Origin of the sequence: Pedobacter chinensis (assembly GCF_003339865.1) — a bacterium.
GTDB classification, from domain to species: domain Bacteria; phylum Bacteroidota; class Bacteroidia; order Sphingobacteriales; family Sphingobacteriaceae; genus Pedobacter; species Pedobacter chinensis.
On record NZ_QPKV01000003.1, the window covers coordinates 230,686 to 461,371 of the forward strand.

Sequence of the window (230,686 nt, forward strand, 5' to 3'; positions counted from 1 at the left end):
TACAATATGGTTCAAGGTAATGGCCTTTCTTGTGATCATATTTCTGATCTGGCTAATTTTTTATTTGATTTTTAAAACCAGAGAACAGAAAAAGCACCAATTGGAAAAGATAAAATTAAAGGAACAAGATAAAATAAGGAAACAAACTGCAGAGGATTTTCATGATGACATTGGGAATAAACTCACCAGGATAAATGTATTATCTGAAATTTTAGACAAAAAGGTTGATTCTGGTCATGAAGAGCAAAAAGAGCTTATTCGTTTAATAAGAGAAAATGCCAGTTTGCTTTATACCGGTACAAAGGATATTCTTTGGGCGCTGGATCCACAAAGCGATAATCTTTTCGAAATTTTAATGCATATCAAAAATTTCGGCATCGATTTATTTCAAAATACGGGTGTCGATTTTAAAATGGATGGTGTGCTGGCTAAATATCAGAAACTGCATTTATCTATGGAGTTTAACAGAAATCTTACCCTAATTTTTAAAGAGATGTTAAACAATGTTTTAAAGCATTCAGGAGCTAAGCAGGTTTTAATCATGGTTATTGAATCTGAACACGAAACCATTAATATTTTAACCACTGATGATGGAAAAGGATTTGATTTGGAAGCAGTAGAAAAAGGGAGAGGACTTAAAAATATCCAAACCCGGTGTAAAAGGATTAAATCAACATTTCAAATATCATCAATAATCGGAAAAGGTACCACCACCACAATTTCTACCAGAATTCCTGTTACAAATTAAGAGCAAGAACGTCTTACAATAAACTAATTATATAATGAGCAAAAATATACGAATTGTTTTAATTGAAGACGATGATATTCTAAGAATGGGATATGAATCCTTGCTGTCAGACGTTGAAGAGTTTTCGGTTGTAAGTTCATACGCATCTTATGATTTGGCAAAAAAACAACTGGAACAAGATCACCCCGATGTGATTTTGCTTGATATACAAATGCCGGGCACCAATGGCTTGCAGGCTTTGCCTTTTATAAAAAAAATGTTGCCCAATTCAAATATTATCATTTTAACCGTTTTCGATTCTCCTGAATTGGTTTTTGAGGCACTGACAATGGGAGCAGGAGGATATTTAACCAAAAATTCAAGCTCAGCAAAAATTATTGATGCTGTGCGTGAGGTAAGCACAGGTGGTGGTGCAATGAGTACAAATGTGGCGAGAATTGTGATGCACTCATTTCAAAAGAATTTAAACTCGCCATTAACAAAACGCGAAACAGAGATTTTAGATCGGATTGCAAACGGGCAAACGAAATCTCAAATCGCCAATGAGTTATTTATAGATCAGGAAACGGTACGCAGCCATGTCAAAAACATTTACATCAAGCTGGATGTGAATTCTAAATCAGAGGCAATAAAAACAGCTAAAGAGAAACGGTTTATTTGAATTGAATAAACGAACGGCTTAAAACGTGATGGCCGTTCAAGGCCTAAAATCATATTTTACACTAATAATATTATCAGTAAATAGATCATTAACAATATTCCAATAAAAAATAATGCGAAAACCACCCTTTTTGGGGGATTCTTTAGGTTCATATTCAGTTTAATTTTACACCATACAAACTGGATTATTTTATGAACCACCCTTCTAAGTTTTTCTATGTTCAGGTAGCCCGACTTACAGAGGCAAATGATTTCTTTAGAAATCGCTTGGGGATGGTCACTGAGCCAGGTTTTTTGTCTGAAAAAGAACAATGCATTTTGGTTAAACCAGATGGTAACATCAGCATTTTTTTAACTGAAGCAAAGCATGCTAACCAAACAAGGCAAGTGATTCTTAACAGCAGCGATGTGTTAGAAGATTATTGCAGGTTAAAAGCAAATGGTGTTGAGTTTTCAAAAAAACCGGTTTATTTAAGCGAAGGATTAAGTGCAGCATTTTCAGATCCTTATGGAAACGAATATGTCATTTTAGAACAAAGAAATTATAACGAGGATTAATTGCGTTGGCCATGAAATACGTTAAAGAGTTAAGCAATAAAAACAAAATAATAAGCGAACACACTTGTGAGTCGGTTTACGAACAGCAAAACAGTGATTACACTATAAAATTTGTGTTCAGTGGAGCAGAAACATGCGAAATCAATAAACGTAAGTTAAGTATATATCCGGATAGCTTCGCTGTTTTAAATGAAGGAACTCATTACAGCGCTAAGATAGATTCTATCACGCCGGTAAATACATTATCTGTTTCATTTGGAAAAGGATTTATAACCGATTTTCACAATACATTTTCAAATAATAATGAATTTTTGCTTGACTGTAAAGAATCAAATGATAGACCTGTATTTATAGAATCACTTTATCCTTTCGCGGGAGATATGCGCTTTAATGTTCTTCACTTAAAAAATCAGATAGATAAAGGCTTAAACGACGAAATGCTGATCAATGAGTATATGTATCATTGTTTGTTGAATTACTATAAAATCTATAATAAAGAGGTAATCCAGAAACTGGATAAATTATCTTTTATTAAAACCAAAACTAAAGAAGAAGTACTTAAAAGATTAACACTGGCTAAAGAATATATCAGCAGTAATTACAATCAAAATATAACTTTAGAAAATATCGCAGACCATGCCTGCTTATCTGTTAACCATTTATTAAGAACATTTAAAGAAGCTTACGAAATTAGTCCATATCAGTTTTTAATGCAACTGAGGTTAAACAGGGCAAAAAACTTATTGCAAACAACATCTTATTCATTAAACGAAATTGTTGGCTTGGTAGGCTTTGAGTGTTCAAGTTCTTTTATCAGGTTATTTAAAAACACATTCAACATTACACCTTTGAAGTATAAAAAAAGCAGGTTGAATTAAAATATAAATTAGTGATTTCCGCATATTTTAAATAAGCGGTAAAATCTAATTTTGATGCACTTTCAGGACAAATTTTTGTAGAAGTTTTATCCTGTTTAGGTTAATAATGATTAAAAAAGCAAACGGCCAGGATTGGAGTTTGCTTTTTTGTTTTTATAACCTTCTTATAAACAAAATTGGTGTTTTTCGCACATTTTAGGATTTGCCTTAGCTCTAAATTGCGGTTTGATTTGGTTTCATGCTTCCCAGCTGAAAACTAAAAAAACTAATTATTCACTAACTATTTCGTTAAGAACATGAAACAAAAATTACTATTAATTTTAGTGGTAACGGTTTTGTCTTATTTTAATGCATTATCGCAAAATAAAACAATAACCGGAAAGGTAGTTGACGCCGATGATGGACTACCGTTGCCTGGCGTATCAATAAAAATAAAAGGATCTACACAGGTTGTACAAACCACAGGGCAGGGTACTTTTTCAATTTCGGCTCCTTCAAATGCTCAGGCTTTAATCTTGAGTTATGTTGGTTATACCGAGCAAGAAGTAAAAATAACAGGAGAAGATCTTACCATTCGTTTGGTTTCATCGGCTAAAAATTTGCAAGATGTGATGATCATTGGTTACGGCACGGTAAAGAAGGAGAATTTTACCGGTTCGGCCTCTGTAGTTAATGGCGATGTGTTAGAAAATCGTCCTGTAACATCTTTTGAAAAAGCATTGCAAGGTGCTGCGGCAGGTGTTCAGGTAACCAGCGTATCAGGCCAGCCAGGTGCAACTTCAACCGTTCGTATTCGTGGTGTAGGTTCATTTTCAGCATCCAGCACACCTTTGTATGTAGTTGATGGTATCGCAATTACCAATGGAGATTTGAGTTCAGTTGCCCAAACTTCGGATGTTTTATCAACCATAAATCAAAATGATATTGCTTCAATAACAGTTTTAAAAGACGCAACTGCAGCTGCAATTTACGGCTCAAGAGCTGCCAATGGAGTGGTTTTAATTACCACCAAGCAAGGTAAGGCAGGCCAAACAAAGTTAAGCGTAACCTCAAACGGAGGCTATTCTTATCAGGCGGTAGAAAAACATAAGGTAATGGATGCTACACAGTATTATAAAACCTATTGGGACGTTTATTATGCGCAACGCCTGGCAGCTGGCTTAGCACCAGATGCGGCGGCAACAGCAGCGAACTCTTTAACGAATGCCAAACTGGTCGTTAATCCATATAACACTGCTAATCCGTATGCTGCAAATGGTGTACTGGCAAATGGCGCAGCCTTACTTTATGATACCGATTGGCGGAATGAAGTTTTGCGCAGAGGTGTTACTAAAAACATCGATTTATCAGCAAGTGGAGGTAATGAGAAAACTAAATTTTTTATCTCTGGCGGATATTTTGAGCAAAACGGTATTGTAATCCGTTCAGACTTCAACCGTTACTCCAGTAAATTTAACATCAATACAGATGTAACCGATTTCTTGAAAATAGGTATTAATAACACTTTGGCCCGTACCGAGCAAAATACACCGGCAGGAAGTACCGGTTCAGACAATCCGGTAAACTTTGCAGATCAAACGGCGAACATTTATCCTTTGTACGTTAGAGATGCCAGCGGAAATGTAGTGGTTGATGCCAGCGGTAATCCGGTTTATAGTTATATTAATCCGGTTACACCTGATTTTAATCCCGTTGGTTTATCTAAACTGAATGAATACAATACCAAAACATCGAGAGTGTTGTCAAGTCCTTTTGCCGAAGTTAAATTTTTAAAAGATTTTACGGCAAAAAGCATGCTTGCGGTTGATTATATCAACAATCGGGAACGTCAGTTTTACAACATGGAGCATGGCGATGGCGTGAGTGTTAGAGGTCGTGCTTATCGTTATACCAGAGAAGATATTACTTTAACTTTTCAAAATACTTTAACATATAACAGAACCTTCAACCTTCATAGCTTTAATGTATTATTGGGGCAGGAAGCATACCGCACTAAACAAGATTATATTTATGCCCAGGCTACAGGTTTTCCTTTTCCTGGTACAAATGAATTAATTGCTGCATCTACGCCTAATACTACACAATCTTACTATACTCAAAAACGATTATCATCATATTTCTCCCGTTTAGAGTATAATTATGATACCAGATATTATTTATCCGGAAGTTTGAGGAGAGATGGTTCTTCTGTTTTTGGCGCTGATAAAAAATACGGTACATTTTATTCAGTTGGTGGGGCCTGGCGAATTGGAAGAGAAGATTTCTTAAAAGATGTTAACTGGATCGATGAATTAAAATTAAGGGCAAGTTACGGTACTTCGGGTAATGATAGAATTGACCGCTATGCAGCACAGGGCTTATATGGATTAGGTAAAAACTATGAAGGCCAATCGGGTATAAATTATGTGCAGCTGGCTAATCCTGATTTGCAGTGGGAACAAAACTCAACACTTGATATCGGCTTAGAATTCGCTTTGTTCAGAGGCAAATTAAGTGGAGAGGTTTCTTATTACAAACGTGGCTCTGAAGGGATTTTGTTCGATCAGCCCTTATCGCGTTTAACAGGTTTCAATTCACTGTCTACAAACTTAGCATCGATGGATAACTATGGCGTGGAAGTTTTATTAAACGGAAACCCGGTTAAAACAAGAGATTTCGATTGGAATGTATCATTCAACATCACATCTAATAAAAACAAGATCAATAAAATGACTCAAAATGAGGTTATTGATGGAACCAAAAGATGGAAAGTGGGAGAAGACAGATACCAATGGTACTTGCGGGAATACGCTGGTGTCGACCCCGCTGATGGTAGGCCGATGTGGTACATGGATGATCCTGCTACGGGAAATAAAATTACTACAAAAACATGGTCGACAGCAACCAGATACGATGGTTTTGGTTCGTCATTACCGAAATTTACCGGAGGTTTCAACAACACTTTTAGGTATAAGCAATTTGATTTAAGTGTATTTACTTATTTCTCTACAGGAGGAAAAATATACGATACGCTTTATGGAAACCTGATGCACAGCGGCGGTTCTGTTGGTAAACAACTATCGGTTGATACTTACAACCAATGGCAAAAACCTGGCGATATCACTGATGTACCAAGATTTGTAATTAATAATACGGATTTAGGAAACAGTCAATCAACCCGTTTCTTATATGATGGATCATATATGAGAATTAAAAACATAGGATTGGGCTATGCGTTGAAGAAAGATTGGTTGCAAAGCGTTCATTTATCTAATGTAAGGTTATACTTCATGGCAGAAAACCCTTTTACTCTTGCCAAGCACAAAGGAATGGATCCTGAATCGGCAATTACCGGATTGACTGATAATGATATCCCAAATATTAAAACGTTTACACTAGGTCTTAATGTTACATTTTAATTGACTAATAATGAGAAATTTAAAAACATATAAAACCGCAATTTATACAGGTGTTATGCTGCTATTGGTTAGCGCTACCGCTTGTAAAAGAGATTTTCTAGAAGTTACACCAACGCAACAAATCAATGCAAAGGAAGCCTTTTCTTCTCCTGCAAAAATACAGGCAGCAATGACCGGTATTTATGATCTTACCACATTTTCAGGCTACACCAATAACATGATCTTAAGTGCCGATGTTAAGGGCAACGATGTGATGATTGTTAGCGGAGCCGCAAATTATAATCGTTTTGTTGCCCAATATCAATTCATTGAAACAGTAAATAGTGCTGATGTAGCCGCCTGGTGGGAGTACAGCTATAAGGTGGTTTCTAATGCAAATCAGTTCGTAGAAAACATACCTGCATCACCCATTAGCGATGCTTTAAAAACTGAATATTTAGCTGAAGCAAGAGCGTTAAGGGCTTACACATATTTTTGGTTGGTACGTTGGTTTGCACAACCTTATAGCGTAAATCCAGATGCTTTGGGCGTTCCGATTCTGAGAAAACCGTTAGGGCCAAACGAAACCTCTCCATCAAGAGATAAAGTAAAAGATGTTTATGCCTTTATTCTGGAGGATTTAAAATATGCTGAAACGAATTTGCCAACAACTGGCAGAACCAGCATTTACAGAATGAGTGTTCCTGCCATACAGGGTATTTTGGCCAGAGTTTATTTAACTATGGGGAATTGGGCTGAAGCCAGCAGATACGCGAAATTAGCCCGCGCAGCAAAGCCGTTAAGTACCGCAGCGGCGCTTCTTACTGGTTTTAACAATCCAACTTCTGAGTGGATTTATGCCATCAACGTCAGAACTGATGATAACCAGGGGTTTTTAGCGGTATCTTCTTTTTACGATCCTTATGATGTAGGTTATTCCAGTTTCAGGGTTACTGATGATTTCTTTAACTCATTTGCAGCGAATGATGAACGTAAAAAGCAATTTTTAGTGAAAAGCAGTCCAACTGCAGCGGCAAGTACAGGCGAATACAGAAGAAGAGGAGAGGGTTACCTGATCAACAAGTTTGATTTTACCACCACCAATGCGAACAATCAGGTGTTAATCCGTTCATCGGAAATGTATTTGATTGAGGCAGAGGCAGAAGCAAGGCTGACAAATGAGGCTGTTGCTAAACAAGCACTGCTGGCCGTACAACAACGGGCTGGCGTTGCAACAACTGTTTCAGCGAATACAGGAAATGCGTTAATTGAAGAGATTTTAACAGAGCGGAATAAAGAGCTATATGGCGAAGGACACAAATTTTTCGATTTATTGCGCACCAATAAAGGTGTTAACAGAACAGGCTCTACCGTTCACTGGAAAATAGTAAACTTCCCTTCGGGAGATAACAGATTGGTTTCTCCGATTCCACAAGCAGAATTAGATGCAAACCCGGTGTTGAAACCACAACAAAACCCAGGATACTAACCAAACAAACAGTTTTTAATTTAGCTGCCCTCTTCAATATTTTTGAAGAGGGTTTTTTTATGAAAATCACATTTTAGTTATCTGAAAAAGAAGGTGTTATCGGCATATTTTAATTTTCATTTCTAACCGAAATTTAATAAAAAAACACAAATAGTTATGAAACTAAAAGCATTGGTGATTTTATTACTAGGTATGATAATCACAAACCATGTTGTTGCGGCAGAAAAACCTACAGCAAGCCACAAATCGGTAATTAATTACTTTATGGATAGTTACATTAATTCTGATTATAAGAAGTTAAAGGCCGTTTTGAGTGATGATGCCGTTTATACTTCTAACCGTGATGTGAGGGTAATTAAACATAAAGGAAGCGATATTCTAAATCAATTAAAAAAGAATGATGGCGTTAAACAAAGGGATTGTAACATCAGCTCAAGCATCATTTCAGAAACAGATGCATTGGTAATTGCCCGTGTTGATATCAGTTATGATCTCTTTGACGGTAATCAGCAAAACTTTGTGGTTATTGAAAAAGATAAGGAAGGCGAATGGAAAATTACCCAGGTATATAAATTGTATATCAGCAATGAAAGTACAGTTAAAAAGCTGGTTTAAATTTCGTTTTGATTGAAAAAAGAAAGCCCTGATTTTTGAAGTCAGGGCCTTTATGTTTTTTAAAGTTATCTAGAAAGAAATTGGCAATTCAACTTGCGTTTTATCCCAGCCAATGATCAAGTTTGCACCTTTTTCTTTTGTTGTAAAAGTTAAAGAAAAGTATTCAATAGGTTTGGTCAAGGTTTTAACAGGGACGTTAACGCGAACCACATCTTTTGATTGATCGTAAGTAAAAGCACCCCATCGGTCAATTTGCTTGTTTACAATAATTGTCCAGTTATCCTGATTAGGAATTGCAAATAAGCTGTAAGCTCCCGATTTGATTTTTTTTCCACCGATGCTTACTTTTTTAAAGAAACGAATCTCTGTGCTTTCATTTGCGCCAAAACGCCAAACCCTCCCATATTGCTCTAAAACGCCAAAAATATCACGCCCTTTTTTTTGTGGACGAGAATATACAATTTTGATGATAGGCGTAGTCACATCTCCATTTTTTGCTTTAGGAGCATTTAATGGATAATAAACAATATCTGCCGGGCTTGGGTCTGCAGGTGGAAATTTAACATCAGCAGAAGTAATTTCCTGTGCCTTTACACTAAAGCATACGAGAGCGAAAACAACAATGAAGATATTTTTCATTTGTAGATAGTTTGTTTTCATTTGGTAATGAAGCTATTATGATTTTACAACGATTTTTAAAATCATAACGGTTTCATTTGCTGTGAGATTTAGTTAAAACTCCTGTTTAAAGGATATTCAGGTTAATTGACGATAGACTAGTATTTTCTGCCTTTTACAATGGCATTTAAAAATAAGCCTGCGGTTAACAAACCTAAAACACCACCTAAAATTGCGAAAATATAATTATGCGTAATGATTGCTCCGGTTAAAACTCCAAAGAATAAACCTAAAGCATAATATAGCCAGTTGAAATTATTGCTGCTGTTTTCTTGTACACTCATTTTTTTGTTATTTAGGGGCAAAGTTAATATTTATTTTAAATTATAATTTGCCAACTTGGCTCAATATTTCAATTAATTATCAATTCTTGTTAATTGATAGCCATCTTTTTTTAAGTAATGTATCAATTCAGGTAATCTGTCGTAAAATTTATCCGTTCTTCTTGGGTCTGTTCCAATATGCAGCAACAAATAAAACCCGTTTAAACCACTGGGATTTTTATCATTAAAATCGGTTATTGATTTGAAAATCTCATTGCTGGAACGATAGCTTTTTCCCATCTCTGGATAAGTGTAATCGGCATTGGAGCGTGTTCCTGGTGTAAAATTAATCAATTTTATGCCTTGTTCTTTTGTCCAGTTGGCAATGGTTTCGTTATACCACTCATACGGTGGAAGGAAGTAACCTGCTTCAGACTTCCTGATTCCGAAATTTGCCATCGCAGCATAATTGGAGTTTAAATCCCGATCAAACTCCGATTTGCTGATGAGCAAGCTATCCCTGTTATTCCAATCACAATATAATAGATGCCGATCTGAATGCGGCCCTAAATAATGACCTTTTAGTTTTAACTTTTTTATCAATGCTTTATATTTTGGATTTCTATAGAAATTGCCCGTTAAAAAGAAAGATGCTTTTACCTTTTCTTCATCGAGGGTTTTCAATATTTTTTCTCCTCCATCTGCAAACTCGTCGCCAGTAAATACCAATGAAATTTTTTTGATTGTTGAATCTCCTCTAATATTTGCACCTAAACTGTAAGTTTTATTGGAATTGATCGGTTTTGATTGTGCTTCTTTCGCTGCCAGTAAGTAAATGAGCGATGCTGTTCCATCCATGGTTGGTTCATTGGTGCTGTAATCGCCATAATCATCATGATAAACCGCTAAATCACTCTGAAATGCTTCATATTCATCATCTTCAGCTAACTGAATTCCAATTAAACCTTTGTAAATATTGGTATAAACAGGTCCATCAACCAAGCCACCATCAATAGGGTAGTTTTTTAAATGCGTGAAAGCAGAATGTGGGTCTGTTGGTGTATCTCCCCAATCCGGTAAACCATAAACCATGCTGGTTCCCCACGGATTACATCCAAAAATCCAATCGAAATTCGCCTGCTCCAGTTCAGAAAATTGCTTATCACCAGTCAGGTTCTCATACCAGCCGCACTGCATCGCAAAAGCAACTGTTAAATTGTTGCTGCACCAAATAAAAGGAATACCTCTATAAAAAGCGTTTGTTTTTGCCCGGTTCCAAACCTGTTCAATGCCGAGTTTGTAATAATTTTGGATCTTAGTTCTGTTCTCTCCCTCTAATTGTTTGGCCAGTTCGTAATGGCCAAGGTTGATAAAGGGATAGTACTGATAATGGGCCGCAGTGTCTTTTTCCATCCATGGAGTAGTTTTTTCCTTCTCGGCATAAAATAAAGCATTGTTTATGGTTTTCTGGCTTGATTTTGTAGTTTGAAAATTTAATGAAGCCACGGCCAGTTCAAGGTCATCAACCCAATTATCTTCCGCATAAATGTAGGGCGATTTTACCGAAACGGTTTGTGTTACTCCTGGTTTTTGAAGGGCAAATTTTAATGCCGTTTTTCCTTTCTGATTAAGCAAGGCTGAATAATTTTTATCCAGATCTTTAAACAAGGTTGCACCTAAATTAAAGGCGCTGGTAAATTTGGCTGCGGTAGAGCTTGTGCCCGTTGTGGCATTCATGAATTTTCCGCGTTGCTGCGGCTCGCCCGTAATAAAATAAAGCGGGCGCTCAAATCCTTTTCCATATTGATTGTCTTCTTTTGGGATGCGCATACTGATATGATCGCGATCATCTGCCAGCTGGTTAAACATTATATTTTTCTTCGGATGCATTTTGAGCAACCAATCCAGGCCCCATTTTGCCTCATCTAAAACATCGGCTCTTCCATTTTTACCATCCAGACCATTATCCATTTTATCATCTCCAAAAACTTGTGGAAAATCGCGATAGGCCATGAGTAAATGATAAGTTGCATTTGCTGATGTGGTTGAATATTGCAAATAATCGCTTGCATCATGCCATCCGCCGGATGCATCGAAATGTGTACTATCTTTAATTCCAGCTTTTGAGCCGTATAAAACAAAGCCATCGTGTGTGTGGCAACTATCTTTTAAAAATGGGTTAAAGCCACTCCGTTGCTGGCGCATATAACGCAAACAAAAATCGGCTGTACCTTTATAAACATCATGGTTAATTAAAACCAGGGGAGAAAGGATTCCGTTAGCGCGGATGAAAAAACGCCCTTTCAGTTTAAAATCAGAAAAATTTAAGCGGGCGGTTTTATTGAACGGGCCATAAGCATCAAAATTTTTGATGCTGCCTGAGGTGTAAACAACTTTATTTGTTCCTTCTTCAATAATTTCAAATTGAGCAGGAATTTCATTGTTTTTACTTGCCCAAACTGCAACTTTTATCCCATGAGTTGGATAGCCCAGTAAATTAACCCTTATCCAGTTCTGTTGCTCTGGTTTTTTGTCGCTTTTAAAAGCCATCAGCAAGCATGTAAAACAACCAATGAAGAGAAGAATAAAGCCATTTAATTTCATAACACGGGAAAATATTGTCATTAAAATTAAGCTTTTATCAAGATAATGTAAAAGAACGATCAATATATTTGGAAATTAATCAAACGATTGATTAATTTTGTGTCAACAAAAAGAAATGAAAACAGAAAAAGTAGATAAAAAACAAGCCATTTTGGAAGCAGCAGAAAAGCTGTTTTGTGAAACGGGTTATGAAGGTACTTCAACCCGGCAAATTGCCAGAGAGTCTGGCGCTAATATGGCCATGATTAATTATTATTTCGGTTCTAAAGAAGGTGTTTTTGTTGAGATTATGAATGAGCGTATAGCAGGTTTTGCTTCTCAGTTAAAAATCATCAACGAGGATAAAATTTCGGCATTAGAGAAATTACATAAGGTTATAGAAGGTTATGTAAACAGGATATTAAATAATACGGCTTTCCATAAAATGATGCACAGGGAGTTGTCTTTAACGCAAAGACCTGAAATGTATGATAAGATCAAAGATGCCATGAGCCATAATATGCAGCTTATTGATCGAATTATTACAGATGGAATTGAGGATGGCAGTTTTAAACAGGTTGATGTAAGAATGGTTATTGCTACCATTATGGGAACCGTTACCAATATTGTGATTGCTCCAAACAAAGTAATGCCTTGCTCCAACTTTGATTTAAACGACCCGAAGAATAAAAAAATTATTAAAGAGCGCACCATTGCTCATTTAAAAGACCTAACAACAGTTTATTTAACATCAAAAAAATGATCCCCAAATCAATCAGATTAATGCTTGTGGCATCATTAATTCCTGCAGCTTTATTTGCCCAAAGTATTAAGGAATTAAATATCAATCAAGCAATAGAACTTGGCATTGCCAACAGTAAAAATTTAAAACTCTCCCAAAATAAAATTGATCAGGCGGTTGCTCAGCTGGAAGTGGTAAAAGATAATGCGCTGCCATCTGCAAATGCCAGCTTCATGTACAATCATGCTGAAATACCTACGCATACTTTTAGCCTTGGCGAAGGCGCAACGGCTTTACAGTTACCACGCAGAGCCGATGCCTTTGTTGGAACTGCAGCTGTTCAGGAGTTGGTTTATGGGGGTGGCAAACTTAAATATGCCAAAGAATCGACTAAGCTACTGGCAGATGTTGCCCGTTTAGACGCTGATAAAAGCAAAGAAGAAATTACTTATGCGGTAATCAACACCTATTATTCGTTATATAAAGTGCTGCAAAGCAGAAAAGTGGTTGATCAGAATTTAGAATCAATTGCTGCTCAGATTAAACAGGCCCAACGTTTTTTCGAACAGGGCATTGTGACTAAAAACGATGTGCTGCGTTTCCAGTTACAACAAGCTAATGTAAGGTTAACCCAAATGGATATAGAAAGCAATCGCAAAGTGATTAACTATAACCTTGATATTTTATTGGGCTTACCGGAAGATACTGAGGTTAAAATTGTTGATCCGGACGCAGGCTTAAAAACCGCCAGTGCTTTAAACGATTACATCAGTTTGGCCATGGCAAACCGTCAGGAATTAAAACAACTTGATGTGCAAAATAAAGTTGCTGATTATAACATTAAAACCATTAAAGCGAACACTTTGCCTACCGTTGGTGTTGGTGCTAACTTATATTATATCAATCCAAGTGGTAGTTTTATTCCTCCGGTAAACCAATATTTGTTACCTGTTACCGTTGGCGCAACGGTTTCATGGAATATTGGCAGCCTTTGGACCAACAAAAACAAAGTAAGTGAAGCAAAAATTCAGCAGAATGAAATCACACTTCAAAAAGACATTTTATCTGATCAGGTAAAAACAGATATCAACAGGAACTATCAAAACTATCAGCTGGCGATCAATAAAATACAGGTTTTAGAAACCTCAATTGCCCAGGCCACCGAAAATGATAAATTACTGGCATCGAAATACAAAAATAATGTGGCTTCGGTTACCGATCGGATTGATGCTGAAACATTATTATATCAAGCTAAAATAAATTTAGAGATAGCAAAAGCCGACGCTGGTTTAGCTTACTACACTCTACTCAAATCAACAGGAAAAATAACGCAATAAATACAGCAATGACAACTGAAAAGAAAAAAAAGAATATTGTAGTACCCATCATTTTAGGTGTTTTACTCGTAATTGGTGTCATTTTTGGCATCACAGAATGGAATTATTACAGCAAGCACGTTGATACGGATGATGCGCAGATTGACGGAGACATCAGCCCTGTTGTTGCGCGTGTGGGTGGTTATGTTAAGGATATTAATTTCGAAGAAAATACCCACGTAACTGAAGGTCAGGTTTTGGTTAAACTTGATGATAGTGATTTTAAAGTAAAACTGGAGCAGGCAGAAGCGGGTCAGAAAGGTGCAAATGCGGGTGTTGGTGTTGCTCAATCACAGATTATAGCTACTCAAGCCAATACAAGCACAGCAAAAGCCAATGTAGAAGCTGCAAAAGTTAAATTAAACTTAGCCAATAAAGATTATGATCGTTATGCAAACCTGGTAAAAGACGGTTCCATTACGCAACAGGCATTTGACCAGGCTAAGGCATCAAAAGAATCTGCTCAGGCTGCATACCAGGCTGCTGTAGATCAATACAATGCCGCAGTTAAACAAGTGGGTACTACTCAATCGCAACTGGCCGTGAGCAATAATGTAATCAGTCAGCGCCAGAGCGATATTGATTTTGCTAAACTTCAATTATCATATACCGATATCAAAGCACCGGCATCAGGTATTGTATCTAAAAAGAACGTTCAAAAAGGCCAATTGGTGCAAGCGGGGCAGGCTTTGTTTTCGGTAGTTAATGATGGAAGTATCTACGTGACCGCAAACTTTAAAGAAACCCAATTAGAGAAAATCAAAACAGGTTCTAAAGTAGAAATCGAAGTAGACGCTTATCCAAACGAGAAAATTGAAGGTGAAGTGTATAACTTCTCTCCAATTACCGGTGCTAAAGGATCTTTATTGCCTCCGGATAATGCCACAGGTAACTTCGTTAAAGTTGTTCAACGTGTTCCGGTAAAAATCAAAATTCATCCATCAAAAGAACTACTTGCAAAATTACGCCCTGGAATGAGTGTTAAAGCATCAGTATCTACAAAATAAAAAATTAAAATGGCCGAAGTAGGTTTAAAAAAGTGGGTTATTACTTTTACGGTGATCACAGCTTCGTTATTGGAGCTGATTGATACCACCATCGTGAACGTTGCAATTCCACAAATACAGGGAAACCTGGGCGCCACCTTAGAAGATGTCGCCTGGCTTTCTACCGGCTATGCGGTAGCGAACGTTATCGTATTGCCGATGTCTGGCTGGTTGGGGAACCGGTTTGGCAGGAAAAATTATTTTCTGACTTCCATTATTGTTTTTACCCTCGTTTCCTTTTTGTGCGGAAATGCAACATCATTGAATGAACTGATTTTATTCAGGATTATACAAGGTTTGGCAGGTGGTGGTTTAATATCGACAGCGCAAGCTATTTTAATTGAAACCTGGCCTCGTGAGGATGTGGGTATAGCAACCGCCTTATTTGGCTTGGGTGCGGTAGTTGGCCCAACCGTAGGTCCAACCATTGGTGGATATATTTTGGATATCAGCTCCTGGCCATGGATATTTTATGTAAATATTCCCGTCGGAATACTCGCCGCCTACTGTACGTACACGTTTGTTCGGGCGACTCCGAAAGAAGGGCAGGGCCAACCTGTCGATTGGTGGGGTATCGCATTATTGGCCGTTGCAGTAGGTAGTTTGCAAACCGTGTTGGAAAAAGGCGAAAGTGAAGACTGGTTTGCCACACCATATATCACAGGATTAGCTGCGGCTTCTGTTATTGGTTTACTGCTTTTCATCTGGCGGGAAATGGCAACAGACCATCCGATCGTAAATTTTAAAATTATGCGCCACAGGAGTTTTGCTGTGGGTATGTTTACCTCATTTGTGCTAGGTTTTGGTTTGTATGGTTCGGTGTTCGTATTTCCTGTTTTTTGCCAAAACTTATTGGGATTTTCAGCTTTGCAAACCGGAGAATTGTTGTTTCCCGGTGGATTATGTACCATTGTGATGATGCCTTTTATTGGTATTATGCTTAAAAAGGGTATTCCAGCTCAGTTTATGGCTACTGGTGGAATGCTTTTATTCTTTGTTTTTTGCTGGATGCTGAGCAACTCAACCTTACAATCTGGAACAAATGATTTCTTTTTACCGTTGATGATCAGGGGCGTGGGAATGGCCTTGTTATTTGTTCCTTTAACCACACTCGCCATTCAGGATTTAAAAGGCCCTGAAATTGGACAAGGTTCTGGTTTGAATAACATGATGCGTCAGTTAGGAGGTTCATTCGGAATCGCGGCTTTAACCACTTTAATTCACATTCGTTCTGGTTTTCACCGAAGCAACTTGCTCACAAACCTGAATGAGTACAACCCGGCTTTTGTAGAACGCTTTAACGGCCTGATCAAAACTTTCATGGCAAAAGGACAAAATTTTATCGATGCTAAAATCATGGCTACAAAAGCAATGGAAGGGATTGTGACCAAACAAACCATGTTGCTTACTTATGATGATGCTTATTGGGTTGCTGGTTTAATTATGTTGTTTTCAATTCCTTTGCTTTACCTTCAAAAGTTTAAGAAAAATGCAAACATTCCTGCCGATGTGCATTAAAATTTGCAAAGAACCAGTATAAATAATGATAAAAAATAAAAACAGCCGGTGTATTTTATTACATCGGCTGTTTTAACCCAAAAAATTAACAATCAATGCAATGCCCTTAAACATTGCAAATGTTCTTACTTCACTACCAGGTAGCCAAATAAGATTCTAAAATTAAAATTTATTCTACAATTTTCCAAATTGTAAGCCTTAGAATTTTAATACCTTACGCATTTTTTGTAGTATTACCGTATACAAAACTATTGCTTAAGCTATGCCTAAACTTCGTTTAACAACGCAACGAGAATCTATTTTTAACAACGAGGTAATCTCAAAATTTGAACTGTTTAACAGTTTGTTTTTAACACTGCCTTTTTATAAGATTAAGGATACAGGAACATTATTGCCATTATTTTTTAAAAGCTGTGAAGATGGAATAGCAAACGGACAAAAACCTGCTCAGATTATTGAAGAGTTTTTTTCAAAGTTTACCAGTTATACTGATAGAAAAGATATCATTGACTTGCTTTTTCGCTTCATTCAATATATAGAGCGTCAGGTTGTGCTTTTTGATGCTGTAGAGGATGCCTCTTTCACTAAGCTAAACACTACAGATGAGCAGAGTACGCTGGCTTTTATCCTGAAAAAGAATGCTGATAATAAGTCAATGTTAGCTAAAATTGAGAAATTGATCGATGAGCTTTCACTTCGTTTGGTGTTAACCGCCCATCCCACTCAATTTTATCCGGGAAATGTTTTGGCCATTATAACTGATTTAACCAAAGCCATTAGAGATAACGATATTATCTCCATGAACTCTCTTTTGCAGCAATTGGGTAAAACACCTTTTTTTAATAAAAAATCACCAACACCTGTTGATGAAGCACTGAATTTAGCCTGGTTTTTAGAGAATACCTTTTATTTCGCTGCGGCAAATATTCAGGAAGAAATTGACCAGAACCTGGATGAATATAATCTGGAAACGAAAAAGATTTTAGAGCTGGGCTTTTGGCCTGGAGGTGACAGAGATGGAAATCCAAATATTCATGCAGATACCACTTTGGAGGTTTCTAAAATGTTGCGTCAAATTCTTTTCCGTTGCTACTATCGTGATTTTAGGGTAATTAAACGCCGCATTACTTTTAGAGGCGTAGAAGAAAATATAGCGAACCTGCACGATGTTCTTTATAGAAATGCTTTCGATCAAAGCTGTGAATTACACGATATCTCTGATGAATTAAAAGAAAACCTGAATAAAATAAAAGAAACTTTATTAGCTGAACACGAAGGTTTGTTCGTTGATTTGGTAAACGATTTGATTCGTAAAATTGATCTATACGGAAACTATTTTGCTTCACTGGATATTCGTCAGGATAGCCGAGTGTTAAGAAACGTTCATGCATATTGTCGTCAAAATAAACCCATTTCATCATTATATCCTGATAATTATGATCAACTTACAGAAACTGAAAAGCTAAAACTGATTTCTTTTAAGGAAGCAACAATTGTTTATGCAACCGAGGGAGATGATTTAATTAAAGACACGATTCAAACCATTAAAGAAATTAAAGGCATCCAGAAACGTAATGGCGAAAAAGCCTGTCACCGATTCATCATTAGTAACTGTCAGCAGGCCAGTGATATTCTTCAATTGATTGAACTTTTCTTGTGGAATGGCTGGAGCAAGGATAACCTGACGATTGATTTCGTGCCCTTGTTTGAAACCGTAAACGATTTAAAGGGTGCTGCGGCAATTATGGATACACTTTACAGTAATCCATTTTACAAAGCACATTTGGCAAGCCGGGGCAATAAGCAAGATATCATGTTGGGTTATTCTGATAGTACGAAAGATGGAGGTTATTTAATGGCCAACTGGTCTATTTTTAATGGTAAAACATCGCTATCGGCAGTAGCTAAAAAACATAATATTCAATTGGCGTTTTTTGATGGCCGTGGTGGGCCACCTGCTCGTGGTGGTGGTAAAACGCATCGTTTTTATGCCTCAATGGGGAAGGAGATTGCCAATAAAAACATGCAATTAACTGTTCAGGGACAAACGATCAGTTCACAATATGGCTCTGTTGAAAGCGCTGAATTTAACATTGAACAACTCATTAATGCCGGATTAACTTCCGGTTTGAAAGAAAGGCACAACATTCTTTTGGATGAAGAAAATAAAGCTTTGCTGGATGAAATGGCCGAAGAAAGCTATAAGGCTTTTGTCGATCTGCGTGAGCATCCTTTATTTGTGAGTTATCTGGAAAAACTTTCTCCACTAAAATTATTGTCTCAGGCGAATATCAGCAGTCGCCCGGTAAAAAGAAATGGTGGCGGCGAAATGAAGCTTGAAGATTTAAGAGCGATTAGTTTTGTGACCGCCTGGAGCATGTTAAAGCAAAATGTTCCGGGTTTCTTTGGAATGGGAACAGCATTGAAAAGCCAGGAAAAAGCTGGAAACTGGGATAAAGTAGTTAAGGTTTACCAGGATTCTGATTATTTGAAAACGATTGTGGACAACTGCATGATGAGCATGAGCAAATCAGACTTTGTAATCACTGCACATTTAGCCAGCGATAAAGAGTTTGGTAATTTCTGGACGCAGCTACATGATGAATTTGAATTGACGAAATCAATGCTCTTAAAGCTATCAGGACAGCCTTCGCTTATGGCAAACTATCCAATTGATAAAAAATCCATTGCCACGCGTGAGCGGATTATTTTGCCTTTGGTTTTAATTCAGCACTTTGCTTTAGAGAAACTGCAACATGATCATAATGAAAAAGATCAAACAGCATTAGAGAAACTGGCTGTTAGAACGGTTTTCGGGATTGTAAATGCGGGCAGGAATTTGGCGTAAAATTGGCCGTTTTGTCATTCTGAGGAACGAAGGATCCCTAACATAGCGGCAGAAGTTTTGGTTACCGGTTACCGTTGATTTTGTGATTCTTCGGTTGCAGATTATTCATTAATAACGTTATTTTAATTGCATTCATGGCTTGCTTCACAAGTATTCAGAATGACAGAGCGCTTACGAAGCGCTATAAAAAACTATTAGTTCCATGCTCTGTATCCACACAAGCTTTTTTACACCAGTCAAAACCGATCGTTACCCTGAATTTTTCATTTGTTTTTAAGTTTTTATTGGTATTCAAGAGGGCTGCGCCGTTTATTTCAGGGTCTTAACAGCGATGTGGCAGAGCGTCAAGAAGAGTACAAAATAATATAGCAAAAAACCCCTCGCATTAAGATTGCTTCGTGTCTCAGGAATGACGTGATGCCTAAAAAACAGAAAACCCTTTGCAAATCTGCAAAGGGTTTTCTGTTTTAAAGAGCCTGATTAAAGAAATTATCTATCAATCGAACCCATTACCTTTTGGCCAAAAGCATTTAATGCATCTTTTTCAGCAGCGCCTTCGCTCACCATTTGATGTACTTCAAGCGCACCACAAATATTGGTAATCATTTCGCCTGCAACATCAACCTCATGCTCACTAACGCCTCTGAACTCGCAGAAAGCCTCCAAAACCTCCAGAGTTGTCTCCAGTTGTGCCGGAGTGGTGTTTTGAAATAATTGTCTTATAACCGGAATCTTCATTACTTTATCTTGTTAAATAGTTCAATTAAACCATCTGCTTTGTTGGTTTGTACCTGATCAACCAAATTTCCCCCTTCAAAAGCTGCAAAAGTTGGTAAATTATCAACGTTTGCAAATTTGCGTGAGTTTGGAAGTTTTTCGGCATCAACAATCAGGAAAGCCACGTCTTCATTTTCTGAAGCTAATTTTTTAAACTTAGGTTTCATGATTCTGCAGTTACCGCACCAGGATGCAGCATACTGAACCATAACCTTCTGGTTATCAGCCAGGTATTGTTGAAGATTATCTTCTGTTAATTCTAAAAACATAACGTTTTGCTTAATTAGTTAGCGGCTAAATATTCAGCAACGCCAGTTCTGTTTGCGTTCATTGCTTCTTTTCCTTCTTCCCAGTTTGCAGGACAAACTTCGCCATGTTTTTGAACGTGAGCATAAGCGTCAATTAAGCGTAAATATTCTTTAACGTTTCTGCCAAGTGGCATATCGTTAACACTTTCGTGGAAAACTTTACCGGTTTCATCAATTAAATAAGTAGCTCTGAAAGTTACATTTGAACCAGAGAAAGATTCATTTCCTTCTTCATCGTAGTTAACTTCCTGATCTAAAATATCTAAAATACCAGATAATTGTCTGTGTGTATCAGCTAAAATTGGATAAGTAACTCCCTCAATACCACCGTTATCTTTTGGTGTATTCAACCAGGCGAAGTGAACCTCATTCGTATCGCAGGATGCACCAATTACAATTGTGTTTCTTTTTTCAAACTCAGGTAAAGCCGCCTGGAAAGCGTGTAATTCTGTAGGGCAAACGAAAGTAAAATCTTTTGGATACCAGAATAATAACACTTTACTATTTTTGTTTACAGCTTCTTCAAATACATTGATTTTCAAGTCATCACCCATGTCTGACATTGCATCAATACTAACACTCGGGAATTTTTTACCTACTATTGCCATAATTTTTTGTCTTTAATTTTGTGCTGCAAAGGTAACGTTAAATCACTCTCGAATCAACCCGATTTTATTAATTATCAATTGTATTTATTGATATCGATATAGTCAAAAACTATAATTGTTCAAAACTATATAACATTTCGCTATTTTTAATTATCTGGAAACGAATCAAAGCTGCTTTTGGTTTTGTGATGCTCCATCCATAACTGGAAATCATAATCTTTTTTAAGCATCTCTCACGCTGGGACACAAAGTATCTGTTTCATCGGTTGCAGATGCTTTGTTCCTCAGCATGACAGCAAATTCAAGTCCGAAGGACTGATACAGTGCTGGAAAATTTATGAATTTATCGATTTTAACCTCTAAAGGGTATCTTATCTCTTATCCCGAACTCACGTTCTTTAAGGAGAAAACAAAAAATAATTGTGAATCCTGAAGATAATTTATTTTGCCTCGCAGTTACTTCGTGGTGATGAAAATCAAGATGAATGACGTTGAGATTCTTCAGGTATTTCCCGCAGATGCCACTGATTACGCAGATAAAATAAAGTCTGTGTAATTTCTTGAATCTGCGGGATATTTCTTTAAGACTTAATTCTTATTTCTTCAGTGTATTTTCATACAATTTAAATATCCGTTTATATTCATCTGTCCAGCTGCTCGGTTCAATAAAACCGTGATCTTCCACCGGATAAACGGCCAGTTCCCAATTGTTTTTTCCAAGTTCAATAAAGCGCTGTGTGATACGCACAATATCCTGAAAGTGAACATTCACGTCAACCATTCCATGAGCCATTAGCAGGTTGCCCTTAAGCTTATCGGCAAAATATATCGGAGAACTTTTTTTGTAAGCAATTGGGTCGTTAAAAGGCTCATTTAAAATATTCGAAGTATAACCATGATTATAATGCGCCCAATCGGTAACTGATCGTAAAGCAGCACCGCTTGCAAAAACGTCAGATTCATTGAACATGGCCATTAAAGTAATAAAGCCACCATAAGAACCCCCATATAAACCAACATGTTTAGGATTAACACCATATTTTTCAACCAAAAATTTAACGCCATCAACCTGGTCAGTCAAATCTTTACCACCCATGTGGCGGTAAATCCCTGTACGATGGTCGCGGCCATAACCAGAACTTCCGGTATAATCGATATCAATTACGGTATATCCATGATCAGCTAACAAATTGTTAAACATAAACTCCCGGAAGTAAGTGCTCCATCCAAAGTGAACATTTTGTAAGTAGCCGGCACCGTGAACAAAAACCACTGCCGGATGATTAGGATGCGGCTGATCTGATTGATAAACCCTTGCATAAATATCGGCTCCATACCGGTTTTTGAAAGTTACCATATCAGGCTGGCGCCATTTGTAGGAATTAAATTCTGCCGAAGCAGATTGTGTAATCTTTATTGCTTTTGCCCCAACCTTATTTGCCTGAAGATATAATTCTCCAGGCTTATCCATATAAGAGTAATTAATGGCGATATGCTTTTCATCAGGAGAAAGTGTAATATTATTCAGGCCTTTCATGGTTGTGATTTGAACCGGTTCGCCGCCATTTACGCCAATTTTAAAAAAATTAGTAATGCCGGGATGTTCCTTATTTGCCGTAAAATAAAATGTGCTTTTATCTTTCGATAACTTTAAAGATTGTACTTCCCATTTACCCGATGTCAATTGTTTTTTATCGCCTGTATTAACATTAACCGTATAAAGATGAGCATATCCGGTAGCCTCGCTTTGATAGTAAAAACGGTTATTGTCAATCCAACCTGTGTTTCCCTGGAAAAATCCGCTAATGCCTGGGCCACCAATCCACGCCTCGTCATGTTGACGGTCAATTAAATTGAACTTGCCTGTAGGGGCATCTAATTTTAAAATCCAACGGTCTTTATTATCAGCAGAAGTGGCAACTATAACTCCTGTGCTGCCATTTTCATTCCAAAGCGGCCCAAAGAAATTAACCAATCGGTCGGCATTTTTCTTCTTTAATGTATCAAGTTCTTTTGGGTAGTCTTTATAAAATTCAGGAATATCCTTTATACCAGGAATTGTTGAGGTTTGAATTGCATAAACTGAATCTCTTTGTGTATCGTATATAAAGCCTTGCGTAATGTTTTCGTTTTCGCCAACTTTGGTTCTCCCTGGTATATCTTCTGTATAGCCCGAAGCTGTTACATAATTTGGAACAATGGTACTGTGGTTGTTTTGAGCTGGAGTAGTGAGTTTATATGTAATAAAACGTCCGTCAGGGCTAATGACCACATTGTTCAAAAATTTATCTTCTGTATAAATTTCCTTTAAAGATTTTGTATCTGCTGATGGCAATCCAAAACGGGTTCTTCCTCCTCGTCCTCCACCGGTTTCAGCATTTCTTTTTTTGATGATATCAAAAAGTTCTGTTTGTTGTGCCTTTAGCCAATTATCTTGTTCGGAAGAAGATTTTGCAGGAATTCTTGGCGCTTTTTTGCCTTTAACGAAATTGGTTAATTGCTTGGTTTCAGCAGTTTTTAAGTTAAGCTGAAACAGATTGTCGCCCAATTGATAAACAATATCGCCATTGGTTAAGAAAACCGGATTGCTTTCTCTTTCCATGGTGTTTGTTAATCGGGTTTCTTTATTGGTTTTGAAATTCTGTAAATAGATATCTCCACTTTTTTCAACTAATCCCAGTGAATTATCTTTACCGTAAATATAATTTAAGCTCAATAATTTCTCATCTTCTTTATCAACCGCCTTTATAGGGGTTGTTGAAGTTGTTGCGACTTTGTATAGCGCTTCCTTTTCCTTGTTTTCAGGATTCCAATTAAAATATAAAGTTTTACCATCTGCTGTCCAGCGAAAATTTGTTGGAGAAGTACCCATCCATTTTGGATCTCTCATGATTTTCTCTACAGTTAAGGGTGCAAGTTGTTGCGCAAAAGTATATTTGCCTGTGCAAAGCAAAAGGAAAAGTAAATATTTCTTCATGAAGTTTATTTTGGATGTTGCAATTTAAAGAATGCAGATACCAAATCATTAAGGAAATGGAAATGTTACAACGGATTATCCTGAAAAAGCTTGCCACGGAAGCGCAGAACGCCCGGAGACTATGATTCAATTCCGTGCCACTCCCCGTGTTTCCGTGACAAAAAAAGCTAATAGATCCGGAGGTTAAAAGCCTATCGGATTATTCTTCCTGTTCTATCCACATTTACATCATCGAATGGTTTTAAATATTCATTAATGATAACGGAGAATTCCCTGCGGGTTAAAATCTTTTTCAAATCATATTTAGAGGAAAATCCATAATTCTTGTTCCATTTTTTTGCAAGGTCTGTTTTAGTTGCCTCAATCGCTTTATTGCCTACATAACTAACCATTGCAATCGTGTTTTCTAAATTGATCGGAATGTTTTGATGGTCATCAAACCAGATTTGAGCTTTGTAGTAATAATCCTTAACCGGTTGTTTAATTTCATCATAAGAAACTTCTTTTTCAGGATTGAAATATGCTTTCCCGTTTCTGATCTCTGCTTTAATAATTCCAGTAATTCCGATTTTTTGAATCGCCAGCCAATTTGAATCGGCAATTTTTACATCTTCGAAAGGCATTAAAGCGTGTTTATAGCTTAATAATTCTCCCTGAATCCTCTTTAGGTTGGATAAACTGGTTTTGGTTTGGAAAAAAGCAGCATAAGCCGCTGTTGCACCAGCAGCAGGACCGATTTCAAAATGATCAGAAGGAATGTACAATAGATTCTCCTGTTTGGGGATGAGCAAATTATATAAGGATAAAAAGCCTGCACCAGCAGAAGTTGCACCAGCAATTGTGGTGCGATAAAGATTTTCGTTATAATTCAATTGGCTCAACACAGCTGGATTTAAAGAAGCGATTTTTAGTGCAGCCATTAACTTATCAGGATTATCTGCAAGGATTAAAACCTTTGCTTTAATACTTTTATTTTTAGTCAGCCTCAACTCCCAGCCATTGCCCGAACGTTTGATTTCATGGTATGGTGCATTGTTGATTACATCAAAAAGCTTCGAGCTATCCGACCAGTTTTTAATAACCGCGGTCGCTATTTGATTGGTTATTTCTGGCAACGGAACGCTGTCGGCAAGTTTTAAAGATTTTCTGGCTCTTTTTTCAAAGGCTTTAGTTACACCACTTGCAGGGATGGATTTATAATCCTGTAATTTGAAACCATCGCTCTGTGTTAAGACAATAGTCTTTACACCAGATTCTAATGCTTGAACCCCGGCCGAAAAAGCGGCTGCAGTATTTCCAACGACCAACACATCTGTTTTAACCGTTTGTGCGTTGATGATCAAAGGAATCATGAATGCGAAAACAAAAAACAATCTCTTCATTTGCGAAATTTAAAATTATTTGCAATATGCTTTAAATGAATGAATTTTTAATGAAATGATTGTATTTTAACTAAATTTAACTGACAAGCCAGAGATGTCAACCTCTAGTTATCGAAGATTCTCATAAGCCTTCGGGCTCAGGATTGACCATGATATAAAATGGAAGAAAAAATAAAATCAGTTTTTGATTTACAACAGAAACACAAATTTGATTTACGCAAAACGAATTCAAAAACGCGAATTGAGAAATTGAAATTGCTCAAACAAGCTTTAGAGAATGCTGAAGAGGAGATTTATGCTGCTTTAGAAGGGGATTTGCGTAAAAACCGTTTCGAAACAGCTGTAACGGAGCTATTTTTTACTTATGCTGAAATAGACCACGCTATTAAAAAGCTAAAAGGCTGGATGAAGCCAAAAACGGCTGGTAAAACAATGAGCAATTTGTTCGCCCGTAATAAAATCTATTATGAGCCAAAGGGCGTTTGCCTGATTATTGCACCTTGGAATTATCCTTTGCAATTAATAATGAGTCCGTTGATTTCGGCGATTGCGGCTGGAAATTGTGTGATTTTAAAACCTTCAGAGTTGAGCAATGCCACTGCCGCGGTGATCAGCAAAATCATCTCAAGTACTTTTGATGAAAAGGAAATTGCTTGTTTTGAGGGCGATGCAGAAGTTTCAACCATACTATTAAAATACCCCTTTGACCATATATTTTTTACCGGAAGTACAGCTATTGGTAAAGTGGTTATGGAGGCCGCTGCTACAAACCTCACTTCGGTTACATTAGAATTGGGCGGCAAGTCGCCGGCAATTGTTGATGTAACCTGTGATCTGAAAACAGCGGCAGAAAAAATTGCCTGGGGCAAATTAGTAAATGCCGGGCAAACCTGCATTGCTCCTGATTATGTTTTAATTGATGAAAAGCTGGAAATAAATTTCATTGAATATTATAAATCTGCCGTCCAAAAGATGTTTTTCAATGAAAATGGTATAAATCGGGAGGTTTATGGAAAAATCATCAATGAAAAACAGTTTCAACGGTTAATTAATCTGATTAAAAGAGCTACAGATGACGGTGCTAAAGTATTCTGGGGTGGAGAAGTCAACGAAAAAGATTTAACAATAAATCCAACCGTTCTCACTTCGGTTAATGCCCGAAATGCGATCATGCAGGAAGAAATTTTTGGTCCTGTTTTACCGGTAGTTACTTATAAAAATCTACAGGAAGCCATTGATTTTATTAATGCAAAAGATAAACCATTAGCATTTTATATCTTTTCTGAAAACTCAGAAAATCAACGTAAAATCATTAACGAAACCAGTGCTGGTGGTACTTGCGTAAATGATGTACTGGTTCACATCAGCAATCCGAACCTGCCTTTTGGAGGCGTAAATAGCAGCGGTGTTGGAAGTTGCCATGGTATTTTTGGTTTCAAAACTTTCTCGCACGAAAGGGCGGTGGTTTTTCAATCAAAACTCGGCATGACGAAAATGATTTACCCACCTTATCAAATGGGTTTGTTGAAATGGTTAAAGAAATTAATGTAGATCAGGATTAAGGGATTATCAGGATAAATGAGATTTTAATTCCGTGTATTCTGTGTTTCCGTGGCAAATAACCTTTAATAATGTTATTTTGGTTTCATGGATTTAGAACAACTTAAATACCCAATTGGAAAATTTTCAATGCCCGATATTTTTAGTGAACACCAGGCTGAAATCTGGATTTCAGAGATTGAAGCACTGCCCGAGCAAATCAAAAAGGCAACCGAAAATTTAACTGATGAACAACTGAGCCAAACTTATCGCCCCGAAGGCTGGACGCTTAGACAGGTTGTCCATCACATTCCCGATAGCCACATGAATGCATATATTCGTTTCAAGCAAGCAATTACTGAAGATATTCCCATCATCAGGCCATACCATGAGGAACGTTGGGCAGAAACTGAAGAAGGGAAAAACGGCGATATACAAATGTCTATTGCATTATTGAACGGGCTTCATCAACGGTGGGTTGCCTTTCTTAAAACGCTCAAACTGGAAGATTATCAGCGAAAATATATTCATCCAGCCCAAGGGAAAGAGCTTACTTTAGCGCATATGTTGGGCACTTATGCCTGGCATGGGAAACATCATTTGGCGCATATTGTTAATACTGTAAAATGAGTTTGACAATTTAAAATACAACACGTATATTTGAATATATCACACGTATTATGGTAACGAAACTCACTTTAACCGTTGAAAAAGCTACTATTGAAAAAGCTAAATCTTATGCTAAACGAACAGGAAGGAGTTTATCTGAATTGGTTGGAAAGTATTTAGAAACAATAACGCTTGATGAGAAACCTGTCATTTCTTCGAAGTTGAAAGGAATTGTTGGAGCAGTAAAATTACCTGATGATTTTGATGAAGAAACTGCGATTAGAGAATATTTTGAAAACAAACATTTATGAAAAAAATATTTGTTGACACCAACATCATCGTTGACTTAATTGCAGATAGAAAACCATTCAGTAAATTTGCCATAGAAATTTTCGAAAAGGCTGAGAGAAAAGAAATCCAATTATTTACATCATCTCATACAATTGCTGCTACTCACTATTTACTTAAAAAATATTTAGAAGAAAAGCAGCTAAGACAAGTACTTTATGAAGTCTTGGAATATGTTCAAATCATTGCTGTAGATCAGAATATTATCAAAAGGGGATTAAAATCAAAGCATAATGATTTTGAAGATGCATTACAAATTCTTTGTGCTTACAATGCTGAAAAACTAGATTATATAGTAACTAGAAATATTAAGGACTTCAAAGCGGCTGAAATCCCGGTGTTTCCACCAGATGAGTTGTTAGGAAAGCTATAATTACATCAACACCAGCATCGCGGCGCTCATGGCTATCATGATAGCATCTTCAACAATCGTTACCGTACTCATTGGTAAGTTAAATACCGCACCTAAACAAGCACATTGAATCTTTTTCTTATTCAAAACACTTTCTAAAACACCAAGAACACTTACTGTCATAACAATAAGTGTTACCCAATTCACCACAACAGGAGATAAATTAAGGGCAAAACTTAATCCCAATCCGAGTTCTATAAAAGCATAAATGTAACCCCATGCGTTAAATTTTTTAGCAACAATATCATACATGGCATAACTTTCGGCAAAAGCTTTTAGGTTTAGCAACTTGAAAAATGAAAACGTGAGGAAAAAGCCAGCCATAAAAATGCGCATGAAAACCATAAAATTTACAGCGTTATCTTGCCATGAAACCAAAAGAGAAACCGCAGTTACATAACCAAAAATTAATAAGATTGGCTTATAGGTTTCTACCCATGATTTTGTTTCTTCAAGAATTTCCTTATGTTCAGTCGCAGAGATTTGATATTTGCTTTCAGAACCGCCCAACGCTTGTTGAAGTGCATTTAAAGCGACGTGTTGATTCATAATGATTGTTGCCGAATGGGTATCTTTTGAAACCTCAACAGCAGTCACATCTGGTAAAACCAACAGGTTATTTTTTACTTTATTTTCGCAACTGCTGCAAGTCATGCCGGTCAGTTGATAAGTATGCGTCATGATAAAATTTTTATGCAAATTTACCTATTGGGCAGGCGGGAACCGTTATAGAATAATCATAAAATGTTATAGAATTTCGACAATGAGATTTCCTTGTTTTTCCCGCAGATGCCGCGATTACGCAGAAAAAAATAAAATCTGCATGATCTTCTTAAATCTGCGGGATGTTCTTTTAAAATAAATTAAAACAAACATGTTAATGGTATAGTGATAATTTATTTGCTTCGCAGCTACTTCGTGATCATCAAAATTAATATGAATGGCTTTGAGATTTTCCTGGTATTTCCCGCAGATGCCGCTGATTACGCAGAAAAAAATAAAATCTGCGTAATTTTCTTAAATCTGCGGGATGTTCTTTTAAAAATAAATTAAAAAAAACATGTTAATGGTATAGTGATAATTTATTTGCCTTGCAGCTACTTCGTGATCATAAAAATCAATATGAATGGCTTTGAGATTTTCCTGGTATTTCCCGCAGATTATGCAGAAAAAAATAAAATCTGCGTGATCTTCTTAAATCTGCGGGATGTTCTTTTAAAAATAAATTACAAAAACATGTTAATGATATAGTGATAATTTATTTGCTTCGCAGCTACTTCGTGATCATCAAAATCAATATAAATGGCTTTGAGATTTTCCTGGTATTTCCCGCAGATTATGCAGAAAAAAATAAAATCTGCGTGATCTTCTTAAATCTGCGGGATGTTCTTTTAAAAATAAATTACAAAAACATGTTAATGATATAGTGATAATTTATTTGCTTCGCAGCTACTTCGTGATCATAAAAATCAATATAAATGGCTTTGAGATTTTCCTGGTATTTCCCGCAGATGCCGCTGATTACGCAGAAAAAAATAAAATCTGCGGGATGTTCTTTATTTAAAAACTCAACTCGTGATTAACAGTAAATTACGAAAAACGCCAATCGTAGAACAAAGTATCTGTTGTTGCAACAAAAGTATTTCCGGTCCAATCAGGTTGATAAACAAAGAAATCTCTTCCTGGCCCAATTACCCCACCAAAACCGAAGTCATGGTTAAAGAACCGCCAACCGCTTTATCATTGAAGAAAGAAACCTCTTCCTTTTCATTTTTTAAGCCCATGGTATAAATTAATGGTAAATAATGCTCAGGAGTAGGGATGGCCAGCATGGCATCAGCACCTAAATTGCGATAATTGATCAATGGTTTATGGTCGCCGTTTGCAATGAGATTTTTGAACTTGTCGTTTATTTCAATTGCCCAATCGTAACCGCCGCCATTAATCATTTCCCAACTCAACATCCTAAGGTTGTGCACCATATTTCCACTACCAATAACCAGCACGCCCTTTTTGCGAAGCGCATAAATCTCTTTCGCGATTTCATAATGTTGCTCTGGAGATTTCGTGTAATCGATGCTCAATTGTAAAACGGGAATGTTTGCATCAGGATACATGTGTTTTACAACCGTCCAGGTTCCGTGATCCAGGCCCCAATCATGATCTAAGCCAACATTTGTAGAGTGAACCAGATTCGGGATTTGTGCTGCCAATTCCGTATCGCCAGGGGCAGGATATTGCACATCGAAAAGGCTTTGCGGGAAACCACCAAAATCATGAATAGTAGTTGGGAAATCCATAGCGGTCACGAAAGTTCCATGCGTGTACCAATGTGCTGAAACAACCAGAACGGCCTTCGGAACAGGAATATTCCTGGCCAAATCCATCCAACCCTCACTAAACTCATTATGTTCAATGCCATTCATTGGCGAACCATGACCAATAAAAACCGTTGGCATTAACTCCGTTTGAGGCAAACGCTGAGTAAAATTTCTGAATTGTGATAAAGTTGACATCTTGAAAAACTTATACACAAAAGTACAGTACTAATTAAAGCATCGACTTGATTTATGATAAGAAAACATAATAGCGTTCGAAAGCTATTATGTTCTTAGCTCATATTTCGTCTAATGTTTTTCTGCTATCTTTTGACTGGGCCTTGTAATTTGATGGTGTTAAACCTGCAACTTTTTTAAACTGCGCAGAAAGATGGGCAACGCTGCTATAGTTCAATTGATAAGCGATTTCACTTAACGTAAGTTCGCCATAAGTAAGCATTTCCTTCGCCTTTTCAATTTTTTGTGCGATGAAATATTTTTCGATGGTTTGGTTTTCAACCTCTGAAAAAACTGCACTAAGCTGAGCATATTCCAGATTAAGCTTTTCACTTAAGTAGGAAGACAGATTAATTTTTAACGGTTCATCGGTATAATGAACCAGGTTTATTATTGCAGTTTTTATCTGTTCAGCAATTTGAGTTTTTTTATCTTCCAGTAATTCAAAACCAAAGCTTTTTAAGCTTCTACCGATTGTGATTTTATCATCCGCAGAAATGGTTTCCGTTAACAAAACTTTACCGAGTTCTACAGAAACAGGGTTAAAGCCAAGCTTTTCAAGCTCAGCTTTAACCACCATTTTGCAACGGTTGCATACCATATTTTTGATATGCAGGTTCATTATTTCGATTTTATGGTTTCCGTAACATCGCCACAATCAAACATCATGCTTCCATAATATGGGTTTTCAATGTTTTCTTTTTCATTTAACCAACTTGCTTTCGCCATTGGGCAATGCTGAATGTAAACGGTGGTATTGTTAAATTTGATGTTTCTAACAGTTTTAATCATAGCATAAGAAATACCCTCAAAAGATTTTCTTTGTGCTTTGATGTCTTTTCCCGAAGCCAGTTCAGCTGCTTTGGTTTTGATGATTTTAGATTGCTCCATCCAAAGGGTATGTTGTGAAGCAGGTAAATCCTGATGTGGAATAGCATCAATCCTGGCAGATAAAATTTTTGCTTTTTCTGTCGCCACATCTTTTTTATCAGTAGCCAATGCGTTTTTCACATCGTAATAAGCTGTTAATAGCTGATTGAAAGCTGCATCAGCTTTAACTTGTGCGAAAGTTATTTTAGTGGTTGCGATGACCATTACAGCCATCATCATCATTACTTTTTTCATCTGTATAAATTTGTTTTAATTGTGATGAAGCGATCAGGTTTATTCATACCACTATGTGGCTTGAAAAATCATGATGGTTTCAAGATATTTTATTTTAAAACGTTAAAAAAATTAAATTCTGCCCTGATCAGGTACATGTTTTTAGTATATCGATTGGCTATGTTGCCTGCAGCCTGAAAACGGTATCCTAAATCAATACGGGTAGTACTGTTCAAAATCATCTGTATTGCTGGTGCCAAATCTAAATAAGATTGACCACTACCGGGGTCAGTTTTACCCAGTAACTCAAAATAAACATTAAAGTTGGGTTGTCTGTAATCTTTATAAACAACAGGCAAAACTAAGTATCCTGAAGATAAACTATAGGAAAGCATATTGTTTGGCTCAGGCATTCCGGCTCTTTGCTTTTCACTGTCATTGAAAGCGTGAGCATAACCCAATGTTGCTGAAAGAGCCAGTTTATGCAAAAGTTGAGTAAAAATTAATCCGCCCTGAATGCCACTGTTGTCCCCTTCTAAGTTAATGTCTCTTGTAAATGTTGGGCGTTTACTGGTGCTTATTCTTCCAAATGCCGCTGCCCTGAAATGGCTTTGTACATTATCCAGTGAAAGGAAACGATATTTCCCATATAAACTCCCTCCTTCTAAACGATATTGACCATCCATATCTGATAAGAAGGCTTGCGCATGCATCATCAGGTTTTTGTTAAAACCAATCATTACTTCCGGAATAGTTCTGCTCACAAACCCGGGATTGTTGAACATGCCCTCATTGGTTAAACGAGCACCAATCGATTTCGTTGGCATATTGCTCGCAGGTTCAGTAAAAACATAAAGTTCCTGACTGTGAACATTTAAAATGGAGCCAGCCCAAAGCAGCGCCAGAATTAAAATCCTCTTCATTTTATGAAAGGACTAAATGATATACGCGGGTTTTTTTGCCATTAACAACTGTTGTTCCGCTTGCATAGGCATCAGAATCAACGGAAGTCGCTTGCTTTTTAAATGCTGAACCTGAGATGAAATTTTTATCAACCAAAGATGCTTTAACCGTTCCGTTTAAAGTTTTGTTTTTTGCATTTATAAAGCGATAAACATTGCCATCAACAATCGCCTGGCCTTTATCATCTATTTTAACCTGGTTAAAGTTAAAATCTGCGGTTAGGCCACCAACGGAGAAGCCTGCATCCTGAACTTTCTTGCGCACTAAATCCAGGTTGATGTTCGCCTCTTTTTTGAAAGTTAAAACAAAGATGTTTTTATTTAAATCGGGTTTTACTGAACTGATAAAACTTAATGTTTCCAGTGATTTTTGCGTTGCATTGGAACACATTGAGCAGGTTAATCCCGTTACCTGTAAATCTGCCGTTGAAATTTGCTGAGCCGAAACTTTAACGGCGAAAAGAAGCATAATAATGCTGAATATTTTTATTGTTTTCATAATTTTTGAATTGGAATTAAACGGACTATCAAACACTGAATTTATTTCAGCGGCTTAATAGCAAAGTAGATGCTGAACTTGCTCAGCATAATGGATTTCATTTAATCCTAATTCCTAAAAATGCAATTGAAAACATGTAAAGCAACTCTGGTGGAGAGTGGAGGGGCTTTGTTCGTAATTTTGTTAAAAAATTGCGGAGTGATGTTGGAGAGGAATTCTAAAACAGGAGAATGAAGAAAAAGCTGAATGGAAAACAACTTCGGCATTTCAATTTTCGCCGCAGTTTGATGGCTGTCTTTGACTTTAACAGTAACTTGTGTATTCTTGCAGCAGCCATCATCTTTTATCTTTTCAGCGGGAATATCCATGCAAAATTTGCAGGAAACTTCATCACTAAATAGTTTTACATTTTCTAATTTACCACCACAAAAGTGTAAACTTAAAGCCAAACCCATAACACTTACTGCATATAATACAGTTAAAGAAAGTGCTATTTTTTGTTTTAACTTCATGAGTACAAAGGTAAAGCAAAAAATTTCAAATAATGAGTTCATTTATTTATTGAATTTCATTTTTTAGCTTAATTTAGCCTCAAACACCATTCAAATGAAGAAATTAATCTTGTTCATCTGTACATTTTCAGTGCTTTCTGTCTTTGCCGCAAAGCCGAAAAATCAATACATCCGAATCAAAACCGAGTTTGGCGAATGCATTATAAAATTATATAATGAAACGCCTTTACATCGTGATAATTTTTTAAAACTTACAAAAGAAGGTTACTACAATGGTACACTCTTTCATCGGGTAATAAAAGATTTTATGATTCAGGGAGGCGATCCTGATTCAAGAAATGCAAAGCCCGATTCTTTGTTAGGAGATGGCGGACCGAAATACACTATTCCTGCAGAATTTAGAGATAGTTTGTTCCATAAGAAAGGTGTTTTGGCTGCGGCAAGAGAAGGAGACGGCATCAATCCCGAAAAGGCATCTAGCGGTAGTCAGTTTTATCTGGTTCAGGGAAAAGTTTTTACAGATGAACAGCTAAACAGTTTAGAAGAAAAACGCCTGAAGTTTAAAATACCAGAATGGCAGAGACAAGTTTACAAAACCCTGGGCGGAACACCGCATCTGGACAGAAATTATACCGTTTATGGCGAAATTGTTATCGGTTTGGAAATGGTTGATCAAATAGCTTCAGTAGTAACAGACAAAAATAATCGGCCAAAACAGGATATTAAAATGGATATTACAATATTGAAAAAAAGAGAGGTAAAGAAATTGGAAAAACAGTTGGCCGCAGATTCTTTAAAACAAAAAACTACTATGTAATCAGAGGCTCTTGTCTGTTATCAAAAAAGAATAAAATTCTTATTTCTTCCTGATGAATTTGGTAGTAGAAAGATGTATATTTCGAAATAACACCCTTTCTTACCGTGTTATTAAAAGAAATGGGCTCGTAGATAAAAGGTTGTTGTGCTACCAAATCGATTTTTTGATATGTGCTATGAATAAATTTTCGAGCATATTCATACCCCCAATTTTCCTCGATAAAAATAGCGATTGCTAACAATGTTTCGTAAGCTTCTTCAGAAAAGGAAACGCTTAATTCCATTTCTCAGAAAGTCTTTTCTTAACTTCATTGAAAGGAATTAGTTTTCCCTGTTTTGCTTGTTCTAAACCTTTATTAATTCCTTGTTTAACCTTTTCAGGTAATATATCATTTTCTGAATTAATATTTGAAAGGATTGTTTCTACCCGAACTAAAAGATTTTCGTCATCAGTCTCAAATACTTTTTTTGCGATTTCTATTTTCAACTCTTCAATGCTCATAAACAAATTTAACAAAAGGAAAATCAATTACTAAGCATTTATTCAATTAATTTCTAAATTTACCCATTACGATAATTCTGACACTATTGAATGAAAATCATCTCCTATAACGTTAACGGCATCAGGGCCGCAAGTACCAAAAACTTTTTCGGATGGTTGCAGGCTACGAATGCCGATATGGTCTGCTTGCAGGAAGTAAAAGCTTTTCCCATACAAATCCCTGAAATTATTGCATTAGTTGAGCAACTTGGTTATTATCATTACTGGTTTCCTGCAGAAAAAAAAGGTTATAGCGGAGTAGCAATTTTAACCAAAATAAAACCAAACAACGTAGCATTTGGCTGTGGCGAAGAATGGATAGATAAAGAAGGAAGAATTTTAAGAGCAGATTTTGATGATTTTTCATTGATGAGCTTGTATATGCCATCGGGTTCGAGCGGAGACGAACGTCAGCTTAAAAAATATGCTTTCATGGCGTTCTTCGATGCATATATTGGAGCATTACGTAAAGAAATTCCTAACTTAATTGTCAGCGGAGACTATAACATCTGCCACACTTCAATTGATATTCATAATCCTAAATCAAACGCAAATTCATCAGGTTTTTTACCAGAAGAACGGGAATGGATGCAATTATTTTTAGATAATGGTTTTATTGATGCTTTCCGTCATTTTAATAAAGACCCTCATCATTATACCTGGTGGAGCTACAGAGCGGGTTCAAGAGGTAAAAACCTGGGTTGGCGAATCGACTACCACCTGGCTACCCGATCAATGGAGCATAGATTAAAAAATGTAAGGATTTTGCCAGATGCGATCCATTCAGATCATTGCCCGGTTTTGTTAGAAATGGATTAATTTTGGTTAGGCGGTTAATTGTTGAATCGGTTAACTGTTGTGCTAAATAACGATTAACCAATTTATAAAATTTAACCATTAACCTAACCAAATGCTAATCACAAATATTAAAGGTCTCGTTGGCTTACATCCCAAAGAAAAATCAGTTATTCGGGGCAATGAGATGCATCATTTGCCTGTTTTAGAAAACGCATGGCTTTTAATTGAAGATGATTTGATTAAAGATTTTGGCGAAATGAATTCGATTCCGCCTCAAATCTCAAGTTTGCCATCTCAACTCTCCGTAAAAGGCAAATATGTTTTTCCATCCTGGTGTGATAGCCACACGCATATTGTTTTTGCAGCTTCAAGGGAGGAAGAATTTGCAATGAAAATTCAAGGCAAAACCTATGAAGAAATTGCAGCAGCTGGGGGTGGTATCTTAAATTCGGCAAATAAATTACAACACACTACTGAAGATGAGTTGTTTGAAAGCGCATCGGCAAGGTTGAAAAAAATGATTTTACAGGGAACGGGTGCCGTGGAAATTAAAAGTGGTTATGGTTTAACTGTTGAAAGCGAACTCAAAATGTTAAAGGTAATCAGTCGATTGAAGGCTAGTTTTCCAATCCCGATAAAAGCGACTTTTCTGGCTGCTCATGCTTATCCAAAAGAGTTTCAGAATAACCATCAGGCATATCTCGATTTAATCATTAATGAAATGCTGCCGCAAATTGCAGCCGAAAATCTGGCTGATTATATTGATGTTTTCTGTGAGAAAGGCTTTTTTTCAGTTGAAGAAACGGATCAGATTTTAAAAGCAGGCGCAAAATATGGTTTAAAACCTAAAATCCATGCAAACCAGCTTTCGGTTTCAGGAGCGGTAGAGGTTGCCGTAAAAAACAATGCTGTTTCTGTTGACCACCTGGAAGAAACCAACGCTGATACGATAGAAAATTTAAGAAATTCAGAAACCATTGTAACGTTGTTGCCATCATGCTCGTTTTACTTAGGGATTCCGTTTGCTAATGCAAAAGGCTTTCTTGCGGCAGATTTACCCGTTGCATTGGCTACAGATTTTAACCCTGGTTCAACTCCATCTGGCAACATGAATTTTGTGGTTTCATTAGGTTGTATTAAACTTAAAATGCAGCCAGAGCAAGCAATTAATGCAGCAACATTAAATGGCGCTGCTGCTATGGAAATCAGTAACAATTATGGAAGCATTGCGATTGGCAAGCGAGCCAACTTATTTATCACACAACCAATGCCCTCAATTGCGTATTTGCCTTACAGTTTTGGCGAAACGCAAATAGAGACAGTTATTTTAAATGGCGAAATTTACAATGGACAACCTTAAAATATATTCGCAAAGCGATATCAATAACCTGATTATTTATCGCGATGGCGAAACTAAACTCGGAGAAAAGGTTGAAATATATAGTCATTTGAAAGAAAATACTTCGTCAATAGCAGCAATCTCACTCGAAGGATTGGCGGCTAGCAAGTCGAGGTTTGTGCTTTTGGGTATTCCTGAAGATATTGGTGTTCGGGCAAATTTAGGCATCGCAGGGGCATCAACTACCTGGCGATCAAGTTTGATAGCTTTTCTTAATATCCAGAGTAATCGCTTTTTAACTGGAGATGAGGTTTTAATTTTGGGTCATTTTGAAATAGAGGAACCAGAAGATTCATCAATAAATGGCTTGAGAAGTAAAGTTGCTCAAATGGATGATTTGGTTTACCCTGTTATTGAAAAAATTGTAGCTTCTGGCAAAATCCCAATTGTTATTGGAGGTGGGCACAACAACGCTTATCCAATAATTAAAGGTACGTCCATTGCAAAAAAAGAAGCTATTGATGTTTTGAATATTGATGCACATGCAGATTTACGCGGGCTGGAGGGAAGACACAGTGGAAATGGATTTACTTATGCCCTGGCTGAAAACTACCTTGACCATTATTTCATGTACGGCCTTCATCAAAGTTATAATAACGAAGCAATTCTGAATCAGATCGAAATCAATCCCAAACTTAAAGCCGTGTTTTTTGATGATATTTTAAAAGGGAAAGATGATCAGGATCTGCTTTCTGAAATTAATGCTGCGGCAGGATTAGAGATAGATTTAGATTGCGTTCAAAATGTGCTTTCCAGTGCAGAAACGCCATCAGGTTTTGCTGTAAATGATATTCGAAAATTAATTTTAACCAACGAAAAGAAATTCTCCTATCTACACATCAGCGAGGGCGCAACAAGATTGCTTGATGGCAGAGTAAGTAAATTAACCTCAAAATTGATTGCATATTTGGTCAGTGACTTTGTTAAGACGCAGCGATAATTCAGTATGATGAGTGACCGAAAAATCCAATTCTATAAATGCTCTGCTTCGTATTTTTCGCCTGCTTTTAACATCAATTCAATTTGCTTTAAATCATCGGCAGTAAGCTCTTCCTTTTCCTGCAATTCAAATAACGCGATCATGTTGTCTTCGTATTGCTTTTCGGTTTTAATAACGATCTCCTGTGCCATGATGTTAAACTTAAAATTTGATGGTTTCTGTTGGTGTAATGCAAAAATCCAAACGAATGTCGTGTTGATCAACATCATCGATCTGATCGATTGCAGGATGCAAAGATAAGCCTATTTTTTGAGCATTTATATTTTCAAGAAAGCGGTCGTAAAAGCCTTTGCCATAACCAACCCGATAACCTTTTTTATCAAAAGCGAGCAACGGTACCAAAACCAGATCTATTTCGCCATCATGAACATTTCCTTTTTGAGGTTCCAGGATATTGTAGAGGTTCTTCTGCAGATCGTAAATACCCAAATATTCATGATGTGACATCAATGCCGTTTCAAAATCAGCTTTCGGGACAATAATTTTAATTTCTGGATGATGTTCTGCCAGCCATTCGATCAGCAAAAATGTATTTGGTTCTCGCTTATCCGTAATTGGCAAAAAGATATGCAGTGTTTTTATAGCGCTGAAATCCAGGGTAACGAATTGCCTTAACAATCCGGCGTTCAGAAATTCATAATCTTTATCATTTATCGATAATCTATCTTTTAACGCTTGTTTTCTGATTTGAGCTTTCACCATAATAACAAAGTTAGCTATTTATAACAATTCGATTGATGGCTTGTTTCGGGCGTTAATATCTATCTGTTAATCATTGTTGTTGCTTTTAATCATCAGAAAAAACCTTTTACTCGACCTGTGTTTAGATGAATTCAGAATGAAATTTGGTTGATAATAGGTCATTTGCGCAAATAAATACCGTAAAAAAACGGTACACAATACCTATTTGTAGGTATTTGAATAACGTTTATATGGCTTTACCTTAGTATTAATTAAGCCAGATGAATTCTTTTCAATTAAAATATCATAAAAGCAACGTATTAATTGCTGCGTTAATTGGAGTTCCATCCATCGGAGCACTACTCATGCTCATGATTTTATTTTGCTTACCCATAAATGCACCATTATGGGCCATCACACTGCTTATTTTTTCTTTCTTATTGGTAATGATTCTGGCATTGAGATGGATTATTAAAAATCAGGTCTTCGTACCCTGCACGGTTACGATTAACAGACAAGGATTGCGCTTTAATATTGAAAAAGCCAGTCTTTTTTATGATAAAAAAAATTTCTTCTCAGCCTGGGAAAATATTGCATCTATATCAGAGAAGTTTGATGATCAAAATGGCGGTTATTATTATCAAATAAGGTTTAGAAAATCTTTCATCAAAGTCAATTTAAGTGCCCAAATAAATTGTGAGGAAGAGGCTGAACTTTTCTTTAAAGAATTAAGTTGTTTTCAAGACATACTTGATCTGTCAAAAATTGAATTTCCAGATAACTATAATCCTGTTTATATATAATAGCCTTATTCCAAAAACGAGTGGAATAAAGCGGTTTGTTTACTAACAATTTTAGTTTTATTGGCTATGTTTGTTAGTAAATATCTTCCTATGTCTTTTGATCGAATTCGTGAAAAATTAAATATTCTTGCCGATGCCGCAAAGTATGATGTGTCATGCTCGTCAAGCGGTGGAAATAGAAAAAATGAAAACAAGGGACTTGGCAACAGTCATGCTTCAGGCATTTGCCACACTTACACTGAAGATGGTCGCTGTGTATCCTTATTAAAAATTTTGTTAACCAATCATTGTATTTACGATTGTCTTTTTTGTGTTTCAAGAAAAAGCAATGATGTAAAAAGGGCTGCCTTTACGGTTGATGAAGTGGTGGAGCTTACCATGAACTTTTATCGCCGAAATTATATCGAGGGATTGTTTCTTAGTTCAGGGATTTTTAAGAATGCTGATTTTACCATGGAACGTTTGCTGTTGGTTTGTAAAAAGCTTCGGTTAGAACAAAAATATAATGGTTACATCCACCTTAAAACCATTCCCGGAGCAAGTGACGATTTGATTAAAGAGGCGGGATTATATGCAGATCGCATGAGCATTAATTTGGAAATGCCTACTGAAGCCGGACTAAAACTTTTAGCTCCTGAAAAAAACCATGCAGATGTAATTAAACCATTGGATTTTGTTCAGCAAAACATTGTTCAATTTGCAGCTGATAAAAAACTGATCAAACATGTCCCTAAATTTGTTCCTGCTGGGCAAAGCACGCAAATGGTTATTGGAGCTACGCCAGAAAGTGATAAAGAAATTATGTATACAGCCAATGCTTTTTACAAAAACTTTTCGCTAAAAAGAGTGTACTATTCTGGCTACGTGCCTATCAGCAACGATAACCGAATGCCCGTTTTGGGAACACAACCACCGCTTTTACGCGAAAACAGATTATATCAAACCGACTGGCTCATGCGCTTTTACGGCTTTAAAGTCCAGGAAATTCTCAATGATGCAAATCCCAATCTCGATATTGATATTGACCCGAAGCTGAGCTGGGCGATCAGAAATATGCAGCATTTTCCGGTGGATATCAATCAGGCTGATTACAAAATGATTTTACGTATTCCGGGAATCGGCGTAATGTCGGCACAAAAAATTGTTCAGGCCCGAAAGTTCGGAAAACTTAGAATTGATCAGTTGAAGAAAATTGGCGTGGCTTATAACCGGGCCAGGCATTTTATCCGGTGTGCAGATAGTCCATATCAGTTGAAAGATTATCAAGGCACACAAATCAAAGCCTTTATTTTGGCAGAAAGTCAAAGTAAATACTTAAAAACAGATAATAATCAATTGATTCTTTTCTGATGATTTACATTTTCGATGGATCTTTGCCTGGTCTTTTAACGGCTGTATTTGAATGGTTTGAAAGAAAACCCGGTCCTGTTAATCTCATGTTAACAACGGTTTTTCAACCCGATGCGTTCACTGAAGGTTTTACTGTTATCACAAATGCAGAAAAAGCCGACCGTGTTTGGGCCGGATTACAAAAGAGGTTGAAAAAAGATTGGTTGAGAAAATTTTATTGCACTTATTTATCTGAAATTCCTGATGCTTATCAACACCTTTTTCAGTTTACCATTTATATTTTTCAAAGTGCGCCTGGTGCTCAGAGTAATTATGGCAATGATCATGTAATGGCGTTGGCAAAATATGCCAAAAGTGTGGAACGGGAAAAGCATCGCATGGAAGCTTTTATTCGTTTTCAAAAAACCGGAGATGGAATGTTTTATGCGGCCATCGATCCTGATTTTAATGTTTTACCTTTAATCAGTAACCACTTTAAAAACAGATATGCCGACCAGCAATGGATCATTTATGACCTGAAAAGAAAATATGGCCTTTACTACGATTTACAGACCGTTGAAGAAATCACCGTTGATTTTTCAGCGGATGTGAACCAGAAAAATCCAGCCACAATATTGATGGATGAAAAAGAAGAACTTTATGCTGTTTTGTGGAAGGATTATTTCAAAAGTGCCAATATCGTTGCCCGTAAAAACACCAAACTTCACATCAAACATGTTCCGAAAAGATATTGGAAATATTTAACTGAAAAGCAACCGGGATAACATTGCCTTAACATAAAAAACTTTAAATTGCACCATGAAATTAAGTGTGCTGGTTTTATTTACTGCGCTTGCGGTTGGAATTTCCATCGGCATGGTCAATTTTTATTTTCAGCACAGCTGGTATTATTTGGCCATTTCTTTCGGTGTTTCTTTTTTATGCAGCTTTCTGGTTTTCTATTATTTGCTTGAAAAATACATTTACACTAAAATTAAGCTGATTTATAAACTCATCCATAACTTAAAATTGGGTAAGGATTTAAAAGATGCGCTTGGAGAGTATGTCAGTTCAGATCCGATTAATGATGTAGAACAAGAAGTTAAAGAGTGGGCTGGTGCAAAAAAAAGAGAAATTGATTTGTTGAAAAAGCAAGAGCAATTTCGCCGGGAATTTCTATCAAATGTTTCTCATGAGTTTAAAACACCACTTTTTGCTATCCAGGGTTATGTAGAAACGTTACAGGATTGTATTGCTGATGACCCGGAAATGGCCATGAAGTTTCTTAAAAAAGCCGAAAATAATGTAGAGCGTTTAAGTTATCTCATTAACGATTTAGATGTGATAGCTAAGCTTGAAACAGGCGAATCGCCCATTAATTATCAGAAATTTGATTTCGTTGCACTGGCCAAAGAGGTCATGGAAAATTTAGAAGATCGGGCAAAGGCAAAAAACATTAAGCTCTTTTTTAAGGATAAATATACGGCTAACACAATGGTTAATGCTGATCGGGAGAAAATCCGCCAGGTGTTGATTAACCTGATTGTGAACAGCATTAAATACGGAATTGAAAATGGCGAAACCGCGATAAAAATATTTGAACTTCATGATCAGTTCCTCATTGAAGTTACTGATAATGGAATCGGAATTGAAGAAAAACATTTGCTTCGCTTGTTTGAGCGTTTTTATCGGATTGATAATCACCGGGCAAGAGAGGTAGGCGGCACCGGCCTCGGATTGGCCATTGTAAAGCATATTTTAGAAGCCCATCAACAAACCATCTCTGTGAGAAGCACGCCGGGAATAGGAACTACTTTCGCTTTTACGCTTCAAAAAATAGGCTAATCCCATCCTGCTATTATTTTATAGCTAAACAAGATTTTAAGCCATGCAACGAGATTTTCAATTCTATTGTAAACATTGAAACAAAACGTGCCAATTTGTCACTTTTAATTTTATTTGTGTATTTTTGCAATCCCCAAAATCTTTTTAAAGAATGATTGATTTACAAGTACAGGATAAAACGCATGATGAAGCAAGACAAGGTGAAGCTTTGATTTTAGATGCACCCGTTAAAGCAGATGCCCGCAAATTATATATTGAAAGTTATGGCTGTGCGATGAACTTTGCTGATAGCGAAATCGTTGCCTCTATTCTATCAGAAACAGGATTTGAAACTACCGGCGATTATCATCAGGCAGATGTGATTTTCATTAATACTTGTTCTATTCGCGAAAATGCAGAAACCAGGGTTAGAAATCGTCTTTCGCAATTTGGGGTAGAAAAACGCCGCAATCCAAAGTTAATTGTTGGTGTTTTAGGCTGTATGGCAGAGCGTTTAAAATCTAAGTTTTTAGAAGAAGAACGTTTGGTTGATGTAGTGGTTGGACCAGATGCTTACCGCGATTTACCTAATTTAATTGAGCAGGTAGAAAGTGGGCATAAAGCCGTTAACGTATTATTATCTCGTGAGGAAACCTATGCAGATATTAGTCCGGTTCGTTTAAACAGCAACGGCATCACCGCTTTCATTTCCATTACGCGTGGTTGCAATAACATGTGTTCATTCTGCGTAGTGCCATTTACCCGCGGTCGTGAGCGTAGTCGTGATGCACATTCTATTGTTGAAGAAGCAAAAACATTATTTGAAGCAGGTTATCGTGAGGTTACACTTTTAGGACAAAACGTAGATTCATATACCTGGACTTCTGAAGACGGAACCGAAACCGTAAATTTCGCTCAACTTTTAGAGCAAACGGCATTGGTAAATCCAGCTTTAAGAGTTCGTTTCTCTACTTCGCATCCAAAAGATATTACAGACGAAGTTTTACATACCATCGCTAAATACGACAACATTTGCAATTATATTCATTTACCTGTTCAATCAGGCAATACGCGGGTTTTAGAGTTAATGAACAGAACTTATACCCGTGAATGGTATATAAACCGTATTGATGCCATTCGCCGTATTATTCCTGGCTGTGCAATTTCAACAGATATTATCGCCGGTTTCTGTACAGAAACGGAAGAAGAACACCAGGAAACCTTGAGTATGATGGATTACGTTCAATATGATTTTGCGTATAACTTCACTTATTCGGAAAGACCAGGAACTTTGGCCGCACGTAAATTAGCAGATGATATTCCGGAGGATGTTAAAAAACGTCGTTTAGCTGAAATTTTAGCAAAACAACAGGCGCACTCTTTAATGCGCTTACAAGAATGGGTTGGCAAAACCATCCGAGTGTTAATAGAAGGCACTTCAAAAAAATCAGATCAGGATTACTGTGGTCGGGGAGATAGTGGTGCAATGGCAATTTTTCCGGCCGTTGAGGGCGTTAAGCCTGGCGAATATGCCAACGTATATATCGAAAGATGTACATCTGCTACGCTAATTGGAAAAATTGTTTAAAAGGTAGAAGGCTTTAAAATCAATCGCTAAACTTAGCTGCTCTTAGCTGTCTTAGGTGGTAAAATGAAACCGCAAACTGAAAAATTGGATACTTAAAGAATGGATACACAAAATATTAAACAACGATTCGGGATTATCGGCAATTCGCCATTACTTAATCGTGCTATAGATATTGCAAGTCAGGTTGCGCCAACCGATATGTCGGTATTAATTACAGGCGAAAGTGGAAGTGGGAAAGAGGTTTTTTCTCAAATCATACATCAAATGAGTGTCCGCAAACATGGTGCTTTTATAGCAGTAAACTGTGGTGCCATTCCTGAAGGAACAATAGATTCAGAGCTTTTTGGCCATGAAAAAGGCTCTTTCACGGGAGCGCATGAAGCCCGTAAAGGTTACTTCGAGGTAGCGAACGGCGGAACAATTTTTTTAGATGAAGTTGCAGAATTACCTTTAGGCACGCAGGCCCGTTTACTGAGAATTTTAGAAAGTGGAGAATATCTGCGTGTGGGTTCATCAAAAGTTCAGAAAACTGATGTTCGCATTATTGCAGCCACCAACGTTGATGTTTACAACCGTGTTAAAAATGGAAAATTCCGTGAAGATTTGTACTACCGGTTAAACACAGTTCCATTACGTATCCCTGCTTTACATGAGCGTAAGGAAGATATCTATTTACTGTTCCGAAAATTCGCAGCTGACTTTAGTGACAAATACCGTAGCCCTGCATTACACCTGGAGCCTGATGCGATACAAATTTTAACCAATTATAGCTGGCCCGGAAATGTTCGCCAATTGAAAAATATTGCAGAACAGATTTGTGTTTTGGAGAAAGACCGCAACGTTACCGCCCAGGCCATTTTAAATTACATTCCAAATGAAGCCGGAAGTAATTTACCAATGACCATCAATTCACAATCAAAAGAGGATTTTACTGAAAGGGATATTCTTTATAAAGTTCTTTTTGATATGAAGAAAGATATGGTCGAACTTAAGAAACTGGTTGCTGAAATCATTCAGCATGGAGGTAATACCGCTACTGTTTTAGCAGATAACCCACAATATATCAACCAACTTTACAGAGATGTAGAGTTGCCCGCGGGGCAGGAACACGCCTTTACCATTCAACAACCTACACCAAACAGTAATATCAGCAATAACAATTCAGATTATTTTGCCCATGAAGCAGAAGAGGTTGAAGAATCCCTTTCGCTTGTTGATAAAGAATCCGATTTAATAAAGAAAGCCCTAAAAAAACACAAAGGTAAGCGGAAGTTCGCAGCTCAGGAGCTCGGAATATCTGAACGTACACTTTACAGAAAAATTAAAGAGCTTAATTTATAATACGTAGGATTCGCAAAACAACATTAAAACACTTATGAAAGTTAAAATATTCGCTTTATTTCTAATTGCTGCGCTAACCTCTTGTTCTTACAAATTTAGCGGGGCATCAACAGAAGGATTAAAAACAGTGGTTGTGCGTACTTTTGAAAACAATGCGCCGCTTGTTGTGCCTAACTTAAATAATCAATTTACCGAAGCATTAAAAACAAGAATTCGTAATCAAACAAATTTAAGCATAACAACTACCGAAGGAGATGCTGTTTTTGAAGGTAGAATAACCGGATATGATATTAAACCAGTTGCACTTCAATCAAGCTCCACCCCAACAGCCGGAGCCAATCGTTTAACTGTAACCGTTTCAGTAAAATACACCAATAATACCACAGGGAAAGAAAAAGAAAGCTTTGAAGAAAGTTTTACCAAATATTTCGATTTTCCTTTAAATGGAGCATCTATACAGGCTGCATTACCCAATGCACTGGATCAGATCAATAAGCAATTAACTGAAGATATTTTCAACAGGGCATTTGCACAATGGTAAATTTCTGTTAATTCAAAAATCACAGACTTAGAATCTTTTTCAAAAAAACCGCCTACATTTTTTAACTTAGCGGCAAAGCATCAATAATGGATAACAAACAGCTACTGGCAGATTTACTTGCACAACCTGGAAAGGTTGAGTCAGCTCATATATCCATGCTGAAGGAAATGGCAGAACAATTTCCCTATGCGCAACCGATTCATCTGCTGTTGGCAAAAGCCGGGGCTGCTTTTGTTCCCAAAGCTGCGTTATACACCCAGGGAAATGTTTTATTTCACATCTTGAATATCGTTCCAATACAAAACGAAGCTGAAGAAACAGCTATTCTAGATATCCGGATTGAGGAAGAATTTACCCCGGAACATGAGGTTTTCGATGAGATTGGGGAAATTGATGCCCAATCTGTACCAAAGGTTGTTAAACCTGTTGAGATTGAAACACCAAATCATTTACCAGGCGTTGATAGTCATCTTTTAGATTTACCTACCAACGAAAATGACTTTATTGAAAGCGTTGCAGCAACTGATTTCTTTGCATTTGAACAGAAATTAAGTACCGATGTAGCAGAAGCTCCGCAAATTGAAACTGTTGTCCCTGATGAACCTGAAATACATCGGATTTCTAAGTATGATGATGATCAGTTGCCTTATACTTTTTTATGGTGGTTGGCTAAAACCAGAAAAGAACATGAGCAGATTTTTCAACCTTATGCTCAACCAAAACCAGCAATAAGAAAACAACAAACTGGTCAGCAACAGGAAAGAGCGGAATTTCAGCAACAATATGTGGAACACATTTTTCACATTCAAACGCCTTTTGAGGTGGCAGACCATTTAGCTGAATATCCTGCTGCTGAAGTTAAAGATGCAAAAGGTGCTGAAATTATTGAGAAGTTTCTTAAAGAAGATCCCACAATAAAACCGCCCAAACCTGAGCAAATTGATAATGAAAATAAAGCTAAAAAAAGCGCAGAAGATCATTACGACCTGGTTTCAGAAACTTTAGCCAAAATTTATATCGAGCAAATGCTTTATCACAAAGCCATAGATACTTATAAAAAATTAAGTTTGAAATATCCAGAAAAAAGCCGTTACTTTGCCGACCTTATCCAATCTATAGAAAAGAAATTTTAAAATATAATATTACGATGGTAACCTTTTTAATCATTTTATTAATTGTTGTGTGTATAGCTTTAGGCCTGTTTGTATTAATACAAAACCCTAAAGGTGGTGGTTTAGCAACAGGCGGTGGCACAAGCAATATGTTTGGCGTTCAACGTACGGGCGATGTTTTAGAAAAAGGATCGTGGATTTTATTAGCACTAATTGTTGTTTTAACATTAGGCATTACTACCATTACTAAAAATGGCGGTGGTGCTACTGCTGTAGGAAATTCAGCTATTCAGGAGCGTTTAGATAAAACACCTTCACCATCTCCACTTGGCGGATCATTAAACAACACAGCTCCGGCTAAACCTGCAACAACAGATACAACTAAAAAATAGTTAAATGCTGAAGCATTCAAAAAAGCTTTCCTCAAAAAGGAGAGCTTTTTTTTTGCCGGTAAATAGCCCTTTCAGAGTAATGAGTTTCCAAACCATTGCTACGCCTTTTCGAAAAAAAAGAAAAAAATTTAGAGTAATATTGAATCTCATCCGTTTACTGGTTTACAAAGCAACAAATAGTGCCGACAAACGAACCGCAAAATATCATTTCAACTGTTTCCAATTATGGAAAACGCTTATTCAGCTTCATTCGGGGCAGGGTAAACACAGATGAGGATGCAGAAGATATTTTACAAGACGTTTGGTATCAACTGAGTAACCAACCCGAGGCGAATGCAATTGAACAAATAAGCGGATGGTTGTATCGTGTTGCCAGAAATAAAATCACAGATAAATATCGAAAACAGAAAGATGAACATCTGGAAGATTTAAGTTTTGAAGGCGAAGACGGAGAAATTAATTTCAAAGAGATTTTATTGGCCGACGCTTATTCGCCCGAAGAAGAAGGTTTAAAAAAGCTTTTTTGGGATCAACTATTCCTCGCGCTGGAAGAATTACCTGAAAATCAACGCTACGTTTTTGTTCAGAATGAACTTGAAGAACGAACTTTTCAAGAACTGGCAGATGAAACAGGAGAAAACATTAAAACATTAATATCAAGAAAGGGTTATGCAGTAAAACACCTGCGTAGCCGTTTACAAAATTTATATCAGGAATTTATTAACTATTAAATTAGCAGGCAATGAGAAATGGGAAATTTAATCGAGGCTGGAAATTTGTTTTCTTTCTACCAATTGCAGCATTAATTATTGCAATATTGGGTTATGTGGTTATGTTTTTATGGAATTGGATTTTGCCGGAAGTGGCCCACGCTGGGCGACTAAATTTTTGGCAAGCACTGGGTTTGTTGATTTTATGCCGGTTGCTATTTGGTAATTTTAAAAAAGGCGGCGGCCAACATTTTAAAGAAAGAGCCAGAGGAATGCGTGAGAAATGGCAAAACATGAACGAGGAAGAAAGAGCCAGATTTAAAGAAGAATACAAAAGGCGATGTGGTGGATGGGGACATAGGAACAAAGAATAATTTAAAGCCAGCTTCAAAAAAGCTGGCTTTTTTTGTATACCCGTTGTGAATTTAACAAGAATGGTCGTTTTCCTGAACCTGTTTCAGGATCTAAATAGCGGGAAAGATGCTGATCACGAAGTGGCTACAATTAATACTTGCTGTTGTAAAATGAATGATGAGTGTACTATTTGGGTGCAGATAAAGACAAGTTCAGCAATCTTTTTTGCCTTGCTGTCCTTGTTTTACCAGAAGGCGGCTACTCAGATGTTCTTAGCCGTCTTAGGTGGTAAAAAAATTCAAATTATTTAAAGTAAAAATAAAATCCCTTCGTCTACCCTATTAAATAACAAGAAATCATGAAACAGATATTAAAAACCATAACATTCGGAATCATACTTGGTGCAACTGCTTTCTTCATCCCTTTTATATTCAAATTTATATTAGCCTTAATGATAATCGGATTTGTATTTAAAATGATTTTAGGAGGCGGAAGACGTCGTCACTTTGCCAACCGATTTGAAGGATTTGATCATAATTATTCACCGATAGTTCCAATTGACAATCAATGGTACAAACCAACAGTACAAGGTAACGGATCAGTTAATCAAATCAACATCAATTATAATCATGAGAGCATTTAGAATATTATTAGCACTGGCTGTTGCAGGCGCAACTTTTTATAGCTTAAATGTCTTGGCCGTTCAGTACGGGCATCGCGATCGGCTGGACTTCAGGAACAGGCATTACCATGAAAATGATTGCGAACAAGCACATTACCGAAATCATGGCTTTAACCACCATAATAAAAAATCGGTTGATACCATCATCACTCCGATTGATAGTACAAACAAAATAAACAACTAAGTAAATGTCACAGGTTTTAGTTTTAAGCAATCCATCTCCAGGCGATGTGAAGCCAATTTTGGGCTTGGCGAGTGAATTAATTACCCGCGGAGAGAAAGTTACTTTCTTTAGTTCTGATGAATTCAAAACACCAATAGAAAATATTGGTGCCGAGTTTAAAGCTTATACTCAAGATTTGAGTGTTTTCAAAAAGGAAGAAAATGACGATGAAAAGCCCAAATCCGGATTAATCAGTGCATTACTGGAACCAATGAAGTTTATTGATGACATTATGGTACAGATAAGAGGTTTGAAATTCGATTACGCCGTTTTATCGCCATCCTATCCTTATGCAAACATCATTACGCAATTACTGGGTATTTCGAGAACCCAGCAAATCATCTCGGATTAAATATTGGCCAGGCCGATGAATTAACAAATTAATAACAATTAGAAATTAACACCATGTATAACGAAAATAGATGCCGTACAGACAAAATGAACAGTTTTTTCGAGGCTAAAGGTAGAAGATTCGGTGCGCATCATAGAAGATTTGCAAGACATGCACACGAAATGTTCGGACACGGTTTTAGGCGTGTTCCGGTAAACATCGAAGAAACAGAAGAAAGTTTTATCATTTACCTTTACGCACCAGCCTTAAGCAAAGAACACTTAAAAGTGGTCACAAAAGATGATGTTTTAACCATTTCTTACACGCCACAGGAAGATTCAGAATCCACAGAAAAGTTTAACAGAAGAGAATATAGCAACGGGGCTTTCGAGCGAGCTTTTGCTTTAAATGGAAAGGTACTTCATGAAAATATATCGGCTGGTTATGCCGATGGAATTTTGAAAGTAACACTACCAAAAAATCCCGAAACGAATATACCGGCGAAAGATATCGCCGTAAACTAAGTTTCGTCTATTATAATTTCTGAAGCCTCAATTCTTATACGATTGAGGCTTTTTTGTCTATTTTAATCATCATCATATCCGAAAATTTAATTTGCATTTTTATCAAAACGTTATCTTTGTTTAAATAATTAAGCTGCATAAATTTTGTGGCAGTTATTTTGCTTAATACAGCTAAATACAAATAATGAAAAGAATTAATATTTTAACCACCTCATTCCTGGCATTGATATTACTTGCAAATCTGCAAGGTTGTGCCGAGATTAAGCCCAGTGATATCTTTAACAAGGTTAACGAAAAACAAGGCACAGGAGCTGCCGGCACCCCAACAAGCCTGGAAATTAGCCAGGGTATAAAAGAAGCTTTGCAAATAGGTGTTTCTGCGGGAGCAGATAGATTATCTGTAAAAGATGGGTTTTTCGGTAATTTGGCTGTTAAGATCCTGATGCCGCCAGAAGCTCAAAAAGTTGAAAAAACCTTACGTGGCATTGGCTTAAATACACTTTGCGACAATGTAATTGTAAGTTTAAATCGTGCGGCAGAAGATGCCGCTACAGAAGCGAAACCAATATTTATTGCTGCAATTAAACAAATGACATTGGCAGATGCCACAAATATCTTACTAGGAAATAATGATGCCGCAACAACTTACTTCAAACGGGTTACAACCACACAATTAATGCAAAAATTTAGTCCGATTGTTACCAATAGCTTAAACAAAGTTAATGCGACAAAGTATTATTCAGATTTGACCACACAATATAATCGTTTACCACTTGTTAAACCCATAAACACCAATTTAACCGAGTACGTTACGCAGAAAGCAATTGATGGTTTATTTATCGAAGTGGCTAAAGAAGAGCTAAAAATAAGAGGAAACTTAAATGCCCGCAGCACAACCTTATTACAAAAAGTATTTGGTTATGCAGATAAGAAAAAAGGTTAGGCCTCATTAAAAATAAACAAAGAAGATCTGGGTTTAAATAAACCGGGTCTTCTTTGTTTAAAACAATTCGTAAAATTGTACATGACTACATTCAAATCACATTTAACGTTGGCCATTATTCCATGCCTGGTCATTTTTGCTTCCTGTAATCCGAACAATAACGATCAAACAAAATCTACTGCGATTTTGGATACGGTTTCCTTGAGCAGTAAAAATTTTGCGTTGGCCTATCAGGATGGGCAAAAAATTGTGGCCACCAGCATAGATACCATGAAACAGATTTCGTTTGGCGGAGCCACCAATCCTTCAATTTCACCAGATGGAAATAAATTGGCTTATACCGTAACTGATTCTGCGGGTTCCAGAACCATTTGGGTGGCCGATCTGGAGAATAAAAGCCAGTCGCAATTGCAGGTAAACAGCAATAATTATTACCAGGCAATGTGGTCTCCTGATGGCAACTCCATTGCTTTTAACATTTTCAACAGCAAAAATTTGTGGAAAGTTGGGGTGATTAAATCGGATAATACAGGTTATATAATGCTCGATAATGCTTCAACACTAAACGTTTATTCGCCCACCTGGAAAAATGAAAATGAGTTGGTTGCACACGATTTGACAAATCTTTATACTTTCAATACTTCAGGAAAATTAATTGATACGAAAGCCATTGCCGATTTGATTGGAGGGGATTTTGCCCTTGCAAGCAGTAATCATTTCTTCTATACAAAAGATGGCAGGAAAATCATTTTCAACGCAGGAAATGCTGACTCTTTGGAAGGCTTAACCGGGCCATCTGAAGCCGTATATATTTTAGATTTGGCGAGTAAAAAAGTCGACCGTATTTCGCCAAAAGGCATAAATGTCCCATATGTATTTTTAACTGCTGATGATCGTATTTTTTACAGCGGGTATGAAAAACCTTTTATCCAAAGTAAAATTTATGTTTCTGATTTAAGTGGAACCATTAAAACCGTAGTTGATAAGGGAACAAATCCAACGGGAGCACTGAAATAAATCGCGTTGCTCCACCAATAAATTCCTCTTGGTACAACTTAGAAAGGTGTTGATATTATGGCAACTAAAATAAAACTTGTAATTGTAGGAATTGGTGGCGTTGGAGGATATTTCGGTGGCTTATTGTCTAAAAAATATTCCGGAAGCACAGATGTGGAAATTATTTTTGTTGCCCGGGGCGCGCACCTGAAGCACATCAAAGAAAATGGCTTAAAGGTTATAACAGGCAAACATGAATTTATAACCCGACCAGATCTGGCAACAGCTAATTTTAATGAGATTGGCATTGCCGATTATATCATTATTTGTACAAAGAGTTATGATTTAGCGGAAACCATTCAGCAATTAAAACCTTGTGTCGATAAAAACACCATCCTCTTGCCGCTATTGAATGGTGTTGATGCAACGGATAGGATTAAAGAAATTTTGCCGGAAGCAACTGTTTTAAAGGGTTGTGCATTTATTGTTTCGCGTTTAAAAGCCGCAGGTGTTATCGAAAATTCGGGTAGCATTCAAAAGCTATCATTTGGCTTGGATACCCCGCTCACTGAAAAAATTATTCTACTTGAGCATTTGTGCTTGAATGCTGGCATTGCAGCCAATTGTACAGATAAAATTGCCAAAGCGATTTGGGAAAAATTCATCTTCATTTCAGCGACAGCAACTGCGACCTCTTATTTCAATAGCCCGATAGGTAAAGTTCTTGAAGAAAATAATGAAACGATCATCAAACTTATTGATGAAGTTAAAAACCTTGCCCTTGCTAAGGAAATTTCGATAAGCAGTGATATTTCAGAAAAAACCCTTCACACCATGAAATCGATGAAATATGAGGTGACCTCATCTATGCACAGCGATTACCTCAATAGAAAGCCCGAAACGGAAGTGGAGTCTTTAACTGGTTATGTTGTTCATGAAGGAATAAAAATGGGTATTGAAATCCCAACTTTCGCTTTGCTTTATAAAGGATTGATTAAAGCTTAAGTCAGCTAAGCGAGCGATCGGTAATACATTCTTTCGTGCTTTTCCTAACCTCTGTTATTTGAAAATAAACAGGCTGCTAATAAATTTTTACGACGGATAGCAGAAGCTTTGTTATGATTAGGGGATATAGTGCATACAGTAAAAAAACAACTATTAAGCAATTCCTGAGCCTGATATTTCATCAAGTTTTAAAAATTAGTATCTTTAAAACAGATAAGGCCGTTTAATTAAACTTCTTTGGGATGAAAAAATGCTCCTCAAATTTTCTAATCGCTATTATCATTATTGTTTTCTCCCAAAGCACACGAGCTCAACGAATCGAGGTTTTAGATAGCAGCATTGTAGAAAACAACTTCTTTAAATCAAAAGCGGTCCGCATTTCTGCGGTTCCGGTAATTTTATTAGCAGGAAGTGCTGCAACCTGGGGAATTAGAAAAGATGTTCGTGAATTTCGAAATCGTTATCTCCCAACCTTTCGTTATCACTACGATGATTATTTACAATATGCTCCTGTAGCCACTGTTTTTGCACTGAATGCGGCTGGTGTGAAAGGAAAGCATAAAATGGGGAGAACGCTGGCATCATATGCTTTTTCTGCCGTAATTATGGCTTCGGTGGTAAATACCGTAAAATATAGTGCCAAAGTAGAGCGACCAGATGGAAGTACGCGTAACTCCTTTCCTTCAGGGCATACTGCTAACTCATTTATGAATGCAACCCTCTTGCATAAAGAATATGGCCAATACCGATCTCCTTTGTATAGCATTGGCGCTTATACGGCTGCAACCGCAACGGCCGTTGGTAGAGAACTAAACAACAGACATTGGATTTCTGATGTTTTGGCTGGTGCAGGAATTGGAATTTTATCTACTGAAGTAGGATATGTTATTGCCGATAAAATTTTCAAGGAACGCGGAGAACATATTAAGCTCAACAATAATCCTGTTCCTGTAAGTTTAAAACCCAGTTTTATAGAGCTTCGATTGGGTTACGCAGAAGCCCTGAGTAAAGATTTAACCAATAAAAACAGTGGCTTATTTGCCAAAAGAGGATTCAATTTTGGTTTAGAGAGCGCCTGGTTTTTCTCTAAAAACATTGGCATTGGCGGGGAGTTTGCATTCTCTAGTTTCCCGATGAATGATGATGAGCTTGATTTTGATGATCCGGATATTGCTACCGTTAGTAATAGCCATTACACCCAGCCAATGGGAATAAGATATATTCAAGCCGGGCCATACTTTAGTGTGCCGTTGCCAAGAAACTGGTTTATTACCGGAAAACTTACAGCAGGAAGATCTGCTGGTGCACAAGGCGAGGTGATTTTAAAGATCAGGGATGAGTACCAGGATATTTTTCAAGGACAAGAGCTGCCTTATTTCCGTTATAAACCAGAATCAGCTTTTGGCTGGTCTGTAGGTTTAGGCATTCAAAAACAGGTTAAAAGAAACATCGGTGTGAAAGCTTATGTAAGTTATTTCGATTCAGACAATGATTTTTCAGTTGATATAATCGATCAAATAAATGCCGCTGGAAGTTATACATTCAAAAACCTGGGAATGGAAAAAGTGAGGTTTAACCACATTACTTTCGGCTTAGGATTAACAGCGTTTTTGTGGTAGGCCTGAAAATAGCAGTTTTCTTAGCAAACTTACCCAATCTCCACAATCTGGCTTGATCGGATTTGAATTATCAATTTAGTCGTTGCAAAGTACGAAGCCATCCCAAAATAATGCTGGGCTAAAACCATCGCTTTAAGATTTATCGCCTTGCTCCTTTGATCAGGAAGATATACGAAAACTTATTTTTTTCTGTGTAATCAGTGGCATCTGCGGGAAATACCTGAAAAATCTCAACGCCATTTACATTGATTCTCATGACAACGAAGTAGCTGCGAAGCAAAATAAATTATCCCTTAGAATTAACAGATATTTAAAAACGCGCAACCAAAATTCTAAAGTTGCTTCGACCAAGCGCAACACAAAAACTCCTTAAGCACCTTTCAAAACCCCAATTATTGGCAATTACTAAATCCTCACTGCCAAGCTGACATTCACATTCCTGATTAGCGTGAAAAAATTGACAGTTTGGTGCAAATTTGTCCCTGAAAACCTATTGGCATAAAAAGTGTTAATTGAATGCTTAGTTAAAAAACTTAAATCAAAATAAAAAATAATAAAAGTTATGGCGTTAAACCTAAAACCAATTGCTGGCAGTTCGAACAGAGTTATTGTTGAACCAGCTGCGGCAGAAGAAAAAACTGCATCGGGTTTGTATATCCCTGATACTGCTAAAGAAAAACCATCTAAAGGAACTGTAGTTTCGGTTTCTGAAGAAGATTCTGAAGGTAAAAAAGCGAGTGTAAAAGTTGGCGATGTTGTAATCTATGGTAAATACGGTGGTACCGAGTTCCCTTATGAAGGTAAAGACTACTTAATCATGCGTGAAACCGATATTTACGCTGTTGTTGGGTAAAAATTAAAATGTTGCAACGTTAAATGTTGTAATGTTGTATAGAGCGGATGGTTGAAATGTTTCAACTTTCCAACATTAAAACTTTAAAACAATCTTTAAAATGTCAAAACAAGTAAAATATAACGTAGAAGCACGCGACGCCCTGAAAAGAGGAGTTGATATTCTTGCAAATGCAGTAAAAGTAACTTTAGGTCCGAAAGGCCGTAATGTAATCATCGATAAAAAATTCGGTTCTCCGGCTATTACCAAAGATGGTGTTACCGTTGCTAAAGAAATCGAATTGAAAGATGCGGTTGAAAACATGGGTGCTCAAATGGTTAAAGAAGTAGCATCAAAAACAGCTGATATTGCTGGTGATGGAACAACTACTGCTACTGTTTTAGCTCAGGCTATTATCACTACTGGGATTAAAAATGTTGCTGCCGGTGCAAATCCAATGGATTTAAAACGCGGTATCGATAAAGCAGTTGCTGCTGTTGTAGAAAACTTAAGAGCTCAATCGCAAACTGTTGGTGAAGACAACAATAAAATCAAACAAGTTGCATCGATCTCAGCGAACAACGATGAGGTTATCGGCGCCTTAATTGCTGAGGCAATGGGTAAAGTTGGTAAAGATGGTGTAATTACTGTTGAAGAAGCAAAAGGTACTGAAACTGAAGTGAAAACAGTTGAAGGTATGCAATTTGACAGAGGTTACTTATCTCCATATTTCGTGACCAATGCAGATAAAATGGAAGCTGAATTAGATAATCCTTACATTTTAATCTACGATAAAAAAATCAGCAACATGAAAGAATTGTTGCCGGTTTTAGAAAAAACTGTTCAAACTGGTAAACCATTGGTTATCATTTCTGAAGATTTAGACGGTGAAGCTTTAGCTACCCTGGTAGTTAACAAAATCCGTGGTTCTTTAAAAGTTGTTGCTGTTAAAGCTCCGGGTTTTGGTGATAGAAGAAAAGCAATGTTGGAAGATATCGCGATCTTAACTGGCGGTATCGTTGTATCAGAGGAAAGAGGTTATAAATTAGAAAATGCTGATTTAACTTATTTAGGTTCTGCTGAGAAGGTTGTTGTTGATAAAGACAATACAACCGTGATTAATGGCGCTGGAAACACTGATGACATTAAATCTCGTGTTAGCCAAATCAAAGCTCAGATTGAAACAACCACTTCAGATTACGATAAAGAAAAATTACAAGAACGCCTGGCTAAATTAGCTGGTGGTGTGGCAGTTCTTTACGTTGGAGCGGCTAGTGAGGTTGAAATGAAAGAGAAAAAAGATCGTGTTGATGATGCTTTACATGCTACACGCGCTGCTGTAGAAGAAGGTATTGTTGCTGGTGGTGGTGTTGCTTTCATCCGTGCTGTGGCTTCTATTGCTGATTTAAAAGGGTCTAACGAAGATGAGAATACCGGTATTCAAATCATTCGCCGTGCAATTGAAGAGCCATTACGCCAAATCTGCGAAAACGCTGGTATTGAAGGCTCTATTGTTGTTCAAAAAGTTAAAGAAGGAACAGCTGATTACGGTTACAATGCCCGTACAGATGTTTATGAAAACTTAATTGGTGCAGGTGTTATCGATCCTACTAAAGTAAGTCGTGTGGCATTAGAAAATGCAGCATCTATCGCAGCCATGTTATTAACTACTGAAGTTGTTCTGGCAGACGAACCTGAAGAAGGTGGCGCTCCGGCAATGCCTCCAATGGGCGGCGGTGGCATGGGTGGCATGATGTAATTATCCATTCAAATAACATAAAATTAAATTTCGTGTAAAATTATTCCCTCAAGGCTTAAAGGCTTTGGGGGTTTTTTGTGCCCTGATGACATCAAAACTGAGGTTTTTTCCGTTTTGCAACTTGTTCATTTTGTTCGAGTTGGTGTAAAGTTTTGCAGCTGTAACCTAAAAATTACGTATTTTGTACTTGAATGTTTATGAAAGCGTAGCTTTAATTAATACACATATTTAAGTAGGTTAATCAGAAGATCAAGCTAAATACTTTGATTTAACACATAAACTAAATCGTTCCGAGCGCTAGAGAGATTTAATGAAGACCTGTTTGAAAAGGAAATGGCTTTTTTATGCCCTGATTTTGGGGCTTTTACTTATTACTACAACAGGTTTCGCCCAAATTAATATTGGAACCGTCGATCCGGGCCCTTTTACGCCTGGGAGTACTATTGCTGTACCATTTAACATCATCTCAGACTGTACATCTCAGGGAAATACTTTTCAATTATACTTATCAGATGAAAATGGAAATTTTGGCGCTGAAAAACTAATAGGAACATACAACGGCTTTTATAGTACTTATGTAAACGGCTTAATCCCAGCTACCGGAATTATTCCGGGAACAGGGTATAAGTTGAGGATAAAAACGACCATCCCCGTCTCAATAAGTACAGAATCTGGTCCGTTTGAAATCATAGCCGGTGCACCCACAGAAGCAAAGTTAACATCAAGTTACCTGGATCCAACCAATACAGAAACTTTTGGAACATGTACCAGCAGGGCAGATAACTCATTCTTTATCACGAATGAATCAACTCCAGCAAGCACAGTTACCGCAACCATTACAGATGAATTGAATGGTGGAATTACCACCTTAAGTTTTCCAACCCCAATACAAACTTTTATCGCTCAACAAGCACATTATACCATTTTAACAAAGGCGGTTACGCCGAGCGGAACAGTCGCTACAAAAGCGTATTTGCTAATCAATAATAAAACGATAACTGCTTTCGGAACATCTGGAAATAATGTTGTTTGCCTGCCAATGGGTGCACTTGAGTTTAATGTTGACATTACTTCATCCGCAGGGATTCAGAATAACTTCCCGGGTGATAGTTACACCATTACCTGGGGAGATAATACTAGTTCTGTTTATACTCTTTGCGATATTAAAGCGATGGGAGGTAAGGTAACACATACCTATTTGAAATCATCTTGTGGGAGCACCTATACCTCAAGTGCCGGAACCATATACAACGCCTTTGACGTAACCATCAACGTATCTAATGCCTTTTGCGGAAATGTTGGAACCCCGGTTTCATCATCAGCAAGGGTTGTAGAAAAGCCTGTAAACTCCTTTACTTTTAATGATCTGGGGTGTACCAATACCGATATTACCTTTACTAACACTTCGGTTTTAGGTGAAAATCCAAATACCAACACACCCGGCTGTACATCAAATGTGGTTACTTATAACTGGTTTGTAGATGGTGTTCCTGTTGAAGTTAATAAACCAAGATCTTACAATTTGGTAACGAAATTTTTGACTCACGGAGAACATATTATCCGCCTGGAATCCAATACCTCTGGTGCTTGTGGTGCCGATCCCGTGGAGATGAAAATTTGTATTCAAGATCCTCCAAAACCCGCCTTTACACTGCCAGGCACAATATTGTGTTCGGGCGGATCATTAAAAGCAAATGATAATTCAATTTTGGATAATATCTGTAATGCTGCAAATACGTATTCGTGGAGCGTATCTCCTGCGGTCAGCTATGCTAATGGCACAGATGCCTCAAGCAAAGAGCCGGAATTTGTATTTAACAGCGCCGGGGTTTATACAATTATTTTAACCATCTCTACACCATCATGCGGATTGGTTTCTACAGCACCACAAACGGTTGTTGTAAATTCCTCCCCAACAGCAACGCTCTCACCTGATGTTACTCTTTGTAATTTAGCTACTTATGATTTTAACAACACCACATCAGGCCCTACCAGAACCATATTAGAAGGAACCTCAAAAGATGTTGCCGACACTTACACCTGGGTAGTTACCGCTGCTGGAACCGGAACTTATAATTTTACCGGCGGAACAACTGCAAATTCAAAATATCCATCAATTAAATTCAACGATTATGATGAATATACAGTTACCGTTACACATCAGAACAATTGTGGAACCGTAACCACAACACAAAAACTAACCTTCTCCACGGCACCTGTTGTAAACGCCGGGCCAGATCAAAGCATTTGCTTTGATGAGTCTGGTTTTACCTTATCGGGAACAGTAACGGGGACAACAACAACTCACACCTGGGTGGGTGGCTCAGGAACCTTTTCGACAAACAGAAACGATTTAAATGCGGTTTACACCCCTAGTTTAGCTGAAAGAAATGCCGGAACTGTTACTTTAATATTAAGAGCCACCACTGCGTTGACCGCTCCCTGTGATCAAATCGATGATGATGTTATCCTGACGATAAAACCTGATATCAGCTTAACAAGTGCAGCCAATGAAACGATTTGTACGGGAAAAAGCGTCGCGTATATTCCTACATCAGCCGCCGCGGGAACAACTTTTACCTGGACCGCTACCGGAACTTCAAACGCTGCCGGATTTACGCCAAGCGGTAGCGGAACTATTAATGATGTGCTAACCAATTCAGATTTAACAAACGCTGCGACTGTAACTTATGTGATCACACCTGCCAGAGATGGCTGTGTGGGAACACCGTTTAATTTTGTCGTAACCGTTAACCCAAATCCATCAGTTACTGCCACAGCTCCAAATCTTACCATCTGCAATAATACTTCTACAGCTATCACATTATCATCGGCAATGCCAAATGTGAGCTACATCTATTCAAGCGTTGTTTCCGGTGACATCACAGGTAACAGCAATAGAGCAGCCGCAGCACCAGGTACGGCAATTAATGATGTTTTAACTAATTCTGGCACAACACCAGGAACTGTAACTTATACCATCACACCAGTTTCTGAGGGGAGCTGCACTGGAACACCAACTTCAATAATCATTACGGTATTACCGGGAGCCACTTTGGCTAATGCGGGAATGGATGAATCTATTTGTAATGTAACATCGCATACCCTGAATGGCAATTTACCCGAAGTAGGTTCTGGAAAGTGGTCGATTGTTTCTGCGCCAACAGCCATTACTTTCGCTGATGATACTAAAAATAACACTACAATTTCCGGCTTACAGGCAGGCAACAGTTATGTGTTTAGGTGGACCATAAGCGATGCCGGGTGTTCAACATCTGGTGATGACGTTCAAATAACCGTTAATCCTGAAAGTGTTGGTGGAACAACTACTGGAAGCGAGACTGTATGCGCTGGTTCAAATAGCGGGAACATCACTTTGTCCGGGCAAGTTGGAAACATTATAAGATGGGAACGTTCTATCGATAATGGTCAAACCTGGTCAGTCATTACCTCAACTACAAATCCATTTGTTTTCACAGGATTAACCATTACCACTCAATACAGGGCAATTGTGCAAAGTGGAAGTTGTGCGGAAGCAATCTCATCGGTTTCGATCATTACCGTTAGTCCTGGTACAGTTACAGCCAATGCAGGTACTGATCAAAATTTATGCAGTGGTACTGGTGTTACATTAAATGGAAATAACCCCGCTCCAAATAACGGGTTATGGACATTAATTTCGGGGCAAACAGGCATCACTATTACTGATCCGACACTTTATAACACTAGCGTAACAGGTTTAACCCCTGGTGAAATCTATAAATTCAGATGGACTATTTCAGGCTTTACCGGCTGTCCTTCATCATCATCAGAAGTAACGATAACGTACTATTCGCCAATAACCAATAATATTACGGCTCCTGCAGCACCAATTTGTGCCGGTCAAAGCGTTACCATAACCGGCGACGTACCAACTGGTGGATCGGGAAGTTTCAGTTATCAATGGCAAAGCAGTACTGACGGAAGTACCTGGGTAAATGTTCCTTCGGCTGTTGGTAAAGATTTAACATTCAGCGCAACGGCATCATTATCTTACAGAAGATTGGTTAACAGTACCATCTGCACCTCAATAAGCAATACTATTCAGGTAAATGTTTTACCGGAATTAACGAATAACCTGATTTCTGCAGATCAGCAAATTTGCGTTGGCTCAGCGGCAGCAATGTTAACAGGTTCTACTCCATCAGGGGGAGATGGTAATTTTATGTACCAATGGCAATCGAGCTTGAATGGAACTGCCTGGAGCGATGTCCTTGGTGCAAATGGCTTAAACTTTACTCCGCCAATTCCAACTACCACTATCTATTACAGGCGATTGGTAAGCAGTAGTTCATGTGCCGGCAGTGTGAGTAATCAGATCAAGCTAACCGTGAATCCTCCGGCGAAAGCAGAGATTACCTTTACTCAGGATAAAGGTTGTGCACCATTCCAAATAACCTCTACAAACGTCGCGGCAACATTATATCCCGATCGTAACGCAACATACTCCTGGTTTGCCAATGGCGTGCAAATAGGTACGGGCGCAAATTTTCCTGGCTATACCTTAGCAACAGAGAACCAGAGTGTGATAATTAAACTGGTAGTAACAAGTAGCTTAGGTTGCGAAAGTGCTGAGACAAGCCATACTTTTACTACACAACAAGATGTAACGGCGGCTTATACGCAAAACATAACGAATGGCTGCGGACCATTAAATGTAACCTTCACAAACACTTCAAATTCATTAACGGCTGCTACTTTTAAATGGGATTTTGGCAATGGTGTCACTTCTAATCTGGCTCAGCCTTCAGCAGTGACTTATCAGGCCGATCCAGCGGGAAAAGACGTGATTTATACCGTTACCCTCGAGGCAATAACCCCTTGTGGAACTACAACTCAAACATCAGAAGTTTTGGTTAAAGCAAAGCCAGTATCTATATTTTCTCCTGATAAAACGGCTGGTTGTTCTCCATTCACAGTAACCTTCAGCAATACATCTCCAGGAAGTTCAGGCAGCTACACTTACGATTTTGGAGATGGAACAATACTTACTGTTACCGATAAAAACAGTGTTACACACACTTACAACACTATTATCGTTAACGATTATATTGTTAAAATGACTGCCACGAATGAGTGCGGAACGAATGAATCCCAATATTCTATCCACGTTTCTCCAAATACAATTGTTCCCGAATTGGTGGTAAACAGCAATCAGCTTAAAGGTTGTGCGCCACTTAAAGTCGATTTTTATAACAATACAAAAGGCGCAAGCAGTTTTGTTTATGATTTTGGAGATGGCAGTACAGCTTTAACCAATTCAGCACCAGAAGTGGTTACACACACTTTTACCAGAGCTGGTAAATACACAATTACTTTATACGCATCAAATGGTTGTTCAAATGCATCCACAACCGAGGTTGTAGAAGTGTTGGAACAACCTACAGTTAGCTTTACGGCAGACAAAACCAGTGGCTGTGATGGTGTGGTTGTGAAGTTTAAAAATAACAGTCAAAATGCCATTGCCTATATCTGGGATTTTGGAGATGGAACTACTTCCAACAGTTTTGAACCAACCCACACATTTACCGGGTCTGATAAAAATTTTACTGTAAGTTTAACCGCAACCAACATTTTAGGATGTACAAGTACAGTTACACTACCTGGCTACATTAACATTGTAAATCTACCGGTTGCCACTTTCACGGTTAGTCCCGGCAATGAGCTATCCATTCCTAATTATACATTTGGGTTTAAAGACGCCAGTGTTGGTGCGGTAAGCTGGGAATGGACTTTCGGAGATGGGGCAAGATCTACCCTTCAAAACCCGAATCATACCTACGCAGAAGACGGGGTTTACACAGTAACCTTAAAAATTTTAAATAAAGAAGGCTGTGAGGCCATAAGTACTCAATCCGTTAGAATTATTGGTGTGCCAGGAAACTTAAACCTACCCAATTCATTTATGCCTGCAAGCTCAAAGAACGAACTTCGAACTTTTAAAGCTAAGGGCAGGGGGATTAAAGAATGGCGCATGAGTATTTTTAACAAATGGGGGCAATTGCTTTGGGAAACCACTAAACTGGATGACGGCGCCCCGCTTGAGGGATGGGATGGAACATTTAACGGACAAGAACAGCCGCAAGGCATTTACTACTGGAAAGTAGACATCAAATTTATAAATGGCAGTGATTGGAAAGGGATGACTTACGATTCATCTCCACCCAGGAAAACAGGCGTAATATATTTAATAAGATGACGGGAAGAAAGATGATATTATTTATGCTTGTAATGGCATTGCCACTAATCTCACTAGGGCAAGACCACATTTACTCGCAGTTTTACAACGCACCAATTTACCTTAACCCAGCGCTTACAGGACAGTTTGAAGGTGACATTAGATTTAATGCTCTATACAGAAATCAGTGGACAGGCTTAGCCGGTGATTTTTCTTATATGAGTGCTTCCGGAGATTTAAATCTCGACAAAATAAACAGTGGTGTGGGATTAATATTTAACCGAAGTACTGAAGGAACAGCGTATCTGGTAAAAAACAATATCGCAGCAAGTTATTCTTATATTATCGGTGGAGATGATTTTACTCTATCCTTTGGGTTACAGGCCGGAATTACCAATCAAAAATTAAACTGGGATAAACTGGTGTTTGGTGATCAGATTGACATTGGCACGGGTTATATACCTGGCAGTGTTTCGGGTGCAGAAAGACCAACGATAGACAGCCGTTTTTATTTTGATGCAAATGCCGGAACGAACTTTGTTTATGGCAAATTTATGTTGGGTGTTGCCGCCCATCATCTTAACCGGCCTGATGAGTCTTTATCTGGGTTTCAGACAAAATTACCCATGCGTATTTCTGCCAACGTGAGTTACAAACTAACTTTAATCCCAGATCAATATGACCGCGATGGGAGTTACCTCATTCCATCAATTGTGGCTTACAAACAGCAAAATGTATCTTCATATAGTGTAGGCATGCAATACAAATATGCAGGAATTAACGCAGGCATTTGGTATCGTGGAGGTGGAAACTCAAACGGGAATGATGCCATCGTATTTTCTGTAATCTTTGATATTTTCAATAGAAGAACGAACGGCGAAAAATTCAGGTTAGGCATCAGTCATGACGCTACCACATCAAAAATAAACTACACCAATACAAACGGAACCTCAGAGATTGGCATTGGTTATGAAAAATATTTTCAGAATAGTTCAAAAGGTGGTCGTGCAAATGGCCTGAGATGTTATGATTTTTATTAATTTGCCTTTGTTAACTCAAGGCAATGAACAATATCCTGGAAAATAGTTATTTCATCACACAAAGTGAAGTCAATAAGTTTTTATTAGCCACACTGCTATGCGGTTTAATCGGTGCTGAACGAGAGTACCGAAGCAAATCTGCAGGGTTAAAAACAATGATGATGATTGGCTTAGGCGCAACCTTGTTTACAATACTTTCCATAAAGATAGGGCAGGCCAGTCAGGATAGAATTGCATCAAACATTGTTACAGGAATTGGTTTTCTGGGTGCAGGGGTAATCTTTAAGGAAGAGAACCGGGTTAAAGGCTTAACAACAGCTTGCATTATCTGGATTGTTGCAGCTATCGGAATGGCAGTAGGTGGTGGTTATTATGAGCAGGCTATCGGTGTTACAGGTGTTGTGCTCCTTGCGCTTATCGTTTTTCCTTTTTTAGAGGAGGTTGGTGATCGTCGTTTTACCAAAAGAGTTTACCGGATTGTAAAGAAGCAACATGCTCATGGTAATTTAGAAAGCTATGAAGAGGCTTTTAAAGAAAATAAACTTAAACCGCAGCGTGGAAAACACCAATTAGTAGATAATATTATTACAGGAAACTGGACCGCGACCGGAACCCCAAAAAACCATCAAAAGTTTGTGGAGCAAATGTTAAAGGATGATGACATTTTAGAGTTTGATTTTTAAAACTTTCAACTACAGAATATCTGTAAAACAAATCATAGATTTGCATAACTAACTTGCTTCATGATTAAGGAACAAATTTCAGTTTTCGATATTTTTAAAATAGGCATTGGTCCATCAAGCTCACACACGCTTGGCCCGTGGCGGGCTGCCCAACAATTTACCGCATCTCTATCTCGGCAAGGGCTGATTGCCGATGTGGAAATGATAAAAATATTGCTTTATGGTTCACTTGCCAAAACGGGTAAAGGCCATGGAACTGATGTGGCTATTTTACTTGGTTTAACAGGGGCCGATCCTGTAACTTTCGATGTTGAGGCAGTTACGCCAACATTTGAGAATATTCAAATCCAAAAGAAGCTTAATCTTGCCGAAAACCGGGTAATAGACTTTGATTATGACAATGATTTATTATTTCTTTTTGCAGAAAGCCTTCCTTTTCACCCAAATGCAGTTACGTTTCAGGCTTTTCTAAAAAATGGAAAAGCTTTCTCTGAAACTTATTATTCGATTGGAGGCGGTTTTGTGGTAAAAGAAGGAGAAGATAACAGCCAAAAAGCTCAGGTAGATTTACCTTTTCCCATAGAGAAGGCAAAAGAGCTTTTACATTGGTGTTTATCTACCGGATTAAAAGTGAGCGAAATTGTACTGGAAAACGAACTCGCCTGGCGACCGGAATCTGTTACAAAGGCCGGAATTTTGCAACACTTTTTTGTAATGCGGGATTGCATTTATCGTGGCTGTCATACCACTGGTTTTTTGCCGGGCGGTTTAGATGTTGCAAGAAGGGCATTCCCATTGAATAAGCGATTGATTGGCCAGGCTGAATATAATGATTACAATTCATGGGTTGAAGCGATCAGAAAAGGTGGAAACGGCTTCAACTACATTTTAGATTGGGTAAGTTGTTTTGCTTTGGCGGTTAATGAAGAAAATGCATCTTTTGGTCGCGTGGTTACTGCGCCAACAAATGGTGCCGCTGGTGTAATTCCTGCTGTATTGCAGTATTTTATTACTTTTTGCGATGGTTATTCAGAGGATAAAATCATTCAGTTTATTGCCTGCGCATCAGAAATAGGAAGTATTTTTAAAAAAGGCGCCACAATTTCGGCTGCAATGGGTGGCTGTCAGGCAGAAATAGGTGTTTCTTCAGCAATGGCTGCAGCGGCTTTAACCGAATGTTTAGGCGGTTCTCAAAGACAAGTTTTAATGGCCGCAGAAATTGCAATGGAGCATCATTTGGGTTTAACCTGCGATCCAATTGGAGGACTGGTGCAAATTCCTTGCATTGAGCGGAACACAATGGGTGCAATAAAAGCGATTACAGCAAGTCAATTGGCTTTACAAAGTAATCCTGACAAGGCAAAGGTAAGTTTAGATGCCGTGGTAAATACCATGTGGGAGACCGCATTGGATATGAATGCTAAGTACAAAGAAACATCAGACGGAGGCCTTGCAACAAATATTCCGATTAGCTTGCCGGAGTGTTAGTTTGTTTTACCACCTGAGACATCCAAGTTCAGCTAAGGCATGGCTTAAATTATAGTTAAAACGCGTCTAATAGTTTTAGAACATTAAACTTATATTTCTTTAAACGCTGCAAATGGTAAAGACTTTTGCGGGCTTTGCGGAAAACTTTGCATTCTTTGCGGTTAAATTAAACCTTCACACCAAAAAAAATAAAAAAGGGAGATTGCCACAAATATTCCAATTAGCTTGCCGGAGTGTTAGTTAGTTTGTTTTACCACCTGAGACATCTAAGTTCAGCTAAGGCATGGTTTAAATTACAGTTAAGAAACCTATCTATATAATAGTTTTAGAACATTAAACTTATATTTCTTTAAACGCTGCAAATGGTAAAGACTTTTGCGGACTTTGCGGTTAAACTAAACCTTCACACCAAAAAAAAATAAAAAAGGGAGATTGCCACAAATATTCCCATTAGCTTGCCGGAGTGTTAGTTAGTTTGTTTTACCACCTGAGACACCTAGGTTCAGCTAAGGCATGGTTTAAATTACAGTTAAGAAACCTATCTATATAGTTTTAGAACATCAAACTTATATTTCTTTAAACGCTCCAAATGATAAAGGCTTTGCGAAAAACTTTGTGTTCTTTGCGGTTAAACTAAACCTTCACACCAGAAAAAATAAGAAGGAGATTGCTCGCGAGGACGACCGTTCATGGTTTAGAGCAAAAGCTTCGTGTTCTTTGCGGTTAACCACTAAAACAACCCTGCATAAGTTAAAACCAACCACCATAAACCAGTTGTAATAAACGACAATAATATCCCTATCCCAACCACTAAATTTGAAAGTTTCGGATTTAAATTATATTGATCGGCGACAACACCCGCTGTCAATAAAGTTGGCATCGCCATTTCGAAGATGGTTATTTTAGCAATCATTCCATTCATCCCCAGAAATAATGCAATAATCAGGATTGAAAGTGGCGCTAAAATCAGTTTGTATAATAAGGCAAAACTAATGTGCCTAATCTCTCCAAACCAGCCACCAAATCTCAGTTGCAAACCAATTGAAAACAAAGCCAACGGACCAACCGTTCCAGCTAATTTATCAAACAATACATCAAAAGAAGATAAATCTAAATAATGTGGTAAAATCAACGCAAGTATGCAACCAATTAAGGGTGGAAAGGTCAGCACTTTTTTAAATACCATTTTTGCAGTCAGTTTTTGCTGTTGAGATGAACGAATGGCCACAATTATCCCAATGGTTGATAGTAAGGTAAAAGTGATCTGATCGCAGATTATGGCAATAGCCAATTCCTTTTCACTAAAATAAGCGATGATTAAAGGAAAACCGATAAATGAGGTATTACTCAATGAACTTACCAGTTTTAAACCTCCGGAAGTTGCATGACTAATTTTATTAAATCCCGAATAAACAGTTACAAACAACCAGCCGAGCAACCAAATAAAAATAGGTGCTAAAACAGGGAAAAGTAAATCTTTTGTCCAGATAATATGTGGTAAATACTTAAAAGAAACCGCAGGAAGCGCGATGTAGATAATCCATGCATTGATACCTTTATGAGCATCTTTGGGTAAGGTTTTACTTTTTCTGAAAAGAATTCCTGCCAGAATGCATAAACCGATGAGGATAAAATTTGCCATTATTGCCGCAAAGATAGCGATAAAAGAAAAACGCCAATCAGAAAAAATGATTGGCGCTTACCGATTAGCCTGGATTTGAAGGTTTGTTTTTTTTCTTAAACCAAACCTTTTTCTGACCATTATTTTTTGGATGATGAGGTCGTTTCTCCTCTATATGTTTAATTTCCATTGAAGCAATATGCTCGGGCAATGCCATCCGCGGAACTTCTTTTTCAATTAACTTTTCAATGTTTTCAAACTTGCGTTTATCTCTGCTATTAACCAGAGTAATTGCTGTTCCTTTTGTTTCTGCCCTTGCAGTTCTGCCAATTCTATGCACATAATCTGCGGGGTCGCCAGGAACATCATAATTGATCACTAAATCGATTCCTTCCACATCAATTCCACGAGATAAAACATCCGTTCCAATTAAAATTGGCAACCGTCTGTTTTTAAACGCCAGAAGAATACCCTCGCGTTCTTTCTGATCTAAATCTGAATGGAAAGCTTCTGCTTTCATTCCTAAACTTTTAAAGGCTTTAAAAAGCGCTTTAACTTTCTCCTTTGTAGATGCGAAGATAATGCTGCTTTTATACGTTCCATCTTTAAAAATGTCAGTCAATAACGCCTGTTTCTGCTGATCGTGAATATTATAGGCTTGCTGATCGATGCCCTCGGCAGGCTTAGCAATTGAAATGGTTATCTGTTGCGGTTCATGTAAAATGCTGCCTGCCATTTTCCTTATTTTCGGCGCCATAGTGGCTGAAAACAACAATGTTTGCCTTTTTTTAGGCAAATAGCTTACAATACGCATAATATCATCATAAAAACCCATATCCAACATTCTATCAGCTTCATCCAAAATTAAATGTTGCAGATGTTCAAGTTTTAAAACGCCTGATGATAAGTGAGCCATCAAACGGCCAGGAGTGGCTATGATAATATCTACCCCTTCACGCATCGAGCGTTTTTGCTGTTCATAAGCAATTCCATCCCCGCCACCGTAAACTGCTAATGAACTGATGTTGGTAAAATAAGCAAGTGCTTCCACCTGTAAATCAATTTGCTGAGCAAGTTCTCGTGTTGGTGCTAAAATCAGGGTATTGTTATGACGATCTTTAGCACGGCTGATTTTGTCCATTACCGGTAAAAGATAACTAGCCGTTTTTCCTGTTCCTGTTTGAGCACAGGCAATAAGATCGTGATTATCTAAAATTACAGGAATAGCTTGTTTTTGTATTGGAGTGGCAGTTTTATATCCCATTGCCATAAGGCCTTCGTATAAATCGGGATTAAAATTAAAGTTGTTAAAATTCAATCTGTTGGGTTTATGTGTTTTAGCAAAAGTACCTCAAATTACAACGAATAGCAAACGGTACCAAATATCAATTTTATCAATTATTTTGACAGCCAAATTTTAGTTATTTCCTTCTTACTGAAAAATATTATTTATACTTGAAGATAATTATTATAGCTACCCAATTTTTTGAAGTTTATTAAAAACATAGCTGGAAATCAGCAGAAAGAAGATGCAGACTTAATCGCCGAGTATAAGCGTACCGGCGATTTGGATGCATTGGGTACGCTATACAACAAATATATGCACCTGGTATTTGGGGTTTGCTTAAATTATTTCAAAGATGAAGAGTTGAGTAAAGATGCGGTAATGCAAATTTTTGAAGAACTGGTCAGGAAGCTTAAAATTCATGAGGTTCAGAATTTTAAAAGTTGGCTGCATGTATTGACACGGAATCACTGTTTAATGGCTTTAAGGAAATCTTCGAAACAAAATAACGTTTCTATTGATGATACTTTTGTGGAAAACAGCGAGTTTGTGCATCTGGATATTGACGACACAAAAGAAACGCAGCTTACCATTATGGAAAAGTGCATGGAAACCTTGCCCGAAGAACAGCGAAAAAGCGTAGATTTATTTTATTTACAAGAGAAATGCTATAAAGAAGTGGCCGAAATAACGGGCTATGACATGCTGAAGGTAAAGAGTTATATCCAAAATGGAAAGCGGAATTTAAAGATTTGTATAGAAAAAAATAGTAGTGAATAACGACTGGTTAGATATTGATGTTCTGGAGGATTACCTGGATGGTAAACTTGATGCTAAAGCTATGCATTTTGTTGAACGTCAGGCGCTGGAAGATCCATTTGTTGCCGAGGCTCTCGAAGGTTTACGCCAATCGCCGAAACGGAAACAAAGCATTTCTATTTTACAAAAACGACTTTACGATAGAATTTCCGAAAAACCAGTTAAACGTAGAATGTGGAGCATTACCACACAACGTTTAAGTATTGCAGCAACCGCTACAGTCGCTTTTATTGCCGTAAGTATTTTGTTCTTCATGCGCGAAACCAATCGTAAGAATGCAGAAATTGCGGCCAGAAGATCGGAAGGAGTTGTTGTGAATCTCGATACCAATACAGCTGTCGCAATAACAAAACCTAAACAGGAAGATACCAGCGCCGCGCTTTCTAAATCGGCCTTAGTTGATAGGGCAATTGCTGATGCGAGAAATGGCGATTTAGCTAAAAACACCAAACAAATTCCGGAAACTAAAAATGAAGCCGTAGTTGCTGAAGGCAGAGCAAACATTGTTTTAGGAAAAACAAACGCCGGGGTTTTGCTGTCTGCCAGGAAGGCGAAGGAAAATCATGCTGCAAATGAAGTGATTATAGCGTCTGAGCCTGTAGTGGCCTCAAATAAGGCTGTCTTTAGCGGTAATGTTTTCGATCAAAGTAATGGCAAGCCTATTCAAGGTGCTGTCGTTAAACTTGCCGGATCATCTAATGTTACAGCAACAGATTCTAAAGGATATTTTGCTTTACCTGCTGATAGTAGTGCGAAAGACAAAGATCTCTTAATAAATGCTATCGGATTTAAGGAATTGCCCGTTGCTACCGTTACAGATCCTAATGCCATTCGGAATGCTTTGAATGGAGATAAATCTTTAAATGAAATTGCCCTGATCACAGGATCTAATGGCCGTAAAAAAGAAAATATTCCGGCACCTAAAATAATGCTTCGTGCAGAGCAGAATTTAGATGGGAAATCTATTGAGGAGATCACTAAACCGATTCCTGTTTCAACGATCAATTATAAACAATATTTGGAGAATAATAACAAGCTGTACAATCCTAAAGGACCAGAACAATTTGTTATTTTAGGTTTTAAAGTTAAAAAGAACGGTCGCCCAACAAATATTAAGATAATTAAATCGCTTAATAAAAAAGCTGATGCAGAAGCTAAGCGACTTATCCAAACCGGACCTGATTGGGTATTGCCTAAAAACGGTAATAACGAGGTGGAAATGAGTGTGAAGTTTTAGTTTAACCGCAAAGTTCGGAGATTAAACTATGAACGGTCATCATTGCAATGACGTGTGGATTAGGAAAGTTCCCGGTCATTCCCACTTTTCCGTCCTTGCGAGCACATGCTCCGATCTTTCTGGAATGTTCGTGACAATCTCCTTTTTGGTTTTTGATTCGCTTGCGATAAGACTGCTTCATCGCTGAAATTTTCATCAACGATGATGGAGTAACAATCATATTAAACAAAAAAGACCAAAGCAAATGCCTTAGTCTTTCAATATGTTATAGACAATAATTCCTATTTGAAATAATAGATTGCCGCATAAATAATAGCTGCCAATGTTGCTGAAACCGGAATGGTTAAAATCCACGCCCAGATGAGGTTGATGGTTACACCCCAACGCACTGCTGAAACACTTTTTACCACACCTACACCCACGATTGAACCTGTAATGGTGTGTGTAGTTGAAACAGGAATACCGAAATGCTCCGTTATGCCTAATGTTATCGCACCAGCGCCTTCAGCAGCAACACCCTCAAGCGCTGTTACTTTAGTGATTTTTGAGCCCATTGTTTTCACGATTTTCCAGCCACCACTCATGGTACCTAAGGAAATGGCAGAATAACACGCAATCGGAACCCATGAAGGCATTGACTCAAAATCAGGGATTACATTTGCCGCAATTAATGCTGTAGCTATAATACCCATAACCTTTTGCGCATCGTTACCCCCGTGAAAAAAACTTAATGCTGCCGATGATAATAACTGCAAGCGCTTAAACCACTTCTCTGCAGTTGCGGGTTTTGCATAACGGCAAATGTTGATGATGATTAAAGTCAAAACAACTGAAATTACCATACCGATTATTGGTGCCAATACAATAAATGATACAATTTTAATTACATAGCCCATGTTTACTGCATCAAGCGGACTAGCGCCTGTAAGCAGGGCATGTGTCATACCCGCACCAGCAAAACCACCAATTAAAGTGTGCGATGAGCTGGAAGGAATACCATACCACCAGGTAAGAAGGTTCCATATAATTGCGGCCACTAAACCAGCAAGAATAACTTCTAAAGTAATATAATTTTCAATTACCGTTTTCGCAACCGTGTTGGCCACTTTGTGATCGGTAAAATAAAAGTAAGCCGCAAAATTGAAAAGCGCAGCCCACAAAACCGCCTGAAAAGGCGTAAGAACTTTTGTAGAAACAACTGTTGCAATTGAGTTAGCGGCATCGTGGAAGCCGTTAATGTAATCAAAAGCAATAGCCAGAATTACAACAACAACCAATAAGGTAGTTACCATGTTTGTGTTTTATTAAGCGTTTTTAACCAGGATAGTTTCAAGCACATTCGCCACATCTTCGCACTTATCTGTCGCTTTTTCTATCGTTTGTAAAACCTCTTTTTGTTTAATTAATTCAATCGCATTGGTTTCGTATTCAAACAAACGGGCAACCGCCAATGTAAATACATAATCAGCCTGATTTTCGCCGCTATTGATCCGGATACAAGCATCTGCAATAACACGGATGTTTTTGAAACTGCGTAATTCTTTTATTGCTTTATCAATATCAGTACACATTTCTACCAAAAGCTCAGCAATTTTTACAATTGGTTCGCTAATAGTGTTCATATTGTACATTTGCATACGGTTTGCGGTACCATAAATATAATCGGCAACATCATCAACAGCAGTAGCCAATTGGTGAATATCCTCTCTATCAAACGGCGTAATGAAGTTCCTGCTCAACTCAAGAAAAATTGAATGGGTAATGTCATCTCCAACGTGTTCTAAACGTTCAATTTCCTTAAAAACAGTTTTTCTACTTTCAGGATCAGCCGTGCTAACCATTTCCAAAAGCGCCTCAGCAATTTTTAATGCATTGGTACCAGCCTGCTCAAAAAGAGGATGAAATTTTCTATCTTGAGGAGTAAAGAACTTAAAAATATTGTTCATGTTAATTTCTAATATGTTGCAAAGCTACAAGCCCAATGTTAAGTTAATGTTAAGTTCTTGATTATATTAAGGGATTGCCTCTCATTTTCATCAAGTTCGGCTTTCATATATTATTGTTTATGGTTTTTTAGTCTTCAAAAAGGCCTTATCATTGTGTTTTTTGCATTAAAGGCCTGCCAAGATTAACCCATGCAACTTCCCTTACCCCCAATAAGCACTGGGTTGAGTAATACTGAAACAAACCACCGCTCTATCTGTTCTATACTGATAAACCATAAAATGATAGCTCAACACAAAAATAAACTTTGGATTTGGATAGGAAGTATTGTTGGTGGGATAATCCTTATACTTGCCTTTGGCGCGATGTTTATCAGCGCCAGGTGGAAGCCAATACTTACTGATAAAATAAAGGAGGGGGTTTACAATGGCTCAAAACATCTCTATAAAATTGATTTTAAAAGTATAAATCTAAATATAATTACCGGAAGCCTGGCCCTGCGGGATGTGACCCTTAAACCTGATACGATGGTTTACGATACTTTAAAGAAACAAAATCTCGCTCCTGCCCATACCTTTGAGTTGAAATTGGAAAAACTGCAAATCAGCAGAGTTGGCATACTTACAGCCTACTTTAAAAAACGGATGAATGTTAGTGAAATCATTCTGCAAAACCCATCAATCAATGTGATTTTTAGTAAGGTACCAAAACAAACTGATACAGTTAAACCAGAAAAAACATTATACGAGCAAATTTCCAAAACTTTTAAATCAATTCATGTAAAAACCATCAAGATTGTTGACGCCGATTTTGATTACATCAATAAGAGCACACCGCAGAAAACAAAAAACAGTATTAAACATTTTAACGTAACCATTAACGATTTTCTATTGGATTCGCTTTCTGGAAATGACACCACGCGGTTTTATTATACCAAAGACATCTCTTTTCAAATCGCTGGCTATAAATCCATCACAAAGGATAAAATGTACAGTATGAAAATCGATACCATTGATGGTTCTTATACTTCCAAAAAAATCAGCATTAAAGGTTTTACCTTGAAACCACTTTATCCTGAACTCACTTTTGCCAGAAAGTACAATATTCAAAAAGATCGTTATGATTTCAGCTTTACCAGAATTGAATTTAATGGTGTGGATTTTATTAAACTTAATACAGATCAGGAAATCGAAGCCCGCTCAGTCAGAATCGGGCCAGCGAGAGTAGAAGTGTTTATGAGCAGAGAATCGCCTCCTCCACCGGGTTTTGATAAAGGAAGAAATTATCCGCATGTGGCGCTAAAAAGATTAAATATTCCAACTATCGTAGATACGGTAAAACTTAGAAATATTGATGTAAAATATTCAGAATACAACCCTGCAAGTAAAAAAATCGGTGCAGTTGAATTTAAATCATTAACAGGGAACATCCTTAATGTAACCAATGATAGTTTACGTTTAACCAAAAACCATCATGCCGTAGCAGATTTAAATTCGCTTTTAATGGGAACCGGCAAGCTCAATGTAAAAATAGATTTTAACCTGACCGATAAAAACGGCGCTTTTACTTACAGCGGTAGCTTAGGCAAATTTGATTTTAAAAATTTAAACTCTTTATCAAAAAACCTTGGGTTAATAGAAATTGAAAGTGGAAATGTACAACATGTGGATTTTAAAGCGAATGGAAATTTACGCTCTGCTTCCGGATCAATGAACATGCTGTACAGCAATTTAAAAGTTAAATTATTATCCGATAACATTGATGGTAAGGGCACAAAAGAAAAAGGCTTTTTATCATTTTTAGCCAATACGCTATTGATTAAAGATGAAAACCCAAGCAAGGGCGACCCACCCAGAACGGCAACGATGACGAATACCAGAATTAACTCTGCATCATTTTTTAATTTAATGTGGAAAACGATTTTTGTAGGTATAAAAGATATTGTTGGTGTTGGGATTGTTCCGGAAAAAAATCCGGTAAAGCAACAAAAGGTCATTGCCGAAAAAATTAAAGCACAAAAAAAGCAAGATCAAAAAGAAGCCCGTAAAGCACGACAAGAGAAAAATTGAGCAACATTTTTTAACAATACGTTTATAAATGTATATTGCTATAAAAAAGGTTCCTTGTTAAATGCCAGAAACAAAAAGACATAGATATAAGCTTTTAAAATGGATTGTTGCAACAATACTTATTGTTTTTGCTTTACTGGCAGGTTTGGCGTGGTTTCTAAATTTAAAATCACAGCCGATGTTAACAGATCGGATAAAAACGCTGTTGTACAAATCTACCGATAGTTTATACACCATTAGTTTTTCAAAGATTTCCACTAATATTTTAACCGGAAGTGCCACCTTACACAATGTGAAAATCATTCCTGATACCAACAGGTTTAATGAGTTGATTGTGCTTAAAAGAGCACCAAATAACCTTTACCATGTATCTTTAAAAAAGCTTCAGGTGAAAAATTTTCATCCTTTTACGCTTTACAAAGACCAAAAACTTCAGCTTGGTGAAGTTGTTTTTGATAATCCTGAAGTTTTAATGATGAACAGGCAGTTCGAATTTAATGACAACAGACCTCCAAGGCCCGTTAAATCCCCCTATGCAATTATCTCTAAAAACCTGAAAGAATTTAGCATCAGGAAGATTCTTTTCAGAGATGTCAGTTTTAAATATATTAACAAAAACGAACCCCATTCGAAACCTTTCGCAGTTGATGATCTCAATATCACCCTAACCGATTTGCTTGTCGACTCAACCTCTGCAGATGACCCTACCAGGTTTTATCTTTTAAAGGATGTGATCATCAACCTTAAAAACTACAATTATCCAACTCCTGATCAAATGTATAACATCAAACTCAGCCAGTTGGATTTTAGGGCCTCCACCGGGAAGCTCCGCGTAAATAAATTCATAGTTGAACCGCTGTATGATGAAATGAAGTTTGGGCAAGTTGCGGGGTATTCAAAAGATCGTTTCCATATTCAAATGAACGATATTTTGATGAATGGCATTGACCTTCCGTTGTACATTAGCAAACAGGAATTCCGGGCAAAGGAAATGGCTATTGCAAATGGCTTTATTTCTGTTTTTAATGATAACAGTTTAGGGAGAACCTATAAATCAACGGATGCCTTAAATGAAAGCAGAATTGATCGGTTTCCACATCAGCTTTTACAAAACATGGGGGCGCCGGTTCTTATCGAAAAAATTCAGCTGAAGGATGTTGATGTTAGTTATGCGGCCTACAATGGCGAAAGCGAACAGCGTGGTAGAATTTCTTTTGAGCATACATCAGGCATTTTTAAAAATGTTACAAATCTGCCTAAAATAAAAGCCATAAATCCGTTTATGGAAGTTAATTTAAACACTTATCTGCTGGGGCAGGGCAAGCTGGATGTTAATTTCAAGTTTGATTTAACATCGAAAAATGGCGATTTTATTTATAATGGACAACTTCATTCCTTTAATGCCCGCGTATTAAATCAAATTACCAAACCACTGGGACTGGTGCGTATTAACAGAGGTATTGTAGATAAATTAAAGTTCAGTTTTAAAGCAAATAACGATGGTGCAAATGGAAAAGTGGATTTCTATTATTACGATCTTTCTGTCGCATTAATGAGAAATGATCCTTCCAAAGATCATTTGGTCACCCGTGGTTTAATGTCGATACTGGCAAATGCTTTGATTATCAACTCTGAAAACCCAAACAGAGATGGAAAATTTACTTCTGCCACCGTAAATTATAGCAGGATAAAAAACACTTCTTTTTTTAATTTAATTTGGAGAAGCCTGTTCATCGGAATAAAAAACAGCATCGGCATTACCGAAGAAAAGCAAAAAGAAATAAGGCAGCATATCGAAAACTTCAAAGAAATGCAGGAAAATCATCGCATCAGGAAACAAAAAAGACTGGAGCGAAGACAGCAACGTGAACAGGAACGAGAAAAGAATGAAAAACGCTAGTGGGTAAATTGTAACGTTTTATTATATTTAATATCTAAACCAAAAACCATAACCATGATCATCGTATTAATCCTTCTCGGCCTTGTATTTCTTTTTGGAATTTTCTTTTACAACAATCTTATTGGAAAGAAAAATCAGGTTATCAATGCATTTTCTGCAATTGATGTAATGCTTAAAAAACGTTTTGATCTGATTCCTAATCTGGTTGAAGTGGTTAAACAATATACTACTTATGAACAAGGTACACTCTCCAGAATTGTTGAACTCAGAACCAAAGCAACTTCAGGAGGAATAAGTGATGCTGAAAAAGCTCAGATTGACAGTCAGTTAAGTGCGAGTGTTAAAGGCTTAATGGTAAACGTTGAGAATTATCCGGATTTAAAAGCCAACACCAACTTTATCAACTTACAATCTACCTGGACAGAAAGTGAGGAACAAATTGCTGCGGCAAGAAGAACTTATAATTCGGCTGTTACCGATTATAATAATGCCATTATGATGTTTCCGGGTAATTTATTTGCCGGAATGCTGAATTTTCATCCTACACCCGTTTTGGCAACAGCAGAGGAAGAACGAAAAAATATTAGCGCAAAAGAGCTTTTCAATAATTAATGCAGTTTAGTTTAGAAAGCAATGTGGCCTTGCAAAATGTATTGGCTGCAATGGAGGTAGAGCGCAAAAAAATTGCCGCTACCCAAACCAAAGGATACATTTTTATTGCTACTGGAATTGCATTAGCTGTTCTTGGCTTTATTATGGGTTTTGCCGGGCCAGCAATTGTTATTGGATTAATCCCCATTATTTATGGCGGCGTGGTGCTTTATAAAATTGGCGATGAACTCCATGCCTACAAAGAATCCTATAAGCAAGATGTAATTGGAGAGGCACTCAGGTTTTTAGACAAAAGCTTAACCATAAAGCCTTACGAAGGAATTTTAGCCAGGGAATTTATATTTTCCCAGCTATTTACAAAAGATCCTGACCGGTATAAAACGGAAGATTTGGTAAGCGGGAAAGCAGGACAAACAAATTTTTATTTTGCAGAAGTTCATGCAGAATATAAAACCGTTACACACACTAAAAACGGCACCAGAACAGAGTGGCATGATATTTTTAAAGGAATAATTTTCGTGGCAGATTTTAACAAGCATTTTAATGGTGTAACCATTGTTCGTCCAAAAGATTTTGGAACCGCATTAGGCGCCTGGTTTTCAAAAAATCTGTTTTCTTTTAGTGATAAAAATCTGATAAAACTGGAAAATGTAGATTTCGATAAGACCTTTGTAACCTATGGAACAGATCAGGTTGAATCACGTTATTTGCTTACGCCAGCAATGATGGAGCGAATTCTTAAACTTAACCGTGGCACAAAATATACCATCTCTTTATCTTTTATTGAATCAAGAATGTATATCGGATTTCCATTAAACAGGAATTATTTTGAAGCGCCGGTTTTTAAATCGTTATTAAACCTTGGTTTATTAAATGATGATATTACCACCATTAAGTTTATGTATGATATTGTTAAAGAGCTTGATTTAAATACCAGAATTTGGGGTAAGAATTAGTCATCATAACTTAAGGTGAGTTTTGGATGTTTCCATATTGATGATCAGTTATTTAATTGCTAAACCATATAAAGCTGTCGTCATTGCAAGGTTTTTTTCAAGGCCGTGGCAATCTGCCCGTGCAGGGGGCTTTGTCTTTTGGGCTATTCTGCCATCATGCACATCCTCTCACACAAGCAGATTGCTTCACTCCGCCGCACAGGCCTTTCTTCGTTCGCAATGACGGGCTTGGCGAGATCATTGCGAGACACAAAGCAATGACGGATTAAGACCCAAAACTCACGTTAACTTAAATGTTTTTTAACAATTTCCTCTAAAGCCTCTATATCAAAAGGTTTTGATAAATAACTGTCTGCTCCGGCTTCATCGGCAAGGGCTGAGATATCATTATTTGCAGAGAAATAAATTACCGGAATGTGTTTGAGTTCAGGATTATTCTTAATTGCTTTGGTCGCCTGGATTCCGCCCAGATCAGGAAGCCAGTTATCCATAAAAATAATATCGGGCATGTAAGCCGCTACCTGATTTTCAATATCATTAGCATTTTCTGAGGTTTTAATATCGTATCCGGCATCTTCCAGTATGAAGGTACACAGATCTAAAATATCTCTGTTATCATCAAAAACAAATACTTTTTTTGCATCGGCCATAGTAATCTCCTTAAGGCAATCTATTATCTAATTAATTTGTTTATAAACTCAGCCATGTTAAAACTATCCAAAATAACATTTGGTTTTACATGATCAATGGCTTGTTGAGGCATGTAAGGCATAATGGCGGTATTCGGATTTTGAACAACCACAAAACCACCTGAATTGTTTACACTTTTTAATCCCTCCACACCATCTGCATTTGAGCCTGAAAGCAACATACACACCAGTTCATCTTTAAAAACCTCTGCCGCAGATTGAAAAGTAACATCTATCGAAGGTCTGGAATAATTTACTTTTTCAGAGTAATCGAGCGAAATTGTTTTGTCCTCTTCAATTAAAAGATGATAATCTGCCGGGGCGATATAAACATTTCCTTTCAACATGGGTTCTTTTTCCTCCGCTTCCTGAACGTCTAAGCCTGTTCGGCTTTGTAACAGATCGGTAAGCAACGAATCATTTCCTGATTTTCGATGAGTAACCAGGATGATCGGAAAATTAATTTCTTTCTTTAAATCAGGAAATATTTGCAGGAGCACATCTAAGCTCCCGGCAGAGCCACCGATAATCAAAGCGCTGCATTTTTCTGGTGTTAAAGTTTGCGCCATATTTTCTCAGTTTTAACGCGTTTATATTCTTTTGCCTTCGTCCAAAAATCCAGGCTTTCTTTACTTCCCAAAGCTAAATAACCAAGTTTTTCAAGGCTGTTATCAAACAACTGAAAAACCTTGTGTTGTAATTCTTTATCAAAATAAATGAGCACGTTTCTACAAAGAATCAATTGAAATTCATTGAAAGAATGATCTGAAACTAAGTTATGCGTCGAAAAAATCATCTTACTGCTTAATGATTCATCAAATTTCGCCAGCGAATAATTTGCGGTATAGTACGATGAAAAATCTTTAACTCCGCCAGAATTAACATAATTTTCAGAGTATCCTTTTAAATAATTAAGCGGAAACATGCCCTTTTTTGCTTTATCTAAAACCGATGGGTTAATATCTGTTGCATAAATAAGCGATTTTTGCAATAAATTTAATTCCTTTAATAAAATTGCCAGTGAGTAAGCTTCCTCTCCGGTAGAGCAACCAGCTACCCAAATCCTGATGAAAGGATACGTGCCTAAAACGGGAAGTACATCGTTTCTCAGCGATTTATAAAAAGTGGGATCGCGAAACATTTCTGTAACGTTTACGGTAATTTCTTCCAGAAAACGCTTGAAATACTGTTTATCGCTTTTAATGGTATACCTGAATTCAGCAAAACTTACAAAATTATCCAACGTGTATAACCTTGTGATTCTCCTTTTTATCGAAGCGTGTGAATATTCCAGAAAATCATAACCATGAACTTCCAGCACGTCACTTAAGAGTGTTTCAATCTGCTCATTATCTATAACCTCACTTATCACTTCTTATTGGTAACTTCTTCTATTTGCAATAATAATTCATCAACATTTATAGGCTTTGAAACGTAACCGGATGCACCTGCAGACAGGCATCTCTCCCGATCGCCAACCATTGCCTGCGCGGTAACGGCCAACACGGGTATGTTCTGCATTTTATCTGATTTTTTCATTGTGGCAATGGCCTGATAGCCATCCATATCAGGCATCATCATATCCATTAACACAACTGCGACATTTTCGTTTTCCTCCATAATAGCAAAACCTTCGCGGGCACTGGTAGCAGATAAACAACCGAAACCTTTAGCCTTTAAAACAGCTTTTAAGGCGAAAATGTTTCTGTTATCATCATCAATAATGAGAATTAATTTTTGAGCCATATTATTTATAACGGATTAAGCTTTGTAATGATTTTCATATAACCAAACTCTTAGAAGCGATATGAGCTGATCCATATCAACAGGTTTACTTATATAATCAGATGCTCCTGCCGCAATGCATTTCTCTCTGTCGCCCATCATTGCTTTAGCGGTTACGGCTAAAATCGGCAGATTCCGGTATTTGATATCCTGTCTGATCGCCGTTGTGGTTTCATATCCATCCAGTTCCGGCATCATCATATCCATTAAAACAACATCTACTGATGGGTTTTCATTCAATAGTTTTAATGCTTCTTTACCATCAGTTGCTGCCAATACTTTCATTTGATGTTGCTCCAGCATTTTTGTCAGCGAAAAGATATTCCTCACATCATCATCAGCAACCAACACTGTTTTTCCTTTTAAAACATCCTGAAGTTCTGAAAATCCCTTAGGAGTTTTTGTTTTTTCTCTGCTCTTTTCTTCCACCAGATGCAAAAACAATCCGGCTTCATCTAAAATTCTCTGATAAGAATGCGCTGTTTTTACAACAATGGAATCAGCATATTGCTTAATTCTGTTTTCCTCTCCTTTCGACAGGTTTTTGCCCGTAAAAATGATAATTGGCAGGTTTTCTAAACCAGGCGTTTTTTTAACCACTTCTAGCGTTTCGTAAGCGTGCTTATCAGGAATTCCCATGTCAAGGATAACGCAGTTTACATCGGGTTTATGCAATGCAGAAACACCTTCACTTACCTGGTTTACAATTTCTGTTTGAATATTAAAATTGCTTAAGAAATAGCTTAACGCCTTGGCGTGCTGTTCGTTTTCTTCAACAATCAAAACCTTTTTAGGATGTCTGCTTAACGCATGCTCTAACTTTGAAAAAATTTCCTGCATGTGCTCAAAAGCAAATGGCTTATTGATGAAATCTACAGCGCCTTTTAGTAAACTTTCTTTTTTAACCTGAAGCGATGACATAATGTGCACGGGAATTGGACGCGTGGTTGGGTCAGATTTCAGTTCTTCCATCACTTGCCAACCATCTTTAACCGGCAGCTGAATATCCAATAATATCGCTAATGGCTTGTAGTCTTTTGCCATTTCAATACCCACATCGCCACGCACTGCTACCAAACCTTTATAATTCTTTTTCCTGGTAAAATCTAAAAGTGTTTTGGCAAAAGGCGTATCATCTTCAACAATCAGGATCACTTTATCTTCTGGCTGGATGTTATCCCGGTCATCTTCAATTTCCTGAGGAATATTTGGAACCGTTAAATGACTAACTTTTGCTGGCTCAAGAGCTACCGGCAATGGTTTTTCCTGTATTTTTGTTTCTTCAAATCCTTTGTTTTTATCAATAGGTAAAGTTAGTGTGAAAACACTCCCCTCATTTTCTTTACTTTTCAAATCGATGTAACCACCCAAAAGCTTCGCTAATTCTCTGCTGATCGATAAGCCCAAACCAGTTCCGCCAAATTTACGGCGGGTAGAACCATCAGCCTGCTGGAAGGCCTCGAACACCATTCCTTGTTTTTCTGGCGCAATACCAACACCGGTATCGGTCACTTTAAAAAGCAGGGCATTTAGTTTCTCTTCCTTATCAATGGTTAATTTTACAGAACCTTTTGAAGTAAACTTAATTGCGTTCGACAGCAGATTTTTAAGAATCTGTTCTAACCGCATTTTATCTGTATGGAAAAACTCAGGAACATCGGCAGATTTATCAATCACTAATTCCAGTGCTTTATCTTTAGCCAAAGGATTAAATAAAGAACGCATGTTCAGTACCACATCATCAACTTTAACGTTTGATCGATCAAGTTCCATCTTGCCCGCCTCAATCTTCGACAGATCTAAAATCTCATCAATCAAACTCAATAAACCTTGTCCTGAACTTTGTATTACCTCTGCATATTCCTGGTGTTCGCGGTCCATTGCTTCGTTTTCGGCCATTAATCTTGATAACAAGAGAATGGAGTTTAGTGGAGTGCGCAATTCGTGAGACATGTTGGCCAGGAACTCAGATTTATATCTTGTGCTTAACTCCAGCGCTTCTGCCTTTTGTTGTATCTCGATATTTCTTTCCTCTATCAACTCATTTTTCTCTTCCAGCAAACTACTTCTTTCTTCCAGTTCCTGATTACTTTGCAGCAATTCCTCTTGTTGTACCCTCAGTTCTTCTTCTGATGCCTGAAGTTTTTGCGCCTGAGCTTCAAGTTCTGCATTCATTCCCTCCAGTTCGTTATGTTGTACCTGAAGTTCTTCTGATTGTGCCTGAGTTTCTTCAAGCAACTGCTGCAATTTCTGTCGGTTTTGAGCGCCTAGTAGAGCCGTGCCGATATCAGACAATACCAAATTTAAAAAGTGCAGCTGCAATTCGCTAAACGATGTAATGGTGCCGATCTCTAAACCGCCAATAGAAATGCCATTTCTAATAATTGGCAGAACCAGCAACTGAGCGGGCTTTATGTTTCCAGTGGCGTGGGTAATAGTCAATTCGTTTTGAGGAACATCTTCAAGCAAAATCCTTTTTCCTGATTTCACTGCCTGCCCGATCAGGCCCTGGCCCAATTCTAAGATTTGTGGCAAATTTTGCCCCTCTAGTGCATATTTTCCTTTTAAGTGAAGATAACCGTCATCTTTAAATAAATACACCGCACCAACCTGGCTTTTAGTATAGGTAACTAAAAACTCTATAATATCATCAGCCAAATGGAACACATCTTTTTCTCCAACCATTTGAACATTTAGATTAGCGACACCGGTTTGCAACCATTCGTTTTCTGCAAGCGTATCAAAAGATTTTTTTAATGATGACGACATGGTATTCAGCGATTCAGAAAGTTCGCCGATATCATCTTGTGTCTGATTATCTAATTTAACGCCATAATTTCCATTCGAAATTTGATGTGCAATTTCTTTGATCGCCACAATGCGTTTCTCCATTTCATACTTCTTATCTTCAATTTCCTTTTGGAGTTTAACACGTTCATCAAAATCAATTGATACTTTTCTGTAAAAAAACAGGGTGATTAAAACGGCCAGAAACGCTGCTATTAAAATTAAAAATGGCGTATATGAGGTCAGTTTATTCAGTTCTGCAGTTCTTTGATCGAGCAAGCCCCGCTCTTCTTTGATCATATTGTTCACTATTGCACGGACCTGATCCATGTATACCTTGCCCTGAAACAGAACAGTTGGGTCGACAGTTCCGCCTAATGCTTTGATTTCGATGGTGGATTTAATAATCCCCATTCTCTTTAACAGGATTTCCCTGAGCTTTGCTATGTTTTTTTGTTGAACATCATTATCCTTGGTGGAAAGCGCTACTCTATTTAAAATAGCAGCGGCCGAATCACTGGCGCCATAATAAGGTTCTAAAAAAACTTTATTACCGGTTAACAAATAGCCGCGTTGTCCTGTTTCAGCGTCTTTTAAAAAAGAGATGATGCTCTCTGAATTTAAAATAACCTCATCGCTATGTTTAACCAGTTCAGTGCTTTTAATCAGGTTTCTAATGCTAACGTACGAGGCAAGTGAGCTGATGAAAAGAATAATAAGCGATAAGCCCAGGCCTAAACGTAAATTATTTTTAAGAGTAGTTTTCATTCTATGTTTTGGAGATGATTAGATTTGATTTTGGAGGATTTCCTGTTCAGTTGTTGGGATGATAAAGTAGAATTCAGAACCTTCATCGGGAACGCTGTTAACGCCGATCACCCCGCCATGCCGTTTAATGATTTCTGAACAGATATAAAGGCCGATTCCTAAGCCATTAAAACGATTGCTGTTTTCTTCTACACGATAAAATTTATCAAAAATCTTATCTTGTTGTTCCTTAGAGATTCCGATACCAAAATCTTTAACCGCGAGGTATAACTTTCCGTCTTTTATATTGATGGTTACGTTAACCTGATTGGTTCCCGGTGCATATTTGATGGCATTTGTAATGAAATTAATCACTACCTGCTCCAATCTCATTTCATCGCCGAAAACGGCTTCGCTGGTTTTGCCGAGTTTGGTAATTTTAAAATCAGGATTAGACTGTTGCAACATTTCTATGGCATTGTTTACCATATTATCGGCACAAAAGTTTTGCATGTTGAATTTCATTTTGCCGCTCTCAATTTTTGAGATATCAAGCAAATCAACAATAAGTTCGTTAAGCTTTTCGAGCTGAACACTTGCCTTTTCCAAATGACTTTGAGCCATTTCTTTATTGTCTTTATTCAAACTTCGTTGCAGCAATTGGATATAACCCTTTACACTGGTTAACGGAGTTTTCAATTCATGGCTGGCAATACTTATAAATTCGTCTTTTTTATGCTCTGCCTGTTTTCTAAACTCAATCTCCTCAAGCAATTTTTCCTGCACCTCGTTAAGCTTTCTGCTTTGCTCGTAAATGCGATAAAAAGTTTTGATTTTAAGCAGCAGCACATTGATATCAACGGGCTTGGTGATATAATCCAAACCACCACTGAGGTAGCCTTTGGTAATAAATTTAAGTTCTGTATTTACGGCAGACAGGAAAATAATTGCAGTATCTTTTGCTTTGCTGAAACCTGATATGGCTTCAGCCACTTCAAAGCCATCCATATCAGGCATTTGAACGTCAAGAATGATTAAAACGTAATTATTCTTTAAAACTTTTTTCAGCGCGTCTTCGCCTGATGATGCGGTATCAACCTCAAAATTGTGTGCTTGCAGTACTTTCTGTAACGAGATCAGGTTTTCTGGCCTGTCATCAACTATAAGGATCATCTTTATTAAAACAAATAAGAAGCCGGGATAATTATGTTTGGTTTGGAGACAAAATCTCTTTAACTAGAATCAAACAACAGTGTTTCAAAAAAGTTTTAACTTTTTACAAATTATTTGAATTAAACGTGTCGCCTTGTTTAATATCTCCGGTTTCAAAACCTTTTTTAAACCAGAACATGCGTTGTTGCGAGGTTCCGTGCGTAAAAGAATCTGGTTGTACCTCTCCGGTAGCCTGCTTTTGTAATTTGTCATCACCGATAGCATTTGCCGCGGTTAAGGCTTCTTCAATATCTCCTTCTTCTAATCTGAAATCTTTTAAATTCTGAGCGTGATGTGCCCAAAGGCCGGCAAAAAAATCGGCCTGTAACTCTAATTTAACCGATAAGCGGTTGTACTCTTTTTCGCTAACCTGTCCTCGTACCTGATCCAGTTTTTCAGAAATCCCCAGCAGGTTTTGAACATGATGACCAACTTCATGAGCAATAACATATGCTTGTGCGAAGTCGCCGGCGGCACCAAAGCGGTTTTTCAATTCATCATAGAATGATAAATCAATATATACTTTACGATCGCCGGGACAATAGAAAGGACCAACATTTGATTGTGCAAAGCCGCAGGCCGTTTGAACGCCATCTCTAAACAACCTTAATTTTGGATATTCATATTGTTTGCCCAAAGCCTGAAATTCTTTATCCCAAACCTGTTCGGTTGATTCTAAAACACCCGATACAAATTGCGCTTGCGGATCATTAGCCGGAACACCTTGTTTTACCTCTTCAGTTCCATTTCCCATCGGAATCTGGCTAACAACGCCAGTTAAATCCTTCCCGAAAATTAAACCGAGTACAACTACAACTATCCCGATTCCACCACCTAAAATAGTTCTGCCACCGCCACCACTTCTACCATCTTCAACGTTATTACTGCCTTTTCCAAACCACTGCATAATTTAATTTTTAATTTAAATGAATAACCTTACCCATGGGAAAATTGTTGTACTAAAGTAGAAATTATTTTCATCCGTATAAAATTTGTTTCGATGGATAAGGCTTTTGTGATTTGTTCATCCCTTGTGAAAAAAATTAAAGGTTGAAATTATAGAGGTAATCTGCAACTCGCTAACACATTTTAGCTTTTGGGATGAAAATTATAAGAATTAAAATAATCGGACATCCTCTGGCTTAAGTGCTTCAAAGGATCAATAAACCTCTTTTGAAAAACTCAGTTCCTAAACCAAGCATGGCACAACCCGAACAATAACTAAACTTATTATTGTACCGTTTTTATTAAAGGTTTAAGTGACCGCCGAAATAGCGAACACTTAAACCAGTGAGGGGCATAAAGTCAATCAATTATAATAGCCTATATAATCTATTAACCAAGTTCCTTCTTCTTTAGTTATTTTTACAACTTAATAAAGTCAGACTAAAACATAGTAGATCAAAACTCTCATAATGGCAGGTAATATAATTTACAGTAAACGGGCTGATTATTTTGGAATTCTACATTAAAACCAAACCCTAATTCTTCCTTACTATCGCGAGCCTATGGTGTGTGAAACCAATAATGATCAAGCTATTTCAAAGTTAATATATTTTGTTTTCTTCAAACGCTACACATGTGCGTCAACACACGGATAACTTCATTGCTTATCGAAATACCTCTCCAATGGCTTTAACTTCGAATAATGAGTTGGTTTGATTCCTCCTTAAGTAAACTTCCAATAATAATTGAGTATTTACTAGGTCAAAAGCAACCTCTGCATTGTTTTCATTACAAGAAATTGAATTTATAAATATAGCCCTGTCTTTTAATAGATAATCACTTCCTTTAAAATAGGCTTTAGTATTTTGCTCTGTTTTTTTTTGGAAAATAATTTTTTTATTTCCCCATTTGAGCTTTAAAGGGCTTTTAATCAATTCATTATATAATATTATAACATTTGCTGTATCCATATATTTTAAATCCGGGATTTTTGAAAGCGAATCTAAACAGGTCTGTAAAAGTTTTGTGGTGTCACATTCCCCATCCTTTTTGCTGTTGCAAGCAATAAAAAATATTAATAGTATAGCAATAATATATCTCATATCAATTTAACTTAAATCTATAATTTGTTATGTTTTGTGCAGTATCCTCATCAATCCGTATTCCCTATGCCATATCTTCAAATAACCACCCATATTCTTTTTGGTTGTAAGGAATAATATTATTCCAGTTTCGTCCATAATGAACGGTTTCATGAAAAATTATCACCGAAACCTAATTGATGGAGCATTGAATAAATTTGCAGTGATTGGTTTATCAAAACTATTTTATCCCATAATGTTCCTCATTTCCTTTTATAAAACCATATTTATGCAATTGGGCGTCCACTTCGATCTTTAGGTTTGAACCCCTGGGCACATCTCCGGAAAGTATTAGTGCTATGGGCATCTCTGGGCGATATGAATATTCGGGATTTGCCTTTTCCACGATCAGTATCTGGTCTAACCTTCCATCAGCATTACCCGTAATCTTCCATGTTCCATCAATCTTTCTTCTCAATACCTCGCCACAATAGGCGGAGATGAGCACTGCATATTTTTCCTCAAAATCGCCTGCATCAAATTTTTTGAGTACTTTTTTAATCGCTTTATCCAAATAGATAAGGCTTGGCATTGAATAGCCCAGCAAACCCAGTGATATTGAAAATTCGGTTGCCAGGATTTTGTCAGATTCTGCAATCATTATCTCAAATTCCTTCACTGTAACCTGGATATATCCAGGGAAAGATGCATCAGATGATATTGATTGTTGGTTTGCACGATTTGCCCTTTCACTAATTTTTTTATCAAACTCTTTATATTCTGAATATTTTTCATATAATATCCCATTTTGTCTTTCAAATGTGGTTCTGATTATCAGGCCATCCTTATCAAAAAGGTAATAGTCAGACCAGCCTTCCATATCTCCAGGCCTCAGGTCATTTCTTAGAACCGCCCTTCCTTCGCTTATCCACTCCTCAATTTGCTTAGATTTGATTTGTTTGGTCTTAGGTTTTTTCATCATCTCAATGTTATTGCAGTTCTTCATAGTCAGGCCCATTTTTGGGATTGACAGGCCATTCCAGATCAACAGGACCAGACAGAATTTTAAGCAAATTGTCAGGTATATAAATTAAATCAACAAAAATATCAACGAAATTAATTGATGAGCATTAAGCAAATTGCAGTGATTGATTTATCAAAACTATTTTATCCCATAATGTTCCTCATTTCCTTTTATAAAACCATATTTATACAATTGGGCATCTACCTCAATCTTTAAGTTTGAACCCTTAGGGGCATCTCCGGAAAGTATTAATGCTATGGGCATTTGTGGACGATAGGAATACTCGGGGTTGTTTTTTTCAACTACCAGTATCTGGTTCAGCATGCCATCGGCGTTGCCTGTAATCTTCCAGGTTCCATCAATCTTTCTCCTCATTACCTCGCCACAATAGGCGGAGATGAGCACTGCATATTTTTCATCAAAATCGCCATAATCAAATTTTCTGAGTACTTTTTTAATCGCTTTATCCAAATAGATAAGGCTTGGCATTGAATAATCCAACACATCGGGCGATATTGAAAATTCGGTTGCCAAGAGCTTGTCAGATGTTGCAATCATTGTTTCAAATTCCTTCACTGTAACCTGTATGTACCCTGGAAACGAGGCGTCGGGAGATATAGACGATTGTTCAGCTCGTTTTGCTCTTTCTCTATTCTTCGCAGAAAAAATCAAATATTCGGAATATTCCTCATATAGTATACCATTTTTCCTTTCAATGGTATCTCTAATGATTAATCCTACATCATCAAATAGATAATAATTGTCAGGCCATCCTTTCAAATGCTCTGGCGTAAGGTCATTTCTTAGTACGGCTCTTCCTTCGCTTATCCACTCTTCAATCTGTTTCGATTTGACTTGTTTGGTTTTAGGCTTTTTCATCATCTCAATGTTATTGTAGTTCTTCATAGTCTGGGCCATTGTTGGGGTTAACAGGCCATTCCAGATCAACAGGGCCAGACAAAATTTTAAGCAAATTGGTTGGTATGTTTGTAAATTTATCATTTGTTGGTGTTAATTCGATAGATTGTAAAAGATAGAGTTTATCATTTATAATAATCACAAATGCCTGTCTTATTTGCACACCCTTGCTTATTGCCGTTGCAATTATACTCGGGCTAATAATGGTGTTAACCGGGGTAACAAACACCAAGGCTGGTGGCGGTGCATTTGCCACTTTTTTTCTGCTCAATACATCTAAATAGCCCCCTATTTGATATTTTGAGGAGGATAAATAAAGTGCTCCTGTTACCGCTTTGGCATCATAAAACCAATGCTGGTTCAATGGGACAGCCCCGCCTTTCCGTTCACGCTGGCCAGCATCCTGTCCTTTATACTCATCTGTTCCTTTTCCGGATTGTTCGCTGAACCTGATTCAACATCTTCCAGATATATCCTGTTGAAAGCTATTGTGCCCTTAAAAGCGGTTTTACGGTTCTTCCGCCAGTTGTCCATCCATTCCTTATCAGGATGATAAGTGGACAAGAAGGCAGAGGTTTTTGTTTTGATCACCTGTATGGTCAGATTCTGAAAGATGGTCGCCCTGGGGGTTTGTGGTTTAATGGCGATCACATAACTCACCGTGTCGCCAAGAGTGAGTTTTTTGACACTGTCCATCTCCAGGTCAATGTTTTCATCCAAAACCTGTGTGCTCATCAATTTTGTTTTTTGGCCCAATAACGGTGCTTTTAAACTCCCTGTGGAATTGAGGTTTATGGAATTGATGAATTGGGAATAGGAAATCGATCGGATTTTGTCTGCGGATGTGTCCTTGAAGTTGTTGGGCACCAAGAGTTCTTTTTTGCACCCATTTGTCAGCATCAGAAACAAGAGGAGAAAGCAAGAAATGGCCTTGCCTTTTGTGAGCGTTGATTTTTTCGTCATTTTTATTTGGTTTTTAAATGTTTCCTTTCGTTTTTAGGGATGACGAAGCCTAAGATGATGATTATTTTTTGAATTTTTTAACGGAATAAAAAAATACTCATTTATGAGTATACCTTAAAAACAAAAAAGGCCAGAAACACGATGTTTCCGGCCTTTAATTTTTTTTAATTTTATTATTAGCTATTAAAAGCCGTTATCGCTTTTGCTATTCTTGATTTTGTTTCTTCAACACCCAGCAAAACAGCAATATCAAAAACACCAGGGCCAAATTTACCGCCCACCAACATGATGCGGAAAGGCAACATCAATTCGCCAGGTTTAAATCCTTTTTCTTCAGCTAAAGCTTTAAAAGCAGTTTCGGCACTAACGGCATCTGTTAGTGTTAGGTTTGCAGCAAAAGCATTGAAGAAATCAGCTTTTTCAGTTGTCCATTTTGGTTTAACAGCATTTATGTCATACTCCGCCGGCGAAGCAAAAAAGTAACGGCTTTGGGCAACAAAATCTGGCAATAATGTACAACGGTCCTTAATTAAGTCAATAATGATGTTTAAGAAATTCTCATCTTTTACCACTATATTGTTTAAAGCGAGTTGGTTTTTGACTGCTGACTGAAGACTGCCGGCTGAAGATTGTTTAATCCATTCATGATTATACCATTTTGCCTTTTCAAAATCGAATTTCGCTCCCGCCTTGCTTATTCTTTCAACAGAGAATTTTTCTTCTAATTCTTTCAGTGAGAATAATTCCTGATCTGTTCCATCATTCCAGCCTAAAAGTGCCAGCATGTTAATAAAAGCCTCAGGCATGAAACCCATTTCTTTAAAACCTTTGGTTAAATCGCCGGTTTTTGGATCAGTCCAGTTCATGGCATAAACCGGGAAACCTAAACGATCGCCATCACGTTTACTTAATTTTCCATGTCCATCGGGTTTTAAAATTAATGGTAAATGTGCCCATGCCGGCATATCAGTTTCCCAACCTAAATATTTCCAAAGTAAAATGTGAACAGGTGCAGATGGCAACCATTCTTCCCCACGGAAAGCATGAGAAATTTCCATTGCTTTATCATCAACCACAACGGCTAAATGATAGGTGGGCATTCCATCAGCCTTTAATAAAACCTTATCATCCACCAATGAAGTTTCAAAACTCACATCGCCTCGAATTAAATCGTTAAAATGAACAATTTCATTTTCCGGAACCTTTATTCGAATCACATGTGGTGTTTTTGCTGCCAGTAAATCTTCCACTTCGCTTACGGTAAGTGTTAATGAGTTGCGCATTTGCATGCGGGTAGCCTGCCCGTATTGAAAGTTTGGAATTTCTTTCCGTTTTAAATCAAGTTCTTCTGGTGTATCGAAAGCATAATAGGCATAACCATCACTAATTAATTGTTCTGCAAATTTTCTATAACTCGCTTTGCGCTCACTTTGACGATACGGACCGTACACACCCGGATGTTGAGGGCTTTCATCTGGTGTTATGCCGCACCAGTTTAAACAATCTACAATATATTCTTCTGCACCCTCTACAAAACGGTTTTGATCGGTGTCTTCCACACGAAGCACGAAGGTGCCGTTATTCTTTTTGGCAAACAAATAATTAAACAACGCCGTCCGGACACCACCTAAATGCAGTCCTCCGGTTGGGCTTGGGGCAAATCTAACTCTAACTTTTTTATCCATAATAGGTTTGTTGAGCGATTGGCATAAGGCGTGAGGCGTTTGAAACGCTTATCGCTATGCGCAAAACGCAAGACGCTACAAAGATATGTTTTTATACTGTTTTCATCAGTGATGAAGCTATTATGATTTTTGAAAAACCATAATGGTTTTATGTTTTTTTCGTTTTGTTATTGTAATTTGCCTACCTAAAGCATGAACCCTTATCAAAAGAAACGCCGCTGGAAGTTTTTCCTTCTCATTTTTGCCATCTTAATCGGCATTGCCTCAGTGTTTTACACCGATTCTTTCGTAAAAAAAATGGAACGTGAGGAGGCTAACCAGTTTCAGCTATGGGTAAAAATCACAGAACGTTCAATGCTATTGTACGATAATGATAACTTCAGAAGTGTTGTGGAAGATGTTCGGGAGAACACTAAAATGCCTGTTATTGTGGTTAATGAGGATGGAACAATTTTATCATCTATTGGCCTGGACAGCACGAAAACTTTTTATCCCGACAATGATAAACAGGTGTATGACAGCCTTTATTTTGTAAGAGAGTTATCAAAAATGAAAAGGCAGCACAAGCCTGCCACGATGAATATTATGGGACAGGAGAAACTGGCCTATTATAAAGACTCATTTATTTTAACACAGCTCCGTTATTTTCCATATATCCAGATGGGCGTGATTTTCCTTTTCCTTTTAACGGCTTATGCCGCATTTAGTTCTGCAAGAAGGGATGAGCAAGATCATGTTTGGGTTGGTTTGGCAAAAGAAACGGCACACCAGCTGGGCACGCCAATATCATCTCTTATGGCCTGGGTCGAACTTATGAAATCCAAATTCGATGCCGAAGACGACCCTTTGATTGCCGAAATGGAAAATGATATTAAACGACTGGAAATCATTACCGATCGTTTCTCAAAAATTGGTTCAAAACCCATTTTGGAAGATCATACCGTTTACATCGTGATCAGTGATTTTATCCGGTATTTTAAAGTCCGGACATCAGATAAAGTTAAGTTCAGTATTTCAGGTGATGAACAAGTGAGGGCAATGCTTAATATTCCTCTGTTTGATTGGGTAATCGAAAATTTATTGAAAAATGCTGCTAATGCTATCGAGAATGAAGGATCTATATCCATCAACATTATTGAGAATTTAGCAAAAGAGCAGGTTTTTATTGATGTTACCGATAGTGGAAAAGGCATTCCACGCTCCAAGTTTGATGCCGTTTTTCAGCCTGGATACACCACCCGTAAACGTGGCTGGGGCCTGGGTTTATCGCTAACCAAGCGTATTGTTGAAAATTACCATAGCGGAGAAATTTTTGTAAAAGATTCAGAACTTGGCAAAGGAACAACATTCAGAATCATTTTAAAAAGCAGTTTAAGATATGAACCGACCACAGCCTAATGAATATCCTGCCTGGGGCGAAACTTACATCAGCAAAGTTGATGGAGAAATATTTGAAATCCTGGAAGATCAGGTTTTCAGTGTTCCCGTGCTTTTCGAATCGAATAAAGAAAAAGAAAACTTTGCTTATGCAGAAGGAAAATGGACTTTAAAAGAAATGCTGGGGCATCTCATTGATTCTGAACGTATTTTTGTTTACCGCATGACCAGTTTCGCCAGAAATGAAAAACAACATTTACCAGGTTTTGAGGAAGATGATTACGTTGCCAATGCCCGTTTTAATGAACGGAACTACGAAGATATGATTGAGGAATTTTCTGTGCTGCGTAAAGCGAACCTTTATTTTTTTAAAAGCTTAAATGAAGAAGAATTAAATAGAAAAGGAATTGCGTGTGAAAGAGAAATAAATGTAAAATCTATTTTATTTATCATTGCCGGGCATATTATTCATCACGTTGGTGTGCTAAAAGAACGTTATTATGTGGTTTAAAAATTTTTCTGTTGATGATTTGAATAGCCGCCCTAAAAATCATATCGGTGGTTTATTGGATATTCAGTTTACTGAAATTGGCGATGATTATATCGTTGGTACCATGCCCGTTGATGAACGTACTCATCAACCTGCCGGGATTTTGCATGGTGGTGCATCTGTTGTGCTTGCTGAAACATTAGGAAGTATTGCTTCTTACATGTGTATTGACCCTGATAAATACGTTGCAGTGGGGTTGGAAGTAAATGCCAACCATTTACGCCCGGTAAAAAGCGGCCTGGTAAAAGGAATTTGCACACCGATCCATATTGGTGCTAAAACTCACATCTGGGATATTAAAATTTATAACGACCGTGGAAAAATGAACTGCATCAGCAGATTAACGGTAGCTATTATAAACAAGCCGCAATAAAAAAAGTCCTGTTTTTTTCACGAAACAGGACTTTTCAGCTATTGGGCTATATTAATTATTTGAGGATTCCTGATCTAACCATTTTTTCTCAATTAAGTAAGAAATGATTAAACCTAAACCGCCGAATACGCCCAAACAACCAAAATAAACGGCAACGGTTTGAGATTCTTCTTCGTGTGTTAAATTGCTGCCAAAAACCCCTCTTACTGTAAATAATGCTACCAGTAAACCGATTCCCAAGCCCATTAAAAGCAAGCCGAATTTTAAACTGACAAATGGCTTCGGTGTTGCTTTATGTATTCCCGGATCAATTCCCCGTTCAATCATTGCCATTTTTTCTTTGTTAGCTAAATAGCGGATTCCAAATATCATTGCGAATGCGCCTAAAAAAAGTGAGATTGGAACTAATATGCCTACCATGATTATAATTTTTTATTGTTAAAATTCTATTCTTTATTGAACCGTGTTCTGTGTGTTATGACAACACACTTTTTAATCAGGTTACACTCATACCGAAAAAAATTATTGATCTGGTTTCAACTTAATATTTGAAATAGCACCCTTGTTTTTAGCACCCTTGGTTTAACCATTTCGTTTTGCTGACCTGTAGCGAAGCGGAAAGATACAAAGTAAATTTATTTCAGCACCGCTCTTATGAAAGGCCATTTCTAGGCAATACCTTTGCATAAAAATTTTTTTATATGAACTGGATTATTTTAATTATTGCCGGCCTTTTCGAAGTGGGCTTTACCACTTGCCTTAAATTATCTGATAATTTTTCGAACATAAAATGGAGCGCTGCATTTTTCGTTTGCATTTCACTAAGCTTTATATTATTGAACAAGGCCGCTCAAACTTTGCCAATGGGTACAGCCTATGCGGTTTGGACTGGCATTGGTGCTGTAGGAACTGTAATTATTGGAATTGTATATTTTAACGAACCCGCTACTTTTTGGCGAATCTTTTTTATCTGCACATTAATTGGTTCCATTGCTGGTCTAAAGTTTTTAGCATCGCATTAGCTTCATTAGGCAGGAAACCATTTTCCCAGGATCTATCATCCTCATTTCAAACGAGGACTATTTCAAGATTCTTCACTATGTTCAGAGTGGAATATATTTAGTTTTCTTCTTAAATAATGACATTGGGTTCCACCAACGTGGGAAGGATGGTATCTTCATGTTGACGAAATGCCTCCTTTTCCCACGTTTTCCCACACAAGTGGAAACGCGCAAAAAAACAATTCTGCTTTACCTGTAACCTCGCTATCTTTAATGTAGTCTTAGAGGTAAGTATGGAGCAAAAACTTACAGATTTAGAGTTGATCCAAAATGTATTGAACGGAGATTCCGCTCAATATGCTTTGCTGGTAAAACGCCATCAGCGATTTGTATTTACGCTTGCTTTAAGATTTGCAAAAAACAGGGAAGATGCTGAAGAAATTGCACAGGATTGTTTTGTAAAAGCTTACAAAGCTTTAGGAACTTTCAAGCAAACGGCAAAATTCAGCACCTGGCTTTATACGATTACCTATACAACGGCCATGACTTTCTTACGCAAAAAGCGATTGGATACTTCTTCCATTAATGATGAAGAAACGTTTGTGCAGTTAGAAAATCACACTTCAATTTTTAATGCCAATGGATATGAAAGGCAAGACAGCCATAAGTTTTTAAACCAGGCTATTCACTTACTTATGCCAGATGATGCAGCAATTATAACCTTATTTTATCAGGGTGAACAAAGTTTGGAAGAAATTGGCGACACGTTAAATATGGAGCCCAACACCATAAAAGTAAAACTGCACAGGGCCAGGCAAAGGCTTAAAGAGAAATTACAATTTTTGTTAAAAGATGAAGTAAAGGAGTTACTATGAATACAATAGAACAACAGCTTTGGGATTACATTGATGGAAATTTAGATGCAACCCAGGCAAAAGCCATCGAAGAAAAAATTAATGCTGATGCTGAAATTAAAATCAGGTATGAGGAATTGCTGAATTTAAATTTGGCTTTTGAAGAAATGGAGCTCGATGAACCTTCGATGTCTTTTACCAGAAATGTGATGGAAAGCGTGGCATTAGAACCAGCACCAACTACTCTAAAAACCAAGGTAAATAAAAATATAATTTATACTATCGGTGGCTTTTTCGTGATTTCTTTAATGGCTATGTTCGGTTATGTGCTTTACAAATCCAATCTTCAATTGTCAAACTTTGATTTAGATCTGAATGTAAATTTCAATTGGGATAAATACATTACACCAACAACTGTTTACTGTTTCTTGTTTGCAGATTTGGTAATCGGGTTGGTTTTTCTCGACCATTTAATGAGGAAGAAAACAACGCATAAATAAAGATTTTTCTCCTGCTGGTTTTAAATCTGCGTTTTCAGCGAAATCTGCGGGAGACAAAAACTTACCCCAGTGTTTTCAAAATTTCCGGTCCTGCCGGCCATTCGCTATAACCAGATGCCGCATTGATGTGACCAGCATTGCCAATATTGATAAATTCACTTCCCCAGTTATCGGCAAAAAACCGAGCTCTTTCCAACGTTACCCATTCATCATTCGAACTGGCAACAACCAGGGTCTTAAAATTTATTTTAGCTAAAGGAACATGATCAAAACCCACTGTAGAAAAAGTGTATTGGGGTGCTTCTAAATCGCTTGGTGCAACCAATAAGGCGCCTTTAATTTGCTTTTGATACTGTTTCGTCCAATTGGCAATTGCTGAACAGCCTAACTGTGCCCAATTAAGAATACGGTAGATAAATCATATTCAAAAATTATTTTATCAATGATTTCAATCCAATCCTCGCTAGCAGGCTCATCCCACTCTTGTTGGTCAATGCGCAGGAAATTACCTGAAGATTTTTCGAAATGCGTTTGTCAATGTTTTGCTCCGGAATTGCCCAAACCTGGAATAATAAAGTAATTCGTCATCACAAAAAAAATAAATTACAATAATCAGCAAGAAGGAAATCCTCCAAAAAATAAAACAAAAAAAGGCTGCCATCACCAGAAAGCAGCCCTCTTTGTAAATATGATAATAAATTAAATTACTTTCACATTAACGGCATTTAAGCCTTTTTTACCGTTAGCAACTTCGTACTGTACTTTGTCGTTTTCACGGATTTCGTCGATAAGACCTGTTGAATGAACAAAAATTTCGCTATCGCCATTCGCAGGGATGATAAAGCCAAAACCTTTAGTTACATTGAAGAATTTTACTGTGCCTTCTTGCATTGTATTAAATATTAAAATTAAGTCTGCAAGGTAAGTTTTAATTTTTAAAATCAAAATAAATTTTAACATTTTTTTAACGTTAAAATTTTGTAAACAGCAGATTATTAAGGCTTTTTAATTGCCCTGCCAACTATCATAACCGTTATTTCACTATTATGCGGAATTCCTAAGGTAGTTCCGGGAATCACATTGAACAGGTTTCTGATGTAAATATCTGCAACGCCCTGCATCATTCTTTTTTTTCCTTCAGCAGCATCTGGAAGTACTCCATTTACCGATAAAATTCTCATCGTTCCGGTATAATCAACTACGGCCAGGCACTCATAGGCGAAGTCTTTATAGGCCCTGTCAATTTCAATTCTGTATTGAGGAAAAATATAATCGTAAGCAGAAGTACGTTTCTGCAATTTATCCACTGTACTAAACTTCTTAACCGTTACAATTTTACTCTTCGGAATAAACTGAACGGGTTCGGTTGCGGCAAATGCGGCAGTTGCAGACCGATTAACCTCATCTGATCTTCTTTTGATAAACAAAGTATCGGCCTTTGATGGCCTTTGTAAAATTTCAGCAGTAGTTTTCAGCTTGTTTTTGATGTAATTCTGCGTATAAAAAGTCATGTTTACATCCGAACGGATATCATCGGCAATCACTTTTCCATCAACCTGTATGCGTTGAAAAACCAAGCTATCTTTGCTGATGTGTTTTACCTTAAAAAACTCTTCGGCGAAATTGTAAACATTACCATGATCGTATTGCAGATAAAATTTTTGCATGATCTGTTTTTGAGGACTCCAGGCCATCATGGTGTCTTCTGCGGCAACCTCAATAATCCATGATGGTTTTTGCATAAAGCCTTGCTTATTAAATGACAGGTTATCACTAAAGCGACGTTTTACCTCCTCGTAACGGATGCCCTTTACAGGCGCAAAAGTAAAATCCCTTAATGTGGCATCATTTGTTTTCGACCTTGAGTTACACGCCGAAAGCATCAGCATTAAAAAAAAGAATTGTATCGTATTTTTAATCATTTGGGCTAAAATAATTATTTCTTTTTAACCAGAACCACATTGGCTACTTTGCGCTGCCCTTCATGATCCCACTTTTTATTATCTGTTGGATAATTAATCACTCCGCCATCGGGCATTCCGTTTACCCATAATGTTGTAGAACCACCGCCATCAAAATTGATGGCACTTGTACAGCCCAACCATTTCATTAGCTTAGTGAGTTCAATTAAACTCATTCCCGCAGATTGATCATTTCTTCCATCGACAGTTAATAAAATTACTTTCCCGTTTGGCTTGATGCCTAAACAAGTACGGGGATGACGTGAACGGGTAAAAGCTGTCGTATCTAATAGTTCATCAGCATGATGATAGGTTAACAGCGGACCATTCAGCATAACGCTCTGTTCAGTCAATTTTGTTTCCCAATCTGGCGTTCCATCCCATTTTTTTATAGCAATTTTTCCATCCTCAATTACAACAGCTGCTTGCTGATGCCTTGCCCGCTCTCCATTTTTCTCCAGCCTGTTGGTATTGATTATCTTCCCGTCAACGCGAACAAAATCTACAGATCCTCCATTTTTAACATCAAAGAAATTACCATTTAAAGCAGCTATTGCAGTATCTCTCAGGCCAAAATCACTTGTTGTGATCAGTTCCTTTTCTTCTGCACCTAATGCAAAAACTGCTTTTCTTCCTGTATTGTTTACCTCAAGAAAAGAAATATTCTCATTTGCTGCGAAAAGATTTTCGTGATTAAAATGATAACGGAAAAGCTTTACCTGCCTGGCAATTTTTGTTTTTTGCCATTTCGCTTTCACAACGGTTATTGAGTCAGCTTGTTGGGCATAACCATAGGAGGCAGAAGTTGTGATAAACAGATAAAGAAATAGTTTTTTAAACATGGGTTTATGATTTGAGATAAAATTAAAAAAAATGGAGTAAACCAATTAAAGGCTTACTCCGTTTTTTATTGGGCTGTTGGAAGGTTGTTAAATTGTTGTAACATTAAAACCTTTGAACGATATGCCCAGCAACATTTAAACATTACAACTTTAAAACTTTTCAATACCTCGTCTATTTCTTTGGATCTAAAATATTTTTGATTCTAATATTCAAATCTTCATAATGTGCTTTTGTAATGGCATCACCTGCAACTGAACGGGCTTTAGTTGTTGCCAGTAAAGTTTTCAATTCTGCTCTTACCAACGGGCGAATATCAGATAAGTTAACATTCACTGGCGTTAAGCCATAGTTTGCAGCAGCCTCAACCGGAAACCCTACCGGAAGTTCGTTTTCTTTGGTCATTAAATCAGATAAACGATCAACATAAGCCCTTTGTAAGTTACGTTTGAAAGCATCTGCTCTGCCTACCGCGAAAACTGATTGTTTAAGATCTGTGAATAATTCGGGTAAAGTATAGGCTTTTGCCGAACCATTTTTAGTTTCGTTATCCAGTAAACGAGCGATTCGGGGAGCTGATAGAATGTTAATCAGTGTATTTGCCTGAACAGCCTTGATTCGATTTAACAACACACCATTATCAAATTTATTTAACTGATCATTGCTGATTAACCAAAGTGGGGTAGTAAACAATTGCTGATTGAAGAATGCGATTGCTTCTTTTTGTTTTGCTTTAGGCAAATAAGTATAAACAGGTCCGGTTTGATCGTAGGTTTTAAAATTTTCGCTCATTCCACCTATATTCGTGGTAACATGCCCCATGTAACGGTTAAATTGACCTACAATTTCAGTATAAATTTCTTTTAAATCACTGTAATCTTTTCCTTTTTGGTAAGTCCATTTTTCTACATTTGGTAAAATGCGTTTTAAATTTGCAATGCCATAAGTACTGGCCTTCATGGCGTTATCGCCTAAATCTTCACTTTGTAAACGCGGATCTAAGGTTGTGCCCTGGCGTCCGTAAAAATACAATGGGTTTCCTGCATTTTTTAAAGTCCACTGGTTTAAAACTTCTTTTTCCTGTTCGGCCGTTTTGTCACCCGGAATCCATGAATAACCCCATTTAATTGCCCATTTATCGTATTCGCCAATTTGAGGATGCAGTTTTGTAACGCCATCACCCGGTTGAGCAATGTAGTTAAAACGGGCATAATCCATAATTGAAGGTGCCGTTCCATGCTGATCGGTAAAGGTTTTTGAGCGCAATGAATCAACGGGATAGGCATAGCTGGAGCCAAAATTGTGTGGTAAACCTAAAGTATGCCCAATCTCGTGAGAAGAAACGAAGCGAATCAACTCGCCCATTTGGGCATCAGTGAATTTAGCTTTACGAACTTCAGGATTTATTGCCGCAGTTTGCACAAAATACCAGTTACGCAATAAGTTCATCACGTTATGATACCAGCCAATGTGGGTTTCTAAAATTTGACCAGTACGAGGGTCGCTCACATGTGGTCCGTATGCGTTCGCGATATCAGAAGCAAAATAGCGTACTACCGAATATCTTGAATCTTCTACACTGAACTCAGGATCTTCCTGAGGAGTTGGGGCCTGCTTACCCATAATTGCGTTTTTGAAGCCAGCTGCTTCAAAAGCCACCTGCCAGTCGTTAATGCCCTGAATTAAATATGGAACCCATTTTTTAGGCGTGGCGGGATCGATGTAAATAACAATAGGTTTTACCGGCTCAACCAATTCGCCATTTTTGTATGCATTGGTATCTTTAGGAACCAAATTCCAACGATGGATATAAGCAGTGCGTTCTGCTTTTTGCGCATCGGTTCCATAATCAATTTGCGATTGACCAAAGAAACCAACCCTGTTATCCATAATTCTGGCCTTTACCGGAATTTTTGGCAACAACAACATAGAGGTGTTGAACTCAAAGGTTACCGCACCATTGCTATTATCGGTTGGCGACTCTGCTGAACGATAAGTTTTGGCGGTTTTAACCTCAATATTTAATGGAAAAGTTTTAACCGTATCAATGTAAGAACGGGTCGCATCATACACGGTTACCTTATAGGTTTTTCGGATTTGATCGGTAGCACCAATCGCCATGATATCACCATTGTAAAAATCGGTAACATCAATTACCACACCTGTTGTATCTTTATTATAGGCCTTAATTTCAAAACCGGCTAAAATTTGTGCCAGATTAGAATTTTGTACAGATTCGTACATATCGCTATTGGGATCTGCTTTTGTAGCATAACTGGGTACACGGATATAAATTTGTTTACCTCTGCGTTCCCATACCCAAACTTGTTCGTTTAACTCTTCTCCGCCGTACTGTTGGTTACCAACTTTAATGCCTACCGGCGCTTTAGCCAAACGCGTAACCACAAGCATTTCGCGGTTGATAATCGAATCCGGAATCTCAAAGTACCATTTATCATCAACCTTATGGGTTTTAAACAGTCCGTTTGTAGTTCTGGCTTTTGCCGTTATCACTTCAGAAAAAGGTTTGATTCCTTCTTTTTTTGGGGCTGCCGCAGGAGCTGCTGCCGGCGCTGTTGGGGTAGTTGATCCCTTTTTTGGCTTTTTTTGTGCATGTGCTGAATTCGCTCCAGCTAAACCAAGCACCACAATACCTGCCAATGCAAGTACCTTAACTTGTTTCTTCATTTATATGTTTATAGTGTTATTGTGATAATAAGAGCCCGAAGTTATAGGCTTGTTACTTTATAAACATTTTGTAACCATAAAATCACCAACAGATTAAATTCTTTTTTCGAGCCTTACCACTTTAAAAAGTACCTGGTTATCTCTAAAAACCTCAAATATAACTACCCGATCAGCTTTGGATTTAAACATCTCCGTTAAATCATTTAATGAATAGGCATCAATTGATTTAAAATTCACACCAATAATTTGATCGTTTGGACATAAACCCGCTTTTTCAGCAGGAGATCCTTCATCAATTTCTCCAATTATCACACGTTTATATTGATCCTGATCCAGATAAACCACCATCCCAACCATATCATGCTGAAAGGGAACTTTTGCAAAATTGTTGGGTTTCAGATACATGAATTTTTCCTGATAGTTAAACTGCACATCAAACTTGCGGAGTATTTCAGCGCCGAGGTTTCCATTACGAAACGATAAATCTATTTTTTTGGAAATCGACTCAAAATCCGGGAAGCCGGCTACAACATCGCTAAAAGCATATTTTCCCAGATGAAAGGTTTTTACTCGCCCTACATAACCTTTTATTTGCCCACTTAAACTCATGCCCAAATTGGCTTTTATTCTTTTTTCAGGAAGTGGAAAAGCAGCACCATTCAACATTTCCATTGATAAGGCATGACTCGCACCAGTATCCATCAGAAACCGGGTGCTGATCTTCCCGCTATCAGGTATTTCTACCTCGACATCTACATAAGGTTTTAAATTTTCTATAGTAATGGGAACTTTACTTCCGCGATATTTCACATGACTATCCAGATCACTAAATATTATTCTGTTCTCACTATAGCGAATATCTACAATAAAGCTATTAAAAAAGCTATAACCTATTAATCCATAAATTTTAACCCCTAAATGTCCTGACAAATTGAACAAATCTTCCTTAAGAATGGCTGTGGGGATGTGTTTGATTTTTGCTCTGCCTATTCTGGCCTCTACATTTTGCGATACATAAGCATCAACCGTTTCTAACCCGAGCCCTGAAAGTCTGATTTTTCTCATCAGATTAAAATTCAAGGTATCTATAATTGATGGTTCTGTAATGATCATAGGACCTACACCTGTATCTAAAACAAAATCATACGGGCCTTTATCATTTACATATACCGGAATAATGATCAGATTCTTAATACATCTAAATTGAATCGACTGCCTTTGTTTTTTACCTGAAAACGTAAACTCTTGCGCAAATGAATGTAGACACATTAAAAACAGCCCTGCACAAATAGCCAATTTGCGAATGGAGAAAAGGATAACAGGTTCATATTTGGTCAACATTAAATTAAATTTAATAAATTAGTTGGCAATTATCATTTTCTAAATCCATAACATGTTCCGTTACAAAATTCATCATACTTTTCTTACATGCTTCATGATCACGATGTTAGCGCTTTCCGGTTGTTCATCAAATAAAATGATTGCTAAAAAAGTAGCTAAAGAATTTAAAAATTCGTCGGTTATTAAGCAGTATCAGGTAGGTTTTGCGCTTTACAATATGGAAAACAAGACAATGATTTTTCAAAAAGATGCTGATAAATATTTCACTCCGGCATCAAATACAAAAATCTATACTTTTTTCGCCAGTTTAAAAATGTTGCCCGAGCAAATGCCGGCATTGAAATACATAGAAAGAAACGATTCTTTGATTTTCTGGGGAACAGGCGATCCATCATTTTTACAGTTTGGGGTTAAAGATAAAACGGCTTACAATTTTCTTCAGGCATCTGACAAGAAATTATTTTTTGCCCCAGGAAGATATTCGGGGTCATTTTTTGGCGATGGCTGGAGTTGGGATGATTATGATTACTATTATCAACCTGAAATAACGGAAATGCCGATTATGGATAATATGGTAACCTCCACTTACTTAACACCAGATAAAATTAACATTGAGCCGAAAATTTTTGCTCATTGTTTTGAAGTGGATTCGAGCAAAACAACAGGAGGTTTCCAGGTAACGAGAGATTTTTTAACTAACCATTTTCATTATCCGGCAGTTGCGGTAAAACCGGGCTACAATCAGCAAAATCCTTACAAAACAAGTACGCAAACAACTATTGAAGTGTTATCCGATACCCTTCATAAAACCATTGGCATTGTAAAAATGAAAATTCCATCAAATGCCAAAACACTTTTGGGTGCTAAACGTGATTCTGTTTTAAAGCACATGATGCTACCTAGCGATAACTTTATTGCCGAACACCTGTTGCTGGTTTGTTCCAATCAGATTGGTGACACATTAAGCACAACAAAAGCCATTCAGTACATTAGCAAAAACCATCTTTCATTTTTACCCGATAAAGTGAAGTGGGCAGATGGTTCAGGTTTATCCCGTCAGAATTTATTTACACCCAGAGATAATGTATACCTGCTTGATTCGATTTATCACTTGGTTAACAACAGAGAAAAACTTTTTGATATGTTTCCTGCGGGAGGAAAAAGCGGCACTTTAAAAAATGCCTATCCCAAAACGGATCAGCCTTTTGTGTACGGCAAAACCGGATCATTGGGCGGGGTTCATAATCAAAGTGGTTATGTGCTCACTAAAAAAGGCAAAACCTATATTTATTCTTTTATGAATAATAATTTTGTTAAGCCTACGGCAGAGGTAAGGGCCGAAATGGTAAGAATTATGACTTATATACATGATAATTTCTAAAATGAAAATATTTCTTTTAAGCCTGGTTTCATTGATTTGTTTTTCTGCATTTGGACAGAAACAAATCGTTTTTCAATCTAAAAATCTGCCAAAGCCTGATACTACCTGGGTTTTTACACCAAAAAAAATCAGTAATGGACAAAAATTTCCAGCGGTTATTTTGCTACATGGATGGAGTGGAAATTATAAACAATGGAATAATATCATGGATGCCCAAAAATATGCTGATGAATATGGTTATGTTTTAATTTGTCCTGATGGATTGTTTGACAGCTGGTATTTGAACAGCCCGGTTATGCCTCAAAACCAATATGAAAGTTTCTTTTTTGATGAGTTGCTGCCAAAAATGAAAACTGATTATCCAATTGATTCAAATCATGTGTTTATTACAGGTTTAAGTATGGGTGGACACGGTGCTTTGTGGTTGTTTTTAAAACATCCTGAAATGTTTAAAAGTGCTGGCAGCACCAGTGGTGGTATAAATCTGCGTGATGCTTATGGCAAATATGGTGCTTCAGCATTGTTGGGAAATCCCGCAAAAGACAGTGAAATTTGGGATAAATATGCTGTAGCCGGCAATATTGACAAGCTGGCCGGAACCAATAAAGAAATCATTTTTGATTGTGGTGCAGATGATTTTTTCTATCAATCAAACAACAAGTTAAAACAGAAATGTGACAGCTTAAAAATTCAGGCAACTTACATTTCACAGCCGGGCGCACACAACGCAGCCTATTGGAAAAAATCAATCAAACAACAATTCGAATTCTTTCAAAAACAAATATCTAAACCTAAAACACCGTAATATGTAAGTTCAGCCAATCTCTAATCCTATGAAAAAAATCTACTTTTTGCTGAGTATCATCGTATTGCTCGGAATCTCATCATGTAAAAAAACGGGTGTAATTGAACCACCCGCACCGGTAAACCCTGTTAACCCACCAAAACCTTATGTTCCGGATAACAGTTTCAAGGTTATTGCCTATTTTCCAAGTTATCGTGATCCGAATGGCGTTGCCGATGCAAAATATAAAATGATTACCCATCTGTTTTATGCATTTTTAAACCCAAATATTGATGGCTCATTAGCTACCCTTGAACAACCATCAAGATTTACTACAGTAATGCAAAAAGCAAGGGCAAACGGTGTAAAAACAGGTATTTCAGTTTCAGGTACAAGAAGTATTTTTATAGAAATGGCAGCCTCGGCATCGGCAAGAAAATTGTTTGTTAAAAACGTGCTCAGTTTTGCCAGAACCAACAATTTAGATGGAGTGGATATGGATTGGGAATACCCAAGTACTGCTGATGGATCTGCAGATAATTATGTGTTATTAATGAAAGAGCTTTCAGATTCACTTCATAAGTACAATAAGTTTTTAAGTGCAGCGATCACGCCTGGTGTTTATGCGGGCAGCATTCGCGATGGTTTAAAAACGGAAGTTTTCCCCTCGGTAGATTTCTTTAATATTATGGTTTACGATGGCATTGGTTGGGATAAGGATGAACCGATTCAACACGCTTCTTATAATATGGCTGTTGCCAGTTTAAATTACTGGATTGGAACCCGTGGTATGCCAAAAGAAAGAGCGGTACTGGGAATTCCTGCATATGGAAAAAATTCGGCCAATGCTTCAAAAGCTTACCGGGATTTTGTAGCCGCAAATGCCGATATCACGCTTGATTATGCCACTATTGATGGGATTCAATATTATTTTAATGGTACCTTAACCACAAAGAAAAAAGCTAAACTGGCTAAAGATGTTGCCAACGGAATTATGTTTTGGGAGTTTTATCATGATGATAATGGCAATAAATCGATTATTCGTGCAGCAAACGATGAACTGGGCAGAAACTATAACTAATAAATGAACAACGATTTCAGATCGATCAATCAACCTTTTTCAAACGAAATCGTCATTAACGGCGAATCGTACCTGTACTTTGGCGGAACAGCTTATCTGGGCATTCCGCAAAATCAAGACTTCATTAACTTATACATTGAAGGGATTAAAAAATTCGGATTAAACAATGGAACTAGTCGAAGCAACAATATCCAGTTAGGCATTTACGCTGATGCAGAACAAGTTGCTGCAAAAAGATTCTTAGCTGAAGATGCTTTAATTACTTCAAGCGGATATTTAGCTGCTCAACTCACAGTTAAAGGGTTAGCCCCATTTGGAGAAGTAATTTATGCGCCTGCCACACACCCGGCGCTCTGGTTGAGCGAAGAGCCTTTTTCCACCACGTCCTTTACCGGTTGGAAAAGAGAAACCATTGAAACGATAAATACATCAGGGCTAAAAAACTGGGTTCTGATCAGCAATTCGATGAATAATCTTTTCCCCGAAATTTATGATTTTAGTTTTCTAAATGAAATTGATCATGATAAAAAAATCACGCTCATTATCGACGATTCTCATGGGATTGGCATCAATAACAACGGGTTGAGCGCATTGATTTCATTTCCACAAAAATCAAATATTGAAGTTGTAGTAGTGGCCTCGATGGCAAAAGCATTGGGTGTAGACGCAGGTTTAGTGCTGGGGTCTAAAAAAATCATCAGTCAACTTAAAAACACCAATATGTTTGTTGGGGCATCACCTTCTGCAGCAGCGGGTTTATTTGCTTTTATTCATGGCGAACAGATTTATGGTAACGCCCGTCGAAAATTGTTATCCAATATGGAAATGTTCAGTGAAAATTTAAGTTCTGACTGGAAGTTTGTACCTGGATTCCCCGCATTTTTAATTAATGATCCAAAAATTGACCAGTATCTTTTAAGGAATCGGGTTTTAATTTCATCTTTCCCATACCCGACAAAAAATAGCGATCCGATTAACAGGATTATTTTAAGTAGCTGGCACCAACATGAGGATATAGCCCGGCTAATCTCTTTACTGGATTGAGATATCAATACAGGGCAAGAAAAATATTATAGCAATTGATAAAATTAACACTATATTTATTTCAAGCTAACACTAACCAAATAGTTTTGAGCCATCAGAGTGTCGAACTATATCCAAAATATCAGAGAGGGAGATCATATATCTTTTGAAATAGTCTTCAAACTATGGCATAGAAAAGTTTACGCCTATTTTTTCAAGAAAACGGCATCCGAAAGCCAGGCCGAGGAACTAACACAATTGGCATTTATTAAGCTCTGGCGTTTCAAACATACTTTAACAGAAGAACTTCCTCTTGATGTTCAGCTATTTAAAATTGCCAAAACAACTTTGTTAGATTATTTTAAGAAGATTCTTAATGATGAACGGAACCTTAAGGTTTATCATCAGGAATTGGTAAAAAGTTCTGAAGAGGTGGCTGAGCTTTACGAGGCAAAGCAACAATTAGAAGTTGTTTTAAATTGTTTACCTCCAACAAGAAAACAGGTTTTTGTTTTAAGCCGTCTTCATGGATACTCCTATAAAGAGATTGCCGAACAACTTTCCATATCTCCAAGAACAGTAGAAAAGCATATTTCATTGGCTGTTAAACAACTTAATGGTTACGCCTATGCCCCTGCATTGATCGTTCTTTTAGGGTTTCTAAAATAAATTGAAAAATATTTTTTAACCGTTACGGGTTTCTGATCAATTCAATCGTATTAGTTAATATGAAGGTTTCAGACCAGTTGCTAGATAAATATTTCAAAAATAAATGTACGCCGGAAGAAAAACTTTTGGTGGACAATTATTTGAGAGAAATCGATGAGCTGCCTGATCATCTTGTTAGAAAAGAAGAATGGGATGATGCTGAAGATCAACCTTTATCTTACGAAAAAAGCGAGGCTATATTTGAGGCAATCACACAGAAAACTTTAGGTAAAAAGAATAAGCACCTTTGGCTGAAAATAACAGCGGTCGCGGCCACAATTTTGGTGGTGATTACCATTGGCTTATTTCTTTCTCAAAAACCCGTTTCTCAAAATCCAATAGCTGAAAACATTCCGCAAAAAATTGAAAAACCAAATGAAATCAACTGGAAGTCTATTGTAAACTATACAGACAGGATTCAGGATCTCACACTTCCAGATCAGTCAATAGTTAAAATATACCCGGGTGCTGAGTTAAGATATGCCATTCCTTTTGTAAAAAGCAAACGCGAAATCTATTTAGAGGGCAAAGGTTATTTTCAGGTTACAAAAGATAAGCAGCATCCTTTTGTTGTATATGCGAAAGGTGTTTCTACCACTGCTTTAGGAACATCATTTACCATCATTGCAAATCCTAAAAACAAGTTAATTAAGGTTCAGTTGCATACCGGGAAAGTTTGGGTAAGAGATATAGACTCTGTAGGAAAAAAATCGTCATTTAGCCGAATTCTTTTGCCTGGAAATTCGCTGGTGTTTAACAGAATTAAAAATGAACTAAAGGTTGAAATACTAAATACCGCAATTGTAAAAGCAGAAACCAAAATAGAGCTCAACTTTACTCAGGCACCGTTAGTTGAAGTGTTTTCAAAATTGGAACAACACTATAAAACAAAAATAATTTACAGTGCTGAGGATCTTTCAGAAATTTCATTCACAGGAACATTAAAACTAGAACAACCAATAAATAAAATACTTGCTGAAATTACCGAACTAAACAAACTAAAACAAGAAAAAATAGCAGAAGGCTATCTGATTAAAAAATAAACAAAAACATATATCATGATGAATTTAACTCCCACAACAAAGGGGAACAGGGATTCTTTTGCCTAAAACAAACAAATTAATTATTATACTATGCTTAGAAAATTTACAAAACACTTGTTCATTTGCCTGCTGATGCTTTCAGTTACGGCAACTGCCTGGGCTCAAACATCAGAGATTACAGGAATTGTAAAAGATGAAACCGGGGCACCTTTACTCGGAGCCTCCATTGTATTGGTTAACGCCCAAACCAATGAGAAGAAGGGGATTATGGTTAATGCAGAAGGCAAGTTCCAGATCACAGGACTATCTGCCGGAGTGCCATACCACATTAGTGCTTCCTTTATTGGTTATACAACCAAAACAATTGAGAATTACATGCTTAAAGCCGGAGAACAGGCCACATTGCTTATCCAGCTTAACCCAACAGCTTCCTCACTAACTGATGTTGTAGTAGTTGGGTATGGTAGTCAGAAAAAGAAAGATGTCACCACAGCAATTGCCAGCATTAAAGCTTCTGACCTCGAAAATCAACCAATTAACAACGCAGCTGAAGCAATGGTTGGTAAAATGGCGGGTGTTCAGGTTTCGCAGGGATCAGGTACTCCTGGAGGTGCATTATCAATTAAAGTTCGTGGTGTTGGAACAATTACCGCAGGTTCAAATCCTTTATATGTAATTGACGGGGTTCCTATTTCGAACGATAACATCAATACAATTAACACGAATGATATTGCCTCAATCGAGGTTTTAAAAGATGCATCATCTGCAGCTATTTACGGATCGCGTGGCTCAAACGGTGTGGTATTGATCACCACCAAACAGGGCAAAAGCGGCACAGCTTTAATCAATGTGAACAGTTACACCGGTTGGCAAAGTTTGGCACATAAAATTGACATGATGGATGCTTACCAATATGCACAGATGACCATAGAATCCAGAAATAACACTTATGCTGATGCAATGGATGCCATTAACAGAAGAAACATTGCAACAGGTTTACCAACAATCAATTATAGCATTAATGACAGCAATGCGCAACGTTTGGTAAATTCAGGAAATAATACGAGTGCGGTTATTCCTACGGAAATTTTACCTTACCTGGCTGGTCAGCAGGGCTTAACCAATACCGATTGGCAGGATGAAATTTTTAGAACGGCTAAAATTCAAAACCATTCTATTTCAGCTTCAGGTGGGAGTGAAAAAATGAAATACTATGCATCATTGGAATATTTTGATCAGGATGGCATTATTTTAAATAGTGGTTTTAAACGTTATAGCGGCAGGTTAAATTTAGAAGGAAATAAAGGCATTTTCAGGTACGGTGTAAACATTACGCCTTCGGTAATTAAAGAAAAAAGAGTTAATGCCAATGGCGCATATAATGCACCAAACTCAAACGGATTAAATACCGGTGGTATTGTTGCCTCTGCTTTACATTATTCTCCATTGTGGCCCGTTTACAATGCCGATGGCAGTTATAGCTTTGCACAAAACTCCTGGAGCCCGGGACAGGTAACCACTTTGCCAAACGGCTCTACAGTAACTGGCAACGGCGAAACACAAGCATGGAACCCTGTTGCTTTAGCCATGCTCCAAAAAGATGATGTAGGTTCGAATAGATTAACCGGAAGTACCTTTGTTGAGGCAGAGATCATCAAAGATTTGAGATATAAAATCCAATTGGGTGTCGATATGTTCAATAGTACTGAAGATACTTTCCGTCCATCAATTATTCCATTATCCAATACTGCCGGCAACCCATTATCAGATGCCCAGGGAAGTTCAAGAACAATAAAAGAAACCAACTGGTTATTGGAACAAACCTTAAACTACACCAAAACCATCGGCGATCATAACATCAGTGCATTATTAGGCTGGTCAACTCAGAAAGATGATTTAAGCGGAAATTATGCCGTAGCAACCAGAGGCTACATTAGTGATCAGATTGAGTATTTAAGTGCCGGCTTAGTAACCAGCGGTACTTCAACAAGATCTCAGTGGGCATTGGCGTCAGGAATTGCCAGGGTTCAATACAGCTATAAAGGAAAATATTTGTTTACCGGATCAGTCAGGGCTGATGGTTCTTCTAAATTTGGCAAGAACAATAAATGGGGTTATTTCCCTTCTACATCTGTTGGATGGAGATTATCAGAAGAAGACTTCCTGAAAGGCTCTGCATCCATTTCTGACTTAAAACTAAGAGCAAGTTATGGTTTAACGGGTAATTTTAATATTCCAACTTATGGCGCTTTAGGTTCAATGACAAGCTATGGTTATGTTTTTGGCGGCGGTACCCCGGGAGTTGTTAACGGTGCGGCAACTTACGCTCAACCAAATGACGATTTAAGGTGGGAAAAAACAGCACAGCTAAACATTGGTTTCGATGCTGCATTTTTCAACAACCAGTTAACCTTATCTGTAGATGCTTATAATAGCAACACCACAGACTTATTGTTGAACGTTCCGGTTCCTTTAACCACTGGTTTCGCAACAGAGCTGAAAAATATCGGCAAGGTAAACAACAAGGGTATAGACATCAATTTAGGCACGCAACAACAGTTTGGCGGTGTAAAATGGACGGCTAGCGCAAACTTCTCAAAAAACATTAATAAGGTTGTTGAATTAGGCCCAGGCAATGCTGATATTATCAGAACAGGATCTGTAGCGAATGCATATTTCTTAACCCGGGTTGGCGAACCAATCGGATCGTATTATTTACCGGTTGTATTGGGCGTTTTCAAAAATCAGGCAGAAGTAAATGCTTATCCGCATTATACCGATACACAAGGCAACTACGATTTAAATACTTCAAAACCCGGTGATTTTAAATTTAAAGATGTTGATGGAGATGGGATAATCGATTTAACTAAAGATCGTGAAATTGTAGGTAACTATCTTCCAAAATTCACTTATGGTTTTGCTACATCAGCAGAATATAAAGGAGTTGATTTAAATGTTGCTTTGCAAGGTGTTTATGGAAACAAAATCCTTAATCTTTCCCGCAGATACTTCGCCAATAAAGAAGGTAATATGAACAATATGATTAGTTCTTTAGACAGGTGGGTTTCAGAAAGCAACCCGGGCAGTGGACAAGATGTTAGGGCAAATCGCGTAGCCAAAGGAAGTAATGGAACTACATCTACATGGCACATTGAAGATGGCTCTTATTTACGTATCCGTAACATTGCTTTAGGTTATACTTTCCCTACCGAGTGGATTAAAAAATTAACTTTAACTAAGGTAAGGCTATATGTTTCCATGCAAAATCCATTCACATTCACTAAGTACACGGGTTATAATCCAGAAGTTACAAACAGATCAGATGCTACTACAAATGGAGAAGATTATGGCGTATATCCAACAGCAAAAACAACTTCAATAGGTTTAAACATCACTTTATAAATTAAGAAATGAAAACTGCACATCAATTCCAAAAGACTTGTGCAAGCCCATTACCTTAAAAAAATCATAATCAGATGAAAAAATATATCATACCAATATTAACATGTGGCTTAATCATTTCAGCCACATCCTGCAAAAAGTTTTTAGATTTAAAACCTTTGGATTCATATACAGAAAGCACTTTTTATGTTGATGAGAAAGGATTACAAGGTGGTTTGGTGAGTTGTTATGACGCCTTGCAAACCGATAGTTTATATGGAAATAACTTGCTTACCTTGGGTGAAATCCGCGGCGATAATGTTACAGATAACGATCCGGGATCTGGGGCAGGTGTTCGTAACTCAATCGAAGTATTTTCAGAAACTTCTGCCAACAATATCCTGGCAGGCTCATGGCAGGGACATTACAAAGCCATTTACCGAAGTAATATGATTCTGGATAGAGCTCCTGCTATCAACATGACAGAATCGATTAAAAATCAAATTATAGGTCAGGCTAAATTTATCCGTGCTTTAAGCTACTTCAATTTAACCCGCTTATGGGGCAATGTTCCTTTGGTGTTAACGGTTCAAAAAACGGATGAAGCCAGGCAAAATTCCCGTACAGCTTCAGCGCAGGTATATCAGCAAATCATTAATGATTTAACCGATGCGGCCACAAAACTACCTGCTACCTGGGCAGATGCACAACGTGGAAGAGCAACCAGTTATGCGGCATCGGCATTGTTAGCTAAAGTTTATCTTTACCAGAAAAGATATGATTTAGTGGTATCTACCCTGCAACCAATTGCAACAGCAATTTACGCGGGAACCGTGCTTTCTGTAGTTCCTCAAACCACAACTTTTCCAAGCGGATTAAAAACAAGCAAGGATATTATTTTTGCAGTTCAATATTTAAACGGTGGGGTAAAGGAAGCCGTAAATCAAGACAACCGCTACAGAAACAACAACAATACCAATACGATTACCATTCCACAATCCATATTCGAAACCACAGATAATCGCAGAGCGCTGGTTGCACCAACAGGAATCGGCGCCCGGCCGGGAAAATTCAATAGCCCTGTTTCAAATTCCACCGAGGTTAGCGGCGACTTTCCAGTACTTCGTTGTGCAGATGTTTTATTGATGTATGCCGAGGCTTTAAATGAAGTTGCGTATGGAAATACAGAGGCTTTTAGGGCACTAAATACCGTTCGCACGAATGCAGCAGCTAGCACTAAAACCGCTGCAATGCTTACCACGCAAACAGAATTTAGAAATGCGGTTTACTTAGAGCGACGTTTAGAATTGGCATTAGAAGCAGATCGCTGGTTTGATATTGTTAGAACAGGGCAAATGCCAACTGTTTTCCCTGGCATTCCTTCATTTAGAAGCATATATCCGGTGCCACAAGCTGAAATAGATAATGTAAATAACAAAAGCGGCTGGCAAAATACAGGCTACTAATAAAAATAAATTTAATTACCGGTATCGTATAAAAGCGGTACCGGTTTTTTGTTGGAGATGTGGATTAAGAAATGGGAAATTAATTTCCCGCAAATCTTCAGAGAGTTATCCATTTACGCTATGGCTTTTCTTGATATTTTGGGCAGTTTGGGTGTTGACCATACCCGTCTCACGCAGGCAAAGTCATTAAGTTAAAACAATCGCTGTCAGTCTGAGCGTAGGTAAAGATCTTTCTATGATCGAAAACAAAAAAGAATTTGCCCTTCGACCATACTATCATTTGACGTTTTTTTGTAATTTATTGTTAATCATGATTTAACTAAAGTTTTTAAAGAAATAATATCCCGCAGATATAAGAAAATCACGCGGACTTTATTTTTAAGCTGCGTGATCAGCGGCATCAGCGGGAACATACCTGAAAAATCTCAACCTGATTTATATTGATTTTTATGACCACGAAGTAGCTGCCAAGGAAAATGGATTATCCTGCCACTGAAGTGAAATAATATCCCGCAGATTTAAGAAAATCACGCGGGCTTTATTTTTAATCTGCGTAATCTGCGGCATCAGCGGGAACATACCTGAAAAATCTCAACCTGATTTATATTGATTTTTATGACCACGAAGTAGCTGCCAAGGAAAATGGATTATCCTGCCACTGAAGTGAAAGAATATCCCGCAGATTTAAGAAAATCACGCGGACTTTATTTTTAATCTGCGTGATCAGCGGCATCAGCGGGAAACACCAGAAGAATCTCAACCTCGTTTATATTAATTTTCATGACCACGAAGTGCTGCGAAGGAAAATGAATTATCCCTGCCACTGAAGTGAAAGAATATCCCGCAGATTTAAGAAAATCACGCGGACTTTATTTTTAAGCTGCGTGATCAGCGGCATCAGCGGGAACATACCTGAAAAATCTCAACCTCGTTTATATTAATTTTCATGACCACGAAGTGCTGCGAAGGAAAATGAATTATCCCTGCCACTGAAGTGAAAGAATATCCCGCAGATTTAAGAAAATCACGCGGACTTTATTTTTAATCTGCGTAATCTGCGGCATCAGCGGGAAAAACCAGAAGAATCTCAACCTCGTTTATATTGATTTTCATGACCACGAAGTGCTGCGAAGGAAAATGAATTATCCCTGCCACTGAAGTGAAAGAATATCCCGCAGATTTAAGAAAATCACGCGGACTTTATTTTTAATCTGCGTGATCAGCGGCATCAGCGGGAACATACCTGAAAAATCTCAACCTGATTATATTGATTTTCATGACCACGAAGTAGCTGCGAAGGAAAATAAATTATCCCTCAGATGACATTGGGTGGGAACATTAAAGCTTTTGCGAAAACGCATGAGGATTAGTCTTTCCTTAACCGATATTTTTTTTAATCTTTATAAAATGAAACGACTATTTTTATTCATCTCACTAAGTTTTTTATTTTCCACTGCAATTTTAGCTCAAACCACCGAAGTTTGGGTGGTTAGACATGCCGAAAAAGATAAATCAAATCCAGACGACAAAGATCCTGATCTTTCAGATGAAGGAAGAATCAGAGCAGGAGATCTGGCAACCTATCTCAGGAAGGTAAAATTTGATGCCGGATTCAGCACTCCATATAAAAGAACGCATCAAACCTTAGATTCACTGATTATTCAGAAAGTGATCAACTATAATGACCCCAAATCATTAGTGGATTCCATTAAGAAAAATTATAATGGAAAAACGGTGATCGTTGCTGGTCATTCCAATACGGTTTTAGAAATTATTGAGGCTTTTGGAGGTAAAAGACCAAAAGAAATGCTTACCGATGATGATTACGATTATATTTTTCGCTTAACGGTAAAAGATGATAAAGCCAGAGTAAAAACGGATCAATACGGAAGACCGCATCATTTATAGTTTAATAGAAACTCCATTTCGTCATGCCTGAAGTTGTTTCAGCATCTGATTAGATTTGTATTTATATCGATAGATTATGCTGATATAAAACCTGCTTTCACACCAATGAACTATTGACCAATGAACTAATCTATAGCTTTTCGAAGGGAATATCCATTAAATCATAATTCTGCCAACCTGAAAAATCGAAGTGCCACCACTCATTTTCCAAAACATTCATGTTATACTTTTTCATTGTGGCAATCAGGAATTCCCGGTTTTTTCTAACCTCTGCCGTAACCGGTTCATACTTCGCTGCTGCAGCTGCAGAAAAACTATCGTATGGAGTTGGCATTGGTACTTCTTCTCCTGTTTTAAGATAAATTAGTGTTAAATCTACTGCGCAACCGCGATTATGTTTTGACCCTTTTGCCGGGTTAGCAACAAAATTTTTATCGCTTGCTTTTTTGTAAAACTCAACCGTTACTGCATAGGGTCGGTAGCCATCAAAAATTTTTAGTCCGTAACCTTTTTTATTTAGTTCCTTTTGGATTTTCTTTAATGATTCTATCACAGGTTTACGGGCAAAAGCTCTTGCCTGTTTGTACATTACCTGCTGCATGAAATTATTCTTCGTGGCATAGCGAATATCCAGCTTAATATTTGGAATTTCTTTTTTTATCTCCAGTAATTCATTATTTGGATTGGTTTTTATCGAGGCCAGATATTGATTGTACGAACTGATTACTACGAGCTTTTTACCCGGCTGAGGATTAATTTGAGCAATGGCAACAAAAGAAAAGGATAGGAAGAAGAATATAAGGCAATTTATTTTCATCTGTATAAATTTATTAATATTTCGTTCATTGTTTTTTCAGTGGTATCAATGAGCTCGTAAACTCGGTTTGTTTTTAATTGTGATGAAGCTATCAGATTTTTCACAAGTGTTTGTTAATTATGTGTTCAAGAACTCGCAAGCTCGGTTTATTCATACCCCTGTGTGGTTTGAAAAATCATGATGGTTTCATAAAGATTTAGCTGAGGTCGGTCATCCTTGCGAGGTACGAAGCAATCTTTCTCGCAAAATAATTGCTTCATGCCCGGCGGTATGGTTATTACTGATTGGAAACCACCAAAAGTTCCAAATCCTTAAAAGGCAAATTAAACATGTCGGATAAATCCTTATTTGTACAATTTCCCTGATAAATATAAAGCGCTTCGCGAATGCCAGGATTGTTCCAAACCATGTTCATTAAACCACCAAATTCACCAATATCCAGTAAAATCGGAGCAAAAATATTGGTTAATGCGTAAGATGCTGTTCGTGGAACCCGCGATGCGATATTTGGAACGCAATAATGAATAACATCGTATTTTCTAAAGGTAGGGTTGGTATGGTTTGTTACTTCTGAAGTTTCAAAACAACCACCCTGATCAATGCTTACATCAATAACAACCGAATGTGGTTTCATTCTGGCTACGGTTTCTTCCATCACAATGCAGGGACTTCTTCCATGACTGGCACGAATAGCGCCAATCACAACATCACAGGTAACAATTGCTTTATTTAAAACAATAGGTTGCATTACCGAGGTAAAAACACGACTACCTAAGTTGTTTTGTAAACGGCGTAAACGATAAATTGAACTATCAAAAACTTTTACCTCAGCACCTAAAGCCAAAGCAGTTCTTGCTGCGTATTCGCCAACTGTTCCTGCGCCTAAAATTACAATTTCTGTTGGTGGAACACCTGTAAAGCCGCCAAGCATTAAGCCTTTTCCACCTGTTACATTACTTAAATACTCTGCAGCAATTAAAATCGATGTGGAACCTACAATCTCACTCATCGCTCTGACCACACTTAAAACATTTCCTTCATCACGAAGATTTTCAAAACACAAAGCGTTGATCTTTTTCCGCATTAAAGCTTTCAGATAATCTTGCTTTAATGTTCCGATTTGAAGAGAGGAAATCAGGGTTTGCCCTTTATGCATTAATTCGATTTCTTCCAGCATGGGCGGAGCAATTTTGACGAGAATGTCTGAATCAAAAACCTCTTTTTTATCATATGCAATTTTTGCACCTTGTTCAGCATATTCAGAATCAGAAAAATTAGCGGCAATACCTGCTCCGCTCTCCAGTACTACCCTATGGCCGTTATTAACCAACAAAGCAACAGATAATGGTGTTAATGCAATTCTATTTTCTTGAAAGGAAATTTCTTTTGGTATTCCTATGTTCAGGCTATTCTTCCTGTTTCTGGTTTCTAGTGTCGCTTCCTGCGTTTGCAATAAACCCTGACGAGCGATATCGGCCATTCCTTCGCGTAATCCTGTAGCCATGATGTTAAAAATGTATTAGTTTTAGGTTGTTCAAGATAGTGAAAATCTGTTAATTAATTGAAACTAATCGTCACACCCTCGAAAAATTAAAAACTCTTCTGTTCTCATCAATAATTGCGATTTCCACTTTAACTAAATGATCAGGCAATAATTCTGCCACTCTTTCCGGCCATTCAATTAAACAAATGCCGCCACCATAAAAGTATTCCTCATAACCCAGATCATAGGCTTCCTGAATATCTTTTATGCGATAAAAATCAAAATGATATACTGATCCTTTCGGGCTTTCGTACTCATTAACAATAGAATAAGTAGGGCTGGAAACCACATCTTCAATGCCCAAAACCCTACAAAAAGTTTTAATAAAAGTTGTTTTCCCCGCGCCCATATCCCCATCGAATATGAAAACCTTTTCATTTGCCGAGAAATCTAAAAGCTGTTGCGCTACCCGCGGTAAATCGGATAAACCGTTGACTGCTATCTCCATTTTAAAAAAATAAAGGCAAAAGTAATACATAATTGCATTGCTTTTGCCTTATCTCTACCATTCTAACTAAACAGATCCAGAATAAATTTATTTTACAAGTGTAAGTGTTAATTTTAAAAGGTCTTGTAGCCACTTCGTGGTCAGCATCTTTTTGCTATGTATTCATGCTATTCGTTCATGCCATTAAGGTCCTGAAACAAGTTCAGGATGACGCTCGTTCATGTATGGTTTTTAAGCGCTCGGCCTGGCCGCCACGTCATGCTAACCTATAGCGAAGCGGAAGCTACGAAGTAAATTTATTTTACAAGTGTAAATATTAATTACAAAAGGTCTTGTAACTACTTCGTGGTCAGCTCTTTCCTGCGATGCGTTCCTGCTATTAAGGTCCTGAAACAAGTTCAGGATGACGACCGTTCATGTATGGTTTTTAAGCGATGGCTTGGCCATCTCGTCATGCTGAACTGTTTCAGCATCTTTTTGCTATGTATTCATGCTATTCGTTCATGTCATTAAGGTCCTGAAACAAGTTCAGGATGACGATCGTTCATGTATGGTTTTTAAGCGCTCGGCCTGGCCGCCACGTCATGCTGACCTGTAGCGAAGCGGAAAGCTACGAAGTAAATTTATTTTACAAGTGTAAATATTAATTACAAAAGGTCTTGTAGCTACTTCGTGGTCAGCTCTTTCCTGCGATGCGTTCCTGCTATTAAGGTCCTGAAACAAGTTCAGGATGACGCTCGTTCATGTATTGGTGTTTTAAGCGCTCGGCCTGGCCGCCACGTCATGCTGACCTGTAGCGAAGCGGAAAGCCACTTCGCTACAGGTCAGGGTAATGATTGGCTATAGCATGATGTATAATAAGTCCTTTTCTACCTTGGCGAATATGTTACCACCGGAATAATCATTTCTTCCAGTGAAATTCCCCCGTGTTGGAAAGTTTCATTATAATAATTCACAAACTGATTATAGTTATTCGGATAAACAAAATAACTATCCTCACGGGCAAAAATATAACTGCTGCTGATATTGATTTTAGGTAATAATGCATCATGAGGGTTTTTAATCAAAAACACCTCTTTAGTATTGAAATTTAAGTTTCTGCCTTGTTTGTACCTTAAGTTGGTATTGGTACTTCTATCACCAATCACTTTAACCGGTTTTTTCACACGAATGGTTCCATGATCAGTGGTAATGATCACCTTTACCTGTTTTTGAGCGATCTTTTTCAATAAATCCCAAAGTGGTGAATGTTCAAACCACGATAATGTTAACGAACGGTATGCAGCATCATCATTTGCCAATTCACGGATCATTTGCATATCAGTACGGGCATGACTCAACATATCAACAAAGTTGAAAACTATTGCATTAAAATCGTTTTGCAGCAGGTTATTGGTTTGTTCTACCAGATCTTTTCCTTGCTCAAAAGTTAAGATTTTATTATAGCTAAATTTACAGTCTTTTCTTAAACTGCGCTTAATGTTATCAGCCAAAAATGCCTCTTCATGCATGTTCTTTCCACCTTCATCATCATCGTTTTGCCAAAGTTGTGGAAAACGTTTTTCCATATCCAGAGGCATCATTCCAGAAAATATGGCGTTACGGGCATATTGAGTCGCTGTAGGAAGAATACTGGTGTACATATCTTCTTCATCAATCCGGAAATATTCAGAAATTAACGGGTTAATGATTTTCCATTGATCGTAACGTAAATTATCAATCAAAATGAAAAACACCGGCGTATTATCGTTAATGTGAGGGAAAGCTTTTTTCTTTAACAACTCATTTGATAATAATGGTGCCTTATCTTTATTATTTATCCAATCGAGGTAATTTTCTTCAATGAATTTGGAAAACTGCGTATTAGCTTCCTGCTTTTGCATGGTTAAAATTTCATGCATCTGCGGATCATCGAGTTTCTCCAACTCCAATTCCCAGAAAACGATTTTTTTGTAAACATCAATCCACTCATCATAATTCAATCTGTCACTTAATGTCATGCCCAAACGACGGAAATCCTGTTGATAAGCCATCGATGTTTTCTCGCTTACCAGGCGTTTATTGTCGATCAGTTTTTTAATGGTTAATAAAACCTGCTTGGGGTTTACAGGCTTGATTAAATAATCGTCAATTTTGCTGCCAATCGCATCTTCCATCAAATTCTCCTCTTCACTTTTAGTGATCAATACCACAGGTACATCAGGATTAAGATTTTTTATTGCAGAAAGCGTTTCTATACCACTCATTCCCGGCATATTCTCGTCTAAAAAAACAAGGTCAAAATGTGCTTTTCCAAATGCCTCCAAAGCATCGTTTCCATTGGTAAATGTGGTTACATCATAACCTTTATCATTCAACAATAATATATGAGGTTTTAATAAGTCGATTTCATCATCGGCCCACAATATTTTAGTTTCTTGCATGTTTTTGTAAAAATAGGTATGTATCGCCCTTTAATTTTGGCAGGTAAATCAAACTATAAATAAAAATAGCAATTTTTGTACCGTATCTATCTATTTAACTATTTTTAACTATTGAACAAGAAGAAAATAATAAATGATCCCGTTTACGGTTTCATTAGCATTCCGTCAGAATTGGTTTACGACGTGATTTCACATCCGTATTTTCAACGCCTGCGCTATATCAAGCAGCTCGGGATGACACATTTGGTTTATCCGGGCGCTTTACATACTCGTTTTCATCATGCTTTGGGTGCCATGCATTTAATGAGCCTGGCAGTTGAAATTCTCAGAAGCAAGGGCCATGTGATTACCGAGGGCGAGGAAGAGGCTGCAACGCTGGCTATTTTACTGCACGATATTGGTCACGGGCCATTTTCGCATGCCCTGGAACATTCTTTAGTTACCGGAATTAAACATGAAGATATTTCAGCCAAACTCATGCATGATTTGAATGGTCATTTTGGTGGAAGGCTAACTCATGCCATCGAAGTTTTTAATGGAACCTATCCAAAAAGATTTCTTCACCAACTCATCTCCGGACAGCTGGATTTGGATAGAATGGATTATTTAAACCGCGATAGCTTTTTTACTGGCGTAAGTGAAGGTGTAATCAGTTTTGACCGGATTATCAAAATGTTCAATGTTTTTGATGAAGATTTGGTGATTGAAGAGAAAGGGATTTATTCGATCGAGAAATTTTTAATTGCCCGCAGGTTAATGTACTGGCAGGTTTATTTACATAAAACGGTTATTTCTGGCGAAATGATTCTGGTAAAGCTATTGGAGCGGGCAAAGGAACTATCTGCCGCAGGCGAAGACCTATTTGCATCTCCATCGTTAAAATATTTTCTGAAAAATGACATTAACGAAGCCAATTTCTTCACTCAACATGAAAATTTAGAACACTTTACTAATTTGGATGATCAGGATATTTATGCGGCTGTTAAAGTTTGGGTAAATCATCCTGATAAGATTTTGTCAAAACTTTGCCAGATGCTCACTTCCAGAAATCTGTATAAAGTGGAAATGAGCAATGAAAGAGCCCCAAAAGACCGGGTTAATTTCTTAATAGATGCCACAGTTAATTTACTGGAGATTAAACCAGAAGAAGCAAGGTATTTTGTATTTACAGATGCCATTCAAAACAGGGCCTATAATGCTGGCGTTGGAAATATTAAAATTTTGATGAAAAATAACGATATTGTTGATATTGCCAAAGCCTCCGATTTATCCAATCTCGAATCATTGCAAAAAACCGTAGAGAAGTATATTCTCTGCTACCCGAGAGGGATTTAAGTTTATTTAACAAAATATTTAACTTTTACTGCCGTTTTAAGTCTTACTATTGTGTAAAATATACACAGCTTAACCTTTACAGGTTTTTTTGTTCATATCAATTTAACATATACCTTTGTACGATGCAATTTACTGCCAAGCAGATAAGCGAATTTTTAGACGGTTCCATTGATGGTAACCCTGATGTGGCTGTAACCGAACTTTCTAAAATAGAGGACGGGAAAACAGGATCACTGTCTTTTCTTTCAAACCCTAAGTACGAAAATTTTTTGTATTCAACTCAGGCATCGGTTGTTATCGTTTCAAAACATTTTGCTCCAACTCAGCCTTATACCAGTACATTAATACGGGTTGATAATCCTTACAGTTCGTTTACTATTTTATTGGATAAATATAATGAAGCTGTAAATGCTCAGGCCGCTCAATCGGGCATTGATAAACTGGCTTTTGTACACCCTACAGCAAAAATTGGTAAAAATGTGTTTATTGATGCTTTTGCTTACGTTTCAGAAAATGTGACTATTGCTGATGGTTGTAAAATTAATGCCCAAACTTTTGTTGGTGCAAACTCAAAAATCGGAGAAAACAGCATTTTTTTTCCAGGTGTAAAAATTTATCACAATTCAGTTATCGGAAATAGAGTTACCATACATGCTAATACCGTAATTGGTAGTGATGGATTTGGTTTTGCCCCGCAAAAAGATGGTACTTATAATAAGATTCCTCAAATTGGAAATGTAATTATTGAAGATGATGTTGAGATTGGTGCCAACACCACTGTCGACCGGGCAACCATGGGGTCTACCATTGTTAAAAAAGGTGCAAAAATCGATAACCTGATTCAGATTGCACATAACGTTGAAATTGGGGAAAATACTGTTCTGGCAGCACAATCAGGCATTTCCGGGAGCACCAAAATTGGCCCCAATAGTGTTGTTGGCGGCCAGGTTGGTATTGCAGGCCATTTAACCCTGGCAAAAGGTACTCAGATTGGTGCACAAGCCGGCATTAATTTTAACATTACTGAAGAAAATAAACAGTGGCATGGAAGCCCGGCACAACCTTTACGTAACTGGATGCGCGCTTCCGTGATTTTTAAACATCTGCCAGATGTGGAAAAAAGAATAAATGCTTTAGAAGAAGAATTGAAAAGGCTTACTGCCGAATTGGAAAAGAATACAATACACAATGAACGTTAGACAAAAGACGATTAACAAAGAGGTATCAGCATCGGGCGTTGGTTTGCACACCGGAGCGAATGTTACCCTTACATTTTGCCCTGCTCCTGAAAATCACGGCTTTAAATTTCAACGTGTTGATTTAGATGGACAACCAATTATTGATGCAGATGCAGACAATGTATCCGATACTTCACGCGGAACAACTATTACGCAAAATGGTGCAAGTGTTAGTACTGTAGAACATGTAATGGCATCGCTTGTTGGTATGGATTTAGATAATGTTTTAATCAAACTTGACGGTCCGGAAACGCCAATTATGGATGGAAGTTCTATCCAGTTTATTGATTTGTTAGAAGAAGTTGGAACGGTTGAGCAAAACGCTGACCGCGAGTATTTCACTATTCCACACAACATTACTTATACGGAAGAAGATAGAAAGGTAGAAATTGTGGCAATGCCATTAGATGACTATCGTTTTACCTGTATGATTGATTATAACTCTCCTGTTTTAGGTAGCCAGCATGCTGGCATTAACACCATTGCCGAGTTTAAAAAAGAAATCGCTTCTTGTCGCACTTTCTGTTTTTTACACGAATTGGAATATCAATTATCTCACAATTTAATTAAAGGAGGAGATTTAAATAACGCTATTGTTATTGTTGATAAAGAAGTTACAAGAGACGAATTAAGTCATTTAGCCAAGTTATTTAACCGCAAGGATATTGATGTTGCACCTCAGGGGATTTTGAATAACATGGAGTTACGTTATCAAAATGAGCCGGCTCGCCACAAATTATTAGATATGATTGGCGATTTAGCTTTGGTTGGTATGCACCTGAAAGGTCACATTATGGCTGCCCGCCCCGGACATGCCGCCAATGTTGCTTTTGCTAAAAAAATTAAGGCAGCAATTAAAAAAGAAAAAAATAAGAAGATACAAAAAGTGTACGATCCAAACGCCAAGCCATTATATGATGTTGTTCAGATTATGGAGATATTGCCACACCGCCAACCCTTCTTATTTGTGGATAAAATACTTGAACTTTCAAAAAACCATGTTGTGGGCATAAAAAATGTAACCATGAACGAGGATTTTTTTAGAGGTCATTTCCCGGGTGCGCCTGTTTTTCCTGGTGTTATTCAAATTGAAGCGATGGCGCAGGTAGGTGGAATCTTAGTATTAAGTACAGTTCCCGATCCAAGTAACTATCTAACCTATTTCTTAAAAATAGATAATGTTCGTTTTAGAGCTCAGGTTCTTCCCGGAGATACCATTGTTTTCCGCTGCGATTTACTTGAACCGATCAGAAGAGGTATTGCTCAAATGAAAGGCGTTGGTATGGTAGGCGAAAAAATCGTTGTAGAAGCCGAAATGATGGCTCAAATTTCAAAAGTTAAACAAACAGAACCTGCCGAATAATGATACAACCTTTAGCATATATACATCCTCAGGCAAAAATTGCCGAAAACGTAGTGATTGAGCCTTTTGTAGTGATACATAAGGACGTTGTTATTGGCGAGGGAACCTGGATTGGCTCGAATGTTACCATTATGGATGGCGCCCGAATCGGTAAAAATTGCCGTATTTTTCCCGGGGCTGTCATTTCTGGCGAGCCTCAGGATTTAAAATTTGCTGGCGAGGTTACTACGGCAGAAATTGGTGATAATACCACCATTCGTGAATGTGTAACCATTAATCGCGGAACGAAAGATAAATGGAAAACTGTTATTGGCAGCAACTGTCTGATTCAGGCATATTCGCATATCGCACACGATTGTGAAGTGGGTAATAATTGTATTTTCTCCAACAGTACTACTTTAGCCGGTCACATAACCATTGGGAACAATGTGGTTTTAGCGGGCTTAGTGGCCATACACCAGTTTGTTAAGGTGGGTTCTTATGCTTTTGTAACTGGTGGTTCATTGGTTCGTAAAGATGTTCCTCCTTATGTTAAAGCAGCACGCGAGCCACTTTCTTATGCAGGTATTAACTCTGTGGGTTTACGCAGAAGAGGTTTTACCAATGAGCAGATTGACGAAATTCAGGAAATTTACCGCGTTCTTTTCGTAAAACATAATAATGTAACCAAAGCGCTCGATATGATTGAAGCCGAATTCAAACCAACGGAAATTCGTGATGAGATTGTAGATTTCATTCGCAATTCTAACCGTGGCGTAATGAAAGGCTTCGGAATGGGCAGTTAATTTAAAGTAGAAGCTGAAAGGGTTAAGGGTAAAACCTATATATAGCTTTAAACTAAAATTCAAACAGATATTCATGAATGATTTAACGCTAATCAGAACAAATTCAGATCATGCCGATTTTAGGCAATTGGTCTTTTTGTTGGATGAAGAGTTGGCCGTTAGAGATGGGGATGAACATGCTTTTTATGCGCAGTATAATAAAGTTGATGCCATTAAAGAAGTTGTGGTGGCATACCAGAATGAACATCCTGTTGGCTGCGGCGCAATAAAATCTTTTTCAGAAACAGCTGTAGAAGTTAAGCGCATGTTTGTTCATCCGGGTCATAGAAAAAAAGGCATTGCAGCTAAAATTCTCCATGAACTGGAAAACTGGACTAAGGAACTTGGCTTTTCTGAATGTGTTTTGGAAACGGGCAAAAAACAGCCTGAAGCAATTTCATTATACCAAAAAGTTGGTTATCAAATCACGCCGAATTATGGACAATATATTGGCATTGATAATAGCGTTTGCATGGCCAGGCCGCTAAACAATAATCCTTAAGCGCTTAATGAAAATAGCTTTAAATAATGTAGGCAGGAGATTTAATAAGGAGTGGATTTTTAGAAATCTAAGCGCAGGCTTTACTTCTGGTAATAGTTATGCTGTTTTAGGCCCGAATGGTTCAGGGAAATCTACTTTATTAAGTGTTTTAACAGGGAGTTTAGCACCCTCTGAAGGACAGATCATTTTCTCTGATGAAAAGGAGATTCCCGTAGAGGATATTTATCAATATATTAGTCTTGCGGCACCTTATCTGGAATTGGTAGAAACTTTTACCCTCAAAGAGATTGTCAATTTCCATTTCAAATTCAAAAATTTTGCCGTTGGCGTTGACGCTAAATCACTAATCTCCATTCTCGGCTTGGAGAAATCAGCAAATAAAGAAATTAAATATTTCTCATCAGGAATGAAGCAAAGAACTAAACTGGCCTTGGCTTGTTGTTCGGATTCTCCAATTCTATTTTTAGATGAACCTACCAGTAATTTAGATGTTCAGGGAATTAACTGGTATCGGGAACTGATTGAAAATTTCACAAAAGATAGATTAACCATCATTGGTTCCAATCAAATTCAGGAATATGATTTTTGTAACGAACACATTCAAATAGCTGATTACAAGTAGGTTATTTTAATTAAGGCTTTCCTGAAAGGCACGTGTTTTGTCATCCATTTGTATTATAAAAATATTTTTAAAAAAATATTTTGTAATTGATAAATAGTTCTTACCTTTGCACCACCAAAAAGAGAAACAAAATATTTAAATTCTCTTAAAGGAAAAGATCATATTTCTGCATTGCAGAATCAAAATATAAAAGCCCAAAAGGCGAAAAATTTTTTCATAGTTTAGTTTGAGGTTTAGGTTGATTATGCCTTTGGAGTGGTTCCCAAAGGCATTTCTTTTATACGGAGTTTTTTATTTCCATTAGCTAAAGCCGAATGGCGAACAGCAGACCGGTCAGCCTGCAAAAAGCCCGTCATTGCGAGGCACGAAGCAATCTATTTCGTAAAAGGATTGCTTCGTGCCTCGCAATGACGATAAGCCAACATGCAGGAGCGATTCTGGGTTTTTCTTATTAGCGGCATCAGCGGGAAACACCTGAAGAATCTCAACCTGATTTATATTGATTTTCATGACCACGAAGTAGCCGCGAAGCCAAAATGAGTGATCCCTATATTGATGTGTTCGTCCAATGTGTTGTTAATCAATATTTTAAATAAATAATATCCTGCAGATTTAAGAAAATCACGCGGATTTTATTTTTATCTGCGTGATCAGCGGCATCAGCGGGAAATGCCTGAAGAATCTCAACCTGATTTATATTGATTTTCATGACCATGAAGTCGCCTCGAAGCAAAATAAATGATCCCTCAGAAGTATAAAAGAACGAACTGTCCTTGCCGATTAATCAGGGTTTTGCTTTCCAAATCAAAATTCATTTATTTAACTTTGATGTTCAAAAAAACAACAAAACAAGAATTCATTTTAAAATGGCAAAGGCATCAGAAGTAAAAAGCGGAAATGTTCTTCGTTTTAACGGAGAGTTGGTAAGTGTAGAAGAGTATATTCATCGTACCCCTGGAAATTTAAGAGCATTTTATCAGGCGCGCATGCGTAACGTAAAAACAGGTAAAATTGTTGAATACCGTTTTCGCACAGATGAAGAGGTAACCATTTGCCGGGTTGAAACCAACGATTACCAATATCTATATGAAGATGGCGATTATTTAGTGGTAATGGATAACAATACATTTGAGCAGTATAATATTCCTAAATTACTTTTCGGGAACTCAATCAGATTTTTAAAAGAGGGAATGAATGTAACCATTGCATTTGAAAGCGAAGAGCCAATTGTTGCGCAATTGCCGAATAGTGTAGAGTTAGAAATTACTTATACAGAACCTGCCGTGAAAGGCGATACCTCTACCAGTGCTCAAAAATATGCGACTGTAGAAACCGGCGCTGAAATCAGGGTGCCTTTGTTTATTAACCAGGGAGATAAGGTTAAGGTTGACACTAAAACCGGTGACTATATGGAGCGTGTAAAATAGGATTCTTTCTTTAAACTCCTAAGCCTTATACCTTAAAGCTTTATAGGTTTTTACTAAAATAATTTTACCTTTGCCGACACAAAAAACTGAAATATAAATCCAAATCGGGATAACACAATATGGCAAAAGCATCAGAAATTAAAACAGGCAACATCCTGCGTATAAACGGCGAGTTGGTTACTGTTGACGAATGGAATCACCGTACACCAGGTAAAGGCGGGGCTTTTTACACTGGTAAATTTCGTAACATTAAATCGGGTAGAATTGTTGAAGCTCGTATGAATACCGACGAGGCTGTTGAAATTTGCCGCGTAGAAACCAATGATTATCAATATCTGTATGAAGATGGCGATTATTTGGTAGTAATGGATAACAACACTTACGAGCAGTATAATGTTGATAAAGCCTTATTTGGTTCAGCGATCAAGTTTCTGAAAGAAGGTATGAACGTTATTGTTTCTATGGAAAGTGAAGAAGCCATTATGGGTCAGCTGCCTAACTTTGCAGAGTTTGAAATCACTTATTCAGAGCCTGCTGTAAAAGGCGATACTTCTACCAACGCATTAAAAGCCGCAACACTTGAGAATGGTGTTGAAGTTAAGGTGCCAATGTTTGTGAACCAGGGCGATAAAATTAAAATTGATACACGTACCGGAGAGTATGTTGAGCGTGTAAAATAATATTCATTAAATTTGAAAGCCTCTGAAGATAATTCTTTAGAGGCTTTTTTGTTTACAGGCTCTAAAGAACGAAGCAGGAAATCCTTCAGGAATAGCAGTTCCGTTCGTTACAATCTTTTATGAGCGTCAATCGTGATAATAAATCTGTTCAACTTAGTGGCATTTTAAGCTTTTGATGGGGAGAGAGAAAGGCTTTGAGGAGTTCAGGCGTGTAAGGTGATAAAAACAAACTCCCTGTAAATATTCGTCGCAGATCTCGCGAAAGCAACCTGTTTGTTTTGATAAACCATTGTTTTCTACGAAGCCCGAAAGAACGCGATCTGCAGGAAATTAATTTTGTCCGGAACTGATTAATTACCTTCCCATTCTTTATAAAAATGATCCAGGTACACTAACATAAATTGATGGCGCTCCGCTGCAATTTCTTTTCCTGCACGGGTATTCATCAAATCCTTAAGCAGCAGTAATTTCTCGTAAAAATGATTTACGGTGGGAGCTGTGGTGTTTTTATAACTCTCCTTGGTTAAATGTTGTTCAGGTTTAATGGATGGATCATAAAGAACACGGTTTTTAAAGCCACCATAAGTAAAAGCTCTGGCAATCCCGATTGCGCCAATTGCATCTAAACGATCTGCATCTTGCACAATTTGCATTTCTATAGAAGTAAATCCAGTTTGATCGAAGCTGTTTTTAAATGACATGTTCCGGATGATGAGTTTAACATGATCGATAATTTCATCATCTATGGCTATGGATTTTAAAAATGAGGCCGCTAGATTCGGGCCAAGCTCCTCATCACCATTGTTAAATTTTGGATCAGCAATATCATGTAATAATGCTGCAAATGCTACAACCAGTTCATTCCCATTTTCTTTTTCATTAATATGCTGAGCGGTTTTAAAAACACGTTCAATATGAAACCAATCGTGCCCAGCTTCGGCATTGGCTAAAGTTTCCTTAACAAAATCAATGGTTTTTTGAATAGACAACTGCATAATTGAATTTTTACCAAAGGTATTGGAAATATATGCAGGGAAAAATAAATGATATCAACAGCGGAAAGTTATCTAACTTGCCGCCGCTGCTCTACTTTCATCATCAGCAATAATTTTAATCAAATCATTATGATTTAAAGTTAGTAAATGCGTTACCTCAACTTCTAAAATTGCGGCAATTTGAAATAAACGATCGATAGTTAACTTACTATAGCCCAACTCAATTTTACTATAAGCGTTTTGAGATATTTTTAGTTTTGCTGCCAGATAATCCTGAGTATAATCTCTGTATTCTCTGATTTTTCTAATATTCCCGGCAACGTTCTTCGTCTTTAAAGCTAATACATCTTCCATAAAGGGGATAATTTTAATGTTTTTTGTTATTTACGAAATTTTTGTCGAGTTAGATTTTATAGGAATTTTTTTCAATCACTATAATGTATCACGCGAACGGGGACAACTTTATTATTATAACAAATAAACACGTTAAAAGTTTAATGTATTATCATTTGGTGTTGCTAATCAGGTGGTTATGAAAACCTTTAAATTCAGACTTGGTTATATAAGCAGCTTCAGCTCTTAGTGGCGAATTTGCCTGATATTTTAATAGGATTATCATATTCGCGCATAGTTGAACATTATAGATTTCGTTGAGCGATTACCCAAATGGATTTAATACTGGCTATTGCCGGAGTCTTATACCGGAATCCTGATCTGGATGTGGCACATTTTCATTTTAAAAGGGCATATTCATCATGCAATCCTTACTCCACGCTGCGAACAAGGGAAACGATTATCTTAATTGACACCGTTTACGCACTTTTGTAATACAGATAAAATTCTGGTATTAAAAAGAAGCAGTTGATAGCAATATGTGGCGCAAACAGTTTCCATCAATGATTGAATCATTTAAAAAAACGAACAAGAAGAAGACCGGTGATCCCGGATCTAAAGATTAATATAATCCCCAATCATCCTCATAATCATCTTTTTCAAAATGTTTAACCCATTCTATAAACAGTAAACGGAACTTCTCAATTTCTGCAATCACAATGTCTTTATATTCAGGGGTGCAGATTTCAAACATGTCTGCGGCCCTGACCTGAGTTTCCAGTTCGCGGCAATTGGTGCGGATAATGGAAGCATTTTCCATTCGTAAAATGTACATGTCTGCACCTTCGGCGCCAACAATTTTAGGGCAAAGCATCAAAGCATTTTGCATGATTAAATTGGCTGTTATTTCAGCCATTTCGCCTTTTAAGGTCTCACAAAATAAAGCCGCGTATTTATAAACCGCACGAGCCTGATTGTATAAGTTTTTTGCCCTGCAAACCTTCAAGCGCACTTTTTCTGCGTCATCAGAAGATAAGTTTTCATCATCCTCGTCGTTTTCATAGCGACTAAAATGTTCCCATTCGGGCATGTGGTCCATGTCATCAAATTCCATATTTTCAATATTACGTTATGGTACGTAGAGAGCGTAATTTATTAATTTTTAATTTAAAAGCCTAAGCCTCTGCTTGTGGCGCTCTGCGAGAGCCGTCATAAAGTTCATATTCAAGCATTCTGCAATCTAGTTTTCCATTGTAGAATTCTATTTTTTTAGATGCTTTTAATCCGATTTTTTTTGCAAGATCGGGATTTCCGGTAAAAATATAACCAGAATAACCTTTGCATTTGGTTTTCATGAAATCACCCATGCGTTTGTAGGTTAATTCTAATTTGCTGTGAACACCCAAACGTTCGCCATATTCAGGGTTAAAAACCACCACGCCTTTTCCGCCTTCCGGAACAGGGGTAAGCTCAAAATCGCAAACTTCAAATTGAATCAAAGTATCCACTCCGGCAGTTTTTGCATTTTTGCGGGTAACTTCTACAGCATCTTCCGAAATATCAGAAGCAATGATTTTAAGTTCAGTATTTTTAATGACCTGATCTTTCAAAATTCTTCTTTCTGCAAAAAACTCTTGTTCATCATAACCTAAAATGTGCATAAAGCCGTAATTCATGCGGTATAAGCCGGGAGCACGATTGGTGGCGATTAATGCCGCTTCGATGGCCAGTGTTCCTGATCCGCACATGGGGTTGATAAAAGGAGATTTTTTGTCCCAATTGGTGGCATAAATCACTCCTGAGGCCAAAGCTTCCAGCATTGGTGCTTTTCCGGGAATTTTACGATAACCATGTTTGGCTAAAGTTTCGCCGGAAGTATCCATAAAAACATCAGCATCGGCATCTTTCCAATATAAGTGTACTACTGCTTTGTTGGCATCAGAACCAGAATTCGGGCGAATGCCTTTTTTCTCTTTCATCCGGTCTACAATCGCATCTTTAACTTTTAAATTAGCAAAAAGCGGAGTGGTGATATTTGGATTATCAACATTTGAAGTAACGGAGAAATAACCGGCAAAATCGATTAATTCTTCCCATTCAATTTGATTTATTTCGTTATATAAATCATCTGGCGTAATCGCCTTAAAACTTTTGATGGCATACAAAATCTGGCTGGCGCAACGCAGGTTCAAATTTAGCTTGATGCACTCTGTAAGGGTGATATTCAGCTCAACGCCGGTTGGAAAAGACCTCTCTATTTGGTAACCTAAAGCCGTAACTTCATTTTGCAAATACGGAGAAAGGCGCTTATTACAGGTTATAATAACCTTGCTTTTATTGTGGAAAACTTGCATCATAATATATGCGAAGTTATCAATAAAATTATAGAGATTTGATGTTTATAGTACATTAAGTAGTATTAGTTATGGAAATTAAAGGAAAAGTACACGAAGTAGGTGCAACGCAGCAAGTGAGTGAAACGTTTAAAAAACGTGATTTAATAGTAGAATACGCAGAAAATCCAACATACCCGGAATATATTCGTTTTGAGGCTTTACAAGATAAAACTGCATTATTAGATACATTTAAAGCGGGTGATGAAGTTGAGGTTTTCTTTAATTTACGCGGTCGTCCCTGGACAGATAAAACAGGAAAAACATCATATTTTAACAGCTTGGTAATTTGGAGAATCAATGCTATCGCAGCAGGCGCTCCACCAGCAGCAGCCCCTGCTTATGCAGCTCCGGTTGATGTGAGCAATACCCCGGGCGAAGATGATGATTTACCTTTCTAAATAAAGAATCTTTTTTAAGCAAACAATTTTGAACCATGCCGGGGCCTTAGCCCTGGCATTTTTTTTGGCATGTTTTTCATAATAACCTTAGCTCGATAGAGCTTATGTCAGCTAAGCGAGCGATAATTTATTCTTTGTAAAGCGTTTTGTGCTCGTCTAATTATTTTATACAAACAAGAGAGTAAAATTACCCTTTTTTTGCGATTCGTTTGTAGTTATAAAAACAAATACTAAGTTTACAGTATCTCATCTCTCAACCAGTAACTAATTCTTAACATTTAAATTAACATGATGAATAAATTAATGCTCAACAAGGGCAAAGCGATGGTTTGTCTTATTTTATTGTGCCTGTTTTTGGCGCAGGGATGCAAGAGAGAACTGTTTCTGCCCAATGTGCCGCCGGTGAACAAGGATCGGCAGATCACAAGCATCAGCTACCTGAGCTTCCTGAGCTCCATTGACATCGATCAGACCGGGAGCTTGAAAAATGCGCTGACAGGTGACAAGGAGAAACTGATGAGCGCAGAAAAAACCATGAGCGATCTCATCCTGGAAACAGACAGCGTTAAAAAGCTTGTGGTAAAAGACACGGTCAGTTATGTTTTGAGTATCAGGCCCCACACGCCAAGGGCGGTACGGTTCCAAAATCTTACCATTCAGATCTCGAACGGGAAAACGACCGCTTTTTTGAGCACCTATGTCCCAGAGCGTGAATGGATCAACGATTGGAGAAGGGGATCTCAGAAAGGCTACAAGGGTACGGTGACGTTCAACAAGATCCTGCTTGATGCCCTGCTCTCCGGCGAGCAGCGGATGGGTTCGGAGCGCATGGCAAGAGAGGATCTGGACTTGAAGGGCAGGATGCTGGCCAGTGTGGGGAATGGCATTGGTGGGGCGCCCGGCACGATAAGCCTTTTGCCGGGCGAATGCGAGTTTTATCAGATCTTTGCAGTGGTACAGACCCCTTGCAAGGAGGGGCACATGAGCAAGGCGGAATGCAACTATTTCAGCACCTACGGGACCTGGGACCTTGTTCCCGGCGATTATCCCCCTGGCTATAACATCCACGTCACAAACGTGGTGAACTGTGCGATGCCCGATTTTCCCTCGGGCGGCGGAGGGGGGAGCGGTGGTGGCGGCGGGGGCAACACCACGCCAAACCCACCGGGAACATATGATCCCTGTGACAACACCCCGCAACCGGTCGGAGGTGTGAGTCTTGAACGCGGGACAAGGCTGATGGTCGCCGCCCCAACGGATTGTGACACCTCTCCTGGGGTGCCTGAAGTGCCCACCGTGCCAACGGTAACCTCAAGACAGTTTTTGCTTGACAAGCTGGACTTGACACCGCAAGAACAGAATTATGTGAACGATCCAGGCAATGTATCGATCGTTAACGCTCTGGCGAATTATTTGATTGCCAACGGGATTGCAGAAAACAAAGAATTTGGTAAATGGGCTGTGGGACACTTGACAATCAGACCCAATATCTCATTGGCACAGCTAGACAACATTTATGATGCTTTTAGATACCAGACTTATATGCCTAGAGATAAAGAGCCTGCAAGCTATTATTGGCGTCCACTTTTAAGTAATAGCGATGGAAGTGATAATTTTAGCATTTTACTTGAAACTACACCACATTATACTTATCCAAATGGACAAAAAACAATAAACCTAGAAGCATTCAATTGTCACTACTATGCCTTTGGTCTCGCATATGCTTCACAAGTTGATCATGAAAATCCAAGATGGGTAATAGCGATAAAAATAGAAACTAAGGATTGGGAGCAAGTAACAGGGGCTATTCAGGTTGGCGATAGGGTAATGTACTCTTTAAATAACAATGGAACATCAGGCTGGACACACTCAGCCATAGTGACTGAAGTAGATGCTGATGGTTATGCTACCAAGGTAAGTAGTAAAATGGGAACTTATCAGATTATTGAGCACCACCCTCGAGATATTCCTGTATCTTATGGCGCTACTGCACCAACGTTTACTATAGAAGGAAAACAGTACCCTTCTCGTGTTTATTGGAGAAAAAAATAAGTTTAATGGCATGAAAAAATTCAGTTTAATCATTATCGCATTTTTTGTTGTCCTTGCTTATGCAAACGCACAACAGATTGACTACCAGCATATCGATTTAGAATTTCAAAAATTAATAGACTTAAAATGGGATTATGAAAGATATAAAAATAATATACAAAAAAGAGACTCTGTTTTTGCGCTTTATAAAAACCAAAGCAATAAAATAAAAAAAGCACCTGAAATATACTTGAGTTATATTAAACTTGCGCTAAAAAAAGACAGGGTCATGCCAGCCAAAGAAACTGTTTATTATAAATACGTATCTGGAACGGGCGAGTATATCAATAAAAGTTGGCATAAAATTAAGAAAGTCGATTTGTATCGGGTTGTTAGATATAGTTTATTCAAGAGAGATGATGAGATTTTACCCGAGGATTTTCGTGGATTGCCAGTAATTGACGAGAAAGATTATAATGGCTATGATAAGACTAAGCAGGGCGATTTTAAGATTGCCATCAAGTTTCTTTTGTACAATTTGCAACTAACCCCACAAGAAATAAAGTTTATTAAAAACGACAACAACCAATTGCATGTGCTGGACATGAAAAAATATTTGGATAAATATGGTCTAAGCACAGAAAATAAAGAATTCATAAAATGGGCGATAGATTATTTGATAAAATATCCAAAATTTTCGTTAGCTTATCTTGACAATGCTTACGATGTAATAAGATACCGAAATCTTGTTCCCAGAGATAAAGAGCTTAACAATTCGAATTAGATTGCTCTATACTCCTTCAGCTTTAAGGTTACTTCTAATACAAAGCCGTTTGTGTAAAAGAAATGTTAGGTTGATTAAATAGGATAGATATATAGCGGGTACAAGCAGACACTTGCAACAGAGGGGAGAAAATAAAGTTTAATGGCATGAAAAAACTCAGTTTAATCATTATCGCATTTTTCGTTGTCCTTACTTGTGCAAATGCACAACAGATTGACTACCAGCATATCGATCTAGAATTTCAAAAATTAATAGACCTAAAATGGGATTACGAAAAGTTAGAAATAATACTCAAAAAAGGGACTCTGTTCTCCTGCTTTATAAAAACCAGAGCAATAAAATAAAAAATTCTCCTGAAATATACTTAAACTATATTAACTATGCTTTGAAAAACAAAAAGACTCAGTTATCAAATGAATCTAGCCCATATAAATACATATCTGGTTTACTCTCTACGTATGATAAGAATAGTCATTTTATCAAAGAAATAGATTTATACAGACTCATTAAATATTATCTATTTAAACGCAATGATGAGTTATTGCCCGAAAGCTTCCGTGGTCTTCCTATGGTTGAGGAAAAAAATTATATAAAGCAATATACGCCTAAATGCGGAGAGCGTAGAGCAACCATTAAATTTCTTAAAAAGAATTTGTCGTTAACTTCAGCGCAGTTAAAATTTATTAAAAACCGCTATAACATAAAAGATATAACCGACATGAAGAAATATTTGAATGAAAATGGCCTCAGTTCAGAAAATAAAGAATTTATTGAATGGGCCATAGATTATCTGATTAAACGAAGCTGGGTTTCGGTAGGCTGGCTTGAAAATGTATATAAAACAGGTCGCCAAAATAATATCCCGAGTGATAGAGAGCCATGATTTAATTTATAATTGTAAGAAGGTGGAGAGTTAGCCCTCAATTGATTTAAGTGTTCGCTATTTCGGCGGTCACTTAAACCTTTAATAAGAACAATGCAATGTTAATAAGCTTGATGATTGTTTAGGCTGTGCTATATTTTGGTCTACGACCTGACTTTTTTCAAAACAAAAGAGGTTTAAGTGTTCCAACGGATCACTTAAACCAAAGGATAGCAAAAGCGATAACGGTTTTTAATAATAAAATCAAAAAATTTTAAAGGTCGGAAACATCTTGTTTCTGGCCTTTTCTTTATTTTTGGATCTATGTACGAACCAAATAGAAACAAAAATTTTCTACCTAAAGATAAGGTGCCCGTCAATCTTCATTAAGGAATTATATAACTTCTAAAAAATAAATTTATGCTTTCAGTTAACCTAACGCTTTTCCTATGATTAAGGATCTACTAAAAAAATATTTTATAGGAATATTTCTCATTTTGTTTACTATTCCTTCTGTTCTTTTTGCCCAAAGCATGCTAATGGGTAAGGTTTTAAATGAACAGAACATGCAACCTGTTCAAAACGCAAGTGTGTATTTTAATAATACACAAGTTGGTACAATAACCAATGAGAAAGGGCAGTTCAAATTATATTCCAAAAGGCTTTATAGCGATTTAATAGTCTCGGCTGTTGGTTATGAGAAGGCAATCATAAATATTAACGGAAATAATTCTACCTATACCGTTCTTTTAAAAGAAAAATCCAATGAACTGATTGAGGTAACGATTGGTACAGGCAAAAATGATTGGAAAAAGTGGGGGGATTTATTTTTTCGGCTTTTATTAGGGAAGGATCATAATGCTGCTTACTGTAAAATACTAAATCCAGAGGATGTCAAATTTTATTATGATGAAAGTAACCATTACTTAGAGATAAGCTCCAACAAGCCTATTTTAATTAAGCATTTAGGCTTAGACTGCACATTACATGTTGATATCGATAAATTCACTTATGACTTTTTAAAAGACGAGCTAGATTACCATTCAGGGATTTATTATAGTAATATTGACGCTAAACCTATAAAAAAGATAAATACATTCTTAAAAAACAGTTACCTGGGTTCAAAGATGCACTTTTTTAGAAGCTTATATTCAAATACCCTAGAGGAGGAAAACTTCCAGTTATATCGCTATAGTTCTATTAAAAATATTAATAAAGAAAATGCTTTTAGAGCAGTACAGTTATATAAAGCAAAAAAAATAGCTGCCGGTGCAAAAGGGCATGATCTGCTAAAATTATCTGATTATCCAGATTCTGCTGAGTACTACAGAAAGCTGTTGATGCAAGATGATGTTCTAAAGTGGGACACTACTAGAGTAAATTATAGAGAATATTTAACTTTTGATAGTTTAAATAATAAAATGATATTCAAATTTAGCGACACGCTTATGGTGTTGTATAAGCGAGACAATAATTTAGCTTACAATATAACCAGACAGCATGTTAGTTCAGGGCTTGGTGCAATTTCATTAATAGAGTTAAAAACACTTTTATGTTTAACAAATCAAGAAGGTGTAATTATAGATCCTGCCGGGTTTGCGCTACCAAATGTATTGCTAATGATAGGCAATATGGGCGATAGAAGGCTTGCGCACCAGCTTCCTTATGATTTTATTTACAGCCCGTAAGGATATATAGTCTTCATTTACAGCCCGATAAGCGCATGTTAAAATATGTTAAAAACATTTGCTTCACTTAGCTAATCAGTATTTTTGATAGCTATTGGATTTTAAAGGCGTTGGAAAAATACCTTAAGAACAAGGTCGTATTAATGAAGAAAAGAAGTTTTTGGTTTATTACTGTTTTAATGACAGTGGCTTTGCTTGGTGTTTTTGTAATGCAGTTGTATTACATTAAGGAGGCATACAATCTCAAATCTCAACTTTTTGATGAGCAGGTAAACCAAACTTTGGCTACGGTAGTTAAAAAAGCAGAGCGGTTAAACGTTGCCAACCACATCAATAGAAAGGATGCCGAAAATAAATTAAAACGCCTTCAGGATGCTCGCCAAAGAGCATTGGATATCAAAGATTTAAGACAGCAATATGTACAGGAAGCCGAATTGCGGCAAGCTGAACGGGAAAATCAAATTGAAAACTATTTAAATCAACAAGATAGTATCATCCGAGCCTCTTACAGGGCGCCTAATGTAATTTCTGAAACAGAATTCGTTTCCTTATCATCAGTTAATGGTTCAAGTCTCGATTTGCAAATGGACGCTATTATTGACATGCGAAGCCTGATTTTGAAGGGCTATAGCATGCGTACCAAACCCTATGCTCCGCCACCAAAAACCTTTGAGTTTAAAAGTTTGCAAAGCCTACCCGATACATTGAGGTATTTGGTTTACGATCCCCGTAATGCTAAACCGCTTACCGTTAGTGTCCCTAAAATTTCTGATGATTTAGAAAAGAAATTTAAACGTGAAGATGAAATCGCAAAGAAAAAACTGGAGCTAAAAATTGCCGCATTGGGTAAAGATACTTTTTCATACACAAGGCTGAGTTTAGTTGAAGATGTATCGAAAGAGCTGGAAGAAGCAAATGTTCCAATCTACAAGCGGATAAACTTCGAAGCCCTCGGTAATATTTTAAAGACCGAATTATTAACGCATAACATTACTCAAAAACCTTCTTATAAAGTTTCTCTGGCAAAAAAAGATTCTACATTGTTTATAGAAGCATCGAACTCTAAAAAAGAATTCTTACCGGAAAACACTTATAAAACACCGCTTTTCGGGAATGACTTATTTCGCGATCCGGGAACTTTGATCGTTACTTTTCCAAACAAAAACTCTGCAATACTTTCCAATTTAAGCTTTACCCTGGCCTCATCAATTGGCTTACTATTGGTTTTGGTTTTCATTTTCTCTTACACACTTTATGCCATTTTAAAGCAGAAGAAAATATCGGAGATGAAAACGGATTTCATCAACAATATGACACATGAATTTAAAACCCCGGTAGCTACGATTATGATTGCCAGCGAGGCCCTGAAAGATCCGGAAGTGACAGAAGACAAAAACAGGCTAAAACGTTTAGCAAATATTATTTATGATGAAAATGTTCGCCTGGGTAGCCATATCGAACGAGTTTTAAGCATAGCCCGTTTAGAAAAGGGCGAACTTAAAATGGAAAATACAGCAGTTGAGATGAATGATCTTATTGTGATCGTTCTGGATAGCATGAGCCTTCAGCTCCAAAAAAGGAATGCGGTTTTACATGTCAATACCAATGCAGAGAAAGCGACAGTTTTTGGAGATGAACTTCATCTTTCAAATGTACTTTACAACCTGATTGATAATGCGAATAAATACAGTACAAATGTTCCCGAGATTACCATTTCAACAAGAAATACGAATAAGAATCTGATCATTGAAATTTCTGATAAGGGGATAGGAATGACCAGAGAACAATCGAAACGGATTTTCGATCAGTTTTACAGGGTGCCAACGGGTAATTTACATGATGTTAAAGGTTTCGGACTTGGGTTGAATTATGTTCAGGATATTATAAAACAAATTAACGGTAATATTAAAGTGATCAGCGAAAAAGATAAAGGAACAACATTCGAAATAACGTTACCTTTATACGAAGGCTAACCATCGGCACAAAAGCTTTATTTGTCGATACATGATGTTGTTGTAATTTAACTTTGTTTAATATCGTGGTAAATTTATCACAAGTAATTAAACCGTTATGCATTCTCACAATCAAACATTTACAATAGGCAATATTTCCTATGTGAACAAAATAAAAAAAATGAAAAAAATACTTCTGGTAGAGGACGATCCAAATTTAGGTTTATTACTGCAGGATTATTTGCAATTAAAAGGCAAATTCGATGTGGTTCTTTGTACAGACGGAGAGGAAGGTTTGCGCGCTTTCAATAAGCAGAGCTTCGATCTCTGTATTTTGGATGTGATGATGCCTAAAAAGGATGGGTTTACTTTAGGGAAGGATATTCGCAAAATAAATGCTCAGGTGCCTATTATTTTTGCCACCGCGAAAACGATGCTGGAAGATAAATCTGCAGCATATGATTTGGGCGGTGATGATTATATCACTAAACCTTTCCGGATTGAAGAGTTGTTATTACGCATCAATGCCATGTTTAAACGCGTTTCAAACAAGATTGAAGGTGCTGAAGAGGCTGCTGAAACTCAATTTACCATTGGTGATTATACTTTTGATTACACTACTCAGATTATTACAAATGGCGATCAGCAACAAAAACTTTCCACTAAAGAAGCTGAATTGCTTCGTTTATTATGTTTGAAGAAAAACACGGTGCTGACCAGGGAAGAAGCGCTGTTGAGTATCTGGCATGATGACAACTATTTCAACGGCCGAAGCATGGATGTTTTTTTAAGTAAGCTTAGAAAATACCTTAAAGGCGACCCAAAAGTAGAAATTATTAACGTTCACGGTAAAGGTTATAAGTTATTGGTTAGCTAGTAGAAGGGTTGTTTTGGTTTGTTGAAATATTGGAAAGTTGAAATGTCTATCAGCAATAACAATGAACACGAGGTGATCAGGCATAATGCTTAAAACGCCATATATGAATGGTCGTCATCCTGAACTTGTTTCAGGACCTTGATGGCATGAACGCATCTCAGGAAAGATGCTGAAACGGGTTCAGCATGACGTGTTGGCTTGGCGAGGCGTTTAAAACACTATATATGAACGGTCGTCATCCTGAACTTGTTTCAGTACCTTGATGGCATAAACGCATCTCAGGAAAGATGCTGAAACGGGTTCAGCATGATATGTTGGCTTGGCCGAACGCTTAACACCCCCTACATGAACGGCCGTCATCCTGAACTTGTTTCAGGACCCTAATGGCATGAACGCATCGCAGGAAAGATGCTGAAATGGGTCAGCATAACGTGTTGGCCAAACTGAACACTTAACACACCCTATATGAACGGTCGTCATCCTGAACTTGTTTCAGTACCTTGATGGCATGAACGCATCGCAGGAAAGATGCTGAAACGGGTTCAGCATAACGTGTTGGCCAAACTGAACGCTTAACAAACCCTATATGAACGGTCGTCATCCTGAACTTGTTTCAGGACCTTAATGACATGAACGCATAGCAGGAAAGATGCTGAAACGGGTTCAGCATGACGTGTTGGCCAGGCCGAACGCTTAACATCCCCTACATGAACGGTCGTCATCCTGAACTTGTTTCAGTACCTTAATGGCATGAACGCATCTCAGGAAAGATGCTGAAACGGGTTCACTGTTGTCCGGTTAAAGTCTATGCTAGCCATAAAACCTTTCAAATTAAGCTAAAAACGTTGTTTTTATAGCAATTTAAATGATAAGCCCATTGTTTTTCAGTTTTAAAAATACTTATCCAAATCCGGCTGTCCGGTAAAAAACTATTCATTTGTTAAAGTTCTAATCATTTAAACTGTTTATAGCTTCAATATCCAGCGAAATATATTTTCAACAGACAAATATTACAGCCATTTGTCATTAGGCTGTCCGGTAAAAAATTAATTCAAAATTTTTACCGGACAACAGTGAAACGGGTTCAGCATGACGTGTTGGCTTGGCGGAGCGCTTAACGGACCATACATGAACTGCCGTCATCGTGAATTTCAATCCCTTAAATGTATAAACGCTCCTGAATCGCAGGGATAATATTTCTTTCCTGCGCAAGTGTAAATAGCGTATCTATGGCTTTACGGCCTTCCTCGCCTAAATTAACACTATACTTATTTACATACAATTCAATGTGTTTATACATCACTGCTTCATCCATGGCTTGTGCATGCTCACGAATAAAATCGATTCCCGATTCAGGGTGAGCGAATGCAAATTCAACAGATTGACGAATTAACCTGTTGACTTTCAGCTGAACTTCACGATCTAATTTTCTGTTGATCACGATTCCGCCTAAAGGAATGGCACAACCTGTTAATTTCTCCCAATAATCACCCAGGTCTACAATTTTGATTAAGTCTTTGTCCTGATAGGTAAACCTGTTTTCATGAATGATCAAGCCTAAATCAATTTTATCATCAAGCAAAGCCGATTCGATTTCTGAAAAAACCATTTCCTGCTTGTTTTGTAAAGTTGGATAAGCAATGCTGAGTAAAAAGTTGGCAGTTGTGTATTTTCCGGGAATCCCAACCCTAAGATCAGTCTTTCCCGATTTCAGTAATCCGGCAAGGGTTTCCGGAGTGTATTTATGGCTAATTAAAAGCGGGCCAACACCAAAACCCAAAGCACTTCCTGCATCCAATAAAGCATATTGGCTTGCAACATAAGCAAATGCATGAAAACTCAGCTTGGTAATATCCAGTTGCCCTTTTAAAGCTTTTTGATTGAGCGTTTCCACATCATCGTAAATAACCTCAAATTCCAGGCCCTCAGTGTCTATTTTGTGGTGAATCAGCGCATCAAAAATAAATGTATCGTTAGGGCAGGGTGAAAAACCAAGTGTAAGCTTCATGAATCAAAATTAACTACTGTATTAAACTACTTCGTCATAATCAGTTCATTTCTGAGATAAAAGCAATCGCCCAGTCGTTCAGATTTTTGATGGCTAAACCCAGTTTCCAGTTTTCCTTGTTTCTGGGTTCAACGTAATTAGAAACACTACGAATTTGCAAACAATCTATATTTTGTTGTTTGCAGGCAAAAAATACAGCGGCGCCCTCCATACTTTCGGTAGTTGGATTTAACCTTTTCTTTAAATTATTGATGCTTTTCTCACTTCCCGTAACACAATTTACGGTTATACCGGTAACGGCAGGTAAATTAACAGTCCTTTTGTTTTTTGGCTTAAAACGATTTTCCCCAAATCCTAAATCGGTTATGGTTAAAAATTCATCTCCATTTTCGGCACCTAATTCGGCAAAAATATCTTCATTAATATTTAATAAGCTGCCTAACTCAATCTTTCTGTTAAAACAACCTGCAATACCCAGGTTTACCACCAGGTTATATTTATTCGGAGACAGGTGTTGCCCGAGTGAAAAAGCCGTAGCAACCATACCCACGCCGGTAATCAGCAAGTCGAAGTTTTTACTTTCAATAAAATCGCCTTCAGGTAAATTAAAATGCTGGTAAAAGAATGTAACCTCAGCCTTGGTAGCTGCAACCACTAAAGTTTTCATAAGGTAAATTTAGCGGATTCTTTTGATTAAACTTTGGTTTCTTTAAGCTTTGGTGTTTAGGCTTTAAGCTTTATCAGTATATTTGAGCTTTTATTTTGTAGTAATGATTTATATAACGAGAAAAGCATCATTTAATGCAGCGCATAAGCTGGCCCGAACCGATTGGGATGATGATAAAAATACGGAGGTTTATGGCAAATGCGCTAATCCGAACTGGCATGGTCATAACTATTGGTTATATGTTACTGTTAAAGGCGAAGTAAATCCGGAAACTGGTTTTCTTGTTGATTTGAAATGGCTTAAAGACGTAATGAACACCTACGTGGTTGATAAGGTGGATCATAAAAACTTAAATCTTGATGTCGATTTTATGAAAGGAAAATTGGCCTCAACAGAAAATCTGGCCATAGAGATATGGAAACAGCTGGAAACTCCAATTGCTGAAAATGGTGCGGTTTTACATTGTGTTAAAATCTATGAAACCGAAAATAACTATGTTGAATACTTTGGTTAAAACCCTATATTAATGAGCATTAAAGACGTATTAAAAGGTGAGTCGATTGATGGATATGTAAAGATAGATCGATATAATGATGAAAAAATTGATGCAGTAGCTACGCATTACAAAGATATTCTTGGCCATTTGGGCGAAAACCCTGAACGCGAAGGTTTATTAAAAACGCCAGAACGCGTGGCAAAAGCACTTCAGTATTTAACACATGGTTATGATTTGAAACCGGATGAAATTTTAAAATCGGCCATGTTTGAGGAAGATTACAGCCAAATGGTTGTGGTTAAGGATATTGAAGTGTATTCAATGTGTGAACACCACATGTTGCCGTTTTTTGGTAAAGCGCATATTGCTTATATTCCAAATGGTCATATTGTGGGTTTAAGTAAAATTCCCCGAGTGGTTGATGCTTTTGCCCGCCGTTTACAGGTGCAGGAACGTTTAACTAACGAAATCAGAGATTGCATTCAAAATACTTTAAGCCCAATGGGTGTTGCAGTAGTAATGGAATGCAAGCACTTGTGCATGGCCATGCGTGGTGTGCAAAAACAAAATTCAGTTACCACTACATCGGCATTTACCGGAACTTTTTTAAGCAACGATAAAACAAGAGCCGAATTTTTAAGATTAATTACGGCAAGTTTAGACTAAATAGTTCAAGATTAGTCGCTTAAAAACGCTAATCGGCAACACGATACGCCAAACTAAATTATAATGAGAGCATATATTTTTCCTGGACAAGGAGCACAATTTGTAGGCATGGGCAAGGATCTTTATGAGAACCCCAAAGCCGCAGAATTATTCGAAAAAGCAAATGAAATTATTGGGTTCCGCATTAGCGATATTATGTTTAGCGGAACAGATGAAGAACTTAAGCAAACCAATGTAACTCAACCGGCAATTTTTCTGCATTCAGTTATTTTGGCTAAAGTTTTGGGTGATGATTTCAAGCCTGATATGGTTGCTGGTCACTCTTTAGGTGAATTTTCATCGTTGGTGGCTGCTAATGCCTTAAGTTTTGAAGATGGTTTAAAATTGGTTATTGCCCGTGCAAATGCGATGCAAAAGGCCTGCGAAGCACAACCGTCAACCATGGCTGCTATTTTAGGTTTGGCTGATGATCTGGTGGAGAAAATCTGTGCAGAGGTTGATGCGGTAGTTGTTCCGGCAAATTATAACTGCCCGGGTCAATTGGTGATTTCCGGAAGTATTGAAGGGGTTGACTTAGCTTGTGCGAAACTAACTGAAGCAGGTGCAAAAAGAGCTTTAAAATTAAATGTTGGAGGAGCTTTTCACTCACCTTTAATGGAACCAGCGAAAATTGAATTGCAGGCAGCAATTGAAGCAACAGCTATTTCTGCTCCTGTTTGCCCTGTTTATCAAAACGTTGATGCCAAGCCTTATACAGATCCGGCTCAAATAAAAGAGAATTTGATCAAACAATTAACAGGTGCCGTACGTTGGACACAAACCGTAGAAAACATGCTTGCAGATGGAGCGACGGAATTTGTTGAAGTGGGACCAGGTAATGTTTTGCAAGGCCTGGTTAAAAAGGTAAGTCGCGAGGTACAAACAAGCAGCGCTACTGTTGCTTAACCAATGATCTTCATAAAATAATTTCGACGCCATAAACAAACCGTTTATGGCGTTGTTTTTTATCAATATTTAATATCTTTATCAAAATCGATGAAATTGAGCTTTGGTGTAAAAATTAGATTTCTGCTGCTTGTTTTGGGTTGTTGTCTCATAGCAACTTCACTTTCTTTAAGCAGGTTTACCACCAAAAATGAATTGCTTGAACGCGATGCAAATGAGGTTCAACAAAACTTATCGGTAAAAGAAAGGTACGTTGAAGATTTCTTAAACAACAAAGAAGAAGTTAAAAAGGCCATGCATTTGCACGTCAATCCGAAAGATGCGATTGACTTCATGAATGTTTACAGAAAAGCCAAAGGCATTAACCTCCTGACTTTCCAAAATAATCAGCTCAAATTTTGGAGCACTTACAAGCTGACAGATATCGACCCCCGTTCAATTAAAGAAGGAAGTTCTGTATTATTCTTTTCAAATGGCTGGTACGAGGTGATTAAGCGTACGCAAGATGATTACAATTTAATCTTTCTGATTGCGATACAGTCTCAATATCCGTTTAAAGAAACCCAATACTTTAAAAATGAACTTGATCCTTTTTTATCCAGTTCAAAACTTTTAACCCTGGCATCTTTTACCGATAAAGACGTTTACAGCATAAAGAGTATTGATAATAAATTTCTTTTTGGATTAAAAGTTAAGCCTGGTTATGTCGATAACTATTATTCTGGAACGCAGCTGTGGTTATTCATAGGTGGAATGCTTTGTATCTGCATGTTTTTTAATTCACTAAGCTCTTTGATAGCCAGAAAAGGACATATTGTTTTGGCTACCTTGTTGTTAACGGTGTTCTTTTTATCATTCAGGTTATCTGATTTGTATTATGGATGGTTCAATCATCGTTTTCCGCTCGATCTTTTCGATCCAAGAATATATTCTGAGAGTTTTTTGATGCCTTCATTAGGTGACTTTCTATTGAATGTATTTACCTTAACATGGCTATTGCTTTTCATGTTTAATCATAAAGATCAATATCGGTTTGGAGAATGGATCAGAAAGCGGAAACTGGTCGGCATTTTTATTCATATTATATTACTGGCCTTTATTGCTGCTATTGCCTTTTTTAGTGATGATGTTTTTTTTGGCCTTATTTATAATTCAAAAATCAATTTCGAAATTATCAATATCCTGAAATTAAGCGGAACCAGTTGGGTGAGTATTGTAATATTATGCCTGGTTTGGTTTCAAATCTATTTAATAACCGTCATATCAGCTACAGTAAGTAATCAGCTTAATGTAACTAATAAAGAAAGACTGATCATATTTTTGACTGGCTTTTTAATCATTTTTGCTTATAAACTTTCAATTGATTTTACAGCATTTTTCATTGTTTTCGCTTTAATACTATTCATTGTTGCGAGAAGCGTTTATGTAAAAGGGGCAACCTTTTCTGTTGGCCTGTTTGCTATTGTGTTTTTTTGTTTGGCCTTTAACACGTCAATTAAATACATTAAATATAAAGATATAACTGAACGGAGCTTACGCGAACCCCTGGCTCGAAAAGTGCAATCATCAGAAGATCCTAATGCCATTGTTGCATTGGGCAGTTTGGAAGGGCAATTGTTACAGGATGAATTTCTGGTTCGTTATTTTAGCCAGAATGGCAAATCTAATTATGCAGTTCTTAAAAATCATATTAAAAACTATTTGGATGGTTATCTGAACAGGTACGACTATCAAATATATCCCTATGATAAAAATGGAATAGATATTAATAACCCCAATGGACAGGCATTCAAAAAGTACAAAGAGCTTGTGGAATCGGGTTCGGTTAAAATTGATGGGGCAAATTATTTTTATCAGGTAAACAATACATTCGGCTATCAGGATTATTTTGGAATCATTTCCGTTGTAAATAAAGGCAATTTGCTCGGAACACTTGTTATTGAACTGCGATCAAAGCCATATAATTATAATAACCGCCTGCCTGATCTTCTTGGTGATCAAAAATTCATTAAGGATGAAGACTTTCGGGGCTATTCCATCGCTTTATACAGTAATAATAGATTGCTCAATCAATCAGGAAGTTATACATATCCGTTAGATGGAAGAGTTTTCGAAGGCAAGAAAGACGATTTTGTGACCAGCAGTGATTTTACGCTTCATTATAGCCACCTCATTTATAAACCTACTGACAGCAAAATGGTCGTGATCAGTAAAGAAAAGGTAGATTATGTGGAGCGATTGGCCGCTTTATCCTTCTTCTTTCTTGTTTTCATTATCTTTTCCCTGGTACTCTACGGCTTAATTTGGCTAATCAAAAACCTTGATGATGAACGCGTTGGATGGTTTAGCATTAATAGGTCGTTAATGATTAATGCGAATAAGATCTTATATAAAACCCGTATTCAGGTATCTATAGTACTTTCTGTTGTAGCTACCTTATTGATAGTAGGTTGGGTAACCTATTATTATATGAATAATGAATATAGAGGACAGCAAAACGCATCAATAAGAGACAAAATCAGGAAAGTTCAGCAGAATTATGAAAAGCAGGTATTTAGTAAAGGCATAACTGATGATGAAGGTGCGGTAGCAGATTTCAACAATTTTGCAGATATCAATAATGCCGATTTAAATTTATATGACGTACGAGGAAACCTGATCATGACTACCTACCCTAAGCTTTATAATTATAAGGTTATCGGCAGGAAAATGGGCCCATTGGCATATACTTATCTGCATCAGTTGAAACGATCAGAATTTATAAATGCAGAAGAAAAGATCGGGAATTTAACCTATGCTGCGGCATATGCGCCGATTAGAAATGCGCAAAATAAAACCATCGCATATATCGGCCTGCCAAATTACTCAAATGAGGAAGAATACTCAGATAAAATAGCCCTTTTTGTAAGTAACCTGATTAATATTTATGCTTTGGTTTTTGTGGCGGTTGGTGTTTTGGCCGTGTTTTTGGCTAATCAGATTACCAATCCCTTAACTTTTATACAGGAAAGCATCAGCAGAACCAGAATTGGCCAGCGTAATGAACCAATTGTTTGGCGCAGGCATGATGAAATAGGTTCGTTGATTAAAGAATACAACAGTATGATTGCTGCCCTGGAAGACAGTGCGATTAAACTGGCACGCTCAGAGCGGGAAAGCGCCTGGAGAGAGATGGCTAAACAAGTGGCGCATGAAATTAAAAATCCACTAACCCCTTTAAAATTAGGTGTTCAATTACTTGAAAAATCCTGGAAAGAGAATGATCCGAATTTTGAAAATAAGTTCAATAAATTTAGCAAATCATTTATTGAGCAGATTGATAGTCTTTCTAAAATCGCATCAGAGTTCTCCAACTTTGCCAGAATGCCCGACACCAATTTAGAACAACTAGGTGTAATGCCCGTGATTGAACAGGCAAGACAGGTTTACAAAAACACTGATAATGTAGAAATTAATGTATTAAATAAATCTGACAGGAACATCCGTATTCTGGCAGATCATGATCAATTGTTGAGGACATTCAATAATCTCTTTAAAAATGCGATTGAGGCCATTGATGATGATTCGCACTGTTGCGTAACTGTGGTTTTATATAACGATAGTGAAAATGCCTATATAGAGATAAAAGATAATGGTAAGGGTATTCCAGTAATTTTACATGATAAAATCTTTGTGCCCAATTTTACCACCAAAACTTCAGGCACAGGTTTAGGCCTGGCATTTGTTAAACAAGCAGTAGAAAATGCAGGTGGAACCATTACCTTTACCTCTGTTATGGACGTAGGAACCAGCTTTTATCTGGTCTTTCCACTGGCGTAACATCATTAGATTGTGATTGTTATCTCAAATCTACCTGAGCTTTTCCCAATGTATTTCCATCTGCGTATAAGATAACGGTGTAAATACCTTTAATGAAAGGTTTAGGATTAGTCCAATCGATAACGTAAGTGCTATCGTCATTGTTGTAGTTGATGTAGATAGAGTGGCTGTATTGCATTTCCTGCCCATCGGCTTCGAAACGATTGCCTTCATTGGCAAGTAGATTCCCTGCAGGATCAAAAACCCTTAAATAGATATTGTGATGGCCTTTTTCTGCTAATTCGTTTGGAATGATATTAAAGCGGACACTTAATTTTTCTGCGGTTGATGATTTGGTTACTTCTACCTTTTTGCCGCTGGATTTTGTTCTGAAGGCTATAATTTCTGCATTTTGAAGCTTTAAAGCCGCTGCAGTTTTAACCTTTGCACTTAGGTTTGAGTTCTCATTTTCAAGATTCGAAGCTCTGCTGCTAATATTTTTTAAAGTGTTTTCTAAGCTATCGCGGCTGTTTTTAAGAAAAATATTATCCTTTTGAAGCTGGATAATCTGGTCGTTATAGTTTTTAACAAAGGTTTTAAGTTCATTGATCTGGCTATTGGCCTTATCAAGTTCGCCCTGAGTAATTGCTCCTTTTTCCAGGGCAATCTTAAGTTCATCAATTTTTTCCCGTGCCAGTTTTTGTTCTTCAATAAGCTTCTCATTCAAATCAAGATTTAAGGCCTCCACCTTATCCAGTTCCACCTCAATTTTTTCTACTTCAAGCCGTAACTTATCCTTTTCCGTGCTAACCGTTACAAATCTTTCGCTTTGCTGTCGATCTTTAAAAAACAGGTAAGCATTTGTTCCAATAAGCGCTGTTATAACAATGACCAGGAAGTAAATTTTGTTTCTATCGCCCTTATTAATCTTTTGTGGTTCCATTTTTAATAATGCTGTATCTTCTTAAAATAATATACTTTTGTTGTTCCATAGGTAAATGGTGTACACAATTAATTTTAGCAGGGCGCAAATTATAATTTTTAATAAACTTATAAGAGTTTTTAAAAAAAATCGTTTAATTGCTAACGTTCATTTGTATTCAAATTAACACAAACACACATCCTGAATAAAAAACAAGACAGAAATAATGCTTAAAAACTTCCTATACGCACTTTTAACTTTAACTGTAATACCTTATATATTAAATGCACAACCTTTATCAAAAATTGCACCAAAAAGAGAGTTTAGGGGCGTTTGGGTGGCTACTGTTACCAATATAGACTGGCCATCAAAACCCGGCCTGACCATTGATCAGCAAAAACAAGAGCTGATCGGAATATTGGAAAGACATAAAGCTCAGGGAATGAATGCGATCATTTTGCAGGTTCGCCCCGCAGGTGATGCTTTTTATGCAAAATCAAGAGAACCCTGGAGCCAATGGTTAATGGGAAGACAAGGCCTGGCGCCGGCGCCGGGTTATGATCCTTTGGCCTTTGCTATAAAAGAATGCCATTTTAGGGGCATGGAGTTGCATGCCTGGTTTAATCCGTACCGTGCCAGTATGAGCAGCAGCTCTGTTTTTAGCGAGGATCACGCCTTTCGAAAACATCCGGATTGGTTTTTTACCTATGGCGGTAAAAAGCAATTCGATCCGGGAATTCCTGATGTGAGAGAATATATCGTTCAGGTCATTTTAGATGTGGTTAAAGGCTATGATGTGGATGGTATCCATTTCGATGATTATTTCTATCCCTATAAAATAGAGGGGCAAACGATCAACGATAGTGCAACCTTTAATAAGTACCCAAATAATTTCACGGACATTAAAGATTGGCGCAGAAATAATGTGGATATGCTCATTAAGCAACTGGATGATAGCATTCATCATTATAAAAAATGGGTTAAGTTTGGGGTAAGCCCTTTCGGTATCTGGCGAAATAAATATGAAGATCCTGAAGGTTCAGCAACAAACGGATTATCTAATTATGCTGAGCTTTTTGCCGATAGCCGGAAATGGGTTAAAGAGGGTTGGGTAGATTACATCAATCCGCAAATATATTTTACTTTTACAAGAAGGGTGGCACCATTCGGAACCTTGGTGGATTGGTGGAGCAACAACGCTTATGGAAGGCATGTATATGTAGGGCAAGGCGCCTATCTGGTAAACTCAAGGGCCGAAATAGCCTGGAGAAACCTTTCGGAGATCCCAAAACAAATCCGTTATATCAGAGAGAACAACCGAATTCAGGGCAGTGTTTATTTCAGTTCTAAATCACTCAGCACCGTCGCAAAATCTGTCGGCGATTCACTTAAAAATGATCTTTATAGTTACCAGGCATTACCACCGCAAATGCCTTGGCTCGATGAAGTTCCACCAAATGCACCGCAAGCCCTAGTTGCTGATGCCCTGAAAGATGGCGTGCATTTAAAATGGCAAATCCCGATGAAAGCTAAAGATGGAGAAACAGCGTCAGGCTACGTGATCTATCGTTTCGAGGAAGGAGAAAAAATTTCAGTGCTCGATCCTAAAAACATTCTTAAAATAAGTTTTGAAGATTACCTTTCGTTTATTGATACCAATGTAGGGAGCGGAAAACGGTACAGCTATCTGGTTACAGCGCTCGATCGTTTAAAGAATGAAAGTGAGCCAAGCGGGCCAGTTGGAGTTGAAGTTCCATTAGCTAAAGAGTAACCGCGATTTTTTTACCAGATAGCAGCAAATAAAAATATTACACAAAATTTATGCAACCGATTGCAATTGTGTAATATTAATCCTAATTTAGGCATACCAAATATAAAGGAACATCAGTTTCAGATTAGTGTATGCAAGATAAGGAAATTACCATTTACGACTTGGCAGAGCGATTGAATGTTTCTGCAACAACAGTGAGTAGAGGATTGCAGGATCATCCGGCTATTAATAAAAAAACCAAAAAAAGAATATTTGACCTGGCAGCAGAGCTGGGTTACCGCTCTAACAAGTTTGCTAGCAATCTCCGTAAGCAAAAAACCAATACCATAGGTGTAATCGTTCCACGGTTAAATAGTTTGTTTATGTCGTCGGTTTTATCAGGGATTGAAAAAATAGTAAATAATGCCGGTTACAATCTGATCATTAGTCAATCTTTTGAGCATGAATCAAAAGAAAAAACCAATACTACAACCATGTTTAACAGCAGGGTAGATGGTTTGATTGTTTCATTGGCTTCTGATACCGAAGATTTGAGCCATTTCGACACTTTCATCAGGAAAAACATTCCAATTATCTTTTTCGATCGTGTGGCAGAAAGCATTCAGTCTACAAAAGTACTCATAGATAATTTTAAAGCAGGGTATAAAGCAACTGAGCATTTAATTCAACAGGGTTGCAAAAAAATTCTGCACATTACCGGTAATCCATCCAGAAATGTTTATAAAGACCGATTTGAAGGTTACAAAAAAGCTTTGAATGATCATCATATAGAATTCGACCCGGCATTATATATATCCAACGATTTAACGGAGCAAGCCATTCAGGATGCTTTGGTTAATGATGTGTTGAAAAGAGATACACTGCCCGATGGGTTGTTTGTTACCAATGACTCTTCGGCCGCATTTGCCTTAACCATTTTTAAGGAAGCCGGTTTACGCATACCTGAAGATATCGCAATAGTTGGATTTAATAATGATCTGATATCAAAAGTTACGGAACCTGCCATTACCACCATTAATTACCCCGGTAACGAAATGGGTGAAAGCATCGCCAGAATTTTAATCAATCACTTAGATGGCGAAGGCGATCTGAGTTTTACCAGTACCGTGCTCCTAAATACAGAATTAATCGTTCGTGGATCATCGCAAAGAAAAAAATAATATGGGTAAAGAAATAGCTATTGTAACGGGAGGCGGCGCAGGATTAGGATTGGCCATTACCAGGAAATTGATTCAGGAGGATATTCAGGTAATCATGATCGGCAGAAATGAAGAGAATTTAAAAGCTGCGGCTTCTGAATTTGGCGAATTATGTAATTATAAGGTATTTGATCTTCAAAACCTTAAAGAAATTCCGGCTTTGATTGAGGAGATTAATACTGAATATGGTAAAATTGATATTTTGGTGAACAATGCAGGTATCAATATGAAAAAACCCTTTATAGAGGTTACAGATGATGATTTTGCCAGTGTGGTACAAACCAATCTTTCTTCGGTTTTTGCGATAAGCAGAGAGGTGGTTAAGAAAATGATCGAAGCAGGGAAGGGCTCTATTGTTAACATCAGTTCAATGGCAGCTCAATATGGTATACCCAAGGTTATTGCTTATTCTGCGGCTAAAACCGGAATTGAAGGCATGACAAGGGCGATGGCAACGGAACTATCACCTTTGGGAATCAGAACCAATTGCGTTGCTCCGGGATTTATCAAAACGGCAATGTCGGCTAAAGCTTTGGATGCCGATCCGGAAAGAAAAAACAAAGTGTTCTCCAGAACCCCAATGGGGAAAATGGGAGATCCCGATGATGTGGCAGAAGCTGTTTATTTCTTCTGTTCAGCAGGGGCAAAATATGTTACAGGTGTGATAATGCCTGTAGATGGAGGAAATTCCATTGGGTTTTAAAGTAACTGAGTTTTGGGTGTATTCAATGAATTTTAATCTGGAAATCAGTATTCATTGTCTTAAAAAGAACATTTTTGTCTTGGCTAAACGGGGCTCTTTACTTTTTTCGGTGTGGTTTATTGTTCTTAATTGTCCTCAAGCTTGCTTCGCAGGTTTGATGTCAAAAAGTAATAAAACCGAAGCTTGCTGAGCTCATTAATGCCAATGAAAAACAATAAAGCAACATTAATAAACACCGGCTGAAAATTTTTATTCGGAAGCCAGTAGCAAGGCTTGGTCTGTGGAATCCGAAAAATTTGTTAGGCCGGATTAGAGTAGAACGAAGATGTTGCGCTTTGGCCTTGCTGGGATGCAAATACAAATTGCAGATAAAAAAAACAAAATTCGTTAACTAAAATACGGCGAAGTCATGAAGTAGAACTTCGCCAGATATTAACCAGATAAAACATGAGCAGGCGTAGTAAATTTTCAAGATTTATCAGATCACTGTGGGTTTATTTCCTATTGTTGTTGATTTTAAACTCCTGCAGGGCACCGCAGGGTGTGGCAAATTACGCTACGGATAAGCGTGGCTTAAAAGATTTTTATCAATCCTATTTTTCAATGGGCGTAGCGGTAGGTGTGAAAAATCTTGTTGGCGATGAAGCTGAACTGATTAAAAAACAATTTAACAGCCTTACTGCTGAAAATGCCATGAAAATGGGGCCTCTGCAGCCAAGAGAAGGGTTTTTTTATTGGAAAGATGCAGATTCGATTGTAAACTTCGCGGTAAAAAATGGAATCAGAATTCGCGGACACAATTTATGCTGGCATGAACAAACACCAAACTGGCTTTTTAAAGGAAAAGATGGGAAAGAAGTTACGAAAGATGTTTTATTGCAACGTTTAAAAGATCACATTACAACAGTGGTTAGTCGTTATAAAGGTAAAATTTATGCCTGGGATGTGGTAAACGAGGCAATTGATGATGATCCTGCGAAATTCATGCGCGATTCAAAATGGTATCAGATCTGCGGAGAAGATTTCATTGTAAAAGCCTTTGAATATGCTCATGCTGCCGATCCAAACGCCAAACTTTATTATAACGATTATAACACCGAACGGCCAGAAAAGCGTGAAAGAATTTATAAACTGTTAAAAAGTTTAAAAGATAAAGGTGTGCCTGTTGATGGAGTTGGATTACAAGCGCATTGGTCGTTGCAGGAACCAACAGAGATTGAACTTAGTACTGCTATAGAAAGATATTCATCACTTGGATTGAAAATTCAGTTTACAGAAGTTGATATGTCCATTTATCCCTGGGAGAAAAACAAGCGTGATCGAAAACCAGGAGAATCTGATGAATTTACAGCCGAATTACAGCAGAAACAAGCAGAACAATATGCAATGGTTTTCAAGCTGTTTCGTGAGTATAAAGATGTAATTACCAATGTCACTTTTTGGAATATCTCTGACCGGCATTCATGGCTTGATGAATACCCGGTAATGGGCAGAAAAAATTATCCGCTACTTTTTGATACCCACCTGCAGCCCAAAAAAGCATATTGGGAAGTGATCAATTTTAAAAAATAAATAACATGAAGAAACTCATTCTCCTTATCGTATTGCTAGGTTTCAAAACCATTTGTCTGGCCGCTGCTGCCGACCCATTTGTATCAAACACTTTTGTTAACGGCAGTTTTTCTATATCAAGTAAAGGCCGGGTTTCATCTATTCTGGTTAGTGGAAACGAATGGCCAGGGGTAGTAAGGGCAGCTAAAAACCTTCAGGTCGACTTACAAAAAGTGACAGGAATTAATCCGGGTTTCTCTATTGATAAAGCATCGGGGATGGTTATTATTATCGGTACAATTGGTAAGAGTACCATCATTGATGAGTTGATCAGAAACAATAAAATTAATGTTGGTGGCATTGCAGGAAATTGGGAAAGCACATTAATTGAGGTAATCAAAAATCCGGTTTCCGGGGTAGATTCTGCTTTGGTAATTGCGGGGAGCGATAAACGCGGAACAATTTATGGTGTGTACGAGCTTTCCAGCCAAATCGGTGTTTCGCCCTGGTACTACTGGGCTGATGTTCCGGTAAAAAAGAACAATGCTTTATTCGCTATTTCCGGAAGACACGTGATTTCATCACCTGCTGTGAAATACAGAGGGATTTTTCTGAATGATGAAGCGCCGGCTTTATCAGGTTGGAGCAAAAAAGAATTTGGAGGATTTAACAGCAAGTTTTATGAGCAGGTTTTTGAACTCATTCTTCGCTTGAAAGGTAATTATTTATGGCCGGCCATGTGGGGAAGTGCTTTTAATGATGATGATAAAATGAATCCTGTTTTAGCGGATGAATATGGCGTTGTGATTGGAACTTCGCATCATGAGCCATTAACCAGAGCACATGATGAATGGAAAAGATACAAAGGTGGTAAATGGAACTATGATCAAAACCCGGAGCAGTTGAGAGAATTTTGGGAAAGTGGTTTCAAACGCGTGTCAGATAAAGAACAAATTATAACCGTTGGCATGCGTGGTGATGGCGATGAACCTATGACTGAAGGAACTGCTACTGCATTGCTTGAAAAAATCGTGAAAGATCAGCGGGCGATTATTGAAAAAGTAACGCAAAAACCTGCATCAGAAACTCCACAACTTTGGGCGCTTTATAAAGAAGTTCAGGCTTATTACGATAAAGGAATGCGTGTTCCTGATGACATCACGCTGTTGCTTTGCGATGATAATTGGGGAAACATCAGGAAACTTCCAAAGTTAAATGAAGCGCCAAGAAAGGGTGGTTACGGCATTTACTATCATTTCGATTATGTTGGTGATCCACGTAATTACAAGTGGATCAACACCAACCCGATTCAAAAAATCTGGGAGCAAATGAATCTTGCCTATGAATACAATGCCAATCAAATCTGGATAGTAAACGTGGGAGATTTAAAACCTATGGAATTTCCGATATCTTTTTTCCTGGATTATGCCTGGGCACCCGATGCCATTCCTGCAGAAAAATTAAAACAATACACCATCAATTGGGCCAAACAACAGTTTGGAAAAACATATGCTGCTGAAACAGGTGATATACTAGATCAATATTCCAAATACAATGGCCGCATAAAGCCCGAGTTATTAACAGATAGTATTTACAGTTTAACGCACTACAACGAGTTCGAAAATGTAGTAACCGATTATAGAAATTTAGAGGAAAAGGCCAGGTTTATTTATAATCAGGTTCCTGCAGAGCAAAAAGATGCTTACTATCAATTGGTCATGCATCCTGTTGAGGCAAGTGCAAATCTTTATGATCTTTATTATCATGTGGCCAAGAATAAACTTTATGCTAAACAGGGGCGTTTTGCCACAAACGCCATAGCCGATAAAGTTTCGCAATTGTACAAGCGTGATGAAGAAATAACCAATTATTACAACAAAATAATGGCTGGTGGTAAGTGGGATCACATGATGGATCAAACCCATATTGGTTATACTTATTGGCAGCAGCCAGAAAAAAATTCTATCCCAAACACGGTAATTCTGACCCTTACAGGTAACCTGAACAAAGCTCAAATGGGGCTGGCCGTTGAGGGTAGTGATTCTTCATGGACAGGCAAAGAAAAAGCTGATATTGCCCTGCCAACTTTTGATTTTTATACTAACAAGCCTCGTTATTTTGAGTTGTTTAATAAAGCAAAAGGCTCTTTTAGTTATCAAATCAAGGCCCCGGCTTATGTAATAGTCGATTTTCCGAAAGGCGAAGTAAGCCATGAGCAAAGGATCTTTTTGAGTATAGATTGGGCAAAAGCCCCTAAGGGAAAATCACAAACCATCATAAATGTTTCCGGAAGCGATGGCTCAAAAATTTCAGTACTGGTTCATTTGGATAATACCAGATTGGCCGATCAAAAAATCAATGCCTTTGTGCCTCAAAATGGTTACATTTCTATGGAAGCACCAAGTTATAACCGTGCAATAAACAACCGCCCGGTATTTTGGAGAATCATTCCAAATTATGGTAAAACGTCCGGAGGTGTAATTCCTGTTCCGGTTACTTCACCTGTCCAAACCCTCAGTACCAATACTCCTCATTTAGAATATGATATTTACCTGAATGAAACCGGATCATTCAACTTAAATAGTTTCATATCACCAACCATTGATTTTGCCAATGGCGAAGGATTGAAATTTGCCGTCTCTATTGATGATGAGCCGCCTGTCATTGTAAATATCAGTACTGATTATAAAACAGAAAATGCATGGCGAAGATCAGTTGCCGACAATATAAAGATATTTAAAACTCCAATAAAATTTAATAACACGGGCAAGCATACCATCAAATATTGGATGATCAGTCCAGGAGTGGTATTGCAAAAACTGGTGCTTGATCTTGGTGGTTTAAAGCCCAGTTTCCTGGGTCCTCCGGAAACTTTTGTTAGTGAAGTAAAATAAACTTTAACCATTTATAACCTGAAAATAAGATGAACAATTTTAAAAAACTATTTGGATTAGGACTGATTGTAGGGGTTGCATCAACCAGTTCCTGTCAGCAAAATGCTAAAAACACCAATGCCGAAACCAGCGATACGAGTAAGAAATCAAAATATTTATCGCAGCCTTTGATCAGCGAAATTTATACTGCTGATCCATCAGCACATGTTTTTGATGGCAAGATCTACATCTATCCATCGCACGATATTGAAGCTGGAACACCTGAAAATGATAATGGAGATCATTTTGACATGCGGGATTATCATGTTTTAAGTATGGATAGCATCAACGGCAAAGTAACGGATCATGGTGTGGCTTTGAGCGTGAAGGATATTCCCTGGGCTGGCCGTCAGCTTTGGGCGCCTGATGCAGCTTTTAAAAATGGAACCTACTATTTATATTTTCCTGTGAAGGATAAAAATGATGTTTTTAGAATAGGGGTGGCAACTTCTAAAAATCCGGCTGGTCCGTTTAAAGCAGAGCCTAAGCCAATTGAAGGAAGTTTCAGCATTGATCCGGCGGTTTTTACAGATACTGATGGTTCAACATATATGTACTATGGGGGGATCTGGGGCGGCCAGTTACAGCGCTGGAATAATGGAAAATATGATGCAAATGGTTCTAAAACAGATTCGCAAAAAGAAAATGAATCAGCTTTAACCGCCAAAGTTGTCAGGTTGAGTCAAAACATGTTAGGCTTTGATGAGCCTGTAAAAGATGTAGTGATTTTGGATGAAAATGGTAAGCCATTGTTAACAAAAGATCATGATCGCCGTTTCTTTGAAGGAGCCTGGATGCATAAGTACAATGGGAAATATTATTTTACCTATTCTACAGGCGATACACATTTGCTGGCTTCGGCAATAGGTGATAGTCCTTACGGTCCTTTCAAATATCAGGGAACGTTTATGAATCCTGTTGAAGGTTGGACCACTCATCATTCCATTATCGAAATTAAAGGTAAATGGTATATTTTTTATCACGATACACAACTTTCGGGTAAAACACATTTAAGAAATATCAAGGTAACAGAACTTACGCATAATGCCGATGGTACGATTGCTTTAATTGAACCAATGAAAAAGTAATTATTCCAACTTGCGAAGTCTCAAAGGGTTTGCGGGCGGTGCGACTTCGCAAGTTTTGTTGGTTTTGAAAGATGTTCCGATAGGCGGGATTTGGAAAAGGAAGTTCTTTAAAGGCTGACGAAGTTTTGCTCACACGCTTTCCGATCAAACTTCGTAAGTCAGTCCAACTTGCGAAGTCTCAAAGGGTTTGCAGGCGGTGCGACTTCGCAAGTTTTGTTGGTTTGGAAAGATGTTCCGATAGGCGGGATTTGGAAAAGGAAGTTCTTTAAAGACTGACGAAGTTTTGCTCACACGCTTTCCGATCAAACTTCGTAAGTCAGTCCAACTTGCGAAGTCTCAAAGGGTTTGCGGGCGGTGCGACTTCGAAAGTTTCAAAGTTTATCTGCTAATCGAGGTTTGCAAACCCCGGCTAACTTTAATACTCATCCAAATCAATTATTTCTCTTTATAAAAACAAAACTTTAAATTAGTTCGCTAAACCAAGCCCTAAACATGACCGAACCAAAACAACGTCTTCTTTCACTTGATTTTTTTAGAGGATTAACTGTAGCAGCAATGATATTGGTTAATAATCCGGGCAGTTGGGGTCATATTTATGCACCTTTAGAACATGCAGAATGGAATGGCTGCACACCTACTGATTTGATTTTTCCATTCTTTCTTTGGATTGTTGGTGTTTCAATTGCTTTTGCCATGAGCAGTAGTAAAGCCAATCCATCCACACATGGAACAACCATACTTAGGGCCATTAAACGAGGCGTTATTCTTTATTTGCTTGGATTTTTCCTGGCAATTTTTGGTAAAATCATGGGAGTGATCATCGATGGGAAAAGTTTGCTCGAAGCCTTTCAAACCGTTCGCTTATTAGGTGTGCTTCAGCGCATTGGGATTGTGTTTATCATCAGCAGCATCATTTTCTTAAAGTGCTCTGGTAAAACAATTTTCAGAGTGTTCATTATCATCCTGGCGGTTTATTGGGCATTGATGACTTTTGTTCCGGTTCCTGGAGTTGGTTATGCAAATATGGAAAAAGAAACCAACCTTGCCGCCTGGATAGATCGTGGAATTTTAACAGAATCACATACCTGGGCCGCTGCTAAAACCTGGGATCCTGAAGGTGTTTTAAGTACATTGCCGGCAATTGGTACCTGTTTGTTTGGTATTTTGGCTGGAATCTGGATGCGAAGAAAAGACGTGGATAATCCAACTAAAGTGGCCTGGTTGTTTACTGCGGGCATAGGTGCTGTCATTTTAGGCTTACTATGGGATCTTCAATTTCCAATAAATAAAGCTTTATGGACAAGCTCATATGTTTTGTATGCAGGCGGCTTAGCATCAGTTGGTTTGGCACTTTGTTATTGGCTAATAGATGTTCAGGGTTATAAAAAAATAACCACCCCGTTTGTTGTTTATGGTGTAAACGCCATTACTGTTTTTTTTCTGGCCGGTTTAATGCCGAGGGTTTTAAACTTAATTAAGTTTACCAATGCAGATGGAACGAAAACAGCCTTGCTGGAGAAATTTTATAAAACCTGCTACACACCATTTTTCTCTCCAATAAATGCTTCGCTCGTTTGGGCGATCAGTTATGTGCTTGGTTTTTATGTGCTACTGTACATCATGTATAAAAAGAATATCATCATTAAAGTTTAATTGTTAAATTGCCAGAACAATCGGTTGAACTAATCTATCTCTATACATTTAATTTTGAAGAAGAAAACGACTATATACGATATTGCTAAAGAGCTCAACATTACAGTTTCAACTGTATCAAGAGCTTTAAGTGGTTTTCCTGCAATAAGTGATGCAACTAAAAAAGCGGTTATAGAAACGGCAAGAAAATTAAATTATAGTCCGAATAAGTTAGCATCAGCATTAAAATCGGGTAAAACCCATATCATTGGTGTGATTGTACCCAGTGTTCAGGCACATTTTTTTGCCTCAATTATACATTGTATTGAAGATGGGTTGAAAGACAGTGGCTATAGGGTAATCATTTACCAATCTAATGAGTCAGTTGAAAATGAAATCAACGGAGTAAGAACTTTACTTGAGGCTCAGGTTGACGGAATTATGGCGTCAATGTCACTAGAAACGCAAGATGTATCTCACTTTGCAGAAATTATAAAACAGAATAAACCATTAATTCTCTTTGATCGTGTTCATGATGATTTAGCCGTGCCAACAATAACGCTTGATGATTTTAGAGCTGGCTATTTGGCAACGCAGCACCTGATTGACCGTGGTTATAAAAAGATTGCATTTGTTACAACTGTTCATCAAATCAAGATTTTTAATGATAGGTTAAAGGGTTATAAAGCAGCTTTGGCCGATAACGATCTGCCGGTAATTGATGAACACATCATCTTTGGTGGCTTATCCATTAAAGACGGCCGGTTTGGTGCAGGTAAATTAATGCGTAGTGCAAATAAGCCAGATGCAATAGTGGCCGGTGATGACTTTACCGCTTTGGGCGTAATTAAAAAACTTAAAGAAATTGATGAAACTCCTCCTGAAGTTGGGGTGATCGGTTTTGCCAATGAAGCTTTTTCAGCATATATTACTCCGAATCTCTCAACAATAGATCAGCATCCTTCACAAATAGGGAGGGAATGCGCTAAGATGTTCTTGAAGATGGTTCATCAGGAAAGTCCTTATAAAAAGATTGAACATATTGTGCTCGATCCAACGGTTGTGGAAAGGCAATCTACAGGTAAATTGCCTTGATATATCAACCGAAAAGCGTTTTGCTGATTCCCATTTCCAGGCCACGTATTTCTGCCAGGCCTTTTAATCGTCCAATGGCCGAATAACCAGGATAAGGGTTTTTAGCTAAATCATCCAACATCTGATGACCGTGGTCAGGTCTCATTGGAATTTCCCGGTTCTCGGCATGCATTAATTTTACGGCTTCCTTTACCAGTGTGTACATATCGGCGTCGCCTTCAAGGTGGTTGGCTTCGAAGAAATTTCCGTCTTTATCCCGTTGCGTACTCCTTAAGTGCAGGAAATATATTCTTGAACCTAACCGTTTAATCATCCCTGGCAGGTCATTATCTGGTCTTGCGCCAAATGACCCGCTGCAAAAACAAAAACCATTTGATTTAGCCGGTACTTTATCTATAATATATCGGGCATCTGCTTCTGTGCTCATGATTCTTGGTAAACCCAGGATAGGATAGGGCGGATCATCCGGATGGATGGCCATTTGCATTTCATGTTCATCGGCAACGGGTGTAATCTCTGATAGAAACTGGGTGAGGTTATCTCTTAATACCTCTGCTGTTATGCCTTTAAAACCATCAAGCAGCGAAAGCACCTGCCCGGGTGTAAAATGATCTTTGCTTCCCGGCAAACCCTGCAGGCAATTCCCCATTAACGTTTTTTTATCTTCATCTGTTAAATTAGTGAAATAATGAGTTGCTTTTTCTATTTCTTCTTTTGAGTAATCAAGCCCAGCATCGGGTCTTTTTAATAAAAACAAATCAAATGCAATAAAAGCAGTTTTTTCAAAGCGTAGGGCTAAAGCGCCGGTGCTGGTTTCATACTTCAGGTTGGTGCGCATCCAATCCAGTACCGGCATAAAATTGTAAGTAATTACTTTAATTCCACAAATGGCCAGATTAACTAAACTGATTTTGTAATTTTCTATCCAGGTTTTGTAATTGCCTGCCCGCTTTTTTATATCCTCATGTACAGGTAAACTTTCTACCACACTCCAGCTCATGCCAGATTTTTCTATTTCCTGTTTTCTTTTTTCTATTTCATCGACAGTCCATATTTCTCCAACAAGTATATGGTGCAGTGCAGTAACCACACCTGTGCAGCCAGCTTGTTTTATATCTGCCAAGCTAACAATATCGCCGGGCCCATACCAGCGCATGGTTTGTATCATTTTCATATTTTATAAAGATTGATTTTTATATTATGCAATCGGTACAGGATAAAAGTACGCCATTTTTGCCGATTTAATCGCTATTTAAAATAAATTAAAAAATATTTTATGCAATCGGTTGCAAATTCGTTTTTTAATTTCTACTTTTATCATAACCAAATATACTTAAGCTCCATTCGCCACTTCAAAACAGGTGAATAGAATCTTAAGGTTATTTAAAACACAGCTAATGACTGTTAATTAAATTGAACCTTTTATGAGAAAACCTAGACAAAAAATCTTTTTGCAGCGTATGGTTATGCTAATACTTCTATTAGGCCTGACCCCAACATTGCTGTTTGCCCAAAAAATTTTAAAGGGAAAAGTATTAGATGAAAAAAATCTGCCCTTGCCTGGAGCAGGTATTAAACTCAAGATTTCCGGAAAATCTACAGTTGCTGGTGATGATGGAAGTTTTACCATCAGTGCTCCTGAAAATGAGATGGCGCTGATCATATCCTTTATTGGTTATCCATCGCAGGAGATAGAGATCAAAAACGGAGTTTCCACTTACAACGTTACCTTGACTCCCGATTCAAAAAATCTGAATGAAGTTGTGGTAATCGGTTATGGTACGCAAAAACGGCGTGATGTAACCGGCTCGGTTGTATCGGTAAGTGGTAATACACTAAGAGAAGTGCCAACGGCAAACATACAGCAAGCTTTACAGGGGCGAGCTGCCGGTGTGGAGGTGCAAACTGTTGGTACCCGTCCGGGTTCTGATGCTCAAATCCGTATCCGTGGTGAACGTTCAATAAATGCTTCCAATAATCCTTTGATTGTTTTGGATGGAATACCGTATGCCGGCTCATTGAACGACATTAACCCCGGAGATATTGCCTCGGTTGATATCTTGAAAGATGCTTCAGCAACAGCTATTTACGGTTCAAGGGGAGCGAATGGGGTAATTCTGGTAACCACAAAAAGAGGCGTTACAGGAGATACACGCGTTTCATTCAACACCTATTATGGTATTAGCGATGTGATCAATAAATATCCTGTTTACAATGCTGACCAATATAGGGCCATGCGCGATATCTCTACCTTTGTACAGGGGTATACTGCAGACGAACTTCAGGGCATAGCGACTGGTAGAAATACAGATTGGCAGGATTTAATGTATCAAAAAGGTTTTATAACCGATAATAACATTACCATAAGTGGTGGTGGGGAAAAAGGCCAGTTTTCTTTTGGTGGCGGTTATTTTAAACAGACTTCTGTTTTACCTAATCAGGATTTTTCCCGCGGTTCCATTAAGGGTTCGGGTGATTTTAGGATAGGCAAACGGGTAAAAGCAGGTTTTACCAATTTAACTAATTATAATATTACTAATGGCTCTCAGTTTGGTATTAATGTGTTTCCAATTTTATCATTAAGCCCTTTATCATCGCCATATAATCCAGATGGATCAATTAATGTGAAACCTGCCGGAAATATAGATGATTTTAACACCACATATAGCCCATTATTAATTAAAGATAAAAATGATAGCTGGGTGGATAGGGTAAGACGTTTTAATACCTTTAACAGTTTATTTGGAGAGGTTGAAATTATTGATGGATTGAAATACCGTTTAAATGCGGGTTTGAACTTCAGTCAGCAAGAGGGAGATCAATTTAGAGGTACCAATAGCTATTTTAGACCAGGATTGGGAAATACCGCTTCAGTTAACAATTCGGTTTCTACCAGTTATACTTTAGAAAACCTATTAACCTATGATAAAACCTTTGCCAAAAAACACCGCGTTACGGTTACAGGGTTATATAGTTTTCAACGCGATCAATTTCATAATACTTCCGTATCTAAAGATTCAATCTCAGCTGATTTTGTCCAGTTTTACAACTTAGGGCAATCAAACAGTACGCCATATGCAGTATTAGGAGGAAGCGAATCAACAGCTACGATTATATCTTATATGCTTCGTGCCAATTATGTGTTCAATGATAAGTATATGTTAACTGTTACCGGGCGTATAGATGGTTCGTCACGTTTAGGTGTAGGCAATAAATACAAACAATATCCGGCAGTTTCGGCAGGATGGAACATCAGCAATGAAGAATTTATGAGTAATTTGAAAACGGTATCGAACCTGAAATTGAGAGCTGGTTTTGGTACCACCTCTAACCAGGCCATTGATGTGTACAGCACGCTTGGAGGAGTATCAAACGGAACCGCTGCCCAACCTGTACGGTATAATTACGGAACCTCATCGGTTGCGGGTTATTATATCTCCAGAATTGTTGATCCGAATTTAGATTGGGAATATACCAGAACAACAAATCTTGGATTGGATTTTGGCTTGCTTGATAACCGCATTACCGGTGCAATTGATTGGTACACCGCACATACCAATAAATTATTATATGGTGTAAGTCTTCCTCCAACTTCGGGGATAGAAGGCACATATTTAACCAATGTTGGAGAAGTAAGCAATAAAGGATTTGAATTTTCTGTATCAAGCCTGAACATTAAAACAACAGGTGGTTTTACCTGGAGTACCGATTTAAACTTCTTTATCAATAGAAATAAGTTGTTAAAAATCAATGGCAATGTTGATCGGGTAATCGAAAGTCAATTATTTATTGGTCAACCATTATCTGTAATATTCGACTATAAGAAATTAGGAATCTGGCAAATAAACGAAGCTGCAGAAGCAGCAAGATATGGAGCTGTACCAGGTCAAATCAAATTAGAAGATAATAATGGCATAGATGCCAGTGGAAATTTAACAGGCCAACCAGATGGAAAGATCGATCAAAATGATAAAACATTTGTAGGTAGCGGTCAGGCAAAAATACAAGGTGGTATTACCAACCGTTTTTCTTACAAAGGATTTGATTTCTCTTTTGTAGCTTATGCACGTATCGGCGGAACATTAGTGAGTCAAACGCATCAAACGCTGGCAGGTTATTTAACCATTAACAATGGTGTTAGAAATGGATTAGCTGTCGATTACTGGACACCAACTAACCCAACCAATTCTTTCCCGATGCCCGCTGCACAAATCAGTCCACAAAATGATGCCTGGTCTACTTTAGGTTATTATGATGCAAGTTTTGTGAAAATTAGAAGTATGAACCTGGGGTATACATTCTCTCCTTCTCTTACTAAAAGAATGGGCGTACAATCTCTAAGAGTATATGCTACTGCACAAAATCCTTTTATCCTGTTTTCTCCATATGTTAAAGCAGGAGGTGTAGATCCTGAGCCTACGGGTACAGGTAATCAGGGGGTGAGCAATCCGAATAATTTGTCAACCAGAGCATTAACCATTAGTGCTACTGTACCTTCAACAAGATCATTTCTGTTAGGGTTAAATATTAATTTATAATCACGCAATAAAATGATGATCATGAAAATCAAATTAAAAATAACAGCCATTGTTTTATTTGCTGTAATCTTATTTACAGCGGGCTGTAAAAAAGCATTAGAAGAACGCCCGTACACGGCTTTTACCACCGATTATTTTAAATCTGCTGATGGTTTGCAAGCAGCAATCAATTCTGTTTATGCTGGTATGCGTTATGATTATGGCCCGAATGGTGCATTGGGTTTAATGAATATGGGCACAGATGAGTGGACCTTTGGGGATCAGGTGCTTACCGGACAGGAAAATAATTTTTTAGAACTTGGAACCTATAAGCTTGCGGCTACCAACGGCGCTATTTTAACCCCGTGGAACCGTAATTATTCAAGCATTAATTTGTGTGCAGCCATATTGCAATACGCTCCAAGTGTAGATATGAATGCAACTGCCAAAAATGTAATCATGGGAGAAGCACGTTTTTTAAGAGCTTTAAATTATTTGTTGCTTGTGCAACAGTTTGGTGCTGTACCGGTTGATTTAGGTTCGGGAGATTTAGTATTTACTGATGTTGCTTATTATGGCTTTAACCGTTTCCCTTTAAATGATGTATTGGCAAAGGATTATAACGCAATGATTGAAGATTTAATTTTTGCATCTCAGAATTTACCAGTTCAACGGCCTGCAAATGCTTTTAAACTATCACAATCTGCAGCTTTGTCTCTGCTGTCAAAAGTATATCTGTTCAGGGCATACTCTTCGGTAAAACAATCAACCGATTTTAAAAATGCATACGAAACCGCTATGGAGCTGATTAATAACAAATCAAAATACGGGGTAGAATTATTACAGGATTTCGGCATGGTGCATAAACAAGGTAATGATTACAACAGAGAGATTTTATATTCAGTTGAACGTTTACCACTTAACAACCTAAATAACGAAACGCCTAACCCGGGTAGCGACTTTACAGGAAAGGTTAACATCGCGAATAACTTTTTTAACTGTAACTACCAGGGTGCTGCAGTTATTGGAGGGGTATCTTTAATTGATGACAGACCATTACCTTACGGTCGTCCATTACGTCGTTTTGCTCCTACACCATGGATTTGGAACACTGCTTTTGCTGATAAAACAAATGATAGCCGCTATCATAACACTTTCAGAACCGTTTGGAAAATCTCGACTTTAAGAACAGGAGCTGATTTAGAAACGTTTAGAAACAATCTTGCTGCTCAGGGATTAAAGATTGGCGATACGGCTATATTTTTAGCACCTACCGATGCCAATGCGATAGCTTTAAGAGCAGCAGGTAAAAAATATAAAGTATTGGGACCATCCGAATATTATACCAATCAAAATACAACAAATAACCTTTATCCAAATCTTAAAAAGTATGATGATAGTGTAAGAAACAACTTTAATGATGTTTCTGGCCGTCCGTTTATTGTTAGTAAATTTTCTGAAGTTTATTTGCTGGCTGCTGAAGCTGCTTTACAAGACGGACATCCTGCCGATGCAGTTCCTTTGTTAAATGAGATTAGAAGAAGAGCCGCTTACAGACCAGGTTTAAGTGATGCTACACTAACAGCCAGACAGAATGCAATGTTAATTTCTGTGGGACAAGTAACTCTTGATTTTATTTTAGACGAAAGGACCAGAGAACTTTGCGGAGAAAGTTTACGTTGGCCGGATTTAGCCATGCGAAATAAATTGGTAGAACGCGTAAAAGCTTACAATGTTGATGGTGCGCCTAATGTGCAAAATTATCACAATTTACGCCCAATACCTCAAAGCCAAATTAACAGTGTTACAGATGCTGACAGAGCAAGGTATCAAAACCCAGGTTACTAACCCATTAAACAATAAATAAAGATGAAGAAACAACATATCATATCCGCTTTATTACTGGGTACAGTAGTATGGGTATCATCTTGTAAAAAAGATATTTACAATGGTGCAAACAGCACTTTAACATCGCCCTTTTCAGATTCAACGGGCGTATTGAAATCTGCTGCCTCTTTTCCTGTTGGAATTGCAATTGAATACGATTTATTAAAAAACAATTCAACTTATAGAAATACTATTTTTCGAGAAGCAAATAGTGTTACATTTGCCTATCAAATGAAACACGGAGCCATAGTTCAATCGGATGGGACGCTTAATTTCACCAAAACCGATGAAATGGTAAAAACTGTTAGTGATGCTGGCATTTCAATTTTTGGACATGTTTTGGCCTGGCATCAAAATAATAATGGAGCCTATCTTCGCACACTTAGTGGAGGATCAACAGCAGCAGCACCAAACTTGCTGGCAAATCCTGGTTTTGAACTTGGTAGCGGGGCCAGTTTTACGAATTGGAGTGCTTATAATGGGGCTTCCTCTTTTAGTGCCGGGACTACGGCTGCTGAAGTACATGGAGGTTCAAGATCTCTAAAAGTAGTAAACCCTACAGATAATGCAGGTGGACAGTGGAGAGTTCAAATGGCAAGCGATTTATTTAATACAACAACTGGTTCAGACTACAAGGTTTCATTTTGGATAAAAGCTACCGCTGGTGGTGGTTCAATGCGTTTGTCTACCGCACCTACAGCTTCTTATCAGGGTGACCAAACCATTGGTACAGATTGGCAACAGATAACCTGGACTTTTACTGCTAGAGAGTCTGCAACAAGAATCCTTTTTGATATGGGTTTAAAGGCGAATACTTATTATATTGATGATGTAAGTGTCGTAGATGCGGCATTGGGTACACCTCCTACAGGTGCCGAAATAGCCACTAAGGTAGATGCCGCCTTAAAAACTTTTGTACAAGGCATGGTAACGCATTATAAAGATAAGGTGCATGCCTGGGATGCAGTTAATGAATGCCTTAGGGATGATGGTACCTTACGTGTAGGTCCTTATGATTCGGCAAGCGAGCCAAGCGATACGTTTTACTGGGGACAATATTTAGGTAAAGATTATATTAAAAATACCTTTACCTATGCAAACCAGATTGATCCTACTGCTTTACTTTTTATTAATGATTACAACCTGGAATCGAGCACTGCGAAATTAAATGCGCTTGTTAACTTAATTAATGAGTTGAAAACAGCAGGAGTTCCAATTCATGGTGTAGGTACACAAATGCACTGTAATATCAATACTAAATATGCCGATATTGATAACATGTTTAAAAAACTGGCCTCAACAGGATTAAAAGTTCGTATTTCGGAATTAGATGTGCGCTTAAATCCTGCTGAAAAGGTTGGCGATGTAGCTGCTTCTCCTACCTTACAAACGCTTCAGGCCAACATGTACAACTATGTTGTTAAATCTTATCTTCAGAACGTGCCTGCCGCACAACAACATGGCATTACCGTTTGGGGAGTAACTGACGCAGACAGCTGGATTGTGGTAAATCAAAAGAAAAATGATGCACCGTTATTGTTTAAAAAGGATTATGGTAAAAAGCCCGCATACGCAGGTATGTTGCAGGCTTTAAAAGGACAATAGTATATTTATTTTAATTTTAGCGCAACCCTGGTTTTGAAAAAAATCAGGGTTTTTTATTTATCGCCACTTCAAAAGGTGAAGCGGGTAAACCTGCGCTGTTATATAAATTTGCTCCTTCAGGATTATCTGCCCAGGCGTAACGGACATAAACAGGTTTTAAGATATCATTACTCGAAACGAAAATTTTATCTCCCTTGATTTCAGCTTTGGCCCAAACAAATTTCCGATCAACACCGGCAATAGAAAAGTAGTGTAGCGCTGTATTGCCTTTAGCAATGAGGCCTTTTCCAATGTTATTGAAAGTTAAAACCAGTTTGTTTTCTTGTGATATTATTGATTTGACTGTAGGACCGGAATGTACAACTTTTTTATTGCCATAAATAAGATGTTCTGCCTGCAAGGCCAACCTTTTTCCCACGTCTTTTTTATTTAACGGATGAATGTCATTCCATTCGCCCAAATCTATCGCAACAGCCATTGCTGTATTTTTAATAGATTGTAAGCGGCGTTGTTGTTCTCTTAATTCTGCCCAGGCACTTTCTGTTGGATTCTTTTTAGCATCCATAAAACCAGGAAGTTGCACATATAAAAATGGTAAATTTTGATCGTTGAAAGTAGTCCTCCAATCTGCAATCAAATTTTGCATCAAAAAATAATATTCTTTTGGATTTCCGGTATTGGCCTCTCCCTGATACCACAATGCAGCTTTTATTTTAAGATTTTTTAGTGGGGCGATCATTGCATTATACAAACCCACGGCTTTCCATCTGATAAAAGTTTGTGATGGGGTAGGTTCCATTTTTGTGCCTAACTTATATTTCCATTTTCCACTTAAATTAATGGTATCATTATTTGCAATCAGTAAATATTCTTTATCCGATACAAAACCCCCGTTACCCGAATTATTAATTATCCGAACCGTTATTGTATTTTTTCCTTCTTTTAAAATTCCGGCATTAAATAGGTATCTTCTGGGTGGATACTGATAACTTGTTGTACCTGCAAATTCTCCGTTGATGAAAACTGAATCGGCATCAACAATTCGTCCAAGCAATAGTTTAGCAGGTTTTCCAACCATTGATTTTGGAACCATTATATCTTTTTTAAACCAAACTGCACCATTGGTTTTGCCCATTGGTTCGTCAACCCAATAACCAGGAATACTCATCTCTGCCCAGCTGTCGTGGTTTATGTTGCTTTTCCAGTTGTTTTTTAAGCCTTCATCAGAAGAATTTAATTTGGCATACCAGGCGTTGGATAAAGCCTGATCAGCACTTTCAATTTGCTTAATTAACTGGTCATCTTTAAATTTTTGAGCTTCAGCTTCATATTGAGGAAAGTTCTTTATGGCTGCTTCACTGATCCAGGCTTGTGCGGGCGAGCCACCTAATGCAGCATTAATAATCCCAACCGGAACTTTGTTTTTTTTATTGATATCCAATGCAAAAAAATAAGCAACACCTGAAAATTCCAGTACATTTTTAGGGTTAGCAAATTGCCATGAACCACTTGAAAAATCTTTTCTCTGCTGCTTAAAGTCATATTCATCAGGTACTAAAAATTGCCTGATGTTAGGATTGTTGCTATTGGCAATTTCGCTCGGGTATTTGTCGATCAATCTGCCAATTGGCAACTCCATGTTTGATTGTCCGCTGCATAGAAATACATCGCCAAATAAGATATCCTTGAGCGTTAGGGTATTTTTTGCCGAAAAAACCATCTCATAAGGACCGCCTGCTTTTTGTGGTGGGAGTTTAATTGCCCACTCGCCATTTTTATTGGCATTGGTTTGGTAAGTTTTGTTATTAAATTTTAAAGAGATGTGCTCATTTGGCGAAGCCCATCCCCATACTTTGGTGGTGTCGTTTCTTTGAAGCATCATTCCGTTGCTGATCAGCTTGGGGAATTTGATCTGTGCAAAACAGATAGAATTTCCTATTAATAAAATTGAAACTAATGGCCACTTTTTCATTATGGATAAGAATAAGGTTAATTTTTTTGAATGCCTATATTTTTGCTTCGGTATTTACAGAAACGTCTTGTACCTTAAGATTAATTGAAAATATCATCAACAGGAAAGACAAAAAATCAATTTTGCGATTATAAATTCGGTTAGATACTGAAGCACTAAAATAAGAAAAAAATTAACTTCTGCAATCGGTTGCATTTTTTGGTGTTGATTTCATCGAAATTTGAACGACTGAGGAAGTTTAAGTGGGTTTGCGTGTGAGGGAACTTCGTCAGTCTTTATGAGGATGGCTTTTAGACTGTCGAAGTCCAGCCATGCTCTTTGCCTTTGAGACTTCGCAAGTTGGAGGACTCCGGCTTACGAAGTTTAAGTGGGTTTGTGTGTGAGGGAACTTCGTCAGTCTTTGAGGGGATGTCTTTTAAACTGTCGAAGTCCAGCCACGCTGTTTGCCTTTGAGGCTTCGCAAGTTGAACAACTCCGACTTACGAAGTTTAAGTGGGTTTGTGTGTGAGGGAACTTCGTCAGTCTTTGAGGGGATGTCTTTTAAACTGTCGAAGTCCTGCTACGCTCTTTGCCTTGAGACTTCGCAAGTTGAACAACTCCGACTTACGAAGTTTAAGTGGGTTTGTGTGGGAGGGAACTTCGTCAGTCTTTGAGGAGACGTCTTTAAAGTGTCGAAGTCCAGCCACGCTCTTTACCTTTGAGACTTCGCAAGTTGAACAACTCCGGCTTACGAAGTTTAAGTTGGTTTGTGTGAGGGAACTTCGTCAGTCTTTGGGGAGACGTCTTTAAACTGTCGAAGTCTTGCAGCGCTCTTTACCTTTGAGACTTCGCAAGTTGAACAACTCCGGCTTACGAAGTTTAAGTTGGTTTGTGTGAGGGAACTTCGTCAGTCTTTGGGGAGACGTCTTTAAACTGTCGAAGTCCTGCTACGCTCTTTATCCTTTGAGGCTTCGCAAGTTGAACAACTCCGGCTTACGAAGTTTAAGTTGGTTTGTGTGTGAGGGAACTTCGTCAGTCTTTAAGGAGACGTCTTTTAAACTGTCGAAGTCCAGCCACGCTGTTTGCCTTTGAGGCTTCGCAAGTTGAATAAAAAATCCCCGCTTTTTGGGGCGGGGATTTCACTTTATAAAAATTCTAATCTGGAAACTTCCAACGAACAAAAGCTTCCATCGCTTCGTACTCCGCAAGGCCTAAATCATCGTAGGCTTTTGCGGTTTCGCGGTTGCGATCTTCGGCACGTTGCCAAAACTCTCTTGAATCATCGCCAGGAAAAACAGCTCTGTCTTTTTGGCTCTGGTGTTTGAAGATTGCGTACTTTTTGCGCTCCAACTCTTGAGGAGAGATCGGCACTGCCATTTCAATCTCGTGAGTTTCAAACTCATGCCAGGCACCACGATACATCCATAACCAACAATCCTGCGCCCAGGCCTCGGTTTTGCGTAAACGGGTTAGTGCAGCTAAAATGATATTGAAACAAACAATGTGTGTTCCATGAGGATCCTCAAAATCGCCGGCAGCAAAAACCTGTTGAGGTTTAACTTTTTGTAAAAGCTCTATCGTCAGTTCAATGTCGGCATTGGTAACAGGGTTTTTCTGGTTCTTTCCACTCTCATAGAATGGAAGCGCCTGAAAGTGGATATGATCGTCCTCTAAACCGCAGTAACGTGCTCCTGCAATGGCTTCTCCCTTTCTGATCAATCCTTTTACAGTCTGGATTTCCGGGGTATCAACCTGATTGGGTTTCTTTTGCTCAATGAAAGTCCTCATTTTGTTATAAAGATCTTTCAATTGTGTGTTATCCATGCCCATCTTCTCAGTAAAATCTACATTGAACTCCACGAAGCGCAAAGCATCATCATCCCAAACAGCAGTGTTACCCGAGGTTTGATAAGCTACGTGAACATCATGTTTTTGATCAACCAATCGGATGAATGTACCGCCCATTGAGATTACATCATCATCCGGGTGTGGAGAAAAGATAATAACACGTTTTTTAGCAGGTTCAGCTCTTTCCGGACGCTGAGAATCATCAGCATTTGGTTTTCCGCCTGGCCAACCTGTAATGGTGTGCTGTAATTTATTGAAAATATGGATGTTGATATTATAAACCGGTCCCTTTTCAGTGGCCAGTTGTGCCATGCCATTGTTATTGTAGTCGTCTTCTGTTAATTTCAGGATTGGTTTTTTAAGTGTGTTCGCCAGCCAGATCACTGCTTTACGAATTAAGGCATCAGTCCAGATACAATCCTTAACCAGCCAGGGCGTATCAAAACGAGTTAAATCTGATGCTGCAGGTTCATCCAGAATGAACTCCACATTATCTGATAGCTGAAGGAAAGTAGCAGGAACATCGCCAGAAATCTCTCCCTCAACAGCTTTTTTAATAATAGAAGCTTTTTTACGGCTCCAGGCCATCAATATAATCTCTCTGGCTTTGAAGATCGTACCAATCCCCATTGTAATAGCTTTGGTTGGTACAAAACTTTTTCCGCCAAAATCCCTTGCTGCATCGCGGCGGGTAAGATCATCAAGAGTTACCAGGCGGGTTCCGGAGTTTGGCGCTGAACCAGGTTCATTAAAACCAATGTGACCTGTACGACCGATACCAAGAATCTGGATATCAAGCCCACCTAAATCGCCAATCTTCTTCTCGTAATCAAGACAAAAAGCCGGGATTTCCTCAAGAGGAAGTGTTCCATCGGGAATGTGAACATTATTTTTATCAATGTCAATATGATCGAAAAGGTTTTCGTTCATGAAGGTAACGTAACTTTGTGCCGCATTTGGCTGCATTGGATAATACTCATCCAAGTTGAAAGTAATTACATTCCTGAAACTTAAGCCCTCTTCTTTATGCAGTCTTACCAATTCGGAATAAACTGCAATTGGGGTTACACCTGTTGCTAAGCCCAGTACTGCAGGTGCATTGCTTGCTTGTTTTGATTTAATGAGGTTAGCGATTCGATGCGCCACATTAATTGAAGCAATTTTTGGATTTTCGAACACGCTCACAGGGAGTTTCTCGAAGCGTGTCTCCTCCAGTAGATTTAATCTAGCCATTTTTTTTTATGGTTTTTAATGTACGGAGCAGTAAATATAGAGAGTTATGGCCAATTTTCAACAAAGGTTATTTACTTTTATTGCAAGTATTGATATAAAATTCACTTAAGGCTGCAAACAAACGTTTGATCATTTTTTAGGAACCACTTATGAACATCCAAATACAAAACCTATACACTAAAGCTCAAAAGGAACATCGTTTAATTATTGGATTAATGAGCGGAACCTCTATGGATGGATTGGATATTGCGCTTTGTGAGGTGAGTGGAAACGGAGCCGACACCAGCATACAGATACTGGCCTTTAAAACCGGTGAATACACTGATGATTTCAGATCTAAAATTAAAGCCGTTTTTTCGAAAAAACAGGTTGACCTGGAATTGGTTTGTCTCATGAATGAACACATTGCGAATACCCATGCCGAATTAATTAATGCTGCATTAAAAGAATGGGATTACAAAAACGAAGATGTAGATTTTATCGCAAGTCATGGTCAGACCATTTTTCATGCACCTAAATCGCTGCATAAACTAAACGATTATCCAAATGGTACGTTGCAGATAGGAGATGGAGATCATATCGCCGTTAAAACCGGAATTATAACGCTTTCTGATTTCAGACAAAAACATTTAGCCGCAGGGGGCGAGGGAGCGCCATTGGCGGTTTATGGAGATTATTTAATGTTCTCCAAAAAGAATGAAGATCGGGTAATGCTTAACATAGGTGGCATTGCCAATTTTACATATTTGCCAGGAAACCTCGATGCATCTGAAATTTTTTCTACAGATGTTGGCCCGGGGAATACTTTAATGGATCAATTCATGCAGCAACATTTTAATCAGTTTTATGATAAAAATGCACAGGTTGCGAAATCCGGCAGCCTAAATGATGAGTTGTTGGCAGCATTGCTAAAATGCGATTTTTTTGAAATCGGTTTTCCAAAAACCACGGGGCCGGAGTTGTTTAATTTGGATTATTTGAGGAATGCTCAAAAACGCTCATTAACTGAAAACATTAACGCTGAAGATGTGATGGCAACCTTATGTCATTTTTCGGCAAACACCATTTCAAATGCCATAAAAAAATGCTTTGGGATCGATGCAAAAGCCCAAATTTTTATGAGTGGCGGGGGCATGCATAATCCACTTTTGGTAGAGTTGCTAAAAAACAACCTCCCGAACTCAAATTTTCTTACCACCGATGATTTGGGTATTAATCCTGATGCGAAGGAAGCCGTTCTATTTGCAGTATTAGCTAATGAAACGCTTTGCGGTAAACCTATAAATTTTGGAAACAGGCAAGGTGTCCCGTCTGTTTGCATGGGTAAAATTAGTTTGCCAGAATAGTTGAAGTCTAATCTACTTTATCAATATATACCTTTCTTGCTAAATTACCAAAAGCATCTATTCCTTCTATAACCACCCTGTAATTCCCTTTTTCTCTAGGTTCCTGATATTCAAAACTCGCTAAGCCTTCTTTATCAGAAATAATATTAGGGTTCCAAAAGATAGTGCTTCGAAAATCTCTGGCATCTTTTTGCATCGGATTGTACTTTGGGCTGTAAAATTCTTTGGAAACATAATAACCCATCGGACTATAGGATGCAATTCCTGGCATTATTTGGTTCTTGTAAGAAGATCTGGTTCCTTTTTTAGTTGTAATGATGATAACACCCTTGTCTACTCCATATGCTGCTGTTAGTGCCGCATTTTTCAATACTTCTATGCTTTTAACATCTTGAGGAGGTATTTCCTGCAAAATAGTTGGGTCAACTTGTGCCCCATCAATTATTAATAGCATAGGAGTTGCTATATCATCCGGAACTGAACTTCTTGACAGATAAGCCATCTTATCCTTAATAATCACCCCCATAACCCTTCCTTCTATCCACTTAGGGAGATCGAAGGCAGTCACTAAATCGTCTTCTGCTATAACAACATCAGCTACACCAGGACCATTGTAGTTTGATGATTCTGTAATTGTTTTCCTGGTGGCAGTTATATTAACTGTTTCCAGATTTACCGTGCTTTTTAAAACACCCAATCTGGTTAATTCTTTAGTATAATTTTGATTATGCTGTAAATAGGGCAACATGCTACCATTAACATTTATTTCCAGATCAGCACTGTTTTTATTAATTGTTATTGCTTGGTACGGATTAGCGTCAAGTGTAATTTTTAAAGATTTTTGATCTTTTTCAGAGTCTGCTTTAATAATGAATCTGGTAGAGTCTTTAAAGGTTAGTTTATCAAAATTAAACCTTCCCTGATTGTCGGTAAATGTATCGAGAGAAATTATACCATTAGCTTTTGATGATGAAAAAAGTTGTATTTTTATTTTTTCGGCTGGTTTTGATGTTCTCGTTGTAACTGTTCCGCTTATTTGTAAAAATTTTTCAGGAAGAAAGGTAATTGGAATTGTTTTAGCTTGAAGGAAATTTTTCCATATAAAGCGCCGCCAACCTTGTGTAAGTAATAAAAGATCTAAGTTATTCTTGCTTTCTATGCTTTCTGTCAGGAAATAATAATTAGGTTTCTCCACATATCCAGCTAAATCAGAAGTCAACAATAAATCAGTAAAAATGTTGCTTTCATTTAATTCATCTGGTTTGATCTTAGTTATGTTATTTATCGAAACAGAGAAACTTCCACTGACTGGTTTTCCATCAAGAGAAGATTTAAAAGTTTTTTTTTCTTGAGCATCTTTTCCTTTAGTTGTTTGCATTAGGTCTATATTTAATTTCCCCAATTGATTTTTTATAAATAACAATCTTTCACAAACAGGTTGATTGTTTTCTGCCAATAAGGTTACCGTTAATATGCCAGAAGGAAGCTTAATTTTAGGGATTGTTGTGGAAATTAACTGCTTAGACGCACTGAATTGCGTGCTAAACATCACTTTGTTATTGTGTTGGGCAATCAGTTTAAGATCCCCTTTCGCTACTAACCCTTCACTTATAAAAATTTTTACGCCAATTTTGGTGCTATCGGTATTGTTTACAGCTAAGGCATACCCTTTCGGTAACGCTCCCCCAATGGGAAATATTTTTTCAGACCCATCAGAAAATCTCACTAGCGCATTATAAGTGTGACCTGATTGAGGGTTAAGTATAAAACTTCCCATGCCTAAATGTTGTGCCTTACTATCGGTAATCAGGGCGCCGTCAGTATCCTTAATGGTAACTGAAACATTTTCTCCTAAGCCATTATTATTAGTCGCTTTAAAAGCAATCTTTGTTGGTATATTCTCTAGTAAATTTCCTCCCTCCGGGAAAAATTGAATATCGACTTGATTTGATATTTGATTGATTAGAATGTGCTTGCTTGCCGATTGACTTCCTGTGAGGGCTATATTGGCGATGATTTCTCCGGCATTAAAATTTCTTATGTCTGCAGTAAATTTAATTTCAATTTCACCATCATTATCTGTTGTTGCTTTGCCTTTGGCATTAAATTGATTATTTAATCTAACTTCATAAGTTACCATGTTTCCCCGGTAGGGCATTCCATTTTTATCAGTGAATTTCGTTTTGCTGTAAACAACAGATGTATTGTTTTCAGTAAGAAAACGATAGCTGGTATTTGTAAAAACATTATTAGACCAGGCATTTCCAATCTTAATTACCTTATCGTAGAAAAATTCCTGGCCATCATTTCTCATCCAGTTGGTATATGCTCGGATACGATAATTTCCTTCAGGCAAAGAATCGGAAAGTTTAAAATCTCCCCAGCCTAAACCATAAGTTAATGGGATTTTTAGTTTCTTAGTAAAATTGCCTCTCTCATTTATTAATTCTATTTGTAATGCGTTACTAATTTCTGTAGGGGCATTCGTGTAACTGTCTATCACATATGCTTTAAACCAAATATCATCTCCAATCGCATAATAAGGCTTATCTAAATGAAGATGAATTTTTTCGTAATGTCTTTTTTGATTATACTCTTCTATTCTTCTGAGAAATTTTTCGAATTGACTTTCTTCTTTAAAACCAATAAAAAGTGTTGGTAAGATCAAAAGCAACAAAGCTGTAATGGTGGTTTTTCTCATAGTGGGAACGTTGATATGGGGGTTGGAAATTAATCACAATTTACGAATTGATATCTAATTTGATGTATTTCAAATGATTATTGTATACTTCTTTACACCTAATAAAAATTTGCTTTATGAGGTATTTTGTTAAATTTGTTTAAACCTAATCTTAACAGAAAAAACCAAATTTTATGGAAAAAAGTTACCTAAAATGGTCAACAAGATTTTTTGCAATTTTGATGATCCCATTTCTGCTGCTTTTATTTACAGAAATGGCACAGGCACAGAGCAAACGCTATACCATTAGCGGTAAAGTAACCGATGCCTCAAATAATGATCCCATTCCGGGAGTTGTAGTTAAAATTTTAAACACAAATTTAGCGACAAGCACCAATTCTGGAGGAACGTATTCTTTCTCGGTAGATTTAACACCAGGAAATTATCAGATTCAATTCTCTTTTGTAGGCTACAAAAGCAAAACACAGGCAATAAACTTAGACGTTAATGCTCAGGTACTCGTCAATACTACTCTCAGTACAGATGCGGTTGGTTTGGATGAAGTAATTGTAACAGGAACATCTCAAGGAACAACCAGAAAGCAACTCGGTAGTTATGTCAGCACAGTAAAGGGCGATGATTTGAATAAAGCACCAAGCGGAAATGCCTTAGCTTCGTTGCAAGGAAAAACGCCTGGGGCTCAGATTAGTCAGAATTCTGGAGATCCGGCAGGTGGAATCTCGGTACGTTTGAGGGGAGTGAGTTCGGTTAACTCTTCATCTGAACCGTTATATATTATTGATGGTGTAATTGTAAATAACTCAACTACCAGGGTAACAAATACATCTGGTAATTATGATGGAACTAATTTCGTAGGCAATATTGGACAAAATAGAATGGTTGATATTAATCCTGCAGATATAGACCGTATTGAGGTTTTGAATGGCGCTGCTGCGGCTGCAATTTATGGTTCCAGAGCAAATGCAGGGGTTATTCAAATTTTTACCAAGAGAGGTAAAACCGGAGAGCCTCAGGTAAGTTTTAATACCAGTTTAACCATTAGCGAGCTTCGTAAGCAAATTGAAGTAAACCAGGCACCTATAAAATTTGGTGGATCGGTGGATTTGGAGACACAAGATATTCTGACACCTGCACTAACCACAACTACCCCAGTTACCAGGTATAATTATCAGGATTATATTTTTCAAACCGGTGTAGGTACAGATAATTCAGTGTCAGTATCCGGAGGAAATGATAACACTAAGTTTTATACCTCTGCCGGTTATTTCTATAATCAAGGGATAATTAAAAATACCGATTTCAAACGAATGAATTTTAGGGCTAACCTTGACCAAACAATCAATAAATGGGCAAAAATGACAGCCGGTTTCAACTATATACACAGCGATGCAAATGAGAAGCCTGATGGTAATTCTTTTTTCTCGCCAATGAATTCCGTAACGATTATTGGTAACTTTCATGATCTGTTCACAAGAGATGCACTCGGTAATTTAAAGGCAGTTGGCGAGCGGGGCCGTGTAAATCCAGTATCGGTAATAGAAGACATCAAACAACGTCAATTCACTAATCGGATTATTGCAAATGCCGGATTAAAACTGACCCCTGTTAAAAATTTAACTGTTGATTACACCATGGGGGTTGATAACTCCATTCAAAATGGAACCACTTATATTCCACCATTTGCTTATAATGTAAGTACAGGTTTTTATGGAGGTGGCCCAACTTTAGATCCGTCTTTAAATGGTTATGCCAGCGCTGCAAATGCAACCACAACGCTATTTAATAATGAATTGAATTTTACTTACGACACGAAGATCTCGGACTTGTTAAGCTCAACTACGCAGCTTGGTGGTTCATACCAATATCAAAAAGATCTTTATAGCTTATTAAATGGCCGTGGTTTAGCTCCATTTGTTCAGGTTGTAAATGGTGCAAGTACAATTTTGCCTAATAATGATAGTCGATCAGAATTTTCAATCAGCGGTGCGTATTTACAACAAAACTTTAAGTACAAAGATCATTTATTTATAACGGGAGCAATCCGGGTAGATCAATCTACGGTATTTGGAGAAGACAATAGAACCCAATTCTATCCGAAAGCGAATATGAGCTATGTTTTATCATCAGCTGATTATTGGAAAGATTCAGGAGTTTCATCTTGGTGGAATGCTTTTAAATTGAGAGCTGCATACGGCGAATCGGGCAACTTAACGGGTATTGGGGCATATGATCGTTTCAATGTTTATTCGCCAGGATCGCTCAATAGTAAAACATCACTAACATCGAGCGGAACATTAGCCAATACCAGTGTAAAACCCGAGCGTCAAAAAGAGCTTGAAGTAGGTACTGATATGTCATTTTTTAACAATCGTTTGGGGTTAACATTCAGTTACTATAATAAGAGTGTTAAAGATTTATTGTTAGGAGTGGTAATTGCTCCGACTACAGGTTTCTCAAGTCTGCTGGATAATATTGGTGGTACGCTTAAGAATAAAGGTATTGAGTTGATGCTTACAGGGATGCCGGTAAAAACTCAGAATTTCTCCTGGACTTCTACCTTGATTTACAATAGGAATAGAAATAAAATTGTTGGGTCAGGTGCGCAAAGGCTGATTTCAACAAATGCCGGTGCACCGGTTTCCATTACAGATGGTTATCCGGTGGGCGTGTTCTACGGAACTTTCTTTGCTCGAAATCCTGATGGAAGCTTACTGACAACCCCACAAGGTATTCCTTTAACAGAAAGGGGAATTCAAAAATCTGCAACAGAATATGAAGTGCAAAGAGATGCCAGCGGCCAGCCTATTGGAACTGTTTTACGTAAGATTGTAGGTGATCCCAATCCAGATTACACCGGATCATTTGTAAATGATTTTACTTACAAAAAGTTGAGCTTACATATACAATTAGACGCGGTACAAGGTGGAGATGTTTGGAATGCAGACTGGAGAACCCGCCAAGGGGTAGGCAATGGAAAAGTAACTGAAGCAGAAAATTTAGGCCAATTACCAAGAGGTTATATTGCAGGAGCATATAATGTAGAAGAGTGGCGTGTTGATGATGGATCTTTCGTAAAGTTAAGGGAAATTTCATTGAGCTATAATATTGGCCAGGTAAAATTTATTAAAAGCTTAACAGTTAATATAAGTGGTAGAAACTTGATTTCGTGGGACAATTACAAGGGTTATGACCCTGAATTAAATTCAGGAGGACAATCAACAATTTTAAGAAATATCGATTTTGGTTCAGTGCCTATTCCACGTACTTTCTCTTTGGGTTTACAAGCAAGATTCTAATTAAAAACGATTTGTTATGAAAAATTTAAAATCAAAATATATAGGTTGTGCATCTCTTCTTATAGCAATTACATTTTCAACTGCTTGTAAAAAGGAGTACTTGAATCCTAATGCAGCTACAGCCAATGATGTGTTAACTTCTGCAAAAGGCTTAACAGGCGTAACTGTGGGTTTGCAGAAAACCTTTTCTACCAGTAGGGCAGGTTTACTGTATGCAGCAATCACGGTAAATGGATTAACTACCAATGAATTGATATCCATCAATACTGGTAATACAAATGAAGAAAGATTGGTTGCTGGAGGTGTACAAGTGGATGGAACAAATACTGTTTTATTAAACATTTGGGTTGGAGCAAATAAAATTATTTATGATGCCGACAATGTAATTAATAATGCTGCCAACCTTGCCGATAAAAATTATGCAGCTGGCTTGATCGCCCATGCAAGCATTTTTAAAGCTTTAGCATTAGGTAATTTGTCTGAATATTGGGAGCAGGTTCCTTCCGGGACCGGACAAAATGTATCTTTCATTTCTCGTATAGAAGGATATAACAAAGCAATCTCAACCATAGATAATGCCTTATCTGTAATCGCTGCAAATCCAATTAATGCATCTTTCTTAGGAAATATACCATCTGGCTTAGATATTCCGAACACACTAAATGCTTTAAAAGCTCGTTATGCGCTGTTTTCGGGAAATTATGCACTTGCACTTACTGCTGCAAATGCCGTTGATTTAACCAAGCGATCTACATTTACTTACGATGCTTTAAATCTTAATCCAATTTTTGAAGTCGCAACTTCTACTAATAACGTAATTCAACCAAAAAATTTGAATTTAGGGCAAACCGGCACCAATGTTCCAGATGCAAATGATGCAAGAATTCCATTTTATACTGCGGTTAATACAACAGTTCGTATTAATGGTTTTGGAGCAGGAACCTTTACTCAATTCCCTGTTTATTTGCCTGGAGAAGTAACATTAATTAAAGCGGAAGCTCACGCTCGCCAAGCTACACCGAATTTATCAAGCGCACTAACAGAACTCAATAAAATAGTTACAAAAACCGCAGCTACAGATCCTTTTGGCTTAGGGGCCGCGCTGCCCGCATTAACAGGAACTTATACACAACAACAGCTGTTAGATTTAATTTACAAACATCGCTGTATTGAACTTTTCATGTCTGGGTTAAAACTGGAAGATATGAGAAGATTTAATCAACCTTTAGCAGATCGCAAACGAAACTTCTTTCCTTATCCTTTTCAGGAAAGAGATAATAATACAAATACACCAGCAGATCCTGCTTTTTAAACAAGAACAGGGGGGCTGAGATTTCAGCCCCCCCTGTTTATAAAATATTTAATTCTTTTGAGCGATAACCCGCAAGTGCTTCATGACCTTGATCAAGCTCGGTAACGAGATAGGTAATACTTTCAATGGGGCATACCTTTAATCTTAACGAAATATCCAGTTTTTCAGAAATACACAATACTGCTGATTTTTTCGAAGCCGCAAGCATAGCTTTCTTGAGTTGATTAATTTCCCAATAGGTATCAGTCAGTCCGTCCTCTGGATGGATGGCACTTGTACCCATTAAGCATAAATCGGCTTTAATTTCAGAAAGTTGGGTAATTACCTGGCCTCCGTAAGTAACCTGAGAGTTTTTAGAGAATAAACCTCCAATTAAAATAACCTCAATATTATTGTATTTAGCTAACTCCACTGCTACGAGCGGGCTAATGGTGAAAAATGTAGCTGCAACGTTTTGTGGAAGTTGTTTTACTAATTCCAATATGGTGGTGCCGCCACCTGTTAAAACTACCATGCCATCCTTAACAAGTGATATGGCTTTCTTAGCAATAATAATTTTGCTATCTCGCGCATAAACTGTGCTATCATCAAAAGAACTATGGTAAGATTTTGATAATGCACCCCCATGAACTTTAAAAAGCAAACCTTCTTCGACCAGTTCTTGTAAGTCTCTTCTTATTGTATCCTCAGATACATTGAGTAATTGAACCAAATCTGAGGTAAGTACACGGTTGTGCAGATTGATTTGGCGCATAATGAAATCATGACGTTCTTTTTTTAGCATATTAAGTTTGGTTTTATACGAATGTAAAAATACTTTTCAATTATTTGCGTGTTTATGCGTGTTTATGCAATTAAATATTGTGATGGTTGTATAAAAATCTTTGTTGTTTTGTTTTTTTATTGAAAAACATTTATCATATTTACTTAAAATTTACATAAAATGCGTTATTGTGCGTGTTTTGGCAAACAACAACTAACTAATTTAACTAAACAAATTCTTACTTACCACTTATTGGCAGTTTATGAAAAAAAAGCTACTATTAATTTTTCTTGGTACTTTTTTGTTGCTGGCCCAGGCCTTTGCGCAACAAATTACCATTACCGGTAAGGTTACATCAAGTGATGGACCTATACCTGGTGTTTCCGTGCGTGTAAAAGGAACCTCTGTAGTTGCACAAACCAATGGTGACGGAAACTACTCCATCAGAGCGCTAGCTTCTGATGTCTTACAGTTTACTTATATTGGTTATAAAACCGTTGAAAGAACTGTAGGCACAAGTTCAGTAATTAACGTTTCCTTAGCGGCTGACGCTGGCAATTTGGATGACGTTGTTGTAACTGCGTATGGAATAGAACGTACTAACAGAGCGTTAGGTTATGATGCACAAAGTATTAAAGGGTCTGATATCGCATCAACTCAGCGTGATAACTTTATTAATTCGCTACAGGGACGTGTTGCCGGCGCAACCATTACCTCTACAAGTGGAACGCCAGGGGCTTCAACTTCGATCATTATTCGTGGAGCGGTATCTTTAGATGGAGATAACCAACCACTATTTGTAGTTGATGGTTTACCGATCTCAAATAATACATTTAGTGAGTATGGATTAGTGGGGCAGGGAACTTTCAACCGGACAAATGATTATGGAAATCGTGGAATGGATATCAATCCGGAAGAGATTGAAACACTTACTATTTTAAAAGGGCCAGAAGCAACAGCACTTTATGGAACTCAGGGGGCATCTGGAGCGGTAGTAATTACAACGAAAAAAGCCAAAGCCGGAACTGCAAGTGTAAGTTATAATAACTCTTTTAGAGCAGAAATCCCATATCGTTTTCCAGAAGTTCAAACCGTATATGGTGGTGGTGCAGGTGGGATTTTTGATGAAGAAGTACGTACCAGAACATATTTTGGAGCTAAATACCCTAATAGATTCACACGATATGATAATTTAGATGCTTTTTACAAAACTGGCTGGACACAGAAACATAATGCATCTATAGAAGGAGGAACGGATAAGCTTTCTGTTAGATTAGGTTTGAGCTATACCAATCAGGAGGGGGTTATCAAAGGAACGGATTATAACACAATAAATGCTAAACTTTCGGGTACTTCTAAAATCAGCAGTAAAATTAGCATGAATGCCTCTTTGAACTTTATTTCATCTAAAACAAATAAAACATATAAAGGCGCAGGTAGTCCAATGCTGAGTGTGTTAACATGGCCTGTTGTAGATGATATTAGAAATTATTATACAGCTACCGGTGATAGAAGAACAATAACAGGCAGTTTATCAGCTGAACTGGATAATCCGCTTTGGGCAATGGAAAACAATCCAAATTGGGATAAGGTTAATCGGGTTATTTCCAATGTTGGATTCAATTATAGACCGACCGACTGGTTGAATTTTCAGGCAACAGCTGGAGCAGATGTTTATGCCATGCAGGGATTAGGAGCATACCATCCACAATCTTATAATGCAAACGTTGCGTCTACAACTTATGGAGGTGGTGGAATCAACACCTTTAACGATAATTTAAGATTATTTAATGGTTCATTTGTGGCTACGATTAAAAAGGATTTTGGCAAGTTCAAGCCATCATTTGTGGCGGGTTATGATATTTCAGATAATCTTGAAGAAATTAACTCACAATTTGGTACAAAATTCTATCAGCAAAAATTTTATAGTTTAAATAATACTGATCCAACCACTCAAAGGGTTGCCTATCAAAGTATATTAAAACGTAAAATGGGTGTTTTCGGACAAGCAACATTAGGATATGATGATTTGTTGTTTTTAACTTTAACAGGTCGTCAGGATTTTTCTTCAACATTACCTATTGATAATTATTCATTCTTTTATCCGGCAACATCTTTAAGTTTTGTGTTTTCAGATCTTCCTGCATTTAAAAACGCTAGCTGGCTTTCTTCTGGTAAATTAAGAGCTTCCTGGGGGCAATCAGGTAAGGATGCTAAAAAAGCATATATTACCAAAACATCTCTGATTCCTCAAACAACAACAGGTGGAGGTTTTGCAGTGGATGTAACACTAGGAAATCCAAACCTAGTTGCTGAGTTCACAACTTCATCTGAAGCAGGTATTGATTTAAGTTTCTTTAAAAATAGATTATCGGCTAATTTTTCTTATTATAAAATTGTAAGTAACGGGCAGATCACAGCTCCTCGTTTGAGTTATGCAACAGGTGCCATTCTGGAATATATCAACAGTGGGAAAGTTGTAAACAACGGTTTTGAACTTGTTGTAAAAGGCTCTCCAATTCGCAATAAAGATTTTAGCTGGGATGTGACTGCAAATGTTACCAGGGCTAGGGGAAAGATTACATCTCTTCCTGCAGACCAACAGACTTTCTACGTATCGGATACCTGGTTGTTTGATAATGTAAGAAGACAATATGTAGTTGGTTCATCAGTTTCTGCATTAGCTAGTATGGAATACCTTAGAAATAACAATGGAGATATTCTTATTAGCCCTAGCAATGGTCTGCCAATCAGAAGTACTGAATGGACACAAATTGGGGATACTGCTCCGGATATTGGCATAGGTATTATTAATAGCTTCTCATACAAAAACTTTAATTTATCTTTCCTTTTTGATATCCGTAAAGGTGGAGATATTTATAATGCCACTGAATTATACTTATATGCCAGAGGTATGTCAAAAAGAAGTTTAGACAGAGAAACACCACGTATTATCAAGGGCGTATTAAGAGATGGATTAGAAAATACTGCAACCCCAACTCAGAATAACATCGTGGTTGTTCCATACATCACAACCTCATACTATTCTACGGCTTTTAATACTTTAGATTTTATCGAAAAGGATATAAACTGGATAAGATTGAAAGACATTACCTTAGCATATAATTTACCTAAATCTTTATTTGCAAGAACTAACGTATTTAAAAGTGCCAGTGTATTCTTTACCGGTACGGATTTATTATTATTAACCAACTATAAAGGGGTAGATCCATCTGTAAATGGTTTAAGTGCAGCTTCTGGAGGAACAGGCGGTACAGGTATAGATTATGGTTCCTTTGGCCAGCCGATGGGATTCAATTTTGGTTTAAGAGTCGGATTTTAATTAAAGAAACAATGAAAAAGATATATATAATGTTAATTGCTTTTGCAATATCATTTTCTGGATGTAAGAAGTATTTTGATGTAAATACAGACCCAGCTACACCGCAAAATCCGGAGAGTAGAACTTTGGTGCCACCATTGTTTGCTCAAATGGAGCGAGGTGTGCAATGGGATTCTAGATATTTAGGCGGAACTATCCAATATTTTGGAGGAGCAGTTAATGTTGGTGAATCACATGGATGGTTGGCAGCAAGTGATGCTTTGGGAGAGATTTGGAGAACTTGCTATTATGGTCTAGGTGCAAATATCAGTCTTATTATTGAAGACAGTGAGAAAAAGCAAGAATGGAATTATGTTGGCTTGGGACAATCATTGAGAGCTTGGGGATGGCAGATCACCACTGACTATACCGGTGAGATTATTGTAAAACAAGCATTTGAACCAAATCGGTTTATATTCGATTATGATTCTCAGGAAGATGTATATGCAGAGGTTGTGCGTTTGGCAAATGAATCTATTAAAAACTTTAGCAGAACTGATGGCACAGGCTCTGTTGTAAAATTAGCGTCTGCTGATTTAGTATATGCAGGGGATCCTGCAAAGTGGATCAAGTTCAATTACGGTTTGTTAGCAAGGAATGCCAGCAGTACAATTAATAAAGCAAGTTATGACCCACAAAAGGTAATTGATTACGTTGACAAAGCTTTAGGTAGTAATGCAGATAATTTTATTATCCCTAATAATGGTACCATTGCTGCTGATGCAAACTTTTTTGGCCCGTTAAGAGCAAACTTAGCTTCCTATCGCCAAACCAGAATCATCGTCGGATTATTAGATGGCACCTATTTTACTGGAACTGCTGGTACTGTAATAGATCCTCGTAGAAATAATATGATTACTGCTTCACAAGATGGGGTTTTCCGAGGAACAAATCCTAATGCTTCAGATCCAGGAACTGTTGCCAATGCAAATCAAATCGCTAACCCATGGGGTTCATTAGGCAGCGCTAATCCTGGGGCTGGTAATGGAAAATATCTTTTCAAAGATAAAGCAGGTTTCCCTATTATGACTTACTCTGAAATGCAATTTCTAAAAGCAGAAGCTGCGTTTAGAAAAGAAGATAAACAAACTGCATATACAGCCTATTTAAATGGTATCTCAGCAAGTATTGATTTTGTTAGCGCACTGGGAACAGCAATCACAACAGCAGAAAAAACAGCATATATGCAAAGTGCATCTGTGAAACAATCTGCAACAGACTTGACTTTGAAAGATATCATGCTACAAAAGTATTTGGCGCTATATGGTTATGGATTTGTTGAAACCTGGACTGATTTACGTAAATACAATTACATCACAGGAGACTCTAAAGGCAATAACCCATACTTAGGTACTTTTGTGTTTCCAAGTGCTTTTTCTGCGGACAATGGTGGAAAGCCAGCACAAAGAACTCGTCCAAGATATAACTCCGAATATATCTGGAATATTGAAGCACTTAAAAAAATAGGTGCAGATAAAGTTGATTATCATACTAAGCCAATGTGGTTCTCACTTCCTTAATGTTAAAAATAGATAGATATGAAAAAAATATTATATATACTGACGGCCTGCATTGGATTGCTAACGTCATGTGCTAAAGATGATGATTTGGAAAGTGTGGAAAACACCGAGTATGAAAGACTTACGCCTGGTGACACTAAATACTCTTATTTAAAAGTGCTAAACCTAACCCCTGGCAGCCCTGTTGTAAACTACTATATAGATGGTACTAAGTTTTCGGCATCACTGGCTTCTTCAGGTATTGAAAATGCCGGGTATACCTATAACGGTTTATTTCCAGATTTTGGATATGCAGCTACAACTCCTGGTTCTCATAAGTTGACAGCGAAAATTATACCTACCGCAGCTGCTGATGCTAGTTTAGAAGTTTTGAATACAACCATATCCCCGGCACCTGGAAAGTACTATACGATTTATACCACAGGCCAGTATTCGGCAACAAACAAAATGCTGGGTACTCCTTTTGTGTTAGAGGATGTGAAACCAGCTTTGGATACTTCGAAAATTTTTGTGCGCTTAGTAAATCTTGCCATAGGATTGCCTAATATAGATCTGGTAAAAGGCCCTTTAGTTACTGATCCAAAAATCATAACCAATATTGGCTATGGTCAGGCTTCAGATTGGGTAGTGGTTCCAAATTTGGGACCGGGAACAGCACCTACTGTACCATTGTGGTATATTAACGCTGATACAGGAGCACCGCTATCAACCGCTGTTTCTAATGTAATTTTAACGAAAGGTAGGGCTTATACGCTTTACATTAGAGGGATATTTGGTACCACTGGTACGACAGCAGTAACCACAACTTTTTATACCACATTCTTTTAACATTTTATAAGAGTATAAAGACTTTTTAAACCAAGGCAGAAACGGCCTTGGTTTTTTGTATATTAAGAGCTGTAAACTGATGAAAAAACTGATATTGTTTTCCTTATTGTTTATTGCGTCAAAAACTTTAAATGCTGCAATATTTACAGTAACCTCTAATGCTAATGCTGGGATTGGCTCATTACGCGAAGCAATTATCAGTGCCAATAATAATGGAGTAGCAACTGTCGATTACATCTATTTCAATCTGCCTGGATCATCTTCAATTGATGTCACTATAGCTTTGGAAAGCGAGCTCCCGATAATTACTTCTAATATCATTATAGATGCCACTACCCAACCCTTTTCAGCATTTGCGCATCCAAATATTAAAATTAGCTTGATAAGAACAGTTGCTGATTATTTCAACGGATTAAGAATGGATAATGCCAGTAAAGTAGAAGTTTACGGTGTGCTGTTTAGAAACTTCCAATCAGATCCTTTGGGTGCAATTGATGATAAAAAGGGAGGTATATTTCTTTATAATTCCAGTGATGTAAAAATTGGTGCTCCCAACAAACCGAATTGTTTTGTAGGGTGTTATGCCGGAATTTTATCGCCATTCGTTATTCCTAAATTTTTCATAGAGAATGTGAAAATATCCTCTAATATCTTTGGCTTGGCAGAAAATGGTTTAACTGCTGTGCCAAATGAAACCGGTATTGATATTAGTTTCATGAAAAATGGAATAATTGGTGGAGATATACCAGAAGAAGGAAATCTAATAACCAGCAATACCAGAACAGGTATCGCGCTAGGTGGCGCCGAATCCAATATTAAAATATCCAATAATATTATCGGGTTAGATAAAAACTTCAATGCAAAACCATCTCTGTCAGCAAATGGAATCTATGTAAATGGTGGTACAAGCATACCGCTAATTACCGATAATATTATAGCTGTTCAAGCAAAAGGCATTTATGTAGATTATGTGAATAGTGGTTTTATTATTGCCCGGAACAAAATTGGTACAGGAAAAACAGGTGCAGAGAACTTTTCTAATACATTGGGCATTCATATTAATTTTTCTAATACTAAAGGATTAATTGGCGGTGAAAATATAACAGACCTAAATGTTATTGCTTATAATAAAACGGCCATTCTTATTGAAAACTCGTATCCCATATCGATTTTTAAAAATAGTATTTATTGCAACAATAGTGGAGCAATTACTTTTAAAAACCAATCTGTCGATCAAGCCAAAATTGACGTCATAACTGCAGATGAAGTAAGCGGGGTATATAGCCCAAATTCAATTGTTGAACTGTTTTATACAGATGATTGTATTGATTGCCAGGGTAAAACCTGGTTTGCGACACTACGAACTGATGCGGCTGGAGCTTGGAAATACGTCGGTCCTGTTACTGGAAAATTGACCAGTTTGGGTACAGATGCAAATGGCGCAACATCTAACTTTTCCAAACCTTTAATTGATGATACTGATAAACAAATCTTGGATCCTTATTGTGGACAAACAACTGGGAGCATAAAAAATATTCACATTTATAATGCAAGTATTTTTCAGTGGTACAATGCTGAAGGACAGATTGTTGGCAACGCTAAAGATTTGGAAAATGTAGGGCCGGGCTCTTATTATTTAAAAGCAGGGCAACTGGGAGCCTGTGATGTCACATCTGCCACTTATACCATCGGATCATTAGGGAATGGTATTGACGATGCGAATAAAAGAATTTCAGATGAAATTTGCGGTGCTTCAAACGGAAGTATAAGGAATATTGGCATAGCTAATAATTTACCAAGGGTTTGGTATAATTCTGTGGGTAATATCGTAAGCAGAGATAATGACCTGGAAAATGTTCCGGCTGATAATTATTATTTCAAGGCAGGGACGGGTCTGTGCGAAATTACTTCACCGGTTTATGCCGTTAAAAATGTATCAAAGAACTATGAGGCTAAAACTGTTTCAATTGTTCCTGCCAGCTGTGGAAATCAAAATGGAAGCATAACAATACAAGCATACCAGTCCGAAGCCCCTACTGTTTTTATATGGACAGATAGGGAAGGGAATATTATTAGCAGAACAGAAAACCTGATAAATGTATTTCCTGGCACGTATACATTAACAGCATCTGATGGAGCGAATTGCGAAAATGTCGCTGGTGTTTTTACAGTTAATTCAACCGAAACTCCTATTGTAGATTTGACCAAAATGCAATCATATATCAATTGCGATGGTAATACCATACATGTAACAGGGATTGAGGTGGCCGGATCCACATCGCCATATACTTATCAATGGTTAACTGTTGATGAAAAATTGATTTATAATGAGTTAAATTTAATTGCCAAGCCTGGAAAATACTACCTAAGGATAAAGGACAGGTATGGCTGCGAAATAACCACTGACCTTATTGAATTTGACCAATTAGAAAACAAAACCCTTAAAATCCCAAATTCCATTACTCCAAATGGTGATGGAATAAATGATACATGGAGTTTAGCTGGTGTAGAAAATTATCCAAATGCCGAATTTTTCGTGTTTAACAGAAATGGCGACAGGATATTCTATTCAAAAGGTTATGCCAAAGAATTTGATGGCACATATAATGGTAAGCCGTTAGGCGTGGGTGTTTATTTCTATGTTATCGATCTAAAAACTGATTGTGGCAAACTGACGGGCAGTTTAACCATCTTAAAATAAGATTTTAGAATAACCTTCATTTCATCAAAACTTATCTTTTTAAGTCGATATTCTTCAAATAGCATATACAACAAAGCGTCAGAATTAATTCTTTTCTGGCGCTTTGCTTTTTGATTACAAAATCTTAAACCCTAAGCTTAATTGGAATAAGTTTGGTTTCTGGCTATATTTTTCACTTTTACTGATGTTTGAAAGTCCGGCTTCGTAACGTAAATCAACAGAGATTGAGCCCACATCAACACCTGCACCAGCCTGAACACCGAAAGCCTGATTTTTGTAATTGTCAAAATCTGTAGCTTGTTGATAAGCAGAACTGAAGGTTGAATTTTCATCCAGTACAAATGAAACCACAGGCCCCGCCATTACCCTGAAATTAAGATTTTTGGCACCAAATTTTGTTCCCAGTAAAACCGGGATATCCAATGTGGTAAATTTAACTTTTCCTTCAGCTGCTACCTCTGTATTGTTATTGTTGGTAAAACTGATGAACTTGTTGCCTTTACTACCAATATAAGCTTCAGGCTGTACATAAAAACTTGCACCCCCAACGCGTGCCCATGCACCGATTTGATAGCCTAACCGGTTTTCTTCACTTGCAAAGTCAGCATTGATTTTTGCAAGGTTGATACCTGCCTTAACGCCCAAATTAAAGGTTTGTGCTTGAGAAGTTGCCCAACCCAGGCTTAGCAAAACAATAGATAAGATTATTTTTTTCATTTTTCTTTAAGTTTAAAATTTCTGGTTTTTATGCCTGTTTAGTTTTTATAACGACGTTTTAACACAATTATCGTGCAAAAACATTCCGCAAATCTCAGCTTTTTTTATGGCATGCCATAAAAAGATATTAACCTCAATAAATATTTTTTACTTTTGCATCAAATAAAATCCGCTATGGCTAATTTTCAACTTACTTCAGAAACTGCATTCAAGGTTAAAACAAAGTTTTTAAGGAAATATCGTGATTTAGCTAATGAACCATTGGATTTTACGCCAGGTAAAGAAGATCAATTGGTGGAAGATTTAATGCGTTTAGTGAAACGCGATCGCACGTATATTGAATTTACAATCCAAAAGGCTTTGGCCGATACTAAAGGTAACAGGCTTTAAGTAAAAAAAACTTTTCTTATTTTAGTTCAATTTACGAACTGCTCAAATACCTGTTTTTAATATTTATGGGTTTTTGTACATTTACCTTCATACAAGTTGATAGATAATCCACTAACCTTAGGGTTCTGGAGTTTAAAATATAAAGGCATGAAGAAACTAAAGTACATTGTTTTAGCAGCAGGTTTTGGCCTGGCTGTTATCTCTTTTTCATTTAAGGAAGATTTATTTCTGGTTTCAAAAAACCTGGATATTTTTGCTTCTTTATACAAGGAAATCAATATCAATTATGTTGATGATACCAATGCCCCTCAGTTAATGAAAACAGGCATTGATGCCATGTTGGATACCCTTGATCCTTACACTGAATATGTCCCTGAATCAGAAATTGAAGATTATAAACTCAAATATGTAAGCACCCAATATGGAGGGATCGGCGCCGCCACGGTTTTAATCGATGAGAAATTATTCATTAATGATGTGAGTGAAGGTTATCCTGCCAACAAGGGTGATGTAAAACCCGGCGATCAGGTGTTGAAAATAAATGGAATTGATGTTAAAGGAAAAGAGCGGGCCCAAATCAGTCAATTGCTTCGCGGACCAAAAGGAACCCCGGTAGATTTAATTTTAGTAAGAGATGGTAAAGAAATAACCAAAAAACTGATTCGTGAAGAGATTAAACAACCTAATGTTTCCTATTACGGCATGATGGGCGATGGTATTGGTTATATCAAGCTCGATAAATTCTTAGAAAACTCAGGTCAGGAAGTTAAAGATGCACTGTTGAGCCTCAATAAAGAAAATCCTAAGGGAATTGTATTGGATTTAAGAAATAATGGCGGCGGTATTCTGCAGGAAGCAGTTAAAATCGTTAATCTGTTTGTTAACAAAGATCAGTTGGTTGTTATTCAAAAAGGGAAAAATGCGGAAAAAACCATTACCTATAAAACACTTTTTGCCCCCGTTTCTGCAACAGTTCCATTGGTGGTATTGGTAAATGGAAATTCAGCATCAGCTTCTGAAATTGTTGCCGGCTCATTGCAGGATTTAGATCGTGCAATTGTTGTTGGACAGCGGAGCTACGGAAAGGGATTGGTTCAGCAAACATTTAATCTTCCTTATAACAGCTTAGTAAAAGTTACCGTGGCGAAATACTATACACCTTCGGGAAGATGTATCCAAAAGCTTGATTATGCGCATAAGAATGCGAATGGAGTAGCAGAGCGCTTTGCCGATTCAACCATTACCATGTACCAAACCAAAGGAGGGAGAAATGTTTATAGTGGAAATGGCGTTTATCCTGATTTGGTGGTTAATGCAGCCAGGTTAAGCCCGGTTACCATTTCCATGATCAATAAAAACTTGTTTTTCAACTATGCGAATTTGTATTGGAAGAAAAATCCAAAACTCGAATCAGCAAAAGCTTTCCAGGTATCAGATGGAGATTATACTGCTTTTGTGAATACTTTGGCTGATAAAGATCTAACTTACCAAAGCAGAACGGAGCGATTACTATCTGATTTACGTGCCGAGGCAGAAAAGGAAAATAAATCAGCCGAAGTTAAAGCTGATCTTGAAAATCTGAAGTATAAATTAACCTCATCAAAAAAGAATGATCTGGCCACGCACAAAGCAGAAATAAAACGAATTTTGGAAACCCAGATTATTAGCAGATATTTTTATGAAAAGGGTAGAATAGAGCAGAGTTTCCAATATGATAAAGAATTGGCTGCGGCTAAAACACTGTTTACCAATCAATCTCAAATGCTGGCCATACTAAAGGGCGATGGAAATTATAAAGTGATCGGAAAACCTGTTAGGGAAATAGTATCCTTGGATTGATTTGCATAATATTTTACTCTTTGGGTTGAATTTTAGGCTACAAAAAGCGGGTATTTTAGGCTGGTTTAAAACTTTAACACTCGATCATATAGATGATTACCTGCTAAATTTTAAGTATTGACCTCATCTCTGAAAGTTTAACAAAGAGTAAATGAAAAAAATCTTATTCGTTGTATTAGCCTTAATCAACCTGCAAACCCGGGCTCAAAATTATGCTCCATCAGCTGCAAATTTGAAACAAAGGGAATGGTTTGGTCAAGCTCGTTTTGGATTGTTTATTCATTGGGGGCCTTTTAGCATTCCCGGAAGTGGCGAATGGGTAATGAATCAAAGAAAATTAACCGTTCATAATTATACCAATTTGAAGGATTTTTTTAATCCGGTTGATTTTAATGCAGCGCAATGGGTAAGCATGGCAAAAAATGCGGGGATGAAATACATTACTTTAATTACCCGGCACCATGATGGTTTCAGCATGTGGGATACTAAATATTCTGATTTTAATATCATGAATACCCCATATCAGAAAGATGTTGTTAAAATGATGGCTGATGAATGCCATAAGCAAGGAATTCAACTTTACCTATATTATTCTTTGTTGGATTGGAGACGTGAAGACTATCCTCATGAAACGGGTCGCACGGGTCAAAATTCAGGCAGAAAAGGTAAAGGAGATTATGCCAGTTATCTTCAGTTCATGAAAAACCAGTTAACAGAGTTATTAACGAACTATGGAGAAATTGGAGGCATTTGGTTCGATGGACATTGGGATCAGACTGCACCAGAGGGAGAAAAAGACAGAACTTCGAGATTAGACTGGAAATATGATGAGATTTATAGCTTAATCCATAAGCTTCAACCACAATGTATGATTGGGAATAATCACCATCTGACACCCTTTCCGGGTGAAGATTTCCAAATGTTTGAACGCGATTTACCAGGAGAAAATAAATCAGGGCTGAGCTTTCAGAAAGCATCTGATCAATTGCCATTGGAAACTTGTGAAACCATTTCTGATTCATGGGGATATAATCTTAGCGATACCACTTATAAAACACCAAAACAACTTATTGAAATGTTGGTAAAGGCAGCAGGCTTGGGATCAAACCTTTTATTAAACATTGGCCCAATGCCTAATGGTAAAATTCAACCGGAATTTCAGGAAAGACTGGCGCAAGTGGGCGATTGGCTGAAAGTTTATGGCGAAAGCATATACAATACACAAGCCGGATTTATTAAACCTCAAAGCTGGGGTGGCATAACCCAAAAGGATAATAAGATATATGTACATGTGTTAGATGGCCAAAAGTCATCTGTTTCCATAGAAAATATCCCATTCAAAAAAATTAATAAAGCTTATTTGCTTAAGAATGGAAATAAGATTCCATATAAATTGGAAAAATCTAAATTAGAACTGGCAATTAATTTTCAAAACGATGAACCTGATCGTGTGGTGGTACTGGAAGTTAAAAAATAACCTGATTCATACTTGTTTCAAGTTAATTTCTCTACTTTAGTAAAACGATTTAACAACATATTAGCCGAATATTTAGAACCCTATGAAAATCAGAAGTATAAAATCATTGTTTCTTATCTTATTAATCTTTTCAGTTAAAAGTAATGCACAACAAAAAAATAATTTAACTCAATTTGTAGATCCAATTATTGGCTCTGCCAAACACGGGCATGTTTTTGTTGGCGCCAATGTTCCGTTTGGAGCGGTGCAATTGGGGCCGAACAACATCATGGAAGGTTGGGACTGGTGTAGCGGGTATAATTATGTAAGCAACACCATTACAGGTTTTTCGCATACTCATTTAAGCGGAACCGGCATTGGTGATTTAGGTGATATCTCCATTATGCCGGTAACCGGTGCCACTATCTTACAAAAGGGTAAAAAGGGAGAAGAAGAACTCGGTTATCTCTCCAGGTTTTCACATACCAATGAAGTTGCAAAAGCTGGTTATTACAGCGTGCTTCTTGATAAATATAAAATTAAAGCTGAATTAACCACAACCGATCGGGTAGGTTTTCATCAATATACTTTTCCAAAAAATGCAGTAACCCCTCATCTCATGATCGATTTAGTGGAAGGCATAGGTTGGGATGAACCTACAAATACTTCTTTCAAACAAATTGATGCAACAACAATTGTCGGAAAAAGAGATTCCAAAGGCTGGGCAGAAGATCAAAGATTATACTTCGTAATTAAGTTTTCACAACCCGTTAAAAATTTCGAAATATATGAAGACGATCAATTAAGAAAAAGTAAAGATGTTAAAGGGAAGAAATTAAAAGCAGTTGTGAATTTTGCATCTGTTAATAATGATAAACTTCAAATTAAAGTAGCCCTGTCGCCAATGAGCATTGAAAATGCGATCATAAATCTTAAAACCGAATTGCCGGGATGGGATTTTGCAGCCACAGTGAAAAAAGCTGATGCGAAATGGGAAAAAGAATTATCGAAAGTGAAAATCGATGCTTCTGCAACTACAAAAAAAGTATTTTATACTGCTTTGTATCATACAATGGTTGCCCCATCGCTTTTTAATGATGTAAATAAAGATTATTTGGGAACAGACAAAAAGGTGTACCGAAATGCAAATTTCACTAATTACACAACTTTTTCTCTTTGGGATACTTATCGTGCTGCCAATCCACTTTATACCATCCTCCATCAGGATAAGGTTAAAGATATTGTAAACACCATGCTGGCTATTTATAAACAGCAAGGTAAACTCCCTGTTTGGCATTTAATGGGCAGTGAAACCAATACCATGGTTGGTTATCATGCTGTTCCGGTGGTTGTAGATGCTTACTTAAAAGGTTACCGCGGCTTTGATGTAAATCTTGCTTACGAAGCTGTTAAGCAATCGGCAATGCAAAAAACAAACGGAATTGAATACATACAGCAGTTGAAACACATTCCTGCCGATCAGGTTAATGAGTCAGTTGCAAAAGCATTGGAATATGCGATTGACGATTATTGTATCGCCATGTTTGCAAAAGCTTTAAATAAAACTGAAGATTACCAATATTTCAGTAAAAGAGCACAGCTCTATGCTCAATATTTCGATAAAGATGTTCAGTTTATGAGGGGTAAGCTGGCCGATGGAAGTTGGAGGACACCATTTAATCCTGTTGTATCCAAACACCGCGAAGATGATTACACCGAGGGCAATGCCTGGCAATATACCTGGTTGGTTCCGCAAGATGTGGAAGGGCTGATTAATCTGTTTGGCGGAGATAAACCTTTTGTGAATAAGCTTGATTCGTTGTTCATTGTTCCTGCAGATTTGGGCGAAAACAGTTCTCCTGATATTTCTGGCCTTATCGGAAACTATGCGCAGGGAAATGAACCTGGCCATCACATTCCTTATTTATATGCTTATGCCGGTCAACCCTGGAAAACTGCCGATCTGATCAGAAAAATTGATCAGGAATTTTATACCTCAAAACCTGATGGCCTTTGCGGCAATGAAGATGTCGGACAAATGAGTGCCTGGTATATATTTTCAGCTTTGGGGTTTTATCCTGTCAACCCGGCTAACGGAGCCTATGTTTTTGGAACACCCTTAATTAATGCTGCCACCATAAATCTGGCAGGTAATAAAAAGTTCGATATTAAAGTAATTAACAATAGTGCTGCGAATAAATACATCCAGAAGATAGTGATCAATGGTAAGCCGTATTCAAAATCATTTCTCTTGCATAAAACGATTGCCAATGGAGGTGTGATGCAAATTTATATGGGCAATACACCGTCAAAAACCTGGGGTGTAAATCCTGCAGACAGGCCGGTTTCGGGGAAATGATTTGTTTTTTGAAAATTGTTAAATGACTTGGATGACAGTAGTTAAACGAGGTCTGTCATTCTGAAGAATAATTTATTTTGCTTTGCAGCTATTTCGTGGTCATAAAAATCAATATAAATGATGTTGTTTTTAATGATCGGTAATTAAGCATTTTGCAATTCCCCTCTTTTAGAGGGGTGCCCGCAGGGCGGGGTGTTTTTTGTCTTGGTACGGGCTTTTTTGTTTATTTTTTTTATCGGTCTTTCATGCTTGCTTCGCGGGTCTTCACTGCGTTAAGAATGACAAGTACCATCAAAAAAGTTGCCATTTAATGATGACAATTATTTTTTATTCTCCTTAACTTAAAGTTTTTGCTATTGGAAATACCAAACCAATATTTTAAATTATTCAATCTTAAAAAACCCTTTGTATGAGAACAATGCTTTTATTTCTTTTAATCGTTGGCAGTTTAAACACCACAGCACAAGAACGATACGAATTAAATAGGGGCTGGCTATGTAGCAGCATTAAGGAAGTAAAAGCTGATGGGTTACAAATCTCAAACAGCAACTTCTCCTTAAATAATTGGATGCCTGCAACGGTGCCAGGAACAGTATTAACCACTTTGCTTAATAATAAGAAAGTACCTGATCCATTTTATGGAATGAACAATGAGAAAATTGCCGATATCTATAACACAGGAAATGAGCATTATACATATTGGTTTGTAAAAGATTTTAATGAAAAGGCCACTGGTAGTGAGCAGGTTTGGTTACAATTCAGGGGAATAAATTATAAGGCTGAAATATTCTTAAATGGTAAAAAAGTAAATGCTAAAATGCATGAAGGAATGCATTTACGGGCAACTTATAATATTACAAAGCTGCTTTCATCAACAGGAAAAAATCGTTTAGCTGTAATTGTTTATCCTCCCGATTTTCCTGGAAATCCTAATGGCGGACAAGGTGGCGATGGTACAATTGCAAAAGGCTTAACCACACAATATACAGCAGGCTGGGATTGGATTCAGCCCATTCGTGATCGCAATACCGGGATTTGGGATAAGGTAACCATCGAAAAAACAAAGGGTATCAATATTCAAAATCCACATGTGGTAACCTTGGTTCCGGGAAAAAGAATACCAGATGCCAGACAACAACCAGCCACCATTAAAGTTTCTGTTGAAATTGAGAACCCTACTGCCAAGCCTGTTTCGGGCATATTGCAATATGAGATTGCTGGAAAAGCAGTAAGGAAAAATGTTACTATTTCTGCTGCTCATACTGTGGTACAGCTTCCTGATTTAACTTTAGAAAATCCTAAACTTTGGTGGCCAAATGGTTATGGCAAACAAGATTTATACCCGCTAAACATTAAGTTCATTAGCTCAAATCAGGTTTTGGATCAGGAAAATTTAACCATTGGCATCAGGCAGATTGATAACATCTGGAATGCGCATACAAGGAGTATGGGTGCTTATGTGAACGGGCAAAAGATTTTTATAAAGGGCGGAAACTGGATTATTTCTGATGCGATGCTACGTTTTAGCGATGCACGTTATGATGCCGAGGTTCGTTATCACAAAGATATGAACCTGAACCTGATCAGAATTTGGGGTGGCGCTATTTTAGAGCGGCCAGAATTTTATAATGCTTGTGATAAATATGGTTTATTGGTTTTTCAGGATTTTTGGTTCAGTGGTGATTGCAATGGTCGATGGGTAGATCCAATGAAAAAAGAGGATCAATGGACAAGAAGAAACTACCCTGACAATCATCCATTGGTTTTAACAGCGATCGAAGATCAGGTAAAATTAATTCGCAATCATGCATCGCTGGCATTTTGGTGTGGAGGTAATGAAATTACACCACCTGATGATATTTTAAATCCGATTAAAAATGATATTCTGCCACGTTTAGATGGTACACGAAAGTTTTTCGATTTCTCCAATAGCGATGAAATGTCGTACAACAGTATTGGTGGCAACGGCGACGGGCCTTATGGCATTCAGAACCCGGAAAGCTTTTGGTCGGTAAGAACATTTCCTTATAACTCAGAAGTTGGTTCAGTGGGTGTGGGCGATTACGAATCTCTGGAAAGATTTATTCCAAAAGAAAACATGATTGCGCCCCAATTTAAAAACAAGCCAGATTCTGTATGGGATTATCATAAATACATTGGTTACGATCAATACATTGACCCCTACGGAAAGGCTAAGGATGCAAAGGATTTTGCCATGAAAGCACAATTGGTTAATTATGATCAGTACCGCGCCTTGATGGAAGGTTTTTCCAATAAAATGTGGGATTGGTATACCGGTTCGATTATCTGGAAAACACAAAATCCATGGACAGCCTTACGCGGCCAGATGTATGATTATTACCTTGATCCAAATGCCTGTTTATATGGATTACGCAAAGGAAGCGAACCTTTACACGTCATGATGAATCCTTTAGATAGTATGGTTACCGTTGTAAATAATGGCCTGATTGACCGAAATAATTTAATGGTGCAAGCGAAAGTTTATGATATGGATGGGAAAGATTACTTTTATTCGCGGGTATTCAATTCCATTGGTGCTTCTTCGGTTCGCAGGTTTTTCCCATTAAATGATTTTTTAAAAAAACTCGATAAAAAAGATGGTGTTTTTGTTTCATTGAAACTCTTAAATGAAAAGCAACAAACACTAAGTGAAAATATTTATTGGCTTGCCGATAAAGATGGGAATTATAAAGGTTTACAAAGCATAAAGCAAGCAACATTAAAAATCACAGCAGTTAAAAAATCAAAAGCGAAAGTTGAGGTTTTACTGATCAATCAGCAAAATAATCCGGTCGCCTTTTTTAATCGTATTGCTTTAATAGATCCGCAAACAGGCAAGCGAATTCTCCCTGCTTTTTACGATGATAATTATGTAAGTGTTTTACCTGGAGAAAGCAAAACCATTACTATTGAACATACAGAACCCACAGATAATTTAGCACTGGAGGTTTATGGCTGGAATGTGGAACGACAAAAGGTGGCGATTCAGTAAATTCTACAGAGATATGCCTAAAACGCGATACCTGAACGGTCGTCATCCTGAACATGTTTCACTGTTGTCCGGTTAAAGTCTATGCTAGCCATAAAACCTTTCAAATTAAGCTAAAAACGTTGTTTTTATAGCAATTTTAAATGACAAGCCCATTGTTTTTCAGTTTTAAAAATACTTATCCAAATCCGGCTGTCCGGTAAAAAACTATTCATTTGTTAAAGTTCTAATCATTTAAACTGTTTATAGCTTCAATATCCAGCGAAATATATTTTCAACAGACAAATATTACAGCCATTTGTCATTAGGCTGTCCGGTAAAAAATTAATTCAAAATTTTTACCGGACAACAGTGAACATGTTTCAGGAACTTAATGGCATGAACGCCTGGCAGGAAAGATGCTGAAACAAGTTCAGCAAGACGAGGCGGCTGGGCGGAGCGCTTAAAACGCGATACCTGAACGGTCGTCATCCTGAACATGTTTCAGGACCTTAATGGCATGAACGCCTGGCAGGAAAGATGCTGAAGCAAGTTCAGCATGACGTGGCGGATGGGCGGAGTGCTTAAAACACCATATCTGAAGGTCGCCATCCTGAACTTGTTTCAGGACCTTAATGGCATGAACGTCTGGCAGAAAAGATGCTGAAACAAGTTCAGCATGACGTGGTGGCTTGGCGAGGCGTTTAAAACACCATACCTGAACGGTCGCCTTCAGGACCTTAATGGCATGAACGCCTCGGCAGGAAAGATGCTGACCGCGAAGTAGCTACAAGACCGTTTAAAATTAATATTTACACTTGTAAAATAAATTTACTTCGTAGCTTTCCGCTTCGCTACAGGTCAGCATGACGACGGCTGGGCGGAGCGCTTAAAAACCATGCATGAACGGTCGTCATCCTGAACATGTTTCAGGACCTTAATAACATGAACGCCTGCAGAAAAGAGCTGACCACGAAGTAGCTACAAGACCTTTTAGAATTAATATTTACACTTGTAAAATAAATTTACTTCGTAGCTTTCCGCTTCGCTACAGGTCAGCATGACGTGGTGGCTGGGCGGAGCGCTTAAAATGCCATACCTGAACAGTCGTCATCCTGAACTTGTTTCAGGACCTTAGTAGTATGAATGCCTGGCAGGAAAGAGCTGACCACGATTAACTACAAGACCATTGAAAACACTAACGCTACTTTGTAAAACAAGTTCAGCAAGCTGTGGGGCTGGACAAAACGCTTAAAAAAAAGGCGATACTTAAGCATCGCCTTTAAAAATTATATTGCTTTTTGCACTAGCTTACGCCGTGAAGTTTCACTTTTAAACCGTCCATGTTATTATTTAACTGGAGTTGACAAGCTAAACGAGAGTTTGGTAATAAATCCGGCAAGGTATCTAACATCGCATACTCATCATCACTCATTTCATTAAGCTTTTCTTCGCCCTCTAAAATATCCACGCAGCAGGTGGCACATAAAGCCATTCCGCCACATGTGGCTAAAATATCATATTCAGATGCCTTTAAGAACTCCATCAAACTTAAACCCATATCGGTTGGTGCTTCGTGAGGTGTAACTGAACCATCCGGTTCTTGCATGTATATTGTAATGTTGTTTTCCATTTTGCTCGCTTATTAGCGCAAACTTAGTTAAAATTGTTTTTTATTGAAACAATATTAACGCAAAGCTTAAAATTCCGAAACTCCGTTTACAGTGGTATATTTCATGGTGTATTTAACTCCGGGATTCATGTAAGAATAAGCGCTGTGGCTCATTAATGCAGCCTCGTGGAAACCACAAAGAATCAGTTTCAATTTATTGGTGTAAGTATTGATGTCGCCGATGGCATAAACACCCGGGATATTGGTTGAATAATCATCAACATTTACCTCAATTGCACTTTTGCTAATGTTTAAGTTCCACGCTTCAATCGGTCCTAATTTCGGGCTCAAGCCAAACAATGGAATTAAATGATCAGCCTCTACTACAGTTTTTTCCATAGTACGGTTTTGAACGATTTCAACCTGTTCCAGTTTATCTGTTCCTTGTACTGCTTGAAGGTTGCTGTTTAAAATCAGATTAATTTTTCCGCTTTCGGCCAGCGCCATTACTTTAGCAACAGAATCTGGTGCCCCACGAAAACTCTCGCTTCGGTGCACAAGGGTTAATTCAGAACAAACTTCTGCCAGGTAAATGGTCCAGTCTAAAGCAGAGTCGCCACCACCAGCGATAACCATTTTCTGATCGCGATATTTCTCAGGATCAAGAATCATATAGTTAACACCTTTTCCGTTCTCAAAATTTTCCAAATTTTCTACCGCAGGTTTACGTGGTTCGAAACAACCCAAACCACCCGCAATTACCACAACTTTAGCTTCGATAACGGTTCCCATGTTCGTGGTTAAAACGAAATCAGCTTCGCCGCGTTTTTCTAATCCCTCAATACGCTCTCCCAAAGTAAATGTTGGATGGAACGGCTTGGCCTGCTCCATCAGGTTGTCGATCAGTTCCTGAGCCAATACCGATGGATAACCCGGAATATCATAAATTGGTTTCTTAGGATAAATTTCAGAGAGTTGACCACCAACCTGAGGTAAGTAATCAATTAAATGGCAACGCATTTTTAATAAACCGGCTTCAAAAATGGCAAATAAACCAACCGGACCAGCGCCTATTATGGCTATATCAGTAGAGATCATTCAAAAAAAATTTGATGCAAAGTTACAAAATAAAGTTTTATCAATCTCTCTATTTAGAAATATTCTAGATAATTCTGTAATCTTATTGTATTCAGTATTTTATATGCTTTGATATCGCTCAAAACAAAAGTTAAAGGTTTTCATGTATTTCCAGCAAATTATAATTGGTCTATGGATTTAATGGAGTTAGGTTTTTCTTGCCTTTCCAGCTTTATCTCATTCAAAGCAATAATAAGCTGATTCGGAGATTTATCCTTCTTGTTCTTATACAAAAATAAACCATCTTTCTTATCCCAGGATAAGGTACAACTATCAACCAGGCCGAATTGATAAAGTTCTCCGGTAGCTTTATTGTTGTCATAGTCAAAGAAAACGGTATCTTTTTTAATATGATATTTTCCACTCACTCGTTCTATCCCAAAGCATACTATAGTGGTTGAAAATTTACCATTTTCTTTTAATTTAAGAGTGGTTGTACAATTCGCAGAACCCTCTCTACCAGCAATTAAAATATCTTTTCCCTCCAATTGATCAAAGTCTATTAATCCATGAGGAGCGTATGCGGTTAAAATCAATACGCTCGTAAGTGCCATAACTAAGAAAACCCGATTCTTTTCAGAAAATTTTCTCTTAAAAAGTAATATTATTTGTTTTGATAAAACAAAAAGCAAAGTAAGGTAAGCAAATATTAAAATTAAGGAGGCTGGAATAAGTATTGCCCTACTTTTCCCCTCCCAATAGTATGCCGTTTGTATAACAAAAAAGAAAGCAAAAATACTTATCCAAATTGCCTTGTTTTTCATCTTTAGAATATTAATGTGATATACTGAAATGGCTTTTAAATTTAAACCAATTAATTCATCATTTTGCTGATATCCTACCAGCTCATTCCCAAATTCTGAAATACAAAGCTCCAAACATCTGCAGCTTCCTCAATCATTTTAGTGGTGGGCTTACCTGCACCATGACCAGCTTTGGTTTCAATTCTGATCAGGATAGGGTTTTCGCCCTTATATTTTTCTTGCAGGGTTGCCGCAAACTTAAATGAGTGCGCCGGAACAACCCTGTCATCATGGTCTGCAGTGGTGATTAATGTGGCCGGATAATTTACACCGGTTTTAACATTGTGAAGTGGAGAATATTTAATCAGATAATTAAAATCTTCTTTTTTATCACTGCTGCCGTACTCTACTGCCCAACCCCAGCCGACTGTAAATTTATGGTAGCGCAGCATATCCAAAACGCCAACAGCAGGTAAGGCCACTTTAAAAAGTTCAGGTCTTTGTGTCATGCATGCGCCAACTAACAATCCGCCATTTGAACCACCCGAAATGGCAATTTTAGCAGGATTGGTGTATTTTTCTTTAATCAAATATTCCGCTGCAGCAATAAAATCATCAAACACATTTTGTTTTTTATCCAACATGCCGCCCTTATGCCAGGCCTCGCCATATTCACTTCCTCCACGTAAACTTGGCTGTACGTAAATGCCTCCCTTTTCTAAAAACAGCATTCTGGATAAGCTGAAACCTGGCGTTAAACTTACCTGGAAACCACCATAAGCATACAGATAAACCGGATTGTTTCCATCAAGCTTAATCCCTTTTTTATGAACAATGAACATGGGCACTTTGGTGCCATCTTTCGAGGGATAAAAAACCTGTTTGGTTTCATAATTATCTGTATTGAATTTCAATTCAGGTTTTTTATAAAGGGTAGATTCGGCCCTGGCAATATCATAGCGGTAAATAGTTCCCGGAGTAGTGAAGTTTGAAAATGAATAAAAGAATTCTTTGTCCTCTTTATAAGCGCCAAAACCATCAGCAGTGCCTAATGCAGGTAATTGAACCGCTCTGATTTTTTTTCCTGTTAAATCAAATTGAACAATATTCGTGCTGGCGTCTTTTAAATAAGATGCCCATAAAAACCCTCCGCCCGTAGTAATGTTTTCCAGGGCCAATTTCGATTCCGGGATAATTGTCTGCCAGTTTTTTGGGATGGCATTTTTAGGGTCAACCAAAACAACTTTTTTATTTTCTGCATCCAAATCGGTATTTAGCAGAAGCCTGTCGCCAATATTTTCGATAACACTGTGATTGTTTTCATAACCTTTAACCAGAAGCGAAATTTTACTATCAGGCGAAGCCAGATCCTGAAAATGCAATGCATTTCCTGAGGTTCCGGCGCTGGCATAAATTATCAGGAAGCGCTCATCTTCAGTTACACCAGCGCCGAAATAAAGATTTGGATTTGTTTTATCCTCAAAAATCAACCGGTCATCTTTTTGCAAATCACCCAGCTTATGGTAGTATATTTTTTGAAATTCATTTGCAGCTGATAAATCTGTTCCTTTAACTGGTTCATCGAATTTACTGTAATAAAAACCATCGCCTTTCCAGGCAGCGCCAGAAAATTTGGTCCATTTCAATTCATCGGCCAGTTTCATTTTAGTTGCAATTTCCATCACATAAATGTTGCTCCAGTCAGAGCCAGCCTGAGCAACCGAATAAGCCACATATTTTTTATTATGAGAAAATCCAATTAAGGAAACAGCTGCTGTGCCATCGGCAATTAGTTTATTGGGATCAAGAAAAATTTCCTCTTTTCCTTCCAAACCTTTTTTAATAAACCAAATACTCTGATTTTGCAAGCCATCATTCCTTGTAAAAAAGTAATAATCACCAACTTTAAATGGAGTGCCTTCCTTTGGATAATTCCATATTTCTGTTAATCTCCTCTTGATATCATCGTGATATGGGATTTGCGATAAATAGTTTTGAGTCACTTTATTTTCAGCATCAACCCAGGCTTTGGTTTCTGCCGAATGATCGTTTTCCAGCCAACGGTAAGGATCGGCAACAGTGGTTCCGAAATAATTATCTGTGGTGCTGTCTTTTTGGGTGTCGGGATATTTCATTAGTGTGATTTTTTCTGCTGGTTTTTTGCCCTGGTTACAAGCAAGGAAGCTTAATGCAAATAAGCTCAATATGATTTGTTTTTTCATATCAGAAAGGATTTGTTTACTAATATATGTTTTTTCCCTTTGGGTTGATTACACCGATTTTGGAATTACACTGATTATGGCGTCCTGGTGTTTGGCAGGCTTTCAGCTTTAGTCTTTTAGCTTTCAGCTTTTTTACATTACCTTTGAATTTGTACATGACTAAAAACATTTATTTTGCTTCCGATTTTCATCTGGGCGCTCCGGGCTACGCAGCAAGCCGTGCTCGCGAAGAGCATATCGTGAGCTGGTTAAATTTTATTGAACCAAATTGCAGTGAGCTTTTTTTAATGGGCGATATCTTCGATTTCTGGTTTGAGTATGCTAAAGTGATTCCGAAAGGTTTTATTCGCTTACAAGGGAAATTGGCAACAATGGCCGATGCGGGTATAAAAATCTATTTCTTTAAGGGTAACCATGATATGTGGGTTCGTGATTATTTTACCCTGGAAATTGGAATGGAAATCATTAGCGACGAATTGATTATGGAGCGCGGAGGTAAGAAATTTTATCTTCATCATGGCGATGGTTTAGGGCCAGGCGATCGTAAGTATAAATTCTTAAGGAAAATATTCAGAAGTAAACTTTGCCAGTGGTTATTTGCCCGTTTACACCCTAACTTCGGAATTGGAATTGCCAATGCCTGGAGCCAGGGAAGTAGGGCCGCTAAAACTGGAAAGGAAGTTTTTTCAGGTAAGGAAAAGGAATGGCTTGCCATTTATGCCAAAGAACAATTGCAGAAACAATATTTCGATTATTTCATTTTTGGGCATAGGCATTTACCGTTGGATATTGATTTAGGTAGCGGAAGCCGATACATAAATGTTGGCGAGTGGCTTAATTATAATTCTTACGCCGTTTTTGATGGCGTTGATTTGAAACTGGAATCTTATAATCCATAAATTCTTCTTAAGGTAAAACAATACACTTTCTTATTTTGATTTTATAGTGCAGGGCTGGTAATGAAGACCAGGCAAGATAATGATATTCTAACCTTTAATAGGGACTTAAGACGCATTTGGTTCGGAGTTGGTTCGGACTTGTGACAATTCTACCCGACTAAACCCCCACCTAAATCTGAGTTCAATCTGTACTAATAATTTTGTTTTATGATTTGTACTATACTGAAATACCTTACAATAAGAAAGCATTTTACTACCTGTTGTTTAATTTAAAAAGATAACCTTTCCTTATGGATTGATTTAGGAGAAGAAGTCAGCGTTATTGGGATGGGTTAGGAAGCCAGGAAGCAAAAACCGCTCAAATAATTTCGGGGTTAAAATAATTTCAATCCGGGGTTCGAATGTCTGTCCTTTCTCATCATAAACTTGTTGGTTGTTCAGTTACTGCTTCTCCATTCCAAACTAATTCAGCTTTTTTCCTTATTTTTGCGTTTTCCGGGCTTTTAGTTTTCTGCTAAATGCCCTGGAATCCTATTTGAAGAATAAATATGTTAGATAAATTAGAAGCGATCAAGCTGCGTTGGGAAGATGTAGAGGAGCAATTGAGTAACCCTGACGTGATTCAGGATATGAAACGTTTCGCAGCTTTAAACAAAGAATATAAGGATTTAGGCAAGATTGTAGATGAGTACAAGATTTACAAAAATGTAATGAGTAACATTGATGCCAACAAAGAAATTTTAGCGACAGAGAAAGATGCAGAAATGCGTGAGATGGCTAAAGAAGAGTTGGATTTGATGTTGGCACAACAGGAAGAAATGGAAAGTCGCATCAGGTTGATGTTGATTCCTAAAGATCCTGAAGATGCTAAAAATGCTGTGTTCGAAATCCGTGGCGGTACAGGTGGTGATGAAGCTGCACTTTTTGCCGGTGATTTGTACCGGATGTATACCCGTTATTTCGAAACCAAGGGTTGGAGTGTTGAAACCGTTGATGTAACCGAAGGTACTGCCGGTGGTTATAAAGAGGTAGTGCTAAAAGTCAGCGGTGAAGATGTTTATGGCCAGCTTAAATATGAAAGTGGTGTACACCGTGTTCAACGTGTTCCGGATACAGAAACGCAGGGCCGTGTGCATACTTCTGCTGCATCGGTAGCGGTTTTGCCTGAAGCAGAAGAGATCGATTTATATATTAACCCTGCAGATATCGAATTGCAAACCTCTCGTTCAGGTGGTGCAGGAGGTCAGAATGTAAATAAGGTTGAAACTAAGGTGCAATTAACGCACAAACCATCAGGCATAGTGGTGGTTTGCCAGCGCGAACGTTCGCAATTAGGTAACCGTATCATTGCAATGGAGATGTTGCGCAGTAAACTGTACGATATCGAATTGCAGAAGAAAAATGGTGATATCGCTGCTAAACGTAAAACAATGGTATCAACAGGTGACCGTTCGGCTAAAATCAGAACTTATAATTACCCACAGGGTCGTGTTACCGAACACCGTATTGGTTTAACCATGTATAACCTTCCGGCCATTATGGATGGAGATATTCAGGAGATTATTGATGCCCTTCAGTTTGCAGAAAATGCAGAGAAGATGCAGGAAGGCGCTGCTAATTAACTGATTAGAAGTTTTTGAAAAAAAAAGTTTGCGAATTGAGATATAGTCTCTATATTTGCAACCTCGAAAGAGGAAGATGTTCTGACTTTAAATAAGAACAAAAGGAGTGGTAGTTCAGCTGGTTAGAATGCCTGCCTGTCACGCAGGAGGTCGCGGGTTCGAGTCCCGTCCATTCCGCTCAAAAGCCTTAACTTGAAAAAGTTGAGGCTTTTTTGTGTAATCAATAATTATAATGCGCTCGTTTTCCGGGAGTGATGAAATAATAAGTCTGTCATTGTTGGGGTTTGATATATATATATATATCTCCCGTTGATAGCAATTTTGCTCGAGCTCCAACCAAACAAGCTCCTGTTTTTTCTAAGGCATTTTTTTCTAAAGGCAGGTACAAGGTCTGCTGCAAAGTGATGTGATCAGCAGTATACAAAGCCATAATAGTAACCGGATTGTTTTTTGATCGATCAAATGGAACAGGTTTATCTGTAATTTCATGATTGGATCATCCCAACTGTTTATGTGTGTAGGCTTATTTTAACCTGTTATTGATCATTCCGGTTATTCATCGCGTTGATCTTCCATAACAAGACATCATCTAACTTAAAATACCTTTATTCCACCCAAAAAATAACCCTTTACCGCACAGCCCTAAAAGCTGCGGTAAGTCAGTTCACTTTTCTGCAAATTACCTTTTGTTCACCGTTAATAAATGAGAGGGACACCACCGCCCCGACACTGTCCCTTTCAAAGGTGACCGCTCTTTGATCTCGTCCGTTATCCAGCAGAAAACTATCCTTTTGCTGACAGTACATTTCTTGTGTAGTGCTTGTTTCGGCCATCAATCGCCGCCGGACAGTTCTTACCTCAATAAACTCTCCCGGCCTGAGTTCATATTTTCCTGTGTAACTTTTTAAAGTCGCCTCATCCAGCACTACCTTATTTTGCGCTGGAAATTGGTAAGGTTTGCCGCTCACGATGGACACGATCTTAAACGTGATCGCATGCAGCTCCAGGTCTTCCGCATTGCTTAACAGGACAATACAAATATCATCTTCAGGCACACGGGCGAATTCCGCCTTAAAGCCCCAGATGTCACCGCTGTGCGAGACCAGTTGTTTATCATTTGCGGATTCAATGATCCAGCCGTAGCCGTAATTCAGCGCAACTGGTGTATAAGCCTCCTTTAATAACGCTGGAGAAACTAATGACCCGGCTTGCAACGCCTTATGAAATTTGCACAGGTCACCTGCCGTTGAATAAATGGCTCCCGCCGCCTTCGGCTTGTCATAATTGATCAGCTTGGCCACTTCCGCATTTTTATCTTCCGGGAATACCCAGTAGCCTGTAGCTTTGTGCGGACTCTTCAGCCTCGCAAAGTCGAATGCACTTTGTTGCATACCTGCCGGTTCAAAGATATATTTCCGGATGGCCTCGTAATAGCTCATGTGGCTTACCTTTTCTAAAATGTAACCCAAAAGTATATATCCGGAATTACTATAGCGCCAGTCGGTGCCTGGGTCGAAATCCAATGGCCGTGCTTTGAGGCGTTCAATAACCGATTCCTCTTCAGCGGCCGACTTGATCGTTTTCGTGCTGTCCGCTTCATGGTCAGATATACCCGATGTATGGCTTAACAGATGTCTGATCGTAATACTATCGCCTTTTGGAAAACCCGGAAAGAATTTACTGAGAGGATCTGTGAGTTGAAGTTTTTTCAACTCGGCCATTTTTAAGGCAAGTGTCGAAGTAAAAGGTTTGGTCACTGATGCGATCTGGTAAACTGTATGAGCGTCGTTTGGCACCCTTGTTTTTACGTTCTGGTAACCGTAGCCCTTTTGCAGCAGGACCTTGCCTTTTTGTGTGACTAAAACGGTGCCGTTAAACTTTCGTAGTTTAAAATAAGTGCTCATTAAATAGTCAAGCTGTTGCGAATGGTCCTGGGCCTTCGCAATTAAACCAGAGCAGGAAAGCAGGAATAAAAGGAAAAATTTTCTCATTGTTCTGTTTGCATCCATCATTTACAGTATTTGTGCCAAAAAACCGTGCATTTTTGCAGAAACAGCGTTTTTCTAACTCACGGGTGTCCGGTTCGAGGTCTGAAACTTTTGTTATCTGCAAGTATAAGACGCAGGCATCTTGCAAAGGTTACAAAAGGATAATCTCATCAAAGAAGGCAAAAGGCCCTTTAGATAATTGAGATGCACCTCAATTTAACTGACAACATTTCTTAAGCATTATTTAACCTGGGCGCTTTATTTTGCTGCATGGAAAGTCTCGCATCCCTGATTGGTGGTACAAAATGCTTGGAACAAAATAGATTTTGTAAGTATAAGTTTTAATAGGAAAAAAAATGCATTTTAGATTTTTCTAATTACACTTGAATAAGTAACAGGTTTAAATTTCTCGAACAATGAAAATATTCTTTTTTAGAAAACATAACTTGCTGAATTATTGGGCAAAGATACTTATAATGAATGTTTTATCTGTAACTTTAGTTTGTTTTGCTCAAAATCCATCAGATTCGTACAACAACAAAGAAAGTATAATTTTTTATAAAGCAAGGTTAGAAATGAATGGCCAGCAGACGACGCTAGCAGACACAATGTTGGTTCGTGGCGTTTTTGTGTTAGAACCTATTAAAAGTTATGAAACTCAAGGTCAAACGAATGTAGCTAGTGGAAAAACTGAAACCGTTTCTGAAAAACGTACACTTGAAGCGTATTATTTGACTGATTTGGACAAACGGGTTGGCATGATCTTTAAGGTAAAGGACGAACCTAACGATAAAAATATTAAGACTTATGCAATTGAAAATAAAAATGCTGGATATGGTTTAACTCCGGAACCATTTTTTTTGAAAAGGGGTATACAATTGAGGACTTTAATAAAGTCAAAGATACGGTGTTAAATGGTAGAAATTGCTTCATAATAATGACCAATAAAATGGTTTCAGCAGAGATTAACTCGATGAAGGATAAGTTATTATTCATTAAAATAGTGATTGACCCGTCAATTGATGGGCAAAATCACTATTTTATAAGCGACGTAATCGCCAAACATTTCGGAGGAGCTATTGTACTTGTTGAATCAAAATACAAAAGCGGGCTAAGTACCAGCTTAAAGCTTGATTATTTAACCGGATTAACGCCCTATTACAAATCGTTGTTTGATAAATATGAAGCGGTATTTAAAACAAATATTGCTCTATTTAGTCGAATGAAAGTTAATTAACTTTAGAATTTTATTTATATATCTTTAAGTCATTTTGTTAATGATTCCTTACAATAACCAACATTCCTTCTAAATTGCTCTGATGGAGCCTATTCTTTCTGTGTAGCTTTTATTTCAAAAGTTATTATGATAGAACAAATCAATTTACTATTGGTAAATTCCTATCCTTCCCAGCGGTTTTTAAAAAAAAAGTGCCTCCTTTTTACGGGAGACACCTAACCAATCCAAATTAACCAATTTATTCTTCAAACTGGATTGATTGGGATTTAAACCATCCCAATACAATCCAGTGTCATCAAGTTTGAGGCGTTAATATCCGGGGTTTTGTTTTAGTTTTGGGTTTGCACTCAGGATATCTCTTCCTAGTGGAAAGATCTCTGTATGATTATCAGCATCAGGTTTCTTGTCCCACCAGGTTCCTTTACTGAATACGTCCCAACGTATCAGATCGGTCCTGCGTCTATTTTCGCCAATAAACTCCCTGCCCCACTCATCTAACATTTCCTGATCTGTAAGTTCACTGCCTGCGGCACTAAATAAACTCGGTGAGCCTGCAGGGTAGTTGCGCTTCCTAACCTGATTAAGGAAGTTCGCTGCCTCAGCTTTGTCTCCTGCACGATACCTGCATTCGGCCAGTGTATAATAAATTTCAGAAAGCCTGATTTCCGCATAAGCTGAAGTAATACGGTTAGGGTCGGGTGTTGGGTAGATCGGATACTTTACCAGAAATACACCCGAATTATGGTCCGCATGGTTCATGTTAGATTCTTTGTCTGCTATTTTGGTGCCAGGTTTAGCATCCAGGAAGAAACCTACCTGATCTCTTATAAATAATGCATAAGGCCCTTTGTTTCCTCTAACCGTATCTGTTCTGGTTACTCCGCTTACAGTGGTGGTATATGGGAGATAACCATAAAGAAACATTCCCTCACGTTTACTGTCTCCGAGATTTTTATACTTTTTCAGTCTCAGATCATCGGGATATTTCTGAAATTTTACAAATGGTTTTCCTAATGCGTGTGCGTACTCAACACTGTCTACATCCCGGCCGGGCTGCAAAGCAAATCTTGGGTTTGATTTACCAAAATCAGTGAATCCGCAGTAAAGCGGTGCGGCATCGTAAGTCATGCCCCAAAAAAACATTCCGCCCTCGTATTGCCAGTGGGTTCTGGCCAGTGTGCCCGGAAAACCGTAAATGACTTCAGAGTTCAGCGTTTTATTGGTATAGTCAAATGGAGCGTCCCAACGGGTATCCAAAGAATAGTTTCCGTATTTGCCACTTATGATATCGCGGCATACAGTCTCACATTCTGAATATTTATCTGTTCCAATATAAACCTTTGCATTCAGGTAAAGACGGGCTAACAAAGATGCAGCCCCTGCTTTTGTCCACCGCCCAATTCCATTTGCACCAAGCTGTTCGCGGGTAGGAAGGAGCGGAATGGAAGCCCTAAGTTCTGATTCGATGTAACTAAAGGTCTCTTGCGGAGTAGCTTGTGTTCCGCCCTGAGTCGAGTTCTTTACATCGGTTACAATCTCAATATTTCGGTAAAAATCAAATGCCCGAAGATAAAACCAGGCTCTGAGCGTTCTGAGTTCGGCTTTGAAGTCGTTTAGTTCATCGGTGGTAATACTAAGTTTGGCCGGGTCAGTTATTCCTTCCATATCCTGAAGAGAATTGGTTGAAAGTACAATGCCCTGATAAAAATTACGCCATGCACCGTTTGTGAATCCGTCTTGAGGTGTCCAGGTGTGGTAATGCATCCGCTGGTAATATCCACCATCCTGCCAGTCACCCTGGCGGTTATAGGTTCCCATCTCATCGGTGCAGTCTTCGCCAACGGCGTAAACATCGTTCCCCTGAATACTCCAATAAGCATGTTCAAAAGGACGCAGGAAATCCCGGATTACATCATCCCGGCGGGTAAGAAAGTTTGCTGCATCAACCTGGTCATAAACATGTTCATCTAATTTTGTACATCCTGCAACCATCATAAGAAAACATAGGACGGTGCTGATCATTAATTTATAATTTTTCATTTTTTCCAGTTTTAAAAAGTTACCTGTAAACCAAAGATTAGCTGAAGGGTAGAAGGATAATAATTTAAAGAAGTATTTACTCCCGGAGTAAGCCCATTTACCTGAACAGATTCCGGATCTCCTCCTGTATATTTAGTGAAGGTATGGAGGTTTCTGCCAGCAGCGTAGATTCTTACAGATTTAAGGTATTTAATGTTTAATGGTTGCTTATAGCCTAAGGAAACATTATCAATTTTTACAAAGGATCCATTTTCAAGGAAATAATCTGAGGCTATTGATGTTGTCGCATTGCTTTTTAGAAGCGAGTATTTGCTGCTACTGTCATAAGCTGATTTCAGCACGTTTGCATCGCTCTGGCTTGACGGGGTGCCGATGTAAAACGCACTTGTATTAAATATTTTGTAACCAAATGTGCCCCGAAGAAAAATTCCAAGGTCAAAACGCTTGTATATGAATGTGTTTCCAAGTGAGGTTATGAATTTTGGTAAGCCGTTTCCAACAAACTGCTTATCATCATTAGAGGCAAGGTTTGCCTGAACAATTGAACCATCTTTTTTATATACAAGTAAAGCCCCGGCATCATTAACACCTGCTGAACGAAGGGTGTAAAATTCGCCTATACTATGGCCTTCCTGAATGCGTTGAATATTTCCTGGAGATCCTGGCGCCGGAAGTCCGGCCACATCCTGAAAGGTGCCTCCCTTATAAATATCATTTGAAAAGGAAATAAATTTATTTCTGTTGTAGGCAAAAGTAAGATTCATGTTATAGCTGAAATCGGTTCCTTTAACTACCTCGCCGCTCAGCGCCAGTTCAATACCATAGTTTTTCATTGTTCCAACATTGGTAAAAGTTGTTGACTGCGTATTCGGAGGAACCGGAACGGTGTAAGAGCCCAACAGATCTTTATTGGTTCGGATATAATAATCCAGTGATCCGCTTATTCGGCTGTTTAATATTGAAAAGTCTAATCCGAGATTAAAATTTAGTGATTTCTCCCAGCTCAGGTCGGGGTTAACATTTGAAGAAGGGCCATACACCTGATAGTATTGACCATTATAAGGGAAGTATCCCGCACCTCCATATAACAAGAGCGAAAGATAGTTGCCGAAATCCTGGTTACCGGTAATTCCATAATCAGTACGGAGTTTAAGTTCATTGATCCATGGAAGAGATGTTTTAATGAAATTCTCTTCTGAAAGGCGCCATGCTGCTGATACCGCCGGAAAATTTCCCCATTTGTTATTGGCTCCAAATTTTGATGAACCTTCACGTCTTAAACTTGCTGTTAAAATATATTTGTTGTCAAAATCATAATTTACCCGGGCGAAAAAAGAAATCAGTGTTGAGCCATTCTGAGTTGAAGCTACAGCTGATTGTCCTTGTCCTGCTGCACCGCCATTATAAAGTCCTGAGCCCAGGTTATTCCATAAATACGTATCAAAAGGAAAATCATAATTCTGGGCATACATTCTCTTATAATTGTATAGTGAATAAGAGTAACCACCCAGAAGTTTGAAATGGTTTTTGCCCAATTGAGCGGCATAGTTTCCCATCCATTCGATGTTCTTCTGGTCATTTTCCTGCTGTTCCTGCCAAGCAAAATTTGTTTGAGTGATTTTATTGGCTTGTACTATTGATGAAAGTGTGGAAGGTGAGAAATACATATTTTTACTGGAACGGCTTATTTCGGAAATCGTAACTGTGGTACTCAGATTTGAAAGAATATTCATTTTCAGCGAGCCATTGATGTCTAGTTCTTTAATTTCGGCCTCCGATTTAATAAGGTTTGCATTTTCGACAGGGTTATTTGAAAAAAATCCGGTATTGATGTAATTATATTTACCAGCGTCGTTAAAAATTGGATAAGTCGGGTTGAGCGTAAGTGCATTATTGAAATTTCCCTGATCAGCGTTACTGGTATTCATATACCTTGGCGCTGCTGTTAATGAGGCTACAAACATATTATTATCTGTAGTATGGTTGATGTTTATCCTGGCTCCGTATTCTCTTTTATGTGCACGTAAGTCAATCCCGTCTGCGTCCCGGTAATCACCCGAAGCGAAATAGTTGGTTTTAGCCGACCCTCCTGAAAACTGCACGGTATGTTTTTGCGCAAAAGCCGGTGAATTTGTGACTGCATCAAGCCAGTCTGTTCTTCCCTTATAATCCTGCCCTTGCTTATTGGCCACCCGGTTTGCAATAAATTCATCAGCTGTTAAATTTTCCAAACGATTGGTTAAATAATCGAAGCTGGTATAACCATCGTAAAACATCTGAGATTGGGCACCTCCTTTTTTTGTTGTGATAATGATCACGCCGTTACTTCCCCTTGTGCCGTAAATAGCGGATGCGGCACCACCTTTTAAAACATCAATACTTTCAATATCATTCTGGTTTATATTGTCAATGTTTCCGCCAGGCACTCCGTTAACAACATAAAGCGGACCTAACCCGGCGCTGCGCGAAGATACTCCCCTTAGCTGGATGTTTGGGCTTGAATTCGGATCAGCACTAGCTGTATTGGTGATGTTTAGCCCTGCAACTTTTCCTTGAAGTGACATCAGTGGGTTATTTGCAGCAACGGTTAGCAGGTCTTTTGAAGAAACATGGGTAATTGCACTTGAAACCTCCCGTTTATCCAGAGTTCCGTAGCCTACGCTTACCACAACAACCTCCTGGAGATCATTTGATGTTGAACTTAGGGTAACGTTGATCGTATTCGCCTCTGTAACGGGCATCGTTCTCGTTTGAAAACCGATATATGAAAATGTAATTGATTTAGCATTAACCGGTATGGTAATGGTATATTTTCCTTGTGTGTTTGTCGAAGTATTCGATGATTTTAAATTGTCTGCCACAGTAACCCCGGAAAGCGCTGTTCCGTTTGCCATATCGGTTACTGTTCCGGTAATCACTCTGGTTTGCGCTTTTGCGGAGAATGTACTTATACAAAGAAGTAAGCTGGTGCTCAGCAATAGTAAAAATTTCCTGTACATATAATAATTTTAAGTAGTTTTATTAGTTTAGTTAAGATCTCCATACCGTACTGTGGAGGATGATTTCAATCACTTTTTATCCGCCGGGTAACGGGTAAAAAAACGTATCCGGTATTTAAAGCAACAACGAAATAATTCATTATTATCAGTACGGTTCACAATAGCCTAGGGTGGTTTATTTCTGCTCATAACTAACGGATCATTCCAATAATTACCGACAATTAAAAGGATTTACTAAAAATTAACTTGCCTGGTAATGAGTTTTCGGGATGATTTTCTATTTGGTTAAAATGTTGTTTCGATCGCTTAAGAAGGTTCCTGATAAATCGAAGATCTAATTTATCATTGCTTTAGATGGAAATCTGCACTTTTGGTATGCCCAAAGAAAATATATAAGCAAAAAAGGTGTTTTGAAATATTAAATTGCTTTAAATCAATTAATTATAAAAAAAGTGTTTCAAGAAAATATAAAATATTATAAGGCAATCCGGCAAAAAAACAGTTTCAATTCTGAATTGGCCTACAATGTTTTTGACGCTAAGCGCCCATAAATTCATAAACTGTTTTGGTTTTGAAAATTTTGCAATAATATTCCGGTCTCTATCAGGGTGCTCAAAGAATACAAAACGGGCCATCCAACTGAAATGGGATATGGAAATTGTATGCTTGGTTTACTATATTAAAGGATACTAACATAATTTGAGCATCAGCATTTAAGGATGTATAAATTATTATATTTTTGATTAACCTATCTTTGAGAAATGAAATTTTTGCTTGCTAACTTATCTTTGCTTTTTTTCTTCCTTAGCGCGCACCCAGCCTCAAGGAGGGATAGTTTACTGAACAGGTTAAAAGTAGAAATTGCAAATAAATCAACTTACGAACAACGAAAATTATTAAGGATTGAAAAGATTAAGTCAAATTTAAAGCAAGTACATTCCGATCCATTTGACAGCTACCTCAACTTGTTTGAAGAATACGAATATTATAAATTTGATTCAGCTTATTTTTATGGGAAAAAGCTGCTCGAACAGAGTCGAAAAATAAATGATTCAACAAAGATAAGTGTGAGCAAGGTGAAGATTGCTTCTCTGTTATTACATGCAGGTATGTTCAAAGAAACCTTTGATTACCTTAGTGAAATCAAAGTTTCATTACTGAATAGAAAATATAAATACGACTACTACTGTTTAAAGTCCGGAGCCTATTCAAATCTTGCCATTTATAATGACGATCCGGGCTTTACTGCTCCATATAATCAAAAGGCGGTAGAATTTCTCGATTCGGCCATTGCCCTGTGCGAACCAAATTCTTTTGACATGCTCTTTAGCTTAGGTAACAGGCAGGTTGTATCAGGTGAGATCAATAAGCCACCCACATACTTTCTGGAAATCCTAAAACATCATAAACTAACAGAACATCAGCGTGCAAGATTGTTGACTGGCCTGGCTGCTTTTTATCAAAATGAGGATCAGAATGAGCAAAGAATTTGTTTGCTTGCCGAATCTGCAATCAGTGATATCCGCTCTTCAACAAGAGAAACTCTGGCAACCCTTCTTCTCGCAGAAGACTTGTTCAGACATGGGCATTTAGATGATGCGTATGTTTTTATCCAGCACTCCAGAGATGACGCAGGATTTTATGGCAACCGACTCAGAAAACTTAAAATTGAGTCGATTTTGCCCGATATAGCAGCTCAGGTTAACCTGGTTACCCAACGGGATAAAAATAAATTGATGATTTACTTCCTCTCAATTTCTCTGGTGACTGTTGTGATTTTGTTTGTATCATTCGTAATTTTTATTCAACTAAAGAAACTTAGGGTTAAGGAAAGAATCATTGAAGAGAAAAACAATGAGCTAAAGATAATTAACGATCAGCTTTTGCTGACCAATGATAAGCTGCGTGAATACGCTACAGTAAATGAAAAGTACATCGGCTATTTTTTTGATATCATCTCCGGATATATTCTAAAATTGGATCGGTTAAAAAAGAGTGTGGAGCGGAAAATATTAGCCAAAAGATTTGGGGAAATTCTGCCTTCTCTGAATGACATTGATATTAAAAAAGAGCGGGAGGTTCTTTTTAACACTTTTGATAGTGTGTTTATGAGCATATTTCCCAATTTTATAGAGGTGTTTAATTCGTTATTAAACAAAGAAGATCAGATCTGGCCTAAACATCCTGAGCTGTTGAATACTGATTTAAGAATATTTGCACTGATAAGACTTGGAATTAACGATATTCAGACCATCGCAACCATCCTTGAATATTCAGTAAATACAATTTATGTTTATAAAATGAGGATAAAAGCAAAAGCTTTGGTTTCTGGTGAAGAATTCGACACTGCGATTATGTCTGTAAAGGCAGTTTAGTTTAAAAGGTTGGTAGCGGTTTAAAGCCTGGTTTTATGTTTCGTCTATTACAGTCAAAAAAACTGACTTGCAAAAGTTGAGGCTTTTCCGTTTTAGATGATTTGGCCAGTCAATTCATTTAGTGTATTAAAGTTAAGGTATTTATTATTTTTCAATCTTTAGAATAAAAATATTTTAGATGAGGCTCAATGGGTTACCTGTTTGAAATAGAAAATGTTGTTTAGTATAAGAGATAAAAGGAATTTAGTCTCTATATTTGCAACCTCGAAAGAGGAAGAGGTTCTGACTTTAAAATAAGAACAAAAGGAGTGGTAGTTCAGCTGGTTAGAATGCCTGCCTGTCACGCAGGAGGTCGCGGGTTCGAGTCCCGTCCATTCCGCTCAAAAGCCTTGACTTGCAAAGTTGAGGCTTTTGTTTTTATATGCTTACCATTACTTCTTTGAACAAATTTTTTATCAAACCAATCTCTGTAGAATATTGTGTTTTCTTTCTGGTGCCAAAGTAAAGGGTATTTACAAGTTTCTTGGTTCCTTCCCAGATTACCTTTATTTTTCCATCTTCAACTTCTTTTCTGCAAAGAAAATCCGGAATAATTGCCAGGCCTTTTCCTCCTGATAAACAACGCACAATCGAATTTAAATTAGGAACAATATAGTTTGGACGGAAATCCGCATGCTTTCCAAAATTTAGCTGCCAAAAACGAAGCAAATGCTCCATGTCGCCAGCTGTTCCATACCACTTTTGTGCTTTAAGCCAATGTTCCATTTCCAACAGATTTTTCTGTTTCGCTAATGTTTTGAAAACGTCATCATTAGTTTCCACTCCACCAACCAATACAATCGTTTCTGAAGAAAAAGCTTCATGCTCAATATTTATTGAACTTCCCTTGTGCGGTGTAATGATCAAATCTAAAATTCCCTTATCCAATTGATCGAGCATTTCCGGATATTCTCCAAAACGGATAATTACATTAAAAGGAAGCGTGGAAATATATTGCTCCAGTGTAATTTGGAAAGTTTCAAAGCACATGCCCACACTAATCGTTGGTGTATGTTTCTCTGTACTTTTTTGGAAATGCTTTTCTGCATCTTCCAGCTTTGCAAGAGGCTCTACAATAAAATTGTAAAGCACTTTGCCCTTTTCTGTTGGGATCATTTTCCTGCCCGTACGTTCGAATAACTTGTAACCCACATAACTTTCCAACGAACTCAGGTGTAAACTTACTCCGGGCTGCGAAATAAATAAGTTTTCAGCAGCACCAGTCAGTGTCCCGGTTTTATATATCGCCTTAAAACTTCTGTACCATTCTAAATTTACCATAATCAAGCTATCATAATTCTGATACAAAGCTATAAATTAACTTGTTTTAATAATAGATAAACTTGCGGTAATTTTGGGTCATTAAATAGAGAAACAGCATGACAAAAATATTCATTATAAACGGGGGCCAGAAATTTGGGCATTCGGGTGGTAAATTCAATGAGACTATTTCAGCTGCAACAGCAGAATTTTTTTCAAGTCAGATGGATTTTGAAATAAAAACGACAAATATTAATGATCTTTATGATCCTAAGGAAGAAGTGGCAAAGTATGTTTGGGCTGACGTTGTAATTTATCATACTCCAATCTGGTGGTTTCAATTACCTCATGGATTTAAAAAATACATTGATGTGGTTTTCACAGAAGGACACAAAAGTGGAATTTATATGAGCGATGGGCGCAAAGCAGATAACCCAACCCGAAATTATGGAACAGGCGGAATGCTTCATGGCAAAAAGTACATGGTAACAACCTCCTGGAATGCACCTAAAGAAGCATTTACATTACCTGAAGAATTTTTTATGGAAACCAGTGTAGATGATGGTCCTTTATTTGGTTTTCATAGGATGAACGCTTTTACAGGCATGAAACGCATCGAAGGAATGCATTTTCACGATATCGAAAAGAATGCAGATGTAGAGAGAGATGTAAGGCTTTACAAACAACATTTAGAAAGAACATTTTTAAACACGGCGGTATATGAGTATTTATCTGACAGCAATAGTTAAGAGTAAAATTGAAAAGAAAGCAGCACTTAAAGCGGTTTTGCTCAATATGGTTTCTCATTCCAGGAAAGAGAGGGCATGCATCCAATACGATTTACATGAAGCAGAAGGGGATGACCTCTTTATTTTTCATGAAGAATGGCTGGATCAAAACGGCCTGGATGAACATAATCAGCAAAGTTATATTTTAGATTTCGTCAGAACATCTGCTGAATTAACGGAAGAAATCATCATTTACAAAACAGAAAAACTGGTGTGATTTACAGTTTGGCCCTTCTGGCGGTTAATGAAGATCCGGCAGATGCAATGACCACGCAGGCAACGGCTATACATTCTGTAAATGACAGGTATTCCTGCAAAAACACAAAAGCAGCTAATGATGCCATTGCGGGTTCCAGGCTCATTAAAATGCTAAATGTTCTGGCTGGGAGTTGCTTAAGGGCTTTAATTTCCAGGGTAAAGGGAATAGCGCTTGAAAGCAATGCAAGCGCGGCTCCTAAGCCCAGTAATTTTGGATTTAGATTGGATAATCCCCCACCGGAAAACCCAAAAGGTAAAATGAGGATTGTAGCGAATAACATTCCTACGGCTACAGCTTCTCCACCCTTCATTATTTTGGAAATTCTTCCGCCTAATATAATGTACGCTGCCCAAAAGCCACCTGCCAGTAAAGCCAATAAAACTCCGGTTACATTCAATCCATTGCTGGTCCAGGGTGCAATTAATGCAATGCCTGTTGCCGCTAAAACTACCCAGATAAAATCTATTGCTCTTTTAGAACTGAAGATTGCCAATACCAAAGGTCCGACAAACTCTAACGTCACACCCAGACCAATAGGAATGCGTTCAATGGCCATATAGAAAACCATATTCATTGCTCCAAGAGAAATGCCGTATAAACTTACGTATTTCCATTGTTTGGCATTTAGTTTAAACAGGTTAGGACGAAAAGCAAGCAGGAGAATTATTGCCGACAAACCAATCCTTAATGATGCTGTGGCAGCTGCACCTATCTCAGGGAAAAGTCCCTTTGCAATTGCCGCCCCACATTGTACACTAATGATGGAGAGTAAAACAGCTGGAATAGGAGGGATGTTGATTCTGCTTTTCATTAAGGAATGGTAAATGAGCGGCAAAATTACATAATTCTAAATTGAAAGATTAATAAATCAATTTATAACCCTGCCCCCTTATATTGATAATAAAAACAGATGGGTCATCTTTCAAATATTTTCTTAATTTGGTAATGAACACATCCAGGCTTCTTCCTGAAAAATAATCATTATTGCTCCACAAGGTGTTTAAAATTACATTCCTGTCGAGCATATTATTTTTGTTTAGCAAAAGCATTTGTAAAATCTCGGCCTCTCTATTGGTTAAAATTCTTTGATTTCCGGCTAAGGTTAAAATACCCTCGGGGTAATGGAAATGATAGTCTCCGATGGCTATCGGTTGTCTTTTTTCAATTTGTGGGTTGATGATCAGCCTATTTTGGCTAAGCAGGGCCCTAATTCTAACCGTCAGTTCTTCAATGCTAAAAGGTTTTTTAAGGTAGTCATTGCCTCCGCTTTCAAAACCCATAACCACATCAGCAGGAAGTGATTTTGAAGTCAGGAATAGGATTGGTGTTTGTGTATCGATTTGTCTCAGTTGTTTTGCAATTGAAAATCCATCTCCATCAGGCAACATTACATCTAAAATTAATAGGTCGGGCTTAATTTTATGGTATTGACTGATGGTTTCGCTGGCTGTTGAAGATTGGGTAACATCAAAACCCTTTAATATCAGCGTTTCTTTAACAATTTCGGCAAGCGCAGGCTCATCTTCTGCAAAAAGAATCTTATTTAAATTGGCCATCCTAAAATCACTGTTGTTCCTTGTGCTAATTTACTTTCTATTTTATACCAGCCATTATGCTGCTGCATAATCTGCTTTACATAATTTAAGCCCAGGCCATAACCTTTAACCAGGTGGCGATTTCCGGTACTTACGCGATAGAATTTGTCAAAAACCGCAGGAATTTCTTTTTCTGAAATTCCGATTCCATTATCCTCAATGCTAATGATTAAATCATTATGGTTTCTAAGAATGTTAATCTTAATCTCAGGTTGATCTCTGGAGTATTTGATGGCATTATCCAGAATATTATTAATCGCGTGTTGAAACTGGGTTTCGTCAGCCAGAAGACAATCTGTTCCACTCTTATTTAAATACTCCACTGAAATATCCTTTCCACTAGCTATTTTATGGATATTGATGAGTTGCTTGATCATGGAATCAATTGCAATTTTTTCTTTGGTTAATGTTGATTTTCCCTCATGATAAATTGCCATCTTCAATACTTGATCAACCAGAAGATTTAGTCTTTCAATTTCATTTTTTGCGTGCGTTAAATACCTTTTTCGTTTATCTTCATTCTGGTTAACTTCATCGCTGCTTAAAGCTTCTATGGCAATAGACACTGTAGAAATGGGCGTTTTAAACTCATGGGTAATATTGCTGATGAAATCATTTTTAATGGCAGATAATCTCTTTTCGCGGAAAAGGCTTTTCAATATCACAAACATACAGCCAGAAACAATGACAATCATTGCTAAAGATGAGAATAGCATCAAGCCCATCCTGGAGAGAATATAGGAGGTTGGACTTTTAAACATTGCCCTTACATAACGTTGGTTATCTGTATAACGATAAGTGGAAAATGCCTTGGTAACGATAGGATAGGTTTTAGTTCGTGCTGATGCAGCAATTCCCTTGTTGTTGGTACTATCTTCCTTCTTTACTATAAAACTATAGGGTACTTTAATTTTTCTTTCTTTTAAATAAATATTAAATGCGGGGCGAAGCCTGGCGGTATCGAATTGATATTTTTTAGTTTGCTCATCCATAAAAAGACCAAGTTTCTGCGTTCGGTAATAAATTATATGTTGCTCTAAATCTTCTTCCCGCATTAATAAGGCGAGCCGGCTGGCAACTTGTTTCCGCACGCTTGTATCCCGTTTGTCTTTTGGAAGAGCCTTACTATAATCGGCCAATGAAAACGAGGAAGAAAATTTATCCTTTGCATTCCCATTCGCACTAACAGTATAAACATATTTCTGGTCTTTTTTGTCAAATCTTGCGCTTATGGTAAAGGCTGTGGTATCTAAAAGTTTATTTTCTATAATGTGCTGAATTGTATCACAACGTAAACTAAGCTCTTTCTTTATGCCATCTTCAAAAGCCAGATTTACTTCTTTTTCAAAATCTTTTAAGGCACTGTTATAATAGTTGATAATCCAATAAACCTGCAGTAACAGCAGCAACGCCATAACCGAAAAACAAATTACGACCAGAAGATTGGCACTTTTACGCATTCTCAAATGTATGTTAAATCTGTAAATCTAAAGATCCGTTAACATAATATAACATAAAATAACATGGTCGATAACTCATTTCAGAAAGGCTTTTATTCAATTTTGGATAAACAAAAATGATGAAAGCAATACTTTTTAATCTTTTATTCTCTGCATTTACCATTGGTGCAGCAGCTCAGGGACTTCAAATTAAAACCGGCGATCAGTTTCCTGATATACCGGTTAGAAATTTAATCAATGCTCCCGTTGTGTCCATACAGTTATCAAAGCCCGCGATTGATAAAATCTACATTTTAAATTTCTGGGGCACATGGTGCAGTCCTTGTATCCCGGAAATGGATTCTTTAGCCCGATTACAAAAGCAAAATGAAGCAAAAATTCAGGTAATTGGTATTTCTGATGATACACCATCAAGGCTGGCAAATTACCTAAAGAATAAACCATCCAAAATTTGGTTATCCAGTGATACATCTGGCTTTTTTTACCAATTATTTGCGTTGGCTTATGTTGGCCAAAGTGCTATCATTAATTCGAAAGGAAAAGTAGTGGCCTTGGTTAGAACTGATTCGATTAACCAGAAGTTGATTACCAGATTGATAAAAGGCGAGATCGTTAAATCCAGCGCAGCGCTTAAAGAGAAAGCCATAAATAATAATGATGATATTTTTGGGGTAGAT

General features: G+C 37.7%; 186 protein-coding genes, 2 tRNA genes and 1 pseudogene (2 of these 189 running past the window's edge). 118 read left to right on the forward strand and 71 right to left on the reverse strand.

Annotated elements, in window-relative coordinates:
• The 7 genes from DU508_RS06300 to DU508_RS06330 form a co-directional block, all read left to right on the forward strand.
• Positions 1–748, forward strand: the final stretch of a protein-coding gene (locus DU508_RS06300) for a ligand-binding sensor domain-containing protein (protein WP_115401998.1). 2,168 nt of this gene lie to the left of the window's left edge; only the last 748 of its 2,916 coding nucleotides appear in the window; the start codon falls outside the window, past its left edge; its stop codon occupies positions 746–748.
• A 34-nt stretch (positions 749–782) separates the two neighbouring features.
• A complete protein-coding gene (locus DU508_RS06305) occupies positions 783–1,409 on the forward strand; it encodes a response regulator transcription factor (protein ID WP_115401999.1) in 627 nt (208 codons plus the stop codon).
• 191 nt (positions 1,410–1,600) lie between these two features.
• A complete protein-coding gene (locus tag DU508_RS06310) occupies positions 1,601–1,966 on the forward strand; it encodes a VOC family protein (protein WP_115402000.1) in 366 nt (121 codons plus the stop codon).
• An 11-nt stretch (positions 1,967–1,977) separates the two neighbouring features.
• Positions 1,978–2,844 carry a helix-turn-helix transcriptional regulator gene (locus tag DU508_RS06315; RefSeq protein ID WP_115402001.1) on the forward strand — a complete coding sequence of 289 codons (867 nt, stop codon included), beginning with the start codon at positions 1,978–1,980 and terminating at the stop codon, positions 2,842–2,844.
• 296 nt (positions 2,845–3,140) lie between these two features.
• A complete protein-coding gene (locus DU508_RS06320; RefSeq protein ID WP_115402002.1) occupies positions 3,141–6,242 on the forward strand; it encodes a SusC/RagA family TonB-linked outer membrane protein in 3,102 nt (1,033 codons plus the stop codon).
• A 10-nt stretch (positions 6,243–6,252) separates the two neighbouring features.
• Positions 6,253–7,710 (forward strand): RagB/SusD family nutrient uptake outer membrane protein, encoded by a 1,458-nt coding sequence (locus tag DU508_RS06325; protein WP_115402003.1) that lies wholly within the window; start codon positions 6,253–6,255, stop codon positions 7,708–7,710.
• A 156-nt stretch (positions 7,711–7,866) separates the two neighbouring features.
• Entirely contained in the window at positions 7,867–8,325 is a 459-nt protein-coding gene (locus DU508_RS06330; protein ID WP_115402004.1) for a hypothetical protein, read from the forward strand.
• A gap of 69 nt (positions 8,326–8,394) precedes the next feature.
• On the opposite strand, the gene DU508_RS06335 is transcribed toward DU508_RS06330, so the two are convergent.
• From DU508_RS06335 to DU508_RS06345, 3 genes are all read right to left on the reverse strand, one after another.
• Positions 8,395–8,964, reverse strand: a complete 570-nt coding sequence (locus DU508_RS06335; protein WP_115402703.1) for a DUF2911 domain-containing protein — start codon at positions 8,962–8,964, stop codon at positions 8,395–8,397.
• Positions 8,965–9,101: 137 nt separating this feature from the next.
• Positions 9,102–9,287 (reverse strand): hypothetical protein, encoded by a 186-nt coding sequence (locus DU508_RS06340; protein WP_115402005.1) that lies wholly within the window; start codon positions 9,285–9,287, stop codon positions 9,102–9,104.
• Positions 9,288–9,359: 72 nt separating this feature from the next.
• Entirely contained in the window at positions 9,360–11,816 is a 2,457-nt protein-coding gene (locus tag DU508_RS06345; RefSeq protein WP_233509403.1) for a glycoside hydrolase family 9 protein, read from the reverse strand.
• 169 nt (positions 11,817–11,985) lie between these two features.
• Between DU508_RS06345 and DU508_RS06350 the strand changes: the two genes are divergently transcribed.
• The 5 genes from DU508_RS06350 to DU508_RS06370 all read left to right on the forward strand — a co-directional run bounded on the left by DU508_RS06350 (position 11,986) and on the right by DU508_RS06370 (position 19,379).
• A complete protein-coding gene (locus tag DU508_RS06350; RefSeq protein ID WP_115402006.1) occupies positions 11,986–12,612 on the forward strand; it encodes a TetR/AcrR family transcriptional regulator in 627 nt (208 codons plus the stop codon).
• Positions 12,609–13,928 (forward strand): TolC family protein, encoded by a 1,320-nt coding sequence (locus DU508_RS06355; RefSeq protein ID WP_115402007.1) that lies wholly within the window; start codon positions 12,609–12,611, stop codon positions 13,926–13,928. Before DU508_RS06350 ends, DU508_RS06355 begins: the two co-directional genes overlap by 4 nt.
• Before the next feature lie 8 nt (positions 13,929–13,936).
• A complete protein-coding gene (locus tag DU508_RS06360) occupies positions 13,937–14,974 on the forward strand; it encodes an HlyD family secretion protein (protein WP_115402008.1) in 1,038 nt (345 codons plus the stop codon).
• A 9-nt stretch (positions 14,975–14,983) separates the two neighbouring features.
• On the forward strand, positions 14,984–16,531 hold the full coding sequence (locus tag DU508_RS06365) for a DHA2 family efflux MFS transporter permease subunit (RefSeq protein WP_115402009.1): 1,548 nt from the start codon (positions 14,984–14,986) through the stop codon (positions 16,529–16,531).
• A gap of 262 nt (positions 16,532–16,793) precedes the next feature.
• Positions 16,794–19,379: a phosphoenolpyruvate carboxylase gene (locus DU508_RS06370; RefSeq protein ID WP_115402010.1), complete on the forward strand. Its 2,586-nt coding sequence runs from the start codon at positions 16,794–16,796 to the stop codon at positions 19,377–19,379.
• A 489-nt stretch (positions 19,380–19,868) separates the two neighbouring features.
• Here the strand turns inward: DU508_RS06370 and DU508_RS06375 are convergent, their stop codons facing one another.
• The 5 genes from DU508_RS06375 to DU508_RS06395 all read right to left on the reverse strand — a co-directional run bounded on the left by DU508_RS06375 (position 19,869) and on the right by DU508_RS06395 (position 25,431).
• Positions 19,869–20,117 (reverse strand): DUF6952 family protein, encoded by a 249-nt coding sequence (locus DU508_RS06375; protein ID WP_010599336.1) that lies wholly within the window; start codon positions 20,115–20,117, stop codon positions 19,869–19,871.
• Positions 20,117–20,425 carry a thioredoxin family protein gene (locus tag DU508_RS06380; protein WP_115402011.1) on the reverse strand — a complete coding sequence of 103 codons (309 nt, stop codon included), beginning with the start codon at positions 20,423–20,425 and terminating at the stop codon, positions 20,117–20,119. Before DU508_RS06380 ends, DU508_RS06375 begins: the two co-directional genes overlap by 1 nt.
• 14 nt (positions 20,426–20,439) lie before the next feature.
• The gene (locus tag DU508_RS06385) at positions 20,440–21,072 is read right to left on the reverse strand and encodes a peroxiredoxin (RefSeq protein ID WP_039479644.1); all 633 of its coding nucleotides are present in this window, start codon (positions 21,070–21,072) and stop codon (positions 20,440–20,442) included.
• A 595-nt stretch (positions 21,073–21,667) separates the two neighbouring features.
• Positions 21,668–24,049, reverse strand: a complete 2,382-nt coding sequence (locus tag DU508_RS06390) for a S9 family peptidase (protein WP_233509404.1) — start codon at positions 24,047–24,049, stop codon at positions 21,668–21,670.
• 191 nt (positions 24,050–24,240) lie between these two features.
• A complete protein-coding gene (locus DU508_RS06395) occupies positions 24,241–25,431 on the reverse strand; it encodes a hypothetical protein (protein ID WP_115402012.1) in 1,191 nt (396 codons plus the stop codon).
• Positions 25,432–25,590: 159 nt separating this feature from the next.
• Here DU508_RS06395 and DU508_RS06400 point away from each other — a divergent pair, with 159 nt between their 5' ends.
• From DU508_RS06400 to DU508_RS06415, 4 genes are all read left to right on the forward strand, one after another.
• Positions 25,591–26,982, forward strand: coding sequence for an aldehyde dehydrogenase family protein (locus DU508_RS06400; protein ID WP_115402013.1), 1,392 nt, complete (start codon positions 25,591–25,593; stop codon positions 26,980–26,982).
• A 96-nt stretch (positions 26,983–27,078) separates the two neighbouring features.
• Positions 27,079–27,600, forward strand: coding sequence for a YfiT family bacillithiol transferase (locus DU508_RS06405; protein WP_115402014.1), 522 nt, complete (start codon positions 27,079–27,081; stop codon positions 27,598–27,600).
• A 50-nt stretch (positions 27,601–27,650) separates the two neighbouring features.
• Positions 27,651–27,890: a DUF6364 family protein gene (locus DU508_RS06410; protein ID WP_115402015.1), complete on the forward strand. Its 240-nt coding sequence runs from the start codon at positions 27,651–27,653 to the stop codon at positions 27,888–27,890.
• Complete coding sequence (locus DU508_RS06415; protein WP_115402016.1) at positions 27,887–28,300, forward strand: type II toxin-antitoxin system VapC family toxin; 414 nt, start codon at positions 27,887–27,889, stop codon at positions 28,298–28,300. The genes DU508_RS06410 and DU508_RS06415 overlap by 4 nt, the downstream gene beginning before the upstream one ends.
• Here the strand turns inward: DU508_RS06415 and DU508_RS06420 are convergent, their stop codons facing one another.
• The 7 genes from DU508_RS06420 to DU508_RS06450 all read right to left on the reverse strand — a co-directional run bounded on the left by DU508_RS06420 (position 28,301) and on the right by DU508_RS06450 (position 33,971).
• Complete coding sequence (locus DU508_RS06420; RefSeq protein ID WP_115402017.1) at positions 28,301–29,020, reverse strand: heavy-metal-associated domain-containing protein; 720 nt, start codon at positions 29,018–29,020, stop codon at positions 28,301–28,303.
• Positions 29,021–30,030: 1,010 nt separating this feature from the next.
• On the reverse strand, positions 30,031–30,855 hold the full coding sequence (gene ygiD, locus DU508_RS06425; RefSeq protein WP_115402018.1) for a 4,5-DOPA-extradiol-dioxygenase: 825 nt from the start codon (positions 30,853–30,855) through the stop codon (positions 30,031–30,033).
• Positions 30,856–30,955: 100 nt separating this feature from the next.
• Positions 30,956–31,516, reverse strand: a complete 561-nt coding sequence (locus DU508_RS06430; protein ID WP_115402019.1) for a helix-turn-helix domain-containing protein — start codon at positions 31,514–31,516, stop codon at positions 30,956–30,958.
• Positions 31,516–32,019, reverse strand: a complete 504-nt coding sequence (locus DU508_RS06435; RefSeq protein WP_115402020.1) for a DUF3347 domain-containing protein — start codon at positions 32,017–32,019, stop codon at positions 31,516–31,518. Before DU508_RS06435 ends, DU508_RS06430 begins: the two co-directional genes overlap by 1 nt.
• 89 nt (positions 32,020–32,108) lie before the next feature.
• On the reverse strand, positions 32,109–32,921 hold the full coding sequence (locus tag DU508_RS06440; RefSeq protein ID WP_115402021.1) for a hypothetical protein: 813 nt from the start codon (positions 32,919–32,921) through the stop codon (positions 32,109–32,111).
• Between the two features lies 1 nt (position 32,922).
• The gene (locus tag DU508_RS06445; protein ID WP_115402022.1) at positions 32,923–33,459 is read right to left on the reverse strand and encodes a heavy-metal-associated domain-containing protein; all 537 of its coding nucleotides are present in this window, start codon (positions 33,457–33,459) and stop codon (positions 32,923–32,925) included.
• Between the two features lie 107 nt (positions 33,460–33,566).
• On the reverse strand, positions 33,567–33,971 hold the full coding sequence (locus DU508_RS06450) for an HYC_CC_PP family protein (protein WP_115402023.1): 405 nt from the start codon (positions 33,969–33,971) through the stop codon (positions 33,567–33,569).
• Positions 33,972–34,065: 94 nt separating this feature from the next.
• Between DU508_RS06450 and DU508_RS06455 the strand changes: the two genes are divergently transcribed.
• A complete protein-coding gene (locus DU508_RS06455) occupies positions 34,066–34,788 on the forward strand; it encodes a peptidylprolyl isomerase (protein ID WP_115402024.1) in 723 nt (240 codons plus the stop codon).
• Here the strand turns inward: DU508_RS06455 and DU508_RS06460 are convergent.
• Both DU508_RS06460 and DU508_RS06465 read right to left on the reverse strand, forming a co-directional pair.
• Positions 34,781–35,071, reverse strand: a complete 291-nt coding sequence (locus tag DU508_RS06460; RefSeq protein WP_115402025.1) for a type II toxin-antitoxin system RelE/ParE family toxin — start codon at positions 35,069–35,071, stop codon at positions 34,781–34,783. The genes DU508_RS06455 and DU508_RS06460 overlap by 8 nt on opposite strands.
• Complete coding sequence (locus DU508_RS06465; protein ID WP_115402026.1) at positions 35,062–35,289, reverse strand: hypothetical protein; 228 nt, start codon at positions 35,287–35,289, stop codon at positions 35,062–35,064. The genes DU508_RS06460 and DU508_RS06465 overlap by 10 nt, the downstream gene beginning before the upstream one ends.
• Positions 35,290–35,379: 90 nt before the next feature.
• Here DU508_RS06465 and DU508_RS06470 point away from each other — a divergent pair, with 90 nt between their 5' ends.
• From DU508_RS06470 to DU508_RS06480, 3 genes are all read left to right on the forward strand, one after another.
• Positions 35,380–36,147, forward strand: a complete 768-nt coding sequence (locus DU508_RS06470; RefSeq protein ID WP_115402027.1) for an exodeoxyribonuclease III — start codon at positions 35,380–35,382, stop codon at positions 36,145–36,147.
• A 91-nt stretch (positions 36,148–36,238) separates the two neighbouring features.
• Positions 36,239–37,486 (forward strand): imidazolonepropionase, encoded by a 1,248-nt coding sequence (gene hutI / locus DU508_RS06475; RefSeq protein ID WP_115402028.1) that lies wholly within the window; start codon positions 36,239–36,241, stop codon positions 37,484–37,486.
• Positions 37,473–38,465 (forward strand): formimidoylglutamase, encoded by a 993-nt coding sequence (locus tag DU508_RS06480; protein WP_115402029.1) that lies wholly within the window; start codon positions 37,473–37,475, stop codon positions 38,463–38,465. Before hutI ends, DU508_RS06480 begins: the two co-directional genes overlap by 14 nt.
• A gap of 32 nt (positions 38,466–38,497) precedes the next feature.
• Here the strand turns inward: DU508_RS06480 and DU508_RS23780 are convergent, their stop codons facing one another.
• Positions 38,498–38,656, reverse strand: coding sequence for a hypothetical protein (locus tag DU508_RS23780; protein WP_158542131.1), 159 nt, complete (start codon positions 38,654–38,656; stop codon positions 38,498–38,500).
• 10 nt (positions 38,657–38,666) lie between these two features.
• Complete coding sequence (locus tag DU508_RS06485; protein WP_115402030.1) at positions 38,667–39,227, reverse strand: 5-formyltetrahydrofolate cyclo-ligase; 561 nt, start codon at positions 39,225–39,227, stop codon at positions 38,667–38,669.
• A 260-nt stretch (positions 39,228–39,487) separates the two neighbouring features.
• Here DU508_RS06485 and DU508_RS06490 point away from each other — a divergent pair, with 260 nt between their 5' ends.
• From DU508_RS06490 to DU508_RS06615, 25 genes are all read left to right on the forward strand, one after another.
• On the forward strand, positions 39,488–40,009 hold the full coding sequence (locus DU508_RS06490; protein WP_115402031.1) for a hypothetical protein: 522 nt from the start codon (positions 39,488–39,490) through the stop codon (positions 40,007–40,009).
• A 90-nt stretch (positions 40,010–40,099) separates the two neighbouring features.
• Positions 40,100–41,359: a putative DNA modification/repair radical SAM protein gene (locus DU508_RS06495; RefSeq protein WP_115402032.1), complete on the forward strand. Its 1,260-nt coding sequence runs from the start codon at positions 40,100–40,102 to the stop codon at positions 41,357–41,359.
• Positions 41,359–42,123, forward strand: a complete 765-nt coding sequence (locus DU508_RS06500; RefSeq protein ID WP_199562660.1) for a TIGR03915 family putative DNA repair protein — start codon at positions 41,359–41,361, stop codon at positions 42,121–42,123. Before DU508_RS06495 ends, DU508_RS06500 begins: the two co-directional genes overlap by 1 nt.
• Positions 42,124–42,157: 34 nt before the next feature.
• Positions 42,158–43,183 (forward strand): sensor histidine kinase, encoded by a 1,026-nt coding sequence (locus tag DU508_RS06505; RefSeq protein WP_115402034.1) that lies wholly within the window; start codon positions 42,158–42,160, stop codon positions 43,181–43,183.
• A gap of 151 nt (positions 43,184–43,334) precedes the next feature.
• On the forward strand, positions 43,335–44,750 hold the full coding sequence (gene miaB, locus DU508_RS06510; protein ID WP_115402035.1) for a tRNA (N6-isopentenyl adenosine(37)-C2)-methylthiotransferase MiaB: 1,416 nt from the start codon (positions 43,335–43,337) through the stop codon (positions 44,748–44,750).
• 99 nt (positions 44,751–44,849) lie between these two features.
• Positions 44,850–46,091 (forward strand): sigma-54 interaction domain-containing protein, encoded by a 1,242-nt coding sequence (locus DU508_RS06515; RefSeq protein WP_115402036.1) that lies wholly within the window; start codon positions 44,850–44,852, stop codon positions 46,089–46,091.
• A gap of 34 nt (positions 46,092–46,125) precedes the next feature.
• Positions 46,126–46,632, forward strand: a complete 507-nt coding sequence (locus DU508_RS06520) for an LptE family protein (protein WP_115402037.1) — start codon at positions 46,126–46,128, stop codon at positions 46,630–46,632.
• 86 nt (positions 46,633–46,718) lie between these two features.
• On the forward strand, positions 46,719–47,765 hold the full coding sequence (locus tag DU508_RS06525; RefSeq protein WP_115402038.1) for a hypothetical protein: 1,047 nt from the start codon (positions 46,719–46,721) through the stop codon (positions 47,763–47,765).
• Positions 47,766–47,779: 14 nt separating this feature from the next.
• On the forward strand, positions 47,780–48,136 hold the full coding sequence (gene secG, locus DU508_RS06530; RefSeq protein WP_115402039.1) for a preprotein translocase subunit SecG: 357 nt from the start codon (positions 47,780–47,782) through the stop codon (positions 48,134–48,136).
• A 179-nt stretch (positions 48,137–48,315) separates the two neighbouring features.
• The gene (locus DU508_RS06535; protein ID WP_115402040.1) at positions 48,316–48,867 is read left to right on the forward strand and encodes an RNA polymerase sigma factor; all 552 of its coding nucleotides are present in this window, start codon (positions 48,316–48,318) and stop codon (positions 48,865–48,867) included.
• A gap of 11 nt (positions 48,868–48,878) precedes the next feature.
• Positions 48,879–49,220 carry an HMG-box domain-containing protein gene (locus DU508_RS06540; protein WP_199562661.1) on the forward strand — a complete coding sequence of 114 codons (342 nt, stop codon included), beginning with the start codon at positions 48,879–48,881 and terminating at the stop codon, positions 49,218–49,220.
• 338 nt (positions 49,221–49,558) lie between these two features.
• On the forward strand, positions 49,559–49,843 hold the full coding sequence (locus DU508_RS06550) for a hypothetical protein (RefSeq protein ID WP_115402042.1): 285 nt from the start codon (positions 49,559–49,561) through the stop codon (positions 49,841–49,843).
• Positions 49,830–50,066, forward strand: coding sequence for a hypothetical protein (locus DU508_RS06555; protein WP_115402043.1), 237 nt, complete (start codon positions 49,830–49,832; stop codon positions 50,064–50,066). The genes DU508_RS06550 and DU508_RS06555 overlap by 14 nt, the downstream gene beginning before the upstream one ends.
• A 4-nt stretch (positions 50,067–50,070) precedes the next feature.
• Complete coding sequence (locus DU508_RS06560; RefSeq protein WP_115402044.1) at positions 50,071–50,457, forward strand: glycosyltransferase; 387 nt, start codon at positions 50,071–50,073, stop codon at positions 50,455–50,457.
• 86 nt (positions 50,458–50,543) lie between these two features.
• Positions 50,544–50,960: an Hsp20/alpha crystallin family protein gene (locus tag DU508_RS06565; protein ID WP_199562662.1), complete on the forward strand. Its 417-nt coding sequence runs from the start codon at positions 50,544–50,546 to the stop codon at positions 50,958–50,960.
• 184 nt (positions 50,961–51,144) lie between these two features.
• Complete coding sequence (locus tag DU508_RS06570) at positions 51,145–51,903, forward strand: DUF4197 domain-containing protein (RefSeq protein WP_115402046.1); 759 nt, start codon at positions 51,145–51,147, stop codon at positions 51,901–51,903.
• An 81-nt stretch (positions 51,904–51,984) separates the two neighbouring features.
• Entirely contained in the window at positions 51,985–52,920 is a 936-nt protein-coding gene (locus DU508_RS06575; protein WP_115402047.1) for a TolB family protein, read from the forward strand.
• 57 nt (positions 52,921–52,977) lie between these two features.
• Entirely contained in the window at positions 52,978–53,904 is a 927-nt protein-coding gene (locus DU508_RS06580; RefSeq protein WP_115402048.1) for a ketopantoate reductase family protein, read from the forward strand.
• 242 nt (positions 53,905–54,146) lie between these two features.
• On the forward strand, positions 54,147–55,523 hold the full coding sequence (locus tag DU508_RS06585) for a phosphatase PAP2 family protein (RefSeq protein WP_115402049.1): 1,377 nt from the start codon (positions 54,147–54,149) through the stop codon (positions 55,521–55,523).
• Positions 55,524–56,085: 562 nt separating this feature from the next.
• Positions 56,086–56,376 (forward strand): co-chaperone GroES, encoded by a 291-nt coding sequence (locus tag DU508_RS06590; protein WP_025141798.1) that lies wholly within the window; start codon positions 56,086–56,088, stop codon positions 56,374–56,376.
• A gap of 100 nt (positions 56,377–56,476) precedes the next feature.
• Complete coding sequence (gene groL, locus DU508_RS06595; RefSeq protein WP_115402050.1) at positions 56,477–58,114, forward strand: chaperonin GroEL; 1,638 nt, start codon at positions 56,477–56,479, stop codon at positions 58,112–58,114.
• 322 nt (positions 58,115–58,436) lie between these two features.
• Positions 58,437–64,352 carry a PKD domain-containing protein gene (locus tag DU508_RS06600; RefSeq protein ID WP_233509405.1) on the forward strand — a complete coding sequence of 1,972 codons (5,916 nt, stop codon included), beginning with the start codon at positions 58,437–58,439 and terminating at the stop codon, positions 64,350–64,352.
• The gene (locus tag DU508_RS06605) at positions 64,349–65,371 is read left to right on the forward strand and encodes a PorP/SprF family type IX secretion system membrane protein (RefSeq protein WP_115402052.1); all 1,023 of its coding nucleotides are present in this window, start codon (positions 64,349–64,351) and stop codon (positions 65,369–65,371) included. Before DU508_RS06600 ends, DU508_RS06605 begins: the two co-directional genes overlap by 4 nt.
• 23 nt (positions 65,372–65,394) lie before the next feature.
• Entirely contained in the window at positions 65,395–66,054 is a 660-nt protein-coding gene (locus DU508_RS06610; protein ID WP_115402053.1) for an MgtC/SapB family protein, read from the forward strand.
• Between the two features lie 60 nt (positions 66,055–66,114).
• Entirely contained in the window at positions 66,115–67,542 is a 1,428-nt protein-coding gene (locus DU508_RS06615) for an L-serine ammonia-lyase (RefSeq protein ID WP_115402054.1), read from the forward strand.
• 730 nt (positions 67,543–68,272) lie between these two features.
• Here the strand turns inward: DU508_RS06615 and DU508_RS06620 are convergent.
• Both DU508_RS06620 and DU508_RS06625 read right to left on the reverse strand, forming a co-directional pair.
• Positions 68,273–69,184, reverse strand: a complete 912-nt coding sequence (locus DU508_RS06620; protein WP_115402055.1) for an AEC family transporter — start codon at positions 69,182–69,184, stop codon at positions 68,273–68,275.
• Between the two features lie 64 nt (positions 69,185–69,248).
• A complete protein-coding gene (locus DU508_RS06625; RefSeq protein ID WP_115402056.1) occupies positions 69,249–70,481 on the reverse strand; it encodes a DEAD/DEAH box helicase in 1,233 nt (410 codons plus the stop codon).
• Between the two features lie 168 nt (positions 70,482–70,649).
• Between DU508_RS06625 and DU508_RS06630 the strand changes: the two genes are divergently transcribed.
• Both DU508_RS06630 and DU508_RS06635 read left to right on the forward strand, forming a co-directional pair.
• Positions 70,650–71,228, forward strand: coding sequence for an RNA polymerase sigma factor (locus tag DU508_RS06630; RefSeq protein WP_115402057.1), 579 nt, complete (start codon positions 70,650–70,652; stop codon positions 71,226–71,228).
• The gene (locus tag DU508_RS06635) at positions 71,221–72,504 is read left to right on the forward strand and encodes a carboxypeptidase-like regulatory domain-containing protein (protein ID WP_115402058.1); all 1,284 of its coding nucleotides are present in this window, start codon (positions 71,221–71,223) and stop codon (positions 72,502–72,504) included. Before DU508_RS06630 ends, DU508_RS06635 begins: the two co-directional genes overlap by 8 nt.
• Positions 72,505–72,785: 281 nt before the next feature.
• On the opposite strand, the gene DU508_RS06645 is transcribed toward DU508_RS06635, so the two are convergent.
• Both DU508_RS06645 and DU508_RS06650 read right to left on the reverse strand, forming a co-directional pair.
• Positions 72,786–73,796 (reverse strand): inorganic phosphate transporter, encoded by a 1,011-nt coding sequence (locus DU508_RS06645; RefSeq protein WP_115402060.1) that lies wholly within the window; start codon positions 73,794–73,796, stop codon positions 72,786–72,788.
• Between the two features lie 12 nt (positions 73,797–73,808).
• Positions 73,809–74,450: a DUF47 domain-containing protein gene (locus tag DU508_RS06650; RefSeq protein ID WP_199562663.1), complete on the reverse strand. Its 642-nt coding sequence runs from the start codon at positions 74,448–74,450 to the stop codon at positions 73,809–73,811.
• A gap of 279 nt (positions 74,451–74,729) precedes the next feature.
• On the opposite strand from DU508_RS06650, the gene DU508_RS06655 reads away from it, so the two are divergent.
• From DU508_RS06655 to DU508_RS06670, 4 genes are all read left to right on the forward strand, one after another.
• On the forward strand, positions 74,730–76,517 hold the full coding sequence (locus DU508_RS06655) for a hypothetical protein (protein ID WP_115402707.1): 1,788 nt from the start codon (positions 74,730–74,732) through the stop codon (positions 76,515–76,517).
• A gap of 61 nt (positions 76,518–76,578) precedes the next feature.
• A complete protein-coding gene (locus tag DU508_RS06660; protein ID WP_115402062.1) occupies positions 76,579–78,417 on the forward strand; it encodes a hypothetical protein in 1,839 nt (612 codons plus the stop codon).
• A 54-nt stretch (positions 78,418–78,471) separates the two neighbouring features.
• Positions 78,472–79,029, forward strand: a complete 558-nt coding sequence (locus tag DU508_RS06665; protein WP_115402063.1) for a LemA family protein — start codon at positions 78,472–78,474, stop codon at positions 79,027–79,029.
• Positions 79,029–79,985 (forward strand): DUF3137 domain-containing protein, encoded by a 957-nt coding sequence (locus DU508_RS06670; protein WP_115402064.1) that lies wholly within the window; start codon positions 79,029–79,031, stop codon positions 79,983–79,985. The genes DU508_RS06665 and DU508_RS06670 overlap by 1 nt, the downstream gene beginning before the upstream one ends.
• 284 nt (positions 79,986–80,269) lie before the next feature.
• On the opposite strand, the gene DU508_RS06675 is transcribed toward DU508_RS06670, so the two are convergent.
• The 13 genes from DU508_RS06675 to gltX all read right to left on the reverse strand — a co-directional run bounded on the left by DU508_RS06675 (position 80,270) and on the right by gltX (position 93,822).
• Positions 80,270–80,635, reverse strand: coding sequence for a response regulator (locus tag DU508_RS06675; protein WP_115402065.1), 366 nt, complete (start codon positions 80,633–80,635; stop codon positions 80,270–80,272).
• A 23-nt stretch (positions 80,636–80,658) separates the two neighbouring features.
• Positions 80,659–81,243 carry a chemotaxis protein CheB gene (locus DU508_RS06680; RefSeq protein ID WP_115402066.1) on the reverse strand — a complete coding sequence of 195 codons (585 nt, stop codon included), beginning with the start codon at positions 81,241–81,243 and terminating at the stop codon, positions 80,659–80,661.
• Entirely contained in the window at positions 81,228–82,046 is an 819-nt protein-coding gene (locus DU508_RS06685) for a CheR family methyltransferase (RefSeq protein ID WP_115402067.1), read from the reverse strand. Before DU508_RS06685 ends, DU508_RS06680 begins: the two co-directional genes overlap by 16 nt.
• Positions 82,043–82,420 (reverse strand): response regulator, encoded by a 378-nt coding sequence (locus tag DU508_RS06690; protein WP_115402068.1) that lies wholly within the window; start codon positions 82,418–82,420, stop codon positions 82,043–82,045. The genes DU508_RS06685 and DU508_RS06690 overlap by 4 nt, the downstream gene beginning before the upstream one ends.
• 15 nt (positions 82,421–82,435) lie before the next feature.
• On the reverse strand, positions 82,436–86,014 hold the full coding sequence (locus DU508_RS06695) for a response regulator (protein ID WP_115402069.1): 3,579 nt from the start codon (positions 86,012–86,014) through the stop codon (positions 82,436–82,438).
• An 18-nt stretch (positions 86,015–86,032) separates the two neighbouring features.
• Positions 86,033–87,166 carry a sensor histidine kinase gene (locus DU508_RS06700; protein WP_115402070.1) on the reverse strand — a complete coding sequence of 378 codons (1,134 nt, stop codon included), beginning with the start codon at positions 87,164–87,166 and terminating at the stop codon, positions 86,033–86,035.
• Between the two features lie 103 nt (positions 87,167–87,269).
• Entirely contained in the window at positions 87,270–88,112 is an 843-nt protein-coding gene (gene ypfJ / locus DU508_RS06705; protein WP_115402071.1) for a KPN_02809 family neutral zinc metallopeptidase, read from the reverse strand.
• Positions 88,113–88,815: 703 nt separating this feature from the next.
• Complete coding sequence (locus DU508_RS06710; RefSeq protein ID WP_115402072.1) at positions 88,816–89,253, reverse strand: hypothetical protein; 438 nt, start codon at positions 89,251–89,253, stop codon at positions 88,816–88,818.
• A 220-nt stretch (positions 89,254–89,473) separates the two neighbouring features.
• Complete coding sequence (locus DU508_RS06715) at positions 89,474–90,238, reverse strand: hypothetical protein (RefSeq protein ID WP_147273596.1); 765 nt, start codon at positions 90,236–90,238, stop codon at positions 89,474–89,476.
• Between the two features lie 156 nt (positions 90,239–90,394).
• On the reverse strand, positions 90,395–91,162 hold the full coding sequence (locus tag DU508_RS06720; RefSeq protein ID WP_115402074.1) for a hypothetical protein: 768 nt from the start codon (positions 91,160–91,162) through the stop codon (positions 90,395–90,397).
• On the reverse strand, positions 91,146–91,538 hold the full coding sequence (locus DU508_RS06725) for a hypothetical protein (RefSeq protein WP_115402075.1): 393 nt from the start codon (positions 91,536–91,538) through the stop codon (positions 91,146–91,148). The genes DU508_RS06720 and DU508_RS06725 overlap by 17 nt, the downstream gene beginning before the upstream one ends.
• Positions 91,535–92,137 (reverse strand): hypothetical protein, encoded by a 603-nt coding sequence (locus tag DU508_RS06730; protein WP_115402076.1) that lies wholly within the window; start codon positions 92,135–92,137, stop codon positions 91,535–91,537. The genes DU508_RS06725 and DU508_RS06730 overlap by 4 nt, the downstream gene beginning before the upstream one ends.
• A 176-nt stretch (positions 92,138–92,313) precedes the next feature.
• Positions 92,314–93,822: a glutamate--tRNA ligase gene (gltX, locus tag DU508_RS06735; protein WP_115402077.1), complete on the reverse strand. Its 1,509-nt coding sequence runs from the start codon at positions 93,820–93,822 to the stop codon at positions 92,314–92,316.
• A gap of 192 nt (positions 93,823–94,014) precedes the next feature.
• On the opposite strand from gltX, the gene DU508_RS06740 reads away from it, so the two are divergent.
• Genes DU508_RS06740 through DU508_RS06750 form a run of 3 tightly spaced genes read left to right on the forward strand, consistent with a single transcriptional unit; the run spans position 94,015 to position 96,122 of the window.
• Entirely contained in the window at positions 94,015–95,220 is a 1,206-nt protein-coding gene (locus tag DU508_RS06740) for a sensor histidine kinase (RefSeq protein WP_115402078.1), read from the forward strand.
• Positions 95,201–95,710: a DinB family protein gene (locus DU508_RS06745; RefSeq protein WP_115402079.1), complete on the forward strand. Its 510-nt coding sequence runs from the start codon at positions 95,201–95,203 to the stop codon at positions 95,708–95,710. The genes DU508_RS06740 and DU508_RS06745 overlap by 20 nt, the downstream gene beginning before the upstream one ends.
• The gene (locus DU508_RS06750) at positions 95,700–96,122 is read left to right on the forward strand and encodes a hotdog fold thioesterase (protein ID WP_115402080.1); all 423 of its coding nucleotides are present in this window, start codon (positions 95,700–95,702) and stop codon (positions 96,120–96,122) included. The genes DU508_RS06745 and DU508_RS06750 overlap by 11 nt, the downstream gene beginning before the upstream one ends.
• Before the next feature lie 51 nt (positions 96,123–96,173).
• Here the strand turns inward: DU508_RS06750 and DU508_RS06755 are convergent, their stop codons facing one another.
• Entirely contained in the window at positions 96,174–96,542 is a 369-nt protein-coding gene (locus DU508_RS06755) for a DUF6249 domain-containing protein (protein ID WP_115402081.1), read from the reverse strand.
• Between the two features lie 281 nt (positions 96,543–96,823).
• On the opposite strand from DU508_RS06755, the gene DU508_RS06760 reads away from it, so the two are divergent.
• The 3 genes from DU508_RS06760 (at position 96,824) to DU508_RS06770 (ending at position 98,477) form a co-directional block, all read left to right on the forward strand.
• Entirely contained in the window at positions 96,824–97,144 is a 321-nt protein-coding gene (locus DU508_RS06760; RefSeq protein ID WP_115402082.1) for a DMT family transporter, read from the forward strand.
• Between the two features lie 272 nt (positions 97,145–97,416).
• On the forward strand, positions 97,417–97,998 hold the full coding sequence (locus DU508_RS06765; protein WP_115402083.1) for an RNA polymerase sigma factor: 582 nt from the start codon (positions 97,417–97,419) through the stop codon (positions 97,996–97,998).
• On the forward strand, positions 97,995–98,477 hold the full coding sequence (locus DU508_RS06770) for an anti-sigma factor family protein (protein WP_115402084.1): 483 nt from the start codon (positions 97,995–97,997) through the stop codon (positions 98,475–98,477). Before DU508_RS06765 ends, DU508_RS06770 begins: the two co-directional genes overlap by 4 nt.
• A 61-nt stretch (positions 98,478–98,538) precedes the next feature.
• Here DU508_RS06770 and DU508_RS06775 read toward each other — a convergent pair.
• The 6 genes and pseudogenes from DU508_RS06775 to DU508_RS06805 all read right to left on the reverse strand — a co-directional run bounded on the left by DU508_RS06775 (position 98,539) and on the right by DU508_RS06805 (position 105,307).
• Positions 98,539–98,978 (reverse strand): annotated as a pseudogene (locus tag DU508_RS06775) (RBBP9/YdeN family alpha/beta hydrolase).
• Between the two features lie 198 nt (positions 98,979–99,176).
• Positions 99,177–99,368 (reverse strand): cold-shock protein, encoded by a 192-nt coding sequence (locus DU508_RS06785; RefSeq protein ID WP_010599196.1) that lies wholly within the window; start codon positions 99,366–99,368, stop codon positions 99,177–99,179.
• Positions 99,369–99,472: 104 nt separating this feature from the next.
• Entirely contained in the window at positions 99,473–100,399 is a 927-nt protein-coding gene (locus DU508_RS06790) for a hypothetical protein (protein ID WP_115402086.1), read from the reverse strand.
• A gap of 14 nt (positions 100,400–100,413) precedes the next feature.
• Complete coding sequence (locus DU508_RS06795; protein ID WP_115402087.1) at positions 100,414–101,280, reverse strand: phosphodiester glycosidase family protein; 867 nt, start codon at positions 101,278–101,280, stop codon at positions 100,414–100,416.
• A 172-nt stretch (positions 101,281–101,452) separates the two neighbouring features.
• Positions 101,453–103,966 (reverse strand): zinc-dependent metalloprotease, encoded by a 2,514-nt coding sequence (locus DU508_RS06800; protein WP_115402088.1) that lies wholly within the window; start codon positions 103,964–103,966, stop codon positions 101,453–101,455.
• A 93-nt stretch (positions 103,967–104,059) separates the two neighbouring features.
• Positions 104,060–105,307 carry an aspartyl protease family protein gene (locus tag DU508_RS06805; protein ID WP_115402089.1) on the reverse strand — a complete coding sequence of 416 codons (1,248 nt, stop codon included), beginning with the start codon at positions 105,305–105,307 and terminating at the stop codon, positions 104,060–104,062.
• Positions 105,308–105,443: 136 nt separating this feature from the next.
• On the opposite strand from DU508_RS06805, the gene DU508_RS06810 reads away from it, so the two are divergent.
• The 9 genes from DU508_RS06810 to DU508_RS06850 all read left to right on the forward strand — a co-directional run bounded on the left by DU508_RS06810 (position 105,444) and on the right by DU508_RS06850 (position 118,082).
• Positions 105,444–106,688: a D-alanyl-D-alanine carboxypeptidase gene (locus DU508_RS06810; protein ID WP_233509406.1), complete on the forward strand. Its 1,245-nt coding sequence runs from the start codon at positions 105,444–105,446 to the stop codon at positions 106,686–106,688.
• Between the two features lies 1 nt (position 106,689).
• On the forward strand, positions 106,690–107,493 hold the full coding sequence (locus DU508_RS06815; RefSeq protein ID WP_158542132.1) for an alpha/beta hydrolase: 804 nt from the start codon (positions 106,690–106,692) through the stop codon (positions 107,491–107,493).
• A 28-nt stretch (positions 107,494–107,521) separates the two neighbouring features.
• Positions 107,522–108,553 carry a glycosyl hydrolase family 18 protein gene (locus tag DU508_RS06820; protein WP_115402092.1) on the forward strand — a complete coding sequence of 344 codons (1,032 nt, stop codon included), beginning with the start codon at positions 107,522–107,524 and terminating at the stop codon, positions 108,551–108,553.
• Between the two features lie 3 nt (positions 108,554–108,556).
• Positions 108,557–109,597 carry an aminotransferase class I/II-fold pyridoxal phosphate-dependent enzyme gene (locus DU508_RS06825; RefSeq protein WP_115402093.1) on the forward strand — a complete coding sequence of 347 codons (1,041 nt, stop codon included), beginning with the start codon at positions 108,557–108,559 and terminating at the stop codon, positions 109,595–109,597.
• Between the two features lie 99 nt (positions 109,598–109,696).
• Positions 109,697–110,245 (forward strand): RNA polymerase sigma factor, encoded by a 549-nt coding sequence (locus DU508_RS06830; protein ID WP_158542133.1) that lies wholly within the window; start codon positions 109,697–109,699, stop codon positions 110,243–110,245.
• A 59-nt stretch (positions 110,246–110,304) separates the two neighbouring features.
• The gene (locus DU508_RS06835) at positions 110,305–111,327 is read left to right on the forward strand and encodes a FecR family protein (RefSeq protein WP_115402095.1); all 1,023 of its coding nucleotides are present in this window, start codon (positions 110,305–110,307) and stop codon (positions 111,325–111,327) included.
• Between the two features lie 90 nt (positions 111,328–111,417).
• A complete protein-coding gene (locus DU508_RS06840) occupies positions 111,418–114,729 on the forward strand; it encodes a SusC/RagA family TonB-linked outer membrane protein (RefSeq protein ID WP_115402096.1) in 3,312 nt (1,103 codons plus the stop codon).
• 74 nt (positions 114,730–114,803) lie between these two features.
• Entirely contained in the window at positions 114,804–116,174 is a 1,371-nt protein-coding gene (locus tag DU508_RS06845; RefSeq protein WP_115402097.1) for a RagB/SusD family nutrient uptake outer membrane protein, read from the forward strand.
• Between the two features lie 1,407 nt (positions 116,175–117,581).
• The gene (locus DU508_RS06850) at positions 117,582–118,082 is read left to right on the forward strand and encodes a SixA phosphatase family protein (protein WP_158542134.1); all 501 of its coding nucleotides are present in this window, start codon (positions 117,582–117,584) and stop codon (positions 118,080–118,082) included.
• A 130-nt stretch (positions 118,083–118,212) separates the two neighbouring features.
• Here the strand turns inward: DU508_RS06850 and DU508_RS06855 are convergent, their stop codons facing one another.
• The 4 genes from DU508_RS06855 to porX all read right to left on the reverse strand — a co-directional run bounded on the left by DU508_RS06855 (position 118,213) and on the right by porX (position 123,313).
• The gene (locus DU508_RS06855; RefSeq protein WP_115402099.1) at positions 118,213–118,899 is read right to left on the reverse strand and encodes a M15 family metallopeptidase; all 687 of its coding nucleotides are present in this window, start codon (positions 118,897–118,899) and stop codon (positions 118,213–118,215) included.
• 277 nt (positions 118,900–119,176) lie between these two features.
• Positions 119,177–120,403 (reverse strand): alanine dehydrogenase, encoded by a 1,227-nt coding sequence (locus tag DU508_RS06860; protein WP_115402100.1) that lies wholly within the window; start codon positions 120,401–120,403, stop codon positions 119,177–119,179.
• A 70-nt stretch (positions 120,404–120,473) separates the two neighbouring features.
• A complete protein-coding gene (gene tsaE / locus DU508_RS06865; protein ID WP_115402101.1) occupies positions 120,474–120,890 on the reverse strand; it encodes a tRNA (adenosine(37)-N6)-threonylcarbamoyltransferase complex ATPase subunit type 1 TsaE in 417 nt (138 codons plus the stop codon).
• Positions 120,891–121,759: 869 nt separating this feature from the next.
• The gene (porX, locus tag DU508_RS06870) at positions 121,760–123,313 is read right to left on the reverse strand and encodes a T9SS response regulator signal transducer PorX (RefSeq protein WP_115402102.1); all 1,554 of its coding nucleotides are present in this window, start codon (positions 123,311–123,313) and stop codon (positions 121,760–121,762) included.
• Positions 123,314–123,424: 111 nt separating this feature from the next.
• Here porX and DU508_RS06875 point away from each other — a divergent pair, with 111 nt between their 5' ends.
• The 8 genes from DU508_RS06875 (at position 123,425) to efp (DU508_RS06910) (ending at position 131,304) form a co-directional block, all read left to right on the forward strand.
• Positions 123,425–124,648, forward strand: a complete 1,224-nt coding sequence (locus DU508_RS06875) for an HD domain-containing protein (protein ID WP_199562664.1) — start codon at positions 123,425–123,427, stop codon at positions 124,646–124,648.
• Between the two features lie 122 nt (positions 124,649–124,770).
• Complete coding sequence (gene lpxD / locus DU508_RS06880) at positions 124,771–125,847, forward strand: UDP-3-O-(3-hydroxymyristoyl)glucosamine N-acyltransferase (protein ID WP_115402104.1); 1,077 nt, start codon at positions 124,771–124,773, stop codon at positions 125,845–125,847.
• A complete protein-coding gene (locus tag DU508_RS06885) occupies positions 125,837–127,249 on the forward strand; it encodes a bifunctional UDP-3-O-[3-hydroxymyristoyl] N-acetylglucosamine deacetylase/3-hydroxyacyl-ACP dehydratase (protein WP_115402105.1) in 1,413 nt (470 codons plus the stop codon). The genes lpxD and DU508_RS06885 overlap by 11 nt, the downstream gene beginning before the upstream one ends.
• On the forward strand, positions 127,249–128,034 hold the full coding sequence (gene lpxA, locus DU508_RS06890; protein ID WP_010599175.1) for an acyl-ACP--UDP-N-acetylglucosamine O-acyltransferase: 786 nt from the start codon (positions 127,249–127,251) through the stop codon (positions 128,032–128,034). Before DU508_RS06885 ends, lpxA begins: the two co-directional genes overlap by 1 nt.
• A gap of 73 nt (positions 128,035–128,107) precedes the next feature.
• Positions 128,108–128,575, forward strand: coding sequence for a GNAT family N-acetyltransferase (locus DU508_RS06895; protein WP_115402106.1), 468 nt, complete (start codon positions 128,108–128,110; stop codon positions 128,573–128,575).
• 7 nt (positions 128,576–128,582) lie between these two features.
• Positions 128,583–129,197, forward strand: coding sequence for an ABC transporter ATP-binding protein (locus DU508_RS06900; protein WP_115402107.1), 615 nt, complete (start codon positions 128,583–128,585; stop codon positions 129,195–129,197).
• Between the two features lie 866 nt (positions 129,198–130,063).
• Positions 130,064–130,624: an elongation factor P gene (efp, locus tag DU508_RS06905; RefSeq protein ID WP_115402709.1), complete on the forward strand. Its 561-nt coding sequence runs from the start codon at positions 130,064–130,066 to the stop codon at positions 130,622–130,624.
• Positions 130,625–130,743: 119 nt separating this feature from the next.
• Positions 130,744–131,304: an elongation factor P gene (gene efp, locus DU508_RS06910; RefSeq protein ID WP_115402108.1), complete on the forward strand. Its 561-nt coding sequence runs from the start codon at positions 130,744–130,746 to the stop codon at positions 131,302–131,304.
• Positions 131,305–131,654: 350 nt separating this feature from the next.
• On the opposite strand, the gene DU508_RS06915 is transcribed toward efp (DU508_RS06910), so the two are convergent.
• From DU508_RS06915 to DU508_RS06930, 4 genes are all read right to left on the reverse strand, one after another.
• Positions 131,655–132,299, reverse strand: coding sequence for an HD domain-containing protein (locus DU508_RS06915; RefSeq protein ID WP_115402109.1), 645 nt, complete (start codon positions 132,297–132,299; stop codon positions 131,655–131,657).
• Between the two features lie 72 nt (positions 132,300–132,371).
• Positions 132,372–132,653, reverse strand: a complete 282-nt coding sequence (locus tag DU508_RS06920; protein WP_115402110.1) for a helix-turn-helix domain-containing protein — start codon at positions 132,651–132,653, stop codon at positions 132,372–132,374.
• A gap of 601 nt (positions 132,654–133,254) precedes the next feature.
• Positions 133,255–133,746 (reverse strand): hypothetical protein, encoded by a 492-nt coding sequence (locus DU508_RS06925; RefSeq protein WP_115402111.1) that lies wholly within the window; start codon positions 133,744–133,746, stop codon positions 133,255–133,257.
• A 61-nt stretch (positions 133,747–133,807) separates the two neighbouring features.
• On the reverse strand, positions 133,808–134,986 hold the full coding sequence (locus DU508_RS06930; protein ID WP_115402710.1) for a THUMP domain-containing class I SAM-dependent RNA methyltransferase: 1,179 nt from the start codon (positions 134,984–134,986) through the stop codon (positions 133,808–133,810).
• Between the two features lie 71 nt (positions 134,987–135,057).
• Between DU508_RS06930 and DU508_RS06935 the strand changes: the two genes are divergently transcribed.
• The 7 genes from DU508_RS06935 to DU508_RS06965 all read left to right on the forward strand — a co-directional run bounded on the left by DU508_RS06935 (position 135,058) and on the right by DU508_RS06965 (position 143,620).
• On the forward strand, positions 135,058–135,426 hold the full coding sequence (locus DU508_RS06935; RefSeq protein ID WP_115402112.1) for a DUF3127 domain-containing protein: 369 nt from the start codon (positions 135,058–135,060) through the stop codon (positions 135,424–135,426).
• Positions 135,427–135,714: 288 nt separating this feature from the next.
• Complete coding sequence (locus DU508_RS06940) at positions 135,715–137,478, forward strand: hypothetical protein (RefSeq protein ID WP_115402113.1); 1,764 nt, start codon at positions 135,715–135,717, stop codon at positions 137,476–137,478.
• A 10-nt stretch (positions 137,479–137,488) separates the two neighbouring features.
• Positions 137,489–138,241 (forward strand): hypothetical protein, encoded by a 753-nt coding sequence (locus DU508_RS06945; RefSeq protein ID WP_147273597.1) that lies wholly within the window; start codon positions 137,489–137,491, stop codon positions 138,239–138,241.
• 262 nt (positions 138,242–138,503) lie between these two features.
• On the forward strand, positions 138,504–139,124 hold the full coding sequence (locus DU508_RS06950; RefSeq protein WP_115402115.1) for a hypothetical protein: 621 nt from the start codon (positions 138,504–138,506) through the stop codon (positions 139,122–139,124).
• Positions 139,125–139,552: 428 nt separating this feature from the next.
• Positions 139,553–140,791 (forward strand): carboxypeptidase-like regulatory domain-containing protein, encoded by a 1,239-nt coding sequence (locus DU508_RS06955; protein ID WP_115402116.1) that lies wholly within the window; start codon positions 139,553–139,555, stop codon positions 140,789–140,791.
• A gap of 143 nt (positions 140,792–140,934) precedes the next feature.
• Entirely contained in the window at positions 140,935–142,764 is a 1,830-nt protein-coding gene (locus DU508_RS06960; protein ID WP_115402117.1) for a sensor histidine kinase, read from the forward strand.
• A gap of 160 nt (positions 142,765–142,924) precedes the next feature.
• A complete protein-coding gene (locus tag DU508_RS06965) occupies positions 142,925–143,620 on the forward strand; it encodes a response regulator transcription factor (RefSeq protein WP_199562665.1) in 696 nt (231 codons plus the stop codon).
• Positions 143,621–144,779: 1,159 nt separating this feature from the next.
• Here DU508_RS06965 and DU508_RS06970 read toward each other — a convergent pair.
• Complete coding sequence (locus DU508_RS06970) at positions 144,780–145,628, reverse strand: menaquinone biosynthesis family protein (protein ID WP_115402118.1); 849 nt, start codon at positions 145,626–145,628, stop codon at positions 144,780–144,782.
• A gap of 40 nt (positions 145,629–145,668) precedes the next feature.
• Positions 145,669–146,295, reverse strand: coding sequence for a futalosine hydrolase (gene mqnB, locus DU508_RS06975; RefSeq protein WP_115402119.1), 627 nt, complete (start codon positions 146,293–146,295; stop codon positions 145,669–145,671).
• Between the two features lie 103 nt (positions 146,296–146,398).
• Between mqnB and DU508_RS06980 the strand changes: the two genes are divergently transcribed.
• From DU508_RS06980 to DU508_RS06995, 4 genes are all read left to right on the forward strand, one after another.
• A complete protein-coding gene (locus tag DU508_RS06980; protein ID WP_115402120.1) occupies positions 146,399–146,809 on the forward strand; it encodes a 6-pyruvoyl trahydropterin synthase family protein in 411 nt (136 codons plus the stop codon).
• Between the two features lie 12 nt (positions 146,810–146,821).
• Complete coding sequence (gene folE / locus DU508_RS06985) at positions 146,822–147,457, forward strand: GTP cyclohydrolase I FolE (RefSeq protein WP_115402121.1); 636 nt, start codon at positions 146,822–146,824, stop codon at positions 147,455–147,457.
• Between the two features lie 63 nt (positions 147,458–147,520).
• Positions 147,521–148,402 carry an ACP S-malonyltransferase gene (fabD, locus tag DU508_RS06990; protein WP_199562666.1) on the forward strand — a complete coding sequence of 294 codons (882 nt, stop codon included), beginning with the start codon at positions 147,521–147,523 and terminating at the stop codon, positions 148,400–148,402.
• 90 nt (positions 148,403–148,492) lie between these two features.
• Positions 148,493–152,221 carry a sensor histidine kinase gene (locus DU508_RS06995; RefSeq protein ID WP_115402123.1) on the forward strand — a complete coding sequence of 1,243 codons (3,729 nt, stop codon included), beginning with the start codon at positions 148,493–148,495 and terminating at the stop codon, positions 152,219–152,221.
• A 19-nt stretch (positions 152,222–152,240) separates the two neighbouring features.
• Here DU508_RS06995 and DU508_RS07000 read toward each other — a convergent pair whose 3' ends face one another.
• Complete coding sequence (locus tag DU508_RS07000; RefSeq protein ID WP_115402124.1) at positions 152,241–153,143, reverse strand: hypothetical protein; 903 nt, start codon at positions 153,141–153,143, stop codon at positions 152,241–152,243.
• A 205-nt stretch (positions 153,144–153,348) separates the two neighbouring features.
• Between DU508_RS07000 and DU508_RS07005 the strand changes: the two genes are divergently transcribed.
• The 8 genes from DU508_RS07005 to DU508_RS07040 all read left to right on the forward strand — a co-directional run bounded on the left by DU508_RS07005 (position 153,349) and on the right by DU508_RS07040 (position 165,094).
• Positions 153,349–154,893, forward strand: coding sequence for a glycoside hydrolase family 10 protein (locus DU508_RS07005; protein WP_115402125.1), 1,545 nt, complete (start codon positions 153,349–153,351; stop codon positions 154,891–154,893).
• 131 nt (positions 154,894–155,024) lie between these two features.
• Entirely contained in the window at positions 155,025–156,053 is a 1,029-nt protein-coding gene (locus DU508_RS07010; protein ID WP_115402126.1) for a LacI family DNA-binding transcriptional regulator, read from the forward strand.
• A gap of 1 nt (position 156,054) precedes the next feature.
• Positions 156,055–156,795, forward strand: coding sequence for an SDR family NAD(P)-dependent oxidoreductase (locus DU508_RS07015; RefSeq protein ID WP_115402712.1), 741 nt, complete (start codon positions 156,055–156,057; stop codon positions 156,793–156,795).
• A 447-nt stretch (positions 156,796–157,242) separates the two neighbouring features.
• Positions 157,243–158,367: an endo-1,4-beta-xylanase gene (locus DU508_RS07020; protein ID WP_115402127.1), complete on the forward strand. Its 1,125-nt coding sequence runs from the start codon at positions 157,243–157,245 to the stop codon at positions 158,365–158,367.
• Between the two features lie 5 nt (positions 158,368–158,372).
• Positions 158,373–161,240 carry a glycosyl hydrolase 115 family protein gene (locus DU508_RS07025; RefSeq protein WP_115402128.1) on the forward strand — a complete coding sequence of 956 codons (2,868 nt, stop codon included), beginning with the start codon at positions 158,373–158,375 and terminating at the stop codon, positions 161,238–161,240.
• 29 nt (positions 161,241–161,269) lie between these two features.
• Positions 161,270–162,367 carry a glycoside hydrolase family 43 protein gene (locus tag DU508_RS07030; protein WP_115402129.1) on the forward strand — a complete coding sequence of 366 codons (1,098 nt, stop codon included), beginning with the start codon at positions 161,270–161,272 and terminating at the stop codon, positions 162,365–162,367.
• A gap of 492 nt (positions 162,368–162,859) precedes the next feature.
• Positions 162,860–164,020 carry an acyltransferase family protein gene (locus DU508_RS07035; protein WP_115402130.1) on the forward strand — a complete coding sequence of 387 codons (1,161 nt, stop codon included), beginning with the start codon at positions 162,860–162,862 and terminating at the stop codon, positions 164,018–164,020.
• Positions 164,021–164,074: 54 nt separating this feature from the next.
• Positions 164,075–165,094: a LacI family DNA-binding transcriptional regulator gene (locus DU508_RS07040; protein WP_115402131.1), complete on the forward strand. Its 1,020-nt coding sequence runs from the start codon at positions 164,075–164,077 to the stop codon at positions 165,092–165,094.
• A 4-nt stretch (positions 165,095–165,098) separates the two neighbouring features.
• Here DU508_RS07040 and uxuA read toward each other — a convergent pair whose 3' ends face one another.
• Positions 165,099–166,268, reverse strand: a complete 1,170-nt coding sequence (gene uxuA, locus DU508_RS07045) for a mannonate dehydratase (RefSeq protein ID WP_115402132.1) — start codon at positions 166,266–166,268, stop codon at positions 165,099–165,101.
• Positions 166,269–166,518: 250 nt separating this feature from the next.
• On the opposite strand from uxuA, the gene DU508_RS07050 reads away from it, so the two are divergent.
• From DU508_RS07050 to DU508_RS07060, 3 genes are read left to right on the forward strand one after another with little or no spacing between them, the layout of a single operon-like run.
• Complete coding sequence (locus DU508_RS07050; RefSeq protein ID WP_115402133.1) at positions 166,519–169,632, forward strand: SusC/RagA family TonB-linked outer membrane protein; 3,114 nt, start codon at positions 166,519–166,521, stop codon at positions 169,630–169,632.
• Positions 169,633–169,653: 21 nt separating this feature from the next.
• On the forward strand, positions 169,654–171,459 hold the full coding sequence (locus DU508_RS07055) for a RagB/SusD family nutrient uptake outer membrane protein (RefSeq protein WP_158542135.1): 1,806 nt from the start codon (positions 169,654–169,656) through the stop codon (positions 171,457–171,459).
• Between the two features lie 21 nt (positions 171,460–171,480).
• Positions 171,481–173,103, forward strand: a complete 1,623-nt coding sequence (locus tag DU508_RS07060) for an endo-1,4-beta-xylanase (RefSeq protein ID WP_115402135.1) — start codon at positions 171,481–171,483, stop codon at positions 173,101–173,103.
• 43 nt (positions 173,104–173,146) lie between these two features.
• Here DU508_RS07060 and DU508_RS07065 read toward each other — a convergent pair whose 3' ends face one another.
• Both DU508_RS07065 and nagB read right to left on the reverse strand, forming a co-directional pair.
• Positions 173,147–175,075: a sialate O-acetylesterase gene (locus DU508_RS07065; protein ID WP_115402136.1), complete on the reverse strand. Its 1,929-nt coding sequence runs from the start codon at positions 175,073–175,075 to the stop codon at positions 173,147–173,149.
• A 1,134-nt stretch (positions 175,076–176,209) separates the two neighbouring features.
• Complete coding sequence (gene nagB / locus DU508_RS07070) at positions 176,210–178,135, reverse strand: glucosamine-6-phosphate deaminase (RefSeq protein ID WP_115402137.1); 1,926 nt, start codon at positions 178,133–178,135, stop codon at positions 176,210–176,212.
• Positions 178,136–178,284: 149 nt separating this feature from the next.
• Here nagB and DU508_RS07075 point away from each other — a divergent pair, with 149 nt between their 5' ends.
• Positions 178,285–179,481 carry an anhydro-N-acetylmuramic acid kinase gene (locus DU508_RS07075; protein ID WP_115402138.1) on the forward strand — a complete coding sequence of 399 codons (1,197 nt, stop codon included), beginning with the start codon at positions 178,285–178,287 and terminating at the stop codon, positions 179,479–179,481.
• A gap of 7 nt (positions 179,482–179,488) precedes the next feature.
• Here the strand turns inward: DU508_RS07075 and DU508_RS07080 are convergent, their stop codons facing one another.
• Positions 179,489–181,621 carry a TonB-dependent receptor gene (locus tag DU508_RS07080; RefSeq protein ID WP_147273598.1) on the reverse strand — a complete coding sequence of 711 codons (2,133 nt, stop codon included), beginning with the start codon at positions 181,619–181,621 and terminating at the stop codon, positions 179,489–179,491.
• A 734-nt stretch (positions 181,622–182,355) separates the two neighbouring features.
• Between DU508_RS07080 and DU508_RS07085 the strand changes: the two genes are divergently transcribed.
• On the forward strand, positions 182,356–185,478 hold the full coding sequence (locus DU508_RS07085; protein WP_115402140.1) for a SusC/RagA family TonB-linked outer membrane protein: 3,123 nt from the start codon (positions 182,356–182,358) through the stop codon (positions 185,476–185,478).
• Positions 185,479–185,494: 16 nt separating this feature from the next.
• Complete coding sequence (locus DU508_RS07090; RefSeq protein ID WP_115402141.1) at positions 185,495–186,790, forward strand: RagB/SusD family nutrient uptake outer membrane protein; 1,296 nt, start codon at positions 185,495–185,497, stop codon at positions 186,788–186,790.
• A gap of 37 nt (positions 186,791–186,827) precedes the next feature.
• On the opposite strand, the gene DU508_RS07095 is transcribed toward DU508_RS07090, so the two are convergent.
• Positions 186,828–187,574 (reverse strand): DeoR/GlpR family DNA-binding transcription regulator, encoded by a 747-nt coding sequence (locus DU508_RS07095; protein ID WP_115402142.1) that lies wholly within the window; start codon positions 187,572–187,574, stop codon positions 186,828–186,830.
• 241 nt (positions 187,575–187,815) lie between these two features.
• Here DU508_RS07095 and DU508_RS07100 point away from each other — a divergent pair, with 241 nt between their 5' ends.
• From DU508_RS07100 to DU508_RS07115, 4 genes are all read left to right on the forward strand, one after another.
• A complete protein-coding gene (locus tag DU508_RS07100) occupies positions 187,816–190,896 on the forward strand; it encodes a SusC/RagA family TonB-linked outer membrane protein (protein WP_115402143.1) in 3,081 nt (1,026 codons plus the stop codon).
• An 11-nt stretch (positions 190,897–190,907) separates the two neighbouring features.
• Positions 190,908–192,455: a SusD/RagB family nutrient-binding outer membrane lipoprotein gene (locus DU508_RS07105; protein WP_115402144.1), complete on the forward strand. Its 1,548-nt coding sequence runs from the start codon at positions 190,908–190,910 to the stop codon at positions 192,453–192,455.
• Between the two features lie 18 nt (positions 192,456–192,473).
• Entirely contained in the window at positions 192,474–193,283 is an 810-nt protein-coding gene (locus DU508_RS07110) for a DUF4397 domain-containing protein (RefSeq protein WP_115402145.1), read from the forward strand.
• Positions 193,284–193,362: 79 nt separating this feature from the next.
• Positions 193,363–195,984: a gliding motility-associated C-terminal domain-containing protein gene (locus tag DU508_RS07115; RefSeq protein WP_115402146.1), complete on the forward strand. Its 2,622-nt coding sequence runs from the start codon at positions 193,363–193,365 to the stop codon at positions 195,982–195,984.
• 114 nt (positions 195,985–196,098) lie between these two features.
• Here the strand turns inward: DU508_RS07115 and DU508_RS07120 are convergent, their stop codons facing one another.
• Entirely contained in the window at positions 196,099–196,701 is a 603-nt protein-coding gene (locus tag DU508_RS07120) for a porin family protein (RefSeq protein ID WP_115402147.1), read from the reverse strand.
• A gap of 174 nt (positions 196,702–196,875) precedes the next feature.
• Between DU508_RS07120 and DU508_RS07125 the strand changes: the two genes are divergently transcribed.
• From DU508_RS07125 to DU508_RS07145, 5 genes are all read left to right on the forward strand, one after another.
• Entirely contained in the window at positions 196,876–197,091 is a 216-nt protein-coding gene (locus DU508_RS07125) for a hypothetical protein (protein WP_115402148.1), read from the forward strand.
• 147 nt (positions 197,092–197,238) lie between these two features.
• Positions 197,239–198,930: a S41 family peptidase gene (locus DU508_RS07130; protein WP_115402713.1), complete on the forward strand. Its 1,692-nt coding sequence runs from the start codon at positions 197,239–197,241 to the stop codon at positions 198,928–198,930.
• Between the two features lie 151 nt (positions 198,931–199,081).
• The gene (locus DU508_RS07135; RefSeq protein WP_115402149.1) at positions 199,082–200,407 is read left to right on the forward strand and encodes an alpha-L-fucosidase; all 1,326 of its coding nucleotides are present in this window, start codon (positions 199,082–199,084) and stop codon (positions 200,405–200,407) included.
• Between the two features lie 82 nt (positions 200,408–200,489).
• Positions 200,490–202,745 (forward strand): GH92 family glycosyl hydrolase, encoded by a 2,256-nt coding sequence (locus tag DU508_RS07140; protein ID WP_115402150.1) that lies wholly within the window; start codon positions 200,490–200,492, stop codon positions 202,743–202,745.
• Between the two features lie 409 nt (positions 202,746–203,154).
• The gene (locus DU508_RS07145) at positions 203,155–205,758 is read left to right on the forward strand and encodes a glycoside hydrolase family 2 protein (RefSeq protein WP_115402151.1); all 2,604 of its coding nucleotides are present in this window, start codon (positions 203,155–203,157) and stop codon (positions 205,756–205,758) included.
• A gap of 1,282 nt (positions 205,759–207,040) precedes the next feature.
• Here the strand turns inward: DU508_RS07145 and DU508_RS07150 are convergent.
• The 4 genes from DU508_RS07150 to DU508_RS07165 all read right to left on the reverse strand — a co-directional run bounded on the left by DU508_RS07150 (position 207,041) and on the right by DU508_RS07165 (position 211,448).
• The gene (locus tag DU508_RS07150; protein WP_115402152.1) at positions 207,041–207,367 is read right to left on the reverse strand and encodes a 2Fe-2S iron-sulfur cluster-binding protein; all 327 of its coding nucleotides are present in this window, start codon (positions 207,365–207,367) and stop codon (positions 207,041–207,043) included.
• Positions 207,368–207,433: 66 nt separating this feature from the next.
• Positions 207,434–208,444, reverse strand: a complete 1,011-nt coding sequence (locus DU508_RS07155) for an NAD(P)/FAD-dependent oxidoreductase (RefSeq protein ID WP_115402153.1) — start codon at positions 208,442–208,444, stop codon at positions 207,434–207,436.
• 158 nt (positions 208,445–208,602) lie between these two features.
• Complete coding sequence (locus DU508_RS07160; RefSeq protein ID WP_147273599.1) at positions 208,603–209,247, reverse strand: hypothetical protein; 645 nt, start codon at positions 209,245–209,247, stop codon at positions 208,603–208,605.
• Between the two features lie 74 nt (positions 209,248–209,321).
• Positions 209,322–211,448, reverse strand: coding sequence for a prolyl oligopeptidase family serine peptidase (locus DU508_RS07165; protein WP_115402155.1), 2,127 nt, complete (start codon positions 211,446–211,448; stop codon positions 209,322–209,324).
• 155 nt (positions 211,449–211,603) lie between these two features.
• Between DU508_RS07165 and DU508_RS07170 the strand changes: the two genes are divergently transcribed.
• From DU508_RS07170 to DU508_RS07180, 3 genes are all read left to right on the forward strand, one after another.
• On the forward strand, positions 211,604–212,347 hold the full coding sequence (locus DU508_RS07170; RefSeq protein WP_115402156.1) for a UDP-2,3-diacylglucosamine diphosphatase: 744 nt from the start codon (positions 211,604–211,606) through the stop codon (positions 212,345–212,347).
• 548 nt (positions 212,348–212,895) lie between these two features.
• Positions 212,896–213,969 (forward strand): peptide chain release factor 1, encoded by a 1,074-nt coding sequence (gene prfA / locus DU508_RS07175; RefSeq protein ID WP_115402157.1) that lies wholly within the window; start codon positions 212,896–212,898, stop codon positions 213,967–213,969.
• Positions 213,970–214,072: 103 nt separating this feature from the next.
• Positions 214,073–214,146 (forward strand) — tRNA-Asp (locus tag DU508_RS07180).
• Between the two features lie 482 nt (positions 214,147–214,628).
• On the opposite strand, the gene DU508_RS07185 is transcribed toward DU508_RS07180, so the two are convergent.
• Complete coding sequence (locus DU508_RS07185; protein WP_115402714.1) at positions 214,629–215,960, reverse strand: serine hydrolase domain-containing protein; 1,332 nt, start codon at positions 215,958–215,960, stop codon at positions 214,629–214,631.
• A 413-nt stretch (positions 215,961–216,373) separates the two neighbouring features.
• Here DU508_RS07185 and DU508_RS07190 point away from each other — a divergent pair, with 413 nt between their 5' ends.
• Both DU508_RS07190 and DU508_RS07195 read left to right on the forward strand, forming a co-directional pair.
• Positions 216,374–216,871 (forward strand): hypothetical protein, encoded by a 498-nt coding sequence (locus DU508_RS07190; protein ID WP_115402158.1) that lies wholly within the window; start codon positions 216,374–216,376, stop codon positions 216,869–216,871.
• A gap of 23 nt (positions 216,872–216,894) precedes the next feature.
• Positions 216,895–217,194, forward strand: a complete 300-nt coding sequence (locus DU508_RS07195; RefSeq protein ID WP_115402159.1) for a hypothetical protein — start codon at positions 216,895–216,897, stop codon at positions 217,192–217,194.
• Between the two features lie 309 nt (positions 217,195–217,503).
• Here DU508_RS07195 and DU508_RS07200 read toward each other — a convergent pair whose 3' ends face one another.
• Both DU508_RS07200 and DU508_RS07205 read right to left on the reverse strand, forming a co-directional pair.
• Entirely contained in the window at positions 217,504–219,234 is a 1,731-nt protein-coding gene (locus DU508_RS07200; RefSeq protein WP_115402160.1) for a RagB/SusD family nutrient uptake outer membrane protein, read from the reverse strand.
• Positions 219,235–219,245: 11 nt separating this feature from the next.
• Positions 219,246–222,233, reverse strand: a complete 2,988-nt coding sequence (locus tag DU508_RS07205) for a SusC/RagA family TonB-linked outer membrane protein (RefSeq protein ID WP_115402161.1) — start codon at positions 222,231–222,233, stop codon at positions 219,246–219,248.
• A gap of 761 nt (positions 222,234–222,994) precedes the next feature.
• Between DU508_RS07205 and DU508_RS07215 the strand changes: the two genes are divergently transcribed.
• Both DU508_RS07215 and DU508_RS07220 read left to right on the forward strand, forming a co-directional pair.
• Positions 222,995–224,608, forward strand: coding sequence for a DUF6377 domain-containing protein (locus DU508_RS07215; RefSeq protein WP_115402163.1), 1,614 nt, complete (start codon positions 222,995–222,997; stop codon positions 224,606–224,608).
• A gap of 305 nt (positions 224,609–224,913) precedes the next feature.
• A tRNA-Asp gene (locus DU508_RS07220) sits at positions 224,914–224,987 on the forward strand.
• Between the two features lie 38 nt (positions 224,988–225,025).
• Here DU508_RS07220 and DU508_RS07225 read toward each other — a convergent pair.
• Positions 225,026–225,928, reverse strand: a complete 903-nt coding sequence (locus tag DU508_RS07225) for a LysR family transcriptional regulator (RefSeq protein WP_115402164.1) — start codon at positions 225,926–225,928, stop codon at positions 225,026–225,028.
• Positions 225,929–226,026: 98 nt separating this feature from the next.
• Here DU508_RS07225 and DU508_RS07230 point away from each other — a divergent pair, with 98 nt between their 5' ends.
• Together DU508_RS07230 and DU508_RS07235 are read left to right on the forward strand one after the other, a co-directional pair.
• Positions 226,027–226,656 carry an NAD(P)H-dependent oxidoreductase gene (locus DU508_RS07230; protein WP_115402165.1) on the forward strand — a complete coding sequence of 210 codons (630 nt, stop codon included), beginning with the start codon at positions 226,027–226,029 and terminating at the stop codon, positions 226,654–226,656.
• Entirely contained in the window at positions 226,628–226,912 is a 285-nt protein-coding gene (locus DU508_RS07235; RefSeq protein WP_115402166.1) for a putative quinol monooxygenase, read from the forward strand. The genes DU508_RS07230 and DU508_RS07235 overlap by 29 nt, the downstream gene beginning before the upstream one ends.
• 1 nt (position 226,913) lies before the next feature.
• Here DU508_RS07235 and DU508_RS07240 read toward each other — a convergent pair whose 3' ends face one another.
• From DU508_RS07240 to DU508_RS07250, 3 genes are read right to left on the reverse strand one after another with little or no spacing between them, the layout of a single operon-like run.
• The gene (locus DU508_RS07240; protein ID WP_115402167.1) at positions 226,914–227,765 is read right to left on the reverse strand and encodes an EamA family transporter; all 852 of its coding nucleotides are present in this window, start codon (positions 227,763–227,765) and stop codon (positions 226,914–226,916) included.
• A gap of 49 nt (positions 227,766–227,814) precedes the next feature.
• Positions 227,815–228,510 (reverse strand): response regulator transcription factor, encoded by a 696-nt coding sequence (locus tag DU508_RS07245; protein WP_115402168.1) that lies wholly within the window; start codon positions 228,508–228,510, stop codon positions 227,815–227,817.
• Entirely contained in the window at positions 228,498–230,009 is a 1,512-nt protein-coding gene (locus DU508_RS07250) for a sensor histidine kinase (protein WP_115402169.1), read from the reverse strand. The genes DU508_RS07245 and DU508_RS07250 overlap by 13 nt, the downstream gene beginning before the upstream one ends.
• 116 nt (positions 230,010–230,125) lie before the next feature.
• Here DU508_RS07250 and DU508_RS07255 point away from each other — a divergent pair, with 116 nt between their 5' ends.
• Positions 230,126–230,686, forward strand: the 5' end (the start) of a protein-coding gene (locus DU508_RS07255) for a redoxin domain-containing protein (protein ID WP_115402170.1). Its footprint extends 645 nt past the window's final position; 561 of the gene's 1,206 nt are visible here — the first part of the coding sequence; its start codon is at positions 230,126–230,128; its stop codon lies off the right edge, out of view.

Excerpts from the sequence above, each read along its gene's own strand:
- DU508_RS06305 (WP_115401999.1), top strand. The coding sequence starts at position 783 with ATGAGCAAAAATATACGAATTGTTTTAATTGAAGACGATGATATTCTA.
- DU508_RS06310 (WP_115402000.1), top strand. The coding sequence starts at position 1,601 with ATGAACCACCCTTCTAAGTTTTTCTATGTTCAGGTAGCCCGACTTACA.
- DU508_RS06315 (WP_115402001.1), top strand. The coding sequence starts at position 1,978 with ATGAAATACGTTAAAGAGTTAAGCAATAAAAACAAAATAATAAGCGAA.
- DU508_RS06320 (WP_115402002.1), top strand. The coding sequence starts at position 3,141 with ATGAAACAAAAATTACTATTAATTTTAGTGGTAACGGTTTTGTCTTAT.
- DU508_RS06325 (WP_115402003.1), top strand. The coding sequence starts at position 6,253 with ATGAGAAATTTAAAAACATATAAAACCGCAATTTATACAGGTGTTATG.
- DU508_RS06330 (WP_115402004.1), top strand. The coding sequence starts at position 7,867 with ATGAAACTAAAAGCATTGGTGATTTTATTACTAGGTATGATAATCACA.
- DU508_RS06335 (WP_115402703.1), bottom strand. The coding sequence starts at position 8,964 with ATGAAAAATATCTTCATTGTTGTTTTCGCTCTCGTATGCTTTAGTGTA.
- DU508_RS06340 (WP_115402005.1), bottom strand. The coding sequence starts at position 9,287 with ATGAGTGTACAAGAAAACAGCAGCAATAATTTCAACTGGCTATATTAT.
- DU508_RS06345 (WP_233509403.1), bottom strand. The coding sequence starts at position 11,816 with ATGGCTTTTAAAAGCGACAAAAAACCAGAGCAACAGAACTGGATAAGG.
- DU508_RS06350 (WP_115402006.1), top strand. The coding sequence starts at position 11,986 with ATGAAAACAGAAAAAGTAGATAAAAAACAAGCCATTTTGGAAGCAGCA.
- DU508_RS06355 (WP_115402007.1), top strand. The coding sequence starts at position 12,609 with ATGATCCCCAAATCAATCAGATTAATGCTTGTGGCATCATTAATTCCT.
- DU508_RS06360 (WP_115402008.1), top strand. The coding sequence starts at position 13,937 with ATGACAACTGAAAAGAAAAAAAAGAATATTGTAGTACCCATCATTTTA.
- DU508_RS06365 (WP_115402009.1), top strand. The coding sequence starts at position 14,984 with ATGGCCGAAGTAGGTTTAAAAAAGTGGGTTATTACTTTTACGGTGATC.
- DU508_RS06370 (WP_115402010.1), top strand. The coding sequence starts at position 16,794 with ATGCCTAAACTTCGTTTAACAACGCAACGAGAATCTATTTTTAACAAC.
- DU508_RS06375 (WP_010599336.1), bottom strand. The coding sequence starts at position 20,117 with ATGAAGATTCCGGTTATAAGACAATTATTTCAAAACACCACTCCGGCA.
- DU508_RS06380 (WP_115402011.1), bottom strand. The coding sequence starts at position 20,425 with ATGTTTTTAGAATTAACAGAAGATAATCTTCAACAATACCTGGCTGAT.
- DU508_RS06385 (WP_039479644.1), bottom strand. The coding sequence starts at position 21,072 with ATGGCAATAGTAGGTAAAAAATTCCCGAGTGTTAGTATTGATGCAATG.
- DU508_RS06390 (WP_233509404.1), bottom strand. The coding sequence starts at position 24,049 with ATGAAGAAATATTTACTTTTCCTTTTGCTTTGCACAGGCAAATATACT.
- DU508_RS06395 (WP_115402012.1), bottom strand. The coding sequence starts at position 25,431 with ATGAAGAGATTGTTTTTTGTTTTCGCATTCATGATTCCTTTGATCATC.
- DU508_RS06400 (WP_115402013.1), top strand. The coding sequence starts at position 25,591 with ATGGAAGAAAAAATAAAATCAGTTTTTGATTTACAACAGAAACACAAA.
- DU508_RS06405 (WP_115402014.1), top strand. The coding sequence starts at position 27,079 with ATGGATTTAGAACAACTTAAATACCCAATTGGAAAATTTTCAATGCCC.
- DU508_RS06410 (WP_115402015.1), top strand. The coding sequence starts at position 27,651 with ATGGTAACGAAACTCACTTTAACCGTTGAAAAAGCTACTATTGAAAAA.
- DU508_RS06415 (WP_115402016.1), top strand. The coding sequence starts at position 27,887 with ATGAAAAAAATATTTGTTGACACCAACATCATCGTTGACTTAATTGCA.
- DU508_RS06420 (WP_115402017.1), bottom strand. The coding sequence starts at position 29,020 with ATGACGCATACTTATCAACTGACCGGCATGACTTGCAGCAGTTGCGAA.
- ygiD (WP_115402018.1), bottom strand. The coding sequence starts at position 30,855 with ATGTCAACTTTATCACAATTCAGAAATTTTACTCAGCGTTTGCCTCAA.
- DU508_RS06430 (WP_115402019.1), bottom strand. The coding sequence starts at position 31,516 with ATGAACCTGCATATCAAAAATATGGTATGCAACCGTTGCAAAATGGTG.
- DU508_RS06435 (WP_115402020.1), bottom strand. The coding sequence starts at position 32,019 with ATGAAAAAAGTAATGATGATGATGGCTGTAATGGTCATCGCAACCACT.
- DU508_RS06440 (WP_115402021.1), bottom strand. The coding sequence starts at position 32,921 with ATGAAGAGGATTTTAATTCTGGCGCTGCTTTGGGCTGGCTCCATTTTA.
- DU508_RS06445 (WP_115402022.1), bottom strand. The coding sequence starts at position 33,459 with ATGAAAACAATAAAAATATTCAGCATTATTATGCTTCTTTTCGCCGTT.
- DU508_RS06450 (WP_115402023.1), bottom strand. The coding sequence starts at position 33,971 with ATGAAGTTAAAACAAAAAATAGCACTTTCTTTAACTGTATTATATGCA.
- DU508_RS06455 (WP_115402024.1), top strand. The coding sequence starts at position 34,066 with ATGAAGAAATTAATCTTGTTCATCTGTACATTTTCAGTGCTTTCTGTC.
- DU508_RS06460 (WP_115402025.1), bottom strand. The coding sequence starts at position 35,071 with ATGGAATTAAGCGTTTCCTTTTCTGAAGAAGCTTACGAAACATTGTTA.
- DU508_RS06465 (WP_115402026.1), bottom strand. The coding sequence starts at position 35,289 with ATGAGCATTGAAGAGTTGAAAATAGAAATCGCAAAAAAAGTATTTGAG.
- DU508_RS06470 (WP_115402027.1), top strand. The coding sequence starts at position 35,380 with ATGAAAATCATCTCCTATAACGTTAACGGCATCAGGGCCGCAAGTACC.
- hutI (WP_115402028.1), top strand. The coding sequence starts at position 36,239 with ATGCTAATCACAAATATTAAAGGTCTCGTTGGCTTACATCCCAAAGAA.
- DU508_RS06480 (WP_115402029.1), top strand. The coding sequence starts at position 37,473 with ATGGACAACCTTAAAATATATTCGCAAAGCGATATCAATAACCTGATT.
- DU508_RS23780 (WP_158542131.1), bottom strand. The coding sequence starts at position 38,656 with ATGGCACAGGAGATCGTTATTAAAACCGAAAAGCAATACGAAGACAAC.
- DU508_RS06485 (WP_115402030.1), bottom strand. The coding sequence starts at position 39,227 with ATGGTGAAAGCTCAAATCAGAAAACAAGCGTTAAAAGATAGATTATCG.
- DU508_RS06490 (WP_115402031.1), top strand. The coding sequence starts at position 39,488 with ATGAATTCTTTTCAATTAAAATATCATAAAAGCAACGTATTAATTGCT.
- DU508_RS06495 (WP_115402032.1), top strand. The coding sequence starts at position 40,100 with ATGTCTTTTGATCGAATTCGTGAAAAATTAAATATTCTTGCCGATGCC.
- DU508_RS06500 (WP_199562660.1), top strand. The coding sequence starts at position 41,359 with ATGATTTACATTTTCGATGGATCTTTGCCTGGTCTTTTAACGGCTGTA.
- DU508_RS06505 (WP_115402034.1), top strand. The coding sequence starts at position 42,158 with ATGAAATTAAGTGTGCTGGTTTTATTTACTGCGCTTGCGGTTGGAATT.
- miaB (WP_115402035.1), top strand. The coding sequence starts at position 43,335 with ATGATTGATTTACAAGTACAGGATAAAACGCATGATGAAGCAAGACAA.
- DU508_RS06515 (WP_115402036.1), top strand. The coding sequence starts at position 44,850 with ATGGATACACAAAATATTAAACAACGATTCGGGATTATCGGCAATTCG.
- DU508_RS06520 (WP_115402037.1), top strand. The coding sequence starts at position 46,126 with ATGAAAGTTAAAATATTCGCTTTATTTCTAATTGCTGCGCTAACCTCT.
- DU508_RS06525 (WP_115402038.1), top strand. The coding sequence starts at position 46,719 with ATGGATAACAAACAGCTACTGGCAGATTTACTTGCACAACCTGGAAAG.
- secG (WP_115402039.1), top strand. The coding sequence starts at position 47,780 with ATGGTAACCTTTTTAATCATTTTATTAATTGTTGTGTGTATAGCTTTA.
- DU508_RS06540 (WP_199562661.1), top strand. The coding sequence starts at position 48,879 with ATGAGAAATGGGAAATTTAATCGAGGCTGGAAATTTGTTTTCTTTCTA.
- DU508_RS06550 (WP_115402042.1), top strand. The coding sequence starts at position 49,559 with ATGAAACAGATATTAAAAACCATAACATTCGGAATCATACTTGGTGCA.
- DU508_RS06555 (WP_115402043.1), top strand. The coding sequence starts at position 49,830 with ATGAGAGCATTTAGAATATTATTAGCACTGGCTGTTGCAGGCGCAACT.
- DU508_RS06560 (WP_115402044.1), top strand. The coding sequence starts at position 50,071 with ATGTCACAGGTTTTAGTTTTAAGCAATCCATCTCCAGGCGATGTGAAG.
- DU508_RS06565 (WP_199562662.1), top strand. The coding sequence starts at position 50,544 with ATGAACAGTTTTTTCGAGGCTAAAGGTAGAAGATTCGGTGCGCATCAT.
- DU508_RS06570 (WP_115402046.1), top strand. The coding sequence starts at position 51,145 with ATGAAAAGAATTAATATTTTAACCACCTCATTCCTGGCATTGATATTA.
- DU508_RS06575 (WP_115402047.1), top strand. The coding sequence starts at position 51,985 with ATGACTACATTCAAATCACATTTAACGTTGGCCATTATTCCATGCCTG.
- DU508_RS06580 (WP_115402048.1), top strand. The coding sequence starts at position 52,978 with ATGGCAACTAAAATAAAACTTGTAATTGTAGGAATTGGTGGCGTTGGA.
- DU508_RS06585 (WP_115402049.1), top strand. The coding sequence starts at position 54,147 with ATGAAAAAATGCTCCTCAAATTTTCTAATCGCTATTATCATTATTGTT.
- DU508_RS06590 (WP_025141798.1), top strand. The coding sequence starts at position 56,086 with ATGGCGTTAAACCTAAAACCAATTGCTGGCAGTTCGAACAGAGTTATT.
- groL (WP_115402050.1), top strand. The coding sequence starts at position 56,477 with ATGTCAAAACAAGTAAAATATAACGTAGAAGCACGCGACGCCCTGAAA.
- DU508_RS06605 (WP_115402052.1), top strand. The coding sequence starts at position 64,349 with ATGACGGGAAGAAAGATGATATTATTTATGCTTGTAATGGCATTGCCA.
- DU508_RS06610 (WP_115402053.1), top strand. The coding sequence starts at position 65,395 with ATGAACAATATCCTGGAAAATAGTTATTTCATCACACAAAGTGAAGTC.
- DU508_RS06615 (WP_115402054.1), top strand. The coding sequence starts at position 66,115 with ATGATTAAGGAACAAATTTCAGTTTTCGATATTTTTAAAATAGGCATT.
- DU508_RS06620 (WP_115402055.1), bottom strand. The coding sequence starts at position 69,184 with ATGGCAAATTTTATCCTCATCGGTTTATGCATTCTGGCAGGAATTCTT.
- DU508_RS06645 (WP_115402060.1), bottom strand. The coding sequence starts at position 73,796 with ATGGTAACTACCTTATTGGTTGTTGTTGTAATTCTGGCTATTGCTTTT.
- DU508_RS06650 (WP_199562663.1), bottom strand. The coding sequence starts at position 74,450 with ATGAACAATATTTTTAAGTTCTTTACTCCTCAAGATAGAAAATTTCAT.
- DU508_RS06655 (WP_115402707.1), top strand. The coding sequence starts at position 74,730 with ATGATAGCTCAACACAAAAATAAACTTTGGATTTGGATAGGAAGTATT.
- DU508_RS06660 (WP_115402062.1), top strand. The coding sequence starts at position 76,579 with ATGCCAGAAACAAAAAGACATAGATATAAGCTTTTAAAATGGATTGTT.
- DU508_RS06665 (WP_115402063.1), top strand. The coding sequence starts at position 78,472 with ATGATCATCGTATTAATCCTTCTCGGCCTTGTATTTCTTTTTGGAATT.
- DU508_RS06670 (WP_115402064.1), top strand. The coding sequence starts at position 79,029 with ATGCAGTTTAGTTTAGAAAGCAATGTGGCCTTGCAAAATGTATTGGCT.
- DU508_RS06675 (WP_115402065.1), bottom strand. The coding sequence starts at position 80,635 with ATGGCCGATGCAAAAAAAGTATTTGTTTTTGATGATAACAGAGATATT.
- DU508_RS06680 (WP_115402066.1), bottom strand. The coding sequence starts at position 81,243 with ATGGCGCAAACTTTAACACCAGAAAAATGCAGCGCTTTGATTATCGGT.
- DU508_RS06690 (WP_115402068.1), bottom strand. The coding sequence starts at position 82,420 with ATGGCTCAAAAATTAATTCTCATTATTGATGATGATAACAGAAACATT.
- DU508_RS06695 (WP_115402069.1), bottom strand. The coding sequence starts at position 86,014 with ATGAAAACTACTCTTAAAAATAATTTACGTTTAGGCCTGGGCTTATCG.
- DU508_RS06700 (WP_115402070.1), bottom strand. The coding sequence starts at position 87,166 with ATGATCCTTATAGTTGATGACAGGCCAGAAAACCTGATCTCGTTACAG.
- ypfJ (WP_115402071.1), bottom strand. The coding sequence starts at position 88,112 with ATGCAGTGGTTTGGAAAAGGCAGTAATAACGTTGAAGATGGTAGAAGT.
- DU508_RS06710 (WP_115402072.1), bottom strand. The coding sequence starts at position 89,253 with ATGAGATATATTATTGCTATACTATTAATATTTTTTATTGCTTGCAAC.
- DU508_RS06715 (WP_147273596.1), bottom strand. The coding sequence starts at position 90,238 with ATGAAGAACTGCAATAACATTGAGATGATGAAAAAACCTAAGACCAAA.
- DU508_RS06720 (WP_115402074.1), bottom strand. The coding sequence starts at position 91,162 with ATGAAGAACTACAATAACATTGAGATGATGAAAAAGCCTAAAACCAAA.
- DU508_RS06730 (WP_115402076.1), bottom strand. The coding sequence starts at position 92,137 with ATGACGAAAAAATCAACGCTCACAAAAGGCAAGGCCATTTCTTGCTTT.
- gltX (WP_115402077.1), bottom strand. The coding sequence starts at position 93,822 with ATGGATAAAAAAGTTAGAGTTAGATTTGCCCCAAGCCCAACCGGAGGA.
- DU508_RS06740 (WP_115402078.1), top strand. The coding sequence starts at position 94,015 with ATGAACCCTTATCAAAAGAAACGCCGCTGGAAGTTTTTCCTTCTCATT.
- DU508_RS06745 (WP_115402079.1), top strand. The coding sequence starts at position 95,201 with ATGAACCGACCACAGCCTAATGAATATCCTGCCTGGGGCGAAACTTAC.
- DU508_RS06750 (WP_115402080.1), top strand. The coding sequence starts at position 95,700 with ATGTGGTTTAAAAATTTTTCTGTTGATGATTTGAATAGCCGCCCTAAA.
- DU508_RS06755 (WP_115402081.1), bottom strand. The coding sequence starts at position 96,542 with ATGGTAGGCATATTAGTTCCAATCTCACTTTTTTTAGGCGCATTCGCA.
- DU508_RS06760 (WP_115402082.1), top strand. The coding sequence starts at position 96,824 with ATGAACTGGATTATTTTAATTATTGCCGGCCTTTTCGAAGTGGGCTTT.
- DU508_RS06765 (WP_115402083.1), top strand. The coding sequence starts at position 97,417 with ATGGAGCAAAAACTTACAGATTTAGAGTTGATCCAAAATGTATTGAAC.
- DU508_RS06770 (WP_115402084.1), top strand. The coding sequence starts at position 97,995 with ATGAATACAATAGAACAACAGCTTTGGGATTACATTGATGGAAATTTA.
- DU508_RS06785 (WP_010599196.1), bottom strand. The coding sequence starts at position 99,368 with ATGCAAGAAGGCACAGTAAAATTCTTCAATGTAACTAAAGGTTTTGGC.
- DU508_RS06790 (WP_115402086.1), bottom strand. The coding sequence starts at position 100,399 with ATGATTAAAAATACGATACAATTCTTTTTTTTAATGCTGATGCTTTCG.
- DU508_RS06795 (WP_115402087.1), bottom strand. The coding sequence starts at position 101,280 with ATGTTTAAAAAACTATTTCTTTATCTGTTTATCACAACTTCTGCCTCC.
- DU508_RS06800 (WP_115402088.1), bottom strand. The coding sequence starts at position 103,966 with ATGAAGAAACAAGTTAAGGTACTTGCATTGGCAGGTATTGTGGTGCTT.
- DU508_RS06805 (WP_115402089.1), bottom strand. The coding sequence starts at position 105,307 with ATGTTGACCAAATATGAACCTGTTATCCTTTTCTCCATTCGCAAATTG.
- DU508_RS06810 (WP_233509406.1), top strand. The coding sequence starts at position 105,444 with ATGATTGCTAAAAAAGTAGCTAAAGAATTTAAAAATTCGTCGGTTATT.
- DU508_RS06815 (WP_158542132.1), top strand. The coding sequence starts at position 106,690 with ATGAAAATATTTCTTTTAAGCCTGGTTTCATTGATTTGTTTTTCTGCA.
- DU508_RS06820 (WP_115402092.1), top strand. The coding sequence starts at position 107,522 with ATGAAAAAAATCTACTTTTTGCTGAGTATCATCGTATTGCTCGGAATC.
- DU508_RS06825 (WP_115402093.1), top strand. The coding sequence starts at position 108,557 with ATGAACAACGATTTCAGATCGATCAATCAACCTTTTTCAAACGAAATC.
- DU508_RS06835 (WP_115402095.1), top strand. The coding sequence starts at position 110,305 with ATGAAGGTTTCAGACCAGTTGCTAGATAAATATTTCAAAAATAAATGT.
- DU508_RS06840 (WP_115402096.1), top strand. The coding sequence starts at position 111,418 with ATGCTTAGAAAATTTACAAAACACTTGTTCATTTGCCTGCTGATGCTT.
- DU508_RS06845 (WP_115402097.1), top strand. The coding sequence starts at position 114,804 with ATGAAAAAATATATCATACCAATATTAACATGTGGCTTAATCATTTCA.
- DU508_RS06850 (WP_158542134.1), top strand. The coding sequence starts at position 117,582 with ATGAAACGACTATTTTTATTCATCTCACTAAGTTTTTTATTTTCCACT.
- DU508_RS06855 (WP_115402099.1), bottom strand. The coding sequence starts at position 118,899 with ATGAAAATAAATTGCCTTATATTCTTCTTCCTATCCTTTTCTTTTGTT.
- DU508_RS06860 (WP_115402100.1), bottom strand. The coding sequence starts at position 120,403 with ATGGCTACAGGATTACGCGAAGGAATGGCCGATATCGCTCGTCAGGGT.
- tsaE (WP_115402101.1), bottom strand. The coding sequence starts at position 120,890 with ATGGAGATAGCAGTCAACGGTTTATCCGATTTACCGCGGGTAGCGCAA.
- porX (WP_115402102.1), bottom strand. The coding sequence starts at position 123,313 with ATGCAAGAAACTAAAATATTGTGGGCCGATGATGAAATCGACTTATTA.
- lpxD (WP_115402104.1), top strand. The coding sequence starts at position 124,771 with ATGCAATTTACTGCCAAGCAGATAAGCGAATTTTTAGACGGTTCCATT.
- DU508_RS06885 (WP_115402105.1), top strand. The coding sequence starts at position 125,837 with ATGAACGTTAGACAAAAGACGATTAACAAAGAGGTATCAGCATCGGGC.
- lpxA (WP_010599175.1), top strand. The coding sequence starts at position 127,249 with ATGATACAACCTTTAGCATATATACATCCTCAGGCAAAAATTGCCGAA.
- DU508_RS06895 (WP_115402106.1), top strand. The coding sequence starts at position 128,108 with ATGAATGATTTAACGCTAATCAGAACAAATTCAGATCATGCCGATTTT.
- DU508_RS06900 (WP_115402107.1), top strand. The coding sequence starts at position 128,583 with ATGAAAATAGCTTTAAATAATGTAGGCAGGAGATTTAATAAGGAGTGG.
- efp (WP_115402709.1), top strand. The coding sequence starts at position 130,064 with ATGGCAAAGGCATCAGAAGTAAAAAGCGGAAATGTTCTTCGTTTTAAC.
- efp (WP_115402108.1), top strand. The coding sequence starts at position 130,744 with ATGGCAAAAGCATCAGAAATTAAAACAGGCAACATCCTGCGTATAAAC.
- DU508_RS06915 (WP_115402109.1), bottom strand. The coding sequence starts at position 132,299 with ATGCAGTTGTCTATTCAAAAAACCATTGATTTTGTTAAGGAAACTTTA.
- DU508_RS06920 (WP_115402110.1), bottom strand. The coding sequence starts at position 132,653 with ATGGAAGATGTATTAGCTTTAAAGACGAAGAACGTTGCCGGGAATATT.
- DU508_RS06925 (WP_115402111.1), bottom strand. The coding sequence starts at position 133,746 with ATGGAATTTGATGACATGGACCACATGCCCGAATGGGAACATTTTAGT.
- DU508_RS06930 (WP_115402710.1), bottom strand. The coding sequence starts at position 134,986 with ATGCAAGTTTTCCACAATAAAAGCAAGGTTATTATAACCTGTAATAAG.
- DU508_RS06935 (WP_115402112.1), top strand. The coding sequence starts at position 135,058 with ATGGAAATTAAAGGAAAAGTACACGAAGTAGGTGCAACGCAGCAAGTG.
- DU508_RS06940 (WP_115402113.1), top strand. The coding sequence starts at position 135,715 with ATGATGAATAAATTAATGCTCAACAAGGGCAAAGCGATGGTTTGTCTT.
- DU508_RS06945 (WP_147273597.1), top strand. The coding sequence starts at position 137,489 with ATGAAAAAATTCAGTTTAATCATTATCGCATTTTTTGTTGTCCTTGCT.
- DU508_RS06950 (WP_115402115.1), top strand. The coding sequence starts at position 138,504 with ATGGGATTACGAAAAGTTAGAAATAATACTCAAAAAAGGGACTCTGTT.
- DU508_RS06955 (WP_115402116.1), top strand. The coding sequence starts at position 139,553 with ATGATTAAGGATCTACTAAAAAAATATTTTATAGGAATATTTCTCATT.
- DU508_RS06960 (WP_115402117.1), top strand. The coding sequence starts at position 140,935 with ATGAAGAAAAGAAGTTTTTGGTTTATTACTGTTTTAATGACAGTGGCT.
- DU508_RS06965 (WP_199562665.1), top strand. The coding sequence starts at position 142,925 with ATGAAAAAAATACTTCTGGTAGAGGACGATCCAAATTTAGGTTTATTA.
- DU508_RS06970 (WP_115402118.1), bottom strand. The coding sequence starts at position 145,628 with ATGAAGCTTACACTTGGTTTTTCACCCTGCCCTAACGATACATTTATT.
- mqnB (WP_115402119.1), bottom strand. The coding sequence starts at position 146,295 with ATGAAAACTTTAGTGGTTGCAGCTACCAAGGCTGAGGTTACATTCTTT.
- DU508_RS06980 (WP_115402120.1), top strand. The coding sequence starts at position 146,399 with ATGATTTATATAACGAGAAAAGCATCATTTAATGCAGCGCATAAGCTG.
- folE (WP_115402121.1), top strand. The coding sequence starts at position 146,822 with ATGAGCATTAAAGACGTATTAAAAGGTGAGTCGATTGATGGATATGTA.
- fabD (WP_199562666.1), top strand. The coding sequence starts at position 147,521 with ATGAGAGCATATATTTTTCCTGGACAAGGAGCACAATTTGTAGGCATG.
- DU508_RS06995 (WP_115402123.1), top strand. The coding sequence starts at position 148,493 with ATGAAATTGAGCTTTGGTGTAAAAATTAGATTTCTGCTGCTTGTTTTG.
- DU508_RS07000 (WP_115402124.1), bottom strand. The coding sequence starts at position 153,143 with ATGGAACCACAAAAGATTAATAAGGGCGATAGAAACAAAATTTACTTC.
- DU508_RS07005 (WP_115402125.1), top strand. The coding sequence starts at position 153,349 with ATGCTTAAAAACTTCCTATACGCACTTTTAACTTTAACTGTAATACCT.
- DU508_RS07010 (WP_115402126.1), top strand. The coding sequence starts at position 155,025 with ATGCAAGATAAGGAAATTACCATTTACGACTTGGCAGAGCGATTGAAT.
- DU508_RS07015 (WP_115402712.1), top strand. The coding sequence starts at position 156,055 with ATGGGTAAAGAAATAGCTATTGTAACGGGAGGCGGCGCAGGATTAGGA.
- DU508_RS07020 (WP_115402127.1), top strand. The coding sequence starts at position 157,243 with ATGAGCAGGCGTAGTAAATTTTCAAGATTTATCAGATCACTGTGGGTT.
- DU508_RS07025 (WP_115402128.1), top strand. The coding sequence starts at position 158,373 with ATGAAGAAACTCATTCTCCTTATCGTATTGCTAGGTTTCAAAACCATT.
- DU508_RS07030 (WP_115402129.1), top strand. The coding sequence starts at position 161,270 with ATGAACAATTTTAAAAAACTATTTGGATTAGGACTGATTGTAGGGGTT.
- DU508_RS07035 (WP_115402130.1), top strand. The coding sequence starts at position 162,860 with ATGACCGAACCAAAACAACGTCTTCTTTCACTTGATTTTTTTAGAGGA.
- uxuA (WP_115402132.1), bottom strand. The coding sequence starts at position 166,268 with ATGAAAATGATACAAACCATGCGCTGGTATGGGCCCGGCGATATTGTT.
- DU508_RS07050 (WP_115402133.1), top strand. The coding sequence starts at position 166,519 with ATGAGAAAACCTAGACAAAAAATCTTTTTGCAGCGTATGGTTATGCTA.
- DU508_RS07055 (WP_158542135.1), top strand. The coding sequence starts at position 169,654 with ATGAAAATCAAATTAAAAATAACAGCCATTGTTTTATTTGCTGTAATC.
- DU508_RS07060 (WP_115402135.1), top strand. The coding sequence starts at position 171,481 with ATGAAGAAACAACATATCATATCCGCTTTATTACTGGGTACAGTAGTA.
- DU508_RS07065 (WP_115402136.1), bottom strand. The coding sequence starts at position 175,075 with ATGAAAAAGTGGCCATTAGTTTCAATTTTATTAATAGGAAATTCTATC.
- nagB (WP_115402137.1), bottom strand. The coding sequence starts at position 178,135 with ATGGCTAGATTAAATCTACTGGAGGAGACACGCTTCGAGAAACTCCCT.
- DU508_RS07075 (WP_115402138.1), top strand. The coding sequence starts at position 178,285 with ATGAACATCCAAATACAAAACCTATACACTAAAGCTCAAAAGGAACAT.
- DU508_RS07080 (WP_147273598.1), bottom strand. The coding sequence starts at position 181,621 with ATGGTAACTTATGAAGTTAGATTAAATAATCAATTTAATGCCAAAGGC.
- DU508_RS07085 (WP_115402140.1), top strand. The coding sequence starts at position 182,356 with ATGGAAAAAAGTTACCTAAAATGGTCAACAAGATTTTTTGCAATTTTG.
- DU508_RS07090 (WP_115402141.1), top strand. The coding sequence starts at position 185,495 with ATGAAAAATTTAAAATCAAAATATATAGGTTGTGCATCTCTTCTTATA.
- DU508_RS07095 (WP_115402142.1), bottom strand. The coding sequence starts at position 187,574 with ATGCTAAAAAAAGAACGTCATGATTTCATTATGCGCCAAATCAATCTG.
- DU508_RS07100 (WP_115402143.1), top strand. The coding sequence starts at position 187,816 with ATGAAAAAAAAGCTACTATTAATTTTTCTTGGTACTTTTTTGTTGCTG.
- DU508_RS07105 (WP_115402144.1), top strand. The coding sequence starts at position 190,908 with ATGAAAAAGATATATATAATGTTAATTGCTTTTGCAATATCATTTTCT.
- DU508_RS07110 (WP_115402145.1), top strand. The coding sequence starts at position 192,474 with ATGAAAAAAATATTATATATACTGACGGCCTGCATTGGATTGCTAACG.
- DU508_RS07115 (WP_115402146.1), top strand. The coding sequence starts at position 193,363 with ATGAAAAAACTGATATTGTTTTCCTTATTGTTTATTGCGTCAAAAACT.
- DU508_RS07120 (WP_115402147.1), bottom strand. The coding sequence starts at position 196,701 with ATGAAAAAAATAATCTTATCTATTGTTTTGCTAAGCCTGGGTTGGGCA.
- DU508_RS07125 (WP_115402148.1), top strand. The coding sequence starts at position 196,876 with ATGGCTAATTTTCAACTTACTTCAGAAACTGCATTCAAGGTTAAAACA.
- DU508_RS07130 (WP_115402713.1), top strand. The coding sequence starts at position 197,239 with ATGAAGAAACTAAAGTACATTGTTTTAGCAGCAGGTTTTGGCCTGGCT.
- DU508_RS07135 (WP_115402149.1), top strand. The coding sequence starts at position 199,082 with ATGAAAAAAATCTTATTCGTTGTATTAGCCTTAATCAACCTGCAAACC.
- DU508_RS07140 (WP_115402150.1), top strand. The coding sequence starts at position 200,490 with ATGAAAATCAGAAGTATAAAATCATTGTTTCTTATCTTATTAATCTTT.
- DU508_RS07145 (WP_115402151.1), top strand. The coding sequence starts at position 203,155 with ATGAGAACAATGCTTTTATTTCTTTTAATCGTTGGCAGTTTAAACACC.
- DU508_RS07150 (WP_115402152.1), bottom strand. The coding sequence starts at position 207,367 with ATGGAAAACAACATTACAATATACATGCAAGAACCGGATGGTTCAGTT.
- DU508_RS07155 (WP_115402153.1), bottom strand. The coding sequence starts at position 208,444 with ATGATCTCTACTGATATAGCCATAATAGGCGCTGGTCCGGTTGGTTTA.
- DU508_RS07160 (WP_147273599.1), bottom strand. The coding sequence starts at position 209,247 with ATGAAAAACAAGGCAATTTGGATAAGTATTTTTGCTTTCTTTTTTGTT.
- DU508_RS07165 (WP_115402155.1), bottom strand. The coding sequence starts at position 211,448 with ATGAAAAAACAAATCATATTGAGCTTATTTGCATTAAGCTTCCTTGCT.
- DU508_RS07170 (WP_115402156.1), top strand. The coding sequence starts at position 211,604 with ATGACTAAAAACATTTATTTTGCTTCCGATTTTCATCTGGGCGCTCCG.
- prfA (WP_115402157.1), top strand. The coding sequence starts at position 212,896 with ATGTTAGATAAATTAGAAGCGATCAAGCTGCGTTGGGAAGATGTAGAG.
- DU508_RS07185 (WP_115402714.1), bottom strand. The coding sequence starts at position 215,960 with ATGAGAAAATTTTTCCTTTTATTCCTGCTTTCCTGCTCTGGTTTAATT.
- DU508_RS07190 (WP_115402158.1), top strand. The coding sequence starts at position 216,374 with ATGAAAATATTCTTTTTTAGAAAACATAACTTGCTGAATTATTGGGCA.
- DU508_RS07195 (WP_115402159.1), top strand. The coding sequence starts at position 216,895 with ATGACCAATAAAATGGTTTCAGCAGAGATTAACTCGATGAAGGATAAG.
- DU508_RS07200 (WP_115402160.1), bottom strand. The coding sequence starts at position 219,234 with ATGAAAAATTATAAATTAATGATCAGCACCGTCCTATGTTTTCTTATG.
- DU508_RS07205 (WP_115402161.1), bottom strand. The coding sequence starts at position 222,233 with ATGTACAGGAAATTTTTACTATTGCTGAGCACCAGCTTACTTCTTTGT.
- DU508_RS07215 (WP_115402163.1), top strand. The coding sequence starts at position 222,995 with ATGAAATTTTTGCTTGCTAACTTATCTTTGCTTTTTTTCTTCCTTAGC.
- DU508_RS07225 (WP_115402164.1), bottom strand. The coding sequence starts at position 225,928 with ATGGTAAATTTAGAATGGTACAGAAGTTTTAAGGCGATATATAAAACC.
- DU508_RS07230 (WP_115402165.1), top strand. The coding sequence starts at position 226,027 with ATGACAAAAATATTCATTATAAACGGGGGCCAGAAATTTGGGCATTCG.
- DU508_RS07235 (WP_115402166.1), top strand. The coding sequence starts at position 226,628 with ATGAGTATTTATCTGACAGCAATAGTTAAGAGTAAAATTGAAAAGAAA.
- DU508_RS07240 (WP_115402167.1), bottom strand. The coding sequence starts at position 227,765 with ATGAAAAGCAGAATCAACATCCCTCCTATTCCAGCTGTTTTACTCTCC.
- DU508_RS07245 (WP_115402168.1), bottom strand. The coding sequence starts at position 228,510 with ATGGCCAATTTAAATAAGATTCTTTTTGCAGAAGATGAGCCTGCGCTT.
- DU508_RS07250 (WP_115402169.1), bottom strand. The coding sequence starts at position 230,009 with ATGCGTAAAAGTGCCAATCTTCTGGTCGTAATTTGTTTTTCGGTTATG.